This is a genomic window from Pseudomonas sp. RL_15y_Pfl2_60 (assembly GCF_963970595.1).
GTDB lineage: Bacteria > Pseudomonadota > Gammaproteobacteria > Pseudomonadales > Pseudomonadaceae > Aquipseudomonas.
On the sequence record NZ_CAXAOE010000002.1, the window covers coordinates 342040 to 572725 of the forward strand.

Consider the following 230686-nt stretch of genomic DNA (forward strand, 5'->3'; position numbering starts at 1 on the left):
GGCAAGCAGATCGCCCATGTCGAAAGAACCCCGCAAACCTTGCTCGGCACAGGTTCTAACCTGCATGGTTTGCAAGTCTGGTTGGCACTGCCCGAAGCCAACCAGCTTGATGAACCGAGCTACAGCCATCACCGCGCTGACAGCCTTGCGCGCAGTGAAAGCATGGGCGTTGAAATTTGCATGATCGCAGGCCATGGCTTTTGTCTGGAGTCGCCAGTGCCGGTCAAGTCAGCCACTCTCTATGCCGAAGTCAAACTCGTCGCGGGTGCCAGCCTGGCCATTCCCAGCGAGCATCGCGAGCGGGCAATCTATCTGTTGGAAGGCGAAGCACAGCTCGGTTGCAACGATTTGTCCCTGCGCGCGCTGACACTCTTGCCTGAGTCGGAAGAACCGACACTGCTGGCGTGCACAGCCTGCCATTTGGTGATCATTGGCGGCGAACCCCTGGGGCCAAGACGGATGAACTGGAACTTCGTCTCCAGCGACCCGCAACTGATCGAACAAGCCAGGCAGCACTGGGCAAACCAGCAATGGCCTCGCGTTCCCGGTGAGACCGAGCGTATAGAACTGCCATCGGCTCAGCGGTCAGCTTTTGGTTAGCGCTATCATCATAACTACGGGTAGAATCGCCGCGCGCTGAAACGCTGAACTATTTGGAGTGGCTATGCACAGTGTCGAAAAGCCGGTCAAGCACACCCGTGCATTGATCGTACTGACCTCGTTATTCTTTATGTGGGGGCTGATTACCTCACTCAATGACATTTTGGTGCCGCACCTCAAGGCCGTCTTCACACTGACCTACTTGCAAGCATCAATGGTTCAGTTCAGCTTCTTTACCGCCTACTTCATCATGTCGTTCCCGGCCGGCCGACTGGTTGAACGCATCGGCTACAAGAGTGGGATCATTGCTGGACTGCTGACCGCAGGAGTCGGCTGCACCTTGTTCTACCCTGCAGCATCAGCCCATTCATACGCATTCTTTCTGGCGGCACTGTTCATCCTGGCATCGGGTATAACGGTCTTGCAGGTGGCGGCAAACCCGTACGTCAACATCCTTGGCAACCCAGCCACCGCAGCCAGCCGACTTAACCTGACTCAGGCTTTCAACGCCCTTGGCACCACAGTTGGCCCCTTGGTCGGTTCGGTAACCATACTGGCCATTGGCGTTGGCGCCGCCTCGCAGCTGGGCGACAGCAACTCAGCGGCTGACTCAGTGAAAACCCCATATTTAGTACTGGCAGCTTTGCTCGGCGCCATTGCCATTGTCATCGCCCTGTCCCGCCTGCCAAAGATCACTCACCAGGCGCCCAAGGATGGCCACAGCGCAAACAGCTCGGTATTTGCTCATCGCCACTTGGTGCTTGGGGTTGTCGGCATCTTTGCCTACGTGGGCGCCGAAGTGTCTATCGGCAGCTATTTGGTCAGTCTGATGGAGCAACCTGATATCGCCGGGCTATCCAGTCATGTAGCCGGTAAGTACCTGGCCATTTACTGGAGCGGCGCAATGATCGGTCGCTTTATCGGCAGCGCCCTGATGCAACGCATCAAGCCCAGCCATATGCTGGCCTTCAATGCTGTGGCCAATACCCTGCTGATTGCCACAGCCATTAGCCTGGGCGGCCACATTGCAATGTGGAGCCTGATCCTCATGGGCCTGTTTAACTCAATAATGTTCCCGACTATCTTTTCGCTGGCGCTAGAGGGGCTGGGAAACCACACAGGCCAGGGCTCGGGCCTGCTGTGCATGGCTATTGTCGGCGGAGCAATTGTGCCGTTGATTCAAGGTTACTTTGCCGACAACATCGGTCTGCTGGCCTCGTTCGCCGTGCCGATGGTCTGCTATCTGTACATTTTCTTCTATGGTGGCTGGGGTTCGCGCGTCCATACCACGCAATGCGCCAAGTAACCTCTTAAAAGAAAACGCAGCCAATGGCTGCGTTTTCAGTGGTAGCGGTTTGCCCTGTCAGGCGGTAAAGCACTCATTCAGCAGGTTACGCATAGCGGTGAAGGCTCGCGCCGCCGTTTTCTCGTCATACTGCGCCGTACCCGGCATGTTGGCGTGCGGATCAGTAAACGAATGCACGGCACCACCGTAAGTCACCAGTTGCCAATCGACTTTAGCCTCGGTCATTTCCTTGGCAAATTCGGCAAGCTGCTCACGGGGAACCAACGGGTCTGCCGCACCGTCCAGAACCAACACGGCACCCTTGATGTTTTTCGCATCGGCAGGTGTGGGTGTATCCAGCGTGCCGTGGAATGAAATCGCAGCTTGCAGCGGTGCGCCAGTACGCGCTAGCTCAAGCGCGCAACAACCACCAAAGCAGAAACCGAAGGTCGCCTGTTTGGAAGCATCCAGCGCAGCTTTGTCGGCCTGGGCCAACAGTGTTTTCAGCGAGCCCTGCATACGCTTGCGCAGCAACGCCCGATCATCTTTGAGCGGCATCATGGCTGAGGCGGCTTCATCTGCATTGGCTGGGCGAAGATTTTTGCCATAAAGGTCGGCAATAAACACCACGTGGTCATCGCCAGCGACCTTGCGTGCGATATCAATGGCACCCGCGGTCACCCCCATCCAGTTGGGTGCCATCAACAAGGCAGGACGCGGCGTTTTGATCGCGCTGTTGTAGACCAACTGGCCTTCAAACTGCACGCCATCGATCTCGTATGCGATAGGTTGAACATCGATATTGCTCATATATGCACTCCCGATTTCAAAATTAAAAGGTACAAAAAAGCCCGCATTCGCGGGCTTTTCGTTGCACCTGTTAGGCTGACATCTCAACCAGTAGCTTGTTCAGACGCTGCACATAAGCGGCAGGATCCTTCAGGCTATCGCCAGCAGCCAAGGCTGCTTGGTCGAAGAGAATGTGTGTCAGGTCGCCAAAACGGTCTTCATCCTGCTCCGCATCCAAGCGCTCAATCAGCGGATGGGCGGGGTTGAATTCAAAGATCGGCTTGGACTCCGGCACCTTCTGCCCGCTCGCTTCAAGAATCTGACGCATCTGCATGCCCAAGTCTTGCTCGCCAATAGCCAGAATAGCAGGCGAGTCGGTCAGGCGATGCGAGACACGCACTTCGGCAACCTGCTCGCCCAGAGCAGACTTCAGGCGCTCAGCCAGGCCTTCTTTGGCCTTGGCGACTTCTTCCTGGGCCTTTTTGTCTTCTTCAGAATCCAGGCTGCCAAGGTCAAGGTCACCACGGGCCACATCAACAAACGACTTGCCATCGAACTCTGTCAGGTAGCTCATCAGCCACTCATCGATGCGATCGGTGAGCAACAGCACTTCGATGCCTTTCTTGCGGAAGACTTCGAGGTGCGGGCTGTTCTTGACCTGCGCGTAAGACTCGCCAGAGAGGTAGTAAATCTTGTCCTGGCCTTCCTTCATGCGGGCGATGTAGTCAGCCAAACTGACTTCCTGCTCACCCTCGGCACCGTTGGTGGAGGCAAAGCGCAACAGGCCTGCAATCTTGTCTTTGTTGGCGAAATCTTCTGCGGGGCCTTCTTTAAGCACCTGGCCGAAGTTTTTCCAGAATGTTTTGTATTGCTCGGCGTCGTTCTTCGCCAGTTTTTCCAGCATATCCAGAACACGCTTGGTCAGCGCCGACTTCATGGAGTCGATCACCGGATCCTTCTGCAGGATTTCACGGGAGATGTTCAACGACAAGTCATTGGAGTCAACCACACCCTTGATAAAGCGCAGGTACAGCGGCAGGAACTCGTCAGCCTGATCCATGATGAACACGCGTTGCACATACAGCTTCAAGCCACGCGGCGCTTCACGCTGGTACAGGTCAAATGGCGCACGGCCGGGCACATACAGCAGCGAGGTGTATTCCAGCTTGCCTTCGACCTTGTTGTGGCTCCAGCTCAGCGGGTTTTCGAAATCATGGCCAACGTGCTTGTAAAATTCCTGGTATTCCTCGTCCTTGACCTCGCTACGCGGGCGAGTCCAGAGCGCACTGGCGCGGTTGACGGTTTCCCACTCTTGCTCGGCTGGCTGCTCTTCAGCCTCGCTGGTCGCCTCTTTCGGCAGCTCGATTGGCAATGCAATGTGGTCGGAATATTTCTTGATGATATTGCGCAGGCGCCAGCCATCAGCGAACTCATCTTCACCTGCCTTGAGGTGCAAAACGATACGCGTGCCGCGCTCGGCCTTATCGATGGTAGCAATTTCAAAATCGCCTTCGCCCTGCGAAGACCAGTGAACGCCCTCGCCTGCGGCCAGGCCTGCACGACGGGTGAACACATCAACCTTGTCTGCAACGATAAATGCCGAGTAGAAACCCACGCCAAACTGACCAATAAGGTGCGAATCCTTTTTCTGGTCGCCGGTCATGTTCTTGAGAAATTCGGAGGTGCCCGACTTGGCGATGGTGCCGAGGTGCGTGATGGCTTCCTCGCGACTCATGCCGATACCGTTATCTTCGAGCGTCACGGTTTTAGCTTCTTTATCGAAGCTCACCCGGATCTTCAGCTCTGCGCCACCTTCAAGCAGTTCTGGCTTGGCCAGTGCTTCAAAACGCAGTTTATCGACGGCATCCGATGCGTTGGAAATCAATTCGCGCAGGAAGATTTCTTTGTTCGAATACAGCGAATGGATCATCAGGTGAAGCAGTTGCTTCACCTCTGTCTGGAAGCCCAGGGTTTCTTTTTGAGTTTCCACACTCATGGTCGTTTAACTCCACATTTGATGGCTGAGCCTTTTATAGGCGGTAGTCTTTCAAATGGGGGCAGTCACTGACATTTCAAGGGCTTAGCTCAATTGAAATTTTTTTAGCTCAGGGTTCAAGCAACTTAATAGTGTCGATCTGCAGCGGATCGACGGTGAAACTTGCCTCACCCGCACCATTTTTAACTTGGCGTAAAACAATCTGTCCCTGGTCATCTACACCACGAAAGCGGCCTTCGACCTGGCTACCACGTAAGGTCACTGCATGCATGGCCAAGCCATAGTAACGCTCAGGATTGCGCAGTAATCGCTGCAAGGAGAAACGTGAGCGTCGGTCTATCTGACGTGCTGTACGCCCTGGCGAAAGCTCTTTATCAGGTTCGACTGCGGTAGCCACCGGCGGAGTTACTAGGTCTTTTGGCAACTTGGAATAACGATCCCCTTTCACTCCCCAACCCGTTCTGGGCGATTTCACCAGTTGCAGCGCCAGCTGTTGTGGCTCGCCATTGATTTGCGCACCGACCTCGATATCAAGGCTACTGGATGAGAAGCTGAGCATAGGCAAAGGACTCAACTGCACCAGGCGGGTGACGAAGCGCCGCTGTAAATAATCCTCGATGACAAAAGCCAGGGTATCGGGCGAGTCGACGCTGCGATCAACCTTGCCGTCAACGTAGCGCAAGCCATTACTGAACAACTCAACCTTGCCACTTAGGGTGGTCTTGAACTGGGGCGGCAGCACCAGATGAAAGTCACCTTCCAGCTTGTTCGGTGCCAAAGGCGTCAACGCCAGGTGCAAGGTGTAGCCATGACGCACGCGGCGTGCTTCAGGCAGTTCTTGCTCGGGCAATAGCCAGCTGATTTCGACTTCAGGTAAGCGACCAGTGTCCGATGGCAGCACATCAAGATTGACTGCACCATCAGGCTGGTGAGGCAGGCGGATAATCACTTCACGACGCGCAAAGAAATCCTGGCCTTCACGCAGTGTCAGTACGCCATCTACCAACTCACCCTGTTGCGGGTTGAATGGCTGGCCATTGAGTTCGCCGTTCAAGGCAAATTTGAGTGCTGAAGGTGCTGCCGCATCAGGTTGCAACCACTGCAGGCTGATGATCTGGGTCAAGCGCTGGCTGTCATGGCTTGCAAGCATGGTCAGGCCAACCACCAAGGGAATCACGCCCAATCCACAAAGCCCAATCGGCTGCTTGGCTGACTTCCAGTGGCGAAACAGATAGCCCAGGGTCAGCGGCGGCAACAAACTGGCCCAACCCCATAACAGGCTGGTGCCGAATGCACGCATCACCAACCAGACCAAACCTGCCAACATCAGCAGTAAGCCACCGAGGATCAACAACGAATCCATGCAACGTCCTTAAGCAAAATATCTGACAGCGAAGCGGTTACGGCTCGTCGACCTTGAAGTGCGCTCGAGCAGTTGCAATTGGCTCCGTCTGATTGGTTTGCCAGGCGGTAATCGCGACGTTGGCGACCCGGCGCCCCTGACGCCAAACCTGGCAACGAACGAAGGTGTCACGATAATGACCTGCGCGCAGGTAATCTATCGAGAAGTCGATGATTTTAGGTAAATGTGGAATTTCCATGAACATCAGCAGGTGCAACATAGCCGAGTGTTCCATAAAGCCGGCGATGACCCCACCGTGAATCGCGGGCAAAACCGGATTACCTATGTTGTCCTTATTGGCTGGCAGTCGAAAAACCATGTCATCGCCCATGCGCAAGCACTCGATACCGAGCAAGCTGGCGTAGGGGAACAGGCTGATCAGCTTGTCGTAATCATTGCTCTGATGCGCATCGCGCACACATTGGTTGAGGTCGAGGCTCATTGTGCGCCTCCCTGAATGTCTTTCTTCAGGTTGCCACCGCCCTGCGCGACCTTACCCATGCGCATAAAGGTACCAACCACGTGCGCAATAGGTTGTTTGGGGTCATCTTGATAGGCGTAGCCACGGGTAAAAATAATGTTTGGCGTGACCCGGTAGCATTCGGCAAAACCATAGACATGCTTGTGCGGTTCTGCAGGGTGCATGTAATCAATGCGCAGATCGAGGGTTGGGCAAATCTCGAACTCCGGCAGTACACAGACCGTTGAAATACCACAGGTGGTGTCCATCAAGGTGGTAATCGCCCCGCCATGAATAACCCCGGTTTCAGGATTACCGATGATCTGCGGACTGTAGGGCAGGCACAAAGTAAGCCCATCAGCCGTTGCCTGATGAACCTGCAAACCCAACACCTGGCAATGACGTAGCGCGCTTAAAAAGCGTTGCGCCCGTTCGAGAATAACCTTCTCACTCATGTACTTGGCCCCAAAGCCCAACTGCAAAAGCCTGCATGATAACGCCTTGTTTAGCCCAAGTAAGTGACAATGCACCGCTGCAGTCACAATCAAAGCCAGGTTAACCAACCACTTAGCCAGAATCCTTATCACCAATAGTGAACTAAAGTCTTAGTGCTGTGTTCAAAGCAGCATGCTTAGGGGAAACCCGGCACTTACGATACTTACAAGGAGTACTTAACCGTGCAAAAACCATTTTCCTATGCCCTTATTCTTGCCTCCATGCTTGCCTTGGGTGCGTGCGAGAAGACCCCCGAAGACAAAATGGAGTCGGCTAAAGAGTCTGTTTCTGAAGCAGCCGAATCAATGAGCGACGCCGCCAAAGATGCCGGTGATGCCATCAAGCAGAAAGCAAACGAAGCCGTTGGCAATGAGCCAACCACTGGCGAAAAAGTCGAAAGCGCGATGGATGATGCATCCGACGCGGTTGAAGAAGCTGGCGACGAAACCAAAGACGCGATTGACGGTAACTAAGTTTTCGCGCCGATAAATAAAGCCCCGCAAATGCGGGGCTTTATTTTGTCTGCCAGCTTTGCTTTTGAGCCTTTACAGCGCAGGCGAGAGCATCAGCAGCAAGCTACAGAGCAAGCCCACAACCCAAGCCAGGCTGCGTTGCCAGTGCATGTCGGCCCAATAGAAAACCAGATACAAGACCCGCGCAACCACGAAAATGATCGCCAAGGTATCAATCAAGTAACCTTGTGTTTGCGTCACATGCGCCATCAGCACCCCGACAGCAAACAGCGGAAAGGCTTCAAAACTGTTCATATGCGCCGCTAACGCACGGGCGCCAAAGCCTGTGAGCTGCGCCTGCTGGGTTCGTGGATGATGATTATCGTAGACGCCCCCGCCCTGCTTCTGCATCGCCTTAGCCACTGGAGCCTTGGCGATGAAAATCAACAGCGCACTGATGAACACACACCAAAACGGCAGACTCATTCGACTTTCTCCTTGACCGGCTCAATTGTTGGGGTTTGGGTGTAGACCATGACTTCAAGCGCATCAGAGTGGAACTCTCGGCGGTACAAGATGATGACCACTCCAGTCGTGACGACGATGAAAAACCAAGGATTGATAAACCAGGCCAAGGTCGCCATGCCGAAGTAGTATGCGCGCAAGCCATAGTTGAACTGGTTAGCCGCCATGGAGATGACGCGAGCGGTGCGCTCACTGAACGCCTTGCGCTCCTGTTCAGTCACATTGCGCTCACCAACCATTGGTGCGGAGCCAACTAGAACTGCAGCAAAATTGTACTGGCGCATGCACCAACTAAAGGTGAAAAAGGCATAGACAAACACCACGCCCAACCCCAACAGTTTGATTTCGGACAAACTACGACTTGCCTCCTGGACAAAAGGTAAATCTGCCAGCAGGGAAAGCGCCCGGTCTGATGAGCCTAAAACAGTGAGGATACCGGCCAGGATGATCAGCGTGCTCGATGCAAAAAATGAAGCGTTGCGTTCCAGGTTACCGATGACGTTTGCGTCGGCAATACGATTTTCACGCAACAACATGCGGCGCATCCAGTCTTCACGGTACAGATGCAGGACACTGGCCAGGCAAGGAGTGGTCTTGGCTTTTGCCAGGGAGTAGCGGCTATAACCTACCCAGCAGATCAAGAACCAAATGACGGCAATTACGTGTGGCAGGTGAAAGTCACTAATCGGCATGAGTACTCCTTGTTGGCCCCTGTCGATTATAGACAAGCTGCGTCGCTCCCCGCCTCATAAAACGCCAACAGCCCAACAAAAAACGCCCACTAAAAAGCCGCCTCGTGGGCGGCTCTTAGCGGTAAAGCATGCTAGGCGGTGGCGATAGCCTTGTGCCCCGCGACGCGATCGATAATGACCGCAACCAGCAGCGTTGCCAACACAGGCAATACCCAGCCCAGGCTCTGCTCTGACAGCGGCAACTGCGAGAAAATACTCGGCACCAGGTTCTTGAATCCCGCGGCTGACAGCGCAGCTTCAAAGCCGAAGATAAATGCAATCGACATCACTGGAATAAACACCCGGCGCGAGGACAGCCAGAAACGATCAAACAGGCTCAAGCCAATCAGCACAATAGCCAGCGGATACAAGCCAACCAGGACCGGCACCGAAAGACTGATCAACTGAGTCAACCCTTGGTTCGCCACCAACAGGCTGAATACACCCAGCACTACGACCACCACACGATACGGCAGCGCCGGAAGCAACTCGCTGAAAAACTCACCGCAAGCAGTCAACAAACCTACCGCCGTGGTCAGGCAAGCCAGTGTAATCACCACAGCCAGCAACAGGCTGCCGGTGGTGCCAAATGTGTGTTGTACGTAAGCGGTGAGAATCTGCACGCCATTTTGCGCTTCACCAGCAATGCCCTGGCTGGTCGCCCCCAGATAGAACAACGCCAGATACACCAGCGACAGGCCCGTTGCAGCAATCAGTCCAGCGATGATCGAATAACGAGTAACCAGCTTGCTGTCGGTCACGCCACGATCACGAATCGCCATGGCGATAACAATGCCGAAGACCAGCGCACCCAAGGTGTCCATGGTCAGATAACCCTGCAAGAACCCCTGCACAAAGGGTGCAGACTGGTATTGCGCCGTGGTTTGACCGATCTCACCCGCTGGCACCAGCAATGCCGCGCCACCAAGCACCAACAAGGCAGCCAACAATACAGGCGTGATGAATTTACCGATTCGATCCACCAACCGACCAGGATTGAGCGATAGGAACATCACCGCCGCAAAATAGGCCAAGGTGTATATCAGCAGGGCTGTGCCGCCTTCGCCAGTGAACGGCGCCACGCCCATCTCAAAGGAAACCACCGCTGTGCGCGGGGTTGCGAACAGTGGACCAATGGCCAGATATACTGCAACCGCAAAGGCAACGCCTGCCGCCTTGCCCAGTGGTGCAGTGAGCAGCGCCATGCCGCCACCGACACGAGCCAGCGCAACAATGGTCAGCAAAGGTAGACCTACGCCCGTGAGCAAGAAGCCAAGGGCCGCCATGCCCATGTTTTCGCCTGCGGCCATGCCTGCGCTGGGCGGGAAAATAATATTGCCTGCACCCAGAAAAAGCGCAAACGTCATGAAACCAAGGGCCAGGAGATCCGAGCCTTTTAAACGAGTCATAGAGGGGAATACCACATGCAGAAGATAATGAGTTCCGAGGGTTTCCCGAAGGATCGGGGGAAACGTCGCCGTGCAGGTTAAGCACAACCACTGGGGTGCCGAAGGCTTCTTGTGAAAGCCCCACCAATTAATCGTTGTAATACTAACGAATTCAGCCGTGAAACGGCATTGACGCAGGTCAGAGTGTCGAAGCGCCATAACTTGGTGTCGCATCAACTACTTTTATCAGCGAGACATTGACGGCCGGTCAATTAGCCACGACCGGCGCCACACAATGCCTGCGGCCCTCAGATACAAAAAACCCGGCACGGGGCCGGGTCTTTATGACGGCTTGAAGCTCAGATCAAACTGGAGCTTTAGCGCGCGACTTGTATTCGCCAGTGCGAGTGTCGATTTCGATCCAGTCGTCGATCTCGCAGAAGTCAGCAACCTTGACTTCAGTACCGTTGCTCAGCTTGGCTGGCTTCATCACTTTGCCGGAAGTGTCGCCGCGAGCGGAGCCTTCGGTGTAAGTGATTTGGCGAACGATAGTGGTTGGCAGGTCAACCGAAACAACCTTGCCTTCGAAGAAAACGGCTTCGCAAACGTCAGTCATGCCGTCAACGATGTAAGGCAGGACGCTTTCCAGGTCTTCTTTGTTCAATTCGTACTGATTGAACTCTTCGTCCATGAACACGTAGTTTGGCTCGCTGTAGTACGAGTAGGTTACGTCGACGCGGTCCAGGATCACGGGCTCAAGCTTGTCGTCAGCCTTGTAAACGGTTTCGGTCGAAGAACCCGTCAACAGGTTGCGCAGCTTCATTTTAACGATGGCGCTGTTACGACCGGATTTGGTGAACTCGGCCTTCTGGATAAGCCAAGGTTGGCCGTCGATCAGAGCCACACTGTTGGGCTTCATTTCTTGTGCGGTTTTCATACTAATATCCGGATATGAATGGAGTTACAGAATTCGTAGGTCGCGTATCATATCCAATTTTGCTGAAACTGCACCAGCGCGGCAGCAAGATCTGTGCGAGAAGCCTGCTCTAGACACCATTTTTCTGCATGAACGGTCAGCTCTTCGGCGTGTTCCTGCCACAAAGACCAACTTTTACTCGTCGACTGCCCGCCATTCCAATCGTGCCACAGCGACAACAATGCCTCACGCGCAGGCAGCGACAGCCCTTGGCTATAAAGTTGCAGGAACGCATCGAGCTTGTCCCAATGCGCGCCCTCCTCTTGCGGGTAAATATGCCAAAGCATGGGCCGTCCCGCCCATTGTGCGCGCAAGAATGAATCCTCACCGCGCACCGCGTTAAAATCGCAGCTCCACAGCAACCTGTCGTATTGGCTTTGTTCAAGGAAAGGCAGAACGTTGACCTGCAGCTGACCACGCACCCGGCAATCACCGACTCGCAACTGCTGGTCAGCGAACCAGTACTCGACGTCCTTGAGAATTCGGCCTTCCGGAACCAGTAACTGGGTTGTCGATTGCATGGCTGCCAGCGCATCAAGCCAACTGCCGAGCGCTGCATTCTCGTAGGCGAACAACGAGATCAGCCGCGCACCGGCAACGGGTTCAACCGCCAGTCCGCGCAAAAAACGTGCAGCAGCACCTGCATCGGCCTGAAATGCATGCCGCTTGGCCATCAGCCCTGCCTCTCGCAGCAAACCGCCTGTTTGGCCGGTAAACCCAGGAAAAAAGAAATACTTTTGCAGGCCATTGGACTGCATTGACGGCAAACCATGACAGCCGCCGACCCAATCTTCGGCACTCAAGTATTCCAGGTTCAGCCATAGCGGCTTGCGTTTGTGTGCAGCCATTGCCGCAACATAGGCATCTGGGAGATGACAGGCAAAGCCTTCAACCACAACATCGCCCGGCTCAACCTCCGTCCACTGCCTATGCCAGGCGTGAATGGCAACACCTTGCTGGACCTGATAATCAAGCCGTGCATCCGCTGCCGGGCAAATCCGGGCAAAGGCGCCGACATCATCGACCCACAGACGCACGCTCACAGCATGCTCGGCGACCAGTTGCCTGGCCAGCCGCCAAGTCACCCCGATATCACCGAAGTTATCAACCACACTGCAGAAAATATCCCACTTCACAGCACGCACCGCTCACATTAGATGTGCCAGTTTAACCCGCGCCATTGGTCGCGACATCGTCGACACGCCTCGCCGCGCAAATAAATCACACAGCCAGCTGTTAAATCGCGAACAAAGAAAACCCGCCACAAGGGCGGGTAAAAGGAGGAGCAACACAAGGGATAAAGCGGCGCAACAAAACTGGAACTGTACTGAAAAATTAAGCAGCAAATGACTGGAGGCCCTTATGACGCATGAGCAGCTCAAATTCCCACACCGACTGGTTGGCAATGGCAGCATCAAGGGATGTGAAAGGTCCTGACTTTTGCACACCATCAACCACTACATACCAGCAGGCTATCGATCCTGCGGCCCGTAACGCCGCCGGTACTGCACTGCCGACTACTGACATGATATTGATGTGTGACATGGTCGCCTCCAGAACTTTGCTTGGGACAAACGATATGCCAGCAGCCCCGGGAGGAGAAATCAGTCGAATTGATAGTCGTTATCTATAGAAAGCATGCCGTTGCTTGTAACGTTCGAATGACCTGAGAACCGACGCCCGCCACCTACCCCTCATACGTCCGCGAATCCGTACTCCATCACGCATTGACTGACACTCAAACGTCGAGCTTTAGGCGAAAAACGATCAGAACCTGCATTTTTGATCGATAAACGAACACTTTACAACGCATCAGCAAATGGTGATCGCTGCTGATATAAAGCTATCAAACCCCTAATAAACAGCCAGTTAGCAGATTTAAACCACACCAAAATCTGAATCAGGTACTGGCAATTTAGCCAATAAGCTAGTTGACCAAACTAACCAGTTGGTACATTTTCTCCACAAGCGTTCTGGGCATTGCATTCAGAACCACAAAAATAATACCGGAGTACCTTTTAAATGCCTCGTACCCTCTTGGTTCTTAACGGGCCGAACCTGAACATGCTCGGCACACGCGAGCCAGCAACCTACGGCCACGAAACCCTGGCCGATATCGCCGAACTCTGCCGCCACAGCGCTGAACAGCACGGGTTTGAGTGTCAGTTCCTGCAAACCAACCATGAAGGCGAGCTGATTAGCTGGATACACGAGGCACGTGGCCGCTGCGCAGGGATTGTCATCAACCCTGCCGCCTGGACCCATACATCAGTGGCCATCCGCGATGCCCTGGTAGCCAGCGAAGTCCCGGTGATCGAAGTACACCTGTCCAATGTGCACAAGCGCGAAGCCTTCCGTCACCATTCGTTCGTTTCCGCAATAGCGGTTGGGGTGATTTGCGGCCTCGGCAGCAACGGCTATCGCTTGGCGATTGAACACTTCGCTCATCTTCTGCAGGACTAACTTCTATGCCATCCCCAAGCACCGCTGGCATTCTTGCCGGACTCATCGGCGCAGGCATTCAAGCCTCGCGCACACCTGCCCTGCACGAGCATGAAGCTGACGCCCAAGGTGTTCGCTGCCTATATCGCTTGATTGACTTGGATGCCTTGCAACTGGATTTGAATGCCCTGCCCGAGCTCATTCGTGCAGCGCAGAACACCGGCTTCACTGGGCTCAACATCACCTTCCCCTGCAAGCAGGCGGTTATCCCACTGCTCGACGAACTCTCAGCCGAGGCCCGTGGCATTGGTGCAGTCAACACCGTGGTCTTTGCCAATGGCAAGCGAATCGGCCACAACACAGACTGCCTTGGCTTTGCTGAAGGTTTTCGTCGCGGCCTGGCTGACGTCGCCCGTGAGCGGGTGGTGCAGATGGGAGCCGGTGGCGCAGGCGCAGCAGTGGCGCACGCATTGCTCAGTGAAGGCGTTCAGCAACTGAGTATCTTTGATGTCGATGCCAGCCGCGCACAAAACCTGGTCGATAACCTAAACCAGAATTTCCCCGGTAACCGTGCTCGGCTTGGTGTAGACCTAGCCAATGCGATGCAGAGCGCCAATGGGCTGGTCAACACAACACCGATGGGCATGGCCAAGCTGCCCGGTATGCCGGTCCCTAAAGCATTGTTGCGGGCTGACTTGTGGGTGGCTGAAATTGTCTATTTCCCACTTGAAACCGAACTGCTGCGTGAAGCCCGCGCCTTGGGTTGCCGCACGCTGGACGGCAGCACAATGGCGGTGTTCCAGGCGGTGAAAGCCTTTGAGTTATTCAGCGGCTTGCAAGCAGATGCACAGCGCATGCAGCAACATTTCAACGGCATGAGCTGAGCCATCAGCGCAGACGCTTAACAATAAGAATGGCACCAGGTGCACTGCACACTGGCTGCCTTGCGAGGTCAAAATGACAAGAATCGTCAACCTGTACTTTAGCCTGCTGAAACTGATCATCGTCCTGTGCATGCTGAGCATGGTGGTGATGGTATTTGGCAACGTCGTCATGCGTTATGCCTTTAACTCCGGCATCACGGTTTCCGAAGAGCTGTCGCGCTGGCTGTTCGTACTGATGGTGTTCCTTGGCGCCTTGATTGCCTTGCACGAGCGCGGTCACCTGGGCCTCGATCTGATCATCAAGAAAATGCCGGCGGCAGGACGCAATCTGTGCCTGGCCCTGGGCCACCTGATGATGCTGTTCATTGCCTGGCTGGTACTGAGCGGCAGCTGGCAACAGGCGAAGATCAACCTTGACGTCGCGGCGCCCGCCTCTGGTCTGTCAATGGCTTGGTTTTATGGCGTCGGCGTGCTGTTCGGGCTGACTGCAATCCCAATCATCGCCCGTGATTTCGTGCTGGCCCTACGTGGCCAACTACCGCAAGGCCAGCCTGAGATCGAATCCACGCACCTACCTACCAGCGAGAGGGCCAACTAATGACTCTGGCTCTTTTTCTAGGCACTCTCCTTGGCACCATGGCGCTGGGTATTCCAATCGCCTTTGCCCTGCTCATGGTCAGCGTCGCACTGATGTGGCAGCTGGATCTGTTCGATGCCCAGATCATCGCGCAGAACCTGCTTAATGGCGCCGATAGCTTCCCTTTGCTGGCTGTGCCCTTTTTCATGCTGGCTGGCGAGATCATGAACGCTGGCGGCCTGTCCAAACGCATCGTCAACATCGCCATGGCCTTGGTTGGCCACAAGCGTGGCGGTCTCGGCTATGTGGCGATTATCGCTTCATGTCTGCTGGCTTCGTTGTCCGGCTCTGCGGTGGCTGACGCAGCGGCCCTGGCGGCGCTGTTGGTGCCGATGATGGTCCAGGCCGGGCACAATCGCGAGCGTGCTGCGGGGCTCATTGCCTCGGGCGGCATCATTGCCCCGATCATTCCGCCTAGCATTGGCTTTATCGTTTTTGGCGTTGCCTCTGGCGTGTCGATCTCCAAGCTGTTTCTCGCAGGGATTGTGCCGGGCATCATGCTCGGCGGAGCCTTGGCTATCGCCTGGTGGTTTGTATCACGCAGCGAAAACGTTGAAGTTCCACCCAAGCGCAGCCGACGCGAGGTGATCAAGACCTTGCTTGATGGCAGTTGGGCCATGGGCCTGCCGGTCATCATCATTGTCGGCCTCAAGTTCGGCATTTTCACCCCGACTGAGGCGGCTGTGGTTGCAGCAGTCTATGCCTTGTTCGTGTCACTGGTGATCTACCGCGAGCTGAAAGTAAGCCAGGTGTTTGAAGTCGTATTGTCTGCCGCCAAGACCACTTCGGTGGTGATGTTGCTGGTCGCCGCCGCCATGGTTTCATCATGGCTGGTAACTATCGCCGACCTGCCCGGCCAACTGACCGATTTGCTCGAGCCATTCCTTGAGTCGCCAACCCTGTTGCTGCTGATGGTCATGCTGCTGATTATCTTGGTCGGCATGGTCATGGACATGACGCCATCAATTCTGATTCTGACCCCGGTACTGATGCCGGTGATGAAACAAGCAGGCATAGACCCGGTTTACTTTGGCGTGTTGTTTTTGGTCAACACCTCCATTGGACTCATTACCCCGCCGGTGGGCACCGTGCTCAATGTTGTCTGCGGTGTAGCGAAATTGCGCATTGATGAAATTACCCGAGGCGTCTGGCCGTTCCTGCTGGCACAGGTGATCGTCCTGATACTTCTTGTTCTGTTCCCCCAACTGGTTCTGGGTCCGTTGAAGTTTTTCACCGGTTGAACCTGTTATTCACCGCAAGCCCCGTAACTCAAACAATAACGATGGAGTGCCTTACCCATGAACAACTGGCTTAAACCACTGCTGACCTCCGCCTGCCTTGCAGGCTTGCTGCTCAACAGCCTGTCTGCCCATGCAGAGATTAGCGAACACACGCTGCGCTTTGCTTTCCAGAACAGCAACGATCACCCTCAGGCCCTTGGTGCCAAGAAATTTGCAGACCTGGTCAAGGAGAAAAGCGGCGGCAAGATGAAGGTTCGCCTGTTCCCTGGCGGCGTGCTTGGTGGCGACCTGCAAACCGTTTCTGCACTGCAAGGCGCGACCCTAGACCTGACCGTGCTCAATTCCGGGATTCTTGCAGCCCAGGTGCCTGAATTCGCCCTGCTCGACTTCCCCTTCCTGTTCAACAATACCGCCGAGGCGCAAGCCGTGATTGACGGCCCGGTTGGCCAGGAACTGTCCAAGCGCCTCGAAGGCAAAGGCTTGAAAACCCTGGGTTACTGGGACCTTGGCTTCCGCAACCTCACCAACAGCAAGCACCCCGTGACCAAATGGGAAGATGTGCAAGGCTTGAAAATCCGCGTAATCCAGTCACCGATCTACCTGGAAACCTTCAAAGCCCTCGGCGCCAACCCAGTGCCCATGCCGTTCCCCGAGGTGTACACCGGTCTTGAACAGCGTACCGTCGATGGCCAGGAAAACCCTTTCACCGTCATTCTCAATACCAAGTTCAACGAAGTGCAGAAATACCTGTCGGTGACTCAGCATATCTACAACCCGCAGTCGTTCATCATTGGCGAAAAGAGCTGGGGCAAGCTCAATCCCGAGGAACAAGCGGTGATTGTGGATGCCGCCAAGGAAGCCACGACCTACCAGCGCCAAATTACAGAGGCGGCTCAAGACGCAGCCTATGCTGAACTGTCGAAAGACATGGAGGCCAACGCTGTGACCCCGGCTGAAATGGACCGTTTCCGCGAGAAGGTTAAACCTGTTATCGAACAGTTCTCCAAAGATATGGACCCAGCCCTAGTGAAATCCATGTACGACACCATCGAAAAAGCGCGCGCAGGTAATTAAACCACCTGTCGATGGGGTACATATCCACCCACAAAAAAACGGCCAATTGGCCGTTTTTTTGTGGTCTACGATTAATCAGCGCTGGAGAAAGCCCAGCACCGATTCACAGATCATACGTTTCTGCCGCTGCTTGACTTCATCGTCTTGCAAGTCGATCTGGAAGATGGAGCTGAAAGTATGGCGGTTAGAAACCCGGTAAAAGCTGAATGAGCTGATCAGCATATGCACATCCACTGGATCAAGGCCTTGGCGGAACAGCCCCGCTTCGGCGCCACGATCAAGGATTTCACCCAACGACTTGAGCACATGGCTACTCATGGTACGAATGGTTTCTGACTGGCCGACATACTGGCCGAAGTTAATGTTTTCGATACTGACGATACGCACGAAGTCGACGTTGCGGTCATGGTGATCAAAGGTGAACTCGACCAAGCGGCGTATTGCCTCAACCGGCCCCAGCTTGCCCAGGTGCAAGCTCTGTTCGGTGGAGCGGATGTCACCATAGAGCTTCTCCAACGTCGCCTGGTAGAGCTGCTCCTTGCTGCCGAAATAGTAATAGATCATGCGTTTCGAGGTATGCGTACGCTCGGCGATGGCGTCTACACGTGCTCCAGAAAGACCAAACTGGACAAACTCGGCGATTGCAGCCTGGAGGATATTTTCGCGGGTTTTCTCAGGGTTGTTCTTACGGCTTTTGCGTGGTGCGCCCACTGCGCCCTCGGCAAGCCCTGTTGTTGTTGTCATAGTTAACCGATCGCTTGAATTCGTTGATTATGATTATGGTCGTGTCCGGGCAACGAAGAAAGCCCGGCGCCATTGGTACCGGGCTCAATATCAAATCGACGACTACAAACGCTTTTTCCCACCGGCCCCGCTACGGGCCTTGGCCATGGCTGCGAGCCGTACCGCGACGTTGGCAGCGCCATAACCGATATAGCCATTTTTACGCTGCAACAGCTCAAAGAAGAACCGGTCTTCAAAGGCTTCGGTATAGACATGGAACAGCTCGCCGCCCTGTGCATCACGGTCGTAAAGCACGTTGTAATACGCCAGTTCGCTTAAGAACTCGTCATCGAAATCAAAACGAGCGGCCAGGTCATCGTAGTAATTGAGGGGAATATCCAACAAGGGCACGCCTGCATCCTTGGCGCGGTTGATCTCGGTGAACAAGTCATCACAGGAAAACGCAATGTGATGCACCCCCGAACCGCGATAGCTCGACAGGGCATGAGAAATCGCGGTATTGCGGTTCTCGGAAATATTCAGCGGCAAGCGCACGCTACCATTGCGGCTGCGCAAGGCACGGCTTTTGACCAGGCCATATGGATCGGGCAACACCACCTCGTCATCCGCTTCAAAATCAAAGACGCTCTTGTAGAACAGCACCCAACTGTCGAGATTATCGGCTGGCAGGGCCAAGGCCATGTGATCGATGCGCTGCAAGTTACCTTTTGGCTCGGCCTGCGGATCGACGATAAAGTCACTGTCATAGATAGTTGCGCCCTCAGGCGACTTGTCGAGCAGATACACCAGGCTGCCATCCGGTGCTCGCACCGCAGGAATCTCACGCTCGTTAGGGCCGACCAGGCCGCGATAAGGCTGGCCCTTGAACTGGCGCGCGCGCTCCAGTGCATCGCTGGCATTACGCACCCGCAAGGCAGTCGCGCACAGCGACGGGCCATGGGCCTCGAAGAAACCATGGGCAAAGGAGTAAGGCTCGGCATTAAGCACGATATTGATATCGCCCTGGCGCATCAGGCTGACATCTTTCGAGCGGTGCTGGCCGGCATGGACAAAACCCAGGCGCTCCAACCAATTGCCCAGCTTGCTGCCCAGGTCACTGTCGACTGCAAACTCAAGGAACTCAACGCCGTCGTATTGGCTGGCGGCCGGAGGATCGAACAACAGGTCAAGACTCGGTTGGGCGACTTCAAGCTGTTCACGCGCCTGCTTCTCAAGCAAATCGCGGGTCTTCTCTTCCAGATACAGCAATGAGCGCAAGCCATCAGCTGCGTTTGCCCGGGGAGGCGCCGCACGGAAGCCATCGTTGAAAATTTCCAGCGACAACGGGCCGCTGTAACCCGTACGCAGAATCGGAGCCAGGAAACCTGCAAGGTCAAACTCGCCCTGTCCTGGGAAACAGCGGAAATGCCGGCTCCACTCCAGTACATCCATGGCCAGGATCGGCGCATCGGCCATCTGCACGAAGAAAATCTTGTCGCCGGGAATATTGGCTATCGCTGCCGGATCGCCCTTGAGTGACAGTGTATGGAAACTGTCGAGCAAGACGCCCAGCGCCGGGTGGTTGGCCTGCCGCACAATATCCCAGACTTGCTGATAGGTATTGACGTGGCGCCCCCAGGCCAGGGCCTCATAGCCAATGCGCAGGTCACGGGCGCCTGCGCGCTCGGCCAATTGGCTAAAGTCATCAATCAGGATCTGCTCATCACCCAATGAGTCCGCCGCGACGTTGCTGCACACCAGCACCAGGTCGGTGCCCAGTTCCTGCATCAGGTCAAACTTGCGCTCTGCCCGATCAAGGTTGCGCTGCAAGCGTTCACGGCGGCAGCCCTCGAAATCACGAAATGGCTGGAACAGGGTGATGGCGATGCCCAGATCGGCGCACATCTTACGCACATCACGCGGGCTGCCCGCGTAGTAAAGCAAGTCATTTTCGAAGATTTCCACGCCGTCAAAACCGGCTGCGGCAATGGCTTCAAGCTTTTCTGGCAGAGTACCGCTCAAGGACACGGTGGCAATCGAACGCTGCATGCACAAACTCCTGTTTTTATTGGCGCCGCCAAACCTGCCGCGACATGTATTGAAGTACCTGCAGGCAGACTTTGGTCAATGGCGCTATCGAGCAGATACGGATCAGGGTACATGGAGTATTCGAGCTTGCGCCGGATACCGCAAACACTTTGTACTAAACGGTTACCTTTGTGTTCGATTATCGAACAGCCATAAGCAAAATTGTTTCAAGCATCCCGCTGGGTGCTGGCCAATTAACCTGACAGAGTCAAAAAGCAGCGTAATCACAGGCCTGAGTGACTAACTGCAAGCGAAATTATGTACCAATTAGTTAATTAGCCGTTCGCTTATCGAACAAAACAGCACTAAACGAATTGCGCAACCGGCAATGAACTTCCACTATCAAGGCCTGAATGAAGTGCGCTGCCCCACGACAGACGCCTTTATCGATGTGCCAATAAATACAAATAAAGGTTCATTGCCATGTTCACACGCCCTAACGGTCCCACCTCCCTGCGCAGCATTGCCAAGGCGCACAGCGCTCTTTGCGCTGACACCCGATTTAACACCGACCGAGCCATGCAGGGCGCATGCCCCTGACGCGCTAGCAAATCTAGACGCCTGACGCTGCGACTGCTGTTCAGCCGCTCGCGCACGCAACTTATATCCGCCACACAACCCGCCCTGCGCTGTTCACCCAGCGAAGTGGCTTAACTGCGCTCGTCCATCGCATGAGCCCATGCATACGCACCTAAAACAATAAAACAAGGAAATACACATGACTGCTAACCGCCTTCGCATTCTGCCTGCAACCCTGGCAATTGCCGTATCCAGTGCCAGCTTGCCATTGCTCTCTCATGGGGCCGGCTTCGTCGAAGACGCCAAGGTTTCCACCAACCTGCGTAACTTCTACATCAACCGCAACTTCGTCGACTCAAACGCGCCTCAAAACTACGGCGAAGAATGGACCCAGGCCTTTATTCTCAACGCACAATCTGGCTTCACCGAAGGCACCGTGGGGTTCGGACTCGACACATTAGGCATGTTGGCCATCAAGCTTGATGGCGGTAATGGTACAGACGGAACGGCGCTGCTGCCGGTTCATCCAGACGGACCATCGGACGACTTCGGACGCCTTGCAGTCGCCGCCAAGGCGAAGATCTCCAACACCGAATTGAAGGTCGGTGAATGGATGCCCGTGCTGCCCATTCTGCGCTCCGATGATGGCCGCTCGCTGCCGCAAACCTTTGAAGGTGCGCAACTGACATCCAAGGAAATCGATGGTTTGAATCTCTACGGTGGCCAGTTCCGCCAGAACAGCCCGCGTGACAGCGCGAGCATGGACGACATGAGCTATGGCGGCGCGTTTTCCGACCGCTTCAACTTTGCCGGCGGCGAATACGCATTCAATGACAAACGCACCCAAGTAGGCGTTTGGTACGCCGAACTGGAAGATGTTTACCAACAGCAATATTTCAACCTGCAACACAGCCAGCCAGTGGGCGACTGGGTGCTTGGCGCCAATATCGGCTACTTCATCGGCAAGGAAGACGGCAGTGCGCTGGCCGGCGACCTCGACAACAAAACCATCTCCGGGTTGTTCTCCGCCAAGTACGCCAGCAACACCTTTTATATCGGCCTGCAAAAGCTCACGGGCGACAACAACTGGATGCGCGTCAATGGCACCAGCGGCGGCACCCTGGCCAACGACAGCTTCAACAACAGCTACGACAACGCCCAGGAACGTTCATGGCAAGTGCGCCATGACTTCAACTTCGCGGGGCTAGGCATTCCCGGCCTGACCCTGATGAACCGCTACATCAGCGGCGACAATGTACATACCGCGACCACCAACGACGGCAAGGAATGGGGCCGCGAAACCGAGCTGGCCTACACCATTCAAAGCGGTGCGCTCAAGGCATTGAACATGAAATGGCGCAACTCGACCCTGCGCCAGAACTTCGCCATGCGCGACATGGATGAGAACCGGATTATCATTAACTATCCGCTGGACATCCTCTAAGGAACCTCTGAAAAACTACTGCGCTCGATATTACTGGGGCAGCCCATGCTGCGTTAAAAAACTGCTCAAAATGCTCATTTACAGCTCGTAAACTCCGCTTTTTCACAGTTTTTTGCCTTGTACTCTCGTCGCTCGCTACCTTTTTCAGAAGGTTCCGAACCGCTGAAAAACTACTGCGCTCCGACCGGGCTGTACATTGGTAACAGCCCGGTATTTTCAACGCTTCACCCTGCTTGCTCCAGTGACTTTTAGCCCAGCTTCGCGCTGGGCTTTTTTATCCGTATTCGGGTGTCCGTTTATCGACCGCAGATTGCCTGAACGGCCTGTCTGTTTTGCCGACGCCATCAGCAACAGTTGTAAGATCAATAGCCCGTTCGACTTGGAGAATAGATATGCAGTCAATCACCACTCGTCAACAATTGCAGTTGCCCAAACTTGGCCTGGGAACATGGCCAATGCTCGATGAAGAATGCAGCCGCGCCGTCGAGCAGGCAATCGAACTGGGCTACCGGCATATTGATACGGCCACCGGCTACAACAACGAAGCAGCGGTCGGCACGGCACTGGCTCGTTCAAGCACACCGCGCGAGCAGATACATGTGACTACCAAAGTCTGGTGGGACAAGCTGCAACCCCAGGCCATGCGCCAATCACTCGACAACAGCTTGAAAGCCCTGCAAAGCGATTATGTAGACCTGTTCCTGATTCACTGGCCCGGCAATGGCGGTAAAGACTGGAGTCTGGAGCAAAGCATCGAAACCCTGGTTGAACTTCAACAAAGTGGCAAAGCCAAGCATATAGGCGTAGCCAACTTCACCTTGCCAATGCTGCGCCGTGCAGTCGATGAACTGGGCGCCCCCCTGGCCGCGCTGCAGGTCGAATACCACCTGATGCTCGACCAGCAACCGCTGCTCGATTTCGTTCGTCAGCACGACATGGCACTGACCGCCTACACGCCACTGGCCCGCGGCAAGGCTGCAGAAGCTGCGCAGGTGCAACAAGTGGCGGACAAGCATGCCGTGCTACCGAGCCAGGTTGTCCTGCAATGGCTGTTGGCCCAAGACAATGTCGCCGCGATCCCCAAGGCCAGCGGCAAAGCCAATCAGCTCAGCAACCTACAAGCCCTGGATCTGCGCCTGGACGCCGACGACCTTGCCCTGCTCGCCCAGCTGCCGAAGAACCTACGCGTGGTAAACCCGGACTTTGCACCGCAATGGGATAGTTGAACGACTGATCGCACATACAACAAAGCCAGCACGCATCGCTGGCTTTGTTCGATCGGTGTTTGCGGCAAGTAGGGTTAAGGCCGCGATCTCAATCCTGTAGCGACTCGACACCCATCTCGTCCCACACCTCCTCCGCCAGATGGAAGGTGGCATTGGCCGCAGGAATGCCACAATAGATCGCGCTCTGCATCAGCACTTCCTTGATCTCATCACGGGTCACGCCGTTGTTTTTCGCAGCCTTGAGATGCAGTTTCAGTTCACCTTCGCGGTTCATCCCGATCAGCATGGCGATGGTAATCAGGCTGCGGGTGTGGCGCGGCAGGCCGGGACGGGTCCAGATATCACCCCAGGCGTGACGGGTAATCATCTCCTGGAACTCTTCATTAAAGGGCGTCATTTTTTCCAGGCTGCGATCAACATGAGCGTCACCCAGAACCGCGCGACGCACCTGCATGCCTGCTTCATAGCGTTGTTTTTCGTCCATCGTATTCACTCCGATCAAGCCAGCAAAAAATCCAGCACGCGCTGGCTGAACAGTTCACCCGCCTCGACATTCGACAGGTGCGCGGCATGGAATTCAACCTGCTGCGCGCCTGCAATTTTAGACGTCATAAATTGCCCATCGGCGGGTGTTGTCACCGCATCATGGGTGCCGCACACCACCAGAACCGGTAATGCGATCGTCGCAATCTGCTCACGGAAATCCGCATCACGGACCGCTGCACAATTGGCGGCGTAACCTTCAGGCGAAGTTTGTGCGAGCATGCCGACTATAGGTTCGACCTTGGCCGGTTGGCTTGCGGCAAAACCTTCGGTAAACCAACGAGAAATTGATGCATCACGCAACGCGGCCATGGCCGCGGCGCCGTCGCGCAGGACGGTTTCAATCCGTGGGTTCCAGATGTCTGGCGAACCGATTTTCGCAGCGGTATTGCAAACCACCACTTTACTCAGGCGCTGCGGAGCGTTAATTGCCAGCCACTGGCCAATCAAGCCGCCCATGGACAAGCCACAGAATGCCGCTTTCTGGATATCCAAGGCGTCGAGCAGCGCAAGCACATCCCGGCCATTTTGCTCGATGCTGTACGGCCCTTTGCTCACCAGTGATTTGCCATGGCCACGGGTGTCATAGCGCAGCACACGAAAGTGCTCGGTAAATGCGGGCATCTGTGCATCCCACATGTGCAGGTCGGTACCCAATGAGTTGGACAGCACCAGTACCGGCGCATCAGCCGGACCTTCTAACACGTAATTCAGTTCGCCATCGGCAAGTTGCACAACAGACATCAGAGGCCTCTATTCGCAGAAATTTTGATGTTCAGCCAATGCGCGCTCAACCCAGCGCCTTGCCTGACCGAGATAAAAAGCTGGGTCCAGCAAGCGATCAAGCTCGGCAGCGGATAATTGCGCAGTGACTTCAGGGTTCGCGCCAAGCACTGCGCGCAGATGCACGCCTTGCGCGACTGCCTCGCGACAACAATGTTCGAGCAGATGATGGGCCGCATCACGACCCATGCGCTGGGCAAGGGCAATGCTGACGGCTTCGGCAAGCACCAGCCCTTGTGTCAGGTCGAGGTTTTCGCGCATGCGCGCAGCCTGTACCTCCAACCCCGGCACCACCAGCAAGGCTTGTTGCAACGCCCCGGAAACCAGACAGCAAAGTTCCGGCAGGCATTCCCACTCGGCGTGCCACAAACCCAGGCTGCGTTCGTGCTCCTGCGGCATGGCCGAGAGCATGGTGGAAACCAGGCCCGGTGCTCGCGTGGCGGCAGCAATCAACACGGCGGCACTGACCGGATTGCGTTTGTGCGGCATGGTTGATGAGCCACCCTTGCCCGGCGCGGCAGGCTCGAACAGTTCACCCGCCTCGGTTTGCATCAACAGGCTCAGGTCGCGGCCCAATTTGCCCAGGCTTCCGGCCAGCATGCCCAACCAGCTGGCAAACTCGACCAGCCGATCACGCTGGGTGTGCCAAGGTTGATCCGGCAGGCTCAGCTTCAGCTCATCAGCCAAGGCCTCGCTGACGGGCCAGGCTTGCTCGCCCAGTGCCGCCAAACTGCCGGACGCACCACCAAACTGCAGGCACAGCAAGCGTGGTTTGAGCTCAAGCAAGCGCTGACGGTGACGCGTAATAGCACCGAGCATCCCCGCCAACTTCATGCCCAGGGTGACCGGCGTTGCATGTTGCAGCCAGGTGCGCCCGGCAATTGGCGTATCCGCGTGGCGCTCGGCCTGCTGCGCCAGCCCATCGGCCAAACGCTGCAAGTCTTGCTCAAGCAACTCAATGGCAGCGCGCAGTTGCAAGACCAGCCCCGTGTCCATCACATCCTGGCTGGTCGCGCCCAGATGTACATAGCGCTCAGCCTCGGCGCTTTCACTGGCAATGCGCTTACCTAACGCCTTGACCAGCGGAATCGCTGAATTACCTGCGACTGTGATGGCTTGCGCCAGAGCCGGAAAATCAAAGTGCTCGGCACTGCACGCGGTCTCAATCGGGCCAACGGCAGTTGTGGGGATCAGGCCAACTCGCGCTTCGGCACGGGCCAGCGCTGCTTCAAAATCAAGCATGCCTTGCACCCGGCCCTGATCGCAAAAGATTGCGCGCATGGCTGGCTGGGTGAAGTAGGCATCGAAAAGTTGATTGCTCGGGCAGTTCAAGCCGGCGCTCCAGAATCTTGGAATGAGTGGTTGTTTTATAGCAGTGTACGAGCCGAGGCCAGTAGCGGATTCGCAGCTCGCACAAATCCTTGCGACTGACCTTGGCCAGTCAAACCCGCTCGATAGCCAGCGCCAGGCCTTGGCCAACACCTACGCACATGGTCGCCAGCCCCAGCTTGCCACCGGTTTTCTCAAGCTGGTGAACGGCTGTGAGGACCAACCGATTGCCGCTCATGCCCAGCGGATGACCAAGGGCGATGGCACCACCGTTGGGGTTGACCTTGGCGCAGTCATCGGCCAAACCCAGTTCACGAGTCACCGCCAGCCCCTGGGCGGCGAAGGCTTCGTTGAGTTCGATCACATCGAAAGCATTGATATCCAGATTCAAACGCGCCAGCAATTTGCGCACGGCAGGCACAGGGCCAATACCCATCACTCGCGGCGCCACACCAGCGCTGGCCATGCCAAGTACTTTCGCACGCGGCTTGAGACCGTACTTTTGTACAGCCTCAGCCGAGGCCAGAATGATTGCCGAGGCGCCATCGTTCAAGCCCGAAGCATTGCCTGCGGTGACAGTCTTGTCCGCACCATTGACTGGCTTGAGCTTGGCCATGGTTTCGGCGTTACTGTCGGCGCGTGGATGCTCGTCGGTATCGACAACGGTTTCGCCCTTACGGGTCTTAATCACCACCGGGACGATTTCCTCGGCGTAATAACCGCTCGCCTGGGCAGCGGCTGCACGTTGCTGACTGCGCAGGGCAAATGCATCCTGATCAGCGCGGCTCACAGCATAGTCAGCGGCGACATTATCAGCAGTGACTGGCATGGCATCGACGCCATACTGTTCTTTCATCAAGGGGTTAACAAAGCGCCAGCCCATGGTCGTGTCTTCGATTTTCTGACCACGGCCAAAAGCGCTGTCGGCCTTGCCCATGACATAAGGCGCACGCGTCATCGACTCAACGCCCGCGGCAATTGCCAGCTCCATTTCACCCAAGGCAATGGCGCGGAACGCTGAGCCCACCGCATCCAGCCCCGAGGCGCACAGGCGATTGAGCGTTACCCCCGGCACTGTTTCAGGAAGACCGGCGAGCAACAATGCCATGCGCGCAACGTTGCGGTTGTCTTCACCAGACTGGTTGGCGCAACCCATGAAGACTTCATCAAGAGCGCTCCAATCCACCTGAGGATTGCGCTCGATCAGGGCACGCAAAGGGATGGCGGCCAAGTCATCGGCACGCACTGCTGACAGGCCGCCATTGAGGCGACCAATAGGCGTACGCACGGCATCGCAGATAAAGACTTCGCGGCTCATTCGTCACCCCCGGCCTGGCCGTGAGCAGCGGCGGTACGGGCTTCGAGATCGCGCAACGCAGTCAATTCTTCAAATTTAGGCGCTTGAGTTGTGGTCACGGTTTCGGCAAAGCGAATTTGCCAACCCGTGTTTTCAATCACCTGCTCGCGCGTCACACCCGGGTGCATGGAGGTGACGATAAACTCATTGCTGCCTGCTTCCGGCTCCATGATGCACAGGTCGGTAATGATCGCCACCGGCCCTTCGCCCGGCAACCCGAGGCGCTTGCGATGATCGCCGCCTTCGCCATGACCAACAGAGGTAATAAAGGCCAGTTTCTCAACAAAGGTGCGATGGCCTTGCTTGAGGATGATCAGCACTTTCTTCGCCGAGCCTGCGATTTCCGGTGCGCCGCCAGCACCCGGTAGACGAACCTTGGGCTGCTGGTAATCACCGATCACCGTGGTGTTGATGTTGCCGTACTTGTCGACCTGCGCCGCGCCCAGGAAACCGACGTCGATCCGTCCGCCTTGCAGCCAGTAGCGAAAGATTTCGCCCGTCGGCACCACGGTGTCAGCGGTTTCAGCCAACTCGCCATCACCAATCGACAGCGGCAATACACTGGGCTTGGCGCCGATAGGACCGGATTCATAGATCAGCACCACTTCTGGCGCATGGGTCAGGCGTGCGAGGTTGGCGGCCTTGGAAGGCAAGCCGATACCGACAAAGCAAACGCTGCCATTACCCAGGCGACGTGCTGCAGCGACGGTCATCATTTCATTGGTTGTGAAGTCAGTCATCACTTGTTCTCCCCGTTCACTTTCGCTTTGTACTCGGCAAAATCCGCAGTGCCACGGATGTATTCATCAATCCAGGCAGTGAAGGTTTCCCGGTCACGGGCGATAGGGTCCCAAGCTTGATAGAAGCGGTTGTCGCGCTCGTAGTAGCCGTGTGCATAGGATGGATGCGCCCCGCCAGGAACCAGGCAAACGGCGGCTATTGCCCAGGTTGGCAATACGCAGGCATTCATTGGCGCTTGCAGGTCATCGACAATTTCCTCAACGGTCACAATGCAATGCTTGGCCGCCAGCGCCGCTTCTTTCTGTACGCCAAGGATGCCTTGAATCAGCACATTGCCTTTGCGGTCGGCCTTTTGCGCATGGATCACGGTTACATCAGGACGCACGCTTGGCACCGCTGCCAGGGTTTCACCGGTAAAGGGGCAATCGATGAACTTGATGCGCGGGTTGACCTTGGCCAGGTCCGAACCTTGATAGCCACGCAGCACAGCAAATGGCAAACCCGAGGCGCCAGACACATAGGCATTGGCCATGGCCGCGTGGCTGTGCTCTTCAATCTCAAGCGGTTGCGGCCAGCCCTTCTCGACCGCGTCGCGCAGACGGTGCAACGAGCCAACGCCCGGATTGCCGCCCCAGGAGAAAATCAGTTTTTTTGCGCAACCAGCACCGATCAACAGGTCATAGACCAGATCCGGCGTCATGCGCACCAACGTCAGGTCTTTCTTGTCCTGGCGAATCAGTTCGTGGGCAGCAGCAGTCGGAATAAGATGGGTAAAACCTTCGAGGGCAACAGTGTCGCCATCGTTGACGAAGCGTTGGACGGCTTCGCTTAAAGAAATAATGTCAGCCATGGTAAGTCTCGATTGGTAGACGGGACAGTCGTGTGGGTAAAAAGTACTCTGCCGACGCAGGCCAAACAATCCGATAATCGACTATCCGTTCGATTATCGAACAACACTCAATACATGCGATTCCCAAGCCACGGGCATCGCACGTCGCTTGCAGCTAGGTTGCATCTGCGTGACTGACCAACCCCTTGATAACCACCGCCGCCGTGGCGATAGCTGCAGGCACCACAAGTGCAGTCAAGACCTGCTCGAAGTTCCAGCCCAGGCCAAGCAAGGTCGCCCCCATCCAGGCACCCAAAATGGCGCCGAAACGACCAATGCCAAGCATCCAGGACACACCGGTTGCGCGTCCCTGGGTTGGGTAAAAACGTGCAGCCAGCGAGGGCATGGCCGATTGCGCACCGTTGACGCACATCCCGGCCAGCAATACCAAGGTGGCCAGCAAGGTGACCTGACCGAGGCTTTGCCCGACCAGATAGGCAAATACGCCCGCGAACAGGTAAAACCCACCAATGACCTTATGTGGATTGAAACGATCCATCGCCCAGCCAACGGCAACGGCACTGAGTACCCCGCCAAACTGGAACAAGGCCCCGATAAACGCCGCTTGCTCCATGCTGGCGCCGCTGTCGCGCATCAACGTCGGCAACCAACTGGTGAGCAGGTAAACAATCACCAGGCCCATGAAGTAAGTCAGCCACAGCAACAGCGTGCCGGTGCTGTAGGTGCCCGAGAAAACCACCTTGAGCACGTTGCGGCTTTGCACGGTTTTCTGCTCAGGAACCGTGAATGCGCTGATACCTTGCATAGCGGCTGGCGCAATGGGCTCAAGGACTTTACGCACCTTGTCTGCCCCACGATTGCGCACCACCAAGAACCGCGCGGATTCGGGTAGACGCACCAGCAACACCAGTGACAGTGCCAACGGCAGCACACCACCGATCAACAACAAGCTGTGCCAGCCGTATGCCGGAATCAGTGCTGCAGAGACAAAACCGCCGCACGCCATGCCCAGGTTAAAGCCGCAGAACATGCTGGTGACCAGCAGCGACTTGAGACGCTCAGGGGTGTATTCAGACAGCAGCGTCGTTGCATTGGGCATTGCCGCACCCAGCCCCAGTCCGGTCAGAAAACGCAGCACGACAAGCTGGTCGACATTGCCACTGAATGCAGACAACAGGCTGAACAAGCCAAAGAGGAATACCGCGACCACCAAGACGACTTTGCGTCCATAGCGGTCAGCCAGCGGGCCGGAACCCAAGGCGCCGAACACCATGCCAATCAAGGCAGCGCTCATCACCGGGCCGAGGCTGGCGCGATCAATCCCCCAATCCTGGGTCAACGCCGGGGCAATGAAGCCCATGGCGGCGGTGTCCAGGCCATCGAGAAAAACAATCAGGAAACACAGAATCATGACGCGCCATTGATAGCGCGATAGAGGCTGGGCATTGATAAACGATTGCACATCCAGGCTGGCAGCAGTCGTGGAGGTTATGGCGGTCATGGTGGTCTCTTATTGTGGTGAAGAAAACTGCACCTGCAACTTAAGCGTCCACCCTGAACCGCTCAATACGATAATCGATTCAGCGTTCGATTAACGATCAGAAATAGACTTTGGTCTACCCCTCTGAACATCAGCATGCGACTTGCCATAAAGCCCTGCGCACAAGGGCTGGTCAATGAAACAAACGGGTACTCAATTCTTTACTCGCTTCGAGCAGCACCGGCAGAAAACGGCTTTCCAACTCCTGGCGGCTGGTACGGCTGACATGGGTCCCGACGTTCAATGCGGCCAGCACCTGGCCCGCCGAGTCTTTCAGCGGTACGGCGATCGAACGCAGGCCAATCTCCAGCTCTTGATCAATGATCACCCAGCCTTGCTGGCGGATCTGCTCGATATTTTCGCGCAGCGCCTCCGGCGTGTGCAGAGTGCGGCTGGTCTTGATCTGCAGGTCGGCGTGTTCAAGGTATTCATCAAGCGTCAGGTTATCCAACCCCGCCAGCAGAATCCGGCCCATTGATGTGCAATACGCAGGCAAACGGCTGCCGACGCTGAGATCAACTGAAATCAAGCGCTGCGGTGTAGCCGAACGGGCGATGTAGAGGATTTCATCCCCTTCCAGGCTGGCCATGGAGCAGGCTTCATGCAACTGCTCGCTGATCCTGTCGAGTATCGGCTGAGCCGTCACCGCCAGCGGCGTTGAAGACAAATAGGCATGGCCAAGCGTCAGCACCTTGGGCAGCAACGAATAAGTGCGCCCATCGGTGGTGGCATAGCCAAGCTTGATCAGGGTATGCAGGCAGCGCCGTACCGCCGCGCGGGGAATCTCGGTACGGTGGCTGATCTGGGCAATGGTCAGATGGCGCTTGCGCTCTTGGAATGCATGAACCACTGCTAAACCACGGGCCAGCGAGGTCATAAAATTAGGGTCGCCGGTCAGGGCTTCAATCCGTTTGGCTGGCGATACCACAATAGGCGGCGCCAGAGTTGACAGCGGTTGGCGTTGCTCATCGCTCATTGCAGTTTTCCTTTATTGACATTCAAGCCCTTGCGCGATTATCGAACCAACGCGCGATAATCGCAATCCTGGCTCACTGACATTTACCGCACATTGCATTCACAGGTGTGGCCCGGCGAGCCAGCCGATAAACAGGCTGTAGGTCACAAACGACAGCAACGTCGCACCAACCAAGGCAGCCGCGCAGCGCCCTTGCAAGCCAAAGCGCTGGCCGACTATGGGGTAAATGCTCATCATCGGCGCACAGGCAAACAACACGCCGGCCACGCGCAAGCTTGGGTCAGTAACGGGTAGAAAACTGAAGCACAGCAACACTGCCAGCGGGTGCAAAATCAGCTTGCCCAAACTGATCTGCAGCACATCGGTGACCATGCCACCAACACGCATCCCTACCAGGCTGCCTCCAATCACAAACAAGGCCACCGGCGCAGAAGACTGAGCCAGCATCTCCACCGCCCGCATCGGTATCTCAGGCACATGCAGGCCCAGCAGCGCGACCAGCAACCCCAGGCAAATCGCAATAATTATGGGGTTACTCAGCAGCCGCTTGCCGGTAGCAACGGCAGTTGCACGCAGGCCCAAACCTTGGCTTTCACCCACCTCAGCCAAGGCAAAAGCGAGCGGCAGCATCAGCAGGTTTTCGATCAACACGCCCATTGCCAACCCGACTGCAGCGGCCTCACCGACCACCAAGGCGGCAATCGGATAACCAATAAAGCCACTGTTGGACATGGACATGCCCACGGCACTGATCGCGCTGGCGCTGAAACCATCACCGCGTACGCGCCGTGAAATGGCAAAGCCCAGCGCAAATACCAGCAGCGAGGCCAGGCCGTATGCCAGCAGGTAATTGCGCTCGAACACCTCGTCCAGCGGCCGCTCGACCAGTGCCTTGAACACCAGCGCTGGCAACGCAAAGCTAATAACAAAACGCCCCATCCCAGCCACTTGCTCGCGGCTGATCCATTGCAGGCGAGTGGCGATAAAGCCAAGGCCGATAATCAGAAAAATCGGCGCGGTGATGCCCAGGATCTGCAACATAATGATGAACTCAATACTTCAGTTGGCAGAGTTGCTGTAAACGGCTGCGTGTACGTGAGAAATCAACATGACTGCCCGGCTGGCACAGATCATCCAAGCCAGCCTCACAGCCTAGAAAGAGCTGCACGCCGCTGTCGTAAGCAATATCAATAAAGTTAAGAAAGCGCTGCTGTACATCAATGCCCTCGGCATCCAGGCAAGGCACGCCAGCCACCGCCAATTGTCGATACTGGTCGCAGAGCCAGAGAAAGTCCGCGCTGGAGCGGGGTTGTCGACACAGCTCGCCGAAATCCAGCCAGAGCATCCCAGCCTCCCTGGCGCGCAGTTTTAGCGGGTGATGATTAAGGGTTATTTCGCGGTCATATTCAACGCTCTCGCTAAACGCCAGGCGCTTGCCAAGCACAGCGCTGGATTCCTTGACCGGCCAGATGTATTCACCCCAACAATAACCTGCGCGCTGGCGGTAGTCGGTTCCGCCGTCAAGCTGCACAACCGCAAAGCGCTGTTCAAGCAAACTGATTGCTGGCTTGAAGCGCTCACGATACAGCGGATTGGGACACAAGCCTTGAGGCGCATAGTTGGAAGTGCATACCACGCCCACGCCCTTTTCAACCAATGCCTTGAGCAGGCGCCCGAGCAGCATCGCATCGCCAATATCGTGTACGTGAAACTCATCAAAACAGAGCAAGCGCACGCTCTTGGCGATGTCACCCGCCACCCGGACTAAAGGGTCGCTTTGGCCGTTATACGCCAGCATGCGTTGTTGCAACTCCTGCAAGAACGCATGGAAATGCACTCGACGCTTGTCTTCCAAGGGCGCAGCAGTAAAGAACGCATCCATCACAAAGCTTTTGCCGCGCCCCACCCCGCCCCACAGATAAACCCCGGCGATAGGTTTAGTTGACCACCGCGAACGCGGTGCCAGAAATGCCGAAAGCCACTGACCGAGACGGTCAATGGCTAGCTGTTGTGCAGGATCGGCGCTAAAGCCTTTGTCACTGAGCAGCGTCGTAAAATGCGCACGCACGAGCTGCTCCGGCAAGCGCTCGCTAGAAGTCAAAGAACACCGTCTCTCCCTCGCCCTGAATGGTGATATCAAACCGATAAGCCAGTTTGCCATCCACTTCACAGCGCTGGGCGACTAAAGTCTCACGTCGCTGCGGTTGCTCGATCAGGTTAAGCACCGGGTCTGCCGCGTTGGCTTCTGCTTCATCAGAGAAATACAAACGGGTTTGCAGGTGAATATTGATCCCCCGGGCGAACAGGGAAATATTGATATGCGGCGCCATGGGCACACCTGCCGCATTATTCACTACACCCGGCTTGATGGTGTGTAGCGTCCAGCCGCCGGTTTCAAAGGTGGTGGCGGTACGACCAAAGCAATTAAAGGGCTTCTCCAGGTCGTAGTCGCTGTCGTAGCGGCCTTGATGATCAGCCTGCCAAAACTCCAGAAACGAGTCTTTGACCAAGTGACCGTTGCCGTCATGGACATTGCCAATCAACAGGATGTGTTCGCCCGGCGCCTCGGGTTTAGCCATCTGGTTCCAGATTTCCTGGGGCCGCGCCGGGTTGCCTGCAGCGGCCAAGGCCAAACCAATATGCACATAAGGGCCAGCGGTTTGTGAAGGGGTTTCGGCTAGCAATTCGATAGGCATGACAATTCCCCTCAGCGATTTTCAAAATGAGTCTGACGCTGCCCGCGCAGCACGATATCGAAGCGATAAGCCAGGCAATCCATCGGATTGGCTGCACTCATATCAAGCTTGGCGATAAGGCTTTGCACCGCATCAGGATTGGCGATCGACTTAACAATCGGACACATCGGAATCAGCGGGTCGCCCTCAAAATACAGCTGGGTAATCAAGCGCGTTGAAATGGCCGGGCCACTGATGGAAAAGTGAATATGCGCTGGACGCCAGTCATTCGGGCCGTTGCGCCATGGATAAGGGCCGGGCTTGACCGTGCGGAAGCTGTAGTAACCGTCGTGATTGGTCAGGGCACGGCCTACGCCACCAAAATTAGGATCAAGCGGCGCCAGGTAACGGTCGTTCATATGCCGGTAGCGGCCACCGGCGTTGGCCTGCCACATCTCAACCAAGGTGTGCGGGACTGGCTTGCCGTACTGATCAATCACCCGACCAGCCACGATAATGCGCTCGCCCACAGGCAAACCGCCGTTATTGAAATTGAGCAGCAAGTCGTTGTCATGCTCGCCCAGCCTCAGGTGTGAGAAATCCGGGCCAGTCGTCTCTGAAATGGATTGAGGAATACTCACCAGTGCCTGACGCGGTGAACGTGCAATCGAAGTTTTATAGTCAGGCGTCAGCGCCTTTGGGTGCCAATTACGGTCTCGAATGACAAAGCGGCTCTGCGCATCAGACATATCGATATCCTCTTATTAGAATGGATGAGACTTGCTGGCCTACACCGGCCAACGGCAAGTCTCCTGCACAATCCCCTGGATGGATATTGAAAAGATAAACGCCATGCATAACCAAATGGTTATGGGTTACCTATTCAGATAGTTTCAAACGCCCCCGCTCGGCCAATAACCTTTTACTTGCTGCAAGGGCCATTTGTGCACGCTGCAACGCACTGATGCCCGGCTGCTTAACGGGCACCTCCAGGCTGAGTGGAATCTGCGCTGGCAATGCATTGAGCAAACCATGCAGGTCGCAATCCCCCTCACCTGGGAAGCGTCGCTCGCTACGCGCCTGACGCAGGACTTCAGTCATGTCATCCGGCCGCGGGCCAAGCACGTCGCACAACTGGGCATAGCGCATGCGAGCAGGATCAACCTGAGCAAGTTGCCCAAGACTTGAGGCCGACCGGTCAAAGTGAAACGCATCAACCAACACGCAGCCATTACTCCGCCCTGCCGCCTCGACAATGCGCAGCGCTTGATCGAGATCACGGGCATCGGTCCAGGGCATGAACTCCAGATGCGGGTGCAGGCCATAGGATTTGGCCAAATCGCACAGCTCGGCAAAATTATCAGTTAACCGGGCTTCATCCGGATCATTAGCGGCCACCAACAATTCGCTGGCTGAAAACTCGGCACCGACTTCAAGCAGGCAGCGCATGTCTGCCACCCGGCTATCTGGCTTTAGCCGCAATATTTCAACATCCAGCACGCCAATACCGGTGTCGTGCAAACGCTGTTGAGTCTGGCGTCGCAGCCCTGCATCAGTCATCAACGCAAAATGCTGTTCTTCAGCGGTAGCCGGCAGCAAACGCAAGCCGACGTGGCTGTAACCTGCTCGGGCAGCGACCTCCACCATATCAGGGGGCGACAGCTCAAGCACGGTCAGCGCAGCAAGGGAAAATAGTTGTTCGCTCATCAACGGGTCCTGTAGCCGCTTGGGGCTTGATCTCAGATCTGTGCAGGCGTGCAGGCCCGCCCTGTTTCGGCGGCTTGGCGTATGGCTTCGATCAAGGCCAGGGTGCGACCTGCATCTGCGGCGCTCACCATGGGCTCAGCTTGACCCCGTGCGACCTGGACAAAGTGCTCAAGCTGGCGGGTCAGCGCCTCGGCATCGGCGTAGGGCTGCACATCGGCCAACAAAGGATGATGCCAACCAGCGTCGGCTGTAGCGTAATGCCAGTGCTTGAGCTGGGGCAGGCTCAATGCGCCCTGTGTCCCGGCAAGCAGATAACAAGGTTGATCCGCCTGCTGCGGATAAATCGGGTTCTCACCAGAACTCAACTCCCAGCTCCAAGGCGCGACGACCGCATCGGAACCGGTCAGGCTGCCCAAGGCGCCATTGGCAAACTGCAACAACACAGCGACGTTATCTTCATTGGGCAAGCCACGCGTCTGGTTACTGGTCACGGCCTGCACCGACTGCACTTCGCCGCACAGATGGCGCAGCAAGTCGAGATCATGAATCAGGTTGGTCAGCAGCATCCCAGCGCCCGGCTCACGGCGCCACGGAATTTCAAAATAGTCGTCGGGTTTACGCAGTTGCCACAAGGCGGTCACTGATGTCAGCTGCCCCAGCGCGCCTTCGTCAAGCATCTGCCTGGCCTTGGCAATCAGCGGGTTATGCCGACGATGATGCCCCACCAATACCGCAACGCCAGTGGTTTGCGAAACCCTCACCAGTTCACGCACTTCATCCAGCTGAACACCGACCGGTTTCTCAAGCAGAACGGCAACACCGGCGTTGAGGCAGTCAATTGCTGTTTGCACATGCAGGTTGTTGGGGTTGGCAATGATCGCCGCTTGCGGTTTTGCCTCGGCCAGCATCACTTGATGATCGGCAAAGTAAGGAATACCGCGCGCATTGGCAATTTCGAAGGCCTGCGGATTGGGATCGGAAATCGCACAGAGCTGCGCCTGATCCATTGGGTCCAGGTGCTCAAGGTGCTGCTGGCCCATGGAGCCTGCGCCGATCAGGGCGATACGAAGTGGGTTGGTCAATGTCGATCCTCCGGTCCGTTGTGGAAAGTCCTTTTATTATTTAGAACCTAGTTCCACTTTTAAATCAAGCATGCAAAAGCACGGCATGACACTAACTGACCATCGGATAATGAAAGGCTGCAGACAAAATTAAGGCCGCTATAGCGGCCTTTGCATCAACTGAACAGTTCCGAGGCTGGACTCGCGCCAGATAACTCCTCGGCAGACTTGAGCAGCAAGCTTGCCAACTCATGCATGCGTGGCTCGGTCAGGCGCGCGCTCGGCCCGGCGATACTCAACACACCAATACTGCGCCCATCAGCAGGGCTTTTCACCACCACGGCCATCGCCGAGGTGCCGACGGCAGAGCTTTGCTCGACCCAGGCATAGCCGTATTGGCGTGCAACCTCCAAGCGGGCAAGCAAGTCTGTCGTGTTGCGCGGTGCATTGACGCCCAATTGCTGCGGATCGAGCACCGGCCCCTGCGACTCCACCAAAGCCAGGGCGGATGCGTCATCCATACTCGCCAACCAGGCATGCCCGGACGCGGTGTACAGCAAAGGCGCATCGCGCCCCATATCCGGGTCGTAGCGCAGCCCGCCCTTTGCGCCTTGGGCCTTGGCGATCCAGGTCAGGCGCTCGTTATCAATCACTCCTAGGCGCACCAGTTCGCCGCACTCCTCGGCCAATCGATCGAGAATCGACTGAACAATATCGCTCCCGGCGTTGGACAAATAGCGAAACCCCAGCGCCACCAGCTTGGTCGACAACTGGTAACGGCTGCTATCGGGATTCTGCCTCACATAGCCCAACCGTATCAGTTCAGCCAGCATGCGATGAGTCGCACTTTTCGGGATATTCAAATCGTCAGCCAGGCTTTGCATTTGCAAGCCCTGCGGCTCCTGCGTAAGGCTCTCCAGAAGACTGAGTGCGCGTTCGATCTGACTGCCGGCCATAGTGCTGAAATCCATGCTGATGTGGGCGAGGATTCTAACGGGATAGTTCAAGACTGGGAAACAGGCAGGTTTTTGGTTACCCCGGCAATCAAGCTCCACCTTATGAACCCAGGCGCAGTGCATGGTCTGCACCACCAATCGACGCGCAAATGATCATCGGCGGCAATTGTTGCTTGGCGATTCTGATTGAGCAAAATACAATATGGAACACAGTTCCATTTTTTACAATAACAGTACGAGACCTCTGCGCCATGCCCCATACAGCTGAATCGCCGTCTCCCAAATCCACGGATTTACAGTGCGACCTGTTGGTCGTTGGCTCTGGGGCTGCTGGCCTTGCGGCAGCAGTGACCGCAGCCTGGCATGGCTTGAAAGTGATAGTCGCGGAAAAAGACGAGGTGTTCGGCGGCGCGACAGCTTGGTCCGGTGGCTGGATGTGGCTGCCGCGCAACCCGCTTGCACGTCGCGCCGGCATCAACGAATCCATCGAACAACCACGCACCTATCTGCAACACGAATTGGGCGAGCAATTCGATGCCGAGCGAATCGACGCCTTCCTCAACGCCTGTCCATCGATGGTTGAGTTCTTCGAGCAACATACCGCGCTGCAATTTGCCGAAGGCAATGCAATTCCCGATATGCATGGCAACACACCGGGCGCCGCCAGCGGCGGTCATCAGTTGATTGCTGCGCCATACGACGCCACGGCAGTGCTGGACCTGCTGCCACGCTTGCGCAAAACCATGGCCGAGACGTCTTTTATGGGCATGCCGATTATGGCGGGTGCTGACCTGGCAGCGTTCCTGTCGATGACCCGCTCGGCCAAGGCCTTGTTGCACGTGAGCAAGCGTTTTACTCGCCATCTTTATCATCTCGCCCGTTATGGCCGGGCCATGCATTTGGTCAATGGTGTGGCTCTGGTTGCCAGGCTGGCCAGATCCGCGAAGGACCTGGGCGTGCAATTGATTGAGTCGGCACCCGCCGTGCGCCTGTTAACCGAACAAGGACGCGTCTGCGGAGCCGTGCTCGACTGTCAAACGAATCAACGCACAGTTCATGCGCGCGCCGTGCTCCTTGCCACGGGTGGCTTTGCCCATGATCCAGCAAGACGTCAGGCCCTGTTCCCCCGCCCCGAGCACGAGCACTTGGCCTTGCCGCCTCAGTCGTGCACTGGCGATGGCTTGCGGCTGGCGGAGGCAGTTGGTGGCCAAGTACGCACCGACCTTCAGTCTCCCGTGGCGTGGGCGCCGGTGTCTAAGGTTCCGTATCGCAACGGTCGGTTTGGCCACTTCCCGCATATTATCGAGCGCGGCAAGCCGGGCATTATCGGCGTGCTGCAAAACGGCAGGCGCTTCGTCAACGAAGCACATGGCTATTACGACTACGTTTCGGCGATGATCGAGCAGGTGCCAGCGAATCAGGAGCTTTGCTCATGGCTGATCTGCGACCATCGTTTTCAGCGCCGTTATGGCCTGGGCTTTGCCCGTCCGGCCCCCTTGCCGGTGGGCCCGCATGTGCGCAGCGGTTACCTAAAGCGCGGCGAGACCCTTGCGCAACTGGCTGTGGCTTGCGGCATTGATGCACAAGGATTGGAGCAGACGGTGAAAGGTTTTAATCAAGCCGCGCGCAAGGGTGAAGACCCAGAGTTTGGCCGCGGCAGTACCGCTTTTAATCGTAAGAATGGCGATACACTGCACCACGGCGCCAACCCTTGTGTAGCGCCGATCGAACAGGGCCCGTTCTACGCAGTCAAGGTTCAGCCAGGCTGCTTTGGCACCTTCGCCGGCCTGCAAACCGATGCCAATGCCGCTGTACTCAATGCCCATGGCCAGCCAATTACCGGCTTATATGCCGCAGGTTCAGACATGGCCAGCATCATGGGCGGCTTCTATCCATCTGGCGGCATTAACCTGGGCCCGGCAATGACGTTCGGCTACATCGCCGCACGCCACGTTGCAGGCATCGCCCCGTAGGGTGCGACAAGACGAAGCCTGTTCACCGAGAACCGACAGCGGCCATGCGTCGCGCTGCAAATGGCGGACAGAAAAGCGCTGTCCTCCCTACGGGACAAACACCATCCGTAGGGTGTGACAACGCGAAGCTTGTCCACCAACACCGGCCAAGTGAACTAGGCGGCCGCCGTGCTGCGTGTAAAGAGTCGCTTGACCCCAGGCACGCGGCTCAGCAATAGCAGAATCAATACCGAGCACAAAACCAGCGACAAAGGATTGCCGACCATTTCGTAGAACAATGCCACCGGGCTATCAGCAACCGCCGACATTGCCTGGCGATAGGAGGTATCCATCAGCGGTCCCAGGATTACGCCGAGGATTACCGGCCCCATCTGGAAACCAAAGAGTTTCAGCATGTAGCCAAAGAAGCCAAAACCGAGCATCCAGGTCACGTCACTCATATTGCTGTTGATCGAGTAGGTGCCGACCACGCAAAGCACTAAGATCACCGGTACCAGGATAGACTTCGGCAACTCGACGACCTTGGCAAACAGCTTGACGCCCATCAGACCGAACACCAGCAGGAAGATATTGGCCAAAGCCAGGTTGCCTACGGTGAACCAGAAGATATGAGGGTTTTCCACCATCATCAGCGGGCCAGGATTAATTCCGTGAATCACCAATGCGCCGAGGATCACCGCCGTCACGGCATCACCCGGCATACCCAGGGTAAGCATCGGCATATAGGCGCCGCCCACCGCTGCGCTATTGGCTGTTTCCGGCGCAACCAACCCTTCGTAAGCCCCCTCGCCAAATGGTCGTGACGGGTTCTTCACCGTGCGCTTGGCATGGTCATAGGCAAACAGTGCTGCGATATCACCGCCGGCGCCCGGTAGAGCACCAACCAACACCCCAATCAAGGATGTACGAATCGACAAGGGCAAGAACTTCAGCACCAGTCGCAGCGGCGGAACAATTTTGCTGACATCCTGGCGCACCGGCACCTGCTTTAAATTGTGCAGTTGATACAGCGCCTCGGACACGCCAAACAAGCCAATCATTACCGCGACATAATTGATCCCGCCAAGCAGGTCCATGTTGCCCATGGTGAAGCGACCTTGGGCAGTAACCGGGTCCATGCCAACCAGGCTGATCAGCACGCCAAGCGCAGCGGCAAACACACCTTTAGCCAACGAATTGGTGGCCAGGCTGCCGACCAGCAACAAGCCCAGCACCGCAATCAAAAAGTAGTCACGCGGGGCGAACTGCAGCGCAAACTCAGACAGATAGGGCGCAACCAGCGCCAGTACCAGCACACTAATCAAGCCACCGATAACCGACATTACGGTAGTCAGCCCGATTGCCCGCCCCGCTTCGCCGAGCTTGGCCAGCGGATAACCATCAAACGAGGTTGCGACCGCTGCCGGGGTGCCAGGCATGTTGAGCAAAATCGAGGCGCGCGAACCGCCATAGACCCCGCCGACAAAGATCCCGACAATCAGTGCCAAGGCATCATTGACCTCCCAGGAGAAGGTAAACGAAACCAGCAAGGACACCGCCATGGTCACAGAAAGCCCAGGCATGGCGCCGATATAGATACCGGCGAAGGTGCCCAATGCGGTGAGCATCAGCAACTGGGGATCAGCCCAGGCCATGGTCAAGAACGAAAAGGTATCAGTCATTTAGGCTCTCTCGACTCAAGGCAGGTAAACGTGAAAAACCAATGAAAACAGGGCATAGATAAACAGCAACGAACCACCTGCAATCAACAGCGCATAAACCACCCTGCCCCGCATCAGGTAAATCATGCTGCACACCAGAAAAGCCAGGGTGCAGGGATAAAAACCCAGGTAATACATGGCCACGACATAGGCGATGCACAAGACCGAGAACACCAGTATTTCAGCCGGCAGGTGAAGCCTGCGAAACGCGCGCATCTGCTCGAATAAGCCAGACAAGGCCGGTGGTTGCCGTCGATAGGAGCCGATCAAGATGACCAGGGATGAAATACCCAGCGCAACGCCAGCGCCCATTGGCAATGACCCAGGAGAATTGGCGATTTCAAAACCACTGATGCCGGCAGCTTGATAAATCACTGCCGCACTGAAAATCAGCAGCAACCAATAGAACATGCGCTCAAGCGGTTGCAGCCGATTGTTTGATTCAACTTTCATCACAGACCTCCTGACCCGAATAGGCAGGCGAGCCTGTTCGGGTCAGTCAAAGAACAACGATCAGGGCTTGGGAATGCCCAGAGATTCAGGCGAAACCTTTACCGCACCCGCCTTGTACATCGACCAGGTGGTGACTGATTGCCAGCGGTCAAGATAGGCCTGGGCTTCTGCACCGCTGAGGTTCAGCGGTGTTGCGCCAAAGTTCTTGATAAAGGCTTGTGCCTCAGGTGTGGCGAGGGTTTTGCTGAATGCATCGGTCAGCTTTTGCTTGATCGGCTCTGGCGTGCCCTTGCGCACCCACACACCCCAGAACGGGCCCCAAGGCAGATAGGAGGCTATTTCCGGCAGTGCCTTGGTGATTGGCGGCACGCCCGGCAAGCCTTCCAGTTCTTCAGTGCCAAATACTGCCAGGCCTTTGAGTTTGCCAGCCGCAATTTGCTCACGGGCAGCGGCCATGCTCAGCGGCATGAAGTCGATATGCTTGCCGAGTAATGCAGCCACACCCGGACCATCACCTGCAAAGGTAACCTCACGCACATCTAAGGGTTGAATCGAGCTGATCATGGCGTGGACGCTGCCGGGCAATCCGCCAGCGCCGGTGCTGCCCATGCGCAGTTTGCCCGGGTTGGCCTTGGCGTCGGCCAGTAGCTCTTCCATGCTGTTCCATGGGCTATCCGGCGGGGTGGCGATAACCGCCATGTTCTGACCGATCAGGCTGATCAGGTCGAGGCCGCTGTAATCGAACTTGGCCAAACCAAGCAGCGGGTAAAGCTGAGGGTTTTCAGCACCGATCAGCAAGGTATAGCCGTCTGGACGCTGCTTCATGACGAAGCTGGTGCCTATTACGCCTGTGCCACCCGGACGGTTGGAAATGATCAGGCTTTGGCCCAGTTCCTTCTCGACCAGTGCGGCCAGGCTGCGTGCAACGTTATCAGTGGCGCCGCCCGGACTCCAAGGCACCACGGCCTGGATATTGCGTTCGGGGTAGTCGGCATGGGCAGGTAAAGCAGTTAACAGGCAAGTAGACGAGAGCAGGAATCCTGCTACAAGACGTTTAAGCATGGGTCAATCCTCTGAGCTTCTTATGTTTGTTGTGCTCTGCCCGTACGACATTCAAGTGCCGTCCGTGACAATCCAGTCGCAGTCTTGAAACTGCAAATTAACTAGTTGGTACAACTTATTGCCAAGGCCTGAACGCGTCAAACACCTCACCGCTCTAACGTCCGATTACCGCACAGCTTACAAATACACCAAAGCATTCTTCGAGCTGCAGCACGCGCCTCAAAGCGGCTAGTTAGGTTGATCAGGCGTCATACTGCTCAAGGTATTCGACAGCACTCGCACGCAGGGCCTCACGGCACCATTGCGCCGCCAAGGTAGTGGCCGTAGAGGGGTTGCTGCAGATTCCCACCGAGCCGCCCGGCTCTTTCAATCCAAGGTCGAGCAGCACCAGTTCACCACGCGCCAGATCCTGACGAACCGCATCATGGGGCGCCACCCACACCGCCGCACTGGATTGCACGTAGCGCCGACTCAGGGCAATGGACAAGGTTTCCAGGCGCTGCTGTGGCAAATGGATGCCGCACTGCACATAAAGGCTGTCAGCAAAACGGCGAATAGTGGTGCCTGCCAGCGGCAACACCACAGGGTAATCGCCCAGGCGACTGCGATCATTCAGGTTAACCTGCAGTAAGGGATGTCCGGGGCTGACCACCAACACCATCGACTCGCTATACAGGTGCTCGAAAGTCAGGCCGGCAATCTGTGGGCTGTCGGTCATGCGACCAACCACCAAGTCCAATGCGCCAACACGCAGCTGGTCCAGCAAATAAGCGCTCGGCCCGGTCTCGACACTGATAACCAAGGCCGAATGCGCTTGGTGCAAACGCCTGACCACATCCGGCAGCAACGAACTTTCAACCGTCGACAGCACGCCCAGGCGAACCACACCCGCTTCATGCTCCCCTGAACGCAAACTGCGCACACCTTCTTGCAGCGCCTGCACACTTGGCCCGGCGTAGCGCAAAAAAGCCAAGCCCGCAGCCGTTGGCGTGACGCCTTGTTTACTGCGTTCGAATAAGCGGCTGGCGAGGATTTCCTCCAGCTCCTTGAGCGTCTTTGAGACTGCGGGTTGGCTGATTGCAAGCTCATTGGCAGCGCGCGCCAGGCTGCCTTGGCGCGCCACTTCGAGAAAGCACAGTAAATGACGAAACTTGATGCGGTTATCAATATTCATAAGGATTCAGGTTCAACGCTGTAAACGAAAGGCTTTGGGCGTGAACCCACAACCGCGCTTGAAAAAACGGGAAAAATACGCCGGTTCAGAAAAACCCAAGCTATCGGAAACCTGGTTAACCGTCATCGCCGTATAGACCAAGCTGCGCTTGGCCTCCAGCAAAAGTCGCTGATTAATCAACTGCAAGGCCGACTGGCCCGCCAGACGTCGACACAAGGCATTGAGATGAGCAGCGCTGATGCCCAGTTCGCTGGCGTAAAACTCAATGGGCCTGTGCTCGCGGTAATGGATCTCCAGCAATTGGGTGAAACGCTGCAAATGATCACGTCCCCGGTCGGGCGCCTGCGCCTCATTGCAATCATGCGCCTGTGAACGTCGGGCAACCCATACCAGCAAAGCGCTGATCAGTGACTGCAACATCAACTCTCGGCCGAGTGCTGGCTCGGTGTACTCCTGCACGATCGATTCAAACAGCCCATCGACATACCCCTGCTGCGCGCCCAGCGAGTAACAGGCCGCCGTGGCCAATGGCGTGCTTTCCAATGCGGCGCTGAGCGTATCTACCAATGGTTGGGCCAGACTCAGGATGTACCCCTGCACATCCTCGGAAAAGCCAAATCCGTGCACGCTGAATGCAGGCACTACTTGCAGCGATGCCTGACTCACCCGATTGATCTGCCCTTCAACCTCAAGCGTCGCCTGCCCCGCCTTGACATATAAAAGCTGCACCAGATCGCCATGGCGATGGGGCTTTATCTGCCAGTCATGCAGGCGACTGCGGGCCGGTATCGATTCGCAATGAATCAAATCTGGGGTTGGCCAGGCAGTGGTTTCGCCATACAGCTTGAACACAGGAACGCTAGCGACCGGCGCTTTACTCATCGCCAGAAACCCTCGGAAAGTCCATAAAAGTAATCGGATAGTGCCTTCAATTGCACAAGCAATCCACCAAAAATACAGGCGACTTCACCACCATCAAGCTGAATCGTCAGCTTGCAGAGGACAATAACAATGAAGACACAAGTCGCCATTATTGGCGCCGGTCCATCGGGACTCCTACTTGGCCAACTGCTGCACAAAGCTGGCATCGACAACATCATCATTGAACGCCAAGCCCCGGACTATGTGCTCGGCCGGATTCGCGCCGGTGTGCTCGAACAAGGCATGGTCGACCTGCTGCGCGTAGCTGGCGTGAGCCAACGCATGGACAGCGAAGGTCTACCCCATGATGGCTTTGAACTGGCCTTTGCCGGTCGCCGCGAACGCATCGACCTGAAGCAACTCACGGGCGGTAAAACAGTGATGATCTACGGCCAGACCGAGGTCACCCGTGATTTGATGCAAGCCCGGGAAGCCAGCGGCGCAAAAACCTTTTATAGCGTTACGGACGCGCAGCTGCACGATCTTAAAGGCGATAAACCCTATGTCACCTTTACCCTAAACAACGAGGCGGTACGCCTTGATTGTGACCATATCGCCGGTTGTGACGGCTTCCACGGGGTATCCCGGCAATCCATTCCCGAGGGTGTGCTGAAAGAATTCGAGCGCATCTATCCATTCGGTTGGCTTGGGGTACTGGCCGATACACCACCGGTCAATGAAGAACTGATCTATGCCAACCACGAGCGTGGCTTTGCCTTGTGCAGCATGCGCTCCCCCACTCGCACCCGCTATTACGTGCAGGTCGCGGCGCAAGAGAAAGTCGAAAACTGGTCTGATCAACGCTTCTGGGATGAGCTCAAAAGCCGCCTCCCGGCGGATGTTGCTGAGCGCCTGATTACTGGCCCGTCAATCGAGAAATCTATCGCGCCACTGCGCAGCTACGTGGTTGAACCTATGCAATACGGCCACCTGTTTCTGCTTGGCGACGCTGCGCATATCGTGCCGCCTACCGGTGCCAAGGGCCTGAATCTGGCCGCCAGTGACGTCAACACCCTGTACCGCATCCTGCTCAAGGTTTACCGCGAGGGCCGTACCGACTTGCTCGAACGTTACTCTGAAGTCTGTCTGAAACGCATTTGGAAAGCTGAGCGTTTCTCTTGGTGGATGACCTCCATGCTGCACAAATTCCCCGACACAGACGCTTTCAGCCAACGCATGCAACAGACCGAACTGGACTACTTTGTCGGTTCTGAAGCCGGGCGCAAAACCATCGCTGAAAACTATGTTGGCCTGCCTTATGAGGCCATCGAATGAAACCTCTACGCGCAGCATCCGCTGTGAATCATACCTAACCAATTACCAACTGGTTTCCGAGTAATACTTATGAAAGCAGACTGGTTATCCACGATTCATAAATAACCTAACCACATTTACCCGCTTGCAGCAGTCTCGCTTCGGCCTAGTATGTCTGGACTAACGGCCAGGAAGATTAGCTATGTTCGCTGAGTTCAAAAAGCGCGAAAGCCAAGTTAATGGAGTCAGTATCAATTACCGCATAGGCGGAACCGGGCCTGGGCTTTTGTTACTCCACGGGCACCCGCAAACGCATGTGATCTGGCATAAGGTTGCCGCGCAACTCGCCCGGCACTTCACCGTGGTTGCAGCTGACCTGCGCGGCTACGGTGACAGCAGCAAACCGAGTAGCGATGAACTACACCAGACTTACTCGAAGAGGGCGATGGCGCAGGATAATGTCGAGCTTATGCAGTCGCTGGGCTTCGATAACTTCGACGTACTGGCCCATGACCGCGGTGCTCGCGTTGCCCATCGCATGGTCGCGGATCATGGCTCTGCGGTACGTCGGCTTATCATGCTGGATATCGCGCCAACCCTGGCCATGTACTCACAAACCACCGAAGCCTTTGCCCGCGCGTACTGGCATTGGTTCTTCCTGATCCGCCCTGCACCACTCCCCGAGCGCCTCCTGGAGGCTGACCCGGAGTTTTATCTGCGTAGTGTCATGGGGACACGAAGCGCAGGTATGCAGCCATTCACTGATGAGGCGTTTGCCGAGTACTTGCGCTGCTTGAAACTGCCGGGTACGGCACGGGCAATTTGTGAGGACTACCGCGCCAGCGCAGCTATCGACTTGCAACACGACCAGCATGATCGCGACTCAGGCCAACGCGTCAATACGCCATTGCTGGTGTTGTGGGGCGCGGAAGGTGTGGTCGGGCGTTGCTTTGATCCCTTGCATGAGTGGCGCCAGGTCGCGACCAATGTCCAGGGCAAGGCTCTGCCTTGCGGTCACTATATTCCCGAGGAAGCGCCGGAGCTGCTACTGGCAGAAGCCTTGGCCTTCTTGACCCAGCCGGCATAGAACAGTTTTAAGACGTACCCAAGATTGACCAGTAGTTGAGACCAGGACACCCGTATTGAAGCGCCATGCTAGCATTGCTCCATCGCTGACCAAATGGTGATACATGGAGCCTTTAAACACAGTTCGTGAGCAATTGCCTTTACCGGAAGACCTTCGGGTTTTCCTCACGGTCATCCGCAAACAAAGCTTCGCCGGAGCCGCCGAAGAACTAGGGGCATCACCGGCCTATGTCAGCAAACGCATCCAGGTTCTGGAGCACGCGCTCAAGGCTCGCTTGCTGCACCGCACCACAAGACGCATTGCCCTGACCGAGGATGGAGAGCGCGCCCAGCGCTGGGCAGTGCGCATTCTCGGTGACCTGGATGACCTGTTCGATGAGCTCTCCCAGGCACGGCATACCCCGCGAGGACTGGTTCATATCAGCAGCTCTTTCGGCTTCGGGCGCAATCATGTCGCGCCCGCCATTTCGCACCTGGCCGAGCAATACCCTGAACTGGAAATCCGCCTGGAGGTTTTCGACCGGGTTGTAGATTTGGTTGGCGAAGGCTTTGATCTGGAAATCCGTGTAGGCGACGACCTTCCCGGCCAGCATATATGCAAGCAACTGGTCAGCAATAAACGCATCCTCTGCGCGACACCTGATTACCTGCAGCGACGGGGTGTACCCGCAAGCCTCGACGACTTGCAGCATCACGATTGCCTGGTGATCAAGGAGGGCAAGAACGTTTTCGGCGTCTGGAATCTGGAAAACGCCGGCAAGCAGCATTCGGTGCGGATCAGCGGGCCATTATCTTCGAACAACGGCGAAATCGTGCTGCAATGGGCGCTTAACCACAGAGGCATCTTGCTACGTTCGCTGTGGGATGTGAAGCCACTGCTGGAGTCGGGTCAACTGATACAGGTGCTACCCGAGTACAGCCAGAGCGCCAACGTCTGGGCGCTCTACCCGACCCGTCTATCCAACTCAGCCAAACTAAGAGTCTGCGTTGAGTTCTTGAGCAAGCATTTTCAAGCGCTTTCACTGTAACCGGATACGGAACTGCGTGCGGCCTGCTGAATGTGACGCGCGCCAGTCAACACCTGCTCATGCCAGCCAGGGGTTGGCTTGCAGATGCCGGGCTTCGAAGGCGTCTATCTGATCGCTGCGCTGCAAGGTGCTACCAATCGCATCCAGGCCAAGCATCAGTGATTGTTTACGCAAAGCATCAATTTCAAAGGCGATGCTGCAACCGTCTTGCAGGGTGACTTTCTGCTGCTCAAGATCGACACTGATGGTTGCGCTCTGCGCCTGGCCAACCACTTGGCCGAGCGCTTGAATTTGCTCGTCGCTGAGTTGAATCAGGAGCACGCCATTGCGTTGGCAATTATCAAAGAATATACCGGCAAAACTGCTGCCGATCAGGGCGCGAACACCAAGCTGCTTGAGGCCCCAAACCGCATGCTCACGACTTGAGCCACAACCAAAGTTTGGACCTACGACCAGGAAGCGACTCTCACGCCAAGGCGGCTGATTAAGCACAAACTCCGGGTTTGGCTGGCCATCTGGCAAGAAGCGCAGGTCGAAGAAAACGCCTTTATCCAAGCCGTTGCGGTCAATGCCTTTGAGAAACTGCTTGGGCATGATGACATCGGTATCAAGGTTGGCGGCAAGCATAGGTGCGGCGACCCCGGTTACAGTCTTGAAAGCTTGCATATCAGGCCTCCTCAGCCATCGAACGCACGTCGGTCAGATGTCCATTTATTGCAGCAGCGGCAACCATCGCAGGACTCATGAGATGGGTACGCGCCCCAGCCCCCTGGCGCCCCTCGAAATTGCGATTGGTGCTGGAGGCGCAACGATCACCCGGCGCCAGCACATCATCATTCATCGCCAGGCACATTGAGCAACCCGACTGGCGCCACTCAAAACCAGCATCGATAAAAACCTGGGCGATGCCTTCAGCCTCAGCTTGATCACGCACCTGGGTGGAACCCGGCACTATCATCGCCCGCACATGAGTTGCGACCTTGCGTCCTCGCACTACTCTGGCGGCGTCGCGCAAGTCTTCAATTCGCGCGTTGGTGCATGAGCCGATGAAAGCGTGGCTGATCTTGATCTCGCTTAACAGCGTTCCAGGTTCAAGCCCCATGTAACGAAGTGCGCGCTGCAAATCCTGACGACGAATCAGGTCGCTTTCTTGCATCGGGTCCGGCACGCAATCACCAATGGCGGCCGCCTGGTCAGGACTGGTGCCCCAAGTGACCATGGGTTCCAACGTGCTCGCATCAAGCACAACTTCAGTATCAAACTGGGCATCCGCATCCGTATAAAGCTCGCTCCAACTGGCTAGCGCCTGCTCCCAGAGTGGGCCCTTGGGTGCGCGGGGCTTTTCAGCAAGATAGGCGTAGACCTTTTCGTCTGGCGCCATAAACGCACCACGCGCACCGGCTTCAACGGCCATATTGCAAATTGTCATGCGCGCTTCAACGCTCAACGCGGTAATCGCCGGACCGGCAAATTCGATGGCGTATCCAGTTGCGCCTGAAGCGCCAATGCGCCGGATCACGGCCATGATGATGTCTTTTGACGTCATGCCCGCGCCCAATTCACCCCGCACAGTAACGCGCATGGTCTTCAGGCGTTTGTAGACCAGGGTTTGCGTCGCCAGCAGGTGTTCGATTTCGGATGTACCAATCCCAAAGCCAAAGGCGCCCAATGCACCGTAGGTTGTGGTATGGCTGTCGCCTGCCGCCACCACCATGCCTGGCAGGATAAAACCTTGCTCAGGCGCGACCACGTGCTCAATGCCCTGGCGCTTGTCCAGCACATTGAACAACTCAATACCAAAGTCATGGCAGTTCTCCTGAAAATAGGAAACCTGCAAAGCACCACCGGCATCGGCCATCGCCGCGACCCGATCAGGACTGGTGGGATTGACATGGTCGACCACAGCCAGCGTAGCGCCCGGTCGCCGGACCTTGCGATTCGCCTCGCGCAAACCGCTAAAGGCCTGTGGACTGGTGTACTCGTTGGCCACCTGACGATCGATATACAGCAACACATGCCCTTGATCATCGAGGGTGCAGACGGTATGAGAGTCGATATGTTTCTGGTAAAGCGTTCTGGGGCCAGTCATAGCAATGCTCGCTTGTGCAGGTCGGCTACTGGGTATGCCGACCATGATATTGACTGCGATCTGCTACTCAACACCCTTAAAGAATTACCTGAATACACGGTTCGTGAATAGTTACTGTGCTTGCATGCGTCTCGGTCACTAACCTCTCAGGGGTAAGGGAAATAAGATAGCGGCCAGTTAGGACTTATTCTGCGCCACCGTTCCGTTCAAGGCGTAGTAGCTGCGAATCACCTGGCTATCGTCCTCCCTTCCCTCGCCGCGCCCCGTGGTTGAGAGAAACAACTGATGTGCCACCGCTGCAATTGGCAGTGCCGCCTTAGCGTCGCGGCCAGCTTCAAGCACGATGCTTAAATCCTTGACGAAGATGTCTACCGCGCTGCTGACTTCCGGAGCCTCCTGCAGCATGCGTGGACCACGATCCTTGAGCATCCAGCTGGAGGCAGCTGACCCGGCCATAATCTCGAGCAGCACCTCAAGATCGACACCAACCTTGGCCGCTAAAGCGAAAGCTTCGGCCACCACAGCGATATGCACGCCGCAAAGCAGTTGATTGACGGTTTTGACCATAGCCCCTTGGCCAGCACGCTCACCGACATGAAAAATCCGCTGGCCAATACCCTCGAACACCGGTCTCACGGCTTCGAAGGTCGAGAACGCGCAGGCTGCCATGATGGTAAGAGAGCCCACTGTAGCGCCGGCGGTTCCACCCGACACCGGAGCATCGACGAAACGGCGACCCGTCGCGATCACACGTTCGGCAATACCCTCCACCGCGGCAGGCGGACAAGTCGCCATAAGGCAGACAACCGCGTCGTCTTGCATAGCCTGCAGAGCACCATCGGCGAACAGCACCTGCTCAGCCTGAGCGGCGTTCACTACCATCAGGATCAAGATGTCAGCGCTGCGCACAGCCGCAGCGGCATCTGCAGCAGGTTCGGCACCAGCCGCAATGAGCGAAGCCAGCGCAGCCTGGTTGAGGTCAATTCCACGCACACGGTGGCCAGCAGCAATCAGGTTCTTCGCCATAGGCATGCCCATGGCACCGAGTCCGGCAAATGCAATCGTACTCATAGAGTTTCCTCGTCGGTCATACGGCCTCGCCTGAACAGAGGCCGTGTCCGATCAGCTAATAGTGAAGGCAGGAACAAAGGAGATAAGACCAAGAACAGTGATGGCCACCAAGTAAAATGGCCACAGCTCGCGCACCACTGCACCGACCTTCTCGTTCGAGATAGCAGAAGCGATAAACAGCGTAGTGCCAACCGGCGGAGTGAACAGACCAATACTGAGGTTCACCGCCATCATGATGCCGAGCTGAGTCAGGTCGAGACCAATCGCATTGCCGATAGCAACAAAAGTCGGGCCAAGCAGAAGAATCGCCGCGGGCAAGTCGAGGAACATGCCCACTACCACCATGATCAGGTTCATCATCAAAATGACCATCCACGGCGACTTCAAGGTTTGCGCCGTCCATTCGGCTACCGCAGTAGGTACGGACTCCACAGTAAGCACATAACCCACTAGGTTTGAGGCCGCGATCACCAGCATCACCACGCCGGTAGTAATTGCGGTATGCACAAGCGCGTCGTACAGCCGACGCATGGTCAAATCCCGATACACCAGCATGCTCACCATAAGACCGTAGAACACCGCCAGCACACTGACCTCAGTCGGCGTAGCGATTCCGGCGCGCAAAAGCACCACGATAAAAAGCGGCATTGCCAGAGCAGGAGTAGCTGCAAAGGTGGCGCGTAGCACACTTTTGAACGTGACTTTATCGGTCAGACGCTTGAAGCCGCGCAAGCGCCCGGACAGATAGCAGGTCAACATAAAGCCAGCGCACAGAATCAGGCCGGGCAACAAACCTGCGAGGAACAACGAAGCGATCGACTGATTGGATACAGCTGCATAAAGAATCAACGGGATCGAAGGCGGAATCAGACCCGCAATGGTCGCCGATGAAGCGGTAGCCGCAGCCGCGAATGCGCCCGGATAACCTTCACGTTTCTGCCAGGGAATCAGCATCGAACCAAGCGCCGAAGCCTCCGCCACTGCCGAGCCGGATACACCACCGAACACGGTCGAACCGACCACCGTGACCTGACCGAGGCCACCGTGGAAACGACCCACGAGCATGGTGGCGAAGTCAATCAAACGCTTGCCCAGTGTGCCGCCCATCATCAGGCTACCCGAGAGCATGAAAAACGGAATCGCCAGCAATGGAAAACTCTGGGTAGGCTGAAAGATTTTCACCACTGCCGCTACACTGGGCATGCCGCCAACAGCGACTGCTGCTAGCCCCGAGCTGATCACCAACGCGTAGCCAACAGGCAATGCAAGCACCAGTAAAACACCGAACACGAGAACCATAGCAAGAGTCATACATCCTCCTCTATCTGGTGGGCGCGGACGCTTAGCGGGTCAACGGCGAGAAGTAGATGTACCAAGGTGGTCAGCGCGGTGAGACCGAGGCCGACGAAACCGACGATCATGGCGAGGTAGGCCCACTTCGCCGAAAGACCAGTAACGGGGTAAGTCTCACTGCCGGTAATTTCGATCACGTCAAGACCGACCCAGGCGAGATAAAAGAAGGCGGCGGCAATCAATATCTGGTGGGCAACCAACAGCACTCGGTTGCCGATACGACCGATAATTCCCTGAATGGCTGTTACCGCAATATGCTGGCCGCGCTGGGCAGCCAACACTATTCCACCCATCACCAGCCATGGGAAGAGGATGTTGGGCATCTCTGTCGGCCAGCCCATGCCCTGATTGGTGAGGTAACGCATCACCACCTCAGCCATCAGCGAGACGAACATGGCGACCAGAGCAGCAATGGCAATCACAACACCAGCAGCTACGATCGCGCGATCAACCCAGCTAACCAGTGGCACTAGAAAGCTGACCTGCCCCAATTCTTTGTTAGAAATATGGGCAGTTATCATAGCTTGCCCGCTTCCGAGACAATCAGCTTGACCAGCTCGGGATACTGCTTGGACCACTTGTCATAAACTGGCTTGGTCTTCTCGGCGAATGCAGTCTGGTCTATCTCATTGATCTGCACCCCGGCGTCGGTAAGCTTGGTGCGCAGATCCATATCCGCGGTGTGGGACATCTCTCGATTGAGCTTGCCCGCTTCGATTGCAGCCTCCTTGACTGCCTGTTGATCTTCCTTGGATAGCGTCGACCAAATCATCTTGCTGGCCAACAGCGGCGTTGTTTCGTATTTGTGCCCCGTCAACGAAATGTACTTCTGTACTTCGTAAAGCTTGGACGAATACACATTCATCAGCGGGTTTTCCTGGCCATCGAATACACCTTGCTGCAGCGCGATGTACAGCTCAGAGAAAGCCAGCGGCCCTGGATTGGCGCCGAGCGCATTGAAGATGTCAATTGTCATGGTGTCAGGCGGGGTGCGAATTTTGATGCCTTGTAGATCTTCAGGCTTGAAGATCGGACGCTTGTTATTGCTGACGTGGCGAAAGCCGTTGTCCCACAGCGCCAACACTACCAACCCCTTGGCGTTGGCCAGTTCATCAAGCTTGGTACCGACCGGCCCATCAATTACCTTGTAGGCGTGATTAAGATCGCGGAACAGAAAAGGCAAACCGATCAAATTGAATTCGGGGACCACACCGGCGGTGCTGCCCTGGGAATTAGCACTGAAAGCCAGCGAGCCCAGACGCATATTGGTCAACGACTCAACATCATCACCAAACTGGGCGCTTCCACCCACCTTGACTTTGACACGACCATCGGTTTTCTGCTCGACCAGTTCGGCAAACTTCTGTGAAGCCACCGCCTTCGGATTGCCCGGCGCGGCATTATGGGAAAGGCGCAAGATCTGCTGAGCCCAGCTTGTGGAGGCAGTAGCCATTGCAAAGGTTGCTGCAATCGCGATCAGTGTCTTTTTCATAAGTTTCACCTGCGTTTCTTATTGATATTGTTTGCATTTCTTACTGACATTTTTCGCACCTGTGCATACGAAATATCAGTCCAACCATGCGGGCGCCCTCAGGAGTGCCCGCACCCAATCCGATCAACCGTGTATCAGCATGCCTCCATTAACGTCGATAACAGCGCCAGTGATGTAGGCCGACAGGTTCGAAGCCAGAAAGAGATAGACTCCCGCCACCTCCTCTGCGTTACCCAAGCGATTCAACGGGATACTGCTGGCGATCTCGGCTTTCTGCTCATCGCTGAGTTTTCCGGAACTGATGTCGGTCTGAATCAGGCCCGGCGTCACGCAGTTGACGCGAATATTGTCCGGACCAAACTCCCGCGCCATAGCCTTGGCCAGACCCAGCACACCGGCCTTGGCTGCCGAGTAATGCGGCCCGCCGAGAATGCCGCCGCCACGCTGTGCCGACACAGAGGACATGCAGGCGATTGCACCGCCCCCTTGCTTCTTCATGTGCGGAATGACCGCCTGTGACAGGTAGAGCACACCGCGTAAATTGACATCTAAGATGCGATCCCAGCTTGCCGGGTCGATCTCAAGCGTCTTCACCGGTTGGGTGATGCCAGCGTTGTTGATCAACACATCGATGTGGCCGAACTCGGCGATGGCGCGCTCGGCAGCCTTAAGGCAAGCATCCTTATCCACCACGTTGCAGGCATAGCCACGATGCTCAGCTCCGATGGAAGCTGCTGCCTCGACTGCTGCACCCTCGTCAAGATCGAGAATCACGACCTTGGCGCCATGACTGGCAAAAAGCCGGGCAGTCGCCAGCCCTATGCTACGAGCCGAGGCAGCGCCCGAAATCATGGCAACTTTGCCATCAAGCAGAAGAGCGTTGTTCATAAGAAAATTCCTATCAGTGGTACTCCGACGGAGTGCATTCGATTGTTCGTTACGAGGGGCTACCCGGACTCAGCCGAGCCAGCCCTTGATGGTTGCCGATATCGCCTCGGTAGAAATACCGTAGCGATCATGCAGAGTCGGCAGCGCACCGGCATCAAGGAAAGCGTCGGGCAACGCAATCTGACGATATTGTGGCGTCACGCCAGCGGTGAGAAGCGCAGTCGCCACTGCCTCGCCGAGCCCGCCGACCGAACTGTGATTTTCGGCAACCACCACCAGGCGACCAAGACGGCCTGCTTCGCGCAGGATTGTCGCAACGTCGAGGGGCTTGATTGTCGGTACATGCAAAACGCCTACATCAATCCTGTCCGCCTCTAGTGCCTTGGCCACCTCAAGGGCACGCATGGTCAGAATCCCAGACGAGATCACCAGTACGTCACGACCGTCGCGCAGCATCTTGGCCTTGCCCAGTTCAAAGCTGTAATCGTATTCATCAAGTACCAGCGGCACATTTCCGCGCAACAAGCGCATGTACACCGGACCTTTGTGCGCAGCAATCTGCGGTACAGCCTGCTCGGTATCGAGCGCATCGCAGGGATCGATGATCGTCATGCCCGGAATCCCGCGCATCAACGCAATATCCTCAGTGGCTTGGTGGCTGGGCCCGTAACCGGTAGTGAGACCGGGCAGCGCGCAACAAATCTTGACGTTGAGGTTTTCCTCGGCGATCACCTGATGCACGAAGTCAAAGGCGCGACGGGTCGCGAACACTGCGTAGGTGGTGGCAAAGGGTGTAAAACCTTCCTTGGCCATGCCGCCGGCCGAAGCCATCAACAATTGCTCGGCCATACCCATTTGGAAGAAGCGCTCTGGGTAAGCCTGAGCGAAGAGATGAAGGTCGGTGTATTTGGCGAGGTCAGCGGTGAGGCCAACAATCTCGGGGCGGTTAGCGGCAAGCTCAACCAAGGCCTTGCCGAAGGGTGCAGCCTTAACTCTCTGGCCTTCGGAGGCGATGGAAGCAATCATCGCCGAGGTCGTCAGACGAGGTTTCTTGGCAGTAGTGTTCATCGGGCGGCTCCCTGGGCTTGATCAAGAATATCGAGAGCTTGCTGCCACTCGGGCTGATCGACGCGAATGAAGTGGTTCTTCTCACGGGCTTCGAGGAAAGGCACGCCTTTACCCATCAAGGTGTCGCACAAGATCACCCGAGGTTTGGCCTCGGTCAGATTGCGCGCGGCGTCAAAGGCAGCGATAACTGCAGCGAGGTCGTTACCATTCACCCGCTGTACGTGCCATCCAAAAGCAGCCCACTTGTCAGCAAGCGGCTCAAAGCCCAACACCTTGCTCGATGGACCGTCAGCCTGTTGGTTATTGATGTCGACCAGGCAAATCAGGTTAGCCAGACCATGATGAGCAGCACTCATCGCCGCTTCCCAGGTCGAGCCCTCATCCAACTCACCGTCAGACATTGAGTTATAAACGAAGGCTGAATTACCCTTCAGACGCAAGCCGATTGCCATGCCTACAGCAATCGGCAGTCCTTGGCCAAGCGAGCCACCCGACATCTCCATGCCTGGGGTGTAGGTCGCCATGCCCGACATTGGCAAACGACTATCGTCGCTACCGTACGTTTCAAGCTCCTCCTCGGGGATGATCTTGGCCTCGATCAGCGCGGCGTAGAAAGCAATAGCATAATGGCCATGGGACAACATAAATCTGTCGCGCCCCTCCCAAGTGGGATCATCAGGTCGAAAGTTCAGCGAATGGCAGTAAGCAGTCGCCAACACGTCAGCGTAACCCAGTGCCTGGCCCACATAGCCCTGGCCCTGAACTTCGCCCATGCGCAACGCAAAGCGGCGGATACGGTAGGCACTTTCGGCAACTTGGTTCAGGACTGGTGAAGTACTCTTTTGCACGCAGTTCTCCTTGATCTTGACCCGATTTCTCACGTCCTCGGGCAGCATTGTTTTTATTGGTCGAAGAGATTAACCCTCTTGCCGTACGCCCCATTACGGTGCGCTCGGTGACTAAAACCAAGCATATTCCCTTGATTTTTTGTGCTCAAACGAATAATTATGGCCGATAGGTGAATTGAGCTCATGTGAGTAACCATGCACAATCGAATTTCCCTAAAGGCGATACAGGCCTTTGAGGCCGCTGCCCGGCTCTCTTCTTTTGCACTTGCCGCAGAGGAATTGTTCGTCACGCCTTCGGCTGTAAGTCACCAGATAAAACAGCTTGAGGAGCAATTCGGCGTGCGCTTGTTTCATCGCGTGCACCGAGCTGTAGTGCTCACGGATGCAGGTCGGGTTTATGCTGAGGAAGTCTCTGCTTCATTTGCCAAGATCGAGATGGCGACACGTGAGCTGGGGCGTACCGCCAAAAGCGACATCCTGACAATACATTCGACTCCCAGCTTCGCCACCCAATGGCTGATGCCCCGACTCTCGCGTTTCAACGCGCTCGAACCAGATATGGACGTACGACTCAATGCATCCCATCCTGCGGTTGCTGATCTGCTGATGCAGGGCGTGGATATCGACATCCGCTATGGCACCAAGCGACTGCAACCGGCTGGCACCATGGTGCTGCCCTTTCCGCCCGAAACCATTGTGCCGCTCTGCTCGCCCGCGCTCGCAGAACAAATTCGTACGCCAGAAGATTTGCTCCACCATACCTTGATCCACAGCGAGGTATGCCTGGTGAGCTGGCGCGACTGGATGCGCCAACACCGCAAGGTCCAGCTTGATGTCTCGCGTGGACCACGTTTCGATCGATCTTTCATGGCAATCAGTGCCGCGGTAGATGGGCTGGGAGTATGTCTTGAGAGTCTGCTGCTCACCGAACGCGAGCTGAGAACGGGACTTCTTGTCGCCCCGCTAGGATTAGCCGGCCCGCAAATATATGGCTACACATTTAATCTGCTCAAGTCACACGCCGAACTCCCGAAGATACGCAGCTTCCAGAATTGGCTCTTCCGCGAACTCGCTGGCCGCATTCCTCCAGCTCCCAAGCCCGTCAAAACTATGTGTTGATAGCACTGCAGTACATCTGGATTCTGGCTGAAAGCCTTACCCAGATCGGCAGCAAGACCACTCGCAGAGACCTGACAGGACGTCATGCCTTGAGCAGTACAATTTCTACGTACAACAGATAACAAAAAGCCCCGCAGATCATTGATCTGCAGGGCTTTTTTGAAAGTGGCGGTGAAGATGAGATTCGAACTCATGATACGATTTCTCGTATACACACTTTCCAGGCGTGCTCCTTCAACCGCTCGGACACTTCACCGGATCTCGTCAGGCATTGCTGTCTGTCGAGGCGCGCTAATGTATCCGAACAAAGTCTTAAAAGCAAAAGTTTTTTCCGATTTTTCATGCGCTTACCCCTCCTTCACTGCTCCCTTCTGTCAAATCTAGACAGCCCCCTGTTCGCGGGTCTATCAGAGCGGTATATAGATATGCAGCCGTAGAGGTATTACCCGACCAACAGAGGAAGCGACACTATGTTCTCGCACATAATGCTTGGCGTTACTGACTTCAAGCGCGCCGTGAGCTTTTACCAACCGGTAATGGATGCACTGGGCCTGGAGTTTCGTTTTGTTGATGAAGCTCACCCTTGGGCCGCGTGGCAATCCGCTGGAAGCGACAGGCCTCTATTCCTGATTGGCAAACCCTACAATAAACAAGTGCACGAACCGGGAAACGGGCAAATGGTTGCGTTTCTGGCTGACTCTCGGCAGCGTGTGAAGCAGGTCTATGCAGCGGCTCTGGCTTCTGGTGGAAAATGTGAGGGCCCGCCAAACCTAAGGCCTGTATACCACCCGCATTATTACGGTGCCTACTTCAGGGATCCTGACGGCAATAAGCTATGTGTGGTCTGCCACGCAGCGGAGTAATGGCCACGTCAGCGGTTTTGCAATTAGTCACCTCAAACCTAACGCCGTACAAGGAATGTTATGCGCTCGCTAAACCTCTTCTTGCTCCTAATTATCGGTGCCTGCGCACTACTACTTATATTGATAGCCCTGCCCACATTTGGCCATAGACCGCTTGCGCATTGGGCTATGAATGTCGGCATCTGGGTCAGCGCTTTAGTGATCTCCCTGCTTTACCTTGGCGCCTGGTTGATTGCGCCTGCCAAGCATCAAAAATCACAAGTCGTGATTATCTCAACTTATCTCCCAGCACTACTGATCGGTTTGCTCACTGGCGCGATGTGGGGTGCTGTTGGCCATGTAATGCAGACGGAAGATCTAGATTTCACAAGTGCATTTGATGGCGCAGGTTCGTTGATTTACATCGGTTACCTGCTGATGTTGATCATTACGATCAGCACAGCGTTGTACTTAACTCGCGTGCGCAAGCGGCACGCAGCGCAGCTCAATTGAAGCGCTACAATGCCGCTCTAGGATCAAGCTCACTTTTTACAAGGATCTGTAATGCAAGTCGAAAACCCATATGCAGCACCGAAGTCAGCCGTCACAGATTCCGACTTACAAGCAATCAACCGGCGCATTGACAGCCTTGAAGTCTCTACCCGCTGGAAGGAGCGATTTAGAGCTATCGCTGCTGCGGGCGGCCCATCAATGAAAGACTTCAAAACCCTGCCGAAAGAGCAGTGTAAAAGAGTCTCGAACTTTAATGTTCTGGCCTTCTTGTTCGGGCCTTTTTACTACCTCACCAAGGGCATGTGGAAGAAAGCCATTCTCTACACTGCGCTGATGATGGTGATCATAGTTCTTCTCAGCATCATCCTTGACCTCATCGGCTACCCACGAATCGCCGACAGCCTGCATTTTGGTGCGGCGGCCATCTACGCCGTTCGCGCCAATATTGATTTCTATAAGAAGTTAGTTTTGGGTGATAACGGCTGGTGGTAGCCAGCCCCTCAAACCTATATGCGTGATAAAGCGCGCCATTGCTGACTCACCAGTCGCTCATTGTGCTTTACCGGAACGTGCCGGATGGGTAACGTCAGCGCATCTTCAGCACAAGGATTCCGACCATGAGCGACTTGATCAGCTACCAACTAGAAGATGGCATCGCCACCCTGACCCTGAACAATGGCAAGGTTAACGCCATCTCGCCGGATGTAATTGTTGCCTTTAACCAGGCGCTAGACAAAGCGGCGCAGGATAAGGCAGTGGTTATCATCACGGGTCAACCGGGCATTCTTTCAGGCGGCTATGACCTTAAAGTCATGACCTCCAGCCCGCAGAATGCAATTGACCTGGTCGCTGCTGGTTCGACCCTGGCTCGACGCATGCTGTCGTTCCCTTACCCGATTGTTGTCGCCTGCCCGGGCCACGCGGTTGCCAAGGGTGCGTTTATTCTGCTCTCTGCCGATTACCGCATCGGCACTGAAGGCAAGTTCAGTATTGGTCTCAATGAAGTTCAGATCGGCATGACCATGCACCATGTCGGCATTGAGTTGGCACGTGATCGCCTGCGTAAGTCGGCGTTCCACCGCTCGGTTATCTGCGGCGAGATGTTTGACCCGCAAGGCGCTGTTGAAGCTGGCTTCCTTGATAAAGTCGTGCCAGCGGAACAACTTATGGCCACGGCACAAGCAGTTGCCCAGCAGTTGAAGAAGATCAACATGACCGCGCACAAGAACACCAAGCTCAAGGTCCGCAAAGCCTTGCTTGAAACGCTCGACCATGCGATTGAACTGGATAAAACCATCAGCCTGTAAACCTTGCCCAATGATGCTAAGGCCCGGATTTTCCGGGCTTTTTTATGCCTTTCATATCCGCATACAGCTTAGTGATCAGCTGCAATTGCTGAAAACAGTTTACAGCCGTACACTGCGCGCCTTTTAGGTTAATTGGGCGTACCAAATGCTTTTCATCCTGCGCATGGCGTTAATGGGCGTGCACTTCATCATTGCCGGTGTGCTGGGTTTGTTGGTGGGTATTTGCCGCCCTTTCAATCCGGATAACAGCCGTATATGCGCACGTATCTACTCATTGCCAGCATTACGCATCCTCAACCTAAAGCTCAAGACCCAGACTGAAGGGCTTCGTGACCACAGCAAGTCATGCGTGATAATTGCCAACCACCAATCCAACTACGACCTGTATGTATTGGGCCGCGTGGTGCCCTATCGCACCGTGAGCCTTGGCAAGAAAAGCCTAAAATGGGTGCCTTTTTTCGGCCAATTGTATTGGCTGGCTGGCAATATTTTGCTCGACAGGGGCAACTCGCGCAGTGCCAAACAGGCAATGCTGCAGACCACTGAAACGCTCAAGCACAAAAACACCTCGATTTGGGTCTTCCCGGAAGGGACACGCCACCCAGGCCCGAAAATGCTGCCATTCAAGAAAGGCGCTTTTCTGATGGCGATTGCTGCAGGTGTGCCGATTATTCCGGTCTGCACCAGCACATACACCGACAAGCTACGCATCAATAAATGGAACAGCGGCACGATAATGATCCGTTCGCTGCCTGAAATTGCCACCACAGGCCTGACCATCGCCGATGTGCCCGCACTGATGGAAACCTGCCAAGCGCAGATGCAGGCCTGTATCGACAGCATGAATAAAGAGATGGCCGGAGCTTAAGTTGCCCTGCCCGCCTTAGCTGCAGTCTTTTTTGTGCCGCAATAGGCGCCCGGATGCAGCCATTGATGGTCATCTCAGGCTAAGCTGGGCGGCATGTGCAAAAAAACTGGGTCAAAAATGGACAACAGCGTCGTAGCCGCAGCAGTTTATAGCCACGGGAAAAAGGTCACGGACATCAGCCTGGAAGACGGCGTTAGCTGGCTGGGTAAGCCCGGGCACTTCGCCTGGATTGGCTTGAAAGATCCTCAACCCCAGGTATTTACCACCCTCCAGGCGCAATACAACCTGCACGAGCTGGCAATTGAGGATGCACTGCTGCGCCATACCCGGCCTAAGCTGGAGACCTTTGGCGACGCGTTATTCATGGTGCTTTACTCACCGATTTTTGAAGACGGTGAGCTTGAGTTTGTCGAAACTCAATTATTTGCTGGCACCGGCTACGTTATCAGCGCCCGCTATGGCCAGTCCGCGCCCTACTCCAGCGTGCGTCAGCGCTGTGAAGCCCGACCGCTGTTGCTTGAACACGGCGAAGACTTCGTGCTCTACGCCTTGCTAAGTTTTGTGACGGAAAACTATCGGCCGATCATGGACAGCTACAACGCCACGCTTGAAGAAACCGAACAAGCGGTGCTCAAAGATGCCTTGACCATGGCCGATGCGGTGAAAATCCAGGGCCTGCGTCGTGACCTGCTGCGCTTGCGCCGCAATATCAGCCCCTTGGCGGAAATCTGCCAAGAGCTGCAACGCCTCGACTTTCCCTTTATCGATAAGCAAATGCGCCCCTACTTCAAGGACGTGGCGATTCACGTCAATCGCCTGCTTGAAGACCTCACCGCCCTACGCGAAATGGCTGACCACGCGATCGAAATCGGCTTGCTGATGGAGTCTGCACGGCAAAGTATCACCCAACGCAAGTTCGCGGCCTGGGCGGCCATTCTGGCCTTCCCCACGGCGATTGCCGGCATCTACGGCATGAACTTCCACAACATGCCCGAACTGAGTTGGCAATACGGTTACTTTGGCGTGCTGGGTGTAATTGGTTCAGGCTGCATCGGCCTGTATGCCAGCTTCAAATACAACGGCTGGTTGTAGAAGCAAAAAGCCCAGCACTGGGCTTTTTGCTTGGGTGTAAAACCTGGTGATCAGGCTTGAACTTCACGGCCGTTGGCGACAAAACGCATCATCCACTCGGCAACTGCAGTGCCTTGATGATCATCCTTGAGGCTGTCGACACCCTTGCGATAGTTGTGCTCGCCAATATGCTGTTGGCGGATATCCAGCAAGGTCTTCGAGTACTCGTGGACAAATTCAGGGTGGCCCTGGAAACACAACACCTGGTCGTCAATGCAATAAGCTGCAATCGGGCAGAATTCGCTGGATGCCAGCAGGGTGGCATTTTCTGGCAGCTTGGTCACCTGGTCTTGGTGGCTGATCAGCAGGGTCAGGTCGTCCAGTGCTGGGGTCATCCACTGGGCTTTGCTGGCCAGCTCATAGCGGTGAATGCCTACGCCCCAACCTTGAGCAGCACGCTTGGCCTCACCGCCCAACAACAGTGCCAACAGTTGGTGACCGAAGCACACGCCGAGCAGTTTGTCGCCACGCTTGTAGCGCTCAAGCAAGTAGGTCTTGAGGGTTTGAATCCAGGCATCTTCACCAAATGAATCAGCCTTGCTCCCGGTGACCAGGTAAGCATCGTACTGCTCGCTATCGGCCGGATACTCGCCCTGCATAACGTTGTATACGGTGAATTCAGCGGCAATTGGCTGATGCGCGAACAGGCGCTCAAACATCTTGCCATAGCCTTGATATTGATCGATCAGCTCAGGACGAAGTACGTCTGTTTCAAGAATACAAATTTGCAACGGCATGGAAGTGTCCTAGGCCACGGGTGATAGTTATTCGTTCAGCTGCAAAAAACTGTCCAAAGTCGATAAACGGCGCGATCAGTGCCACTTACATCCACGGTTTCTGCGAGCGCCCGTAGCCTGCCTTGAGAAACCTTGGATGGCAATAGGTTGATGTTAAATCTGACCGACGATAAGAGACCACGCGTTTATCTATCAGTGATCGTAATAGTCACCATAACGACCATTCACTTCTGTTAATACCAGTCGCGGTGGATTATCGCTCCATCGGGCAGCCGCCCACATTGGATAAAAGGATACTCGCCATGAACAACTTTGCCGCTATCGCCAGCTTGATCGCCGCTTCAGCCTTCGCTGCACCCGCAAATGCCGACAACCGCGCCCAGAGTGGACAAAGCCAAGTGCAGAAGCCGGTTATTTCATCCAGCAAATAAACCAGACGGCAACTGATCAGCAGCCCAGGAAACAGGCCATGACTGTCGAATTCATCACTCAGCAAAATGTCTACGCAGTAACGTACGCCACCCTTGATGAGCGCGGGATTCACTACGAGTCCGAGCTGGCGATCCAGCTAGCTGATGGCAAATTGACCACTCTACGAATGCCAACCCAGCTCAGTGAGCGCAAGGCAATTGAACGAGTGATTTGCCAGCAATACGGCTGCTAATAAAAGCTTTCCCCAGCCCTGAATAATGACTGCAGCGCTGGGGAAAGCCGAACACCCCAAGTTTTCAGCCCGACCAAGAACACCCACTCCTTTTGAGCGGTGACGCTTTAGTGTTGCTCTAAATCAGCGTTTGCAGCGCCCCACTAATTACCAAGGACCCATAACACCTCATTCAAGGCCAGTGCATCATGAAACTGAAAAATCGTAATCTGCTTATCATCGCGGCACTGGCAATCATGACCAATGGCCTGTCTTTACTGGGATTCAACTACGGCTCAGCGGGCGCTCTGGCACGCACTATCGAGTGCAACTCAAAAATTGCGCATAACCTGCAAATTGCTCAAAACTTGAAGCCTATAACCGGCAACCCACCAACCAGGGCTGCGTTTGCATTTGCCAGTCGGTTCCAGCCGATACATTTCGTCTAGGCAAGACGGTTGCGCACTGCATAAAAAAGCCGGCTCTGGCAGCCGGCTTCCTGAGTAGGAACAGGACTTGTTAAAAGGCTTCGCCCTTGGCCGCCTTGTCCAGCAATAACGCAGGCGGATTGAAGCGCTCACCGTACTGTTGAGCCAGGTATTCAGCGCGAGCAACGAAATCCTTCACACCGTATTGGTTGATGAATTGCAGCGCCCCGCCAGTCCAGGCCGCGAAACCTATGCCGAAAATGGAACCGACATTGGCATCTGCAACCGAGGTCAATACGCCCTCCTCCAGGCAACGCACTGTTTCGATTGCCTGAATAAACAGGATGCGATCGCGCACGTCTTGCTGGGATATTTGTGCAGATGGTTGCTCGAACCGTGCTTTCAATTCAGGCCACAGGTGTTTCTTTGCGCCTTGCGGATATTCATAAAATCCGCCACCAGCAGCCTTGCCCGGGCGTTTGTATTCGTTGAGCATCATATCGATAACCGTAAAAGCCTTGTGCTCAGGCAGTTGCTTACCCTCTGCGGCGAGGTCCTTGATGCTTTGTTGACGCACGTGATTCATCAAGCTCATCGAGACTTCGTCACTGATCGCCAACGGCCCCACTGGCATCCCGGCTTTACGAGCCTCATTTTCAATCAGCGCTGCGCTGACGCCCTCGCCCAGCATGGCAATACCTTCGTTGGTGAAAGTACCGAACACCCGCGAGGTGAAGAAGCCACGGCTGTCATTCACCACGATAGGCGTCTTTTTGATCTGCATTACATAATCGAAGCCACGGGCAAGGGTTTCATCACTGGTGTGCTCACCGCGAATAATCTCCACCAGCGGCATTTTGTCGACCGGGCTGAAAAAGTGCAGCCCAATGAACTTGTCGGGCTTGGCGACAGCCTTGGCCAGGCCTGTGATGGGCAAGGTTGAAGTATTTGAAGCAATCACCGCGTCACTGCGTGCATGTTGTTCAGCGGCCGCAGTGACCTTGGCCTTAAGCTCGCGGTCTTCGAAAACCGCTTCGATAATCAGGTCGCAACCTGCAAAATCCGCTTCGTTGTCGCTCGGCTTGATCAAGGCTAAAAATGCATCACGTTTCTCAGCGCTCATGTGGCCGCGTGAAACTTTCTTATCAAGCAGCGTGGCTGAATAAGCCTTGCCCTTTTCGGCAGCCTCCAGCGATACATCCTTGAGCACCACTTCAATGCCAGCCGCGGCTGAGACATAGGCGATACCAGCGCCCATCATGCCCGCGCCAAGCACACCGACCTTACGCGTGATACTTGGCTCGAAACCTTTGGGCCGCGAACCCCCGGCGTTGATTTCGTTGAGTTGAAACCAAAAGGTGCCAATCATGTTTTTCGCAACTTGGCCGGTGGTCAACTCGGTGAAGTAACGGGTTTCAATCAGTTGTGCCGTGTCGAAATCAACCTGCGCGCCCTCGACGGCTGCGCACATGATTTTCTCGGGTGCAGGGAAACAGCCTTTGGTTTTATCGCGCAACACCGACGGTGCAATTGCCAGCATCTGTGCAACGTTAGGGCTTGCAGGTGTGCCACCCGGAATTTTATAGCCAGCGGTGTCCCAAGGCTGTTTGGCATTTGGATTATCACTGATCCAGGCCCGCGCCTTGGCCATCATGTCGTCTTTATCCGTCGCCAACTGATGGATCAAACCCGCCTTGAGCGCTGCATCCGGGCGTACTTTTTTGCCTTCAGCCAGATACGGCAACGCTTTCTCAAGACCGAGCAAGCGCACCATACGCACCACACCACCGCCACCGGGCAACAGGCCAAGGGTGACTTCAGGTAAACCTAGTTGCACGCTGCTGTTATCCAAAGCGATGCGCTGATGGCACGCCAGGCAAATTTCCCAGCCGCCGCCTAACGCAGCGCCATTAATAGCCGCCACTACGGGTTTACCGAGCAACTCTAGGCGGCGTAATTGCGCCTTGATGCCGAGCACCATGTGATAGAAATCACTGGCATCGGCCTTGGTGACCTTGACCAACTCGTTTAAGTCGCCGCCGGCGAAAAAGGTCTTCTTGGCTGAGGTGATGATCACTCCGGCGATACCGTCTTTCTCAGCTTCAAGTCGATCAACAGTGGCCGCCATCGCCTCTCGGTAGACCGCATTCATGGTATTGGCGCTTTGCCCCGGCATATCGATGGTCAGGACGACGATATTGTCCTGGTCTTTCTGGTAGTGGATTGCATTTGTCATTTTAGTTTGTCCCTACACTTGGCAGAGGTTCAGCGCAGCAGGACAACGCTATTGTCCGTTACGCTGATCGCTCGTTAAATTCGTTCGATGATGGTGGCGATACCCATGCCGCCGCCGACACACAAAGTGGCAAGGCCGTAGCGCAGTTCGCGTTTTTCCAACTCATCGAGCAAGGTGCCGAGAATTGCACAGCCGGTTGCTCCCAGCGGATGGCCCATGGCGATCGAGCCGCCATTGACATTGACCTTGTCTTCGCTGACGCCCATGTCCTTCATAAACTTCATGACCACCGAAGCGAAGGCTTCATTGACCTCGAACAGATCGATATCAGCGATATTCAAGCCTGCCTTGGCCAGTGCCTTGCGCGTTGCGGGCGCAGGACCGGTAAGCATGATGGTTGGATCAGTGCCGGTTACAGCCGTAGCGACTATTCGCGCACGGGGCTTGAGCCCAAGCTCGCGCCCCTTGGCCTCGGAGCCGATGAGCATCAATGCGGACCCATCGACAATGCCTGAGCTATTGCCCGGCGTATGCACATGATTGATACGCTCGACGTGGCTGTAGACCCGAAGTGCCGTGCTGTCGAACCCCATCTGCCCCATCATTTCAAAGCTGGGCTTGAGTTTGGCCAAGCCGTCCTGAGTGGAGTCGCCACGAACGAATTCATCGTGATCAAGCAGCACTATGCCGTTTTGATCAACCACAGGGATTAGCGATTTATCGAACGAACCATCAGCCTTGGCGCGCGCCGCTTTCTGTTGCGAACGCAAGGCGTAAGCATCGACATCTGCACGGCTGAAACCTTCAAGCGTGGCAATCAAGTCAGCACCAATGCCTTGCGGGGTGAAGTGAGTATGCATGTTGGTTTCAGGGTCCATCACCCAAGCGCCACCATCTGAACCCATGGGAATTCGTGACATCGATTCAACGCCCCCCACCACCACCAAGTCCTCAAAACCTGAACGAACTTTCATGGCGCCGAGGTTGACCGCTTCAAGGCCCGAGGCGCAAAAACGATTGAGCTGCACGCCCGAGACACTGACATCCCAGTCGGCAACCATGGCTGCGGTTTTAGCTATGTCGGCGCCTTGGTCTCCGACCGGCGTGACGCAGCCCAAAACGATGTCATCAACATGGCTGGTGTCGAGGTTGTTGCGAACTTGCAGAGCGTTGAGCAACCCTGCAATCAGGTTTACCGGCTTGACGCTGTAGAGCGCCCCGTCCTTCTTGCCTTTGCCACGTGGCGTGCGTACCGCATCAAAAATATAGGCTTCGCTCATAACGTCCTCAAACCTCCTGTGGAAGGTGGATCACAGCGCCAGTCGGCAACGTGCTTGATTTACTAAGGCGTACCATACGCCGTGGAGTGATAGCCTCAATGACCAATGTGCTCAGCACCATTGACCGCTCTGATCAAGTGAACAGCCCGATCAACGCAACCGGCACTAATTCTCAGACAAACGGTTCAGTGATGGCATTTTGTTATAAAAAAGCAATGGATGCCTCTGGTACAAGGGTTGCTTTAGGTCTGCAAGCAATAGACATAACAATGAGTTACTAAAGCATCAGTGTTAACAACCAACTCTTCTAGATTTTTTATCTAGGATGCCTAAAGTTAGATTTCTACACTCAATTTATTCAGGCCATTGCCTGCTGATAACAATCTGGCTTAACCAACCGCAATAGCTGCCGTATCCGTAAAAATTTAGGCGCGAAGTTTCTTCAGTTGAAGAGTTAACGTGCGTGCCCAAGTATTCGCTTGCTGCTCCAACAATAAAAGGCAATTGCCATGCGTAATCAGCCAAAAATCCGCCAAGCCAGTCTGATTGTATTTGTCATTACAGTCGTGCTGATCATCCCGAACCTGACGCATATAATCAGGTAACGCTCACTCATATAAACCTGCCTGTATTTGGTACCGGCCTGCCGACCCTATCGCAGGTTCCGCGTGCCTGTGTATTGCGCTATAAAACATCGACAATCCACGCCGGTTTGCTGGTATGTTTAGCCGACCAGCAATGATCAAAGGAGACGATCATGCGCACGTTAATCGCTTTGCTCGCCATATGTTTAAGCGCCACTATTTACGCCGCCGATGTCGATCAACTAGCCGCTGTAGATGCCATTCAGACGCAGGACGCGCTGTTAATTGATGTGCGTACCGACGAGGAATTTACAGCCGGTACCTTGCAGGGTGCCCAGCATGTCGAATACCAGCAAATCGCTGACAAGATCAGCCAATTGCAACCCGACAAAACGGCGCCAATCGTATTGTTTTGCAAGAGTGGTCGTCGCTCGGGTATTGCCCAAGACGAGCTGATCAAGTTGGGTTATAGCAATGTCATCAATGCTGGCGGCTATGAAGAACTGCAATCGGTACTTGAGGCGAGCGATTGAAAGGATACGTTCTTCCCTGCGCAACGCTACTCTCCTTCTGTTTAAGCATTGCAACCACTCAAGCTGCCGAGTTGAGCATTGAATTGGGCGACCGAGGTAAAACCTGGTCGACCGCTGAACTGCTTGCACTGCCGCAAACACGCGACATCAGTATTGCTGAGGATGTGAGCTATAAACGCAGCATGCATTACAAGGCCGTGCCGCTGGCGGTTCTGCTCAATTCCGTAACGCCTGACGAGCATATCCAAGCGATTGCTACCGATGGATTTGCAGCTGAATTGCCCGCCGCACCCTTGCTCAACACACAAGGGGCTAGAGCCTGGCTGGCGATAGAGGAGCCAACCAAGCCATGGCCGGCACTGGGCAGCAAAGGCTACAGTGCAGGCCCGTTTTACCTGGTTTGGGAAAACCCTGAAGCGGGCAATATAGGTTCAGAACAATGGCCTTACCAAGTTGCCAAGTTACGCTTGTTGCCACCGGTTGCCGAACGGTTCCCGAACCTCTTGCCAGCGACGAATGCCAATGAAGATGTACAGCTTGGCTTTGCTCAATACCAGAAAAACTGCATGGCTTGCCATCGCTTGAACAAGGCTGGCGACTCTCAGTTTGGCCCGGACTTGAACCTGCCACATAACCCAACTGAATACTTCAGACCTGGTTTTCTCAGCCGCTATATCCGTGACCCGCAAAGTATGCGGCATTGGCCCCAAGGCAAGATGCCCGGTTTCAGTGAAGCCAGCATTAGCAACGCTGAGCTCAACCAATTGTTGGCGTATCTAAGCCATATGGCCAGCCGCAAAATCCAGTAGATCTGCCCCCCCCCGCTAGCACAGGTATTGCTCAGGTGCTGGCGGCAGCTCCAGCAAGGTCTGCTGCAAAGCCTCGCCCCACTGCTTGCGAATACCTTGGTAATAGGCGTCATCTTGGGTGACGCGAAATCCAGTTGGCACTTGCAGGGTGTTGGCGTTATACACCAGCACATCCAACGGCATGCCAACAGAAAGATTGCTGCGAATCGTCGAGTCAAATGAAATCAAGGCCGTAAGCAAGGCATGCTGCAGGCTTGAGCTATTATCCAGCGAGCGATCGAGAACCGGTTTGCCGTATTTGCTTTCACCAATCTGGAAGTAAGGCGTGTCTTCGGTTGCAGCGATGAAGTTACCTTGCGGATAAATATTAAACAGTCCCGTCGCCTCACCGTTCACCTGCCCGCCGACAATAAACGAACAGCTCAGATCGACGCCTTGCATCATCACGCCGTTACCATCACGCGCCAAAACTTCACGCATGGTTTCACTCACGAGCGTGGTTGCTTGGTAAAGATTGGCAACGTTGTTGAGGTTAGCGCTCTCGCCATTCAAACGCTGCTGCAACAGGCTGATGACCGATTGCGAGGTGGCCAGGTTGCCGGCGGTTTGCAATACAATGATTCGCTCGCCCGGCACACCAAACACATGCAACTTACGAAATGTGGCGATGTGGTCTACCCCGGCATTGGTGCGCGAGTCCGATACAAACACCAAGCCTTGTTCCAGGCTAATGCCGACGCAATAAGTCATGAGAAATCCTTTCGTAGAATGACAGGGCCCAGCAATTGCTGGGCCTGTGCGATGTATTGCGGTTAAACAAGAGCCTGCTACTGCGCCTGCACCATAAACAGTGAGGAAACATCAACATGAGCATGCATTTGCTCGCCTCCGCCACCACGACGCATGCCACGTACCGGGCAGGCATCAAGGTAATCAAGGCCAACCGCAAGCTTGAGGTGGCGTTCGGGCAGGGTCAGGTTATTGGTGATATCAAAGCTGTACCAGGCACCGTCCAGCCAGGCTTCCGCCCATGCGTGACTGGCGAGGTGATCGCTGTCATCGGTGTACAAATAGCCAGAGACATAACGTGAAGGAACACCAAGACTGCGGGCGCACGCCAAGAATGCATGGGTGTGATCCTGACAGACACCACGACCGGCGGCGAACGCATCTGCTGCACTGGTTTCAGTCGAGGTGACGCCCTTCTCATAGCGAATATGGGCGTTCAAGGCCTGCATCAAATCAATCATTGCAGTGCGGTCGCGTCGTGTCTTGCATTGAATGTTGGCAAACTCACGCAAGGCTTGGTTAGGCTCGGTTAAACGCGTCACCCGTAAAAACGGCAGAGCCGATTGCGATTCATGCTCGAACTCACAGCTTTGATCGATATCAACCTGGCCATGGGCACCAATGACGATATTGTCATGGGGCACGTCAACCGTCAGCACATGCAGGATATTGCCGTAGGGGTCGCGCTGAGCACGTACCGGGCGCGGCAAGTTGAGTTCCCAGTTGATGACTTGCTGCCTCTCACTCTGCTGTGGGGTGATACGCAGGTACTGGATGCTGGAGCGAACTTGCTCATCGTATTGATAAGTGGTGTCGTGGCTAATGGACAGTCTCATGCGACCTCCAGGTAAGAGCTATGGATGGCTTGGCCCAGTTCACGAATCAGCAGAATCAAATCATTCAGCCAAGCGTGCAGGCCTTCATCCAACACTTCGTCAATGGTTGTGTAGCGCAAACGCGCTTCAAGCTCTGCTGCCAGACGTTGCGCCGGACGACCGTTGTCGCCAGGCAAACTAACCAGCATCGAATACAGCTCTTCTGTGCACGAACGCAGTGAACGTGGAACCTCGGAGCGCAACAGCAGCAATTCCGATACTTTGCGCGCCCCCGGTGATCCACGATAAATTTCGGCAAACGCCTCGAATGAAGACAGTGCGCGCAGCAAGGCGGTCCATTGGTAATAACTACGTGCCGAACGCCCTTCGATTTCGTCGATGTCTTCACCCAGCAACTCATAGCGCGCATCTAGCAGGCGCAAGGTGTTATCCGCACGTTCGATAAATGTGCCCAGGCGGATAAACCGGTAGGCCTCGCCGCGCATGATGGTGCCGAATGTGGCACCGCGGAACAGGTGCGAGCGCTCCTTGACCCACTCGCAAAAATGACTGATGCCATATCGACCAATACCCTGTTGGGCAATGTCGCGGATCTCCAGCCAGCTGGCGTTGATGTTTTCCCACATGTCAGCGGTGATACGGCCACGCACAGCATGGGCGTTGACCCGGGCAGCTTGCAGGCAGCAATAGATGCTGGCTGGATTATTGGCGTCGAGTCCGAAAAAATTGAGCATGCGCTCGGCGTGCATTTCTCCGTGCTGTTCCAGATACTCATCCAGCGTACCGGTGATGATCAACGGCATGGCTAACTCATCGAGGCCATGACCGTGATCATCCTGCGGCATCAAGGACAGCGAATAACTGACCTCAAGCATACGCGCAAGATTCTCTGCACGTTCCAGGTATCGCGACATCCAGTACAGGTTGGAGGCTGTGGTACTGAGCATAATTAGTCCCCCACTATCCATGTGTCTTTGGTTCCGCCACCTTGTGAAGAGTTGACCACCAGCGACCCCTCACGCAGGGCAACACGGGTTAATCCTCCGGGTACAAGACGGGTTTCCCGCCCTGATAAGACAAAGGGGCGCAAGTCGATATGTCGCGGCGCAATGCCATTCTCAACAAAGGTCGGACAGGTCGACAAGGACAAGGTTGGCTGGGCGATATAGGCCTCTGGGCGGGCAATCAAGCGTGCGCGGAAGTCCTCGATCTGAGCCTTGGTTGAAGCAGGGCCAACCAGCATGCCGTAGCCACCCGAGCCTTGCGTCTCTTTCACGACCAAGTCAGGCAGGTTGGCCAGCACATGTGACAAGTCCTTGGGCTTGCGACACTGCCAGGTCGGCACGTTCTTCAGGATCGGCTCTTCTGCCAGGTAGAAGCGGATCATTTCATCAACGTATGGATAGATCGATTTATCGTCCGCGACCCCAGTCCCCACCGCATTGGCCAGCACTACATTACCCGAGCGATAGCTTGCCAACAGCCCCGGCACGCCCAGCATGGAATCGGGATTGAAAGCCAGCGGATCAAGGAACGCATCGTCAAGACGACGATAAATCACGTCCACGGGCTTCGCACCAGCAGTGGTACGCATGTAAACCTTGTCATCGCGCACGAACAAATCGGCGCCTTCGACCAGCTCGACCCCCATCTCACGGGCGAGAAACGCATGTTCGAAGTAGGCGCTGTTGAAGCGGCCAGGCGTCAGCACCACCACCGTTGGATTTTCCATCGGGCTGGATGACTTCAGCGTATCGAGCAGCATATTCGGATAATGATTGATGGGCGCGACACGCTGGGCTGCAAATAGCTCAGGGAACAGGCGCATCATCATCTTCCGGTCTTCGAGCATATAGCTCACACCGCTTGGCGTGCGTAGGTTGTCTTCAAGCACGTAATAGCTGCCATCGCCGTCGCGCACCAGGTCAACACCTGAGATATGCGAGTAGATGTTGCGGTGCAGATCGAGACCTTGCATCGCCAACTGATAACCTTCGTTGGCAAGCACTTGCTCAGGCGGGATGATGCCTGCCTTGAGAATGCGCTGGTCGTGATAAATATCGGTCAGGAACAGGTTGAGCGCTTGCACCCGCTGGATGCATCCACGCTCGACAATGCGCCATTCACTGGCCGGAATACTACGGGGAATAATGTCGAATGGAATCAGTCGCTCGGTGCCTTGATCGTCACCATAGAGCGTGAAGGTAATACCTGCGCGGTGAAACAATAGATCTGCTTCGCGCCGGCGCTGCGCCAGCAGATCACTGGGGGTATCTGCCAGCCAACGGGTAAATTCCCGGTAATGAGAACGACACTCACCATTGGCCAAGTACATCTCATCATAAAAGGTGTGGGTCATGCCTAACTCCTTGTCACCCATACGTCCCATCACGTTGCAAAGCCCGAGCCACATGATATTTTTGTTATAAATCAAATAGTTAATTAACAACCGAAAATATCAGGCACCGAAACAGTGCAACGCATTAAGTGCCCTGGCATATCCTGCGCCAAGGCGAAGCATCTTTAAATTATGTGTATCTCTCCCCTGCTAGGTTTAAATATAGACAGCTTTAGAGCATTTAATTCAAACCATTGGGCCGAACGCCCACTTCAGGCGCCTGACTCAACCAGTGGCGATAGAAGCCCTCGGCCACTTTGTTCAATGCCTCAACCTTATCATCAAGCCTATCCAGCATGAATTCAAACGACTGCTGGCTCGGCTGGCTGGCATCGAGTAAATGGGACCAGTCATGCAACCATTGACGGACTAATTCTGCGGTCATTTCTGGGTGGCCCTGCAATGCAAGAATCTTATCGCCCCAGGAAAACGCCTGATTAGCGCACCAGCGATTACGCAATAGCGGCTGAGCACCTTCCGGCAAGGCAAAGGTATCGCCATGCCACTGAAAAATATCAAAGTCGTCCGCAAGGTGTGCCAGCCAAGGACTTTGCTCAGCACCCGCAACAATGTCCATCGCTTGCCAGCCACTTTCGGTATAAGCCATCTTGCTGACCTGTGCACCTAATGCCTTAGCCAGCAACTGACCGCCCAGACAGTGGCCAAGCAGCGGAATATCACGACTGATAAAGTGCTTCAGCGCGTTGATTTCAACCTGCAGCCAAGGCAAAGGGTCATTAACGCTCATGGGCCCGCCCATAATCGCCACGGCCTTTGGCCGATCCAGATCGTAGCCTTCAAGCTGATTTAAGTCTGCTCGCAATTCGGTGAATGGCAACTGCGCGTCATCAAGCACCTTTGCCAGATGGCCCGGCGTGCAGTAGTCAATATGGGTAATAATCAGAATGTCTGTCATACAGCCTCCGTTGCGCCAGTCTCGCGCATAAGCCAGTCGGAGGTCGATATGTTTCATATAAATGATGGTCAATCTACACGCCAGCCAACCGTGGTTGGCTGGCGTGTATATACCTCAACCGGCCTCAATCGACCGGTAACAGATCCTTGCGCTCTTGGGTTACGCCCCAACCCTCAAGCTTTCCACCCAGCGGATGAACCACGGAACCCAAATCCTGCTCAAAATCACCAATGCCGTAATAGGTCGCAAACATTACCTTGCTGACCTGTAAATGCCAGGCACCATCTTCACGGGGTGTGACTTGGGCATTGAGCGATTCACCACGAAAGTTTGTAGCCGCCATGCGAGCCCGTTCCTCGTCGGGAAAAATGGCGTAGAACTCGATGGGATGAAAGCGCGCGAAATCAAAACCACCTTCTTTCATGCGCTTTAGGACATTGCTGCTGACATCATCTTGCATGACTATGCTCATGATACGAACTCCTCAGGCGATGGTTGGATGCTGCTCTTCCATTGCAACCGCTTGGACTTAAGCGGTGTCGCGACACCAAATAGCGTGTCGCCCGAGTATCAACAAAGTGCAAACTAGGTCCTGACTGATGTGTCATAGGCTTGGTCTGAGTCCAAGCCTGAAGACGCTGCATTATTGAGTGTGATAATCCTCCTTTTGTTACACGCCACTCATGATGTTTACCCGCACGCGTCTGTATGCAGAATAGCGCTGTAAAAAAATTTGTGCATGCTTTGCTTATAGCTTGTGACATTTCCTTTGCAGCCCGGGCTCACTGCTGGACGCTCGGACTGAACATGCAGGCGCCCTACCGACGGCTCAACCAGCGCATAGTCAGACGCGTGATCCACGCTGGTGAAATCTGGCCTGCCCAGTACATCAGCTTGAATTGCAGGCTGATTGGCCGGTGTACTGCATGGCTGTCGACCTGTTGCCAAACCGCATCGGCTATTTCGCTGGCCTGCAGGTTGACGCCCAGGCGCAACAAACTTGCTGGTACATGCTGCTGACTGCTTACCATTGGGGTATTCACAAATGGTGGCATCAGGTCTGCTACCTTGATCCCGTGACGAGCCCACTCGAGCTCCAGGGCCTCGGTCAAACCACGAATGGCGAATTTTGAAGCCGAATAGGTTGCCATTTCTGGCACACCATAAAGCCCGGATGCAGACCCCATGTTGATCACTTGCGCATTGCCCGTGGCCTTGAGGTAAGGGAATGCGGCATGGGTCATATTGCAAACCCCCAATACGTTAATCTGCATGATGCGTACATGCTCGGCATGTTCGATTTCTTCGAAATAGCCAAATCGCAAAATGCCAGCGCAGTTGAACAACAACTGGAGCTTGCCATCATTTCTTGCGCAGAACTCAGCCAGCGAGGCCGTGACCTCAGCAATATCGGTGACATCCAGTTGACGATACCAGCAACCACCGAGCTCGGCAGACAAGTCAGCCAGCGCCTCAGTATTGATGTCCAACAAGCCTACCTGCCATCCGCGCGCATGGAACAACCGCGCTGTGGCCGCGCCAATGCCAGAAGCTGCGCCAGTGATCAGAATATTATTGTTCATGTAAGTCCCTGTTCACGTATGAAACTGACGACCTGCGCAAGTGCATAGTCGGATACTTTGAGTAAACCGGCATGGGCTTGAAATACATGCCAGACGCCGGGATAAAACTCTAGCCTTACATCCACGCCAGCCTGCTTTGCCTGTTGTTCAAAACGTAAGCTGTCATTGAGTAACAGCTCTTGCTCCGCGACCTGGATCAAGATCGGTGGCAAGCCGCTTAAATCAGCAAAGACTGGAGAGACAGCCGGGTCCTGCCGGTCTATCTGGCTGGGCAAAAAATCACGTCTGGATTGTTCCAGCCATGCCTGGTTGAGCATCGGATCGCCCCCTTCAGGCTTGTGCAACTGGGCAAGGCTGAAATCCGTCAGTGGCGACAAGCAAACCAAGGCTCCTGGCAGCGCCAGCCCCGAATCGCGCAGATGCAAAGCGGTCACCAAGGCCAGATTACCGCCTGCTGAGTCGCCGGCAATAATGATTTTACTGGGCGCAAACCCCTGGTCGAGCAAGGCCTGGTATGCGGCGACAGCATCATCACGGGCAGCCGGAAACGGGTGCTCAGGCGCTAGCCGGTAATTCAACGCGCAGAGTTGAACCTGTGCGCGGCTCATTAGTGTTTTGCAGATAGCCCGATGTGTATGGGCGCCACCGATGAGGTACGCACCACCGTGCAAATATAGAATGATGCAGTCACTTTCCTCGCTTGGCTTGTACCACTCGCATGGCCGGCCAGCGATCTTGCCTTTGGTGCGGCTACCATCGGTTTCGACCAGGTGCGGCAGCGTCAGCGCTGTCACCAGCCCGCGTTGCAGTGCAACAGGCACAGGCGGCCTGACGATGCCACGAAACAACAGTCGCAACACGCCGCGCAAGACCGAACGCAACACAGGCTGGGCATCGCTTGGAGGAATGAAACGCACTGGGCTGACTCGATAATCTTGCAAGTCCGGAGCCCGCGTGATGAACCGATAACTGAAGGTGTAACCCGGCCAGTTATTGGTGTTCTTGCCAGAGGCAGTTTGATACCAACTGGTGCACCCCTGATCCCACACTGTACGGTGGATAGCGCTTTGCACCTTGCTATTGAATCGACGCTGCACAAACGACTTTACATCCAGCGCCGTCAAGTTGAAGCGGTCCAGGGCTGCAATACAACCGAGCACATAGCGAAACTGGCTTTCGAGCATATAAATGATCGAGTTATGCCCTAGGTTGGTATTGGGTCCATACAGCAGAAACAGGTTGGGAAAACCGCTGACGCTAATACCTTTATAGGCTTCGGCCCCCTCTGCCCATGCCTGATTCAGATCCAGGCCATCAAGCCCGGTGATTTTCATTGGTGCCAAAAAATCAGTTGCCGTAAAGCCTGTGCCGTAAATCAGCACATCACAGGGATACGCCACACCGTCTTCGCTAATAACCCTATCGCCAGCGATTTCCTTGATTCCCTGAGTGACAACCTCGACATTGGTTTGGTTGAGTGCCGGGTAGTAATCATTACTGATCAGAATGCGCTTGCAGCCCATGGGGTAATCAGGCTCCAGCTGGTTACGCAACTGCTGGTTGGTGATGCTACGGGCGAGTGCATGTTCAAAGCGAAACCGCATGGTCTTGAGCAGAGCCGGATATGACACAAATGCCAACGCGCGCGCTTCATGCTGAATATATTTAAGGCTGCGATCAATTTTCTGCAGCCAGCTGAAACGGCACATCACCGCCAACTCCCAAGGCCGGTAGGCGCGATCAGGCTTGCTGATTACATAGGCCGCTGAGCGCTGAAACAGTGTCAACTGAGCCACTTTTGGTTGGATCTGTGGCACAAACTGAATGGCCGAAGCCCCGGTGCCCACAACCGCGACGCGCTTGCCCGTCAAATCAATATCGTGACGCCAGCGAGCTGAGTGAAATGCCTCGCCTGTAAAGCTGTCACACCCCGGTATCGAAGGGTACGCCGGCTGATTCAACTGACCGCAGGCACTGACCAGTATTTGTGCAAAAAATTGCTCGCCACTGGCCAGGCTAACTCGCCATCCTGAGTTTTGTTCCTCATAAACGGCGCTAGCGACCTCGCTGTTGAAACGGATATTTCGCCGCAACTGATACTTGTCTGCGCAATGGCGAATATAGCTGTGGATTTCGGGTTGCGGAGCAAATTTACGGGTCCAATCCAACTTGGGTTCGAACGAATATGAGTAGAGGTGCGAAGGCACGTCGCAGGCGGCCCCTGGATAACTGTTGTCACGCCAGGTACCGCCCACGTCATCGGCTTTCTCCAGAACCAAGAACTTGTCTATGCCCGCTTTTTGCAGCTGTATGGCGAGTCCAAGGCCGGCAAAACCACTACCGATTATTAATACGCGTACGTCTGTACAAGTTTCGGGGTTTTTATTCATTTTTAGAGGCCCAGAGTGCTGACATATCTCGCGAAATGCGGTTTATCTCCCGCCTCTGTGTTTATGGCATAGCCAGGCCATGGAGTGTGCGCGCAAATAAAATATGTCCTGCAAAATGACCGATATGCCGTGCTGGCGAGCTGTAAATTCCTACAACTATTCTTACAGCCGGGTCGCTGATTTATCCAAATCTTGCAGTAGCCAGGCAAAAAAAAACCGCACATTCAATGTGCGGCTTTCGGATCAGGCAAATGTAGCTTACTTCTGATTGAGGCTGTCTTTTACCCCGGCACTGTTATCGAGCAGGCTCTTGGTCGCTGTCTGGATAAAAGCTTCAAGATCCTGCTGCAGCGCTGGGTCGATATCCGTGTGCAGGCGGGTCGCACTCGGCTTGGCCCCCAATTGATATTCATAGAGCCGAGGCTCAAAGCCCTTGGGCTGAATCAGGATCCGTTGAGGGGTGACTATTGCAACCGTCTGCTCACCACCCGACGGCTTGATTACACCCACGCCTTGATCGCCCTCTGGCAAGTTCAACAGGTCGCGGCCCCAGCATTGGTGCCGCACCTCACCACCGAGACGGCCCATGATGGTCGGCACAACATCAACCTGAGTGCCTACATTGTGATTGACCTTGCCAAACTTCTCTTGGATACCGGGGGCAATCAGGAGTAACGGTACATTGAAGCGGAACAGGTCCATTTCGGTGAGTTGCACATCACTACCAAACCCATGGTCGCCAACGACTACAAACAAGGTGTCTTTGTAGTATTTGGACTTCTTCGCCTTTTCGAAGAACTGACCTAATGCCCAGTCGGAATAACGCATGGCGGTCAGGTGTTGGTCGGCAGAGCCGTGACCGGTGACAGGCTCAACCGGCAAGTCTTCAGGCAAGGCATAAGGTGTGTGATTGGACAGGCTTTGCAGCAAGGCATAGAACGGCTTGTCTTTGCCGGAAAACCGCTGGTCCAACTCAGCTGCGCCACGGTCAAACATGTCCTGGTCAGACACACCCCAGGTCGGGTCCATGTACACCGGATCAACAAAGTCTTCACGACCGATGAAGTTGGTCATGCCCTGGTTGCTGAAGAAACCCGACTGATTGTCCCACTGGAAATTGCCATTGTAGACATAGAGGTCATCATAGCCGCGGGCACTGAGCAACTGCGGCAGCCCTGAAAACTGGTGCGCGCCTTCTGGTGTGCGCATCAGGTATTCAAAACTTGGCAGGTTAGGGAAACAGGCCATGGTCGCAAACATGCCCTGATGGGTATGAGTCCCGTTGGAGAAGAAGCGATCAAACAGCACGCCCTCCTCAGCCAACTTATCAAAGTAGGGAGTGATGTTGCCCGGCGCACCAAGCGCGCCCACAAAGTGGCCGGCAAAGCTTTCCAAAAGGATTACCACCACATTCTTGACTGGCAGGGTGTTCTCCGCTGGCGGGGTAAAGTCACGGCGGATTGCAGCGGTATCGGCATCGACCAGCTTGTCATGTGGGGTCAGCAGCATTTTGCGCACGACCGCCAACGCCTGCTCATCCGGCATGGTTGATTTCCATGCGTTGTCGCGATGCGAAGAGAAGCTGGCCATTGCCGCCGACGTCAGGGTCAACGTGCCATTGAGGCCCAGTTGGTTAGCGAACATCGATTCAGTGGTATAGGCGTCGCCCCAACGCAACGGCGGGCCTTGGCGCAAATGACCGCGAGCGGCGACTACCGCAATCAGCAAGCAGACAACAAACACCGAGCCACGAAGATACCAAGCTGGTGCGCGGGTCGCTGATTTCGGCCGGCTGAGCAAGTCCAATGCCTTGAACAGCTTGGCCAGCAACCAGGTCGCCACTGCCCAGGCGATCAAATAACGCGCCACTGGGAACCCGTTCCAGATCATGCTCATGACGGTCTTGGTGTCTTCCTGGAAGTACTGGAAAACCAGGCTGTTCAAGCGCTGGTGAAACTCCCGGTAGAAATCCAGTTCGGTGATCCCAAGGAACAAGGTCACGCTGGCGAAGAAGGTCAACCAGATGCGGTGATAACCACGGGCGGCCATGGCTTTAACGCTGAACAGTGACAACAGCAATGGCGCACAGGCGTATACAACCAAGCGCAGATCGAAACGCAAGCCGTTGTAAAAGGCCTCGATGAAACTGGAGACCGGTGCATCGTCAATCAATTCGCGGTTGTAGACCAGCAGCGCCACGCGCAGTAACGCATAGATCACCAATAGCGCCACGGCGCTAAGTGCAGTAAAGCCCAGGTGGCTTCTAATGGTCGGAATGAAATCTGCCGCAGCAGGTGACCCGGCCGTCTTGTTAACCTTGGTAGTCATGTAGTTCCAAATCCGTTAAGCAAACATTGATAGCTGACGTCAGCACCTTGGATTTATGCTGACTGGCGGCAACAGATGTACCTGCCCAAGCAGGGCACAAAACCTGTGAGTAGATTCAACCTGGGTAAACACTGACGCTGGCCGGATGCGCTGCGACGTCCTGCCCAGCGCCTCTGGCCGGTGATGAGAATAAATCAAGCCACGGACTGAAAGTGTGAAAATTCCGTGTTTTTCCCAGCATTTATAAGTGCAGCGCTGGCACAATTTGTTTCACGCTTGGCGTCCATGCACAAAAAAGGGCCTTGGCAGGCCCTTAGATTATGTTGGGGTTATTCAATACAGTCATTGCTGGGCTTGTTGATCGCCTGCAACACATACTGTGGCAAGGCAAAGGCGCCAATGTGAATCGCCGGATTATAGTAGCGGGTAACAATGCCACTGCCGGTAAAACGCGCGCACAAGGTCTCCAACGAAACTTTTCGGTGCGCCGGGTCAGTGCTGCCCCAGGCAAACGTCATGCTGCCACCAATGTAGGTTGGCACTGCTGCCATGTAGAAATGCCAATCGCTGAACAAGCCATTCATGCGCCCCGCCGTGGTTTGCACTTCCGACAGCTGCATAAACGGCGTACCGTTTTGCGTAACCAGAATGCCGCCATCGTTCAAGCAGCGCCGGCAGGCCTGATAGAAATTTTCAGAAAACAGCACTTCGCCCGGCCCGATCGGGTCGGTTGAGTCAGAGATGATTACATCGAATTTTTCTTCAGTGGTGGCAACAAAGCGCATGCCATCATCAATGACCAGATTTAGCCGCGGGTCGTCATACGCACCGCTGGAATGATTGGGCAAGAACTCTTTGCACATATCGACCACTGTGCCGTCAATTTCAACCATGGTGATGTGCTCCACCGTGTCGTGCTTGCACACTTCACGCAGCATTCCACCGTCACCGCCGCCGATAATCAGCACACGCTTAGCCAAACCATGGGCAAGAATCGGCACGTGGGTGAGCATTTCATGGTAGATAAACTCATCGGCTTCAGTGGTTTGAATCACCCCGTCAAGTGCCATCACCCGCCCCATGCGCGCATTTTCAAAAATCACCAAATGCTGATGCTCGGTACGCACTTCGTGCAATAGCTTATCCATTGCAAAGCGCTGGCCGTAGCCTGGATACAGCGTTTCTTGGTAATCGCTCATGGGCGTGCTCCTAGCAAACTCAAAACATGACTGACACCCGCAACAATTACGAATGCCGAGAAAAAAGCGTCAAAACTAAGTCTCGCCGCAGACAAATAAACCCGGGCGATTAGCGGCCATACTGACGGCCAGATAAATCAAGGCGGCTATTCTACGTTGCGCCATATGACAGGTCGAACCTGTATTACCCATAAGGACTGACAAAACAGCTTCACAGCGTTATTGTCGAGCCATGAAAACCTCCAGCCAATCACCTGTTTTACTGCCTTACAGCGCTCCCTGGCACTGGCAACAATTTCATGCACATTTTGCTTTACGCAAGCTACTCGGCGTCGAGAGCCTGAGTGATAACTGCTACACACGCAGTTTCCAGCTAGGTGAACAGGCAGGCTGGTTCAGTATTGAGCCGTTGGCTGAACAGAACGCGCTCAAACTCAGCGTCAGTGAGTCAGCACTCGGCGCGATTGAACAACTCATTCCGCGCGTTCGGCGCATGTTTGATCTTGATGCCGACCCGCTGGCGATTTCCCAACACTTCAGTGCTGACCCCTATGTGGCTGAGCTGGTCAAACGCAATCCTGGCCTGCGCTTGCCCACTGCGTTCGACCCATTCGAACAGGCGGTACGCGCAATTGTTGGCCAGCAGGTCACCGTCAAGGCCGCGGTCACCGTCACCGGGCGCTTAGTCAGCCGCTTGGGTGAACCATTAACCGGCACCAATCCAGCAGGTATTGAGCGCCTGTTCCCGTTGCCGCAGGCCATCGCCGAGGCGGATCTTGATGGTATCGGCATGCCCGGCAAACGTGTGCAAACGCTGCAATATTTTGCCGGCCAAATCGCCAGTGGTGAACTGCAATTGAATATGCAGCAGGGTTACCTCGCCCTGGTCGAAAAGCTCTGCGCCCTCCCCGGCATTGGCCCCTGGACTGCTGAATACATTGCATTGCGCGCATTTGGCGAACCTGATGCTTTTCCAGCCAGCGATCTGGGCCTGCTTAAAGCACCGGTCTGGGGTGAGCAAGGTATCAGTGCTAAGCAGTTACATGCTCACGCAGAAGCCTGGCGCCCATGGCGTGCCTACGCGGCTGCACACTTGTGGCAAAACTACTCCGAGGTGTAAGTGTGTTTTATCGTTATCACGACAGTGCAATCGGCCGCTTATTTCTCAGTGGCGACGCCAGTGGCCTGCAACAACTGTTAATGGATGTAGAGCGTCATCCGTGGAGCATAGGTGAAGGCTGGCAGCTTGCAGACAAGCAGTTCGACGACGCCTGCCTCCAGCTCGATGAATACTTCGCCGGGCGCCGCCAACGCTTCGATCTGCGCCTGGCGCCGCAAGGAACTGTTTTCCAGCAACGTGTGTGGAAAGCCCTGCAAGACATCCCTTACGGCCAAACCAGCTATTACAGCCGACTGGCCGAACAGATTGGCAACCCAAAAGCCGTGCGCGCAGTCGGTACGGCTAATGGTGCAAACCCGATTTCGGTGATCATTCCCTGCCACCGCGTCATAGGTCGCGACGGCAGCCTCACTGGCTACGCCGGAGGCCTGCAACGCAAGGCGCAGTTGCTTGCGCTGGAAGGCGCCTCATTCCCCGAGCAGACGTTGTTATCTTTATAGCTTGACGTTCCCCCGCGGCCCCATGATTGCCCAGATAATCAAGCCGATTACTGGCAATAACAGCACCAAGATCACCCATAATATTTTCTTGCCAGTTTCTGCATTGCTTTTGACGATATTGATAATCGCCCAGATATCCAGCGCCAGAATTATCAATGCGACAATGTTAGATAGCATGTGCTATTTCCTTGATGTGGGTTACCAAACTGAGCATAGACCGCAATTCGCCATAGGCTGCACAACAGCACAGTTGAGATATTGTCATGACCCCAGCATACGAGTACGGCAACGCTGATGCCTCCTATCAGGCAGCCGGTGGAATTGAAGGCATACGCAAACTGGTCGATGACTTCTATCTACTTATGGACAATGAGCCACTGGCGCGGAATGTCAGGGCGATGCACCCCGCCAGCCTGGATATGGCGCGCGACAAGCTTGCATGCTTTCTCAGCGGCTGGTTGGGTGGCCCACGGCTGTTTAGCGAGAAATACGGTTCGATATCGATCCCGGCATTCCACGCCAAGTGGCCGATCGATCAAGCGCACAGTGAGGCCTGGCTGCACTGCATGAAGCTGGCGATTGAGCGCCAAGACTACCCAGCACAGTTTGCTGATTACCTCTTGCGTCAGCTAAGGGTTCCAGCTGAACGGGTGGTTCAAGCCAGTGCCAACCGCCGGGCCGCGCAACAATAAGCACCCGTAAAGAGTCACTCGCAAGTCATTGCAGGCTTGCCATTTCGGCAAGCCTGCAAATCTTGAACTAGCGCGGACCGCCCTGCCTTTGCAGTTGCTGCAAGCGTGGATCATTCGGCGCAACCTGCTGCATACGCTTGTAGTATTCAGCAGCTTTTTCACGATTGCCGGAGGTCGCATTCAAAAACAGCAATGCATAGAGCACATCCGCATCATTCGGATTTTGCGCATTGCTCGCCTCCAATGCTTTCACCGCTTGCTCCGGTTGCTGGAGCTTCATGTAGAGCAACCCTTGGTTGTACAGGATGCGCGGATTCTCAGGCAGTTCCTCGGCTGCCGTACTCATCCACTTCAAGCCCTCTTCCGGCTGACCTGACTCGACCAGCAACAAGGCGAACATATAGGCCAGGTTGCCGTGATCGCCTTTAGGCATATCAGGCAGTGCCAAGCCTTCACGTAATGTCTTGATCGCCTCATCCTGACGCAGATTGTTATTGGCCAGCGTCACCAGATTCACCCGGGCAGGTGAGAAGTATGGATCTAGCTTCAAGGCTTCACGGTACTGATCTAGCGCCTCTAGCACGCGCCCTTGTCGCTCCATCAGCACCGCAAGGTTAAGCCGGTTGCCTGGTAAATCAGCATTTCCACGCAAGCGTTTTTCATAATCTTGCAGTGCCGCCTGGAAGTCTTCGCGGCGATCCTTGGGCAGTGCAATCGATGGAATACCGGCCAAGGCGCGTACTGCTTCATCTCTAACCGCCAAATGCGGATCATCCATGAGCGGCAACAGATGCTTGACCCGCTCAACCGGGGTCATGCCGACAAAACCCGAAGCTGCACTGGCACGGACCCAGGCGCTCTCATCCTTGAGTGCTGTTTCAAGCGCCGAGATAGCCGGCGCGCCCATATTCGCCAGTTGATCTGCAGCCGTTGCTCGCACGATTTCAGGTTTTCCCATGTCGGCAATCAAACCTGCCAACTGGCTAATTGAATCTGGGTGGCCCTGGCGCACAGCCTGGAACGCTTCACCGTAATGGGTTGGCAATGCAGGCGTACCAAACCAGCCCTTGATCGCATCAGCGGCCCATTTTGGCTTTTGATCGGTATGGCATGCCGTACAGGCATCCGGGCTGCCGGTAACATCATCCAAATCTGGACGTGGAATCCGGAAGCTGTGGTCACGCCGTGGGTCAACCACCATGTAGGTTTTGTCCGGCATGTGGCAGTTAACACACTGCGCGCCCTCTGAGCCAACAGGGTGATGATGGTGCTCAGGGGTGTCGTAGTTTTTCGCCCGTAGGCTTGGAAAGCGCTCAGGCGGGGTTTCGGTATGGCACTGCAAGCACAGACCATTACCTTCAATCTTGACCTTGTTGCTGTGCGGGTTGTGACAATCCGTACAGGTCACCCCTGCCGCATACATTTTGCTTTGGGTAAATGAGCCATAGACGTAGACCTCGCCGTCAATCTGGCCATCGGCATGATATAGATCAGGGCGCAAGGTCGATGGCAGCATGGCGTTCAGCAGCGGCTCCCCGGGGGCTGGACCCACGCCCAGTGACTGGCGACGACTGTGGCAGCGTGCACATTGCTCGACCAAGCCGTGGCTGCCTAGCTTCTTGAAGTCGACCGGCAATCCGATATCAGTCGCAGAGCTGTAGCTTGGCTCTGTCGAGGCTTGCGCTTTAGCCTTTTCTGCCCAATCGACGTGAGCTTGTCCCGGGCCATGGCAGCTTTGACAGCCGACATTCTGCTCATGCCAGGTGGTGGCGAACGAGTCGGTTTTGTCGTCGTAATTTTTTTGCAGATTGCTTGAATGGCAATCTGCGCACATCGCATTCCAGTTTTGATAACGGCCCGTCCAATGCAGTCCGTCATTGGGGGTGAACTTCTGTCCCGGATACAAAGAGAACCAACGCTGGCCGCCCGCAGCCTTGGTGCGGGCATCCCAAGCAATTGTCAGGCTTTGCAAACGCCCCCGATCGAGTTCGATCAGATACTGCTGCAACGGATCGTGACCGAAGGTGTAGGCAATCTCGAAATCCTTGAGCTTGCCGTCTTCACCTTCGATATTGACGAAGTACTTGTTATCGCGCTTAAAGAATCGCGCCTGCACTTCACCATCTTTAAAGGTCGCGTTATTGAAATTACCCAAGACACTGTCTGCCGTGGCCTTGCGCATTGCCCAATCATGGTCAGAGCCTGTCCAGTCTTTGACCTGCTGAGTGTGGCAAGCGTCGCAAGCACCTTCTGCTGCATAGCCTGCGGAATGTTCAGCCATGGCCGGAACGGGTGACTCATTTGCCAACAAGGGGGTGTTTCCCAGTGCAGCCACCAGCAAGCTAATCAGCAAAGTGCGAAAGTAAAACAAAACCTAATCCTTATTATGCTGGGGAACAAACCCATTGAATCATCAGTGCGTCCTGCCGCCGATTGAATAGCCAGTTCATTGTGTTTGCAAGCTTTACCCAACAACATTTTACGAGGCGAGTTCTGCAACCGGTAAAACACCCTAAAACTTGACATTAAATGACAATAACAAGACTATTAGCGCCATCCCAAGCCGCACAAAAGTGGTTGGCAATGGCCTTGCGATGCCGCAATAGGTGGCGTGAGTTTCAGGCCTCAGCGTATCAGCTTTATGTTACTCAACGGCTCTGCAATGCACCCTGTGGGTGGCCCAAGTAACACCAGAGAATACGGCTATAACAGCTTCTGCCTTACTCCGAGATAAAACAATAAATGGCCAAGGTATGACCGACTTTGCACGCGCCTCCACGCTATCTGGTTATCACGAGTTTGCCCTCAGCAAGGGACTCAACCCCAGCGAGCTTCTGGCTGAGGCCAAGTTGCCAAGCGATATCTTGAATAGCCAAGAGTCGATGATTTCATACCGCAAATTCGTCAACTTGCTGAGCATTAGCGCGCAAAAAAGTAACGACCCCCTGTTTGGCCTGCACTATGGCTTGCACCAAGGCATCAGTGTATTTGGACCACTGATCTATTTAATCCGTAATGCGCGCAATGTTGGCGATGCTCTGCGCGATTTAGGCAATTACTTCCATCTGCATATGGGCGCAGCCGAAGTACGCATCGAAGTTCAAGGCAGCCATGTACTGCTGTGTTATCACACTGAAGAACAAAACTTGCGGGGCCTGCCCCAAGCCGCTGAGCTTGCCATTTCAGTAGGTGCTCAGCTGATGCGCACCCTGCTTGGCTCGCGCTGGCGACCGCAAGGTGTGCTGCTGCAACACGCAGCACTCGCCAACTTGAACAGCTACCGGCGGGCCTGGGACGTGACACCTCAGTTCAACAGCCCCTACAACGCCTGGCTATTTGATGCCAAGTTGCTAGAGACGCCCTTGAGCTCTGCCGATGAGGAGTTGCACAAGGTGCTGCAAAAGCACATGGACAGTCTTGATGAGCTGCAAATCAATGAACTGCCCAGCTACGTGCAGCAACTACTGCGAAATTTCCTGCCCAATGGTCGCGTCACAATCGAGCAAATTGCTGACTACATGATGCTCAGCACCCGAACCTTGCAGCGCTATTTAGCCGAGGAAGAAACCTCCTTCCAAGACTTGCTCGATCAAACGCGACAATCCTTGGCAACGCGATACCTGCGTGACTCATCGACCAGCCTGACCCAGCTTGCCGAACTGCTGGGCTACTCTGAACTCAGTGCGTTTTCACGCGCATTTCAACGCTGGACCGGCATGAGCCCACGCCAATGGAAAAACCAAAACACTAACCAGCGCTCGATTAAACGCCTTCGAGTGACCTCAAAACGTCAGTAATGCTCAGCCCTCATCAAGAGGCACTTCGAGCTCAGCCGATGCGAATACTCGACCTAGGCTACAAGGCCACCACTACGCGCCCAACCATTTGACCTTCAAGCAGCTTTGCCAAGGCTTCAGGCGCTTGCTCAAGGCTGATTTCTGTCACCAGGCTGTCCAGAGTATCGAGTTTCCACTCGTTCGCCAGTTTGTTCCAGACCGCGGCCTTTACCGTCAGTGGCAGTTCCACCGAATCAACACCAAGCAAATTAACCCCACGCAGAATAAACGGCAGCACGGTGCCATTCATGTCGACACCCGCCGTTAAGCCGCAGGCGGCCACGCTCGCGCCATAGCGTAGCGACTTGACCACGTTGCACAGGATCGCACCGCCAACCGTATCGACGGCTCCGCCCCATTGCTCCTTAAGCATGGGTCGCTCTGCGCCTTGCTGTAAGTCGCTGCGCAATACCACCTCGCTGGCCCCGAGCGCTTTAAGAAAGTCACTCTGCCAGGCCTTGCCAGTAGAGGCAGTCACGCTATAGCCAAGCTTGGTCAACAGCGACACTGCAACCGTACCCACGCCGCCCGTGGCGCCCGTAACCAAGATCGGCCCGGACTCAGGGTTGATGCCCGCCGATTGCAGTTTATCGATGCACAACGCAGCCGTCAGGCCAGCAGTTCCCAGAACCATAGCCTCGCGCAGGCTAAGGCCTTGCGGACGCTTGATCGCCCAGGTTGCAGGGATGCGAATATATTGGGCCAACCCACCTGAAGTGTTCATGCCCAGGTCATAACCGGTGATGATCACTTCATCTCCGGCCTTGAAATCACTGACGCTGGAATGCTCCACGACCCCGGCGGCATCAATGCCCGGGGTGTGCGGGAAATGCTTGGTCACCGCCTTGCTCCCGCTCGCTGACAATGCATCCTTGAAGTTAATGGAGGAGTACTTGACGCGAATCAGCAGATCACCGGCCGGCAAGTCGTCTATGTCGCGCTGAACAACCACTTGCTCAAATTGACCATCAGCCTTCTCCCGCGCAATCAACGCATTGAATCTAGTCATCGCAACTCTCCAAAAACTTTCTATGGGTTATCAATCAAGCGCCAACAGCTCTGGCGAAGGGCCAAGATTTACCAGAAGCGCTGCTGAGTGAGACGGCTTAGCCAGTTCAATACAAACTTATCAAGGGCAATGCTGGCGCCAATACCAACACGCTCTTGCAGGCTTTTCTTCTGCGAAAAATGCAGGTGGAAGAGTTCGGCCTGCTTAGCCCTGTTGGCGAGATATTCGTCGCTGGTCTTCAACTCGTCGACCAGTCGTTTCTCCTGGGCGGCCATGCCCAGCCAGACCTCGCCAGTGGCAATGGCATCAATATCAAGCTGCGGTCGATAACGTGAAACAAACCCTTTGAACAGCTCGTGCGTAGTCTCTAGGTCGTCCTGGAACTTCTCCCGGCCCTTGTCGGTATTTTCACCAAACACTGTCAGGGTGCGCTTGTATTCGCCAGCAGTGAGCACTTCAAAATCAATTTCATGTTTTTTCAACAGCCGGTGCACATTGGGCAGCTGTGCGACCACACCGATGGAGCCAAGAATTGCAAATGGCGCAGAAATGATCTTCTCGCCAATGCACGCCATCATGTAACCACCACTGGCTGCGACCTTGTCGATGCAGATCGTCAAGGGCACGCCTGCGTCCCGGATACGCACCAACTGCGAGGAAGCCAAACCGTAGCTGTGAACCATGCCACCGCCACTTTCCAGGCGCACTACAACCTCGTCCTGAGCGGTGGCAATACTCAACAAGGCGGTAATTTCGTGGCGTAGGTTCTCGGTTGCCGAAGCTTTGATATCGCCATCGAAATCCAGCACGAACACCCGTGGCTTGCTCGAAGGCGATTTCTTCTCCAGCTTGGCAGCCTTGCTTTCGGCTTTATGCAGTTGCTTGAGCTGATCTTTGCTCAACACCGCTTCTTCCAGGCCATGGCGCAGTTGCTTGTAGAAGTCATTGAGTTTTTTGATCTGCAGGTGCCCCGGCGCACGCCGCCCCTTGCTACGCGCGGCACCAATGGCCACCAGCACAACTAGAATCGCCACCACCAAAGTGACTGTTTTGGCCAAGAAACCTGCGTAATCAGCAAGAAAATCCACGTCATCCCCTCAAGATATGTTCAACACTACAGCGCACACCGCTCTTCCGAATAGGTTGTCAGAGACAGCTTAGTGGCAGATCGATTAAGCATACCGATCTCCCCCGATAACGCCTAGCAAGGAGGGTTAAACCGGATCACAGCGATAAATGCCAACTCATACAGCAAGGCTCAAGTACTAGGCCCAGTGCACTGCATCAGCTATTACAAGGCTATGGCTGCTGGATATCTCGATTATCCAGCAACTTAATAGCGAGGAAAGCCATGCAACACAGAGATTCAAACAAGCGTATGTTTTTTCGTTGACAGTATCCCTGTGAAGCTCATACCCTCATCAAACTTCAACGTACCTGGATACCAGCGCACGTGGGCAAAATTTACCTGATTAGACACGGCCAAGCCTCCTTTGGCATGGATGACTACGACGTACTGTCACCGATCGGAATCCGTCAGGCCGAGATCGTTGGGGCGCACATGGCAGCCCAAGACATACGGCTTGATCGCTGCTTCAGCGGCAATTTGAAACGCCAGCACCACACCGCGACCTCAGCGCTAGCCGCGCTAAGCAGTCTGGGCCATGCAACACCGCAACTGCAGATTGACCCGGCGTTTAATGAGTTTGATGCCGAAGCCGTTATCCGCACGCTGCTGCCGGATATGCTGCCGGAAGAGCCCCAGGCACTGGAGGTGTTACGTAACGCGGTGCACCACAGGAGCGAGTTCCAACGTTTGTTCGCCCTTTTGATCGGGCGCTGGATCAGCGGCAAGTACGACACCCCGGAACTGCAAAGCTGGGCCAGTTTCGTCAACCAAGTGAGCCAAGGCCTCAACCGCGTGCTTGAAAGTGCCCATGACAAAGAGAACATTGCAGTCTTTACCTCGGGCGGAACCATTACCGCCCTGCTCCACCTGATCACTGGAATTGGCCCGGATAAAGCCTTTGAGCTTAACTGGCAAATCGTTAATACCTCATTCAGTTGCCTGCGCTTTCGCGGCAACCAAGTGAGCCTGGCTTCCTTCAACAGCAATGTGCATTTAACGCTGGAGAAGGCCCCAGAACTCATCACCTATCGTTGAGTTCTGAATCCATGCGCCAGAGGCGCAATAAAACCTGAAAATAAAGGAACACACCATGAGCGTTGCAGACATCGTCCAATCCATGAATTCCAAGTTCAACGCCGGTGCCGCAGCTGGCCTGGACCTGGTTTTCCAATTCAACATCGAAGATGGCGAAAACCACTACCTGGTTGTCAAAGACGGGACTTGCGCCGTTCACCAAGGCGATAGCGATGAAGCCAACGTGACCCTGATCATGGACACCGAAACCCTCAAGGGCATCACCAGCGGCGAAACCGACGGCATGCAAGCCTTCATGGCTGGCAAGCTGCGCGCCGAAGGCGACATGATGCTGGCAATGAAACTGGGCGAGCTGTTCCCAGTTTAATAACCGCTTGATGACCGGCTGAGCCAGGTGATGTGTTACTCAAGCACCCTGCCCGTTGCTGTCATCAAGCCTGTTATGCAGATATCTGTAAAACCGGAGCTTTGGCTCCGGTTTTTTTCATCTGCATGCCCCACTGAGAGCGTCCGGACAACCTTGCCTATCCTGAGCTATGAACCCACTTGAAAGCCTTAGGGCGCAGGCAAGGATCAGGCATCTTGATTTAGCAGAAACACTCCCATCTATAACGATGTGAATTGCTTGTAGCCGCATACGCCCGACATTAGATTAGTCAATAATCCAAGCCCCTAATCATAAGCAAAAGGGATAAAAATGGCGCTTACTGATCAGTCCACCCGCATCCGAGAAGGCGAAGAACTCGACGCGGCGACCATTGACAGCTACCTCAAGGCACATATTCCTGGACTGACCGGCACGCCCCGCATCAGTCAGTTTCCGGGCGGCGCTTCGAACCTGACCTATTTGCTCGAATACCCAGACAAAGAGTTTGTATTGCGTCGCCCGCCATATGGACACAAGGCCAAGTCGGCCCACGATATGGGCCGTGAGTTCCGCATTCTCAACCAGCTCAATGACGGCTTCCCCTATTGCCCCAAAGCCTATGTGCACTGCACCGATGAAAGCCTGATTGGCGCTGAGTTCTACGTGATGGAGCGGGTCAACGGCATTATCCTGCGCTCGGACATCCCTGCCGAACTCAATCTTGACGCGCAAAAAACTCGCCAGCTGTGCATGAGTTTTATCGACAAGATGGTCGAACTGCACCAGGTTGACTACAAGGCCTGCGGCCTCGGTGACCTGGGCAAGCCTGAAGGCTACGTGCAACGTCAGATCAGCGGCTGGTCCGACCGCTACAAAAAAGCCCTGACCCCTGATGCGCCACTCTGGGAGCCGGTCAAGGCATGGCTACGCGACAAAATGCCAACCGACCATCACAAGCCAGCAATAGTGCACAACGATTACCGCTTCGATAACGTCATTCTCGACCCGAACAACCCGATGCAAATCATCGGCGTGCTCGACTGGGAACTGACCACCATTGGCGACCCGCTGATGGACCTGGGCAACACCCTGGCCTATTGGATCGAAGCGAATGATTCCGCGCCTATGCAACTGATGCGGCGCCAACCGAGCAATGCGCCGGGCATGCTCACACGCCAGGAGTTCGCCGATTACTACGCCGAACGTGCCGGCATCAAAATCGCCAGTATCGATTTCTACTACACCTACGGCTTGTTCCGCCTGGCCGGTATCGTCCAGCAGATTTACTACCGTTTCTACCACGGACAGACCCAGGACAAACGCTTTGCGCAGTTTATCCAGATGAACAAATTGCTGGAGCAAATGAGCCTGCAGGTCATCAATAAATCACAGCTTTAGGCTGCCCATTTCAGGAGAATTGTATGTCCAAGACGCAACTGTTTGACCTCGACGGCAAGATCGCATTTGTTTCAGGCGCAAGCCGTGGCATTGGTGAAGCCATTGCCAAACTGCTGGCCCAGCAAGGCGCCCACGTAATTGTATCCAGCCGCAAGATTGATGGCTGCCAGGCCGTTGCCGACGCGATCATCGCCGAAGGTGGCAAAGCCACAGCCATTGCTTGCCACATTGGCGAGATGGAGCAGATCCAGAACGTGTTCGCCCAGATTCGCGAGCAGTTTGGCCGCCTGGATATCCTGGTCAACAACGCTGCGACCAACCCACAATTCTGCAACGTGCTGGACACTGATCTTTCGGCTTTCCAGAAGACTGTAGACGTCAATATCCGCGGCTACTACTTCATGTCCATCGAGGGCGGCAAGCTGATGAAGCAAAACGGCGGCGGCAGCATTATCAATGTCGCCTCCATCAACGGCGTGTCACCTGGCGAGTTCCAGGGTATTTACTCGGTCACCAAGGCGGCGGTCATCAGCATGACCAAGGTCTTTGCCAAGGAGTGCGCGCAGTTTGGCATTCGCTGCAACGCCCTGCTGCCAGGCTTGACGGACACCAAGTTTGCCTCGGCGCTGACCAAGAACGACTCGATCCTCAAGGTTGCCCTGCAGCGCATTCCGCTCAAGCGCGTAGCAGACCCAAGCGAAATGGCCGGGACCGTGCTTTATCTGGCCAGTGATGCCTCCAGCTACACCACAGGCGTTGCGCTAAATGTCGATGGTGGCTTTCTTTCATAGAACGCGCAGGACGCCTCAACCTGTAGAAAAGGGACCGCGACGGTCCCTTTTGTTTAGGCAGCACTAGCAACTCAGTGAATCACTTCCAATCCTTGAGCGCCTGTTCTGCTGCTGAATTCATCGGTTCGGCCAGCAAGCCAGTCGGCGTCAGGCTGACCCTGTACTGGGCATTGTCGGCAATTGGCAGGTAAGTCACGCGTAGCGCCTGGGGATCAAACATCATCAGGTCGTGTTTGCCCAGGCGTAGCCAGCGCCAAAGATCAATGCCATATGGGCTTTGTGCAAGCTCAGCCTGAGCATGCAAGGACATCGACTGCTGCTCAATGGCAAGGAAGCGTCCCGTGAGCTTTTGCAGGCGATAGCCAGGCTTGAGGCCAATCAGTTCTGCAATGCCTTTCCAGCGCAGCAAACGTGCATCCAGTTGCCACAGGTCACCCTGAATGATGACGTTGTGGGTAGCCTCGCCTTCAGTGACTTGCACCTGATACCGATCACCATCCGCCTTAAAGCTCAGGGTTGCCAACGGCCCGCTTTCCGGTAACGGCGAATAGCTGTAAAGGTCGTAGGCAACCAGGCCGATCAAGGCCGCCAAGCCCAGGAAAAGCAAGCCACAGGTGCCACGGAGCCAACCGAGCAACCAATTGCCGCCAAACAAGATACGCGCGGCGACCAGCACCGTTAAAATCGCCAATAGCGCTGTTACCCAGGCCAAGCCATCGTATTGCATCAAGCAGATCCCTTATTGATGAAAATGCTGGCATTATGCGCAGCGACTGCCTCACCGCCCAGCGCCAGAGCTGAACAATCGAACACAGGTCTTGTTTTCTTATGCTACTGCCTTTCGAGCTTGCTGTTGACCCAACCACTCTACTAATTCTGGTGGGCGTCGCATTTATTGCCGGTTTTATTGATGCAATTGCCGGTGGCGGCGGCTTGCTGACCATTCCAGCGTTGCTCACCGCTGGTTTACCGCCCCATTTGGTGCTGGGCACCAACAAGCTCAGCTCAACATTTGGCGCTGCCATTGCCAGCTACACCTTTTACCGACGCAAGCTGTTCAACCCGATCAAGTGGCGCAACGCATTGATCGGCACAGCTATAGGCGCGCTGCTGGGTGCGGCAATCGCCCAATGGCTACCGGCCGAATGGCTTAACCAGATGCTCCCGGTCGTGGTATTTGGCTGTGGCCTGTATCTGTTGTTTGGTAAATCCCCGGACGCGCCCCTGAACCCCGACGCACCAATCGCCAAAGGTCGCCAATGGCCACAAAGCATCAGCCTCGGTTTGTATGACGGCGTTGCTGGCCCTGGCACAGGTGCCTTCTGGACGGTCAGCACACTGCTGCTCTACCCGCTTGACCTTGTGCGCGCCAGCGGTGTTGCCCGGACCATGAACTTTGTCAGCAACATCTGCGCACTGGCAATATTTATCGCCAGCGGACAAGTCGCCTGGATACTGGGCATCTGCATGGGCTCAGCACTGATGGTTGGCGCCTATATCGGTGCACGCACCGCCATTAAAGGCGGCTCCAAGTTTATTCGCCCAGTGTTTATTCTGGTGGTGTTGGCGCTGACGGCGCGCCTAGCTTGGCAGCACTGGTTCGGGCATGCCTAAGCGGCGCGCCACATAAACATCGATCAGGTAACGGGCAATTGAGCGGCTGGCGGGTAATGGCGGCAGCGCATGCACACTGAACCACTGTGCATCTTCAATTTCCTCTGGCTGCATGACGATATCGCCAGCGGCATATTCAGCATGGAAGCCCAGCATCAATGAATGCGGAAACGGCCAGCCCTGGCTGCCCAGGTACTGCACATTCTTGACTTGGATACCGACCTCTTCAAACACCTCGCGCTCAACGCACTGCTCCACCGACTCACCCGCCTCGACAAAGCCTGCCAAGGTGCTGTAGATGCCGCTGACAAAACGCGGGGAACGTGCCAAAAGGATTTCATCGCCACGCGTGACCAAGACAATCATGCTCGGCGACAAACGCGGATAATGGCGCAGCTCGCAACGCGGACATTGCATGGCTCGCTCACCCGGCACTTGCTGCATCGCCGTTGCACAACTGCCGCAATAACGATGCTCACGCGACCAGGTCCCGATTTGTGTGGCATAGCTGAGCAGGCGGAACATATCCGCATCGCCTTCAAGCATGACCTGGCGCAGGCTTTGCCAGTTCAAGGTTGGCAACTCGACCGCAGACTCAAGCTCAAGCAAGAAAATGCTATCGCCGTCGAAGTGACCGATACCATGTTCGGCTATCACTTCAATGTCTTGTTTTTTCAGCCACTGACGTGGGAACAAGACACCGTTGCTGTCGGCCAGGAAATGTTGCTTGCAATGGGCGATCGCCCAGCCACCTGGCTGGAGCTGATCAACAATAGCGGGTTGCCAGCGCTTGCTCATCAGGCAGCAACCGTGAGGCCCAGCGTACGCACGCTATCAGCCGCGAGATCCAGCACGCTGGGGCGCGTCTCTTCACGCATCACGGCTCCAGCTTCCAGGTAATATTCAAGGCTGCTGAGGGCGTCAGCCAGGGTCTCAAGCATGTGTTCGCTCGGCATTTGAGTGGTATCGACCATTTGCGTCTGGATGTAGGACGCGCATGCGCCGATCAACTCGGCAGCACGCTCCTGCCCGAGAAACCACAGGCCGCCACGTACAGCTTGCAGGCTAAAAGGCACGTTGGACAGGTGCATGCGATCGCCATTGGACTCCAGGTAAGCGGTGATTGCCCGCTTGCTAAGGGCCAGTCCCGCTTGCGCCTCATCAATCACCACGATTCGAGCTTCAAGTAACTGATGGTAGGCAAAGAGTTCGGCTTCGCTACGCTGGGGCTCCACTGCCGGACGCATGCGCGGCTGGTCTGTATCCAAGCTGGAAACCATGCCTTCGACATAGAGAATGGTATCTGCCAGCTTATGCAACTCGGCAACCGGTGGCACGCTACCTTCGCTCCATGTCGCCACCACCAACACTTGCTCACCGAGCGAGTTGCCAGCAGAGCTTAATCCGACCATGCCCAGGGTTTTGCTCATTTTGCCGAGCAAGGCATGCAGACTGGTCAGGACATCGGCCTGCACTGTGCCGCGCTCAATCAGGTCGAGCATATCCTTGACGCTGGAAAGCTCTTCACGAATCGCAGCGCTGAGCGAGCGCATCACCGACTTGCCCGGCCCGGCCAGACGCTGTGACTCTTCTTCAATCAGATGATCGGTAAACGGCAGCGGTGTCAGGCCGAACACAGCTCGCAAAGCAGAAACCTGCGGTCCATTGCTGTCGGACAAGGCAACCAGGTACAGCAGCTCCTTGAGTAAGTTGCGCGGCGGCTCATAGGTGCTGTTGAGGAACATCTTCTTCAGTTCACGATCAACTCGCCCGAACAATTGCTTGCGCGGCTGACGTGCAAGCAGCAACCCCTCGTTTTGCGCTTCCAGAGCGGCGGCACAAATCCAGCAGAGTCGGCCACGCGGCTCGTTGGCAAACAAACCATCGAGGCGCTGCATGGCCCGGTTCATCAGCTTGAGGCTGCTTTTCGGGTTCGGCTCGCGAATAAAGCCCAGCAACCCTACCTGATACATCTGCCGCAAGCGCCGTCCTTCAACTTCCTTAGCGGCAGCATCCAGCGCGGCAGGCGCTATACGAGGGCGCGGCTGATCAAGGCGCACACTAAAAAAGAAGCTTTCTGGCAACGGCTGCTGGCCACCGGCCTGGCGCAGATCATTTATGGCAGGCAGCAACAGTTCAGGCATTTCCTGGCGATGCACGTCGACGTTTTCAAGATAACGACGCAGCACATGCAGGGCATTGCTCAGCGCGGCAATCTGTACGTCACGCTCCTCACCCGCCCCGGCTGGAATATCAGTGGCTTGGTCGAGCACTTCCTGAGCCAGAAGCTCAGCACCGGCCAACTCGATCAAGTTGAGTGTGCCGCGCACTTGGTGCAGGCTTTCTACCGCCTGTTGCAGCAGGCTGCCGTTGTTGCGCTCAAGAATAAACTGCTCAAGGCTCGATTCAGCCTCGAACATGGTAGTAAAGAGTTCATCACGAACCAGATTAAGCGAAGTCGCACCGGAAACCATGAGCTATTGCGCCTCCCGCGCTTTAGATATTGATAATTGCGGGTACTGCATCAGTCGGCGAATTCCGGCTTTTGCTTGCTCATATGAGCAGCCATGGCGACACGCAAGTCGGCCGACTGCAACATGGCGGCGTTCCAGGTAGCGATGTACTCAAGGCCATCATCGACGCGATGGTCGCGCATATAGCGGATCATTTCTTTAGTGCCGCGTATGGCCACGGGTGATTTCTCGGCGATCTGCTTTGCAAGCTGCATGACCCCGTCAAGCATTGCCGCTTGATCGGCGTAGGTGCGGTTGACCAAACCGATTTCACGGGCTTCATGACCGTCGATTGTACGGCCGGTAAAGGCCAGCTCACGCATCATGCCATCGCCGATAATGCGCGGCAGCCGCTGCAAGGTTCCGACATCGGCAGCCATGCCCATATCGATTTCCTTGATCGAGAACTGGGCATCTTCGGTGCAGTAGCGCATGTCGCACGCCGACACCAGGTCAATCGCCCCGCCGAGGCAATAGCCCTGAATCGCCGCCAGCACCGGCTTGCGGCAGTGGTCCACGGCGTTGAAGGATGCTTGGAGCTGAAGGATTTTGCGCCGCAGAGCGTCGGCATTACGGCCAACATCCTTGCCAAGGTCGTTAGCGACTTGAGCCAGCATCATCAAGTCGATGCCCGAAGAAAAATGTTTGCCTGCACCAGAAAGCACGACTACCCGAACTTCGTCCGTTTCATCAATCCAGCGGAAGATTTCGATGATCTCCGACCAGAAATCCGCGTTCATCGCGTTGATTTTTTCCGGGCGATTGATTTGCACATGGGCAATTTTATCTGCCAATTCGACTTGAAAGGCTTTGTATTCGGCCATGGCTTGGTTCCTCAGCGGCAGACGGAGCGCGCAAAATTTTCTTCTGGGTACAGCCGCCCAACTATAACAAGCACGGCATAAATGTCGATCCTATCCGTTGTGACGCAGGCCACCTTCTCAGGCTAAAGCATCACCTTGACAGGTACAGCTAACATATTGATCTATCAAAAAATAGCAATCAGCCGAGCGTTATCGGCTGATTGTCGCACCACAAGGCAGGCGCCCTGCTCAACCTGGGCGCCCGTGCAAGCGGCGAAGTAGAGCGCTTATTGGCGGATACAGTCGACGGTGTACACCACGCCATCAGCGTCTTCGCGGCGCTGTAGCCCGTGCACATCGGCATCAAAGCCTGGGAAGCTGTCATCGAAACGACGGGCGAATTCCAAATAATCAATAATTGAGCGCGTGGCTGCAGTAAAGCGCTCACCCGGCATAATCAACGGGATACCTGGCGGATACGGAACCAACATCACTGCGGCAATGCGACCTTGCAACTGGCTCACCGGTACTGCTTCAACTTCGCCGCGCACCAACTGGTTATAGGCATCCGCTGGTTTAATGGCGACCTCAGGCAACACTGTGTACATGTGTTTTAGGGCTTTAGCCGTGGCGTTTTCGCGGTAACAGTCATGCAGTGCATCGCACAAATCTCGCAGCCCAAGCCCTTGGTACTGCGCACCACCGGCCTTGGCGATTGATGGCAAAACGCTTGTCAATGGCAAATTGGCGTCGTAGCTGCGCTTAAACTCCAACAACTCGGTAAGCAACGTACTCCATTTGCCCTTGGTAATGCCCATTGAGAACAGTACAAGGAAGGAGTACAGGCCGGTCTTCTCGACCACAAGGCCGCGCTCCCAGAGAAACTTGCTGACCACCGCTGCTGGAATTCCGCGCTCATCAAGCTTGCCGCCCGCTGTGAGCCCAGGCATGACCAAAGTGACCTTGATCGGGTCAAGCAACACATAATCTTCGGCAATGTCGCCAAAGCCATGCCAATCAGCCTGTGGCTGCAACACCCAGTCGCGGGTTGCAACTTCATCGGTGCCTGAGGCTTGCGGCGGCTGCCAGATGGTAAACCACCAATCATCGGCGCTGAGGTTTTGGCCCAGATTGGCCAATGCACGCCGGAAACTGAGCGCCTCATCAAAGGTTTCCTGGATCAACGAACGCCCTGCCGGCCCTTCCATCATTGCCGAGGCAACATCCAGCGAAGCAATGATGCCGTACTGGGGCGAGGTTGAAATGTGCATCATGAAGGCTTCATTGAAGCGGTCAGTATCGAGTTGACGCACCCCGCCATCCTGCACATGAATCATCGATGCCTGGCTGAATGCAGCAAGCAATTTGTGCGTCGAATGGGTGGTAAACACCAGCGGTGTGTTTTCTGTGCGCGTGGTGCCCATGCCGTAGCGACCGCTGTAAAACTCATGGAAAGCCGCGTAGGCAAACCAGGCCTCGTCGAAATGCAGCACTTCAACGCTATCGCCAAGGGTTTGTTTGACCAGCTCGGCGTTGTAGCAGAGCCCGTCATAGGTCGAATTGGTGACCACAGCCAGTTTGACCTTGGCTTCGCGACCACGGGCAAGCGGACTGGCATCGATCTTCGCCTGAATCGACTCGCGACTGAACTCGCTCAGCGGAATCGGCCCGATGATCCCCAATTCATTGCGCTCAGGGCACAGATACAGCGGAATGGCACCGGTCATGATGATCGAATGCAAAATCGACTTATGGCAATTGCGATCCACCAGCACCAAGTCATCGCGTCCGACCATGCTGTGCCAGACAATCTTGTTTGCGGTGGAGGTGCCATTAATCACGAAATAGGTGTGATCTGCGCCGAAATTACGCGCTGCACGGGCCTCGGCCTCAGCCAATGGACCGGTGTGATCGAGCAGTGAGCCAAGCTCTGGCACTGAGACAGACAAATCCGAGCGCAGGGTATTTTCCCCAAAAAACTGGTGAAACGCCTGCCCCACCGGGCTTTTACGGTAAGCCACGCCACCGCCGTGCCCCGGCGTGTGCCAGGAATAGTTGGACTGCGAAGTGTGTTGCACCAAAGCCTTGAAGAACGGCGGCAACAGACCGTCTAGGTAGTTGCGTGCAGCCCTGGCAACCTGCCGTGCGAGAAAAGGAACAGTGTCTTCAAACAGATAGAGAATACCGCGCAACTGGTTCAAGTCAGCCATGGCCTCGGCGGGCGCATTTTCGATAGTGACTTGCTCGCCAAGGGCGAAAATAGGCAGTTGCGGGGCGCGGGCGCGGGCAATGCGGATCAACTCGACCATATCCTGCAGCAGGTGCTTGTTCTCCCCTGCGCCCTCGGCGGTCACCAAGATGCAAGCCAGGCCGTGATGGGTCGAAGCGACAATACGCCCTTCTGCCGAGCTTGCCGTTGACAGAATGCTAAAACCATCCTGCTCAAGCTCTTGCGCAATCGCCCGTACGCGATCACCGGCGACCGTGTCGGCCTTGATGTCGCGATGCACAATCAGTACAGGAAACTTTAAATCTTTATGCATTGTGTTGTCCCTGAAAGTGACAGGCCACGGCCTGCCTATCACCTCAGGTTAGAGCTTGCGCAACGCTGGCGGAACCCCCACTGCTTCACAGTGTACGAAAAGGTCGCGCGCGAATAATTCTCAAGACTCGGCTTCGACCTTGGGCTGCTCCATTTGCAGCCATAACGGCAGCGCCCCGGCAGACTTTTCAATCGCAGCCAGACGCGCCGCATGCTCGCTCAACTCCGCCTCGTTGGCGGCAATGATTCGGGTCATGGGCCGATCAGCGGCCAAGCGCTTGATTGGCGTAGGTTGCTGACGTCCGCCAGTCCCATCACCTTCGGAGCCGTCACCAGCCAACGACAGGTTGGTCTGACCCCCAGTCATGGCTAGATAAACATCAGCCAGAATCTCGGCATCGAGCAAGGCGCCGTGCAGGTCACGACCCGAGTTGTCGACATCGTAACGCTTGCACAATGCATCCAGGCTGTTGCGCTGGCCCGGATGGCGCTCACGGGCCATCACCAGGGTGTCGAGAACCGAACAGTGGTCGGTCAGGTCGGAACGATCCTGGCGCCCTTGCAGCACAAACTCGTTATTGATGAAGCCAATGTCGAACGGCGCGTTATGGATGATCAACTGGGCGCCGTTGATAAACTCAAAGAATTCATCGGCGATGTCTTTGAAGTGCGGCTTGTCGGTGAGGAACTCGTTGGTAATACCGTGGACGGCGATGGCGCCTTCATCGATCTCGCGATCAGGCTGCAGGTACACATGAAAATGACGCCCCGTTAAGCGCCGGCCGATCATCTCAACACAACCGATCTCGATGATCCGATGGCCATCGGTGACCGGCAAACCGGTGGTTTCCGTATCGAGAACTACTTTTCTATCAGCTGTTTGATTGTTAACCGTCATCGCATACCCGCCTCTAAACACAGGCTGAATCTTAACATGGGTAAATCCGTCCTAGGGCCTGTCAGTGGTCTCAATTAGCTTCTCGATCAACGCCTTTGCCGCGGCCGAAAGCGTTGTCCCGGCCAGATGAATCAAGCCTACTCGCTGCTCGACCCGCGGCTGGCTCAAGGCCACGCAGCGTGCGCCAAGTGCCTGCATTTGCTCGCGACACAAACCAGGCACCACGCTGACACCCAAACCCTGGGACACCATGCGACCTACGGTCACCAGTTGATGGCTTTCAAACGCCACATGCAAGCGTCCATGACGCTCGCTTACGCTACGCTCCAGCAGACTACGCACCGCCGAGGGTCTTTGCAGGGCAATAAAAGGCTCGCCCAGCAAGTCACTCCATTGCAGCTCTTCGTAACTGGCAAGCGGGCTGGTTGCAGGCACTACAGCAATAAACCGATCCAGATACAACGGAATAAAAGTCAAACCTTCAAGCGACTCAGGCTCCAGCACCACCCCTAGCTCAACACGGTGGTTGCGCACCATCTCCACCACCTGCTCATTGATCACATCATGCACTGTGACATTGATATTCGGATGTCCGTCGCGAAACGCCTTGAGCGCGACCGGCAGCAGGCTTGCGGCAAATGACGGCAGCGCCGCAATCGCCACCCGGCCGAGCTGGAGGGTGAAATGTTGGCGCAGGTGTTCTTCAGCATTGTCCCAATCGGCTACCAGCCTGCGCGCCATTGGCAACAGCACCTCACCTTCACGGGTCAACCCCACGCTGCGGGTAGTACGCACCAGTAACGGGCCGCCAAGCGATTGCTCAAGGGTCTTGATCGCCAAGCTCAACGCGGGTTGGGACAGGTGCAAATGCTGGCAAGCCTGCGCAAAGGACAAGGACTGGGCTACAGCCAGGAAGGCGCGAAGCTGCTTGATGGTCATTATTCAGAAAAACCTATCAATACCAATAAAAAACAAACTTAACAAATAATACCCAGCAACCGACACTGAAGCCACCTCCGGTCCAGGACCGATGCCACATCCATAGGAGCAAGCAGATGGCAGGGCTCGATAAACGCGTAAACAGCTACGAGGAGGCACTCGCCGGCCTCACTGATGGCATGACTGTATTGGCTGGCGGCTTTGGCCTGTGCGGCATCCCGGAAAACCTCATCGCCCAGATCCGCCGCCTTGGGGTCAAGGGCCTGACCGTGGTTTCCAACAATTGCGGCGTCGATGGTTTTGGTTTGGGCGTATTGCTCGAAGATCGGCAAATTCGCAAGATGATTGCCTCCTATGTCGGGGAAAACGCTCTATTTGAGCAACAACTGCTCAGTGGTGAACTGGAGGTCGAGCTGACGCCACAAGGCACCTTGGCGGAGAAACTGCGCGCCGGTGGTGCAGGCATTCCTGCATTCTTCACTGCAACCGGTTATGGCACGCCCGTGGCCGAAGGCAAGGAAGTCCGCCAATACGGCGATCGCCACTACATCCTAGAACCTTCAATTACCGGTGATTTCGCCATAGTCAAAGGCTGGAAGGCCGATCATTTCGGCAATGTCATCTACCGCCATACCGCGCAAAATTTCAACCCGCTGGCCGCCACTGCCGGACGCATCACCGTGGTCGAGGTTGAAGAAATCGTCGAGCCCGGCGAGCTCGACCCGGCGCAGATTCATACCCCCGGCATTTACGTCGACCGCATCATCCAGGGGCGCTTCGAAAAGCGCATTGAAAAACGCACCGTACTGGCGTGAGCCACCCATATTAAGGAGAGGCCGCTCATGGCACTTACCCGCGAACAAATGGCTCAACGCGTTGCCCGCGAGCTCAAGGACGGTTATTACGTCAACCTGGGCATTGGTATTCCAACGCTGGTGGCCAACTATGTACCGGATGACATCCAGGTGATGCTGCAATCGGAGAATGGCCTGCTCGGCATGGGCGCCTTCCCCAAGGATGAGCATGTTGATGCGGACATGATCAACGCCGGCAAACAGACCGTAACCGCAGTCAAGGGCGCATCGATTTTTTCCTCGGCCGAATCCTTCGCCATGATTCGTGGCGGCCATGTCGACCTCACCGTACTCGGCGCTTTCGAGGTCGATGTCGAAGGCAACATTGCTTCCTGGATGATCCCAGGCAAGCTCATCAAAGGCATGGGCGGCGCCATGGATCTGGTGGCAGGAGCCGATAACATTATCGTGACCATGACCCACGCTTCCAAAGACGGCGAATCCAAACTGCTTAGCCGTTGCAGCCTGCCCCTCACCGGTGCTGGCTGTATCAAGAAAGTGCTGACTGACCTGGCCTACCTTGAGATCGAAGACGGCGCATTCATTCTGCGCGAGCGAGCGCCTGGCATCAGCGTCGAGGAAATTGCCGAGAAAACGGCGGGTCGGCTAATCATCCCCGAGCATGTGCCAGAAATGACATTCTGACTCCGTTACCCTTCACCACCGCCAAGCAGCGGTGGTGAAGTCAGGCGTGCTTCAAAGCCCTGACGTCATCAACCCCACGATTAGCCAGTTGGTCGGCGCGCTCGTTGCCGGGATGACCGGTATGACCACGCACCCACTGCCAGGTCACTTTGTGCCGGTTAACCTGCTCGTCCAGCTGTTGCCACAGATCAGCGTTCTTAACTGGTTGCTTGGCGGCGGTTTTCCAGCCGCGTTTCTTCCAGTTTGGCATCCAGTCCTGGATACCCTGCATCACGTATTGCGAGTCCGTCACCAGACGTACATCGCATTCACGCTTGAGTTCAGCCAGTCCACGAATTGCCGCTGTCAGCTCCATGCGATTGTTGGTGGTCTCGGCTTCGCCGCCCCACAACTCCTTCTCGACACCTTTAAACACCAGCAAGGCACCCCAGCCACCTACACCAGGATTTCCCTTGCACGCGCCATCGGTATAGATCTCAACTTGTTCTGACATGCAGCGCATTTCTCTCGATAAGGTAAATCAAACTGCCCGGCATCGGGCATATTGGCTAGGGCTTGCCAGCAGCCCGGCGACTCACCTTGGCCACCGGCATCGGCACCAGCGCCCCCATAGGCTCACGCTGGGATTGACGCAATGGCCGCAAGCCAACAACCAATTTACGCGCAACGAGTAAATAGAAGCCACCACAAGGCGCTTGCCAAGCCTGACCCCATGATTCCAACGCGGCCAGTCGGCCCTGCCATGCACGGGAAGCAAGCGGCGGACGATAACACCCGAAGCGGCGTTTCTCCAGCGCAAAGCCCAGCAAGTGCAACCAGTCGCAAACCCGACTGGGCGAGATGCAACGCGCCTGATGCAATACGTCGCGAGCCAGCACATGGCGCAAGCCCCAGCTGCTGGCCGGGTTGATGCCAACGACTAATAAATGCCCGCCGGGCCTGACGCTATGCGCGGCCTCGCGTAGCAACCCGTGTGGCGACAGGCTGAAATCCAGGCCATGCTGTAAGATCACCACATCAGCGGCGTGTTCGGTCATTGGCCAGGCCTGCTCTTCGCAGGCGATATCCACTCCGGCAAATGGTGGCCCAAGGCGCACGCTATGCTGAATTTGAACGGCCTCAGGCAGCTCGCTCTCTGTTGGCCCATAGTGCAGCATGTAGCTGCCGAAGAAGCGTGCGAGCTCCTCTTCAAGCACAGGCTGCTCACTTTCAAGCAGTAGCTGCCCATAAGGCCCGCCAAACCAATCCCGAGCACTGGCGATCAAACTCAGCCATTGTGCATCGGCGTCGGCAAACGGCTTTTCTGAGCGTTGCTGATCTGACATTAATCAATTCCTGCGTAGCCCTTAGAGCGGGTCAAGCCTAAGATGCGCTTTTGTTTAAACCTTGGCGACTGACGACCATGATAAACATCGAAGCCCTACCTGCATTCTCTGACAACTATATCTGGTTGTTACAAGACCCCGAGCTAGGCCACTGTGCCGTGGTTGATCCAGGCGACGCGGCGCCCGTTGAAAGCTGGCTGGCTCGCAACCCAGATTGGAAACTGACGGACATCCTGATAACCCACCACCACTTCGACCATGTGGGCGGTGTCGAGCAGTTGAAAGCAGCCACCGGCGCCCGTGTGAGCGGCCCGGCCAATGAAAAGATCCCAGCCCGTGACCTGGCATTGGAGGAAGGTGATGAAATCCAAGTGCTGGGGCAAACCTTAAGGGTTATTGCGGTTCCAGGCCACACACTAGGCCACATCGCCTATTACCAGGAAGAACTCGACCTGCTGTTTTGCGGTGACACTCTGTTTGCCGCAGGTTGCGGCCGTTTATTTGAAGGCACGCCCGAACAGATGCATGACTCGCTCAGTCGCCTGGCTGCACTGCCCACCAATACGGCCGTGTACTGCACCCACGAATACACCTTGAGCAACCTGCGCTTCGCCCAAGCAACAGAACCCGACAACCAGGCTATTGCACAGCGCATCAGTGATGTTACGCAATGGCGCGAAAACGACCAGATAAGCCTGCCCACCAACTTAAAGCTGGAATTGGCGACAAACCCTTTTCTGCGCCCTCAGTCGCGGACTATTCTGCAAAAACTAGACGAGCGGAACGGCTCCCGTGAACGCACGCCTGCACAGGTATTTGCCGAACTTCGCGCCTGGAAAGACAACTTCTAAAAAGTCGACACAGCCACAAAACGCTGGTCAAAACTTGACCAGCGTAAAAACGGTTTCTAGAATCGCCCGACCTTTGCATCTGGAAGACCATCACCGCTAATGCTTTTATCACCACGCAAACCCTTGAATTCAAAGGCATTAGCACAAAGCGCCCAAGCGCTCGTGGTGGTGTTCTGCGCGACCCTGGCCGGCTGCCAAAATACGCCACAAGCCAGCAACGAAATGGCGGCTGTCCAACGCCATAAACCAGAACCTGTATGGCTCAACACCCAGACCAAAGAGCACGTGGCCACTGATATCTGGGAACGGGTACGCGATGGTTATCAACTGCAAGATGCGATAGGCATCAATCCGCGCATCGAGCAACAGCGGCTTTGGTTTGTCAGCAATCCCTCGTTTATCGAGAGTGCCAGCGAACGCAGCAATCCTTACATTCACTACATCGTCGAGCAGCTCGAAGAGCGCGATATGCCTACTGAACTGGCATTGCTACCGATGATTGAAAGCGCCTACAACCCGCTCGCCCTTTCCCATGCTAATGCAGTCGGCCTATGGCAGTTCATGCCAGCCACCGGCAGGCATTTCAACCTTCGCCAGACCAGTTGGTACGACGGACGCCGCGATGTAATGGCCTCGACCAATGCAGCGATGAACTACCTGACGCGTCTGCACGATATGTTTAACGGCGACTGGCTGCTCGCCTTGGCCGCGTACAACGCAGGTGAAGGCCGGGTCAGCAGAGCGATCGAGCGCAACCAGAAACTCGGCCTGCCAACGGACTACTGGAACCTCTCGCTGCCGACTGAAACGCAGAACTATGTCCCCAAGCTCCTGGCCTTGTCGCAAGTGGTCATGACACCCAAAGCTTATGGCATCAGTCTCAGCCCGGTTGCCAACGAGCCCTACTTCGAACAGGTTGCCCTGAAGCAGAACATGGATCTGTCGAAGATCGCGCAAATGATGGACCTGGATGAAGATGAGCTGTATCAGCTCAACCCAGCCTTCAAGCGACGCATCACCATGGATGGCCCACCCAGACTGCTGGTGCCTGTCGATAAAGCCGAACAACTGACTGCCAGCTTGTCGACCATGAAGCCGCAGGACATGGTCAGCTGGCAAGAATACAAGGTTCGCCGTGGCGACACCCTGAGCGCAATCGCCAGACGTTATAACACCAGCGTCAGTGGTATCCGCGAGCTGAACAAATTAACCGGTAATAGCTTGCGCGCCGGCCAGAACCTAAGCCTGCCAATGCGCGCGGGCATCAAGATCGATTCAAGCCAGCAGCTTGCCAGTGTCCGGACCTCGAAGCCACGAAGCTACAGAGTCAAGTCAGGCGACAACCTCTGGTCGATCGCCAAGGCCAACAAAGTCTCAGTCAATGAAGTCAAGCGCTGGAACAAACTCAACGGCAACTCGCTAAAAGTGGGTCAAACCTTGGCGCTTGCTGATACCTCCAGCTCAAGATCAACCATCAGTCGCAAGCAAAACACCGTTACATACTACAAGGTACGCAAGGGCGACTCATTATCGATGATCGCCCAGCGCTTTAAAGTCCCGGTCAAGCACCTCAAGACCTGGAACCCGCGTACAGGCAGTGCTTTGCGTCCCGGTCAAACCCTGACCCTGCGCCTTCCGCGCTAGAGGCATGAGCGCAAACCAAGGTGCCGATGGCGCTTGGTTTCGACAAAATAGTGAGCCGCTTGGTGTGACGATCAAGCCGGCTGTCGCCTCTAACATCATGAAGCAGATGCAGTGGGCCGCATTGCGCTTGCGCATAACCGCTCGCCATGACAACAGTGCCGCTACAGGCTTACTTGGCGAGTGTTTATAGGCAGGATTGTTTTGTATCGAGCGCATGCGGCCAAGTCGCTCGACTGCCTAGTCTTTTTCCTGTCGATACAAGCTGTTACTGTACCGGGCAAGATGCCCATAGCCGCCACGGATCGGATATATCACTTGATACGTCGCCTCATCCCATTACTGCTCAGCCTTTTAGTGTGTTTCCCTGCCGGGGCAACCATTATCAAAAGCCATGGCTATGCTCAATTCGGTGCACTCAAGTACTCGGCCAAATTTACCCATTTCGATTGGGTAAATCCTGACGCCCCCAAGCGCGGCACCCTGCACATGATGGCCTCCGGCACCTTCGACACCCTCAACCCTTATACTTTCAAAGGCTCAAGCCCGATCTCGACTGCAAACTTCCTGCAGTACGGGGTCACAGAGATGAATGAGCCGTTGATGGTCGGCACAGGCGCCTATGACCCTTCCGGGGATGAGCCGGCATCGAGCTATGGCTTGATCGCCGAAACAGTCGAATACAGTGAAGATCGCAGCTGGGTGGTGTTTAACCTGCGCAAAAATGCCAGGTTTCATGATGGCAAGCCAATTACGGCCTTTGACGTCGCCTTCTCGTACCGCACCCTGCTCAAGGAAGGCCATCCGCAATACCGCACCAACCTGCAGGAAGTAAAGCGCGTCGATATCCTCAACCGGCATCGCATTCGCTTCGTGTTCAAGCGTGCGGGCAACCCCCTGTTGATATTGCGCCTTGGCGAACTGCCGGTGCTGCCCCAGCATTACTGGAAGGATCGCGACTTCACTGCCACCACTTACGAACCACCGTTGGGCAGCGGCCCTTATAAAATCACCGAAGTCAGCCCTGGCCGAAGCCTGACCTTTGAACGGGTGAAAAACTGGTGGGGCAAAGACCTGGCCGTAAACCGTGGCAAGTACAACTTCAATAAGGTACGTGTCGACTTCTATCGTGACAGCAACGTCGCCTTTGAGGCATTCAAGGCAGGCGAGTTTGATTTCTACATCGAGCAACAAGCCAAGAACTGGGCCAATGGCTACAACTTCCCGGCCGTTGAGCATGGCGACGTTATCCGCGCCGAGATTCCCCACAAGATTCCAACCCAGACCCAAGCACTGTTCATGAATACCCGGCGTCCATTATTTTCAGACGTCAGGGTCCGTGAGGCGCTGGGAATGATGTTTGACTTCGAGTGGACCAATCGCACCTTGTTCAACAACGCCTACACCCGTGCGCACAGCTATTATCCAAACAGCGAATTCTCTGCCACCGGCAAGTTGAGCGGAGCTGAGTGGCTATTGCTTAAACCCTATCGCAGTGAACTACCGGAAAAACTTTTCACCGAAGCCTTTGTCATGCCGAAAACGCAAGGTCACGGCATTCCAAGGGAAACCTTGCGCCGCGCCTTGGGTCTATTGGCCGACGCGGGCTGGAAGCCTTCGGTAAATGGCCTGGTCAACAGTAAAGGTGAACACTTCGAGTTTGAAATAATGCTGGTTAACTCAGGCCTCGAGCGCATCTACCAACCCTTTGCCAAGAACCTGGCAATCCTCGGCATTCAAGCAAACCTGCGCAGCGTCGATCGTGCCCAATATAAACAGCGCCTTGATCAATTCGACTTTGACATGATCTCCCTGACACTTCCGCAAACACTTAGCCCGGGGCTTGAGCAATCACTTTATTTCCACTCCAGCCAAGGCAAGGTCAAAGGTGGCAAGAATTATGCTGGTATCGACAGCCCTGTAGTGGATGCCATGGTTGAAAAGCTGCTCTCGGCGCAAACCCGCAACGATCAAGTTGCAGCGACCCGCGCCCTAGACCGCGTGTTGCTCTGGGGTTATTACAGCATCCCCAACTGGTACATCAATTATCATCGACTGGCTTATCGCAATCGCTTTGCTCATGTCCCCACACCGCCCTACACATTAGGGCTGCGTACCTGGTGGCTGAAACCCACGGAGAAAAACCAATGACGCATTCGCTGCGCTCATTTGCAGTTCAAACCAGCGCCTTATTCTTATTCGGCCTATCTTGCTTGGCCCAGGCCGCACCGCAACATGCCGTCACCTTGTATGACGAAGCGCCGAAATACCCGGCCAACTTCACTCATTTTGACTACGCCAACCCTGACGCACCCAAAGGCGGCACGCTGCGCCAAGCCGGTTTTGGCGGCTTTGACAGCCTCAATCCCTATATCAACAAAGGGGTTTCAGCCGATGACCTCGGCCTGATCTACGACACCCTTACCGTCCATGCCCTGGATGAACCTTTCACCGAATATGGCTTGCTCGCCGGCAAGATCGAAAAAGCCCCGGACAGCAGTTGGGTGCGCTTCTATCTGCGACCGGAGGCCCGCTTCAACGACGGCACGCCTGTCACTGCCGAAGACGTCAAGTTCACCTTCGACACCCTGATCAGCAAAGGCTCACCGATGTACCGTGGCTACTACGCGGACGTTGAAAGCGTCGAAGTTGAAGGCCCTCTGAAAGTCCGTTTCAAGTTCAAGCACGCTGGTAATCGGGAGCTGCCGCTGATCGTCGGCCAACTGCCGGTGCTGCCAAAACACTGGTGGGCAGAACGCGACTTCAGCAAAAGCAACCTGGAAATCCCGCTAGGCAGTGGCCCCTATCGCATCAGCGAAGTCAAGCCAGGACGCACCATTCGCTACGAGCGGGTCAAGGATTACTGGGGCAAAGACCTCGCCGTCAATCGTGGTTTCTACAACTTCGACACCATGCGCATCGACTACTACCGCGACAACGACGTCGCCTTGCAGGCGCTCAAGGCCGGTCAGTTCGACTTCTGGCTTGAGACCAGCGCCAAGAACTGGGCGACCGCCTATGACGTCTCGGCCGTTGCTAACGGCCAACTGATCAAGGAAGAGCTGAAAAACTCCAACCCGACCGGCATGCAGGGCTTTATCTTCAATATTCGCCGTGACCTGTTCAAGGATCCGCGCGTGCGTGAGGCATTTGGCCTGCTATTTGACTTTGAATGGGCTAACAAACAGCTGTTCAATGGTGCCTACACCCGCACCCACAGCTATTTTGACAATTCTGAACTGGCATCAAGCGGACTGCCGAGTGAAGGCGAGCTGAAGATACTTGAGCCACTGCGCGATAAAATCCCAGCCAAGGTATTTACTGACGAATTCACCCTGCCAGTGACCAAAGCCACCGGCATGATTCGTGAACAGCAGCGGCGCGCCTACCAATTGCTGCAAGAAGCTGGCTGGCGTGTCGAAGGCGACCAGATGCTCGACGCCACCGGCAAACCGGTCAGCTTCGAGTTCTTGCTCGCACAAACCGAGTTTGAACGTATATTGCTGCCTTATAAACGCAACCTGGCCGACCTTGGCATCGAAATGGTAATCCGCCGGGTCGATGTCTCGCAGTACATCAATCGCCTGCGCTCGCGTGATTACGACATGATCGTTGGCGGCTTCCCGCAATCCAATTCACCGGGTAACGAGCAGCGCGAATACTGGCATTCGAGCAGCGCAGACCGTCCCGGCAGCCGCAATTTCATTGGCCTCAAGGACCCGGCCATCGATGAGCTGGTGGTGGGCCTGATTGGCGCTGATTCCCGGCAACACCTGATCAACCACACCCGTGCCCTCGACCGCGTGTTGCTCTGGGGCTACTACGTCGTACCCAACTGGCACATCAAGACCTGGCGCGTTGCCTATTGGAATACTCTGCAGCACCCTGACGTGACGCCTATGTACGACATTGGCCTGAACACCTGGTGGGCACGCCAAGCATCGCCGGAAGCGCAAGCCGCAACGCAAGAAGCTGAAGCAGAGCCATCAGCTGTGCCCGACGAGTCGCCTGCGGCTGACGCTGAACCTGCCGGGCAGCCGGAAACAGCCGACCCTGCACCCGCACCTGAAGGCACGGAGCAATAACATGCTGGCGTATATCATTCGTCGCCTCTTGCTCATCATCCCCACGCTGTTTGGCATCCTGCTGATCAACTTCATCATCATCCAAGCCGCTCCAGGCGGCCCGGTTGAACAGATGATCGCCAAGCTTGAAGGCTTTGAAGGTGCGACCAGCCGGATTGCTGGTGGTGGCTCGGAAGTCTCGGTTGCAGGCTCCAACTACCGTGGCGCGCAAGGCCTTGATCCAGAGCTGATTGCTGAAATCGAGCATATGTATGGCTTCGATAAATCGGCACCAGAGCGCTTCTGGATCATGCTCAAGAATTACGCCCACTTCGACTTCGGCGAAAGCTTCTTCCGCGACGCCAAGGTGCTCGACCTGATCATCGAGAAAATGCCCGTGTCCATCTCGCTTGGGCTCTGGAGCACCTTGATCATGTATTTGATCTCGATTCCCATGGGCATCGCCAAAGCCACCCGCCACGGCAGCGCATTTGACGTCTGGACCAGCTCGGCAATCATCATCGGCTACGCGATCCCGGCGTTTCTCTTTGCGATTCTATTGATCGTGGTGTTTGCCGGCGGCAGCTACCTAAACTGGTTCCCATTGCGCGGGCTGACTTCAAACAACTTCGACGACCTGAGCACCACCGGCAAGATCCTTGATTACTTCTGGCACCTGGTTCTCCCCGTAACCGCCTTGGTTATCGGCAACTTCGCCACCCTGACGCTGCTGACCAAGAACAGCTTTCTCGATGAGATCAACAAACAATACGTGGTCACCGCCCGCGCCAAGGGCCTGACCAATACCCGCGTGCTCTACGGCCATGTGTTCCGCAATGCGATGCTCTTGATCATCGCCGGTTTCCCGGCGGCCTTCATTGGTATTTTCTTTACCGGCTCGCTGCTGATCGAGGTGATTTTCTCGCTCGACGGCTTGGGCCTGATGAGTTTCGAGGCCGCGATTAACCGTGACTACCCGGTGGTATTCGGCACCCTGTTTATCTTCACGTTATTGGGACTGGTGGTGAAATTGATCGGTGATATCACCTATACCCTGGTCGATCCGCGGATCGACTTTGAAAGCAGGGAGAATTGATATGGCCCTCTCTCCAATCAATAAGCGCCGCTTTGAGCGATTCAAGGCCCACAAACGCGGCTGGTGGTCGCTGTGGATCTTCCTCGCACTTTTTACCCTGACCCTGGGTGCCGAGTTGATCGCCAATGACAAACCCCTGGCCGTGCGCTACGACGGCGAGTGGTACTTTCCAGTCTTCAAGCGCTACCCGGAAACCGTATTTGGCGGCGAATTCCCGCTGCAGGCCAACTACAAGAGTCCTTACATCAAGGAGCTGATCGCGGCCAAAGACGGCACCATGATCTGGCCGATCATCCCGTTCAGCTATTCGAGCATCAACTACGACCTGCAGGTTCCCGCCCCAGCACCGCCCTCCTCGGTCAACTGGCTGGGTACCGATGACCAGGGCCGCGATGTGCTGTCGCGGGTTATCTATGGCTTCAGGATCTCGGTGATGTTCGCCTTGATACTGACCATTCTCAGTTCGATCATCGGTGTGTTCGCCGGCGCCTTGCAGGGTTTCTATGGTGGTTGGGTCGACCTGCTCGGCCAGCGCTTTCTCGAGGTCTGGTCGGGCCTGCCTGTGCTGTATCTGTTGATCATTCTGGCCAGCTTCGTGCAACCCAACTTCTGGTGGCTGCTGGGCATCATGTTGCTGTTTTCCTGGATGAGCCTGGTTGACGTGGTGCGCGCCGAGTTCCTGCGCGGTCGCAACCTTGAGTACGTGCGCGCAGCACGGGCGCTGGGCATGGAGAACGGCGCAATCATGTTCCGCCATATCTTGCCCAACGCCATGGTTTCGACCATGACCTTTATGCCGTTTATCCTCACGGGCGCAATCGGCACCCTGACCGCTTTGGACTTCCTCGGTTTTGGCCTGCCGCCGGGCGCACCTTCGCTTGGCGAACTGGTCGCACAAGGCAAGTCCAACTTGCAAGCGCCCTGGCTGGGGATCAGTGCATTCGCGGTGCTGGCAATCATGCTCAGCTTGCTGGTGTTTATTGGCGAGGCTGCTCGCGATGCCTTCGACCCGAGGAAGTAAGATGAACGACACTGAAAACCTCATCGAAGTACGCGATCTCGCCGTCGAATTCGTCACCGGCGACAACCGCCAGCGCGTGGTGGAAAACATCAGCTTTGACATTCGTCGTGGCGAAACCCTGGCGCTGGTGGGTGAAAGCGGCTCGGGCAAATCCGTTACCGCGCACTCTATCCTGCGCTTGCTGCCCTACCCGCTGGCGCAGCACCCAAACGGCACGATTTGCTACAAGGGCGAAGACCTGCTGAGCATGAGCGAGAAAAAGCTCCGCGGTATCCGTGGCAATCGCATCGCCATGGTGTTTCAAGAACCCATGACCTCGCTCAACCCGCTGCACAGCATCGAAAAACAGATCAACGAAGTGCTCGCGCTGCATAAAGGGCTTAGTGGCAAGGCGGCCACAGCGCGCACCCTGGAGCTGCTCGACCTGGTCGGTATTCCTGAGCCACATAAGCGCCTCAAGGCCTACCCCCATGAATTGTCGGGTGGTCAGCGCCAGCGCGTGATGATCGCCATGGCGTTGGCCAATGAGCCAGAACTGTTGATTGCCGATGAGCCCACCACCGCGCTCGACGTCACTGTGCAGCTGAAAATCCTCGAATTGCTCAAGGATTTGCAAGCGCGCCTGGGCATGTCGCTGCTGCTGATCAGCCACGACCTGAACCTGGTTAGAAGAATTGCTAACCGGGTATGTGTCATGCAGCGCGGAAAGATCGTCGAACAGGCGTCATGTGAAGATTTGTTCGCTGCGCCACAGCATTCCTATACTCAGGAACTGCTTGGCGCGGAGCCCAGCGGTGACCCGGTCGATAACCCGCCGGGCGCGCCAATACTGGAAGTTGACGACCTGCGCGTGTGGTTCCCGATTAAAAAGGGACTCATGCGCCGCACAGTTGATTATGTAAAAGCGGTGGATGGCATCAACTTCAGCCTGCCTCAGGGTCAGACCCTTGGCATCGTTGGCGAAAGTGGTTCCGGTAAATCCACGCTCGGCCTGGCGATCCTGCGCTTGCTCGGGAGCCAGGGTGCCATACGCTTTCAGGGCCAGGCGGTAGATGGTCTTTCGCAAAAGGAAGTGCGACCGCTACGGCGACAGATGCAGGTGGTGTTCCAGGACCCCTTCGGTAGCCTGAGCCCGCGTATGTCGGTTGGCCAAATCATCGGTGAAGGGCTGGACATTCACAACATGGGCAGCGCAGCCGAGCAGGAGCAGGCTGTGATTGATGCGCTCATAGAGGTAGACCTCGATCCGGAATCCCGGCATCGCTATCCTCATGAGTTTTCAGGTGGGCAACGGCAGCGTATTGCCATTGCCCGGGCACTGGTACTTAAACCGGCGCTGATACTGCTGGACGAGCCCACTTCGGCGCTCGACCGCACTGTTCAGCGTCAAGTTATTGAGTTGTTGCGGTCATTGCAGGCCAAGTACAACCTGACCTACCTGTTCATCAGCCATGATCTGGCCGTTGTTCGGGCAATAAGCCACCATTTAATGGTGGTCAAGCAAGGTCAAGTGGTTGAACAAGGTCCGGCAGAGGCGATATTTGCCGCGCCGCAGCATATTTATACTCAGCAACTGCTGGAAGCAGCCTTCTTGGCGCCAGCAAAAGCTGACTAATCCTTGCGAATAGGAAGAGGAACAACACATGGGTTTTCTAACCGGTAAGCGCGTACTGATCGTTGGCGTTGCCAGCAAACTCTCCATTGCCTCAGGCATTGCTGCAGCCATGCACCGTGAAGGTGCTGAACTGGCGTTCACCTATCAGAACGAAAAACTCAAAGGCCGTGTTGAAGGCTTTGCCGCTGATTGGGGCTCAAGCGCTGACCTGTGCTTCCCGTGCGATGTGGCCAATGATGAAGAAATCGTTTCTGTATTTGAAGCCTTGGGCAAAAAGTGGGACGGCCTTGACTGCATCGTTCACTCGGTAGGCTTCGCTCCAGGCGACCAACTCGATGGCGATTTCACTGACGTCACCACCCGCGAAGGTTTCCGCATTGCCCACGACATCAGCGCCTACAGCTTTGTAGCCCTGGCCAAAGGCGGTCGCGAGCTGATGAAAGGCCGCAATGGCAGCCTGCTGACCCTGTCTTACCTGGGCGCCGAGCGCACCATGCCTAACTACAATGTAATGGGCATGGCCAAAGCCAGCCTTGAAGCCGGTGTTCGTTACCTCGCCGGTAGCCTGGGCCCGGAAGGCACTCGCGTAAACGCCATCTCGGCCGGTCCAATCCGCACGCTGGCAGCCTCGGGGATCAAAAGCTTCCGCAAAATGCTGGCAGCCAACGAAAAGCAAACGCCATTGCGCCGCAACGTCACCATCGAAGAAGTTGGTAACGCTGGCGCGTTCCTCTGCTCTGACCTGGCCTCGGGCGTAAGCGGTGAAATCATGTATGTCGACGGCGGTTTCAACACCACCGCCATGGGTGCAATGGACGAATAACCACTCGCACACAAGCATGCAGTTGCCCCAAGAACCCGGCGTATTGATTACGCCGGGTTTTTTATTGAAAAAAACTACTTGCTTGATCGTTTCTATCTGCCTTATACCGCTTTAGCTCGGGGTAAATTTGTTTTTTTGCACCACGAATACGACAGAGCCAGCTACGCTTTATTAACGGTCTGTTCATGCGCATGGAGCCATAACCAATGTCAAAAGCCACTACCGGTCGCAACGGTAATCCCTTTAAGCCCAGCAACCGCACGCTGGCATTGGAGCCGAGGATTCTGTTCGACGGTGCAGCAGCAGTTGCCACAGAGCAACATACTACTGACACCTCGGCAAATTCTGCCCCCGACGGCCAAGACAGCAGCCACGTTCCCGCAACCGCTGTCGAGACAGCCCGCGCTGCCCCGCCACCGACTTCTGCAGCACGCGCATTGCTGGTTATCGACAGTCGCCTTGAGAATAGCCAGCAGCTCACCCAGCAGCTGCCACAAGGTGTCAAAGCCATCATTGTCGACACTCAACAAGATGGCATCGCCGCCATTGAAAAAGCCCTTGAAACCATGGGCCAGGTGGATTCTGTACAAATCCTCTCCCACGGCGCCGCTGGCCAATTCACCTTGGGCAGCACCACAGTGTCCAGCGACAATATTGATCAACTTGGCAGCCGCTTCGCGCAATGGAGCAACAACCTCAGCGCGGGTGCGGATATTCAACTCTATGGTTGCAGGATTGGCGCTGGCGAGGTTGGCAAAACCCTGGTCGCTGAATTGGCCCGCTGGACGGGCGCTGATGTTGGCGCGTCCAATGACAACACCGGCAATAAAGCCGCCGGTGGCGACTGGGAACTGGAAGTGCGCGATGGCGACATCGATAAGTCAATTGCCCTGAGCGCTGCAGCCATTGATAGTTTTTCAGGATTGCTTCCCGATGCAGAGCCCACGTTGTCTGTCGCCGGCACTGGAGCAGACGTGCAGCTGGGCAGCAATTTCACCTTTACCCTGAACTTCTCCAACAACTCAGCAGATTCAGGCTATGCGCCCTTTGTCGATGTGTTTCTGCCTGCAACGGGTATCGATGGTGCGGGCGCCGAGATCGATGACGGCATCAGTTTTGTTTCAGCCAGTTATCAAGGGCAAGCACTGGTCGCTCACGTCATCACCTTCGACGCCAATGGTCAGGCCATTCACCCCTTGGCCGTCGGCGCTGACGGCCAGCCACTTGTAGTGAACGCGGCCACGTACGGGATGCGCGCCGGTGACCAGATGGTGGTGCTGGAACTACCCTTTGCCAGTGTCAGCCAGGGCCAGCCAAATATCGGCATTCAGGTCACAGCGACCCTGAGTGATCTAGCCGACACCGATTTCTCGACTTCCGCCGCAAGCCCTGATTTAACTATTACCGCACGCAGCGGTTTCCAATACGGCAACGATGCGCTGAATAACCCAAGCGTGGACCCAAGCCTGGTGCAGTCGGGCTTCGTAAGCTATGTGGTACACCCAACGGTGATCACATTCGACCAACAGATCATAGCGCCCGAGGGCGAAACAGCGACCGGGCCTAACTATGGCCGCGAGCTGCAAATCACAGTTAGCCCGGCAACCTCGCAGACCATCACCGACCTGGAGATCACCCAACCGGTACCCGATGATGTGATCATTACCCAGATTACACCAGGGGCCAACGGCACCCTCACCTCGATCACCCTCTACAACGGCGACACCATCAGCAACCCGACATTGATCAATGCGGTATTTGCGCGCAACAACGATGCCGACCAGACCAACGACATTTATATCCAGTCGTTTACCGTCTCCTACAGCGACTTCTCGGCGCCGGTGACGACCAATGTTGATTTTTTTGTGCCGGACGCCGATGTCGACGGCAATCCGGTACTCAACCCGATCACCGGCGATGACACCACTATTACCTTCGGCCCGCCCACAGCTACTGGCCAGTGGCAACCGGTCGATCCGCGCGATGTGGCCAACCCGGGCGATACCATTGCCTTCAGCGGCGATGGATTTTCGACCAGCATAGTCGCCAAATCGATCACCCTGGAAAAACAAGTCAGCCTGCAGACCGATATCGGCACTGCCGGACTGAGCCCGGGCGACACCCTCAACTACGCCATCAATATCAATGTCTCAGACTATTTCGCCTTTGGTAAAACCCTGCTCAATCAGGGTAGCTTTGTCATTACCGACACCCTGAGCGATGGTCAGACGCTGGTCGATGGCACATTGACGATCTCCGCCAATATTGATGGTGTCGACTATCAAATCCCGGTCATTTTCACCCAGGTTGTCAATCCGGACGGTACCACCTCATTGGTGTTCGATATCGCCGCCTCGATCGAGGACTACTACCCCGATCACCAGTGGATCAATGGTGACCTGGCCTTCGATGACATCCTGCAAGGCGCCAGCACAGCGGTGCTCAGCTACCAGGCGGTTATTGGCCAAAGCTATACGCCACCCGCAGGTAACCCGCACAGCGAGATCAACGAAGGCGACTCATTCGGCAATGATGCGACGGTTACCGCGACTATCATGGAGGATGAGGTCAACCTCACCGGTCAAGACCAGTCAGATTCCTCAAACACCAGCAGCACCATCCCCACCAGTAATGTTGACATCGAGCTTGCCGACCTGAATGGCAATGGCGCCCCACCGCCAGGCACCGAACTGCGCCCAGGCGATGAAGTCACCTTCAGCCTTACTTATGACCTGGTTACCGGGGACTACGAAAACTTCAGCCTCACCGCCTACTTACCCTTGCCGCTGTTTGATTTGACCGGTCTTGACGCTGATACCCTTTGGCAGCTCGGCACTGACAACAGTAACCCCAACAGCCCAAGTTCTGTGACTATCGGCCCGGGCAACTCGTTGATTTTCACCTTCGACAACTACGTCAACAGCGGGGTTGAAGGCAGCACCATCCAAATTGATTTCACCCTGACTGTCAGCGACCAGCCCTTTGCTGACCAGCGCTCGTTCAACGTACTGGCCGAATCAAGCCAGACCACAACGCTCGACAAGAACGAAATCCTGTCTTCGGATGACGTAACCCTTATCGCCTCGGTTGCCGAACCGGACCTGAGCATTACCCACGGCGTGGTTTCCTCCAGCAACGGTACAGTCACCGGCACAACCGGCGGCTGGAACGCACCCGGTACCGGCGGCGCCCCGTTCACCGGCAGCGTTACCGATATCAATGCGATTGAAGGCAACGTCACCGATATTGACGCCAGCGATACCATTCGCCTGGCCACTGCAATCGAGAATACCGGCGGCGGTAATGCCTTTGATGTCAGCACCCAAATCACCCTGCCGCCGGGCCTGTCTTTCGTCGGCGGTAGTTTGTCCAGCGCCAACCTGCTGATCTTTCGCGGCGATGGGTCACAATTGATCGCCGGAGTCGACTTCACCGTCGACAACGCCACCAACACCATCACTTTTGTTGACAATGCCGGGGTTGGTGCCCTCCTCGCCGGTCGTCCGGGGACCGATGCCGATAACGCAGGCAGCAACCTGATTGTCATCACCTATGACACTGTGGTTTCGGGCACTATCAACGCCAGCGCAACCCTGGAAAGCAGCGGCACCCTGCTCAACTACGCCAGCGTTGAAGGCGGCGCAAACTTCCTCGCGAGCGGCGTGCTCAGTGATACCGCAGCGCAGCAGGTTGCGGCCCCCGAGATCAGCAAGGGCTTTGCCGGCGGCGGTCTTGATAACTCAGACTCAAGCGCTAGCCACACCACAGGCGCTGATCTGGTCGTGGGCGAAAGCATGCTCTACGACATCATTGTCACCCTGCCTGAAGGCGTCACCCAGTCGCTCAACATCAACGACCTGATTCCGCCCGGCATGCGCCTGGACACCAGTTACAGCGGCAGTGGCTATCAATTGATCACCACCGCCGGAGGCTATCTCACCCTGGACTTCGGCGGCACAGTAGACATCAGCCAGCTCAACACAACGGGCACTGATGGTGGCGATGCAAACTTCGTGTTTAGCATCTCCTCGGCCAATGGCGACAACAACACCGACAACAACAAGTTTGTGATTCGGGTGCGCTTGATCGCCACCGACGTCAGCAGCAACCAGGCCAATACGGTCCTGCAAAATGATGCAACGCTCACCTATACCGATACCGACGGCGATACCCCAAACAGCACCGACCCGGTCGATAGTATCGACCGTAGCGTCGCACTCAGCGGCGACAAACCCACAATTACAGTGCGTGAACCGACGCTGCAAATCAGCCAGACCATCAATACCCCGACCGACTTCGGTTTTGACCAGGACGACCCAGTCGACTTCACCATCACCATCAGTAATGGCAACAGCGCCACTGACTTCGATGCCTTTGATATCGACTTCAGCGACAGCCTTCCCACTGAATTCGATAACCTGACACTGACCAGCGTTATCTATACGGTAAACGGTGTAAGCACCGATATCACCAGCAGCTTCAGCCTGGACCCAGTGACCCGCATGCTGGTTAACACCGGCAATATTGATATTGCCAAAGGCGGCAGTATTGCGATCAATGTCAGCGGCGTGGTCAACGCCAGCGGCGCCTCGGTTCCGAACTTTGACAACCAGGTGCAAGTGCAATGGACCAGTATCGACGGCGTCAACAGCGACGAACGTACAGGCGTGGACGACCTGCTCAATAGCGGCGCCCTCAACGATTACCGCCTCGAGAGCACCTTGGTGATTCCGGTTGCTCAGGGCATCAGAATTTCCCGTGTGGGCGGCCTTGATGACACCACTGCGCCGAACCCGACCAATGCCAGCGTGGAGAATGTCGCAGTCGGCGAGCTGGTTCGCTACCGCGCCGCGGCACTGATTCCAGAAGGTGCAAACCCCAACTACTCCATCAGCATTACCTTGGAGGCCGGACTGACGCTGGCCGACCTCGCCAGCATGCGGGTGGCCTTCGTCTCCAATGGCGGCCTGGTAACAGACCTGTCCGATTTGATTACTGGCGGTGTGCTAGCTATTGATGGCGACGAGAACTCCGCCGAAGCCCTGTACATCACACCGGACTTGTCTGGCGCGGGACCAACCGGGGTGCTTAATTCTGATTATGTAACAGTCACCACTGACACCAATGGCCGCCAGGTCATTACTATCAGCTTTGGCAATATCACCAACGGCGCAGGCCCCTCAGGTGATGACAGCAACGATGACAACCTCGAAGGGATCATTGTTGAGTTCAGCGCCCGGGTAAATAACCAAGTCAGCAACCAGGCTGGGGATCAGCTTGGCGTATTTGTTCAGGACCGTGTAGACAACGTTTTACGTGCCACCAGCGACACCCTGTTCGAACGTATTGTCGAAGGTGGCTTTAGCAGCCTGGACAAAACGGTCACAAACTTTGACCCCAATGTCGGCGGCAACAGCGGGACCGCAACAGTAACCATTGGCTTCAACCAAAGTGGTGAATTGCCCGCCTATGACGTCAACCTGAGCGACAGCTTTCCAACGGGCAGCAACTATCAACTGGTCAGCATCACCGTGGGCGGCACCACTTACGCGGCCGCTGACTTGCCGGCTGATGGCATTAGCTTTAGCACCGCTGGCGGTTTGAGCGTTGACTTCAGCCAGGTTGATATTGGCAGCCAGATCAGCGTGGTCTACACCGTCGATGTGCCCAACGACGCCATTGTTGCCAACACCAACGCCAGCCTCACCTGGAGCAGCCTGCCGGAAACTTTCACCACTTGGGGCGGCAGCACTGTCGGCGCCGATGGCAGTGCCGATGGCGAGCGCACCAGCGCTGACGGTGTTGGCCCGGATAACGACTTGGTTCTCAATAACTATCAACTGGTGGAAGCCGCGGGCCTGGGCATCATCAGCGGAACACTGTGGAACGATACCAGCTCAGCCGATGGCTCCACCACGCCAGACGGCCCGGCCATTGCCGGTCAAGATGTCACTCTGACTTGGGCTGGCAATGATGGCGTTTTCGGGGACGTTTTTGGCACTACTGATGATGTAACCTTTACTGCGACCACTGACAGCACTGGTCAATTTATCTTCGGCGTATTGCCTTCGGGCTTGTATCGCATTGACGCCCCAACCGAGGTCAACGGCATCGTTGCCTTTGGTGACATGCGCATTCGCATCGACACCGACGGCAGCACCCTTGGCCAGATCAATATCACCCTTGGAGAAGCTGACAGCCAGGATGCCGATTCCGGTTATGTCGAGGTCAATGACGCGCCGGTCAACAGCCTTCCCGGCACCCAGAACGCCCAGGAAGATATCGCCCTGGCCATTTCGGGTATCTCCGTCAGCGATGTCGACGCCGAGCGCGACCCGGATATCGCTGACCGGGCCATCCAGGTGACCCTGAGCGTCACCCAAGGCACGCTGTATTTTACCGGCGCTACCACCGGCGTCATCGTCACAGGCAGCAACAGCAACACAGTGGTATTGAACGGCCGTATCAGTGACATCAATGCTGCACTGGCCAGCCTCAACTACCTGGGCAATGCCAATTTCAATGGTAACGACACCCTGACCGTACTGACCAATGACCTGGGTAACTTCGGTGACTTTGACGGTAATGGCATCCCCGGTGAGCTGACTGACGCCCGCACCGATCAAGACTCACTGCTGATCGTGGTGGCTGCGGTCAATGATCCGCCAACAGCGGTAGATGATGACGCAACCGCAGTCGAAGCAGGTGGTCGTGACAACCAGACCCCGGGCGTAAACCCCACCGGCAACCTGACCGACAACGATATCGATGTTGACCTGATCACCAACCCGGACACCGAAAATCTCATTCTGGTTTCGGTCACTTTCAATGGTACAACCGTCGCCGTTCCTGCCGTCGGCACTGTTGAAATCAAGGGCGATTACGGCAGCCTGTTCGTCGATAGCAGCGGCGCTTATGAATATGTTGTCGACAATGACAACCCTGAAGTCCAGGCCCTGCGCCTGAGCGGCCAAACCCTGAGCGAAACCTTCAGCTATGAGATTAGCGACAGCGGTGTACCACTGGCGACTGCCAACTCCACTGCCGAGCTGGCCGTGACCATCCAAGGCGCCAACGACACACCTGTTGGCGTTGACGATACTGGCACGGCAATCGAACAAGGGGGCGTCGACAATACCGATGCGGGCAATCCTGGTGACACCCCGCCAAGCGGCTTCCCCATCTCTGGACAGGACGCATCCGGTAACGTGCTCGACAACGACACCGATGTCGATGGCGGCGCTGGCGATCCTATCAACTATGGCGAAAGCAAAAGCGTCACCGCCATTCGTGATGTGCCTAAAGATGAAGTTGGCACACCGCTAATGGTGCCTCCAGGCGGATCCATCAGCATTGCTGGCACCTACGGCACTTTGACGATCTTTTCTGATGGCGAGTACAGCTACGTCATTGATGACGACAACATTGCCGTACAGCGCCTGGGACCAAATGACACACTGAGCGATGAGTTCAGCTATCAGGTCACCGATGCCTTGGGCTTGAATGACTTGGCCAACCTGACCATTGTCATCCAAGGCAATTACGACAACCCGGTTGCCAGCGACGACCATGCTCAGGCGCAGGCCAGTGAAGTCGACGACGATGGCAACGAAACTAACCCAACCGGTAATGTCATTACCTTCCCGAGCCGCCCTGACGATACAGGTACGCCTGGCGGCAACGGTATCGATCAGGATGTCGACAACGCTGACCGGCCCAACACCAACCTGATCGTTACCGGCATCCGCAATGGCACCGAGGTTGCTGGCGGCGCATTGGGCACAGTGACGGCGGGCACCACGCTCGACACCCTGTACGCCCAAGACTCAACAGGCACGCCACTGACCAATGCCACCAATGAGTCTTACGGTGAATTGACGATCAACCCGGACGGCTCGTTCAGCTTTGACGTCAACAGCGACCATCCAGAGATAGTCGCCTTGGCGCTTGGCCAGACACTTGATGTAGTCGTGACCTATCAAATCACAGACACCGCAGGCCTGACCGATACCGCGCAGCTTGTGATCACAGTCACCGGCGCCAATAACGTGCCCCTGGCAAACAATGGCGTGGCACTAGCAACCGAAGCGGGTGGCGTCAACAATACAACGCCAGGGGTCAATCCAACAGGCGATATCTCGGCCGAAGACCCGGATGGTGACCCTCTTACCGTTACTGCAATTCGGACCGGCGCGGAAACCGCAAGCGGTACCTCTGGTATCGTCGGCCAGGCACTGCAAGGCCAATATGGCCAGTTGACCATGAACAGCGACGGCAGCTACAGCTATGTGGTCGACAATAACCTGGCAGCGGTACAGGCTTTGCGCCAAGCGAGCGACACCCTGATAGAACGCTTCACCTACACCGTGACCGACCCCGGTGGACTCAGCGACAGCGCTGAAATCATCGTGGTGATTCGCGGCCAGAACGATAACCCTGTTGCCGACAACGACACCGCAACTGCGATTGAAGCTGGCGGCGTCAACAACACCAGCGGTGGTATTAACCCAGTTGGCAACGTGCTGGACAACGACAGCGATGTCGACAGCGTCGCCAATGGCGAAACCAAGGCGGTTGACTCGGTGCGTACTGGCGCAACCGAAGGCTCAGGTGCCTCAGGCTCGCTGGATATAGAACTGCGTGGCACCTATGGCTGGTTGACCATCGGCGAGGATGGCGAGTATCGCTACCGGCTGGACAACTCCATGGCGGCGGTCCAGGCCCTGCGTGCAGGTAACAGCCTGACCGACAGCTTCAACTACACCGTCATTGATACAGCTGGCGCAACCGATACAGCCGTATTAACCATTACCATTCAAGGCAGTAACGATACCCCGGTTGCCAACAATGACAGCGCCGCAGCGGTTGAAGCAGGCGGGTTGAACAACCAAACGCCAGGCGTCAATCCAAGCGGTAATGTGCTGGACAATGACACAGACGTCGACCGCAATGGCGAAACCCTCACTGTTTCCGCTGTCACCGGCGGCAGCATTGGCAGCGCATTCTCAGGTATGTACGGCAGCCTGACACTCAACAGCGACGGCAGCTTCACCTACACCGTCGATAACAACAATCCGCTGGTTCAGGCGCTGCGCATCAATGCCAATAAACTGAGCGAAAGCTTTACCTACACCATCCGCGATTTGGCCGGTGCAACCAGCAGCGCGGTACTGACCATCACCATTTCAGGTCGTAACGACAATCCTCTCGCAGTCAACGATACCAATACCGCTACGGAAGCGGGCGGCGTCAATAATGCCACGCCGGGCACCAATCCAACCGGCAACCTGCTCGCTAACGACACCGATGTTGACAGCGGTGATAGCAAAACCATAGATGGCATTCGCACCGGCCTGGAGCTGGCTGGAGGCAGTTTCACCAGCGTTGGCGCAATTCGCTCCATTGTCGGTCAATACGGCACCCTGACCGTGCTCGCCAACGGTGACTACAGCTACGTGGTCAATAATAATCTGGCTGCAGTCCAAGCCCTCAAGCCGGGCGACACCTTACGTGAAGCCTTCAGCTACCGCATGAACGACACGGCTGGCGCGCAAGATATCGCCCAGCTCCTGATCACCATTGAAGGCGCCTGGGATACCCCGGTTGCAGCCAACGACTTGGGCATTGCGGTGGCCGACAATGGCGATGGATTGTTCATCGACCCAACGGGCAATGTGCTAGGCAACGACACCGATGTTGACGCCGGTGACAACCTGACTGTTACCGCGATCCGCACCGGCCAGGAAGCAGGCAGCGGCACCGCGGGCACAGTCGGTAGCGTCCTGGTCGGTCAGTATGGCAGCTTGATCCTCAATGCCGACGGCAGCTATCAGTATGTTCTCGACAAGACCAACCCAGATGTACTGGCACTCAATCTGCTCGATAGCCTGTTCGACTACTTCACCTACACCGCGACCGACGATGGTGGCTTGAGCGACCCTGCGCAACTGTCGATTCTGATTATCGGTCGCAACGATCCGCCAGTGGGTGTTGATGACAGCGCCACTGCCATTGAGGCAGGTGGTATCAACAACAGTACGGCTGGGCTCAACCCAAGCGGCAATGTGTTAAGCAACGACACCGATTTGGAAAACGGTGTGCTGACAGTGACCGGTGTGCGTACCGGTACAGAACCGGGCAGCGGCACCAGCGGCGCGGTCGGCACCAGCCTGCGCGGCCTCTACGGCAACCTGACCCTTAACAGCAATGGCAGCTGGAGCTACGTACTTGATAACAGCCTTGCGGCCGTCCAAGCGCTGCGCATCAGCGGCCAGACCCTGACTGAAACCTTCACCTACACAGTCGAAGACCCCTACCTTGCCGATGACACCGCGCAGTTGGTGATCACCATTGACGGGCGTAACGACACACCTGTAGCCGTAGACGATAACGCCACGGCGGTGGAAGCCGGTGGCATTTTCAACGGCACACCCGGGGTCAACCCGCAAGGCAATGTGCTGGATAACGACACCGACGTCGACAGTGTCGCCAATGGCGAAACCAAGCAGGTGGTCAGCGCCAGCAGCGAAACCGGCAACACTTCAAGCGCAGGCCAGGTACTGGTGGGCCGCTACGGCAGCCTCACGCTTAACGCAGACGGCACATACCAGTACGTGCTGGACAACAACAATCCAACGGTTCAGGCCTTGCGCACAGCAGGTGAAACCCTGCGTGAAACCTTCACCTACCGCATGCGTGATACCGCTGGGGCAGAATCCACTGCACGCCTGAACCTGTTGATCCAGGGCGCCAACGATAACCCGCTGGCAGTCAACGACAGCAATGTGGCCAGCGACCAGGTCCCTGCCCCGCAAACCAGCGGCAACGTGCTGCCCAACGACAGCGATGTCGATGGCGGCGACAGCCTGCAGGTCGTGGCGATCCGCACCGGTGCGGAAAATGCCAGCGGCACAGCCGGTACCCTGGGCCAGCCACTGGTCGGACGCTACGGCACCTTGGTACTCAATGCCGACGGCAGCTACACCTACAGCATCGACCTGACCAACAACGAAGTCCTGGCCGCCGCTGGATTGGGCCAGGTGCTCAGCGATGTATTCACCTACACCTTGGGTGACTTGGCCGGAGCCACCGATCCTGCCGAGCTGGTGATTACCCTGGATATCACAGCGCCATTTATTCCAGCGCCCAAGGATGGTCCATTCCACCACGAAGACGACCGTGACCCGGCGGATCAGTATCAACCACTGCTCAAGGATATCGATCCGGTGGTGTTCATTAGCCCAGTGGTGCAACGCGACAGCAAGATCAACGCCTTTATCGCCCGTGAATCGGACGGCAGCAAGGTGCTACTGCCAGCTTCGGCAGGACTGCTCAGCGACATCGATGATGCTTACCAGGTGCCAGGCCAGTTTGTTCACCAACAGGTGCTCGACAGCCAGTTCGACAGCGAACTGGACATGACCTGGATTCTGGGTCGGCAACAGCGGGTCGACTTGACCGCCGACGGCCTACTCAGCGACCCATCGTTGTTTGGCACCAGCGTTGATGGCTTGACCCAGCCATGGCAAGCGCCGGAACGCCAAGAGCAGCCGCAAGAACAGCAACAACAAGCTGCACCTGCGCAAACCGCCAGCAGTTTCCACAACCAACTGAAAAATGCCGCGCAACAACGCAGCCTGATCAGGCCGCAAAGCTAGCCAGCTGCACGACCAAAGGCAGCCCGCCACCACTCATGGTGACGGGCTTGCTTTAGGTTCAGTCCGCTTTGGCCACTTTGCCAATGCTGTGCTCACGCAGCTTGTTGGCAATGGTGGTGTGCGATACGCCAAGCCTTTTCCCGAGCTGACGACTGCTTGGGTGCTCACTGAACAAGCGCTCAAGCACCGCTTTTTCGAAGCGTCCAACAATCGCATCCAGGCCACCTTCCAGCGAGAAATCACCAATCGGCTGAGGTGCGCCGTAATCTGGCAAGCGAATGTACTCAGGTTTGATCATCGCCCCATCACACAAGGAAACAGCCTGGAAAAGTACGTTCTCCAGCTGACGCACATTGCCTGGCCAATGATAATGAGCAAGGCGCTCCAGTACCTGGGGCGCAACCTTGGGCAATGCACAACCAATTTGCCGACTGGCCTGATCGAGAAAATGATCAACCAACGGAGCCAGCCCATCCAGGCATTCTCGCAAGGGTGGAATGTGCAGGCTCAGGACATTGAGCCGGTGATACAGGTCTTGGCGAAACTCGCCGCGCGCGCAGAGTTCCGATAAATCCACCTGTGTCGCGCAGACCACGCGCACATCGAGGTAGACCTCTTCATCGCTGCCAACCCGACGGAAACAACCATCCTGCAAAAAGCGCAGCAGCTTGGCCTGCAAGCGCGGGCTCATCTCACCTACACCATCAAGAAACAGCGTGCCACCGGCCGTTAACTCCAGCAGACCCAGCTTACCTTCGGGCCTGGCGCCTTCGAATGCGCCCGGCCCATAGCCAAACAGCTCGGTCTCGGCCATCGACTCAGGCAAACCGGCACAATTAAGTGCCATAAAGGGTGACTGGCCACGCGGACTGGCCAAGTGACAAGCACGGGCAAGCAACTCCTTGCCCGTGCCGGTTTCACCTTCGATCAACAATGGCGCATCCAGTGGCGCCATCCGCCGCGCCTCGCGCACCACTGCCGCCATGACTTTGGAGCTTTGAAAAATACTGTCGAAGCCACGCAGCTCCTGCTTGCGCACGTTGTAAATGCGCTCACCGACACGGTCCGCCCGGTGCAGTGTCAGCACGGCTCCGGCAAGCGCTTCGCTTTCATCGTGCTCGGATTGCAGGGGCGCGATATCGGCCAGAAACACATCACCCTTGACCTTCACCCGCAAGCCATTGATTCGCGATTTATTCGCGCGCACCAATTCCGGCAAGTCAAAGTCCTCGGCGTAGCGCGACAAGGGAATACCCGGCACTTCATCGACCCGCACGCCGAGCAGCTGCGCTGCAGAGCGATTAGCCGCAACGATGGAACCGCCCATATCGATGGACAACACTGGAAAATCCAAGGCGCCAAGCAACGCATTAAGCTCCAGATGCCGGCGCTCACTGGGCATCAACCCCACCCGTTTGACGCCAAACACGCCGGTAATGGCTTCAAACTTGGCGCGCAGTGACTGGAACTGCAGGTTGATCAGGTTCGGGCAGTGCAGATAGATAGCGTTGCCCTGCTCACCACCCACCTCACCACGGGCCACGTTGATGCCGTACTCGACCAGCAAATTAAGGATGTCGCGCAGGATGCCAATGCGGTTTTGGCAGTGAACTTTGATACGCATGACTGAGCCCTGATCCTATTTTTATGGGCCGCAGCGCCGAAAAAATCAGCATCGCAGCGGATTATTTGTCAAGAATATGTGACAGTTTAGACCTTGCGCAAGATGATACTTAGCCAAGGCCAGCATCTTGTAATCATTTCTTTACGAATTTAGCCACTCAATCAAGACCTGCGGCGCAAAATCAGGGCTGTAAACGCGCCGTTGCTGGGTTATTCATAGCTGATCAAACAACAAAAGCTCCATCAGGAGGCGAATAGATGAAGAGCACGCAATACGTCGCTCGGCAACCGGATGACAAGGGTTTTATTGATTACCCCGAAGCCGAGCATCAGGTTTGGAACACCCTGATCACGCGTCAGTTGCAAGTGATCGAGGGCCATGCGTGCCAAGAATACCTCGATGGTATTGAGCAGCTTAAGTTGTCTCATGAGCGCATCCCGCAGCTTAACGAAGTCAATCAAGTGTTGCAGTCAACCACTGGCTGGCAAGTTGCACGGGTTCCAGCACTAATCCCCTTCCAGACCTTCTTTGAGTTGCTGGCCAGCAAGCAATTCCCAGTCGCGACCTTTATTCGCAGCCCGGAAGAACTCGATTATCTAAAAGAGCCTGATATTTTTCACGAGATCTTCGGTCACTGCCCGCTACTGACCAATCCATGGTTCGCCGAATTTACCCATGCCTACGGCAAGCTGGGTCTCAAGGCCAACAAGGAGCAACGCGTGTTCCTGGCTCGCCTGTACTGGATGACCATCGAGTTTGGCCTGGTCGATACCTGCCAGGGACGCAAGATTTATGGCGGCGGTATTCTTTCCTCCCCTAAAGAAACGGTGTATTGCCTGTCTGATCAGCCGCAACATCAGGCCTTTGATCCTGTTGAAGCCATGCGCACACCGTACCGCATAGACATTCTGCAACCGGTTTACTTTGCCTTACCCAACCTCAAGCGCTTATTCGACCTTGCCCAAGAAGACATCATGGCGATGGTCACTCAAGCCCGCGAGATGGGTCTGCATGCGCCCCGCTTCCCCCCTAAACAAGCGGCGTGAACGTGCGAACTTTTGCGGCGTCTCAAACCTATATGGCCTTTATCTACTGAATTGTTAAGGAATCATCATGACTGCTCTTAGCCAAGCCCATTGCGAAGCCTGCCAAGCTGGCGCCCCCCAGGTATCGGATCAGGAGTTGCCGGAATTGCTCAAGCAAATCCCGGATTGGAACATCGAAGTCCGTGACTCGATCATGCAGTTGGAAAAAGTCTATCTGTTCAAGAACTTCAAGCACGCACTGGCCTTTACCAATGCCGTTGGTGAAATTTCTGAAGCCGAAGGTCATCATCCGGGCTTGCTCACCGAATGGGGCAAAGTCACAGTGACTTGGTGGAGCCACTCGATCAAGGGCCTGCACCGTAACGACTTCATCATGGCTGCGCGTACTGATGAGGTCGCCACGCACGCCGAGGGCCGCAAGTGAACCACTTCGCGTCCATCGCCCGCGTCCCGGGTGACCCGATCCTGAGCCTGATGGAGGCTTACCGCGCCGACAGTCACCCGGGCAAGCTTGACCTCGGCGTCGGCGTCTATAAGGACGCCCAAGGCCTGACACCTATCCCCAAGGCGGTCAAACTCGCTGAGCAGCGTTTGCTTGATAGCGAAACCACCAAGAGCTATATCGGCGGTCACGGTGACCCGGTCTTTTGCCAACTGCTGACAGAATTAGTCCTCGGGGCTGACAGCCAAACGCTAGCCGAACAGCGCGTCGGCGCCACGCAAACACCCGGTGGCACCGGTGCATTGCGCCTTGCGGCAGACTTCATTAGCCATCACCTGCCAGGGCGTGGCATCTGGTTAAGCGACCCGACCTGGCCGATCCATGAAAGCATCTTTGCCGAGGCTGGCCTGCAAGTCAGTCATTACCCCTATGTCGGCGCGGATAACCGCCTGAATGTCGAGGCCATGCTGGCGGCCCTGTGCCAAATCCCGCAGGGCGATGTAGTGCTTCTGCATGCCTGCTGCCACAACCCGACCGGCTTCGACCTGAGCCATGAAGACTGGCTGCGTGTACTGGAAGTGGTCAAGGCCCGTGAATTGCTGCCACTGATCGATTTTGCCTACCAGGGCTTTGGCGAAGGCCTTGAGCAAGATGCCTGGGCACCTCGCCTGTTTGCTCGCGCCCTACCGGAGTTGCTGGTTACCAGCTCTTGCTCGAAAAACTTCGGCCTGTATCGCGAGCGCACGGGAGCGCTGTTGGTCTGCGCCCGTGATACTGAAAAGCTCGTCGATATACGCAGCCAACTGGCGTTCCTGGCGCGCAATCTTTGGTCAACGCCACCGGCGCATGGTGCAGCCGTGGTCGCCACTATCCTGGCTGACCCAGAACTTAGAGCGCTCTGGGAGCATGAGTTAAACCATATGCGTGACCGGGTTGCCGGCTTACGCGAGGGCTTGGTCGACGCACTCGAGCCCCATGGTCTTGCGCGGCGTTTTGCGCATATCAACCAGCAGCGCGGCATGTTCTCCTACACCGGCTTATCACCATTGCAGGTCAAACGGCTTCGCGAAGACTTCAGCATTTATATGGTCGGTTCCGGTCGAGCTAACATCGCCGGGGTTGATGCAGAGCGTCTTCCACAGCTGGCTCAGGCCATTGCCCAAGTCTGCGCAGAATAGCCTTCGAAGCCGTTTGGCTGCACCGCCAAACGGCCCGGTTGATGGAGAAGCTCTAGGTCGAAACAGCTTGGAAAGCCGCATATATTGTTTTGTGGCCCGAGGCTACTTAGCTATAGTTCGGTGACTGCCCGATAAGGAACGCCAGTGATCAGTCCATCGAACATTCTCTTTCGCGTCTACCAGCGAACCATCCATAGCCTGGCCTTCTACCCCACGCTGATTGCCTTGGGTTTTGTCCTGGCCTGTTTGCTGAACATCTCGATCGAATACCAGCCCTGGCTAATGGCGCTCAAGGCTAAATTTGACATCGGCCTGGTACGCAATGCCGATAACGCCCGGCTGATTCTTGGCACCTTGGTTGGCGGCTTGGTGTCGCTGATGGTGTTCAGTTTCTCAATGGTAATGGTGGTCCTCAACAATGCCGCCTCGATCCTTTCCCCCCGCGTCCTTCCGGGGCTGGTAAGCAGCAAGAGCCATCAGAAAACCCTTGGGTTTTACCTCGGCACCATTATCTATGCACTGCTGCTGATTACCACCATTGAACAAAATGGCAGCGATAAAGTGCCCAGCCTTGGCGTCTTGATTACCCTGGCACTGGGAATTGCCTGCCTGGGGTTGTTCGTTTACTTCATTCGTTCGATTTCGCAGTCGATCCAGGTAGAGCATATCCTCAGCAATCTTTATCAGGTGACGCGTAAAAAACTGGAGTCGCGCATCTGCAAGATGGCGGCACAGAGCCCTGCGCCAAAGTGGCCCAATGATCAGAAATGGCAACAGATTCGCTCTGGACGCAGCGGCTACTTCAAGGAAATCAACGCTGCGATGGTCAATGAATTGCTTTGCAAACATGACCTGAAAATGACTATTCAGGTGCACCGTGGTTTCTTCGTCATGGAAGGCCACCCGCTGTTCAAGCTCGACCGCAAGGTCGATGAGGCACTGATTAATCAATTACTCGACTGCTTCGACTTTTTTATCGAGGAATACCCAAGCGCCCATTATTTGTTCGGCTGCAAACAGATATCTGAAATCGCAGTAAAGGCACTCAGCCCCGGGATTAATGATCCGGGCACCGCAATCAAGTCCATCGACATGCTCAGCGTGCTCTTCAGCCAGCGCTTGAACCTGCCTGCCTTTGACTTTAGCGAGCTGGACGACGAGCCGCCGCGCCTGTTTATCAATGAATTACCGCTCGATCAATTGCTGCAACAGGTTCTCGGTCCCATTCGCACCTATGGCGCCGCAGACCCAAGCGTATTGGTAAGTCTGCTCCAGGCCTTCAAGAACTTGCTCCATCAAAACCCCAAAGCCGAGCACAAAGTGCAGCTTATACGCCACGCCCGTAGCGTTATAGAAAGCGCAGATGAACATTTGACGACTCCACGAGACCGTGAAGAAATCAATGATTTTATCGAGCGAATCAACAGCGCCGCCAAGGAGAGCCTGCCGGCTCTGTCGCGGATAAAAACTGTTTAACCTGAGATAAGTTGCACTGTAACGGTGCAAATTTTCATCATAAAAAATTAAACAATATTTTTTTAACAAGATTAATCTATAAAAATCAAAGACTTAACAAAACAAATCTAAAGTTAGTGGCGCGCTTTGTGCTTGCTATCTTAGGACTAGTTCCCTAGGGTAGAGCGCCATGTGGTCCCTTATTGCCCCTATCAGCTCACTGCTGAGCGGGGTCGCGTTACTCCTGCTCGGCAATGGCCTGCTCAACACTCTTCTGACCCTGCGCGGCGTAGCCCAAGGCTATTCCACCGGGATGCTCGGACTGATTATGTCCGGGTACTTTGTCGGCTTTCTCCTCGGCACCTGGCTAGCGATTCCGCTGGTACGGCGCATTGGACATATCCGTGCGTTCGCGTTTTGTGCGGCGCTGGCGGCCATCACCGCCCTGCTCCACGTACTGATTGTCGACCCTTGGGTCTGGCTGGGCTTGCGGGTCATCTACGGCCTGGCGCTTGTCAGCCTGTACATGGTTATCGAAAGCTGGCTAAACGCGCAGGTGCCCAATGACAAGCGCGGCACTGTGTTTGCGATCTACATGGCGGTCAATTTAGGTGCATTGGCGGCAGCGCAACAATTGCTGAACCTCGCCGAGCCGACCGAGTTTCTGTTGTTCGCCCTGGCCGCGATTCTGATCAGCGCAGCCCTGATGCCGATTACCCTGACCCGGCAGATTCAACCCACGGTTCCAGAAACGCTGCACACCGATGTTCGCCAGATTGCCAGAATCGCGCCCTTATCAATCGCCGCCGCAGGTTTGTCAGGCTTGGCCCTTGGAGCCTTCTGGGGCATGGCGCCGGTGTACGCCAACCTCAGCGGCTTCGACGCCAAGGGCGTCGGCCTGTTGATGAGCAGTGCCATCCTTGGCGGCGCATTATTGCAACTGCCCATTGGCCGTTATTCGGATAAACACGACCGCCGCCTGATCATGTTCTGGGTCGTGGCGCTGGCTGTGGCAGTCGCCCTACTGATGAGTTTTATACCTGCAGGCCCACTGCTGTTGGGCTTGATGTTTATCTGGGGCGGCTTGGCGTTTGCCATCTACCCCATTGCAGTTGCACAGCTGATTGACCAGCTGCACAGCGACGAAATCCTTGCAGGCTCAAGCAGCCTGTTGATGGTCAACGGTATCGGCTCGGTGTGTGGCCCGCTCCTTGCTGGTGTTTTGATGCAGCACCTGGGTGCGCACGCCCTGCCATTGTATTTCGCAGTCGTACTGGGCTTATTGGCCGCCTACACGCTTTACCGCCTGCGCCATGTCACTGATTTGGTCAGCGGTGATCAGGCACACTTCGTACCCATGCTGCGCACCAGTCATACCGTATTGGAGCTCATGCCTGACACACCACACGCAGATCTAGACTCAGGGACCAACAACGCAGGTCCCGAACCCGAATCACCGTAGCAGCAGGCCAGTTCTGCTGCTACATAACAACAAAGGCGGTCACCCACGCATTGGGTGCAACTGCCCGAAACGCAGAGTCTGTTGCCCCAACAACAGACTCAAGCTCGTCGGCTGATGTCGGCGCGTCAACTGCACCCACTATATGGACAGGGAGACAGCGCATGCTACTTGCAACCGATCTTGACGGTACTTTTCTTGCTGGCGATCCAGAGGATCGTTTAAGCCTTTACCAAACCATTGCCGCACACCCAGAAATCAAGCTGGCCTACGTGACCGGTCGCAGCCTGGAAGCGGTATTGCCATTACTGGCAGACCCAACGCTGCCGCATCCCGACTACATCATTGCCGATGTTGGCGCGACCCTGGTCCATGGCGACAGCTTGCAACCCATTCAACCCCTGCAAAATGCCGTCGATGCACTCTGGCCCGGTGAGAGCCAGGTGGCCAGTGCCATTGAAGGCTTCAACCTGGAGCGTCAGGATGTACCGCAAGTGCGCCGCTGTTCCTACTTTTGCACCCCGGAGCAAGCCGCAGCGCCAGAATTGCAAGCCGTTGCCGACTCGCTCGGATGCGACCTGCTCTACTCCGCCGCGCGTTATCTGGACTTTTTGCCCAAGGGCGTGAACAAAGGCAGTAGCCTCGAAGCACTGGCTGCATGGCTGGAGCTGGATGACGACCAGGTGCTGGCCGCTGGCGACACACTCAATGACCTCGGCATGCTCGACACCAAGTTCCATGGTGTCTGCGTAGGCAAGTCCGAGCAGTCCTTACTCGACGCCACCTTGCACCACTCGCGCACATTGCATGCGCAACGCAGCGGTTGCGGCGGGATTCTCGAAGCATTTGCCCATTTTGGCTTCCTTGGTGAACACGGTATCGCCGCTGAAAAGCGCCAAGCCGCGCAACCGGGCAAATCCGAAATGGTCATGGTGTATCACCGCCTGCCCTATGAAGAATATCGCGGCGCCGACGGCAAGCTGCAACGCCGTCGGCCGACCTCTCCCAACGGAATTATTCCCACCCTGTTGAGCTTCTTTGGTGACGGTCGCCCCGGCTCCTGGGTCGCCTGGGCCATCCATGAAGGCGATGAAGAAGAACCCTTTGAAACCCATACCACAGTCGATGCAGAACGCTATCCAAAGCTCAAGGCTGCGCGAGTCGCATTGACCAAGGAAGAAGTCGATATCTTCTACAAGCGTTTCTCCAAGGAAGCCTTCTGGCCAACGCTGCATACCTTTTGGGAACGTGCGACCTTCCGTGAAGATGACTGGCAAGTGTTCCTCAAGGTCAACCGCGCCTTTGCCGAGCGCACCGCCCTTGAAGCGGCTGAAGGCGCAACTGTGTGGCTGCACGACTACAATTTGTGGATGGTGCCAGGCTACCTGCGTGAGCTGCGCCCAGACCTGAAGATTGCCTTTTTCCACCACACCTACTTCCCATCGGCTGACGTTTTCAATGTGCTGCCTTGGCGCCGCCAGATCATCGGCAGCCTGCTGCAGTGTGATTACATTGGCTTCCATATCCCACGCCAGGTTGAGAACTTCGTCGATGTTGCGCGCGGTGTGACGCCATTGCAGACGGTCAGCCGCCAGAACTGCGCACCGCGCTTTATCACCTACGGTTGTGCGGTTGGCCTTGAGCGCATGACCACCGCCGTCGACACCGGCAGCCGCACGGTCAAGCTCGGCGCGCATCCGGTAGGATTGGACATCGACCGGGTACGCAGCGCGCTGGACAACCCGAAAATTCGCGAAATGATGGCGCGCCTGCGTGAAGAGCTCACCGGTATCAAGCTGATCCTCTCGGTCGAACGCCTCGATTACACCAAGGGAATTCTGGAAAAACTCAACGCCTACGAACGCCTGCTTGAGGAAAATCCAGAACTGCTCGGCAAGGTTACGCTGGTCACCGTTTGTGTCCCTGCCGCAAAAGAGATGACTATCTACGACGAGCTACAATCGCAGATCGAACAAGCCGTTGGCCGCATCAACGGTCGCTTCGCCCGCATTGGCTGGACACCGCTGCAATTCTTCTTTCGCAGTTTGCCATTTGAAGAAGTCAGCGCCTGGTATGCGATGGCCGATGTAATGTGGATCACCCCGCTGCGCGACGGCCTTAACCTGGTGGCCAAGGAGTTTGTCGCAGCCCAGGGTTTACTCGGTGGTAGCGGCGTATTGGTGCTCTCCGAATTTGCCGGCGCTGCAGCCGAACTCAAGGGCGCATTGCTGACCAACCCCCATGACCCGGCCGACCTGACCAGCACCTGCTATTGGGCACTCAACTTGCCAAAAGTCGAGGCACAAGCGCGCTTGCGGGAGTTGTTCGATATTGTCAGCTACAACGACATTCGCCGCTGGGGCGATGAGTTCCTTAGCGCCGTTGCCGAGGCGCCGCTTGAGGTGGATAAGCCTGATAATGTCAGCTCGATTGGCCTGGCCTCTTAATTTGCCTGAAGCCTGAACATGCCCGCTACAACTCTATGGTTGTAGCGGGCATTTGCTTTACTCGGTGACTTCGCAGTTGATCAGCCAAGGCACACCAAAGCGATCCTTGACCGAGCCAAAGCGGGTCGCCCAGAACGTCTGCTCAAATGGCATCTCAATAGTCCCGCCTTGGGCCAGGGCATTGAAGATCCGCTCACCCTTTTCGATGCAGTCCAGATTGATTGCAACCGAGTTGCCTCGGATACCTTCATAAGGGCTCATTGGACATGAGTCTGACGCCATCAGCACCTGGTCACCCACAACCAGGCGCGCATGCAAAATGCGCTCGGCGAGTTCGGGCGGAACCTCCCCCGCCTCAGCAGGCATATCAGAAAAGCGCATGAGCCCTTCAACCTTACCGTCCAGACAGTCGGCATAAAAGTTGAAAGCTTCTTCGCAGTTGCCATCAAATGTCAGGTAGCTATTAATTTTCATCGTTCACTCCCAATCAATTCACTTGGTTTTTTGCTCGATCTGCTCACGCAGACGACGCTCTTGCTCTTGCAGTTCCGGGGTAAATTCTTCGCCAAAATCTTCGGCCTCGAATATCTGGCGAATTTCGATTTCAGAGTCACTAACCATCGGATTCGGGCAACGCTTGACCCAATCAATCGCCTCCTGCATGGAGGTAACATTGAAGATCCAGAAGCCAGCAATCAGCTCTTTGGTTTCCATAAACGGGCCATCAACCACTGTGCGCCGCTCACCAGAGAACTGCACACGCACGCCTTTACTGCTCGGATGCAAACCTTCGCCTGCGAGCATGATGCCCGCCTTGACCAACTCTTCATTGAAGTTGCCCATCTGCTCAAGCAACGCTTCAGAGGGCATCTCGCCTGCTTCCGACTCGGGACTGGCTTTGACTATCACCATGCAACGCATAACAAACTCCTTATTACTTTCGGGTTCACTGTGCAGTAGTCGAACCGGCGCACGGCAAATCGACAGGCCCTGAAAATTAATTTCAGGCAGGTATGAATCGGCGCTTTAGGCTGACTATGCTGGCGATCGACAGAAAGATTTGGCGCCGTGCGAGCAGCAGCGCAGGTTTATTCAGCAATACGTGGGAACGGGTCGATTGACCCTAGAAGAGAGCACAAGCAGTTGCCAGCCGATGCGACTGACGGTGAGTCTGACAAAACAGCAGGTCGGCTGATTGCCAGCCGCCCCACTAACTGTAATTTACTGCGCCAATAGCGCCAGGGCCTCAGCGCTGGCCTGCTCCACGCGCGCCCAGTCACCCGCCTTGATCCAGGCGCTGTCGAGCATCCAGGTGCCGCCCACACACATCACATTTGGCTGGGCCATGTAGCTTTTGACATTCGCCAGGCTGACGCCACCAGTTGGACAGAAACGCACGGCCGGAAACGGCCCGCCAAGCGCCTTGAGTGCCGCGGTGCCGCCACTGACTTCAGCCGGGAACAGCTTGAAACGACGATAGCCCAGGGCATAGCCCATCATGATTTCCGAGGCACTGGCGATGCCTGGCAACAGTGGAATATCACTGGCAAGGCTTGCCTCAAGCAGCTCAGGGGTGCAACCAGGAGTCACAATAAATTGCGCGCCAGCCGCTTCTGCGGCGGCAAGCATGTCGACATCAAGCACCGTACCAGCGCCCACCACCAAATCCGGACGCGCTTCACGCAGGCGGCGAATGGCAGTCAGGCCATGCTCTGAGCGCAACGTCACTTCAAGCACCCTAAGCCCACCGGCGGCCAATGCATCAGCCATCGGCAAGATATCTTCCTCGCGGGAGATGGTGATGACCGGCATTATCTTCGCTTGCGCGCAGATCGCATCGATCTGCGCAATCTTGGTCACCATGCGCTGCTGATGAGTTTCGTGAATTGTCATTATTCAAAGTCCTTAAAAACTGGCTACCGGGCTAAGCGCACCAGTAAATTTCAAGAGGTGGTTGTAAAAAGGCACGCACGGGCATCAGCGCCCGCTCATCAGGTTCAAGCGCTTGCGCCAGCGTCGACAGCTTGCTCTGGCCTTGGATCGCCAGCAGTGTCCGCTTTGCCGTAGCAAGCAGCGCCAAGGTCATGGTCAAGCGTTGATGCGGAACGCTCGGCGCAAGCATTGGCAGGCAACGTCGCTCGGCGTCAGGCGCCAGTGCCTCAAGCAGATTCGGGCTGTTAGGAAACAGTGATGCGGTATGGCCGTCATCACCCATGCCCAGCACCAACACATCTATCGGCGGTAGGTCCTCTAGTGCCTGGTCGGCTGCAACCGCCGCCGCCTCAAGCGAGGCGGCGCTGGAATACAGGCCAAACATTTGCGCGGCAGCTGCAGGCCCTTGCAACAGATGGCGTCGCACCAAGCCTTCGTTGCTATCTGCGTGCGTAGTCGGCACCCAGCGTTCATCCGCCAAACTGACCACCACGCTGGACCACTGCAACGGCTGCCGGGCCAAGGCTTCAAAGAAGGCAACCGGACTGCGGCCGCCCGACACCACTAATGTCGCCCGGCCCTTTTCAGCAATGGCTGAACCTAAGGCATCGGCAACATCGGCGGCCAGCTTATTGGCCAGTTGCGTGGAGTTGCTAAGGCTATGCGTTACAACGCCAGCCGGTAACTGCAGGTCAGAGATCGCCATACCAAGCCTTTCCATCACGAGTAATTAGGGCGATTGAAGCCATTGGCCCCCAAGAGCCTGCCGCATAGGGTTTGGGCTTGTCGCCAAGACGTTTCCAGCCATCAATCAACTGGTCGCACCAGAGCCATGCGTGTTCGATTTCATCTTTACGCACGAACAGGTTCTGATTGCCGCGCATCACCTCAAGCAACAAACGCTCATAAGCGTCGGGGATCCGCGCACTTTGATAGGTGTCCGAAAAGCTCAGCTGCAAAGGCCCACTGCGCAATTGCATGCCCTTATCGAGGCCCTGATCCTTGGTCATGACCTGCAGGGAAATGCCCTCATCAGGTTGCAGCCGGATAATCAGGCGATTACTGATCAGCGGGCGCTGTTCAGCAGCGAAGATGTAATGCGGCGGCTCTTTAAAATGAATCACGATCTGTGACATTTTTTCCGCCATGCGCTTACCGGTGCGCAGGTAAAACGGCACACCCGACCAGCGCCAGTTACGGATATCGGCGCGCAACGCAACGAAGGTTTCAGTATTGCTCTCGGTGTTGGAGTTTTCTTCTTCAAGGTAGCCAGGCACGGCCTTGCCAGCGCTATTGCCGGCCACATACTGACCGCGCACGACACGCTGGCTAAGCTGTTCGGCGGTAATCGGCTCGAGGGCCTTGAGCACCTTGACCTTCTCATCACGAATGCTGTCGGCAGACAAATCGCTTGGCGGGTCCATGGCGATCAGGCAAAGCAGCTGCAACAGGTGATTCTGGATCATGTCACGCAGTTGGCCAGCTTGATCGAAGTAGCCCCAGCGACCTTCAATGCCGACTTTCTCGGCCACGGTGATCTCAACGTGGGAAATATGATTCTGATTCCACTGGGTCTCGAACAGGCTGTTGGCGAAACGCAGTGCAATCAGGTTCTGCACGGTTTCCTTGCCCAGGTAATGGTCGATACGGTAGATGCGCGTTTCCGGGAAATACTGCGCCACCGCGTTGTTGACTTCGCGCGAGGAAGCCAAGTCATGGCCAATGGGTTTTTCCAGAACCACCCGCGTGCGGTCGACCAAATCCACTCGCGCAAGATTTGCACAAATGCTGCCATACACCGATGCAGGCGTCGCAAAGTAGGCAATCAGGCATTTATCGCCAGCCACCTGCTCAGCCAGTTGCTGGTAATCATCGGCCTGCAAAAAATCCATGCGCACATAGCGTAAACGCGCCAAAAAGCGCTGCATGACGCCTTCATCAAGGTTCTTTGCGTCTATATAGCCGCGCAAGGCATTTTCAATCGTAGCGATATACTGCTGCGGCTCACCGGTGTCGCGCGCCAGCGCCAGGATTTGCGTATCGGCGTGCAGCAAATCAGCCTGATCCAGCTGAAAAAGTGCTGGAAACAGCTTGCGCAAGGCCAGATCACCCAGCGCACCGAATAAAGCAAAGGTACAAGGTTCAACAGTTATGCTTGGCATGATATATGTTCTTCTATCAACTTAAGCGTGAAACACCCTGCTGGGCATACTACACCGCAATATGTCGTAATAAAAACAACATTTAACGGAAATTAACATAACAAGTGGTGACAATCAGGGCCGATCAGTACGATAGGCCTGCAATTTCGTCGGCAGCCTGTGTGCATAAGGAACAAAAATGGATCGCGTGCGAAACTTACTGGAGCAAATTCAGACCCGTCTCGACAGCCTCAACAAGGCAGAGCGCAAGGTTGCCGAAGTGATTTTGCATAACCCGCAACAAGCCACACGCTTGAGCATAGCCGCGCTCGCCCAGGCAGCATCAGTCAGTGAGCCAACGGTCAACCGCTTTTGTCGCTCATTCAGCGTCAACGGTTATCCAGAGCTGAAAATGCAGCTCGCCCAGAGCCTGGCCAGTGGCGCCGCCTATGTCAGCCGGGCGGTTGAAGCCGACGACGGCCCCGAGGCGTACACCCGCAAAATTTTTGGCAGCGCCATTACCTCGCTCGACAGCGCGTGCCAGTCGCTCGACCCACAACTGATCAGCCGCGCCGTTGACCTGCTGATCCAGGCCCGGCAGATCCATTTCTTTGGCCTTGGCGCCTCCGCACCTGTTGCGTTGGATGCGCAGCATAAATTTTTCCGCTTCAACCTCGCGGTAACCGCTCACGCCGATGTGCTGATGCAGCGCATGCTGGCCTCTGTGGCGCATACCGGTGACCTGTTCGTCATCATCTCCTACACCGGGCGCACCCGTGAGCTGGTTGAAGTGGCGCGTATCGCCCGGGAAAAAGGCGCTTCGGTTTTGGGCCTGACTGCGGCCAACTCACCGCTGGCCAAGGCCAGCACCCTGAGCCTGGACATTCCCCTGCCCGAAGACACCGACATCTACATGCCGATGACCTCACGTATCATCCAGTTGACTGTCCTTGATGTGCTCGCGACCGGCGTAACCTTGCGCCGTGGCGTTGATTTCCAGCCGCATCTGCGCAAGATCAAAGAAAGCCTGAACGCCAGTCGCTACCCAACGGATGAAGATTAAGCGCAGTGGCGGCTCAGACAGCCTGAACCGCCTCCCGGCTTACTTCCACCAATACTCGACCTGAACGCCGAAATTCGAACCATGCCGGGCGTTATCAAACACGCCTGAATCAGACAGTGCCGAGCCCGCCGCCATCTGGCTTGCTGCACGCTGGGCCGCTTCGTTCCAACTGGCATAGGTGTAATACAGACGAAACTCCGGCCGCGCCCAAAACCCCGGCCCCGCCGGCGACCAGGTTGGCGCAACGGTAAACTTGGTCAGCTTGCGCGTGCCGTCCGCAGCATCGACCTGATCGCGGCCCAGTTCACCAACCAGCTTGAATTGATCGGTCAGTGCATAAGTGGTGCGGCCACCGACTGACAACCAGTCCTGATCATCGCTGTCCGGGCGAATGTCCTTCTGGTAAACCACTTCGACCTGACCACCCAATCGCGGGGTTATCTGCCAGTCAAAAAACTCAACCAAACGATAACTTTTGCTGTCACGATCAAGCCCCACATCGCCGGTGGTACCCAGCCCGGTGCCCGGTCCCTGGCCGTATTGCAGGGCAAACTTGTTGGTGCCGCCCAGAAAAACCTTCTGCACATGCTGCCCGGTAATGGCCCAGCCACTGCTGCTGTCACCGCGATCAGGGTTGTCGATGTAGCTGTAGCCGACCTCCACTTCACCGCCCGGATTGGTCTTGAAACCGCCTACGTTGAAGTCATGGCGAGTGGTGTAGTCCTCCTGAAAGTAGCTGTCTTTACGCGAGAACACATAGCTGTACTTGAGATCGCCAATGACCATTTCATCAACGCCAAACCCAGTGGCGCTCTGGTTCCAGTAGTAGAAGTCAGAGATGTGAATATCATTACGCTTGTAGAAGCGACGACCAGCCCAGAGCGAGCCACCATTGAGCGCAGGCATATTGCTCCACTCTGCATACATCTGGTTCATCCGGGCAAAGCCATAATCACCGGTGAATTTAGGCGTGTGACCATATTCGTTATACAACTGCGCCATGCCTTCAACGCTGACGGTGGAGCCGTCGTCAAAACTCAGCAAATCCTGGCGCAAGTCCAGCTCTGAATAGGTTTCACACTCGTTACCCAAACGATACTTGGACTGCGCACCCGGCAACTGGAAGCACGACTGGCTTCCTCCGTTTTCCGAGCTTCCCGCGCCGCTACGCACATAACCACTGAACTCCAGCGCGTCCGCCGTCATTGGTATAGCCAAATAACTCACCGCTAGCGCAAGGCTGATACGTGTTGCTGCTCTCATTTCAACTCCAATTATTTTTATTGTTAAGTCCGAAAAAGCTCAGCTCAGGTGACGAAACAAGGCAGCCGCCACTTAAACTGCTATGGGTGATATCCCTATGCACGCACAGCTCCAGCAACCGGGCTCAAGAGCCCGGTTGAACATCATCAAAATGCTAAGAACCTGGCCAACGACCAGAGGCGGTTAAATCGCCACGGCTAAAGGCTTCTCAAGCGCGTGACATTGCTGGCTGACTGAGCCGTTGCGGCTGACAAAGGGCGAAGACGCTCACCACTCTTGGCGTCAAACAACATGATTTTTTCCGGATCGAGTTGCAGCTCAATAACCTGGCCGACACGGGGCGCGTCATCAGGCGACATGCGACAACACACCTTGGTTTGATTGAGCGTGACAAACACCAGTGTGTCCGGGCCGGTCGGCTCGATAATCTCAACCTCAGCAGCAATCGGCACCAGCCCTGGCGCGCCAGCCGCAGTCTGGATCTGTTCTGGCCTGACGCCCAGAATCACTTCACGTGCCTCAACACCTTCAGGCATCGCCGCCAATGGCAATGCACAGCTTGGCTCGCCGTTTTCACCGCTGCGCAATCGCGCAACCAACTGATTGTCACTGGCCTCCAGCTTCACCGGAATGAAGTTCATCGGCGGTGAACCAATAAAGCTGGCAACAAACAGGTTGGCGGGATCGTTATAAATCTGCTGGGGCGTACCGAACTGCTGAATGACGCCCTCCTTCATCACCGCCACCTTGTCACCCAAAGTCATGGCCTCAATCTGGTCGTGAGTGACGTACACCGTGGTGGTTTTAAGACGCTGATGCATCAGCTTGATTTCGGTGCGCATCTCGACGCGCAGCTTGGCATCCAGGTTGGATAAGGGCTCATCGAACAGGTAGATTTTTGGACGTCGCGCCAAGGCACGGCCCATCGCCACGCGCTGTTGCTGGCCGCCGGACAGTTGCCCTGGCTTGCGCTTGAGCAGGTGTTCGATTTGCAGCAGCTTGGCAACACGGGCGACTTCGTCATCAATCGCCTCAGGCGCCATCTTGCGCATCTTCAAGCCGAAGGCAATGTTGTCGCGAACGCTCATGGTTGGATACAGCGCATAGGACTGAAACACCATGGCGATGTCGCGATCCTTCGGGCTCATGCCGCTTATATCAGCGCCTTCGACCAGGATTTCGCCGCCACTGATGCTTTCCAGCCCAGCAATGCAGTTCATCAACGTGGACTTACCGCAACCAGAGGGCCCGACCAGGATCAGGAACTCGCCCGAGTCGATTTTCAATTCGATATTCTTCAGCGTATCGGCCAGACCGCTGCCGTAGCTCTTGTGTACTTTGCGTAGTTCAAGCGTTGCCATCTTGTCTCTCCGGTCGAAAGCGACCTGTTAGCCTTTCACCGCGCCGGCTGTTAGCCCGCGCAAGAAGTACTTGCCCGCCAATATGTAGACCACCAGCGTCGGTAGCCCGGCGATCATTGCGGCCGCCATGTCGACGTTGTATTCCTTGGTGCCAGTGCTGGTGTTGACCAGGTTGTTGAGCGCCACCGTAATCGGCTGGGTATCACCGCTGGCGAACACCACACCGAACAAGAAGTCGTTCCAGATCTGGGTGAATTGCCAAATCAGGCAAACCATGATGATCGGCACTGACATCGGCAGCAGGATGCGCAAGAAAATGGTAAAGAACCCGGCGCCATCCAGCCGCGCAGCGCGCACCAACGCACCCGGCACGCTGACGTAGTAATTGCGGAAGAACAAAGTAGTAAAGGCGATGCCATAGACCAGGTGCACCAGCACCAAACCGGTCGTGGTGTTGGCCAAACCCAGCTTGCCAAGGGTGAATGAGGCTGGCAGCAGCACCACCTGAAACGGCAGGAAGCAGCCAAACAACAACAAGCCAAAGAACAGTTGCGAGCCCTTGAAGCGCCACATCGCCAACACATAGCCGTTGAGCGCGCCAAGCAATGTGGAAATCAGCACCGCTGGAACCGTGATCTTCACCGAGTTCCAGAAAAAGCCGCCAAGGCTATCCCAGGCCTTGACCCAACCAATCGCGGTAATCACATCCGGCCAGGACAATAGGTTGCCGCTGCGGATGTCCTCAGGCGTCTTGAAACTGGTCAGCAGCATGACAATCAACGGCACCAGGTAAACCGCGCAGGCTGCGAGCAATGTGGCGTAGATCGCCAGGCGACTGAAACTGAGCTTGTTTTGATTAATCATGGCGCTTGCCCCGCAACTCGGAATACAGATACGGCACCAGAATCGCCAACACTGCGCCCAGCATCAGAATCGCGCTGGCCGCGCCGAGGCCCATCTGGCCGCGGGTGAAGGTATGGGCATACATGAACATTGCCGGTAAGTCCGACGAATAACCGGGGCCGCCAGCGGTCATCGATGCGACCAGGTCGAAGCTTTTGATCGCGATGTGCGAGAGGATCATCACCGCACTGAAAAACACCGGGCCAAGGCTCGGCAGCACAATGCGCAGATAGATATTCGGCAAGCTGGCGCCATCAACCTGCGCAGCGCGAATGATTGATTGGTCAACCCCGCGCAGCCCAGCCAGAAACAACGCCATCACAAATCCCGAGGCCTGCCACACAGCTGCAATCACCAGGCAATAAACCACGCGATCGGTGTCCACCAGCCAGTCGAAACGCACCCCTTCCCAACCCCAGTCGCGCAGCAGCTTGTCCAGCCCCAGCCCAGGGTTGAGCAACCACTTCCAGGCCGTGCCTGTGACAATCATCGAAATCGCCATCGGATACAGGAAAATGGTGCGGATAAAGCCTTCGCGGCGGATGCGCTGGTCGAGCAAGACCGCAAGCAAGACACCAAGGATCAGACTGATGCTGATAAACAAGCCACCAAACAGCATCAGGTTCTTACTTGCCACCCACCAGCGATCGTTATCCAGCAACCGCTCATATTGCTGCAGCCCCACCCACTTGTAGCTGGGCATAAAGCGCGAGCTGGTAAAGGACAGTAGAAAGGTCCAAAGGATGTAACCGTAAAACCCCACCAGCACGATCAACATGGTCGGTGCCAGCACCAGCTTAGGCAGCCAGCGCTGCAGTGCATCCAGCGGTGAAGCTTTGTTCAAAATTGCTACTGAGCTCATACAGGCCTCTCAAGCTGGTTAAGACAAAATCCGGGCAAAGCGTTGCCGCAGTGCCTGTTAAGGCACTGGAAAACGCTTTACATGAGAAACAGGAACCTCTGAAGTTGCCGGCGTACCGGCAGCTGAGTTATTTACTGAACCGCTTGGATTGCCGCAGCCAGTTGCTGCGCAGCCTTCTTCGGATCAGCATCGGCGTCATTGAAGAAGTTGGTCACCACGTCAAATACCGCGCCCTGCACATAGCTTGAAGCCGCCATGCCATGGGCCAGACTTGGCTGTAGACCACCATTGCTGGCTGCCTCCTTAAAGTCTTTCATTGACGCTTGGGCACAACTGTCAAAGCTGCTCATGTCCATGTCCTGACGCACCGGGATCGAACCTTTGTTCTTGTTGAAGATGGCCTGGAACTCCTTGCCCATGACGATCTCGGCAAGGTCTTGCTGGGCCTTGCGATTATCCGCATCGGCCAGTTTGAACATGGCCAATGAGTCGATGTTGTAGGCGAAGCTGCCCTGGGTGCCAGGGAACGGGATGCAGCTGTAGTCCTTACCGGCAATCTTGCCTGCAGCAGTCCATTCGCTCTTGGCCCAGTCACCCATGATCTGCATACCGGCCTTGCCGTTGATGACCAGCCCTGCAGCGGCGTTCCAATCGCGACCTGCGGCGTTGGCGTCGATGTAGCCGTGCAGTTTTTTCAAGGTGGCGAAGACTTCAACCATCTTGTCGCCGGTCAATACCGCTTCGTCTTGATCGACAAAGGCTTTGCGAAAATCAGCTGGCCCGAGAATGGCGAACGCCAAATCCTCGAACACAGTGCCGTCTTGCCATGGCTGGCCACCGTGGGCGATGGCGATAAAACCTGCGGCCTTGAGCTTGTCCGCAGCGGTGAAGAATTCATCGAGGGTGGTTGGCGGCGTCGCTCCGGCCTTGGCAAATACTTCAGGGTTGATCCAGAGCCAGTTAACCCGGTGCACATTGACCGGAACAGCGACGTAATCGCCATCGTATTTCATGATGTCAGCCACTTGCGCTGGCAGCAGTTCATCCCACTTTTGGCGCTTGGCGACCTCATTCAAATCAGTCAGCAAGCCCAACTCGCCCCACTCTTGAATGTCTGGGCCTTTGATCTGCGCGGCAGCCGGTGGATTGCCCGAAACAGCACGGGTCTTGAGTACGGTCATGGCCGCTTCACCACCGCCACCGGCGACTGCAAAGTCTTTCCAGGTATGGCCTTTGGCTTCAACCATTTGCTTGAGGGTATCGGCAGCGCGCTTTTCACCACCCGAAGTCCACCAGTGCAACACTTCAACTTCACCGGCGTGGGCAGCAAACGGAATCAGGGAGGCAAGACAAACAGCGGTTGCCAGGCGAGAGATAACTTTCATTAACAGTACCTTTCTTGTTGTTATTCGCGGACAAGTCTGACGCTTGTGCTGCATTGGATACTAACCAAGGCTTCAGCGAAAACGGGTAACGAAGGGATATAGAAACGTCACAGGATGGTTACAAAACCTAGTCAGCGTAACGCGGTAAATACAACGACACGCGCAAACCACCTTCGCGGAGGTTTTTCAGGGTCACTTCACCGCCATGGCTATGAGCAATGTTGCGCGCGATGCCCAAGCCAAGGCCGTACCCCTGCTGCTGTGCAGACAGGCGCATATGCGGCTCAAATACGTGCTCCAATTGTTGCTCGGGCACGCCGGGGCCTTCATCGTCCACATGCAAGACAAACGCACTGCGATCATCCTCGATAGATAAATGCGCACGCCTTCCGTATTTCAACGCGTTATCAACCAGGTTGCCGATACAGCGCTTCAGCGCCAAAGGCTTACCCGGATAACTTGCGCATGTCTGCCCCCGCAGCGTTACCAGGCCATTTCCAGCTGGAGCCAGGTATGGCTCAACCACGCAGTTGATCAGGTAATCGAGATCTATCGGCTCGATATTCTCGTGAATATCGGTGTCTTTAACGCACTGCAAAGCCCCCTTGACCAGTAGCTCAAGCTCATCAAGATCACGGCGGAATTTATCCTGCACAACCTCGTCATCAAGCAGCTCGACGCGCAAGCGCAAACGGGTAATAGGCGTGCGTAAATCATGGGAAATCGCACTGAATAACTGGCTGCGCTCACGCAGGTAACGACCAATACGCTCGCGCATGGTATTGAAGGCGCGACTCACTTCCACCACTTCGCTGCCGCCCGCTTCCTTAAGCGGCTCGACTTCGGTACCCAAGGACATCTCACGCGCAGCCACCGCCAGGTGCTTGAGCGGACGGCTTTGCCAATGGACCATCAAGCCGATGAGCAGCAGCAAGAACACAGTGGTCAGAATAATGAACCAGAGCTGTTGCGCAGGCAGCCCAGGCTGCTCAAGGCTGACATAGGGCTCAGGCATCAGTGACGCCAGGTACAGCCACTCCTGGGGACCGATCCTGATCTGAGTGACCAGCACCGGGGGATTCATCGGCTCCAAGCTCAAGGCGTAGTGGGCCCAGGAGCGCGGCAGCTCATCAAGCTTTACCGCGTTATTAAAAATACGCAGGTCATTGGGACTGACAAACTGTACCGACACATCAAGATCGTGCCCCAGACGCTCACGCAAGGTTGCATCCACGGCATCGAGTACCGCACGTTTGCGCGGCGTGACAGGCAACACATCCATGCTCAGCGGCTTGTCATTCAGTGAGACGAAGAAGCGAGTACCGCCCATGTTGCGCAGTTGATCAAGCACCATCGGCCGATAGCCCAAAGGCAATGAGCGAAAATAACTGACGCTGGCGGCCATTGACTGCGCCAGGCTGCGCGAGCTGGCAACCAGCCCCTCAACCTGGCTGGCACGTAATTGCGAAACCCAGATAAAGCTCGACAACGCCTGTGCAATCAAGACCACCAACAGCGTCAGCACCAGCATCCTGGCCAGCAGCGAGCGTGGCACCAGCCTGTCGAACAAGCGCTTAATATCCATGGCCCTGATGTGGCTCGACATTGGCTGCCAACAGGTAACCGCTGCCACGCACCGTGCGAATCAGCCTTGGAGGTTTTTCCACATCGCGCAGGCGCTGGCGCAAACGACTGACTGCCATGTCGACGATGCGCTCAAGCGGCATGACTTCACGACCACGGGTGGCATTGCCGATGGTGTCGCGATCAAGGATCTGTTGCGGGTTATCGAGGAACAGTTTGAGCAAGATAAAATCTGCCCCGGAAAGAATCACCTCTTCCCCATCGGCATGGAACAAGCGATGACTGACCATATCCAGCCGCCAGTCATCAAACGCCAGTACATCGGCACCGCGCTCTTGACTGAAGTTAGCCCGGCGCAACAAGGCTTTGATCCGCGCCAGCAGCTCACGCGGACTAAAGGGCTTGCCGAGGTAATCATCGGCGCCCAGTTCGAGGCCAATCACCCGGTCAGCTTCGTCCGAGCTGGCGGTCAACATGATCACCGGGATATGGGCAAAGCGTTGATGCTCTCGCACCCAACGACAAAGGCTGAAACCGTCCTCGTCGGGCAGCATTACATCAAGAATCACCAGATCAGCCGAGTCGGCTGCAAGCCGCTGACGAAAGCCGGCGCCGTCGCCGACCGCGCACACCTGAAAACCAGCACGGCTCAAATAGGTTTGCAGCAGTTCGCGAATTTCCTGATCGTCGTCAACCAATAAGATCGACTTTCCGCCCTGACTCAAGACATGACCCTTTTATTATTATCAATGACCACTTACAGCGGCTGGCGTGCTTGCGCAATCAGGCCTGGCTTTGTTGCTGCAGCGCCACACCCGCGCCCATCAACCCGGGATACTGCGCCGTGACCAGCCACACCGGAATTCCGGCAAAATAACCGCTCATGCAGCCTTTGTCGCTGAAACAGCGCGCAAAACCACTGTTGCAAAAGAACTCGGCAAATCTCGGCACAATTCCACCGACGATATAGACACCGCCGCGCGCGCCCAAATTCAGCACATTATTGCCAGCCGCGCGCCCAAGCCAGCAACAGAACTGCTCAAGCACGGCGCTTGCCGTGGCCTCGCCCGCCAGCGCTGCAGTGGTGATCTCAGCTGGACTGTGCCATTTCGGCGTGACGCTATCGAGCTCGCACATGGCGCGATAGAGCACCAGCAAACCATTGCCGCTGAGCACATCCTCTGCCCGCACATGACCCAATTGCTTGAACAACACCTGCCACAGCTGCGCCTCGCGCGCGCTACCAATGGGTAGGTCGACATGCCCGCCTTCGCCTGGAAGCGCGGTCCATCCGCCGTCGGCTTGCGCCAGCAATGTACCAACGCCCAAACCGGTGCCTGCCCCGATCACCACAAAAGGCCGACTGGCATCAGACTGCCCTGGACATACCTGCAAACATTCGCCATCAGCCAGGCGGGTCATGCCCAACGCCATGGCGGAAAAATCATTAATCAGCAATAACTGGTCGATCTGCAAACGCTGGCAAAACTCATCGCGATTGATCCGCCAATGATTATTGGTAAAGCGGAACTGCGCATCGCTCACCGGCCCAGCGCAGGCCAGACACACCGAGCCGAGCGAGCCAGGCGCCACGTCATGCTCGGCCAGGTAGTATTCGATCGCCGCTTCAGGCGTCGTAAAATCAGCCGTGGCCAGCACGGATACCGACTCCAGCTGCTCATCGCGCCACAACGCAAAACGTGCGTTGGTGCCGCCAATATCACCGACCAGCGCTAACTTCACTTAAGCGCCTCCAGGCTCTGGGTGAATGCGCTTGCGCCCTGCTCTGCAGTACTGAATGAGTGGCGCATGAAGGTGAACAACTCGCGCCCACACCCCTCGCCACTGGCAATCGAAGGCGTTGCAAGTTGACGCGCGGCCAGCTCTTTATCGTCGACCAATACTTGCAATTCGCCGGTATGGCCATTAACCCGGATAATGTCGCCATCGCGCACACGCGCCAGCGGGCCACCATCAAAGGCCTCAGGGCACACATGAATAGCCGCCGGGATTTTGCCCGAAGCGCCCGACATGCGTCCGTCAGTCACCAACGCGACTTTAAAGCCACGGTCCTGCAATACACCCAGGAACGGCGTCATCTTATGCAATTCAGGCATGCCATTGGAGCGCGGTCCCTGAAAGCGCATCACCGCCACCATGTCATGTTCAAGCTCGCCAGCCTTGAAGGCATCCGCCAGCTCTTGCTGATCCTCAAATACCCGCGCCGGGGCTTCAACGACCTGGTGCTCAAGGGCGACAGCGGACACCTTCATCACGCCACGTCCCAGGTTACCTTCCATCACGCGCAAGCCGCCTTCGACCGAGAACGGGTTGGCCACTGGGCGCAATACCGTTTCGTCATGACTCTTGCTAGGGCCATCGCGCCACACCAGTTTGCCATCCTCAAGGAAAGGCTCTTGGGTATATCGGCTCAGGCCATGACCTGCGACGGTGTTGACGTTTTCATGCAGCAGCCCGGCTTCGAGCAACTCACGGATCAGGAACGACATACCGCCCGCCGCCTGGAAGTGATTGATGTCGGATTTACCGTTGGGGTAAACATGGGCCAATGTTGGCACCACGGCAGACAGGTCAGCCATGTCCTGCCAGGTCAACATGATCCCGGCCGCGCGGGCAATCGCTGGCATGTGCAGGGTGTGGTTAGTGGAGCCGCCGGTCGCGCTCAAGGCCACAATCGAGTTAACCAGGCAGCGCTCGTCAACAATCTCGGCCAGCGGCATAAACTGCCCGCTTTGCTTGGTCAGCCGGGTGATTTGCCGAGCCGCCTCGACGGTCAGCGCATCGCGCAGGGGCGTATTCGGATTCACAAAGGAAGCGCCCGGCAAGTGCAAGCCCATCACTTCCATCAGCAACTGGTTGGTGTTGGCGGTGCCATAAAAGGTGCAGGTGCCAGGGCTGTGATAAGCGCTCATCTCGGCTTCAAGCAACTCATCGCGAGTGGCCTTGCCTTCGGCGTAGCGCTGGCGCACATCTGCCTTTTCCTTGTTTGACAAGCCAGAGGGCATAGGCCCTGCCGGGACAAACAGGGTCGGCAGGTGACCAAAGCGCAGCGTGCCCATCAGCAGGCCCGGCACAATCTTGTCGCAAATCCCCAGGCACAGCGTTGCATCGAACATATTGTGCGACAGCGCCACGGCGGTCGACATGGCAATGACTTCGCGACTGGCGATGCCCAGCTCCATGCCAGGCTCACCTTGGGTAACGCCGTCGCACATGGCAGGCACGCCACCGGCAAACTGGCCGACCGAACCGACATCGCGCAGCGCCTGCTTGATTTGTTCCGGATAACGCTCGTAAGGCTGGTGCGCCGAGAGCATGTCGTTGTATGCGGAAATGATTGCCACGTTGGCAGCATTCATCAAGCGCAGGGCCTGCTTGTCATCGCTGCCGCAACCGGCAACGCCGTGGGCAAAGTTGGCGCATTGCAATTTGCCGCGCTGCGGACCATCGCTTGCAGCAGCTCGAATCATCGCCAAATAACGTTCGCGAGTGGCTCGGCTGCGGGCAATAAGGCGGTCAGTTACCTCTTGGACACGGGGATGCATGTGGTCGACTCCAGGCTAGCGGGCAAATTTATTTGTACCTTTAACAAAATATTGCCACTTAAAAGGCTTGATTTCTACATTCACGAGAATAATCTTGTAATTCCAACAACAAAATAATCAACGGACTGTATTTATGACTCTGCGTATCGCTATCAATGGCTTTGGCCGCATTGGCCGTAACGTGCTTCGCGCGCTCTACACCCAAGCCTACCGCCAGAACATCCAAATCGTAGCTATCAACGACCTTGGTGATAGCGCTATCAATGCTCATTTGCTCAAATACGACAGCGTGCATGGCATCTTTGCTGGCGATGTTGAGTTCGATCAGGAAAGCCTGACTGTAAACGGTGACCGTATCGCTGTCAGCGCAATTCGCGACCCTAGCGAACTGCCATGGAAAAAACTGGCAATTGACGTGGTCTTTGAATGCACGGGCCTATTCACTGCACGGGATAAAGCCGCCGCACACCTCAGCGCTGGCGCGCGCAAAGTGATTATCTCCGCTCCCGCCAAAGGCGCTGATGCAACCATCGTCTATGGGGTCAACCAGGGTATTTTGCGCCAATCTCATCAGATTATCTCCAATGCATCCTGCACCACCAATTGCCTGGCACCCGTTGCCCACGTGCTGCACCGCGAACTCGGTATCGAGCAGGGCTTGATGACCACCATCCATGCCTACACCAACGACCAGAACCTGTCGGATGTCTATCACAGCGACCCGTACCGCGCCCGCTCGGCCACTCAATCGATGATTCCAAGCAAAACCGGTGCAGCCGAAGCCGTAGGCCTGGTAATGCCTGAGTTGGCGGGCAAGCTAACCGGCATGGCTGTGCGGGTTCCCGTCATCAATGTATCGCTGGTCGACTTGACACTCACGCTCAGCCGCGAAACCAGTGCAGAAACGGTTAATGCCTTGATGAAAAACGCCAGCGAGGGCTCAAGTGTGCTCGGTTACAACAGCCTGCCACTGGTCTCGTGCGACTTCAACCACAATCCGCTTTCGTCGATTTTCGATGCCAATCACACCAAGGTTAGTGGAAAAATGCTCAAGGTGATGGCTTGGTACGACAACGAATGGGGCTTCTCCAATCGTATGCTCGATACCTGCATAGCCTTGTGTAATGCACCTCAATAACGGAAGCCTGCACATGAGTCGCATCAGCTTTGTCACCGCCACGCTTGCAGCCCGCAAGCGCATCGCCCTTGTCGCCCATGACCACTGCAAGGCGTTTCTTTTGGACTGGTGCCAGCGCCACCGCGAAAAGCTGGCCAATCACGACCTGCTGGCGACTGGCACAACCGGCGCATTATTGAGCGAGCGCTTGAAACTGCCCGTCGAAAGCATGATCAGCGGCCCACTGGGCGGTGACCAGCAAATAGGCGCACGAATCGCTGAGCGACGCGTCGATATGCTGGTGTTTTTCTGGGATCCGTTCGAGCCGCAACCCCACGATCCCGATATCAAGGCTTTGCTGCGAGTGGCTGCGGTATGGAACATCCCGGTGGCCTGCAATGAAAGCAGCGCTGACTACATGCTCAGCAGTCATTTGTTAGAACAACAACATTCTTATCGCATCCCCGACTACAGCCGCTATCTGGCAGAGCGCTGTTAAGCCACCCTTTTTAGCGACTGACATTCACGTTATTGGATCAGCGCTGGTGGGCAAGCTTCGCGTTACCACTCCCTACGACGCAGCCACCTCGCGGGCTGGCGTGCAGCACTGGCGATTGTCGAGCGCCTCCAGCAGCCTGCAGTGCTCAGCCTCGGAGCTCGTACACTTGGCCATTCGAGATAACTCGGCCTGCATTTTTTGCAGGTCACGAATACGCGCCTCAATGGTCACAAGATGGCTTTGTACCAGTTGGTCCGCCTCCGCACAGGGGCTCTGTGGCCGATTAGCCAGGTCCAGCAAGTTGCGAATTTCATCCAGGCTAAAGCCCAATTCACGCCCACGGCGGATAAACAACACGCGGCGCACGTCCGCATCCTGATAGTGGCGATAGCCAGAAGCGCTACGCTGCGGCTCTGGCAGCAGGCCGCTGCGCTCATAAAAACGAATTGTCTCCAGATTGACGCCGCTCTGCTTACTGAGCGCACTGATGGTAAATGGCTTATTCATGCTTGACTCCGTAGCGACTACAGGGTTTAGCGTAGCGCTTATCGCAATCAAGGAGAAGACTCATGGGCGCCAATTGCTGCAGTCACACCCCGGATCCATCCACCCAACAACAACCAGAACGCTATCGCACAATTCTGTGGATCGCACTGGCGGTCAACTTGGGAATGTTCTTTGTCGAGATTGCCAGCGGCGTCAAAGCCGGCTCGGTGTCACTGCTTGCCGACTCGCTGGATTTTCTCGGTGACGCGGCCAATTACGGGATCAGCCTTTGGGTGCTTGGCATGAGCATCGCCCTACGCGCCAAAGCCTCGTTGATCAAAGCGGTATCCATGTTGATATTTGGCGTCGGTATTTTAGCCGTGGCGGTCTGGCATGCGACAAGCGGTCAGGTCCCTGAGCCGCAAACCATGGGCCTTATTGGCACCTTGGCACTGCTCGCAAACCTTGGTGTAGCCGCACTGCTCTACGCCTACCGTGAAGGTGATAGCAATATGCGCAGCGTGTGGCTGTGCACACGCAACGATGCATTGGGCAACATCGCCGTATTGCTCGCGGCAGTCGGTGTATTTGGTACAGGCACCGCCTGGCCAGACTTACTGGTTGCCAGCGTCATGGCGTTGCTGGCGATCACCTCGGCCTACCAAGTCGCGCGCCAGGCCCAGCAGGAACTGAACAGCCAGCACGCTCACTCATAGCAGGAGCCGGACCTGCGCCCGCACCGTCGCATCATTCAGATGCGGCGGTTTTGCACCTTTTGTCGATTTTAAACAGATGAATCGTACACAATAATAAAAATCAAAAACCCCAACAATTAACAGTTAAATCCCCGTCCTAGAGCATAAAAACCTTAACTCACCAGACACTTTATGACTGACCGTTCGGACAAGTTATTCGATTTAATCCAATAAATTGTATACAAGCACTAGCCAAAGCCCCCCATTGTTCCCTACATTACGGACACAAGAAAAAAACGGGAACACCTCACTATGCAATCGCCATCAGTTGAAAGTGCTTCATCGCAACGTCCTGAAGATGAGAACCTTGGTGTCGGAGCCAATATGGCTTACGGCTTGCAGCATGTACTGACCATGTACGGCGGTATTGTTGCGGTACCGCTGATTGTCGGCCAGGCCGCAGGCTTATCACCCAGCGATATCGGCTTGCTCATCACCGCCTCACTCTTTGCAGGTGGTTTAGCCACACTCCTACAAACCCTCGGCCTGCCATTCTTTGGCTGCCAACTACCCCTGGTTCAAGGCGTTTCATTCGCCGGTGTTGCGACCATGGTCGCCATTGTGACCAGCGACGGTGGAGGTGGTATTCAAGCAGTGCTTGGCGCTGTGGTAGTCGCCTCGCTGATTGGCTTATTGATAACCCCCATATTCTCAAAAATCATCAAGTTCTTTCCGCCACTGGTGACCGGCATTGTGATCACCACTATCGGCCTGACCTTGATGCCTGTTGCAGCCCGCTGGGCAATGGGTGGTAACAGCAACGCGCCAGACTTCGGCAGCATGGCCAACATTGGCCTGGCTGCGATTACACTGGTTTGCGTACTGGTACTGAGTAAACTTGGCAGCGCCAGCATTTCTCGCCTTTCGATTTTGCTGTCCATGGTTATCGGCACCGTGATTGCGATGAGTCTCGGCATGGCTGATTTCTCACGCATTGGCGACGGCACCATGGTCGCGATGCCCAGCCCTTTCCACTTCGGCATGCCGACTTTCCACATCGCCGCCATCATCTCGATGTGCATCGTGATCATGGTGACCCTGGTCGAAACCAGCGCCGACATCCTTGCCGTTGGCGAAATCATCGAAACCAAAGTTGATTCCAAACGTCTCGGCAATGGCCTGCGCGCCGATATGCTTTCGAGCATGCTGGCGCCAATCTTTGGCTCGTTCACCCAGAGCGCTTTTGCCCAGAACGTCGGTCTGGTCGCCGTAACAGGCATCAAAAGTCGCTATGTGGTTGCTACCGGCGGCCTATTCCTGGTGCTGCTCGGCTTGCTGCCGGTCATGGGCCGGATCATTGCAGCAGTACCGACCTCGGTTCTGGGTGGCGCTGGCATCGTGCTGTTCGGCACTGTGGCAGCCAGCGGGATTCGCACCTTGTCGAAGGTTGATTACCGCAACAACATGAACCTGATCATCGTCGCCACCTCCATCGGTTTTGGCATGATCCCGATCGCTGCGCCCAGCTTCTACCATGCCTTCCCAAGCTGGTTTGAAACCATTTTCCACTCAGGCATCAGCTCTGCTGCAATCATGGCGATCGTGCTTAACCTGGTGTTCAACCACATCACGACTGGCAACTCCGACCAACAATCGGTGTTCGTCGCGGGTACTGAGCGCAGCCTGCGTTATCGCGACATTGAAGCACTGGAAGATGGCGACTACTTCAAAAGTGGCAAGCTGTTTAATGCCCAGGGTGAAGAAGTACCTATCATCGGCAGCGAAACGCCAAACGCCACACCCAACCCAACCGAGACCCGGAAAAGCGCTGCTGGAAGTCCGTCAACAGAGCACGTTTAGCCCGCAAGCGGCGGATGGAGCAACGCCATCCGCCCTGTTGTTTTGTGTGATGAAGCAAAGCGTGTCCACCAAGACGCGAGGCAATAGCGTTTAAAAAAACCGGCACTGCGCCGGTTTTTTTATATGGATAAACGCGTTTAGGCTTTGACCATGTGCTGACTCAGGTAATCGATAAAACAGGTAATTCGCGAAGCCAAGGCAGTATTGCGGTAGTAAACAGCGTTGATCGGCTGCAGCGCTTCAAGGGTGTCGCGCTTAAGCACTTGCTGCAGCTTGCCAGCTTCTAGGTCTTGGTCAGTCATAAAAGCTGCCAGGCAGACAATGCCTGCACCCGCCAAGGCCAACTGGCGCAAGGTCTCACCACTGGAGGCAGACAGGCTGGGGTTGATGGCATATGAGTCACCCTGCTCATTGCGTAACGGCCAGCGGTTGAGGGACTCTGGCTGAGTAAACCCCAGCAAACTGTGCTGGCTTAAACTCGCAACTGATTTGGGCTCACCATGCTGCTTCAGGTATTCGGGGCTGGCCAAAATGCGCCGCGGGCTACCTCCGAGCGGACGCGCGTGCAGCGTTGAGTCTCGCAGCGGTCCAATCCGGATCGCAATATCCGTGCGCTGCTCAAGCAAATCAATGATCTGATCACTGCTGTTAAGCTCAAGCTCGATATCCGGATACTGCTGACGAAACCCCGCAACCAGCGGCACTATGCTATGCAACATAAAAGGCGCAGCCGCATTGACCCGCAACCGCCCGGCTGGGAGTTGCCGGCGCAGCGCCATTTGTTCTTCGGCCTCCTCCACCGATGCCAGGATCTTGCGCGCCTGAGCCAGAAAAACCATGCCCTCCTCGGTAACATCCAGGCGCCTCGTGGTTCTACGCATCAGGGTTACATCGAGTTTTTCCTCAAGCCGGCTTAACGCACGACTCACGCCCGAAGCGGTTTGCTCAAGTTGCTCGGCTGCCGCCGTGATAGAGCCGCTGTCGACCACCATCACATAGGCTTGCAATTCATCTAAGGTCGTTTTCATTAGTGAATTTTAGTCAATTATGTTTGACCTGCAACCCTATTACTGCGCATGAATAAAGGCTGCAAACTCAAGCAAATCCAAATCTGCAGAACTCCGATCTTGCAACGCTAAAACTAAACGATGAGCCCGTTAGGCTGTCAGCTAGGTTATCGCGCTAAATTTTTACCCATTACCTAAGGAGCAAATAATGTCTCTTCCAGCATTTGGCCTCGGCACATTCCGCCTGAAAGACCAACAAGCCATAGACTCGGTCACCATGGGCCTTGAGCTCGGTTACCGGCACATCGACACCGCGCAGATTTATGGCAATGAGGCCGAAGTCGGCCGGGCAATTGCTGCCAGCGCAGTGGCACGCGACGACCTGTACCTGACCACCAAGATCTGGACCGACAATCTGGCTGGCAACGCACTGATTCCAAGCCTCAAGCAAAGCTTGAGCAAATTGCAGACCGATTATGTCGACCTGACCCTGATCCACTGGCCGTCGCCCAAGGATGAAATCCAGGTCAGCGAATATATGAGTGCCTTGCTTGAAGCCAAAGCCCAGGGGCTGACCCGTGAGATTGGGATTTCCAACTTCACCATCAAGCACATGCAGCAAGCCTTTGAAACGGTCGGAGCCGAACAGATCGCCACTAACCAAGTCGAAATCCACCCGTACCTGCAAAACCGCAAAGTGGTTGAGTTTGCCCGGGAAAATGGCTTGCAGCTAACCGCCTACATGCCGCTGGCTTACGGCAAGGTAATGAGCGACCCGCTATTGCAGCGTATCGCCAGCACTCACAACAGCACCCCTGCCTTGGTGTCGCTGGCCTGGCTGCTCCAACAGGGTTTCGCCGTGATCCCGTCTTCAACCAAACGCAGCAACCTGCAAAGCAACCTGCAGGCAATGAACCTTAAACTGAGCGAAGCTGAAATGAACGAAATAGCGCAGCTCGATCGCGGTGAACGCTTGGCCAACCCTGGCTTTGCACCTGAATGGGACTAAACCGCCAATTGCTCGCGACTAAAAATCCACACGCCCACGCCCAGCCTTGATTGCGCCGCGCTTGGTTTTGCCTTCCAGCCGACGCTTCTTGGAACCAAGGGTCGGCTTGGTTGGGCGCCGGGCTTTCTCGGTCTTGCCCGCACTGAGAATCAACTCGCACAAACGCGCCAAGGCATCGGCCCGATTTTTCTCCTGGGTGCGAAACTGCTGGGCCTTGATAATCACCACACCATCGGCCGTAATTCGGCTATCACGCAGCGTCATCAACCGCTCTTTATAGAAGGGCGGCAATGACGATGCCTGGCTGTCAAAGCGCAGGTGCATGGCGCTGGACACCTTGTTGACGTTCTGTCCGCCTGCGCCTTGAGCCCGGATTGCAGTTAGCTCAATCTCATCATCAGGGAGCTGAACACTGTTTGAAACCACCAGCATGGCAAGTCCTTGAACACGAATAGGCCTGCACAATACAACATCAGCTGGCGCTGACCTGCAAACTCGGCTCGACATTGAAATGTTTTTTAGTACATTTCGCTGCATTGCCGCAAGCCAGATCCGGTTAACCTAGGCGCTGTTCGAATATGAGGACTCGCAATGGATTCGCTTACACAGGTAGTGCTTGGTGCCGGTATCCAGGGCGCGTTGCTCGGCCGCTGGCAAGGTCGCAAGGCACTGCTCTATGGCGGGCTGCTCGGCACACTGCCGGATATGGACGTGCTGATTCATTACGGCGACGCTGTCGCACAGATGACCTATCACCGCGGCTTTAGCCACTCGATATTCGTACTCAGTGGCGTAGCACTGCTATTGACCTTGCTGATCAGACGCTTTGCGCCCAACCCCGGGTATTCCAGCCAGCGATTATTGCTGACGCTCTGGCTGGTCCTGGCCACTCACCCGCTGCTCGACAGTTTCACCAGTTATGGCACCCAGCTGTTCTGGCCGATGACCACGACACCTGTTGCCTGGTCGAGCATCTTTATCATCGATCCGCTCTACACCTTGCCATTGCTAGCCGCGATGTTACTGGGGCTGATCTACGGCCTGGGCGGTAAGGTTGGCAAAGCGCCTGCGATTGCGCTGGCCATTTCAAGCCTTTACCTGGCATCGAGCCTGGTGGGCAAGAATGTCGCCGAGCAGCGTGTCGAAGCACAGTTGAACCAACAGGGCATAAAGGCGCAGCAGATTTTCAGCACACCGACGCCCTTCAACACCCTGTTATGGCGCGTGATTGTTGTCGATGGCGATAATTACTACGAGGCGTTGTCCGGCTGGTTTGATAGCGCCCCTCCCACCCTTGAACGCATCCCATTGGGTACAGAACTGGGCAAGACACTGGCTGGCTCACCGGCGCTCGCCCGACTTAGCTGGTTTACCGATGGCGTATTGCGTTATGACCGGATTGGCGACCATTTGATCGTCACCGACCTGCGCCTTGGAATGACCGGTTTTCACCCCTTTCGCTTTGACTTTGCCCACTGGCAAGACGGCAAGTGGCAGGTGCAAGATGAGATCCAGCGTTGGCCGGTCGAGCGCGGCGACCTTAACCGCCTGAAGCTATTGTGGACGCGCATTTGGCAGCCGCAAACACCTGTACCGCTGGCACTTTGGGCCAGTGAGCTTAGCAAGCCCTTGATCAGCCAGAACCGACTGTAGAGCGGACAGCGCTTTTCTGTCCGCCATGTGCGCCATCTGCACCAAGGCTTGCGGTGGACAAGCTTCGCGTTGTCGCACCCTACGCAGTGATGGCGGACGACGTTTTTTGCGTCCGCCATTCTTGGTTTGCATCGAAGGCTTACTGAACCCTGAATTGCTTGACCAGGCCTTGTAGCTCGACACCCAGGCGCGCCAGTTCGGCGCTTGAGGCTGCCGTTTGCTCGCTCGCCGAGGCGCTTTGCTCGCCGATATCACGAACCCGGGTAATGCTCTCGCTGATGTTCTCCGCCACGCTACTTTGCTCTTCGGCGGCAGCGGCGATTTGATGATTCATCTGCTCGATGGTGCTCACCGACTGGGTAATGCGGCCCAATGCATCGCCAGCCTGGCCAGCGAGCACCACGGTACGCTGGGTCAGGCTCAAGCTGCTGTCCATCTGGGTGACTGCATCTTTGGCCATGGACTGCAGGCCAGCAATCAGCGTTTCGATTTCCTCGGTGGAACTGTAGGCGCGTTGCGCCAGCGCCCGGACCTCATCGGCCACTACCGCAAAACCACGGCCCTGTTCGCCCGCGCGCGCCGCTTCGATCGCGGCATTCAAGGCCAACAGATTGGTCTGCTCCGCCACTGAACGAATCACCTCAAGCACGCTGCCGATGCGCTCGCTCTCCAGGTTCAACGCCTGGATGGCCTGGGCGGATTGCTCAACCTCACCGGCCAGGCTATTAATCTGGCCCACCGCCTGTTGCACAACTTGATTGCCCTGCTGCGCTTCTTGATCGGCCTCACGCGCAGCGACCGATGCCTGGTCCGCATTCTGCGCAACTTCTTGTACAGTCGCGGCCATTTCATGCATTGCGGTTGCCGTCTGTTCGGTTTCGGTTTTCTGCTCTTGCACACCAGAGCTGGTTTGCGCCGTGATTGCCGAAAGTTGCTCGGCAGCTGCCGCAATTTGTCCCACACCGCCGCCGATATGGCCGATAAGCTCACGCAAGCTCAAGGTCATGCGCTGCATGGCTGACATTAGCTGGCCGACTTCATCGCCACGGTTGCTCGCGATATCTTGACTTAGATTGCCCTCGGCAATTTGCTCGGCAAAGGTCACGGCTTGACGCAATGGAGTGACAATCGAGCGGGTAATCAACAGCGCTGCCAACACACCGATAACGGTGGCCGCCAGGGCCATGACAATCAGAGCCAGCAAGGCTTGATTGCGAATATCAAGCATGCGGCTATCTTCAGTCGCCTTGGCCGCTTCAACCAGGCTCAGTACTGCCTGAGCCTTTTCCAGCATGGTTTTTTCAGCGCTTTCACTCTGGCTGAGCACCTGCTGGTAATTATAAAACGCTTGCTGATAGACCTTGAGCGCATCCAATGCAGCAGTGATTGAGCTCTTTTGCTCATCGGTTAGCCAGATCATCAAATTACGCGCAACGGTTTCCAAATCCTCGTTGGTGTACTTCCAGTCCTTCAAGGCATCGGCCGACCTATCAATGATGTACAAGCTTTCATTACTGCGCAGGTCAAGCATGCGCTTGCTCAAGCCCGAAGCAGTTTCAGCCAGGGTCAGGGGGTCGCTGCCTTTGAGGTTGTCGCCCTGCAAGCGCAACTCACGCACGGCGTCATACATTTCAAACTCAATCACATCAAACTGGTCACGGGCCTCTCCTGCAGCCTTGCTCATTTGCTCACGGGCAGCGCGCGCCTGATCATTGAGCCGCACAAAGACATCGAACTGCTGCTGGTATTGGCTGACGGCTTCATCCATGGCTTGGAGCTGGGCTTTTTGCTCAGTATCCGCAGAACCGGCCTGCGTCGCGACCAGTTGCTTGATCACAGTCAACTGCTGATTGGTTTTGGCTGCGGCCTCAGCGGTTTTCTTCTGCGCAAAGACACTTTCAAAGCGTCTAGCTTCAAGGACTGCCGCATCGATCTCCGAGAACTGACTAACCTGCTCATGTCTACCCGCGACAGCCTCCACAGCCCAATAACCGGTCAAGGCAACGGCCAGCGTTAACAACAACACCAAGGCAAAACCGCCAAGCAGCTTTTTACCTACGGCAAGGTCTGTGAAGAGGCGTGTAGCAGACGAAAACATGGGGAGACTCCGTTATATTTATTCACTGAATTCGCCAGCCTATTCGCAAGATTTGACTGGCACAGTGTTTGTTGGACCTTTCACCATCGCAAGCCTTGTGCCATCAATCCGCCATAACCCGCAAGAGCCTCTATATACGGGCAGGACAAAGCAACAGACAATCCGCCGATGGGAAAATCACAACATCTAGATGTGCTTTATCGGCAGCATTACGCCGAGCTTGACCCTGAGGCTGGCGGTATTTCGCCATTAATTTAGCGTCAATAATTTGCCCGGCATTTTTTATTGGCATAAAAAAAGCGTGCGGTTTTCGCCGCACGCTTTATGTCTGCCAACTGCTCGCTCGATTAACGCCCTGCCAACGCCGGCATTACTCGCGGGCGAAACAGTTCGCCAACAATAGTCAGCGCACCAATGGCCCCGGCAATCCAATACCAGCCCGCAATAGGGTCAAAACCCAGCCAGCCAAGGGCGTTGAGGAAGACGATCATGATCAGCACCGGGCACACGTAACGCACCATAAACAGCCACAGCGCATAACCCAGCGGCGGCAGATTGAGCTCGTCACGCATGATCTCGTCACGCAATGCATAACCGGCAAACAACACGATGAAGATACCGCCCAATGGCATCATCCAGCGTGACGTCAGGTAATCCAGCCAGTCGAAGAAGTTCTTGCCCATTGGCGTCCAGCCCGCAAGCAAGTTGAACGAGAGCATCGCCAACAAGCTGATCACCAACAAGACCGCGCCCGAAGCCACGGCGGACTTGACCCGGCTGATACCGTGTTTTTCATTGAGATAGGCAACAGTGGCCTCGATCATTGAAATCGCCGAGGTCAGCGCAGCAATCGACACCATGGCGAAGAACAGCACGCCAAAGGCAGTGCCAAAAGGCATCTGCTGGAACGCCAGCGGCAGGCTCATGAAGATCAAGCCAGGCCCGGCACTCGGGCTCATACCGTTGGCGAAGATAATCGGGAAGATGGCCAGGCCAGCCAACAAGGCCACGGCGGTATCGCAGATGGCAACCATGAAGGTGGTTCGCGCAATCGACTGGCCGTCGGGGATGTATGAGCCGTAAGTCAGAATCGCCCCGGAGGCCAAACTCAGGGTGAAGAACGCATGGCCCAAGGCGGCAAGCAGCGCTTCGCCAGTGATTTTCGAGGCATCAAAGCTGAACAGAAAGTCGAAACCCGCCGAGAAGCTACCGCTGGTCAAGGCGTAGCCGACCAATGCCACCAGCATCACCGCCAGTCCCGGCATCATCCAGCGTACCGAGTTTTCGATGCCCTTCTGTACGCCTTTGCCGACAATCCACAAGGTCAACAGCGCAACCAGTACGCTCCAGCCGCCAAGCTGCCAGGGGTTGGCATTGTGTGCCTCAAATACCGCGCCCAGCGCATCAACGCTAGTCGCTGCGAGCGAGCCATCAAGCATTTTCCAGGTGTAGGCAAAGGCCCAACCGGCAACCACCACGTAAAAACACAGAATCATGAACCCGGCAAGCATGGCCATGCCGCCAACCGCCTTCCACAGCGGATTGCCGCTGTTCTCCTTGACCACGCGGCCAATCGCATCAATCGGGCTGCCGCGACCCCGGCGACCGATGGCGATCTCGGTCATCATCACCGGAATACCAATGGCTAAGATGCAAGCAAGGTACATCAGCACGAAAGCGCCGCCGCCGTATTCACCAGTGATGTAAGGGAATTTCCAGATATTGCCCAGGCCCACGGCAGAGCCAGTCGCGGCAAGAATAAAGCCCCAGCGAGAGAGCCAGAGGTTTTTCGGTTTTTCTCGGGTCATGCGTCACCTGTTGTTTTTATCTGTGACGGGATCTAACCCGCTGCGCTTATGGCGCGGCGGAGTGATGAAGAGTTCAGCGGCGCCAGCCATGGCTGGCACGCCTCTCTCCCCGCAAGGCTGGTAAACCTTAAGTTGCGTCGGGTTGCACCTCCGGAGCCGCTTGCTTGAAGGCTTCGAGGGCTTCACAACGCGCCGTCATGGCGAGAATGCGCGGGTACGCATTTAAGTCACAGTTAAAACGGCGCGCATTGTACACCTGTGGGATCAAACAGGCTTCTAGATATCCGGGTCTCTGACCAAGGGACAACTTGCCATCAAATACCGCCAGCCCCTGCTCAACGGCCTTCAGCCCACTGTGGACCCAATGCTGGTACCACTGAGTCTTGGCGTCATCGGCAACGCCCAGCTCGGTCGACAAATACTTCAGTACGCGCAGGTTATTCAGTGGATGGACGTCGCAGGCGATGTGCAGCGCCAGCGCGCGCACTTGCGCACGCAATGCAGGCTCGGCTGGGAGCAATGAGGGCACTGGAAACACTTCGTCGAGGTATTCGATGATCGCCAGCGACTGGGCAATCTTGGTTTCGCGCCCGGAAACATGATCAACCAGCAGCGGCAACAAGCCCTGCGGGTTCATCTGTTGATAGGCTGGTGCCAGTTGCTCACCGCCATCCTTGACGAGATGCACCGCTACTTGCTGGTACGCCAGCCCCTTGAGGTTGAGGGCAATACGTACGCGGTAAGCCGCGCTGGAGCGCCAATAGGAATAGAGCGTCAGCTCAGCCATCGTAGCGTTCCACTGCCTGGTCAATAGCCCCAAAAATGCTTTGCCCGGCGGCATCGAACATTTCAATACGCACGCGATCGCCAAACTTCAGAAACGGGTTTTTTGCTTCGCCCTGGTCAATCACTTCCAGCATGCGCTTTTCAGCCAGGCAGGATGATCCAGCGCTGCGGTCATAGTTGGAGACGGTACCTGAACCAATGATAGTTCCACTGCCCAGTGGCCGGCTTTTTGCGGCATGTGCCACCAGCGTCGGGAAGTTGAAAGTCATGTCCGTGCCGGCATCCGGTTCGCCAAATAACTGGCCATTGATATGCGAAACCAGCGGGCGATGGACCTTGCCATCCTTCCAGCTCTCGCCAAGTTCATCCGGCGTCACGGCAACCGGCGAGAAGCTCGATGATGGCTTGCTCTGGTAAAAGCCAAACCCCTTGGCCAGCTCGCCCGGGATCAGATTACGCAACGACACATCGTTGACCAGCATCAGCAGTTGCACGTGATCGGCGGCCTCGGCGGCGCTAATCCCCATAGGCACGTCGTCGGTAATCACCGCCAGCTCAGCCTCAAGGTCGATCCCCCAAGCCTCGTCAGCCATAAGAATTGCGCTGTGCGGGGCGATAAATGCGTCAGAACCGCCTTGGTACATCAGGGGTTCGTGCCAGAAGCTCTCCGGCATTTCAGCACCGCGCGCCTTGCGCACCAACTCAACGTGATTCACGTAGGCGCTGCCGTCGGCCCAGTGAAACGCACGGGGCAACGGACTGTGGCAGGCGCTCTGCTCGAAGGCGAACGCCTCGGCTTCAAGGCCGTCGTTCAAGCGCTGATAACGCGCCTCAAGTTGTGGCCGGATATTGGCCCAGTCATCCAGGGCGGCCTGTAGCGTCGCGGCGATGGTTGGGACTTTGAGCGCGCGGCTGAGATCGCGCGAAACCACGACCAATACGCCGTCGCGGCCTTGCTTGAGTGAGGCTAACTTCATAATCAAACCTTAAATTGGCAGAAGCAGCTGACGCAGCTTGAGGCGCTGCGCCAGTCGTGCATGGAGCTTAGTCGGCGGCGATTACACCACGACGAACCTGATCTTCCTCGATCGACTCGAACAAGGCCTTGAAGTTGCCCTCGCCGAAGCCTTGATTCCCCTTGCGCTGGATAATCTCGAAGAAAATCGGGCCAATCACCGTATTGGTGAAGATTTGCAGCAAGATGCCGTCATCGCCCGGCGCGCCATCGATCAAAATGCTCAGCTCACGCAGCAACTCAGTTGACTCGCCATGGCCTGCGACGCGGGTATCAACCTTGTCGTAATAGGTGCCCGGGGTGCTCATGAAGTCCACGCCATTGGCACGCAACTGGCGGACGGTGGCGAAAATATCATCGCTGCTCAGGGCAATGTGCTGGATGCCTTCCCCCTGATATTCGCGGATAAATTCCTCGATCTGCGACTTATCATCAGCCGACTCGTTGATCGGGATACGAATCTTGCCGCAAGGTGCGGTCATGGCACGCGACAGCAAGCCGGTGAGCTTACCTTCGATGTCGAAATAGCGAATCTCACGGAAGTTGGCGATGCGCTCGTAAAAACCGGACCACACGTCCATCTGCCCGCGCTTGACGTTATGGGTCAGGTGATCAAGATCCATCAGGCCCACGGCGTTGTCCTGCGGTGTACGGCCCTCAATAAACTCAAAATCCACGTCATAGATAGTGTTTTCACCAAAGCGATCCACCAGATACAGCAGCGAGCCACCAATGCCCTCGACGCATGGGATGTTCAGCTCGCCGAAGTTGGCGTGGCTACCCACCAGCTTGGCGCCTTGCGATTCAACATAAGCCGCGGCTTGTGCGGCGTTTTTAACCCGGAAAGCCATGGCACAGGCGCTTGGGCCGTGCTTGAGACCGAACTCGCGAACATGGCCGGTCGGGCTGCCATTGAGTACGAAGTTGATATCGTTCTGCTGGAACAGAAACACTTCCTTGGAACGGTGCTTGGCGGTTTCGGTAAACCCCATGGCGGTGAACAGCTCGCGCAGTTGTTCAATACCTTCAGGCGTCGGAGCGGTGTACTCAACGAATTCAAAACCATCAGTACCAATCGGGTTGTGCTGTTCGATTTTGTTCACGGCGTTCATTGCGCCTCCTTGTTGTTTTCGGGCGTTTGTGGGCGGCCTCGCAGGCAGCCCTAGTGAAGCCATAACACCCTTAGAACGCGGGACGAACAAGCACCCAGCCCCCGTCCAGAAGCAGCCCAAGCCCTCTTGCGCGGCACGTTTTCCTTACACCGCTGATTTATGGCAACAGCCACCTGTTCGACGCCCAACACCCGTAAACATATCGTTACAAGGCGGTTCAATAAGCTGCCATTGCAGCGCGCAAAACTGCGCAGGGCAAAGCCTAGATAGCAAAAAACCACCCGCAGGTGGTTTTGCTTATGTGGCAATGGCCTATCCAGCGTGTTCCAGCTGGGTGGTGATCACTGGATTGGATTCGAGAGTTTTGTGCACCGGGCAGCGATCGGCAATCTTGAGCATGCTTTCGATCTGCTCCTCGGTCAGTTGGTCGCCCTTGAAGCTGATAAAGCGCTGGATTCGTTCAATCTTCCCTTCCCGCCCTTCGCATTCGCTGCAGTCTTGGGCATGGATGCGCTCATGAACCAAGCGAACGTCGATATCTTCAAGCGGAATTCCTTTGCGCGCGGCATACATGCGGATGGTCATTGAGGTGCAAGCCCCCAGGCTCATCAGCAACAGCGCGTAAGGTGTTGGGCCTAAATGGGTGCCGCCTACGCTCACTGGCTCATCGGCTACAAACTGGTGGGCGTTGGTATAAAGACCGCGCAGGAAGTGCTTGTCCAGCTCAGTCACCAACACATGGCCGTCTTCCAGATCTGCGGCGACGGGTTCTCCTGCCGGCACCTCGACATAACGCTCAGCCCAGGCCGCAAGTGTCTTGGCCACATAGCGCGCGTCCTCTTTCTTGCTCAGCAGGTGATCGGCCTGATCCAACGACACAAAGCTTTTCGGGTGCTTGGCCGCGGTAAAGATCTTCGCGGCTTCATCGACAGGCACAATGCTATCGATGGGGGAATGAAAGACGATCAGCGGTCGACGCAGCCGGGCGATGTGCTGCAAGTCAGTGTATTGATCAAGGTCTTCGATCAGCTGCTTCTTGATCGAAAACTCACGCAAGCCAAGCTTGACCCTGGCCTGGCCCTGGGCTTCGATCTCGGCTTTGGAGCTGCTGAATAAATGCTGCACATGATGCGCTGTCGAAGGCGCGGCAATGGTTGCAACCGCTTGCAGTGACGGGATCTTATCGACCGCCGAAAGTACCGCAGCGCCGCCAAGGCTGTGACCGATAATCAACTTTGGCGCGGCATACTCGGCTTCGAGCATTTTAGCGGCGGCCACCAGGTCTTCTACGTTAGAGGTGAAGTTGGTATTGGCAAAATCACCATCACTATTGCCAAGCCCGGTGAAGTCAAAGCGCAGCACGGCAATGCCCTGGTCAGCCAGCTCGCGGCTAATCCGTGAAGCGGCGGCGATGTCTTTGCCGCAGGTAAAGCAATGGGCAAAAAGCGCGTAGTACTTGACCGGTTGCAGGCTATTGGGCAACTCCAGCAAACCTGCCAGTTGCTGCCCCTGACTGCCAGTAAACTCGACTTTGACTCGATTCATTTAGCTATCCCTTGTGTGTGCCTGGGCCACTCCGTACTCAGCCCGAGTTTGATAAGACGACGCCTTATTCGACGTCGATCTTGCGCATTTATTACGCCGACTGACCCGCGGCTTGATGCTGCCAGCACTAATCCTAGACTACTGCTGCAAATGCCCATAAAGACGGGCATAAAGGCCGCCATCTGCAATCAACTGATGATGATCGCCATCTTCGGCAATACGCCCGCCATCGAAGACCAACACACGATCAGCTTGTTTCACTGCAGATAACCGGTGCGCGATGATCAATGTCGTGCGTCCGACCAAGAAATTGCTCATGGCTTTGTGCAAGGCATACTCGGTGGCGGCGTCCAAGGCAGAGGTCGCCTCATCGAGAATCACCACCTTTGGCTGCGCCAACACCATGCGGGCAATTGCCAGACGCTGGCGCTGACCGCCCGATAAGCGCACCCCGGAACGACCAACAATACTGTCAAGCCCCTTGGGCAGTTGCCGAATCGTAGCCGCCAGCTGGGCTATTTCCAGTGCCTGCCAGCAGGCGTCGTCAGTGCGATCACGGCCCATGCACAGGTTGGCGCGAACGGTGTCATTGAACAGTGCCGGGTGCTGCAAGACCACCGCCACATTTTCCCGCACCCGCTCAAGGCCAATGTCTTGCAGGCTCGAGCCGCCGTATCGAATCGAACCACTTTGCGCGCTGTACAGCCCCAACAGCAGCTGTACCAAGGTACTTTTGCCGCCACCGCTGGCGCCGACGATGGCCACCTTCTCGCCCGGTGCAATACGCAGGTCGAGCTTGTCGAGCACCGGTTCGTCCTGGTAGGAAAAGCTCAATTGCTGAATCTCAATGCCGGCGGTATCACGCCCACTGAAGGGGTCAACGCCACCGGCATATTGCGGTTCATCGGCTCGTGCCAGCAGCTCATTGATCCGTGACAGCGCGCCGCCAGCCGCATAGAAGGCGTATTGCAGGCTAAGCAGTTGCTCGACCGGACCGATCATGAACCACAGGTAGCTGAACACCGCGAGCATTTGCCCGATAGACAAATCGGAGAACAGCACGGTGAGCATGGCCGCGGCACGAAATACATCGATGCCGAACTGAAATAACAAACCGCTAGCACGGCTTGAAGCATCACTCTTCCACTGCGAAGCAACAGCAAAATTACGCACCTCTTGCGCACGGGTACCGAGCCTGCCGAGGAAAAACCCTTGGCGATTGCCTGCACGAATCTCCTGGATTGCGTCCAGGGTTTCAGTCAATGCCTGAGTGAAGCGCGAAGTGCTGTCGTTTTCGAGCTTCTTCAGGTGCTTGACCCGCTTGCCGAGCTGCACCGTGGCGTAGATGACCAGCGGATTGAACAGCAAAATCAACAAGGCTAATTGCCAGTGCATCCACAGCAAGATCGCTGAAGTACCGGCCAGCGTCAGGATCGCCACCAGAAACCGGCTAAGGGTTTCACCGACAAACTTGTCCAGCGTGTCGAGGTCGGTGACCAGGTGAGTGGTCACCGTACCGCTGCCCAGGCTTTCGTATTCGGCGAGGGATATGCGCTTTAGCCGTTCAATCAGGCGTATGCGAATTCGATAGACGATGTCTTTCGACAGCCGTGCGAACAAGCGCGCCTGCAGCACGTTGAACACCAAAGCGCAGGCACGGAGCAAAAAGGTCAACGCCAACATCAGGCCGATGTAGCCGACCGCAGTTTGCCAGGCAACAGGGAGAAAGTTATTCATGACCTGCAGCGCCGAATCGCCCTGCTTGAGCAGGACTTCATCGACCAGCAAGGGCAACAGCAGCGGAATAGGTACGCTGCAAAGTGTCGCCAGCACCGCCACGGCATTGGCCAGGATCAACGCTTTACGATGCCGCAAGGCCAGCCGACGAATTTCCGACCAGCTCAACCGGTCACGCATTGGCAGCGCGCTCTAACCAACGGGCCAACAATGGCGCCAAACTGTCCAGTGGCTGATAACCATTAGTCACTAATGCAAGCTGCCCCTCACGCTCGGCGAGCAGGGTTGGGAATCCCGCGATACCCAGGTCCTGAACCCAGGTGAAGTCATCAGCCGTGGCCGCTAGCTGCTCGGCACTGTCGAATGCCTCGGCAAAGACGATACGCGGTAGACCCGCCGCTTCGGCGAGCTCAACCAACACACTGGCCTGGGTAACATCACGACCTTCGGCATAGAACGCCTGCTGGATCAACTTGACCAGTGGCCAGGTGCTTTGCGGATCAAGACTGCGCGCTGTAACCAAGGCCCTGCAGGCGGGCTCGGTGTCGTAGACAAAACCGTCGGGCAAGGCGCCATCAAACTTGAACGGCTGGCCGGTCGCATCGGCGACAGCCCGCCAGTGTTCAAGAATGTAATTGCGTGTGGTGTTATCCAGCGCCGCACCACTGCCTGTACGCAACCCGCCCGCAATAAGGTGCAGCTCAACACCCTGGGCTTGAGCCTGCTCTGCGAGGGACTGAAACACCGGGGCAAAGCCCCAGCACCACGAGCACATCGGGTCCATCACATAGAGCAGGCGAGTTTGCATGGCTTAGCCTTGTTTTTTTAAACGTGGATTGAAACCAAGGGGGTGCGGCATATTGCGCTGCTTGGCCAACTCAATCTGTCTTTGACGCTCGCGGGCACCGGCGCGGGTTTTCTCAGGCAGTGAGTCCCAGCAATAGGGGCAGCTCACGCCGGGCGTGAAAAACTCTGACTCGCGATCAGTCGCCGAAATCGGCGTGCGGCAAGCGTGGCACTGATCGTACTCGCCTTCGGTCAGGTCGTGGCGAACAGTGACCCGGTTGTCGAACACGAAACAATCGCCCTTCCAGCTTGATGCCTCCTGCGGCACTTCCTCAAGGTATTTGAGAATCCCGCCCTGCAGGTGATAAACCTCTTCGAAGCCCTGATTGAGCATATAGCTCGACGCTTTTTCGCAGCGAATACCGCCGGTACAGAACATTGCGACTTTCTTGTGCTTGGCCGGATCGAAGTTGGCCTTGATGTAGTCGGGAAACTCGCGGAAGGTCTTGGTCTTGGGGTCTATAGCCCCCTCGAATGTGCCAATCGAAACTTCGTAATCGTTACGGGTATCAATCAGCAGCACCTCTGGATCGGCAATCAGCGCGTTCCAGTCTTTAGGCTCGACATAGGTTCCCACTTGCTTGTTCGGATCGACGCCATCAACGCCAAGGGTGACGATTTCTTTCTTCAATTTGACCTTGGTGCGGTAGAACGGCTGCTCATCGCAATAGGATTCCTTGTGATCGACATCGGCCAGGCGCGGGTCCAGGGCAAACCATGCGAAAAGACCATCAATGCCTTCACGGCTGCCGGAAACAGTACCGTTGATGCCCTCTTCGGCCAACAGCAAGGTGCCTTTGACGCCATTTTCAATCAAGGTGTTGAGCAGCGGTTCACGCAACTCATGGAAATCCGGCAGCGAGACGAATTTGTACAAGGCTGCAACGACAATTTTGTCGGTCATGCTTTCACTTCCTCAGTAGTCGCCCACGTAAAGGGCGGACTGGTGGTTAATCAACAACAACAACACCGGCCAAAGCCGGTGCGGGGCATAGTTTAACGTTTTTTATGGCTGTGGGCGCAGGATGCGACAACGCGTAGCTTGTTCACCGTGACTCAGCCAGCGAAGCACTCAAGGATGAGCCAGAACCTTCACAAGGTATCCGTCGCCACAAATGGCGGATCAAAAAGCGCTATCGGCCCTACTTGTCGTGCTTACTGCCGCCCAAGCAGGTTGGTGATGCCGGCGCGGTGGCATTCTTGGCCCACTCCTGCGCGGTGTAGGTGTGCAGCGCCAGCGCATGGATCTGGCCCATCAAGTCACCCAGGCTGGCATAGACTTTCTGATGCCGCTTGACGGCGTTCAGCCCCTGAAACTGTTCACTGACAATAATCGCCTTGTAGTGCGTCTCCAGGCCACGGCTGTGCATGTGGCTTTCATCCAGCACTTGCAGATGCTCGGGCTGCAGGATTGCCAGTGCAGTCTCAAGCTGTGCTTGCTTGGTCATCTTTAACTCCAGAATACCGTTGTGACACTTGGCGCATGCTTGCTTGATTGCAGCGCAAAAAAAATGACTCAGGCTGTGAGTTTACGAAGTGTAAAGCTCAAGCCAAAGCCATTTTTCAGTATCCGGCAAAAATGCCTGGATGTAGTGCAGATCTGGACCGTTAGGATTTAGCTTTTTTAGGGCCAAGTTCCTTGGTCATGTCCTCTAGCAGTTTATTAACCTTTGGTACCGCAGGTTCAAGCTTGCCCTGGGTAAGCTCAGCCGATTGCGCCGTCAGGCGCGGCATGGTCTTGAGTACTTTCTCGCCGACCGGAGACTCATAGAACTTGATCAGTTCCTTGAGCTCTTGTTCGGTAAAGTTGCTGGTATAGAGCTTAACCAGGTCAGGTTTAACCTTGCTCCAGCTGATCGACTGATCAAGCACCGCGTTAGCCTTGGCTTGATACGACTCAAGCAATGCTTTCTTTTCACCGCCTGCACCGCTTTGCGCAAAACGTTGGGCAAACATCTGTTGCACCTGCGCATAGACCGGTACGGCTAGCTTGTCGGCATGGGCCAACTGCAAAAAACGCTCAGCGTCGGCTGCGTGACTGGCTGCATCTGCGAACACCTGGGCACTGGCGCACGACAGCACAGCAGCAAGGCATAGAACCGGAAAACGAGGCATTGGCAACTCCTGACAATAGGTTTGAATCGAGTTTGACAGCCGCATAGGGGATTTTGTGCCCCAACACCGAACAATTTATAAAATCGCCCCACAACGAACACAAGAATCAGGTCTTTGTGCGCCCCGTCACGAAGCACTTCAAAGGCAAATTGCCATGACTTGAAGCAGTTCGCTGTGTAAAGGCATTCTCGCCCTTATAAATACTCTACTATTACAAGATTGTGGCGCGGTCGCGCTGCACCCACACGGATGTGTACGATGAACAGCGCCATTACCTCTCCCGTTGCCCGCCAAACAGACTTGTGCCTGGACAACGGCGCGCTCAATCCAGACGCAATAGGCTGGTCAAATCGTCCGCAGGTCAATTGCAGCCTTGTACGCCACGCAGGTCGGCGCAAGCGCTGGAATCACTGGTGCTTCACCACACCCGAGTGGATGCTCTCCGTCACCCAGGCCAATCTTGATTACCTGGGATATGGCGCGGCTTATTTTCTTGACCTTGCAACCGGTCAGACGGCCAGTTTCAGCCAGATGCGCCTTCTCGCTCGCGGCTGCCAACTGCCCGATCATCCCCAACAAAGCCATGCATTCAATCATCGCAGCCTGTCATTCCAGCTCAACGAATACCCCGGACGTGCTTGCTTGAGCCTAAGCGCCAGCGAAGCAGGCAGCCAGCCGCTGGAAATCTTGCTGGATATCCAGCGCCCCACGCACCTTGAATCAGTCAATCTGGTTGCGCCAATGGGGCCCAAGCGCTTTCATGCAACCTGTCGCCAGCTCGGCTTGCCCCTGAGCGGTCGCGTGCAGTTGGGCGAGCGCACCTATAACTGCACAGCTGGACAAAGCTTCGCAGCAATGGATTTCGGGCGTGGCGTCTGGCCCTTAAACAGCCACTGGAAACGCGCCGCATTTGCTGCACCTGGCGGTATTGCTGGCAATTTCGGCACGCACTGGACCGACTACAGCGGTCTTTCAGAGAACGCGTTGTGGTTTGGCGGAGAGTTGCAGCAGCTTGAAAACAGTGTCGAGATAACGCCGATGACGTCCGGCCCGCTGGCCAACTGGCGCATCAAGAGTGCGGATCAGCAGGTAAACCTGAGGTTCACCCCGCGCCAGCTACATCAGGCAGCGCCGCACCTTGGGCTGCTTTATGCAGATACGCGGCAATGGTTTGGCCACTTCGACGGCGACCTGATCAGCCCGCAAGGCGAACATGTGCCGGTCAAGGCCGCACTTGGCTGGCTCGGCGCCACTGACGCTCGCTGGTAACCGGCGCCTCGGCTCATAATTTTGCCAATATCAGACGATCAGGGAACCTGCTGCGCTTAAATGCGACCTAAACTGGCTAGAACGCTAACTGGAGGATGTCATGAGCAGCCGTACCACACCTGGCCGGACCGAAACAGACAGCATTGGCCCGATTGAAGTACCTGAAGACGCCTATTGGGGGGCCCAGACCCAGCGCTCACTGATCAATTTCGCCATCGGCCAGGAGCGGATGCCGCTGGCGGTGCTGCACGAACTGGCGCTTATCAAGAAAGCCGCTGCGCGGGTCAATGACCGCATTGGCGAGCTGCCGCAAGATATAGCCCGGCTTATTGAGCAAGCCGCCGACGAAATCATCGCCGGCCAGCACGACGACCAATTCCCCCTCGTGGTCTGGCAAACCGGTAGCGGCACGCAAAGCAACATGAACGTCAACGAAGTGATTGCCGGGCGCGCCAACGAGCTGGCCAGCGGCGAACGCGGTGGCAAAAGCCCGGTTCACCCGAACGACCATGTCAATCGCGCGCAAAGCTCCAACGACAGTTTCCCAACCGCCATGCACATTGCCACAGCCCGGGCGATTACCCAGCAACTGCTGCCGGCCATCGCCGAACTGTCGGGCGGGCTTGCCGAGCAGTCCGCGCGCCATGCCAAGCTGGTGAAGACCGGTCGCACCCATATGATGGATGCCACGCCGATCACCTTTGGCCAGGAGTTGTCCGCCTATGTCGCCCAGCTGGATTACGCCGAACGTGCTATTCGCGCTGCCCTGCCCGCAGTCTGTGAGCTGGCCCAGGGCGGCACAGCGGTGGGCACCGGCTTAAATTCGCCACCGGGCTTCAGCCAGGCAATCGCCGCGGAACTGGCGGCGCTCAGTGGATTGCCACTGACAAGCGCACCCAATAAATTTGCCGCGCTGGCCGGTCACGAACCCTTGACCAGCATGTCTGGTGCGCTGAAGACCCTGGCCGTGTGCCTGATGAAAATCGCCAACGACCTGCGCTTGCTGGGCTCTGGGCCTCGCGCCGGTTTTGCCGAGGTAAAATTGCCAGCCAACGAACCTGGCAGCTCGATCATGCCGGGCAAGGTCAACCCAACGCAGTGCGAAGCCTTGTCAATGCTGGCCTGCCAGGTATTGGGCAATGATGTCACCATCAGCTACGCCGCCAGTCAGGGCCACCTGCAACTGAACGTGTTCAAGCCGGTGATCATCCACAACATCTTGCAGTCGATCCGCTTGCTCGCCGATGGCTGCCGCAACTTTCAACAGCACTGCATCGCAGGCCTGCAACCCGATGCCCGGCAAATGGCCAAGCATCTCGATAATGGTTTGATGCTGGTGACCGCGCTCAACCCGCATATTGGTTACGACAAAGCCGCTGAAGTTGCAAAAAAGGCCTATCAAGACGGCACCACCTTGCGTGAGGCCGCAGTGGAACTGGGCCATTTAAGCGCTGAAGAGTTTGATCAGTGGGTTCGTCCGGAGAACATGCTGGAACCCCGACATGACTGAGCCAACCAAACGAGGCGCCACGCCCAACGAGGGTGACGGCAAACGCATCTTGATCATCCTGGGCACGCCGAAAAGCAACAGCCTGTGCCATGCCTTGAGCGATGCATACGCCCACGGCGCCCGTGGCGAAGGCCATGTTGTCCGCCTGCTGCGCCTTGGTGAGCTGAGCTTCGACCCGGTGCTGCACAACGGCTACGACAGCAGCCAGCAACTCGAACCAGACTTGATTGAGGCGCAAAGACAAATCCATTGGGCCGAGCACCTGCTGGTGGTTTATCCCGTCTGGTGGGGCGGGCAACCCGCTTTGTTGAGCGGTTTTTTCGAACGGGTGCTGACACCGGGTTTTGCCTTCAAATATCGCCCTGACTCACTGCTGTGGGATGAACTGCTGGACGGACGCACGGCCGATATCATGATTACGCTGGATACCCCGTCGTGGCACATGCCGTGGAAATATGGCGCGCCTGCCCATCATCAAGTCACCCGGGCCATTCTCAACAGCTGCGGAATAAAACCGGGGCGCCTGACCGAGTTCGCACCTATCCGCACCGCTTCCGAGGAGCAGCGCCTGGACTGGTTACGCAAAGCTGAAAACCTGGGTGCGCGCGTCTAACCGCCCAACCTGGACGTCATAAAACCGACGCCAAAATACCGATAAATCCAGATAAATCCTCGTTAAAACAACCGCTTATCGCCCAACAAGGCAAATTACCTATTGCCAGTTAGACTCATAAAACCCCATGCCCTTAAAAGAGCCTCTGAAGAAAGTAGCGCAGTCGTTTTCAGAGACCCCTTAGCCGAGGATAGACCCATGCTAGGCCAGCGCGCTATAGACCCCGGACCCGACATGCACTACCGCAGTGATCGCATCAGTTCGGTAAACGGACAGTACTTCTTTGCAACCCGTGAGGGCACACTCGAAGGCCCCTACTTCACCCGCGTTGATGCCGAGCATCAGATAGACCGCTACGTCCAGCGCATGATCCAGTCGCACCAGTTGATTGAAAGCCGGGCATTCTAACCCCTGCAAATCGCGACCCAAAAAAACCGCGCCTAGGCGCGGTTTATTTATTGCGGTCCGACTCGGACGATCAAGGCACCTTGATCAACCGGTGTAGGCCTCAAACAAGCCAGCCGCCCCCATGCCGCCTCCCACGCACATGGTCACCACGCCATAACGCACTTCACGGCGCTGAAGCTCACGGATCATATGCCCGACCAGTCGCGAGCCGGTCATGCCGAAGGGATGACCAATGGAGATTGAGCCGCCATTAACGTTGTACTTCTCGTTATCGATGCCCAGCTCGTCACGGCAATAAAGGCACTGTGAAGCGAAGGCCTCATTGAGTTCCCACAGGTCGATATCGGCAACCTGCAACCCCTTGGCTTTAAGCAACTTGGGCACTGCGTACACTGGCCCGATACCCATTTCATCAGGCTCACAACCCGCTACGGTGAAGCCTCGGAAATACGCCTTGGGCTTAAGGCCCAGTTCAAGGGCTTTATCCAGGCTCATGATCAAGGTCATCGAGGCGCCATCGGACAGCTGCGAAGCGTTGCCCGCAGTGACCGAACCGTCGTCGGCAAAAACCGGTTTCAAGCCTGAGAGGCTTTCCAGCGTGGTGTCCGGGCGGTTGCAATCATCGTAATCAACCACGCCTTCGACGATGGACTTCTCGCCAGTGGCTTTATCTTCGACCTGATAACTGACCTTCATCGGTACGATTTCATCAGCAAACAGCCCGGCTTTTTGCGCCTTTGCCGTGCGTTGCTGGCTTTGCAGGGCGAGAGCATCCTGGGCTTCGCGGCTGATGTTATAGCGACGCGCTACAACCTCGGCGGTGCGCCCCATCGGGTAATAAATCCCGGGCACATTTTCCTGCAGGATCGGATTGTAGAGATTGTCCATGTTGATGCTTTTCAGGGTCATGCTGATCGACTCAACACCGCCCGCAACGATAACGTCACTGCAGCCAGAAGCGATCTGGTTGGCGGCAATCGCAATGGATTGCAAGCCTGATGAGCAGTAGCGATTGAGCGTCATACCGGCCACATTCGTGCCCAAGCCAGACAGCACAGCCACGTTACGCCCAATGTTCATGCCCTGGGCGCCTTCATTCGAGCCCGCACCGACAATACAGTCGTCCACCAGTTGCGGGTCAATACCGGTGCGCTCAAGCAAAGCATTGACACAGTGCGCTGCCATATCATCCGGGCGGGTCATGTTGAATTTTCCACGGAATGACTTGGCCAGACCGGTTCTGACACTTTCAACAATCACGACTTCTCGCATAGCGGTTCTCCTTGAGAGCTTACAGGGCGGCGGTGGGCAGAGCCGCGTTAAGTCCCCTGAGCATAAGTTCGTACAATGCTTGTGCGCGACAATCATTCATCAGGCATATGCAAAAGCCTGGGGTTGCGCGAATAAAGCTTCGCACAAACCTTGGCTGGCTCAGGTTCAATCTTTGGCGAACGCGGCCTCAAGCGCATCATTGATGGTGCGTATCACCTTGACCCTGGCAAAGTGCTTGTTATTGGCTTCAACCAGGGTCCAGGGCGCTATGGAGGTGCTGGTGCGATCAACCATGTCTTCGACTGCATCTCGATACTGCGGCCACTTCTCGCGGTTGCGCCAATCGTCTTCGGTGATTTTGAAACGCTTGAACGGGATCTTCTCGCGCGCCTTGAAGCGTTCAAGCTGGGTGGCCTGGTCAATCGCCAGCCAGAATTTCACGACCACCGCCCCAGCCTCGACCAACTGCTCTTCAAAATCATTGATCTCGCCATAGGCACGCAACCAGTCGGCTGGCGACGCATAGCCTTCGACCCGTTCAACCAACACCCGGCCATACCAGGAACGGTCGAATACCGTGAATTTGCCGCGCACGGGTATGTGCCGCCAGAACCGCCACAAATACGGCTGCGCAAGCTCTTCATCAGTCGGCGCAGCAATGGGAACAATGCGGTATTGGCGGGGGTCAAGTGCTGCGGCCACGCGGCGGATCGCGCCCCCTTTACCTGCCGCATCATTACCCTCGAACACCGCCACCAGCGAGTGCTTGCGCATTTTTTTATTGCGCATCAAGCCCGATAAACGCGCCTGCTCTATCGCCAGTTGCTCCTTGTAGTCTTCCTTCTCCAACGCCTGGCTCAGGTTCAGGCTATCAAGCAGGCCATTGCCCTCAAGCGAGGCAGTCAGAGGCGCGGCGTGGGGTTGGGGGATAGGCCGGTCTTTACTTTTGAGCGCAGCCTGCAAGCCTTCCAGCAAGATACGGCCAACGGTTAGATTGCGGTAGTTTTCATCCACGCCCTCGACCACATACCAGGGCGCATAATCACGACTGCTGCGGCGCAGTACACGTTCACCGTAACGCACAAACTTGTCATAGGTTTTTGACTGCTGCCAATCCAGCGGGCTGATTCGCCAACTGTGCAGCGGATCATCCTGCAGAGTCTTGAGACGCACCTCCATCTGATCTTTAGACAGGTGAAACCAGAACTTGAAAATCAGCGCACCTTCATCGCACAGCATGCGCTCAAGGCTTTCAGCGCTGTCGATAGCCTGGTCCAGCGCGGCATTTTTCAAGCGTCCATGAACCCGTGCCTGGAGCATTTGGCTATACCAATTGCCAAACATGATGCCTATCCGGCCTTTGGCTGGCAGTTGCCGCCAATAGCGCCAGGCCGGTGGTCGCGCCAGTTCCTCGTCGGTCGGCTGATCAAAGGTACTGACCTCGATCAATCGCGGGTCCATCCATTCATTGAGCAGCTTGACGGTCTCGCCCTTGCCTGCGCCCTCTATTCCGTTGATCAGGATGATCACGGCAAAGCGCTTTTGCTGCTGCAATTCATATTGAGCCTCAAGCAGCGCCTCGCGCAGCGCGGGCTCGGCATCATCAAAGGTTTCCTTGTCTATAGTGCGACCAATCTCTGCGGACTCGAACATGTGCATCTCCCTGAACTTATCGCTTCAGACTAGCGGATTACAGCTGTTGCTGTCGCGAAGCTTTGCAGTTTTGTGGAGGGTCGCGGGCGATATTCGACGCCCAGATTCGGCTAGAATGCGCCACTGATTTCCCGGACTGACACCATGACTGAGCGAGCACAGCATTCAACCCAGCATCAGCAAGCAAAACTCGACTGGGATAGCCAGGGCCATCCGCTCTCTTCGGTGTTTGGTGATGTGTATTTTTCAGCGCAACAAGGGATCGCCGAAACGCAGCACGTGTTTTTGCATAACAACGCGCTTGAACAGCGCTTCAGCAACCTCGCGGCGCATCAACAACTGACCATTGCTGAAACCGGGTTTGGTACCGGGCTGAATTTTTTCTGCGCCTGGCAACTGTTTGAGCAACATGCCGTAGCCGGCGCCCGCCTGCACTTTGTCAGTGTCGAAAAATACCCGCTGAGCCGTGACGACCTGCAGCGGGCATTGAGCCTGTGGCCAGAGCTCGCAGCTTATAGCCAAGGGTTGTTGACTCAATATGTGGCGATTCATCCAGGCTTTCAGCGTTTGCAGTTCGACAATGGGCGCATCACCCTCGACCTGCTGATTGGTGATGCCTGCGAGATGCTCAGGCAACTGGATGCACGGGTCGATGCCTGGTTTCTCGACGGTTTTGCGCCAGCCAAGAACCCGCAAATGTGGTCCGCTGAACTCTTTGCCGAAATCGCCCGGCTGTCGAGCCCTGGGGCAACGCTTGGCTCCTTCACCAGCGCAGGCGATGTGCGCCGGGGCCTGAAAGAGGCGGGTTTTCAAATCAAGCGCGTGGCCGGTATTGGCGGCAAGTGGCATGTGCTCAAAGGCCAGTTTGTGGGGCTGCCTGAGCAGCCAGCAGCCCCCCTGAATCGGCAATCACCTAGCCCGGTTAAACCCTGGTTTGCCCGCCCCGTACTCAATGCCTCAAGCCGTCACGCCATGATTATTGGCGCGGGGCTTGCCGGTTGCGCCACCGCCGCCAGTCTCGCAGCCCGTGGCTGGCGGGTAAGCCTGCTGGAGCGCCATTCAGCGATAGCGCAAGAGGCATCCGGTAACCCGCAAGGTGTGCTGTATCTCAAGCTTTCCGCCCACGGCACTGCTCTATCGCGCTTGATCGTCAGTGGTTTTGGCTACACCCGCCGCCTGCTTGAACGCCTGGAGAAAGGCCAGCACTGGAACGACTGCGGCGTGTTGCAGCTGGCGTTCAATGCTCAGGAACACAAGCGGCAAAGCAAGCTGGCCGACGTATTTCCACAGGACCTGCTGCAACAGGTCGATCAATCAACGGCCGAGCAGTTGGCGGGCGTCCGGTTGCCAGCCGGCGGCTTGTTCTACCCTGAGGCGGGCTGGGTTCATCCTCCAGCCTTGTGCGAATTGCTAAGCGACCACCCAAACATCACCCTGCTCAGCCAGCACAATGCCCTGCAACTGCGTCGTACAGATAACCAGTGGCAAGCCTGGGATGGGGAGCGCCTACTGGCCAGCGCCGAAGTTGTGGTACTGGCCGGAGCTGCGGAAATCAAAGGCTTTGCATACAGCGCACAATTGCCGCTCAAGCGTATCCGTGGGCAGATCAGCAGCTTGCCACAAACCCCGCAAAGCAGTGCCTTGAGCACCGTTGTATGCGCTCAGGGCTATGTCGCCCCTGCTCGCCTGCAAGAACACACACTAGGCGCCAGTTTTGATTTTGACAGTGATGACCTGAGCCTCAACAGCGCAGACCATCTGGGTAATTTGCAGATGCTCGAAGAAATTTCCCCTGACCTGAGCAACCGCCTGGATATTGCGGAACAAGCCCCACAAACCCTGGCTGGACGCGCAGCATTTCGCTGCACCAGCCCAGACTATCTACCCATTGTCGGTCCGTTGGCTGATGAGCAGGCCTTTGTCGATAGCTATCAGGCGCTCAGCAAGGACGCCAGGCAAATACCAGACATCCCCTGCCCCTGGCTGGACGGCTTGTACATCAATAGCGGTCATGGTTCTCGCGGGCTGATTACCGCACCCTTGTCGGGCGAACTGATTGCCGCGTGGCTAAACGATGAGCCCTTGCCTGTGCCGCGTGATGTTGCAGAAGGCTGCCACCCGAATCGCTTTATGTTGCGCAAGTTGATCCGCAACTTGTGACGCCTGATGCATGGTAGACAAGCTGCGCGTTGTCGCACCCTACTCGTCTTCACAAAACTCGGCGGCGCGAAGCAAAGCGGCGGTCAGGTTGTGGCGCTCCCACTCGGGAATCGCCGCCAAACGCTGATTGAACTCGGGCGGCAACAATGATGGCGCGCGCTTTAACAGTTCCCGGCCTTGATCACTGATCAACAACCATTGGCGCCGACGATCCTGGTCGTCGCGCTGACGTTGCAACAAACCGCGCTCTTCCAGACGATCAAGTAAGCCAGACAAGGTTGCGGCGGTGAGACTCACTCGCCCGCTTAAATCACTTGCGGTTATCCGCGATTCTTTTTCCAGCACCTGCAGAACCATCAACTGCATCGGTGTCAAACCACCAAAGCGGCTCAGGCGCTTGGCATGCACTTCACCGGCCTGCTGCAAACGTCGCAGGGCTTGAAAAATCGGCATTTCAAATGCAACAACGGATGACAATTTGATTTCAGCTGAAACTTTTTTATCTGCCATTTATCTATCTACTTGTTGCCATAAACTTTGACATGAAAGCATTTTTTTGTTTTGGTGTAAAAGGTTTAGGACGCTCCGAAAACACAAACGAAACCGTTTTCAGGGCTCATCAGGCAACAGTAAACCACTCCCCAACGGCAATACCGGTAAGGACATATGTGCGGAATAGCTGGAGAACTACGCTTTGATAATCGACCGGCCGATTTGGCTGCAGTCGAACGAATTACCCATCATCTCGCCCCTCGCGGCCCAGATGCCCACGGCTTTCACAGCCAAGGCCCAATCGCCCTCGGCCACCGCCGACTAAAAGTCATGGACTTGGCGGAGGCTTCCGGGCAGCCCATGATCGACAGTGATCTTGGCCTGTCCATGGTCTTCAATGGCGCCATCTACAATTACCCCGAATTACGTGCAGAGCTTGAAACACTGGGCTATCGCTTTTTCTCGGGCGGTGACACTGAAGTGCTGATCAAGGGCTATCACGCCTGGGGCAAGGACATGCTGCCCAAGCTCAACGGCATGTTTGCCTTCGCCGTGTGGGAGCGTGACAGCCAAGAGCTGTTTATCGCCCGTGACCGTCTCGGCATCAAGCCGCTGTACATGTCGCGCACCGGCCAGCGCTTGCGCTTTGCATCGAGCCTGCCCGCCCTGCTCAAGGGCGGCGATATCAGCAACGCGCTCGACCCTATTGCGCTTAATCACTACCTCAATTTTCATGCGGTAGTGCCTGCACCACGCACCATTCTTGCGGGTGTCGAAAAACTGCCGGCGGCGAGCTGGATGCGCATTGATGCAAACGGCAAGTGCGAGCAGCAAAGCTGGTGGAAACTCGATTTCGGCCCACGCCCCGAGGAAATGAACTACAGCTTTGAAGACTGGCGCGACCAGGTCCTCAATGGCATGCGCGAGGCGGTTTCGATTCGTCAGCGAGCAGCAGTCGATGTGGGCGTTCTGCTTTCGGGCGGCGTTGATTCGAGCATGCTGGTTGGCCTGCTGCGTGAAGCAGGCGTGGAAAACCTATCGACCTTTTCGATCGGCTTCCAGGATGCCGGTGGTGAGCGCGGTGATGAATTCCAGTATTCGGACCTGATTGCCGAGCGCTTCGAGACCAATCACCATCAGTTGCGTATCGGCGAGAACGAGGTTCTCGATCAATTGCCAGCAGCCTTCCGCGCGATGAGCGAGCCGATGGTCAGCCATGACTGCATCGCGTTCTACCTGCTCTCCCGTGAAGTCGCCAAGCACTGCAAAGTGGTGCAAAGCGGCCAAGGCGCCGACGAGCTGTTCGCCGGTTACCACTGGTATCCATTGGTTGATGGCGCTGATGACCCGTTTAGCGCCTACCGCAAGGCCTTCTTTGATCGTGAGCACGACGAATATGCGGCCTGCGTGCAGCCTGCCTGGCTGACCGATGATCATGCAGGTGAATTTGTCCGCCAGCACTTCGCACAACCGGGCGCCAGTGCTGCTGTCGACAAAGCACTGCGCCTCGACAGCACGGTGATGCTGGTGGATGACCCGGTCAAACGAGTGGATAACATGACCATGGCTTGGGGCCTTGAGGCGCGTACGCCTTTCCTCGACTACCGTTTAGCTGAGCTGTCGGCACGCGTGCCTGGCCGTTTCAAGCTGCCAGATGGCGGCAAATACGTGCTCAAGGAAGCGGCACGCCAGGTAATCCCGGCTGAAGTGATCGACCGTAAAAAGGGTTACTTCCCTGTCCCCGGCCTCAAGCATCTTGAAGGCGCGACACTGGGCTGGGTTCGTGAGTTGTTGACCGACCCGAGCCAGGATCGCGGCGTGTTCAACCCGGCCATGCTCGATAAATTGCTAAGCAATCCCGATGGCCAATTGACCCCGCTGCGTGGCTCGAAGCTATGGCAAATGGCCGCACTCAATCTATGGCTCAGCGAACAGGGGCTGTAAATCGCGGTCAACACATAGTTGGTTTCACGTTAACCCGACTTACTGTCGGGTTAACGCTATTTTAATAAGCCGGAATCAATCCGGGCGATACGCAAAGCAAAGGAACAGTTCCAATGCGCGCCAATGTCTACAATCAACGCCTTCTTCGCGGCAAAGCCCCCACTTACGAACGCCTGCAAGCACGATTTGCCGAAGACCGCGAAACCCAACCCAGCGAACCTGTCGCAATACATTGTGGCTGGGGCCGACTGCTGATTGGTCATACCTTCCCCGATGCGGCCGCCTTGGCCGACGAACTGGTTACCGAGGAGCCCGGCGAGCGTGATATCGCGCTTTACGTTGCCGCCCCTCATCAAGTCCTGGCGCACGCACCGCAACAACTGTTTCTCGATCCGTCCGACACCTTGCGTATCTGGTTCTCTGACTACCGCCCGGCCCGTCGCGGCTTTCGTGGCTACGACATTCGCCGCGCTCAGAATGATGAAGATTGGCACGCCATCAACTGCCTCTACCAGTTGCACGGCATGCAACCGATCGACCCTGACAAACTCACCCCTTACGAACAAGGCGGCCCAACCTACTGGTTGGCTGAAGATCAAGACAGTGGCGCGGTCATTGGCAGCGTCATGGGCCTTAACCATTCAAGGGCTTATCGTGACCCGGAAAACGGCAGCAGCTTGTGGTGCTTGGCGGTTGATCCACACTGCTCGCGCCCCGGTGTGGGCGAAGTGCTGGTTCGTCACTTGATCGAGCACTCAATGAGTCGCGGCCTGAGCCACCTTGACCTGTCAGTGCTGCATGACAATAAACAGGCCAAGCGCCTGTACGCCAAGTTGGGCTTTCGCGAGCTACAGACCTTCAGCATCAAACGCAAAAACGGCATCAACCAGACCTTGTTTATCGGTCCCGGTCCGGAAAGCGAAATGAACCCTTATGCGCGGATCATCGTTGATGAAGCCATGCGCCGCGGTATTGAGGTCAATGTCGACGACGCTGAAGCCGGTCTGTTTACCCTCAACCACGGCGGGCGTCGCATTCGTTGCCGCGAATCGCTCACTGACCTGACCAGCGCCGTGAGCATGACCCTGTGCCAGGACAAACGCCTGACCCACCGTACCCTCAGCCGCGCAGGCTTGAGTGTGCCCGCCCAGCGACTCGCCGGGAGCGCTGAAGAGAATGCGGCGTTCCTGGCCACCCACAAGCGCGTGGTGGTCAAACCGGTCGACGGTGAACAAGGCCAGGGCGTGGCAGTCGACTTGCGCAGCCCGACAGAGGTCCATGATGCCATCGAGCGCGCCAAACCCTTTGATGAGCGGGTACTGCTCGAAAGCTTCCACGAAGGTTTTGACCTGCGCATCGTAGTGATTGGTTTTGAAGTAGTTGCCGCCGCGATTCGCTGCCCCGCTGAAATCATCGGCGACGGCCTGCATAGCATTGGCGACTTGATTGACTCACAAAGCCGCCGCCGCCAAGCCGCGACCGATGGGGAAAGCAAAATTCCCAAAGACGCTGAAACCCTGCGCACCCTTCAGGCGGCTGGCCTTGATTACGAAAGTGTCTTGCCGGCTGGCAAAAAAATGTTCGTGCGCAAAACCGCCAACCTGCATACCGGCGGCAGCCTTGAAGACGTGACGGACATCCTGCATCCGGTGCTCGCTGAGGCTGCAGTCCGCGCTGCCCGCGCACTCGATATCCCCGTGGTCGGGCTGGACCTGATGGTGCCAGCAGCCGATCAACCCGAGTATGTGTTTATTGAAGCCAACGAGCGCGCGGGGCTGGCCAACCACGAGCCACAACCCACCGCTGAGCGCTTTATCGATCTGTTGTTTCCGCTGAGTCGCGGCCTCAACTAAAGCTGCAGCAGGCGTGCAGTTGCACGCCTGTATTCAGGGCTCAGCGCTGATCCAGATCCTTTCACTTGCCAGGAGGCTTTAATGCAATCACTCCCAGAGCCAGACCTAGACTACCTGCAAAAAGTACTGCTCGAGATGCTCGCCATTCCCAGCCCAACCGGCTTCACCGACACCATAGTGCGCTATGTTGCCGAGCGCCTTGGTGACTTGGGCATTCCCTTCGAGATGACCCGTCGCGGCACCATTCGCGCCACGCTCAAAGGCAAGCGCTACAGCCCGGATCGGGCCATATCGGCGCATTTGGACACCATTGGCGCAATCGTTCGCGTGGTACAGGATAACGGCCGCTTGGGCCTGGCCCCAATTGGCCACTGGTCGAGCCGCTTTGCCGAAGGTAGCCGCGTCAGTGTTTTTACCGATCACGGTGTATTGCGCGGCAGCGTATTGCCGTTGCTCGCATCCGGGCACGCATTTAACACCGCAATCGATGAGCTGCCGGTTAGCTGGGATCATGTCGAGCTGCGCCTGGATGCAATTACCACCACTCGCGCAGACAGTGAGTGCCTGGGCGTGTCGGTCGGCGATTTCGTTGCCTTCGACCCACTGCCGGAGTTCACCGAAAGCGGTCATATCAGCGCCCGCCACCTTGATGACAAGGCCGGTGTTGCCGCCCTGCTCGCGTCCTTGAAGGCCATAGTCGAGAGCGGCATAGAGCCGCCAATTGACTGCCACCCGCTGTTCACCATCACGGAAGAAGTGGGTTCTGGCGCTGCGGGCGCCTTGCCTTGGGATGTCAGCGAGTTTGTCGGTATCGACATCGCGCCGGTTGCGCCTGGGCAGCAGTCAAACGAGCATGCCGTCAGCGTCGCCTTGCATGACTCCGGCGGCCCCTACGACTATCATCTGTCGCGCCAATTGCTGCGCCTTGCCGGTGAGAACGATATTCCAGTTCGCCGCGATCTGTTTCGCTACTACCACAGCGACGCGCAGTCTGCGGTAACTGCCGGCCATGATATCCGCACCGCCCTGCTGGCGTTCGGCTGCGATGCAACCCACGGTTATGAGCGTACCCATATTGATAGTCTGGCTGCGCTGACCAGACTGATCAGCGCTTACCTGCTCAGCCCGCCAGTTTTCGCCAGCGACGCCCAGCCCGCTGAAGGCTCGCTTGAACGCTTTAGCCATCAACTCGAACATGATGCGCAAATGGAAAGCGAAACACGCGTGCCTTGTGTCGACAGCCTGCTCAATACATTGGACAGCAAAGACAAGTAACAGCCAGACGCATGCTGGCGGTTGCTCAAGTGCAAGAGCTATGGTCAGCGGCGATGCCAAGGGTTAGCATCGCCGCTGTATTTCCAGCCGCTGATGGAGCGCTCAAGTGTTAATCCCCGCCACTATGCTGCAAGCCGAGACGCTGACCTTGCTGATCGAGGACTTCGTCACCCGTGACGGCACCGACAATGGCGATGAAACGCCGCTGGAGACTCGCGTGCTGCGCGTGCGCCGGGCGCTTGATAAAGGCGAGGCGGTGATCATCTTCGACCCGGAAAGCGAGCAGTGCCAACTGGCGATGAAGCGTGATGTGCCCAAGGAATGGCTCAATGATCTGGCTGACTCACTCGACTAGCCAGCACTCAAGGGCTGGAAAAGCGCGGCCCCAGCAATATCACCAGCGCTCCCGCAATACATAGCCCGGCACCAAGCCAATCACTCAGCAGTGGACGGCCCTTTTCAATCAGGCTCAGCCAAAGCAGCGACGCCACTATATAGACCCCGCCATAGGCCGCATAAGCACGCCCCGCATAGCTGGCTTCGATGCGAGTCAGCAGCAAGGCAAATAGCACCAAACTGGCCAGGCCCGGCAAAATCCACAGCGGGCTTTTACCCAGGCGCAGCCACATCCAGAATGCATAGCAGCCAGCGATTTCGAAGAGCGCTGCCATAAAGAACCACAGATAATTCAGCACGGAACTGCCTCGTTAGTTACGTCCGCCACCTTCGCGCTCCCAGGCGCAACGCACGCGCAAATCGCCCTCTTGCGGGCTATGGAAGTCGCCATCGGACTCCCAGCGGAAGGTATGGGTACCATTTAATTCAGTCTCAAGATGAACCACCGCACTGGCCCAGTACAAGCGCTTGAGCAAGGTCTCGAACTGCTCAATCCAGAGGCTCCACTCGTACTCGACCGACTTATAGCTCGCGCCGAAATGAATCACCTGGGTCTGGTACACACCTTCGCTCGGAACCTGGCAGCAGGAAAACATCTCACGCCCGAGCAAAGGCCAACAATCACTCGTTGGCAGCTCGCCCAGCACCTGTCGGTTTATTTGCCGACGCAAGCGACTTTCCAGCGCACTATCCGACGGCCAGTCGCGTATACAGCCATAAACGATCGACTCAGACTCCACACCGCCACTCCACAAAAACCAGGCTGCCTTCTATCACAGGCCGCAAGACGTGACAACGCAAAGCCTGCACCAATGGTGGAAGGGTAAAGCGTCTTCCACCCTACGGATGATGTAGGGTGTGACAACGCGAAGCTTGTCCACCAGAGACCGGCCTCAAGCAAATGCCCGAAGTAATCTCTGCACCAATGGTGGAAGGATGAAGCGTCTTCCACCCTACGGACGTTGTAGGGTGTGATAACGCGAAGCTTGTCCACCAGAGACCGGCCTCAAGCAAATGCCCGAAGTAATCTCTGCACCAATGGTGGAAGGATGAAGCGTCTTCCACCCTACGGACGTTGTAGGGTGCGACAACGCGAAGCTTGTCCACCAAACAAGCTTAAATGCGCTGCCAATGCTGGGAGGAAAAGCCGCATCCTTCCTACCGAGCTTGGCGGGCGCCGTGGCGCAAGAAACCGGCTATCACTGTCATCACCACGGCCATGCCCGTCATCATCGCAAATGGCATTTGGTACGAACCAGAAGCATCACGCACAAACCCGCTGATCACCGGCATCAAACTCCCGAAGCTATAGCCCATGAACAACATCATCGCAGTCCAACGACTCACGTCCAGCGGCGAACTGGCTTCATACAAGGGCAATACCAAAGACAAGGCAAAGGAACCACTAAGCGCAAAACCCAGCGCCACGGCCCACACTTCCGGGAAGAGCCTCGGCATAAAGGCGATCATTGCCAAGCACAGGGCCGATGTTGCGCCGCAGATCATCAACAATATGTAGCGATTGTTAAAACGCTGAGCCAACCAAGGCAACAGAAAGGCGCTGGGCAAGCCCATCAACATAATGGTGCCGAACAAGTTGTTGCTGTGCAGCAGACTCAAACCCGCCTCGTGATAACGAGCAACCGTCCAGGTTGCGATGGCATAGAACAGCCCCGCCTGCAGGGCAAAAAAGCCACTGATCAACCAGGCTCGTGGCTTGGCCCAAGGTAAGCATGCCGGCTGCTCGGCGGCGTCTTCGACTGTCTTAAGGTTTGGCACGAACAGCCATAACATAACGCCAGCAATGCCCAGCAACGCCCAAACAGCCAGGCCGCGCGACCAGTTATCGCCGAGCAATTGCGTAGCAGGTGCAGTCAGCACAGCGCCCGCCGCCCCGCCAATGGCCATGCTCAGCGAATACCAGGCGACAACCTTGCCCACACGACCAATAAAATGGCGCTTGATAAAGCCCGACAGCAACGGCCCGGCAATGGCGATTGCAGCGCCCATCACAACCGCACTGCCAATCAGAACGGCGGTCGAGTGACCGATCAAGCGAATCGATAAAGCCCCGGTGATGAGTAACAAGCACAGGGTAACGGTGCGCTCCAGACCAAAAAGTACCGCTAAACGTGGTGCAAATGGCGCCAACAAGCCCATGCATAAAACCGGCAGCGCCGTGGTCAAACTGATCACACTGCGGCTCAGCGCTAGCTCTTCGGCAATGCGCTCGATCAGCGGTGCGAGGGACGTAATGCCGGGGCGCAGATTGATCGCCGCAACAATCAGGGCAATCAGCAGCAAGGTCTTTGAGGCAGGCTTCACAGGGAGCGTCCAGTGTCGTCAACGTTAAGTGAGCACGCCACCCTAACGGCCAGCTTTGCATTGAGCAAGCATCAGCAGCAGATAACTGACTAAATAGTCAGATTATTTGTTTGTTTCTACAAAGAGGTCGAAGCGAGATCGTATACCGAGAAACAACTATTCAAATCAATGTAATATCGACCTATTTATGGCGATCAGCCTAGAAACCTTTGCGAGTAGCTTAAGCGGAGAAGCATTAATGCGGATTATTGTCACCGGCGGCGCGGGATTTATTGGCTCTGCTGTCGTTCGTCACTTGATTGAGAACACGCAGTGCGTCGTCGCCAACCTCGATAAGCTGACCTATGCAGGCAACCTGGAATCACTTGCCGAAGCCAAGGACTCACCACGCTACAGCTTTTATCAGGTCGATATCTGTGACAGCGCGGCATTGGATGCTGTATTTGCGCAGTTCAAGCCCAGCGCCGTGATGCACCTTGCAGCTGAGTCCCATGTCGACCGCTCGATTGACGGCCCTGCCGAGTTTATCCAGACCAATATTGTCGGCACATACAACCTGCTGGAAGCCACGCGCCGTTACTGGAATGCGCTGCCTGATGATGAAAAGCAAGGCTTTCGCTTTCATCACATCTCCACCGATGAAGTCTACGGCGACCTTGAAGGCACTGACGACCTGTTCACCGAAACCACCTCCTATGCGCCCAGCTCGCCCTACTCCGCCTCCAAGGCAAGCTCCGATCACCTGGTCCGCGCCTGGCAGCGTACATACGGCTTGCCGGTGCTGCTTACCAACTGCTCGAACAACTACGGCCCATACCATTTCCCGGAAAAACTGATTCCCCACGTCATTCTCAATGCATTCGCGGGCAAGCCTCTGCCGGTGTATGGCGATGGCTCGCAAATACGCGATTGGCTGTATGTTGAAGACCATGCTCGCGCCTTGGTTGAAGTAGTCAGCAAAGGCGCTGTAGGCGAGACTTACAATATTGGTGGCCACAATGAGAAGCGCAACCTTGAGGTTGTGGAAACCATTTGCGAGCTACTCGATGAGTTGGTGCCACAGGCTTCAGCCAAGAGCTATAAAGAGCTAATCACTTTCGTCAAAGACCGCCCCGGACATGATCTGCGCTACGCCATTGATGCGTCTAAAATAGAGCGCGAACTGGGCTGGACACCGCAAGAGTCTTTCGACAGCGGCCTGCGCAAAACCGTGCGCTGGTACCTCGATAACCAAGACTGGTGGCAGCGCGTGCTATCAGGTGACTATCGACTTGGCCGACTCGGCGCCGAAATCTAAATCATGTTGCGCGGCACCGAGCCCGCGTTAGTAAACAACCCAGTTTCGTACAGGACGTTTTTATGAAAGGTATCATCCTCGCTGGCGGTTCCGGCACACGCCTGCACCCCATTACCCGTGGCGTGTCCAAGCAACTGTTGCCGGTATACGACAAGCCCATGATCTACTACCCGCTGTCGGTGCTGATGCTTGCCGGTATTCGGGAAATACTGATTATCTCGACCCCCGAGGATTTACCACAGTTTCGTAAACTGCTCGGCAATGGCGAAGAGTTTGGCATTGAACTGAGCTACGCCGAACAGCCCTCACCTGACGGCTTGGCGCAGGCATTTATTATCGGCGAAAGCTTTATCGGCGACAGCAATGTCTGCCTGATTCTCGGCGACAATATCTTTTACGGTTATGGCTTTAGCGCAATGCTTAAAGACGCTGCGAGCCGGGCCAGCGGCGCCACGGTATTTGGCTACCATGTCAGCGACCCAGAACGCTTTGGCGTCGTTGAGTTCGACAACACAGGCAAGGCCATCTCCATCGAGGAAAAACCGTCAAAGCCCAAGTCCAACTACGCTGTGACGGGCCTGTATTTCTACGACAACTCAGTGGTCGAAATCGCCAAGAACGTGAAACCATCCGCCCGTGGCGAGCTTGAGATCACCGATGTCAACAACGCCTACCTGCAACGCGGCGACCTGCACGTCAGCATGTTTGGCCGTGGTTTCGCCTGGCTCGACACCGGCACCCATGATTCGCTGATGGAAGCCAGCCAGTTTGTGCATACCATCGAAATGCGCCAAGGGCTAAAAGTCGCTTGCCTGGAAGAAATCGCCTACCACCAGGGCTGGCTATCAGCCGAGCAATTATCTGCCCAGGCCCAAGCACTGAGCAAGACGGGCTACGGCCAGTACCTGAGCCGTCTGCTTGAACAGGAGAAAGCGCTGTGAAGGTTATAGAAACTGCACTGCCTGGCGTGTTGATCATTGAGCCAAAAGTATTTGGTGATCACCGCGGCTTCTTCCTCGAAAGCTTCCAGACCGAGCGCTATCGTGACGCCGGGATCGACCTACCCTTTGTTCAGGACAACCACTCGCGCTCGCAGCGCGGCGTCCTGCGTGGCCTGCATTTCCAACGCACGCGCCCGCAAGGCAAACTGGTCAGCGTCAGCCGTGGTTCGGTGTATGACGTAGCGGTTGATATCAACCCTGACTCGCCAACCTGCGGCCAATATGTTGGCGTTGAATTGAACGATGAAAACCATCGTCAACTCTGGGTGCCGCCAGGCTATGCTCACGGTTTTTGTGTGTTGAGTGAGGTTGCGGATTTTCAGTACAAATGTACTGACCTGTACTTCCCTGAAGACGAAGGTGGCCTGATCTGGAATGACCCCGAGGTCAATATCCCCTGGCCTATCGAGCAGCCTTTGCTATCAGGTAAAGACCAACTCAACCCGACGTTGCAACAACTCATCAAACAAAAGGGCTAAGCATGCGCGTTTTGATTACCGGCGCCCATGGCCAGGTCGGTCATGAGCTTGTTCGCCTTGCACCTGCAGGCTTTACCGCCATCGGTCTGGGCTCGGCTGAGCTTGATATCAGCAACCCAGATCAAGTCGCCAGCAAACTTAGCGAGCTCCAGCCGCAGCTGATCATCAATGCTGCGGCCTACACAGCAGTAGACAAGGCTGAAAGTGATAGCGAACTCGCTTATGCAGTCAACGCCAAGGGTGCCGAGAATCTAGCCACAGCAGCCGCCAAACTTGATGTTCCGTTATTACATATATCTACCGACTATGTATTCAGCGGTGACGCAAACAGCCCGTATAAAGAAACAGACCCAACCAACCCTACAGGCGTATACGGCGCTAGCAAGCTGGCAGGCGAACTGGCTGTGGCCAACCACTGTGCGCAACACATCATCATGCGCACGAGCTGGGTGTTTGGCGCCCATGGCAATAACTTTGTGAAAACCATGCTGCGCCTGGCGCAAAGCCGTGATGAACTGGGCGTTGTGGCCGATCAACATGGCTGCCCCACATCGGCAGCCAGCATCGCCAAAGCGCTTTGGGTATTAGCCAGCCAATACCGTAACAATGGCAACCTGAGCTGGGGCACTTATCACTTCAGCAACACGCCAGCGACAACATGGCATGGCTTCGCAGAAGAAATCTTCAGCCAAGCCGTTGAGCTTAAACAACTGCAGAAAGCGCCGAAGGTTAATCCAATCAACACAGTCGACTACCCAACACCAGCCCGCCGCCCTGCCTGGTCGGTAATGGATTGCAGCCTGATTGAAGAAAAGCTGACTATCGAGCAAAACGACTGGCGTGAGGAGCTAGCGGAAATGCTCAAGGAAATAGCAACTTTAACTTTAAAGTGACGCCTAATACCCCACACCTACCAGGTTGGCTACAGCAGCATAGGCTGAGTATCCTCACGCAACAAATTAATCCAAGGTTGATATGAACAAACAATCTTAGGACTCGGCGGTCAGCGTGGAATTTCTATAATTCTGGCGACTGGCAGGTTAAGGAATATTGCTGTAAAAAGCGCAAACAAATTTTGGCGTAAAGCCTTACAGAAATGTACGTGTTGGAGTACGCATGAAGCAGCAATCGGTGCAGCGAAATGACATACAGGGGCTCAGAGCTATCGCTGTACTTAGTGTAATTATTTATCATATAAATAAAGAGTGGTTGCCAGGTGGCTTCATCGGTGTAGATATCTTTTTTGTGATTTCAGGATTTCTGATTACAGGAATAGTATTACATCAACTTAAAAACAAAAGTTTTTCACTAAAAGCCTTCTACATATCTAGACTGAAACGAATTGTGCCTGCTTATATGGCACTATTGATAATAGTGACTCTCGTTGCTGCAGTTTTTCTGATCCCTAGAGATTTTGATAGTTACTGGGAAAGCCTCAAAGCTGCTGTTTATTTTAATAGCAACAATTTTTTTGCAAACCAACATGACTACTTTGCTCCTGCGGCATATGAATTCCCCTTGTTACATTTATGGTCGTTAGCAGTCGAAATGCAGTATTACTTATTACTTCCACTACTAATATTAGTTACCCCTAAAAATTTATTAAAATCATCAATTGTGTTAATTGCTGGTGGACTGACAATCTACAGCGCGAGGAAACTTTCAGCAGGGCTCCACCAGGAAGTGTATTTTTCACTTTTATCTAGAGTTCCTGAATTTTTGATTGGAGGTATATTTGCAGTTGGAAAAATAGGTGAGCGTTGGAAGCCGTCTACATCAAATGTAGCGGGAGCCATAGGCTTTGTACTTGTTGTATCTAGCTTTTGGCTCATTACTGAAAGAAGTGAATTTCCAGGCTTGCTCGCCTTACCACCTTGCGTCGGTGTAGCGCTCGTAATAGCTGCGCAAAACAGCTTAGTTAATAGGCTGCTATCAAATAGCATATTGGTTTGGATAGGTGCGCTTTCATATTCTCTATATCTATGGCATTGGCCCGTACTTGCGATGCTTCGCTATTTTGGCGGGGACTACATTTTGCCCACTCCAATGTTGACTTTTTTTGCTTTGCTTACTACTTTACTAGCTATCCTTTCTTATTATTTAATTGAGCTGCCATTTAGAAGTAAAAAAAATGTACACATTGTAATACCTACGTTCCTTGTGGTTGTGTTTATATCATCTGTCTTTATATCGAGCATCTTGAACTCTAAGCTGGTCACACCATTGAGGGTCGAATTGACTCGCTACGCCCCTGAAAACGGAATATGTCATGGCATGATCGTAGGCGATTGTATTCGAGGTGATCATTCTGCTAACAAGTTAATTCTACTTCTGGGAGATAGCCACGCAGCACAATTAAATTTTTTTGCTGATGAGCTCGGAAACCGTTTGCGCTCAAAAATAAAAGTAATCACAGCAAGCAGTTGCGTAACAATCGAGGGATTTGATATCGATAGGCTGCCACGGTGGGCTAGGGAACCGTGTCAAAAACAAATTCAGTTCACTAAATCTAATATTGATGCTGCTGACATCATTATTATTGCTGGCATGTGGCAATATCAGGCAGTTAGCACTGCCTTTCTAAAGGCATTGGACCGATTCATTAACAATGCCGCAATTAGGGGTAAGCCGGTCATCGTACTATCCCAAGTTCCAATGCTTCAAGCAGATGTTCAACGAGCATACAGATTCAGAGAGTTGGGCTTTAAAACCTCTGTTCAAATGAACAAGGATTGGGAAGCGGCTAATCAAAAAATCGAACTGCTTGTCGCGAAACACTCAAATGCGATTTTTTTGAATTTCTCAAAGCTACCCCTGTTCAGTGCACCGCCGTTTAATGACGGCACACTGATCTATAGAGATAATCACCACTTAAATGAGGTCGGATCAAGGAGATACGGAATAGCAGCGTCAAGCTCTATTGCGACCGCGATTGAGCTTCTGACGCGGCACCATTGACCTGACCGGGGTGACCTTTACAAGCTACTTCTGTAAACGCTCCATAAACCCCAAGTTTAAAAGGTTGGGCCTATGGAGCGTTTATAATTAATAAAGCAAACTGCACATCTTAATAGATAGAACGCACCAGCGCCCCAAAAAAAATTAAAGCATAGACTACAGAGCAGCAAGAATCGAGCAACGATAGTTAGACCGTGAATCAAGACTATATTTTATTAAACAGATACAACTTTCTTACACAATAAAGTTTTAGCCTTTTATTATATCGGTATAAAGCTCCCTATCAGACTGGGTTGTAAAATGACTATTATGCCAAAGCAAAGTAAAGCATCCACTCATTTGTCTACAGTATGTTTTCAGCTTAATAATTTCATTCATAGCACTTTCACTATAACCTAAGTTCATGTAGCGGCTGGAAATAACCGTGCACTCCATGACAATTAATGGCCTAATACGTATTTTCAATAACTTCTGTGTAACCGGGTTGAAACTAGGATATTCAAAGCATGTGCCACAACGAAAGCCTGGTAAATCAGCGTAGCCCAATGTTGAGTCGTAGCTCAAACCTGCGTCACTCAACGCTTGCAATGTACCTGGATGCTTCCAGCGCAGATAGTGCATACGTCCACCGAGATTTTCTTGATGTATTCCTTCTTCATTCATAACTTTCCGTAAACGCTGAGCCTCTAACAAAATTAACTCAGGCTTGTTGAAAGTCCCATAACTTGGGTGAAGCCCGACCTCATGTCCCCTCAAATGAATGCGGCGTAGTAGCTCACGAATAGCACTGTGTTCTAGTTCGTAATCAGCATCAACATTAGAGGTACGGCCACATATAAAATAAAACGCACTCACAAGATTATGATCTTCTGATATGCTCATAATCCAGTCAAATGTATTGTATGAATCTGCCGAATGTAATTTATTTTTACTATTAAGTCGTATCAGCGGCGCAGTAAATATGCTCTTATAATTATTACATCGCAACAGATCGCCAACCATTTTCCTAGGCATATTTGCGAACGAGCAAAATCCATAGCGACTGGGGGCATCCACGTCATGCGAAACTAGCATTGAAAACTGATGTTGTTTACATCTAAGCTCTGGCCATTGGCGCTGTATGACTTGCCCCAGCAAGTGAAGCCATTCATCCACAACAGGGCGGTCTAAATATTTGTGATTGTATGCGTGCGAGTGAATTGCAGGAAAGCGCCCATGAGAATCTAGTTTGTCACTATCGATTTCCTCAATCCGATTCAGCGCCCAATATGTTAAACCCAATATATCATATTGAATTACATGGTGATCTTTCTTTTGTACTATTAATGGCTTCGGAAGTACGCTCACCCCTGGAGCAGGTAATGGCTTCCCTACTTTACTTATCCAACCCTCACTAACTCCATCCCATTGAGTGTACGGCACATATGCTTGAGGTGTGCGAAAGACGTTTTTGGGCTTAGAGAAAAGAATATAACTCCCAGCTATTTCTTTAATATATATCGCCAAGCCTGAGTCGCTATGTTGGATGAAAAATTTAAGACCAAATCTTTCTTCAAGCACAAGTGAAAGCCAAGCTAGAGCACTCTTTGAGTAAAATATATTGCTATCCAATTTTATATAACCTATTTTCTAACTGCGTTTTTATCAAAAATCATTTTATTTTCAACCTGGATTTTATTGATATTTTTGTTAACTGTCATTTTTTATGAGCCAAATGGAAAATATTGCTTTTCCCTACGACCTCCACTACCCCTATCAAAGTATGGAGAAATAGCAAATCATCTAATCTGACCTACAAACAACCGGCAAGACGCGGGCGCTAGCCTTTACCTTTTGCGCTTTGGTAATGCGATGGGCAACCGCCGAAATCATATGCAGAAGCACCTGAACTACCGGATAACTAGAGATGGACCACAAACTAGACATGTAAACGCATAGTATGAATAAAGTCCGAAAACTTATAATGTAAGAAGATAACCGAAATTGTCGATCAATGGAATACAGGTATATGACCTCGCAAAAGACCACGGCCTTTCGGCTATAGCTTCCAGTGAATGCAGTGAATGGCTGGAGTTAGCTCCGATCATTCGGGTGGGTGATATTGCTCCAGCTGAATTATCCCATGGTTATACTGAGCAGCACTACTCACAGCACAACAAGGCGAACTCCAAATGCAAAATCGCATCATGATTACAGGAGCGGGCTCAGGCTTAGGTCGTGAAATGGCATTGCGCTGGGCACGCGAAGGCTGCTTGCTTGCTATGTCAGATGTAAATGAAGAAGGACTTATTGAAACGCTTGAGCTCGCTCGTAAAAAGGGCGGGGATGGCTTTATACAAATTTGTGATGTGCGTGATTACAGTCAGCTGACAGCCCTATCTCAAGCCTGTGAAGCGAAATTCGGTGGTATTGACATGATAATCAATAATGCCGGTGTCGCTTCGGGAGGCTTCTTTGATGAGATATCTTTAGAAGACTGGGATTGGCAAATTTCTATCAACTTAATGGGTGTTGTTAAAGGCTGTAAAGCTTTCTTGCCTTTACTTAAAAAAAGCAGAGGTAAAATAATCAATATTGCATCTATGGCTGCAATTATGCAAGGCCCTGCGATGAGCAACTACAACGTAGCTAAGGCCGGAGTTGTTGCATTATCTGAGAGTTTATTAATTGAACTAAATTCTTTTGGTATTAGCGTACACGTAGTTTGCCCTTCATTCTTTAAAACGAACCTACTAGACTCGTTCCGTGGCCCTACGGCCGCGATAAAAGAGCAGGTAGGAAAGCTGCTCGAAAGCTCACCTATTAGTGCTCAAGAGATCGCCGACTATATCTATGAGCATGTAGCACAAGGTAAGTTTATTATCCTGCCACATGAACAAGGACGTCTGGCATCAACCCTAAAACAGCAGAACCCGCAACTAATCTACGATGAAATGATTAAGATGACTGAAAAAATGCGTGCCAAGAGCAATTGAGCAGTAAGCAAGCGGGAGAAAAAGCATCAAGTTTTCCTTGCTGACTCAATACTCAAAACCATAGGCGATTTGTATTCATCAGTTCATGCATGAGATCGATGTTCAGCACATTCAGGAATATAAAAGGGTGAGGGCAATACCTCACCCGTAAGTACGCTAGTAGAGTTTATGCTTAACAACGTGATGCTGTTAATAATGAACGATATGATGGAAGTCTCGAAATCGAGGTTATCTGTACTGCGATCAATGACATATCGCCAGTTATGCGAAAGAATATGAATTATGGCCGAGGTTAGGAAATATTGCAGCATACTAAGATAATCTAGAAAACCAGCACTGCAATACTCTTCTACGATTTCCCTTCCCCCTCGCAGCGTGGCGACATTGAAATACTAAAACCTGAACCAACATGTTAGTTCACGAATAGCAAAATCTAGATGCTAACGATTTAGAGTTTAGGATAAGCACCGCAAATAGTTTGATTTAAAAAGCCCTATCGAAATCATAGAAAACTAATCCACAGACATGGAGCATGACACTCCGAACTCAATTCAGTACTCGCGTAATACTCATCTCCGCCCGCCGCCAGACTCAAATAGATTTGAGTCATGCTCCAATTACTTATCATTTTTAACCTTTAAATTTCATATACATTCTCCTCAAAACATATCCAGGGATGTGATGCACCCTATCCCAGCGAGCTGCATTACAAGTAAAACAGTCTTTAGACTCGCAAATATTGAACTTTTTATTTTTTGTTAATACATCACGCTCAATAGCATAGCATTCTTGAGCAGGAGCCATTATTGAATAAGCCCCCCCCACATACCCAGCGGCCAATACACCTTCATTAACATAATGCGCATAAAATTTATAGAAAGAGTTTGAACAAAGCCCTATATCTTTTCTTTTGAACAAGCATAAGTTATTTGAATCATCTGAGTAATATACACGTACAAAGCCAGCGAAAATATTTAGAGAAAACATTCCTAGATCACCCTCTGCAAGGTGAGCAGTTGTAAACCCAGGGCTACTTTTGACACACCCAACTAAAATATTTTTACCACTTAATTGAACAATCTTCCGTACAGGCTCATACGCTCCTGACATGTGGTCATGATCTTGCGTAAGATACTTTGAGTGTTTACCAATTGCGACATAGGAACACGTAGGATGCTTACTTCTACAGGCGTTATCTCTTTTCATCATTGCATTAGGAAGCGCACCTGCATAACTTTTTTTTGCTAAATCAAAAGCGTCATTTTTACGCGGCCTTTTAAATAAGTAACTATTAGTAAATGCAAGTGAGACCACAGTTCCTTCAGGACCTAAAACCTCTAATAATGCATCAATAAATGTATTCGCTCCACCTTCGATTCTCCCTACCGAACCTAAACCAGCACGAATAAGGATTGTATCTCCCTCTTTGAGCCCAATGCTTAAAAAATCTTGAATTAATCGAGCCTTATCAACTCTCGTCATTTTCTTAATTCACCTTTAGCTACTTTATATTGAAAATATGTATGTACCACATACAGAAAAGAGAAGGACAATGAAAAGAAAACTAAAGCCATTTTATATCCTTCAAAATACGTGTACCCAATATATAAGGACAAGAAAGATAATAAAAGTCGTACAATTTGCCAGACAAGATCAAAAAACTGCATATTCGCCAAAAGGACAGTTAGGCTTAGTGGCGAAGACATCGTTTGAAATATAACCATTACTGATATAATAGATGCAATTTCACCAGCCTCCCTCCAAGCCTCTCCGAAAACCAATGAAAATATATAAGGGCCGAAGAAAAAAAATGGAGTAACGAAAAACAACGAGATAAACAATAGCTTTATTAGCGTACTTACAAAAATAACACGACAGTTTCCTTCTTCCTCATATTGCCTAGCAGAAGCTTGTCGATATACATCCCCTAAAGCTCCTGCAATGAGTCCCATTGGAGCGATTAAAATGCGTTGCGCTAACGAATAAAAACCTACAATATGAGAACCAAAAAATGCACTCAATAAGAATAACGGTAAGTAGCTAGATGCCACATTAGCAAGCTGACCAAGAATCATGTACTTGGGAAAGTTTGAATGCTCTTTAGCTACTTTTGCTATATGTACTACGGACACATCGCTCAAACACTTACGATCCTCAGTATATACCTGCTGTGCTAATAAAGCCGAAGAAACTGCATGACCTGTAATCTGGCCAATGACTAGACCAGAAGCTCCTAAGCCCAAAAAGCCTGTACCAGTTTGCGTGGCTGCTACACCAGCACTTTGCAACCCTCGACTTAATGCCAAACGTTTAAAATGCGATTTTCGATTAATCCAGAAGTTTAAACTTTGGTACAAACCAGTAATCATGGTTGATACTGGCACCCAGTACAACCACGAAGATAGCTCAGGCACACCAAGTAACCTCGTGATATCGTCATTAAATAATGCAACAATGATCAACAAAAACACACTTACTGAAAAACTAAGCACAATTGCTAGAACTACAATATTTATAGCATCGCTATCTTTTTTGGGTAAAATTACTGCAAGCTCATACCTACCAGTAACAACAACAGATAATATAGACACTATCGCCATATAAAGAGCAAAAACACCGAAGTCTGTGGGCGAGTACAATCTAGTCAATATTGGACTGATGGCAATAGGGATAGCTTGGGCTACCCCTGTGCCAGTCATTAATATCAGGACATTGCGTGTATAAGTGCTTTTAGACAGCATTCTTTTAATCATATGCATTACATTTGCAACAAAAACTTATGATAATTCTCATGGTATTCCTACATAACAGAGCGAAAACCTGCCCTTAGGGCACTGGGCATATAAACTAATATTAATCTAGAAATACCGCATTCAACTCAAGCAGTTCAAGGTTCTAGGCGTCGCTGCTGATGGATCCAATCAACGATTTCACCATCAGGCTTGTATCCGCTAACAGTCTCACGCAGCAGTTGGCGGACGCGTCCATAATCATCAGCCGCAACCGAACTGACCAATTCGTTAAGTACTTGCCTGAAGTCATCCCATGCAAGATGTTCTTCACTGGCACGCATGATCATCGGGTGCTCGGTTGGACTTACGTTGTCACCAATCAATAGCTCTTCGTACAGCTTCTCACCTGGGCGCAACCCGGTGTACTCGATAGTGATATCGCCGTGAGGATTTTTCTCGGAACGGACGCTTAAGCCGCTCAAGTGAACCATCTTTTCTGCAAGATCAACGATCTTGACTGGATGGCCCATATCCAGGACAAACACATCACCGCCCAGCCCCATTGCCCCAGCCTGGATGACCAACTGGGCAGCTTCAGGAATGGTCATAAAATAACGGGTGATGTTCGGATGGGTCACGGTAATCGGCCCACCGTGTTTAATCTGCTCATGAAAGCGTGGGATAACAGACCCAGACGAGCCCAGCACATTACCAAAGCGAACCATGGTGAAGCGGGTCTTGTTGACGTGGTGAACCGTATCGTTATCGCCAAACAAAACCGGAGCAGACTCCTGGCTCAAGGCTTGCAAAACCATCTCTGCCAGACGCTTGGTGCTGCCCATGACATTGGTTGGGCGCACAGCCTTATCAGTCGAGATCAAAACAAAATGCTCAACACCGGCTTTAAGCGCCGCCTGGGCTGTATTAACCGAGCCGATGACGTTGTTTAGCACGCCTTCGGCAATATTGTGCTCGACCATAGGCACATGCTTGTAGGCAGCGGCGTGATAAACCGTATTGACCTTCCAAGTACGCATCACATCAAGTAAGCGCCCAGGATTACGGATCGAGCCCAAAATCGGGATCAGGTTCAAAGGCAGCGATTCGCGTGCAGCACGTTGCTCCAACTCTGTATGAATGCTGTATAGATTGAATTCACTGTGCTCAAACAAAATAAGCGTCGTCGGGCCGGTGGCGATAATCTGCCTGCAGAGCTCAGAACCAATCGAGCCCCCTGCCCCTGTAACCATTACAACCTGACCGCGAATACAGCGCTCAAACAGCGGCTTGCGTGGAGGCACAGTGTCACGGCCAAGCAAGTCTGCGATATCAACTTCCTGGACATCATCAACCTTCACCCGACCGCTCGCCAGGTCCATAAACCCCGGGACGCTGCGAACATGCAGCGGGAAGCCTTCAAGGTGCTCCAGGATTTCACGACGCCGAACCCGCGTCGCCGAAGGGATCGCCAGGAGGATCTCTTGCGCCCCAGTCTCATCGATCATTTGCTGGATGTGCTTGGGTTTATAAACCTTGATGCCAGAAATGATGCGCGTGGCGATATCACTGTCATCATCAATAAAGGCAACAGGCCGCATAGCGCGCCCCATACGCAAGGCTGCCACAAGCTGGTTACCTGCGGCACCGGCACCGTAAATGGCAACCCTGGGAAAGTTTTCATTCTTGTTGAAAAAAGGCACTTGCTGCGCGGCAACATACCAGTCGCCCATGAAATATTGGCGCATGACCAAGCGCAAGCCGCCGATCATCACAAGGCTCAGCCACCAGTAGTTGAAGACAACTGAGCGGGGAACCACTACAGGCGAAGCCTGGTACCAATAGACCGCGAGCGCCAGCAGTAGCGAGGAAATGCTGATCGCCTTGAAGATAGTGATCAGAGCGTCATTGCCGAAATAACGCATGACCGCACGGTACATACCGACTCGAGTAAAAACCGGGATCGCTATCAGCGGAGCTGTTATAAACAGCCATAAGTGCCCCGCGAGTGGGTTAATTGGGTTTTCGATACCCAACCTGACAGCAAAGGCCAACCAAAGCGCGCCCCAGACAAGGCAGATATCAACAGCAAGCTGTAATAAGCGCTTATAACGCCGTGGAAGCTTAAGCAGCCAGTTGCGTAGCGTGTTCATGATTTGGTGTCACTCCAAGCAACGTTTACACATATAAGCAGATGTGAATAGACATTTAAGAGACTTTGAGCTCCTGCGCCCCAGAATTAAACTTTACAGCTAAGAAAAGCAAAGGCGCATAAGCAAACAGTAAAGCATAAAATCCGCCTATAAAATTTAAAGCAACCAAAAGCGCAAGCGGAAATAACCAAAAAACATTTATAGCCGTAATACCTAAAGTCACGGGCAAGTGTCGCTTGAATTTTCGAGATGCATACTGGTAGCCATGACTACGATGAGCCTCATACACCTTGTCACCTCGCAAGAGACGCCTTAACAAAGTGAACGTTGCGTCTACGATGAACACGCCAAGTAAAATCAACCAACTCCAGAGTAACTCAGGCGCAATCCAGGACGCCTGAATTGATAAAATTGCTAAAGTGACACCCAGAAAACCGCTACCCGCATCACCCATGAAAATTTTAGCGGGGGGAAAATTCCAAAATAGAAAACCTGTCACAGCTGCAGCTAAAGCTAAGGGCACATATACATGGGAATTTTCGCCAAGACACCAATATATAATAGCCCCACCGATACAAACCGTAACAGCCTCAAGGCTAGCCAGCCCATCAATACCATCCATAAAATTATATAAATTTAGCATCCAAACCAAATAAATTACTGAAAGAATACTACTAAGCCAGCCACTACTTAGTGTTAGCCCTAGAATTGAAAGATCTGGCAACCCACCCACCCAGTAAATTGCCCATATTGAAACCAGCATATGAGCAAGTAGGCGCCAACGAGCAGCAATATGGCCATGATCATCAACGAACCCTATAAGTGCAACACAGGAACCTGTGACAAAAATGGCGAGAAAATCGGTTTGAATAAGAAGCCCACAAAAATACAGAACAGGAACGACTGTTAAAAAAACCAGAACAATAGCAACGCCACCTCCACGCGGGGTTGGAATAGAATGAGAGCTGCGTGCATTTGGAATATCAATAATATTTTTATTAAGTGCATAGGTACGCAAAAAATACGTCAAACAATAAGAACAAACGAGCGCGACAATGAAAATCAAAAATAGCATTAACGTTTCTCTCAACACAAACGTTTGGATTTATATGTAGCACCAATCTGCTCAAGCGACTGAACAGTAGCACCTTCCCCAGACCACCCTAGTAATTGATGAGCCTTTCCAGCGTCAATTTCTAAAGACCTGTAGAGCTGGACATACATAGAATGCCTCCCCACAAGAAGAGAACAAAGCTCAATGAGCTTAAGTGGTAACCAGAACTGGAAAGTTGAGCTTTTCATGCCACGTTTAAGCGCAGACACGATTGAAGATGTGCTAACACTTTGACCATCAGATATAAGAAACAATTGATTTTCAGCTGCCGGATGAACAGCTGACAGGGCAATAAAATCTACTAAATTTGAAAGTGAAACAATACTTCTTTTATTCTCAAGCCTCCCGGTTGGGATCGGCAAGCCTGTACTAACAAGCTTAAGTAATCGGGAAAAATTACCAGGCGCATTGACATCATAGACCAATGGGGGCCTGATGATGACTAACGCGATAGAAGATTCAAAAAAAATTGATTTAAGCGCACATTCAGCTTGATATTTAGATATCGCATACTCAGCAACAGGTGCGGGTATTGATGTTTCATTAAACGGGACACCATCCGTAAAAACTCCATTAACACCAATGGAGCTAATAAAAATAAACCGTTGAATATTACTTTCAAGACAAGACTTAGCCAACGCGGTCGTAAGATCAACATTGACTGTACGAAAGTCTGCCATGGAATTTGGTGACTTATCTGACATCATGTGAGCGCGACCAGCAAGATGTATTACACAGTCAACATTTACGAGGATGCTTTTTAGAAAAGCACTGTCATTAAGTTGACCAACGTGAGATATTAAACCGGGAACAGATGTTGTCATGCTTCGAGAAACGCCATGCACAACATGGCCTTGATCCAGAAGCAATCTACATAGTGCCTGACCGATAAAGCCAGTTGCACCTGTAACGAGAATATTCATTTTAAGCAATGTCCTTTCTAGCAGTAATGCGAGAATAGACCGAGACCAAAGCATAGCAAGAAAAATAATAGACGCTATCTATAAAACTCAACTTCAAATTGGCTCGATAATTATTCCACTGCCACAGTGCTGCCTTAAACTTATTACCTGACAATGAGTTATCTCTTACAAGATAGTTAGCCAAAGGTTTATCACTCGGCGTCAAAGATGCCGTACCGACAGTTTTGATAGCCTCTGCCCAAAACAAGTAATCTTCATGACCTGTATTCTTAAAGCGTAAAGCAGGCAACGCCGAGCGCAGGTACATGCCAGTCAAGTTGCCAATTTGATTTCTATAAAGCATATCTTTAAAACCAATATTTGCCTTGGGGTGTACAACGCCTAAGAATACACCGGCTTCAGAATACCGAGCATAAGAAGAATAAGTGATTTTAGCCTGATTTTTGCACATATACTTAACTTGTAGCGCAAGTTTATCCGGCAACCAGCAGTCGTCACTGTCTAAGAAGGCAACCAGGCCTCCTGTTGCCATATTCAAAGCAACATTACGCGTTTCAGCCACACCTAAATTTTTTGTATTTTTAACATAACGAATACGAAGATCCGAATTGGCGAATGTAGAGGCAACATCTGAACTACCGTCAGACGAACAATCATCAATTATTAATAACTCCCAGTCAGAATGAGTCTGTTTGAGCACAGACTCTACACTAGCCTTTACATAAGGAAGCGCATTATACATGGGCATAACAATGCTGACCTTCATTGGCTAGCCCCCTTAAGATTCGCCACATACTTTCTCTGATCTGGCGTTAAAAGCAAAATAATATATAAAACAATCAAGCCATTAGTAAGCACCGCAGTTAAAGGGCTACCATTAGACAAAAACATGACTTGAGGTATAAACATGGCAATTCGTTGAGAAAAACTGAACATTTTTGACAAAGCCTCATACACCAAGCCAAATAAAACAAAAACAAATAACAGTAAAAGAGCTCCTAACATTCCAAAATTTGAGTATCCGTCTGCCAATAGATTCGCATTGGCTCTATCACCTTCTTTAAAAAATAGGCTTCCAATTAAAAACGCTGGGGACTCAGAGTAATTATACTCGACAATTCCTTTTAAAAAGCTGTGCCCCCAATAAGCAAATGTATGATGAGAAAAGAAATCATAATAGAGATAATTCAATACTGAAGGAGCTAACACCATCCTATCAAGAGAGAAAAGTGATAACAAAGCACGGCCCACATAGAAATCAACGGCAAAAATAGCTAAAGAACCACTCAAGATAGTTACAACCATTACCCATGCCTTAATACCTTTATTCAAAATAAACAAACAGCCCAACATAATAATCAAAGACAATATTATTGATTTATGACCGGCCACCATATAGGAAATCAAATAACAAGTTACACCTAAAGTGAAATAACTAAAGCGCCGTCTAGACCAACCGTAAACTATGGCATAAGGAGCTAGACTGCCGCCCACAACACCAATCAAGTAGCGCATAATAGTATCGGCATTATCTCGAAACTCATGACGCAATTCATATACATCATTCACACCAACAAGCTTGAACTCCCCCGTATAAACAAAAACACTGTAAAAAACAAAGAAAGCCAGCCCACCAATCACAATGATGAAATTAAGTTGGGCTTTACCGGAAAAATTAGATAGAACTAAATCTGGAATTCGGACCCAAGAACAAATAGACAATGCAAAAGACATTAACGAAACTAAAAAAATATAAAACCAGTCAACACTGCCAAACACTACATAATGAAGCGGGATCGAAGGCCCAAGCACAATCAAATAAAACAATAAAAACAAAAAAGCAGAACTTGTTTTAATAAATGAATCAAACAGCAAGATAGGAAATGCCGAAACCAATATCAAAAGAGCAACAACTGGCCACTCCCACTCACCAATCGAAAGTGCGAAATATGTATGGTACGGGTATAAAATAATTGAATAACCTACAGCAAAAAATACCAGAAACCCAATATAAAGAAGGTAGCAGGCTAACGCTCTTATTATCTGATTAGTCAGCACAATAAACTCTACAATAGTTCGGCATAAATAGCGGTTAGCTTTGTGGATTGGGTTCCCCAATTATAACTACTCATAACAGCTGCACGCCCTCTTTGCCCCATTAATGCAGCTTCAGCAGGGTTATCCACTAAATACTTCATACCTGCATAAATCGCTTCAGCAGATTCAGGGTCCACCAATACTCCGCAGTTTACAGTCGCAATGATATCCCGCCACGCAGGAAAATCAGAAGCAATAATAGGAACTCCAGCAGCCATATATTCAAAGAGTTTATTAGGTTGTGACGCTAGATGATTATTAGCAGGCAAGAACGTAACGACTCCAGCGACACAATCCGAAAAAATATTTTTGAGCTCATGTCGACCAACCTGCCCCACGTAATTGACATTTGACCATCCATCTAGTTGCTTTACTTCAGATAGCAGTTCAAGAGGTGAAAACTCACCAGCCAAACACAAGGTCATACTAGATTTATGATTATTTGAAGCAAAGGAATTAATTAATGGAACAATCCCTCTAATCCGAGTAATGGCACCAACATAAACAAACTTATTATTAATAGATACATTCTTGTTGGCAACCTGATTGTAAAATTCAAACTCTTCGAGCATAGGAAAATTTTCAATCAAAACTGTTTTATCCTGATTAAATTTTCTATATATCGAAGGCGTAGCAGCAATGACTTTCCAAAAAAACAGAACAGACAATTTTTCAAACAAACTGAAACATTTTGAGATGAAGGGTCTAACTATTTTTGGCAACCAATATTTATCAAGGATGTCTAGCGGTACATCCTCATGTACGTCGTATATTATTTTAATGCCGAAAATTGACATCAATATAGCTAAAGGTGTCAATTCAGGGTCATGTATATGAACGACCTTAGGTCGAATATTAAAAAGTTTAAGTGCAACGGCAAACTGTATAAGAAAAACTCGGCCTAACCGGCCGAACGGTGCTTTACCGCAGTCAATAATGTTATAAAGTTCTCTTTGTTCATCACCCTTTCCGTCCGCTACCAGCACGGATAAATCAACCGCTTCCATTCCTCCAATCGCTGGACATTCTTTATGGAATACCCGCGTATCATTCCGATTGTGGACAGTTGTTAAAACAACAGCCTTGTAAGAAGCGCTCATTTTCGTTACCTAATTTAAAAATTACACTAATGCCGATGCAATACGCTGGGAAGCCATCCCTGCACCATACATTTCACCTATATCAGGTATATTTTTTGCAAACATATACTGTGCAAACTCAATGATTCGTTCTCGATCAGCACCAGATAATTTATTTACCCCAAGCTCGACCAACTCAGTCCACTCTGTTTCATCTCGCATTGTCACACAAGATTTATTAAAAAAGAACGCCTCCTTCTGAACACCACCACTATCGGTCAGTACTAGCGCACAGTTTGAAAGCAACCACACCATTTGAATATAGCCTACTGGCTTAATCAAATGACAATTTAAACTTAAATTATTTCTCTTAAGCGCACTTGCAGTTCTAGGGTGTAATGGGACAACTACCGGGGCAATTGAAGCATGTAAATAGTTGATAGCAGCAACAATACTTTCTAGCCTACCGACATCATCCGTATTCTCTGCACGATGAAAGGTCGCCAAAATAAAATCACCCTTAACATCCAACTCTTCAGGCTTAACAGCGGCATTTTTAAACTGAATGGCCGCATCCAGCATTACATCGCCGACCTCAGAAATTAAAACATCCCTGTTATAAAATCCTTCTCTACGTAAATTTTCAATTGCACCGGCAGTTGGACAGAATAGCCGAGAACTAACGTTATCCGTTAGTATCCTGTTGATCTCTTCAGGCATTGCCATATTATAACTGCGCAACCCAGCTTCGACATGCGAGACTGGTATATGCAATTTTGAAGCAGCTATTGCCCCTGCTAAAGTACTATCAGTGTCTCCATACACTAAAAGAGAGTCAGGTTTCTCAATTAGAAGCAACTCTTCAATTTTCTCAATCATCCGCCCCGTATTTTGCCCATGTGACCCACCACCTATGGCCAGGTTATAGTCTGGTTGCGAAATACTCAGGTCTGCAAAAAAAACATCTGACATATTTGAATCATAATGCTGCCCCGTATGTATCAAAACTTCCTGCACATTGCAATCCGTATTTTTAAGCGCCAACGAGACTGTGGCTGCTTTAACAAACTGTGGTCTAGCACCGACAACTGTACAAATCTTCATATTTATACCCATTACATTACAAATATCTGAAAAAACTAGATTTTAATGATGATCGCCATTAACGAATAGCACACTCTAATATGCTTTGAGATACATGATAGGTATTCGATTATCTTACATACTAATTTAAATTGAGGCCTTCAATGCATCGATAACGATCTGTTGATCGGTTTCACTGATATAAGGATGCATGGGTAGGCTAAGAACCTGCTCAGCTGCTGAATCACCTATAGGCAAAGACTTTGTCAGGTCAGCTACTGCAGGCTGTTTATTAAGGGGCAACGGATAGTGGATGGCCGTTGGTATTCCACGCTCACTTAGCTGTTGTTGTACTGCACTTCTATTCGCTAACGAGACCGTATATTGAGCAAAAACACTCGTATTATGTTGCTCAACAAAAGGAGTAAGCCCTGTCAATTCAAGCTCATTGATTCTTTGACTGTAAAAACTTGCAGCTTTATTGCGAAGAATAATTTCTTCAGAAAAAATCTGTAATTTAGGCAGTAATATAGCAGCTTGCAGCGTATCTAATCGGCTATTCACGCCAACTCGCACGTGATGATAGCGACGCGCCTGACCATGGCGAGCTATCTGTCTAATTATGGTGGCAAGCTCATCATCGTTCGTAAAAATTGCCCCACCATCGCCGTAACAGCCTAAGGGTTTACTTGGAAAAAAACTTGTGCATGCAATTGTAGTTAGGCTACAGGAACGGCGCCCCTTATAGGTTGCACCAAAGCTTTGCGCTGCATCTTCAATGACAGGCAAGTTATATTTTGCAGCAATTGCATTAATCGCATCAAAATCAGCACATTGACCGTACAGTGAAACCGGGATGATAGCCTTTGTTTTTGGAGTTATTGCTGCTTCGATTAGCAATGGATCAAGATTGTACGTTCTCGGATCAATATCTACATAGACGGGTTTCGCACCTAGTAAAGCAACAGTCTCAGCGGTTGCTATATAAGTAAACCCTGGAGTGATAACCTCATCCCCCGGTCCTATATCAAGAGCCATTTGTGCGATCTGTAAGGCATCGGTACCGTTAGCGCATGTAATGCAATATTTAGCCCCCACAAAGGCCGCAAGCTGTTCCTCTAGCTCATCAACTTCAGGCCCAAGGATGTACTTACCGTGAGCGAGTACACGCTGAATACCAGCATCGATCTCCTGCTTGATGCGGACTTGCTGAGTTTTAAGGTCAATGAACTCGATCATTTATTGCAATCCACTTTACTCAATTTTTTTCCCACTAAGACGTATCGACAACCCGTGTGGATGCACGCAACATCACCCTTTCCGCTCAGCGGCAAGGCCAATTGTTCACCAAACTCACTCATCCACCCGATCTGACGCGCAGGAACACCAACCATCAAGGCGTAGTCAGGTACGTCTTTGTTAACCACCGCGCCGGCACCAACAAATGCAAACTGACCAATTGTCACACCGCAGACGATAGTACAATTTGCACCGAGGGTTGCGCCTTTCTTGACCAAGGTGTCACGATACTGATCCTTACGTTCAACCAGTGAGCGCGGATTGTACACATTGGTAAAAACCATACTCGGACCGCAAAAGACTCCGTCCTCTAATGTGACATTATCGTAAACCGATACGTTGTTCTGTATCTTGCATTTATCGCCTATAACAACTTGGTTCCCAACGAATACATTTTGACCTAGAGACACGCCCTTCCCGATACGAGCACCGCCACATACATGCACAAAATGCCAAATACGTGAGCCATCTCCGATTTCAGCGCCATCATCAATGATCGCACTCGGGTGTTGATAAAACTCCATTACGCGCTCCAATACAGTGCAGCCTCAATTACTATGATCCGAACGTCCCAACAGAAGGGCATTTCATTGCCAACGTATTTTATCCTGGCAAAAGATCTATCAACGTTTACCTAACTGAAGGACAAATGGATGCGCCTCATTAGCATTGGCTGGAGCAGGTGTTGCTGCACGGATAGTTTGCACTGTTTCAACACAATGCCGCGCATCTTTTATTCCGTAACCACGGCCAGCTAGAATTTCCTGATAACTAGTAGTATGCAAATCTGTGAAGCCCTCAGAGAATTCCATCTCCTCGCCATTCACTGTAATCGAGCGATAAGTCGGTTTATTTCCTTTAACTGACGCAGGCAGGTCGTTAGCATCAATTGACAAGAACCAACGTACTCGCGCACGTTTGTATTCAAGGTAGCCGGCTGACTTCGTCTCGGATACGTAGTGAACAACATTCTTCTCTAGAGCACCAAAGATGAAGTGCAACATGTCAAAAAAATGTACACCAATATTTGTTGCAATTCCAAATGACTTTCTTGGATCACCTTTCCAGCTTTCCAAATACCACTTACCACGTGAGGTGATATATGTGAGCTCTACATCAAATTTGTTATCCGTACTATCGGCAGCGACTTTATCTTTCAGATCTAAAATTGATTTATGGTGGCGCAACTGCAAAATATTGTAGACTTTTTTTCCTGTCTCTTTCTCTACCCGCTCCAACTCATCCAGGATATCAGTCGTAGGTACAAGCGGCTTTTCACATATCACATCGCACCCTAGCTTTAGACCTGCGACTATATGAGAGTGATGCAAATAATTTGGAGAACAGATGGACACATAATCCAGGGCACTTACAGGGTCACGCTGCAATCGCCATGCATGCTCCATGAACTGTTCAAACTCAGTAAAAAACTCACTTTCAGGGGATATGCTATCGATTATCCCGACTGAGTCATTTATATCATAGGCAACCGACAACGCGTTCCCTGTGTCTTTAATTGCACGCATATGACGAGGTGCGATATATCCAGCAGCACCAACTAAAGCAAATTTTTTCATACAGCCGCCCTAACTAAATTCTCGACACTAAGCCTTGATAACATTTTCTAAACGGGACCGATACTTACCACGGCTATCAACAATCAAACGACCATGTTTTGCGATTAATTCATAATCGAATTTCTCATGATCAGTTGCTAATATAATTGCATCGAAACTAGCAATATTCTCAGCCGTAAGTTTCTCGCTTGAAAGATTAAAATTATGCTCTCGCATTTTAGGAAAAACAGGAACATGCGGGTCACTGTAAGCAACTGCACAACCTTTAGCTTCAAGCAGCTCCATAATTTCCACTGATGGAGACTCACGCATATCATCAACATTTTTCTTGTATGCGATGCCTAGAACTAGGACCTTGCTTCCTTTCAGTGGTTTGCCTGAATCATTCAACCCATCAACCAATTTACTCACGACATATTCAGGCATCGCCTGGTTCACTTCGCCAGAAAGCTCGATAAAGCGAGTGTGCAGACCGTATTCACGTGCTTTCCAAGTTAAGTAAAATGGATCAATCGGTATACAATGGCCACCCAAACCTGGGCCAGGGTAATAAGCAGTAAATCCAAATGGCTTTGTCGCTGCGGCATCTACAACTTCAAAAATATCAATCCCCATTCGGTCTGCCACGACCTTCATCTCGTTAACCAAGCCGATATTTACAGCTCGGTGTATATTCTCTAAAAGCTTTGTCATCTCAGCAGCTTTAGTCGAGCTAACAGATACTACCTTGTCTATTGCTTGCTCATACAGAGCAATCCCAACCTCAAGGCAAGACTCCGTATGACCACCAATAACTTTAGGAATTGTTCGGGTTTCGAAATCAGGATTACCTGGATCTTCTCGCTCAGGTGAATAAACAAGGAAAATATCCTTTCCGACCTTCAAACCTCCCTCTTCTACACGAGGCAATAGCTCTTCTTCGGTAGTACCTGGATATGTAGTGCTTTCCAGTGAGACGATCTGACCTTCACGCAAAAATGGCTTTATCGCATCGGATGTATTAGTCACATAACTCATATCTGGTTCGCGATACTTGTTTAAAGGTGTCGGAACACAGAGAATTAATGCATCACACTCGCTTGAGCGAGAAAAATCAGCCGTCGATTCAAAACCATTGCTCAATGCTTTTTTAATTGAACTAGACGGGATGTGTTCAATATAACTTTCTCCAACATTGAGCTTATCAATTTTACCCTGATCGATATCAATACCCAAGACCTTGTAGCCGATGGAGTTAAACCGCAACATCAGGGGTAGCCCAACATACCCAAGCCCAACAATCCCAATAATGGCTTGTTTTGTTTTAAACTTCTCTACAGCTGACTGTTTTACGACTGACATTGCATCTCCAGACTAAATAATCTTATTTAAACTTAACAGTAAAACCATACCGACTTAGGCATTACGTACTTTCGAATAGTTGATCATAAAAACTCTTACTAAAGCCAAGGCTCCACCAACAATAAGCCCAAGTATCAGCCCAATAATAACTACTAGCATTTTCTTCGGTGCAATCGGTGTTTCCGGCACCAGCGCAGGGCTATCAAAAGTAAATACAGACACATTGTCTGGATTCACGTCGATCTTCTGCAGGAAATCCATTTGGTTTTCGATGCCGCGCAACTCAGCGATAAATGGGTCGTCGTTGGTTCGTTTTTCCAGTACGGCCAGCTCTGCTTTGACGGCTTTGGCGCCGCGCATATACATCAGGTTGCCATCCATAAACTCGGCGAAGTCGCCGTCTGATGAGGTTTTACCTGGCGTCACTTGTGGGGAGTCATAGCCTACGGCATCGGCTACGATCAATGCCTCTTGCAGGCGTGCAATTCTATCTTCACGTCTTTTTTCAGCGGTGGCACGCAGTGCATCCATCTGCCGGGAAAGGGATTGGGCCTTGGTGCCAATCTCTGTCAGTTGGTTGGTACGCATCCCCTCTTCCGACTTGTCTGCAGCCATTTTCACGTACTTGTTGGCCCACTCAGCCACGACCTCAGGCTGTTTGCCTTCGACTTTTACAACAAAGTAGTCAGGGTTGTTTTTTGCATCAGGTGCTTGGACATTGAAATCCGAGTTGAAACGATCCCACAACCTGTCTTTCGCAGCCCCTGCATCTTCTGCAGGCAAACTGGGCAAATAAACTTCATCAAAGAACTGGCGCTTCAATGAACCGGATAGCAGGTTGCGTTTGTAAACGCCGTAGACGTCTTCAACGGTAAATTCGCTGAGCTTTGCCTCACTGCGACCCAGGTTGTAGCCAGAAATATCACTGAGACGAGGTGGCATCACCCCTGCGGAGGCTTGGTAGGTGGGAGTACTTAGGAATGCATAAGCTGCAGCAAGAGCAGTAATGAGTACCGTGCAGCCAATAATTAGCCACTTTTGCAGCCAGAGTTGTTTAACCAGCTCAACTAAATCGATCTCATCAGAGGTGTGAGATTGTTCAGCAGTCATTCTTTGATTCACAGAAGCTCCCGTTTTTGTCATTGCCCATCATGAGCATGAAGGTCTGCACCTCCTGCTACATAGCATGTGTTATGCGCTATACCTTGGCTGCAAGGCTATATGGCGATCCAACTAGCTTAGACGCTCGTTTCTTACGCAAATTCCATTTCCCGACATAAACCCAGGAGTTTTTTACTGACGATAGATCCCTGCTACAAACAACGCCCCTGCCAAAGACAAAAACGTGCGCAGTTTAACGTTTTAGATAAGCAGCTTGCCACTACAACAAACAGCTAAATCATTGATTGATTAAGCCATTTGCTTGGCGGAGTAGGAACAGGATCAGTCGTCCTCGTTCACCCGATCACGCAGCTCTTTGCCTGGCTTGAAGTGCGGAACGAACTTGCCGTCGAGACTAACGGACTGTCCTGTCTTAGGGTTGCGGCCCACGCGTGGTGCGCGGAAGTGCAGCGAGAAGCTGCCAAAGCCGCGAATCTCAATACGATCGCCTGAGGATAAGGCACTCGACATTTGTTCAAGCATTGTTTTAATTGCCAGCTCGACATCCTTGGATGAGAGTTGGCCTTGATGGGTCACGATCCTTTCGATCAATTCCGACTTGGTCATAATTTTCCCTTCGTTTTCAAGCGGCTAGATCACTCGATAGAATGGTTTTAGCATGCTCCCAAGCTTTTGAACAGCCTCTAGAAACGCTTCCATGCTGTTGATTCCATTCATAACCCGCTATTGCAGCGGCAAACAACCGTTCCAGACCGTTGTGATCCTTACCCGTAGGGTGTGACAACGCGAAGCTTGTCCACCAGAGCTCGAGCCTCAAGCAAATACCCGGAGTAATCTCAGCATCAATGGTGGAAGGGTGAAGTGTCTTCCACCCTACCAACGCGCACAAAAAAGGGAGCCCGAAGGCTCCCTTTTTCTTTGGAAAACCTGAACTTAGTTCTGGTTTTCCATTTGTGCGCGGATCAGATCACCAATGGTGGTCGGACCAGCAGGAGCAGCTTCGTCCTGCTTGGTGCGCATTTCTTTGATTGCTTCTTTTTCGTCTTCAACGTCTTTCGACTTGATCGACAAGCTAATTACGCGGCTCTTACGATCAACGCTGATGATCTTGGCTTCAACTTCTTCGCCTTCTTTCAGAACGTTGCGCGCGTCTTCAACGCGGTCACGGCTGATTTCAGAGGCTTTCAGTGTAGCTTCGATGCCGTCAGCCAGGGTGATTACAGCGCCCTTAGCGTCAACTTCTTTAACGGTACCGGTCACGATTGTGCCTTTATCGTTAATGGCAACGTAGTCGGAGAACGGATCTTCTTCCAGTTGCTTGATGCCCAGGGAGATGCGCTCACGCTCTGGATCAACAGACAGGATGACGGTTTCGAGCTCGTCGCCCTTCTTGAAGCGACGTACGGCTTCTTCGCCGACTTCGTTCCAGGAGATGTCTGACAGGTGAACCAGGCCGTCGATGCCGCCGTCCAGACCAATGAAGATACCGAAATCGGTGATCGACTTGATGGTGCCGGAGATCTTGTCACCCTTGTTGAACTGACCCGAGAAATCTTCCCATGGGTTAGTTTTGCACTGCTTGATGCCGAGGGAGATACGACGACGCTCTTCGTCGATATCGAGAACCATAACTTCCACTTCATCGCCAACCTGAACGACTTTAGATGGGTGGATGTTTTTGTTGGTCCAATCCATTTCGGATACGTGCACCAGGCCTTCCACGCCTTCTTCCAGCTCTGCGAAGCAGCCGTAGTCGGTCAGGTTGGTTACGCGTGCAACAACGCGAGTGCTTTCTGGGTAACGCGCTTTGATAGCAACCCATGGGTCTTCGCCCAGTTGCTTCAGGCCCAGCGATACGCGGTTACGCTCGCGATCGTACTTCAGAACCTTAACGTCGATTTCGTCACCAACGTTGACGATCTCGGAAGGATGCTTGATGCGCTTCCAAGCCATGTCTGTGATGTGCAGCAGGCCGTCGACACCGCCCAGATCCACGAACGCGCCGTAGTCGGTGAGGTTCTTGACGATACCTTTAACTTGCTGGCCTTCCTGCAGAGATTCGAGCAGAGCTTCGCGCTCAGCACTGTTCTCAGCTTCGAGGACGCTACGACGAGAAACAACAACGTTGTTGCGCTTCTGGTCCAGCTTGATGACCTTGAATTCCAGCTCTTTGCCTTCCAGGTGAGTGGTATCACGCACTGGACGAACATCGACCAAAGAACCTGGCAGGAACGCACGGATGCCGTTAACGTCGACAGTGAAGCCGCCTTTAACCTTACCGTTGATAACGCCCGTAACCACTTCTTCAGCGGCGAAAGCTGCTTCCAGAACAATCCAGCACTCAGCGCGCTTGGCTTTTTCGCGGGACAGCTTGGTTTCACCGAAGCCATCTTCAACCGCGTCCAGCGCAACGTGGACTTCGTCACCGACCTTGATGGTCAGCTCGCCTTGTTCATTGAAGAACTGCTCGAGCGGGATGACGCCCTCTGACTTCAGACCGGCATGAACAGTGACCCAGTCACCGTCAATGTCGACTACGATACCGGTAATGATGGCGCCCGGTTGCATGTCGAGGGTTTTTAGGCTTTCTTCAAAAAGTTCCGCGAAGCTTTCGCTCATGTTGATTCCTGTTGATTCAGGGCAGTTAATCTGCCCAAACCACACTCCAGACAATGTGGGTACGTTCATATAAAAAGAGGCTTGCAAGACTAGGACTGGTCTCTTGCATGCCTCCCTGGCGAACTATCGGCTCATGCCGCAGCTCTATTAACCAGCGAGATCGCGAATGGCGACCTCGCTGAGAATTCGTTCAAACACCTGCTCGATGGAAAGTTCGGTCGAATCCAGCTGGATTGCATCGGCTGCCGGCTTGAGCGGGGCTACCGTGCGCTGGGTATCGCGCTCATCGCGCTCGCGAATCTCATCAAGTAGACTCGCAAGATTAACATCATCGCCCTTCGCCTTCAACTGCAAGTAACGCCTGCGCGCGCGCTCTTCTGCACTGGCGGTCAGAAACACCTTCAACGGTGCATCCGGAAACACCACGGTGCCCATGTCACGACCGTCCGCAACCAGGCCCGGAAACTCCTGAAACGCCCGCTGGCGTTGCAGCAAGGCTTCGCGCACCGCTGGCAAGGCCGCGACCTGTGAAGCCCCGGCGCCGACTTGCTCGTTACGGATGGCGTCAGTGACTTCTTCACCCTCAAGGATGATGCGCTGCCCTTTGCCGTCGGGGTTGGCGATAAATTGCACATCCAGATGCGCCGCCAGCATGGTTACTGACGCTTCATTGGTGATATCAACCCCGTGATTGCGTGCGGAAAATGCCAACAAACGATAGAGGGCGCCTGAGTCCAGCAGGCCCCACCCTAGTTTTTGCGCCACCAAACAGGCAATCGTGCCCTTCCCTGAACCGCTTGGCCCGTCGATTGCGATTACTGGCGCAGCATTCATCACTTGTCCTCCTCGCCAACCTGCATCCCAACCTGTGCGGCCAGCGCCAGGAAGTTTGGAAATGAAGTGGCGACGTTTGCGCAGTCATGGATACGGATTGGCGCACCGGCGCGCAGCGAGGCCACACTAAAGGCCATGGCAATACGGTGATCGCCGTGGGCATGCACTTCACCGCCGCCCATAGCGCCGCCTTCGATGATGATGCCGTCTGGCGTTGGCTCGGCGCTGACGCCCAACTCGATCAAGCCGTCAGCCATCACTTGAATGCGATCGGATTCTTTTACCCGCAGCTCTTCAGCTCCGCGCAACACGGTACGGCCTTCGGCACAGGCAGCCGCGACGAACAATACCGGGAATTCATCAATCGCCAGCGGCACCAGGTCCTCTGGAATATTGATGCCCTTGAGTTTAGCTGAACGCACGCGAATATCTGCGACTGGCTCGCCGCCAACCTCGCGCTCATTCTCAAGGCTGATATCACCGCCCATCAACCTGAGGATATCGATTACGCCGGTGCGCGTCGGATTGACGCCAACATGTTCAAGCAGCAGGTCAGAGCCTTCGGCAATGCTGGCCGCAACCAGGAAGAATGCGGCGGACGAGATATCCGCAGGCACTTCAATATGCGTGCCTTTGAGGGTGTGACCCGACTCAACCGTCGCCGAGTTTCCTTCGACCGTTACCGGATAACCAAAGCCGCGCAGCATGCGCTCGGTATGGTCACGCGTTGGCGCTGGCTCGATAACAGTGGTGGAACCCGCAGCATAGAGACCTGCAAGCAACAAGCAGGATTTGACCTGGGCACTGGCCATTGGCATTTCATAGGTCATGCCGCCCAAGCGACCACCTGCACGCACGGTCAATGGCGGACGCCCTTCAGCGGCCGTCTCGATAATCGCACCCATGGCGCGCAATGGCTTGGCCACACGGTTCATCGGACGCTTGTTAAGCGAGGCATCACCGGTCAGCGTGACATCGAACGGCTGCGCCGCCAGCAAACCACTGAGCAAACGCATCGAAGTGCCCGAGTTACCGACATAGATCGGGCCAGGCGGCGCCTTGAGACCACGCAGGCCGACGCCATGAATGGTCACGCGGCCATGGTGCGGGCCTTCAATCACAACGCCCATGTCGCGAAATGCCTGCAATGTTGCGAGCGCATCTTCGCCTTCGAGGAAACCTTCGACTTCAGTAATGCCTTCGGCAATCGAACCGAGCATGATCGAGCGATGGGAGATGGATTTATCGCCCGGTACGCGAATTTTGCCAGTGACCTTGCCACCGGGATTAGCCAGAAAAATCAGATCATTCGTGTGCATAGCATCCACATAAGCCCTGCGGGCTAAAATTTTGCTGAAGTGTTCGCGGGCAACGCGGGCGCGCGTAAAGACGCCCAGCAGCTGATGCCCATCCCCTGCATCGACCGCGGCGCGAAGTGCGTCGAGATCGCTGCGAAATACGTCCAGGTTCTGCAATACCGCTTCGCGATTGGCCAGAAAGATATCGTGCCACATCACCGGATCACTGCCCGCGATACGGGTAAAGTCACGAAAACCGCCGGCAGCGTAACGGAAAATCTCCAGGTTCTCACTGCGTTTAGCCAGCGAGTCGACCAAACCAAACGCCAGCAAATGCGGCAGATGGCTGGTGGCGGCCAACACCTGATCATGATGCTCGACCTGCATGTGCTCGACATCGGCGCCAAGCTGTCGCCACAACTGATCGACCAACTGCAGGGCTTGCGGATCGGTGCCTTGCTGCGGCGTCAAAATCACTTTGTGCTGGCGAAACAGCTCTGCATTAGCGGCCTCAACACCACTCTGCTCCGAACCTGCAATCGGATGCCCCGGCACAAAACGAGCAGGCATTGTGCCAAACGCAAGACTGGCGGCACGCACCACATTACCCTTGGCGCTGCCCACATCGGTCAGCACCGCATTACCCAAATCAAGCTTGGCCAACTCACCGAGCACACGCTCCATGGCCAGAATCGGCACCGCCAACTGGATCACATCGGCGCCTTGGCAAGCGAGCGCCAATTGCTCCTCGCAACGGTCAACCACACCCAAGGCAACAGCGGTTTCCCGCGATTGCGGATCAAGATCAACGCCAACCACCTCACCGCAAACGCCGCGCTCACGCAAACCCTTGGCAAAGGAGCCACCAATCAAGCCCAGCCCCACGACCACCAGGCGGCCGATCATAGGGGCAGAGGATTGCGCAGAAGTTACAGGCGCCTCAGTTGCAGCAGATTTAACCTCGCTCACGCGCCAAGCACCTTACGCAATGCAGCGAGGAAGCGGCTGTTCTCTTCAGGCAGGCCAATGGATACGCGCAGATAGGTTGGCATGCCGTAGTTGGCCGTTGGCCGCACGATAACGCCTTCGCTGAGCAATGCCTGGTTGATTGGCCCTGCATCACGCGCCAGATCGACCGCGATAAAATTGCCTTTCGAGGGAATCCAGTTCAGACCGAGCTCACGGAAACCCGCCTCAAGCTGGGCCATGCCGTCATCATTGACCTTGCGGCTTTGCGCCAGATACTCAAGATCGTCGAACGCGGCGCACGCTGCGGCCTGGGCCAGGCTGTTAACGTTGAAAGGCTGGCGTACGCGATTCAATATATCCGCCACTTGCGCGCTGCTGATGCCGTAACCAACACGCAGCGCCGCCAAGCCATAAGCCTTGGAGAAGGTGCGCGACACCAACAAGTTCGGGTACTGGCTCAGGTAGTTAAGGCCGTCCGGCAGTTCACTGCCGTGTGCATATTCGATATAGGCCTCATCCAGCACCACCAACACGGATTCGGGCACCTTGGCCAGGAACTCAGCCAAGGCGTGCGGGCCAAACCAGGTGCCAGTCGGATTGTTCGGGTTGGCAATGAACACCACGCGGGTCTGCTCATTGATCGCCTTGGCCATGGCTTCAAGGTCGTGGCCGAAGTCCTTGGCCGGGACGATATTGCACTGCGCACCCACCGCTTGTGTCGCGATTGGGTACACCGCGAAGGCGTGTTCACTGAATACCGCATTAAGCCCAGGCGCCAGGTAAGCGCGGGCGACCAGCTCAAGAATGTCGTTGGAACCATTGCCCAGCGTCACTTGCTGGGTCTGGACGCCGCAGCGCTGCGCCAACAAACTCTTTAGCGAGAAACCATTGCCGTCCGGATAGCGGGTCAACTCTGACAGCTCGGCGCGAATGGCCTCCAGCGCTTTAGGGCTGGGGCCAAGCGGGTTCTCGTTGCTGGCCAGCTTAACGATATTGGCCGGATCAAGCCCCAGCTCACGCGCCAACTCATCAACCGGCTTGCCAGGTACATAGGGCGACAGCTTTTGCACGCCTGGCTGCGCCAGCGCGAGGAAATCACAACTCATTGCTTGCCTCGTTAAATCCGGAAAACTCATTTGTTGAATATTCGGTGCCACTGATCCCGAATGCAAAACACCAACCGTAGGGTGTGACAACGCGAAGCTTGTCCACCATAACCGCACTGCGCCCTGGTGGATGGAAAAGCGCCATCCACCCTACAGGGCATCAGAGAACGGCTTTGGGGTATGAGCCCAGCACTTTGAGCGCGACAGCTTCCTGATTGATTTTTTCCAGCACATCCTTGATCAACGGATCGCGGTGATGACCGACAAAATCGATGAAGAACACGTACGTCCACTTACCGCTGCGCGAAGGCCGCGTCTCAATACGCGTCAGGTCGATGCCGTTGTGGTGGAACGGCACCAGCAACTCATGCAAGGCGCCCGGCTTGTTGCTCATGGAGATAATGACCGAGGTCTTGTCATCCCCTGTCGGCGGCACTTCCTGGCTGCCGATAATCAAGAAGCGCGTCGAGTTGTCCGGACGGTCCTCGATTTTCTCAGCCAGCTTGGTCAAGCCATACAAGCTCGCCGCCATGTCACCAGCGATTGCTGCCGAATTCCACTCGCTTTTCACGCGCTTGGCTGCATCGGCATTGCTTGAAACAGCAATACGCTCAACATTCGGGAAGTGCGCATCCAGCCACTTGCGGCACTGGGCCAATGACTGGGCGTGGGAATAAATGCGAGTGATCTTATCGGTCTTGGTCGACTCACCCACCAGCAGGTGATGGTGAATACGCAGCTCAACCTCGCCACAGATCACCATGTCGTGCTCAAGGAAACTGTCCAAGGTGTGGTTAATCGCGCCTTCAGTCGAGTTCTCGACCGGCACCACGCCAAAGTTCACTGCGCCGGCAGCCACTTCACGGAACACTTCGTCGATCGCTGCCATCGGCACGCTGATCACCGCGTGACCGAAATGCTTCATCGCCGCCGCTTGCGAGAAGGTGCCTTCAGGGCCGAGGTAAGCCACTTTCAGTGGGTTCTCAAGCGCCAGGCACGAGGACATGATTTCACGGAACAGGCGGGCCATTTCTTCATTGCCCAGTGGCCCGGCATTGCGGTCCATGATGCGCTTGAGAACTTGCGCCTCACGCTCAGGGCGATAAAAAACCGGCTTCTCGCCTTCCGGCAACGCAGCCATTTTGACCCGCGCGACTTCTTCAGCGCAGCGGGCGCGATCGCTGATCAGCTCAAGGATTTTCTCATCCAGGCTGTCAATGCGCAGGCGCAGCGCCTTTAATTCTTGCTCGGAAATTTGATCCGACATTAACCGTGCTCCTTCTCGAACTCAGCCATGTAGGCAACCAATGCCTGCACCGCATCAAGACCAACTGCGTTATAGATGGAAGCACGCATGCCGCCAACCGAACGGTGGCCCTTGAGGTTCAACAAACCGCGCGCATCAGCGCCGGCCAAAAATGGCTTGTCTAGGCGATCATCAGCCAGACGGAACGGTACATTCATCCACGAACGCGAATTAGGCGTAATCGGATTGCTGTACAGCTCGCTGCTATCAATGGCGCCGTAGAGCAGATCTTTCTTGGCCCGGTTGCGTGTTTCCATCGCCGCAACGCCACCCTGCTCCTTGAGCCACTCAAAAACCAGACCCGACAGGTACCAGGAAAAGGTCGCCGGGGTGTTGTACATCGAGCCATTGTCGGCTGCGACCTTGTAATTGAGCATGGTTGGACAGACACTGCGCGCGCGACCCAGCAGGTCTTCACGCACAATCACCACCACCAAACCGCTCGGGCCGATGTTTTTCTGCGCACCCGCGTAGATCAGGCCGAACTTGGAGACATCCAGCTCGCGCGAGAGAATGTCCGAAGACATATCAGCCACCAGCGGCACGTCACCCACTTGCGGAATCCAGTCAAACTGCAGGCCGCCAATGGTTTCGTTGCTGGCGTAATGCACATAGGCGGCATTTTTCGACAGCTGCCATTCGTTCTGACCCGGAATCGCAAAGTAGTCGTAGGGCTTGGCACTGGCGGCGACATTGATGTTGCCATAGCGCTTGGCTTCTTCGATGCTTTTCTTCGACCAGATGCCGGTGTCGATGTAGTCAGCCACACCGTCTTCGGGCAGCAGGTTCAGGGCGATCTCAGCGAACTGCTGGCTGGCACCACCCTGTAGAAACAGAACTTTGTAATTCGAGGGAATGGACAACAGGTCACGCAGATCCTGCTCGGCTTTCTCGGCGATTGCAGTGTATTCATCGCTGCGATGGCTCATTTCCATCACTGACAGGCCTTTACCTTGCCAGTCGAGGAGTTCAGCCTGGGCACGTTGCAGAACAGCTTCGGGAAGCGCGGCTGGGCCGGCGCAGAAGTTAAAGGCTCGCTTGCTCACATCCACTCTCTCAAAAAATGGACGCTGGCCCTAAGCCAGCGTCTGATCAAACGCCACAGACAACAAAGCCTGCCGAAGCAGGCTTGTTGAGTGGATTACTCTGTATCTACGGGGTTTTCATCCGCGGCAGGCGCTTCAGGTTCAGCGCCATCTTGCGGCGCCTGCTCCAAATCACCCTCAAGCTCTTCATTGACGATCAGCTCGCCATTCTCATCGTATTCTTCTTCAACAGAAGGTTCCTGAACACGTTGCAGACCGACCAGCTTCTCGTCCTTGGCCAAGCGAATCAGGGTCACACCCTGGGTATTACGACCCAGGCTTGAAACCTCACCGACACGCGTACGCACCAGTGTGCCCTGGTCGGAAATCAGCATGATTTCTTCACCATCGAGCACCTGAACCGCACCAACCAATTTACCGTTACGCTCGTTGCTGACCATGGCAATCACGCCCTGACCGCCACGCTTGTACTCTGGGAACTCGCTGATTTCGGTACGCTTGCCGTAGCCGCGCTGCGAGGCGGTCAGGATCTGGCTGCCCTCTTCCGGAATCAGCATCGAGATCAACTTCTGGCCTTCAGCCAGACGCATACCGCGAACACCGCGAGCGGTACGGCCCATGGCGCGCACATCGCTTTCTTTAAAGCGTGTCACCTTGCCACCATCGGAGAACAACATCACCTCACGGCTGCCGTCGGTAATGGAGGCAGAAATCAGGGTATCGCCTTCATCCAGATCAAGGGCAATCAAGCCCACGCTGCGCTGACGGCTGAATTGCTCCAGCGGCGTCTTCTTCACAGTACCGCCAGCGGTCGCCATGAAGATGAAGTGACCTTCGGTGTACTCGTCAACCGGCAACATGGTGGTGATGTATTCACCCTCATCCAGCGGCAACAGGTTAACCAGCGGACGCCCGCGTGCAGCACGGGAGGCTTCCGGAATTTCATAGGTTTTCAGCCAGTAGACCTTGCCACGGCTGGAGAACAGCAGCAGCGTGGTGTGGCTGTTGGCAACCAGCAGGTGGGAAATGTAGTCCTCATCCTTGACCCCGGTCGCCGACTTGCCTTTACCGCCACGGCGTTGCGCCTGATACGCAGCCAGCGGCTGGGATTTGGCATAACCGGTGTGGGAAATAGTCACCACGCGGTCTTCTTCGGTGATCAGGTCAGCCAGGGTCAGATCGAGACGGTTGTCGAGGATTTCAGTACGACGGGCATCGCCGAACTCAGCCTTGATACCTTCAAGCTCTTCGGTGATCACTTCCATCAGGCGCTCAGCGCTGGTCAGGATGCGGATCAACTCGCCAATCTGCGCCAGAATTTCCTGGTATTCAGCCAGCAGCTTTTCGTGCTCAAGACCGGTCAGGCGGTGTAGGCGCAGGTCAAGAATGGCCTGGGCCTGTTCTGGCGATAGGTAATACTTGCCGTCACGCAGCCCGTATTGCGGGTCAAGATTGTCCGGACGGCACGAGTCAGCACCTGCGCGCTCGACCATGCTCTGCACGGCACTGGATTCCCAGGCCTTGGCAATCAAGGCTTCCTTGGCTTCAGCCGAGGTCGGCGAGGCTTTGATCAGGGCGATAACCGGGTCGATATTCGACAGGGCAACGGCCTGGCCTTCAAGAATATGGCCACGCTCACGGGCTTTGCGCAGCTCGAACACGGTGCGGCGGGTAACCACTTCGCGACGGTGCAGAATAAAGACTTCCAGCATGTCCTTGAGGTTAAGGACCTTAGGCTGGCCGTCGATCAAGGCAACCACGTTGATGCCGAACACGCCCTGCATCTGGGTTTGTGCATAGAGGTTGTTAAGGATCACCTCAGGCACTTCGCCACGACGCAGTTCGATCACGATGCGCATGCCGTCTTTGTCAGACTCGTCACGCAGCTCGGTAATGCCTTCGAGCTTCTTCTCTTTAACCAGCTCGGCGATCTTCTCGATCAAGCGCGCCTTGTTCAGCTGGTAAGGCAGCTCGGTCACCACGATTTGCTGGCGGCCGCCAACCTTGTCGATATCCTCGATCTCGGCGCGGGCACGCATGTAAATACGTCCACGACCTGTGCGGTAGGCTTCGATGATGCCTGCGCGACCGTTGATGATGGCGGCGGTTGGAAAGTCTGGGCCCGGGATGTATTGCATCAAGTCATCGATGCTCAGCTCCGGATTTTCGATCAGCGCCAGGCAGCCGTTGATAACCTCGGTCAGGTTATGCGGCGGAATGTTAGTCGCCATGCCCACGGCAATACCGCTGGAGCCGTTGATCAGCAGGTTGGGAACCTTGGTTGGCATGACCGCCGGGATGATTTCAGTGCCGTCGTAGTTAGGCACCCAATCCACGGTTTCCTTATGCAGGTCAGCCAGCAGCTCATGGGCCAGCTTGGTCATGCGCACTTCGGTGTATCGCATGGCAG

General features: G+C 54.7%; 201 protein-coding genes and 1 tRNA gene (2 of these 202 running past the window's edge). 75 read left to right on the top strand and 127 right to left on the bottom strand.

Translation table 11 applies throughout. The annotated features are described in order from the left end of the window. A protein-coding gene (locus AACY26_RS06720) for a pirin family protein (RefSeq protein WP_339512266.1) crosses the window boundary here: on the top strand, positions 1-600 show its 3' portion. It extends 282 nt beyond the left edge of the window; the window shows 600 of its 882 coding nt (coding positions 283-882); its start codon lies beyond the left edge, outside the window; the stop codon is at positions 598-600. Positions 601-664: 64 nt separating this feature from the next. Continuing rightward, complete coding sequence (gene fucP, locus AACY26_RS06725; protein ID WP_339512268.1) at positions 665-1906, top strand: L-fucose:H+ symporter permease; 1242 nt, start codon at positions 665-667, stop codon at positions 1904-1906. Positions 1907-1963: 57 nt separating this feature from the next. Here the strand turns inward: fucP and AACY26_RS06730 are convergent, their stop codons facing one another. The 5 genes from AACY26_RS06730 to AACY26_RS06750 form a co-directional block, all read right to left on the bottom strand. Then, entirely contained in the window at positions 1964-2695 is a 732-nt protein-coding gene (locus AACY26_RS06730) for a dienelactone hydrolase family protein (protein WP_339512270.1), read from the bottom strand. A 70-nt stretch (positions 2696-2765) separates the two neighbouring features. Continuing rightward, positions 2766-4670: a molecular chaperone HtpG gene (htpG, locus tag AACY26_RS06735; protein ID WP_339512272.1), complete on the bottom strand. Its 1905-nt coding sequence runs from the start codon at positions 4668-4670 to the stop codon at positions 2766-2768. A 109-nt stretch (positions 4671-4779) separates the two neighbouring features. After that, positions 4780-6033, bottom strand: a complete 1254-nt coding sequence (locus tag AACY26_RS06740) for an MFS transporter (protein WP_339512275.1) — start codon at positions 6031-6033, stop codon at positions 4780-4782. A 37-nt stretch (positions 6034-6070) separates the two neighbouring features. Beyond that, positions 6071-6514, bottom strand: a complete 444-nt coding sequence (locus AACY26_RS06745) for a PaaI family thioesterase (RefSeq protein ID WP_339512277.1) — start codon at positions 6512-6514, stop codon at positions 6071-6073. Continuing rightward, positions 6511-6987: a PaaI family thioesterase gene (locus AACY26_RS06750; protein WP_339512279.1), complete on the bottom strand. Its 477-nt coding sequence runs from the start codon at positions 6985-6987 to the stop codon at positions 6511-6513. The genes AACY26_RS06745 and AACY26_RS06750 overlap by 4 nt, the downstream gene beginning before the upstream one ends. Before the next feature lie 222 nt (positions 6988-7209). Between AACY26_RS06750 and AACY26_RS06755 the strand changes: the two genes are divergently transcribed. Next, complete coding sequence (locus AACY26_RS06755) at positions 7210-7500, top strand: hypothetical protein (RefSeq protein WP_010483656.1); 291 nt, start codon at positions 7210-7212, stop codon at positions 7498-7500. A gap of 72 nt (positions 7501-7572) precedes the next feature. Here the strand turns inward: AACY26_RS06755 and AACY26_RS06760 are convergent, their stop codons facing one another. The 6 genes from AACY26_RS06760 to AACY26_RS06785 all read right to left on the bottom strand — a co-directional run bounded on the left by AACY26_RS06760 (position 7573) and on the right by AACY26_RS06785 (position 12644). Next, complete coding sequence (locus AACY26_RS06760) at positions 7573-7965, bottom strand: MAPEG family protein (protein ID WP_339512281.1); 393 nt, start codon at positions 7963-7965, stop codon at positions 7573-7575. Continuing rightward, positions 7962-8696 carry a DUF599 domain-containing protein gene (locus tag AACY26_RS06765; protein ID WP_339512283.1) on the bottom strand — a complete coding sequence of 245 codons (735 nt, stop codon included), beginning with the start codon at positions 8694-8696 and terminating at the stop codon, positions 7962-7964. The genes AACY26_RS06760 and AACY26_RS06765 overlap by 4 nt, the downstream gene beginning before the upstream one ends. A gap of 131 nt (positions 8697-8827) precedes the next feature. Next, positions 8828-10144 (bottom strand): branched-chain amino acid transport system II carrier protein, encoded by a 1317-nt coding sequence (brnQ, locus tag AACY26_RS06770; RefSeq protein WP_339512285.1) that lies wholly within the window; start codon positions 10142-10144, stop codon positions 8828-8830. Positions 10145-10487: 343 nt separating this feature from the next. Further along, positions 10488-11060: an elongation factor P gene (efp, locus tag AACY26_RS06775; RefSeq protein WP_339488265.1), complete on the bottom strand. Its 573-nt coding sequence runs from the start codon at positions 11058-11060 to the stop codon at positions 10488-10490. Positions 11061-11107: 47 nt separating this feature from the next. Then, positions 11108-12244 carry an elongation factor P maturation arginine rhamnosyltransferase EarP gene (gene earP, locus AACY26_RS06780; RefSeq protein ID WP_339512287.1) on the bottom strand — a complete coding sequence of 379 codons (1137 nt, stop codon included), beginning with the start codon at positions 12242-12244 and terminating at the stop codon, positions 11108-11110. 190 nt (positions 12245-12434) lie between these two features. Beyond that, positions 12435-12644 carry a hypothetical protein gene (locus AACY26_RS06785; protein ID WP_010483647.1) on the bottom strand — a complete coding sequence of 70 codons (210 nt, stop codon included), beginning with the start codon at positions 12642-12644 and terminating at the stop codon, positions 12435-12437. A gap of 477 nt (positions 12645-13121) precedes the next feature. Between AACY26_RS06785 and aroQ the strand changes: the two genes are divergently transcribed. From aroQ to AACY26_RS06810, 5 genes are all read left to right on the top strand, one after another. Continuing rightward, entirely contained in the window at positions 13122-13562 is a 441-nt protein-coding gene (aroQ, locus tag AACY26_RS06790; RefSeq protein ID WP_339512290.1) for a type II 3-dehydroquinate dehydratase, read from the top strand. 5 nt (positions 13563-13567) lie between these two features. Continuing rightward, the gene (locus AACY26_RS06795) at positions 13568-14425 is read left to right on the top strand and encodes a shikimate dehydrogenase (protein ID WP_339512292.1); all 858 of its coding nucleotides are present in this window, start codon (positions 13568-13570) and stop codon (positions 14423-14425) included. A gap of 73 nt (positions 14426-14498) precedes the next feature. Continuing rightward, on the top strand, positions 14499-15023 hold the full coding sequence (locus AACY26_RS06800) for a TRAP transporter small permease (protein ID WP_339512294.1): 525 nt from the start codon (positions 14499-14501) through the stop codon (positions 15021-15023). After that, the gene (locus tag AACY26_RS06805) at positions 15023-16303 is read left to right on the top strand and encodes a TRAP transporter large permease subunit (RefSeq protein WP_339512296.1); all 1281 of its coding nucleotides are present in this window, start codon (positions 15023-15025) and stop codon (positions 16301-16303) included. Before AACY26_RS06800 ends, AACY26_RS06805 begins: the two co-directional genes overlap by 1 nt. Positions 16304-16360: 57 nt before the next feature. Then, positions 16361-17377, top strand: coding sequence for a TRAP transporter substrate-binding protein (locus AACY26_RS06810; RefSeq protein WP_339512298.1), 1017 nt, complete (start codon positions 16361-16363; stop codon positions 17375-17377). A 75-nt stretch (positions 17378-17452) separates the two neighbouring features. On the opposite strand, the gene AACY26_RS06815 is transcribed toward AACY26_RS06810, so the two are convergent. Continuing rightward, a complete protein-coding gene (locus tag AACY26_RS06815) occupies positions 17453-18121 on the bottom strand; it encodes a TetR family transcriptional regulator (protein ID WP_339512300.1) in 669 nt (222 codons plus the stop codon). 102 nt (positions 18122-18223) lie between these two features. Further along, on the bottom strand, positions 18224-20149 hold the full coding sequence (gene quiC, locus AACY26_RS06820; protein ID WP_339512302.1) for a 3-dehydroshikimate dehydratase QuiC: 1926 nt from the start codon (positions 20147-20149) through the stop codon (positions 18224-18226). Positions 20150-20906: 757 nt separating this feature from the next. Between quiC and AACY26_RS06825 the strand changes: the two genes are divergently transcribed. Together AACY26_RS06825 and AACY26_RS06830 are read left to right on the top strand one after the other, a co-directional pair. Further along, positions 20907-22151, top strand: a complete 1245-nt coding sequence (locus AACY26_RS06825; protein ID WP_339512304.1) for an OprD family porin — start codon at positions 20907-20909, stop codon at positions 22149-22151. Between the two features lie 392 nt (positions 22152-22543). Continuing rightward, the gene (locus tag AACY26_RS06830; RefSeq protein ID WP_339512306.1) at positions 22544-23377 is read left to right on the top strand and encodes an aldo/keto reductase; all 834 of its coding nucleotides are present in this window, start codon (positions 22544-22546) and stop codon (positions 23375-23377) included. Positions 23378-23465: 88 nt separating this feature from the next. Here the strand turns inward: AACY26_RS06830 and pcaC are convergent, their stop codons facing one another. From pcaC to AACY26_RS06905, 15 genes are all read right to left on the bottom strand, one after another. Then, positions 23466-23861 (bottom strand): 4-carboxymuconolactone decarboxylase, encoded by a 396-nt coding sequence (pcaC, locus tag AACY26_RS06835; RefSeq protein ID WP_339512309.1) that lies wholly within the window; start codon positions 23859-23861, stop codon positions 23466-23468. Between the two features lie 14 nt (positions 23862-23875). After that, on the bottom strand, positions 23876-24664 hold the full coding sequence (gene pcaD, locus AACY26_RS06840; RefSeq protein WP_339512311.1) for a 3-oxoadipate enol-lactonase: 789 nt from the start codon (positions 24662-24664) through the stop codon (positions 23876-23878). A 9-nt stretch (positions 24665-24673) separates the two neighbouring features. Then, complete coding sequence (locus AACY26_RS06845) at positions 24674-26035, bottom strand: 3-carboxy-cis,cis-muconate cycloisomerase (RefSeq protein ID WP_339512313.1); 1362 nt, start codon at positions 26033-26035, stop codon at positions 24674-24676. Between the two features lie 109 nt (positions 26036-26144). Beyond that, positions 26145-27350, bottom strand: a complete 1206-nt coding sequence (pcaF, locus tag AACY26_RS06850) for a 3-oxoadipyl-CoA thiolase (RefSeq protein WP_339512315.1) — start codon at positions 27348-27350, stop codon at positions 26145-26147. Further along, positions 27347-28129, bottom strand: coding sequence for a CoA-transferase subunit beta (locus AACY26_RS06855; protein WP_339512317.1), 783 nt, complete (start codon positions 28127-28129; stop codon positions 27347-27349). Before AACY26_RS06855 ends, pcaF begins: the two co-directional genes overlap by 4 nt. After that, a complete protein-coding gene (locus AACY26_RS06860) occupies positions 28129-28980 on the bottom strand; it encodes a CoA transferase subunit A (RefSeq protein WP_339512319.1) in 852 nt (283 codons plus the stop codon). Before AACY26_RS06860 ends, AACY26_RS06855 begins: the two co-directional genes overlap by 1 nt. Positions 28981-29134: 154 nt before the next feature. After that, complete coding sequence (locus tag AACY26_RS06865) at positions 29135-30481, bottom strand: MFS transporter (RefSeq protein ID WP_339512321.1); 1347 nt, start codon at positions 30479-30481, stop codon at positions 29135-29137. Between the two features lie 172 nt (positions 30482-30653). Further along, positions 30654-31496, bottom strand: a complete 843-nt coding sequence (locus AACY26_RS06870) for an IclR family transcriptional regulator (protein ID WP_339512323.1) — start codon at positions 31494-31496, stop codon at positions 30654-30656. 99 nt (positions 31497-31595) lie between these two features. Continuing rightward, a complete protein-coding gene (locus AACY26_RS06875; RefSeq protein ID WP_339512325.1) occupies positions 31596-32537 on the bottom strand; it encodes an AEC family transporter in 942 nt (313 codons plus the stop codon). A gap of 10 nt (positions 32538-32547) precedes the next feature. Then, positions 32548-33564 (bottom strand): cell division protein ZapE, encoded by a 1017-nt coding sequence (gene zapE / locus AACY26_RS06880; RefSeq protein ID WP_339512327.1) that lies wholly within the window; start codon positions 33562-33564, stop codon positions 32548-32550. Positions 33565-33586: 22 nt separating this feature from the next. Further along, entirely contained in the window at positions 33587-34192 is a 606-nt protein-coding gene (gene pcaG, locus AACY26_RS06885) for a protocatechuate 3,4-dioxygenase subunit alpha (RefSeq protein WP_339512329.1), read from the bottom strand. 11 nt (positions 34193-34203) lie between these two features. Further along, positions 34204-34920, bottom strand: coding sequence for a protocatechuate 3,4-dioxygenase subunit beta (pcaH, locus tag AACY26_RS06890; RefSeq protein ID WP_339512331.1), 717 nt, complete (start codon positions 34918-34920; stop codon positions 34204-34206). Between the two features lie 130 nt (positions 34921-35050). Next, positions 35051-35878, bottom strand: a complete 828-nt coding sequence (locus tag AACY26_RS06895; RefSeq protein WP_339512333.1) for a sugar phosphate isomerase/epimerase family protein — start codon at positions 35876-35878, stop codon at positions 35051-35053. A 32-nt stretch (positions 35879-35910) separates the two neighbouring features. Continuing rightward, a complete protein-coding gene (locus AACY26_RS06900) occupies positions 35911-36960 on the bottom strand; it encodes a Gfo/Idh/MocA family protein (RefSeq protein ID WP_339512335.1) in 1050 nt (349 codons plus the stop codon). A gap of 155 nt (positions 36961-37115) precedes the next feature. Further along, the gene (locus AACY26_RS06905; RefSeq protein WP_339512337.1) at positions 37116-37895 is read right to left on the bottom strand and encodes an IclR family transcriptional regulator; all 780 of its coding nucleotides are present in this window, start codon (positions 37893-37895) and stop codon (positions 37116-37118) included. Between the two features lie 251 nt (positions 37896-38146). On the opposite strand from AACY26_RS06905, the gene AACY26_RS06910 reads away from it, so the two are divergent. After that, on the top strand, positions 38147-39868 hold the full coding sequence (locus AACY26_RS06910) for an FAD-dependent oxidoreductase (RefSeq protein ID WP_339512339.1): 1722 nt from the start codon (positions 38147-38149) through the stop codon (positions 39866-39868). 155 nt (positions 39869-40023) lie between these two features. On the opposite strand, the gene AACY26_RS06915 is transcribed toward AACY26_RS06910, so the two are convergent. The 5 genes from AACY26_RS06915 to AACY26_RS06935 all read right to left on the bottom strand — a co-directional run bounded on the left by AACY26_RS06915 (position 40024) and on the right by AACY26_RS06935 (position 45139). Next, complete coding sequence (locus tag AACY26_RS06915; RefSeq protein ID WP_339512341.1) at positions 40024-41529, bottom strand: tripartite tricarboxylate transporter permease; 1506 nt, start codon at positions 41527-41529, stop codon at positions 40024-40026. 15 nt (positions 41530-41544) lie between these two features. After that, positions 41545-42021, bottom strand: coding sequence for a tripartite tricarboxylate transporter TctB family protein (locus tag AACY26_RS06920; protein ID WP_339512343.1), 477 nt, complete (start codon positions 42019-42021; stop codon positions 41545-41547). 60 nt (positions 42022-42081) lie between these two features. Then, a complete protein-coding gene (locus tag AACY26_RS06925; protein ID WP_339512345.1) occupies positions 42082-43083 on the bottom strand; it encodes a tripartite tricarboxylate transporter substrate binding protein in 1002 nt (333 codons plus the stop codon). A gap of 241 nt (positions 43084-43324) precedes the next feature. Next, a complete protein-coding gene (gene pcaQ, locus AACY26_RS06930) occupies positions 43325-44257 on the bottom strand; it encodes a pca operon transcription factor PcaQ (RefSeq protein WP_339512346.1) in 933 nt (310 codons plus the stop codon). Positions 44258-44269: 12 nt separating this feature from the next. Further along, the gene (locus tag AACY26_RS06935) at positions 44270-45139 is read right to left on the bottom strand and encodes a helix-turn-helix domain-containing protein (RefSeq protein WP_339512348.1); all 870 of its coding nucleotides are present in this window, start codon (positions 45137-45139) and stop codon (positions 44270-44272) included. Between the two features lie 129 nt (positions 45140-45268). Here AACY26_RS06935 and pobA point away from each other — a divergent pair, with 129 nt between their 5' ends. The 3 genes from pobA to ttdR all read left to right on the top strand — a co-directional run bounded on the left by pobA (position 45269) and on the right by ttdR (position 48546). After that, complete coding sequence (pobA, locus tag AACY26_RS06940; protein WP_339512350.1) at positions 45269-46453, top strand: 4-hydroxybenzoate 3-monooxygenase; 1185 nt, start codon at positions 45269-45271, stop codon at positions 46451-46453. A 181-nt stretch (positions 46454-46634) separates the two neighbouring features. After that, positions 46635-47519: an alpha/beta fold hydrolase gene (locus AACY26_RS06945; RefSeq protein WP_339512352.1), complete on the top strand. Its 885-nt coding sequence runs from the start codon at positions 46635-46637 to the stop codon at positions 47517-47519. A 103-nt stretch (positions 47520-47622) separates the two neighbouring features. Next, positions 47623-48546, top strand: a complete 924-nt coding sequence (gene ttdR / locus AACY26_RS06950; protein WP_339512354.1) for an L-tartrate utilization transcriptional activator TtdR — start codon at positions 47623-47625, stop codon at positions 48544-48546. Between the two features lie 57 nt (positions 48547-48603). Here ttdR and leuD read toward each other — a convergent pair whose 3' ends face one another. The 9 genes from leuD to AACY26_RS06995 all read right to left on the bottom strand — a co-directional run bounded on the left by leuD (position 48604) and on the right by AACY26_RS06995 (position 57403). After that, positions 48604-49212 (bottom strand): 3-isopropylmalate dehydratase small subunit, encoded by a 609-nt coding sequence (leuD, locus tag AACY26_RS06955; RefSeq protein WP_339512356.1) that lies wholly within the window; start codon positions 49210-49212, stop codon positions 48604-48606. 1 nt (position 49213) lies between these two features. Continuing rightward, complete coding sequence (leuC, locus tag AACY26_RS06960; RefSeq protein ID WP_339512358.1) at positions 49214-50635, bottom strand: 3-isopropylmalate dehydratase large subunit; 1422 nt, start codon at positions 50633-50635, stop codon at positions 49214-49216. Positions 50636-50812: 177 nt separating this feature from the next. Continuing rightward, positions 50813-51706 carry an NAD(P)-dependent oxidoreductase gene (locus tag AACY26_RS06965; protein WP_339512360.1) on the bottom strand — a complete coding sequence of 298 codons (894 nt, stop codon included), beginning with the start codon at positions 51704-51706 and terminating at the stop codon, positions 50813-50815. Between the two features lie 51 nt (positions 51707-51757). Continuing rightward, complete coding sequence (locus AACY26_RS06970; protein ID WP_339512362.1) at positions 51758-53017, bottom strand: TRAP transporter large permease; 1260 nt, start codon at positions 53015-53017, stop codon at positions 51758-51760. Continuing rightward, positions 53014-53580, bottom strand: a complete 567-nt coding sequence (locus AACY26_RS06975; protein WP_339512364.1) for a TRAP transporter small permease — start codon at positions 53578-53580, stop codon at positions 53014-53016. The genes AACY26_RS06970 and AACY26_RS06975 overlap by 4 nt, the downstream gene beginning before the upstream one ends. After that, on the bottom strand, positions 53577-54551 hold the full coding sequence (locus tag AACY26_RS06980; RefSeq protein WP_339512366.1) for a TRAP transporter substrate-binding protein: 975 nt from the start codon (positions 54549-54551) through the stop codon (positions 53577-53579). The genes AACY26_RS06975 and AACY26_RS06980 overlap by 4 nt, the downstream gene beginning before the upstream one ends. 123 nt (positions 54552-54674) lie before the next feature. Continuing rightward, positions 54675-55439 carry an SDR family NAD(P)-dependent oxidoreductase gene (locus tag AACY26_RS06985; RefSeq protein ID WP_339512368.1) on the bottom strand — a complete coding sequence of 255 codons (765 nt, stop codon included), beginning with the start codon at positions 55437-55439 and terminating at the stop codon, positions 54675-54677. Between the two features lie 69 nt (positions 55440-55508). Further along, positions 55509-56507 carry a transketolase family protein gene (locus AACY26_RS06990; protein WP_339512370.1) on the bottom strand — a complete coding sequence of 333 codons (999 nt, stop codon included), beginning with the start codon at positions 56505-56507 and terminating at the stop codon, positions 55509-55511. Then, positions 56504-57403 carry a transketolase gene (locus AACY26_RS06995; protein ID WP_445261284.1) on the bottom strand — a complete coding sequence of 300 codons (900 nt, stop codon included), beginning with the start codon at positions 57401-57403 and terminating at the stop codon, positions 56504-56506. The genes AACY26_RS06990 and AACY26_RS06995 overlap by 4 nt, the downstream gene beginning before the upstream one ends. 147 nt (positions 57404-57550) lie before the next feature. Between AACY26_RS06995 and AACY26_RS07000 the strand changes: the two genes are divergently transcribed. After that, positions 57551-58474: a LysR substrate-binding domain-containing protein gene (locus AACY26_RS07000; protein WP_339512374.1), complete on the top strand. Its 924-nt coding sequence runs from the start codon at positions 57551-57553 to the stop codon at positions 58472-58474. A gap of 166 nt (positions 58475-58640) precedes the next feature. On the opposite strand, the gene AACY26_RS07005 is transcribed toward AACY26_RS07000, so the two are convergent. Then, positions 58641-58730: transfer RNA gene (locus AACY26_RS07005), tRNA-Ser, on the bottom strand. A gap of 229 nt (positions 58731-58959) precedes the next feature. On the opposite strand from AACY26_RS07005, the gene AACY26_RS07010 reads away from it, so the two are divergent. The 6 genes from AACY26_RS07010 to AACY26_RS07035 all read left to right on the top strand — a co-directional run bounded on the left by AACY26_RS07010 (position 58960) and on the right by AACY26_RS07035 (position 63096). Then, on the top strand, positions 58960-59337 hold the full coding sequence (locus AACY26_RS07010; protein ID WP_339513108.1) for a VOC family protein: 378 nt from the start codon (positions 58960-58962) through the stop codon (positions 59335-59337). A 168-nt stretch (positions 59338-59505) separates the two neighbouring features. After that, positions 59506-59829 (top strand): hypothetical protein, encoded by a 324-nt coding sequence (locus AACY26_RS07015; protein WP_339512376.1) that lies wholly within the window; start codon positions 59506-59508, stop codon positions 59827-59829. A 51-nt stretch (positions 59830-59880) separates the two neighbouring features. After that, positions 59881-60321 (top strand): DUF2628 domain-containing protein, encoded by a 441-nt coding sequence (locus tag AACY26_RS07020; protein ID WP_339512378.1) that lies wholly within the window; start codon positions 59881-59883, stop codon positions 60319-60321. Positions 60322-60446: 125 nt separating this feature from the next. Next, positions 60447-61136, top strand: coding sequence for a crotonase/enoyl-CoA hydratase family protein (locus AACY26_RS07025; protein ID WP_339512380.1), 690 nt, complete (start codon positions 60447-60449; stop codon positions 61134-61136). Positions 61137-61281: 145 nt separating this feature from the next. Continuing rightward, complete coding sequence (locus tag AACY26_RS07030) at positions 61282-62004, top strand: lysophospholipid acyltransferase family protein (protein ID WP_339512382.1); 723 nt, start codon at positions 61282-61284, stop codon at positions 62002-62004. Between the two features lie 117 nt (positions 62005-62121). Then, positions 62122-63096: a magnesium and cobalt transport protein CorA gene (locus AACY26_RS07035; RefSeq protein WP_339512384.1), complete on the top strand. Its 975-nt coding sequence runs from the start codon at positions 62122-62124 to the stop codon at positions 63094-63096. A 50-nt stretch (positions 63097-63146) separates the two neighbouring features. Here the strand turns inward: AACY26_RS07035 and AACY26_RS07040 are convergent, their stop codons facing one another. Continuing rightward, a complete protein-coding gene (locus tag AACY26_RS07040) occupies positions 63147-63872 on the bottom strand; it encodes an amidotransferase (RefSeq protein ID WP_339512386.1) in 726 nt (241 codons plus the stop codon). A gap of 302 nt (positions 63873-64174) precedes the next feature. Here AACY26_RS07040 and AACY26_RS07045 point away from each other — a divergent pair, with 302 nt between their 5' ends. The 3 genes from AACY26_RS07045 (at position 64175) to AACY26_RS07055 (ending at position 64964) form a co-directional block, all read left to right on the top strand. Further along, a complete protein-coding gene (locus tag AACY26_RS07045) occupies positions 64175-64303 on the top strand; it encodes a hypothetical protein (protein ID WP_339512388.1) in 129 nt (42 codons plus the stop codon). A gap of 38 nt (positions 64304-64341) precedes the next feature. Then, complete coding sequence (ptrC, locus tag AACY26_RS07050) at positions 64342-64536, top strand: type III secretion system co-regulatory protein PtrC (RefSeq protein ID WP_339512390.1); 195 nt, start codon at positions 64342-64344, stop codon at positions 64534-64536. A gap of 188 nt (positions 64537-64724) precedes the next feature. Next, positions 64725-64964 carry a hypothetical protein gene (locus AACY26_RS07055; protein WP_339512392.1) on the top strand — a complete coding sequence of 80 codons (240 nt, stop codon included), beginning with the start codon at positions 64725-64727 and terminating at the stop codon, positions 64962-64964. 70 nt (positions 64965-65034) lie between these two features. On the opposite strand, the gene AACY26_RS07060 is transcribed toward AACY26_RS07055, so the two are convergent. Both AACY26_RS07060 and AACY26_RS07065 read right to left on the bottom strand, forming a co-directional pair. Next, positions 65035-67179, bottom strand: a complete 2145-nt coding sequence (locus tag AACY26_RS07060) for a 3-hydroxyacyl-CoA dehydrogenase NAD-binding domain-containing protein (RefSeq protein WP_339512394.1) — start codon at positions 67177-67179, stop codon at positions 65035-65037. A 74-nt stretch (positions 67180-67253) separates the two neighbouring features. After that, on the bottom strand, positions 67254-68459 hold the full coding sequence (locus AACY26_RS07065; RefSeq protein WP_339512397.1) for an acetyl-CoA C-acetyltransferase: 1206 nt from the start codon (positions 68457-68459) through the stop codon (positions 67254-67256). Between the two features lie 98 nt (positions 68460-68557). Between AACY26_RS07065 and AACY26_RS07070 the strand changes: the two genes are divergently transcribed. From AACY26_RS07070 to AACY26_RS07080, 3 genes are all read left to right on the top strand, one after another. After that, positions 68558-68740 (top strand): hypothetical protein, encoded by a 183-nt coding sequence (locus tag AACY26_RS07070; protein ID WP_339512399.1) that lies wholly within the window; start codon positions 68558-68560, stop codon positions 68738-68740. Positions 68741-69216: 476 nt separating this feature from the next. Continuing rightward, positions 69217-69576 carry a rhodanese-like domain-containing protein gene (locus AACY26_RS07075; RefSeq protein ID WP_339512401.1) on the top strand — a complete coding sequence of 120 codons (360 nt, stop codon included), beginning with the start codon at positions 69217-69219 and terminating at the stop codon, positions 69574-69576. Next, positions 69573-70385 carry a c-type cytochrome gene (locus AACY26_RS07080; RefSeq protein ID WP_445261285.1) on the top strand — a complete coding sequence of 271 codons (813 nt, stop codon included), beginning with the start codon at positions 69573-69575 and terminating at the stop codon, positions 70383-70385. The genes AACY26_RS07075 and AACY26_RS07080 overlap by 4 nt, the downstream gene beginning before the upstream one ends. A 15-nt stretch (positions 70386-70400) precedes the next feature. Here AACY26_RS07080 and AACY26_RS07085 read toward each other — a convergent pair whose 3' ends face one another. The 10 genes from AACY26_RS07085 to speE all read right to left on the bottom strand — a co-directional run bounded on the left by AACY26_RS07085 (position 70401) and on the right by speE (position 82824). Continuing rightward, positions 70401-71135 (bottom strand): proteasome-type protease, encoded by a 735-nt coding sequence (locus AACY26_RS07085; protein WP_339512403.1) that lies wholly within the window; start codon positions 71133-71135, stop codon positions 70401-70403. A gap of 77 nt (positions 71136-71212) precedes the next feature. Then, a complete protein-coding gene (locus AACY26_RS07090) occupies positions 71213-72010 on the bottom strand; it encodes a transglutaminase family protein (RefSeq protein WP_339512405.1) in 798 nt (265 codons plus the stop codon). Continuing rightward, positions 72007-72957 carry an alpha-E domain-containing protein gene (locus tag AACY26_RS07095; protein ID WP_339512407.1) on the bottom strand — a complete coding sequence of 317 codons (951 nt, stop codon included), beginning with the start codon at positions 72955-72957 and terminating at the stop codon, positions 72007-72009. Before AACY26_RS07095 ends, AACY26_RS07090 begins: the two co-directional genes overlap by 4 nt. A 2-nt stretch (positions 72958-72959) precedes the next feature. Then, a complete protein-coding gene (locus AACY26_RS07100) occupies positions 72960-74369 on the bottom strand; it encodes a circularly permuted type 2 ATP-grasp protein (protein WP_339512409.1) in 1410 nt (469 codons plus the stop codon). A 220-nt stretch (positions 74370-74589) separates the two neighbouring features. Then, the gene (locus tag AACY26_RS07105) at positions 74590-75324 is read right to left on the bottom strand and encodes a type 1 glutamine amidotransferase (protein ID WP_339512411.1); all 735 of its coding nucleotides are present in this window, start codon (positions 75322-75324) and stop codon (positions 74590-74592) included. Between the two features lie 124 nt (positions 75325-75448). Then, the gene (locus tag AACY26_RS07110; RefSeq protein ID WP_339512413.1) at positions 75449-75796 is read right to left on the bottom strand and encodes a ribonuclease E inhibitor RraB; all 348 of its coding nucleotides are present in this window, start codon (positions 75794-75796) and stop codon (positions 75449-75451) included. A 346-nt stretch (positions 75797-76142) separates the two neighbouring features. Then, entirely contained in the window at positions 76143-76907 is a 765-nt protein-coding gene (locus tag AACY26_RS07115; protein ID WP_339512415.1) for an SDR family oxidoreductase, read from the bottom strand. After that, entirely contained in the window at positions 76904-79297 is a 2394-nt protein-coding gene (locus AACY26_RS07120) for a flavin-containing monooxygenase (RefSeq protein WP_339512417.1), read from the bottom strand. The genes AACY26_RS07115 and AACY26_RS07120 overlap by 4 nt, the downstream gene beginning before the upstream one ends. 258 nt (positions 79298-79555) lie before the next feature. Next, positions 79556-81625: an LTA synthase family protein gene (locus AACY26_RS07125; RefSeq protein ID WP_339512419.1), complete on the bottom strand. Its 2070-nt coding sequence runs from the start codon at positions 81623-81625 to the stop codon at positions 79556-79558. Positions 81626-81954: 329 nt separating this feature from the next. Beyond that, positions 81955-82824, bottom strand: coding sequence for a polyamine aminopropyltransferase (speE, locus tag AACY26_RS07130; protein WP_339512422.1), 870 nt, complete (start codon positions 82822-82824; stop codon positions 81955-81957). Positions 82825-83056: 232 nt separating this feature from the next. Here speE and AACY26_RS07135 point away from each other — a divergent pair, with 232 nt between their 5' ends. Then, positions 83057-83944 (top strand): DNA-3-methyladenine glycosylase family protein, encoded by an 888-nt coding sequence (locus AACY26_RS07135; RefSeq protein ID WP_339512424.1) that lies wholly within the window; start codon positions 83057-83059, stop codon positions 83942-83944. Positions 83945-83946: 2 nt separating this feature from the next. Beyond that, positions 83947-84444: a methylated-DNA--[protein]-cysteine S-methyltransferase gene (locus AACY26_RS07140; RefSeq protein WP_339512426.1), complete on the top strand. Its 498-nt coding sequence runs from the start codon at positions 83947-83949 to the stop codon at positions 84442-84444. Here the strand turns inward: AACY26_RS07140 and AACY26_RS07145 are convergent. Further along, complete coding sequence (locus AACY26_RS07145; protein WP_339512428.1) at positions 84439-84621, bottom strand: PLDc N-terminal domain-containing protein; 183 nt, start codon at positions 84619-84621, stop codon at positions 84439-84441. The genes AACY26_RS07140 and AACY26_RS07145 overlap by 6 nt on opposite strands. 86 nt (positions 84622-84707) lie before the next feature. Between AACY26_RS07145 and AACY26_RS07150 the strand changes: the two genes are divergently transcribed. Next, complete coding sequence (locus AACY26_RS07150) at positions 84708-85136, top strand: group II truncated hemoglobin (protein WP_339512430.1); 429 nt, start codon at positions 84708-84710, stop codon at positions 85134-85136. A 67-nt stretch (positions 85137-85203) separates the two neighbouring features. Here AACY26_RS07150 and AACY26_RS07155 read toward each other — a convergent pair whose 3' ends face one another. Further along, a complete protein-coding gene (locus AACY26_RS07155; protein ID WP_339512432.1) occupies positions 85204-87507 on the bottom strand; it encodes a tetratricopeptide repeat protein in 2304 nt (767 codons plus the stop codon). Positions 87508-87889: 382 nt separating this feature from the next. Between AACY26_RS07155 and qhpR the strand changes: the two genes are divergently transcribed. Continuing rightward, complete coding sequence (qhpR, locus tag AACY26_RS07160) at positions 87890-88933, top strand: AraC-like transcriptional regulator QhpR (protein ID WP_339512434.1); 1044 nt, start codon at positions 87890-87892, stop codon at positions 88931-88933. Between the two features lie 58 nt (positions 88934-88991). Here qhpR and AACY26_RS07165 read toward each other — a convergent pair whose 3' ends face one another. Further along, the gene (locus AACY26_RS07165) at positions 88992-89981 is read right to left on the bottom strand and encodes a YhdH/YhfP family quinone oxidoreductase (RefSeq protein ID WP_339512436.1); all 990 of its coding nucleotides are present in this window, start codon (positions 89979-89981) and stop codon (positions 88992-88994) included. Between the two features lie 68 nt (positions 89982-90049). Next, on the bottom strand, positions 90050-91069 hold the full coding sequence (gene sohB, locus AACY26_RS07170) for a protease SohB (protein WP_339512438.1): 1020 nt from the start codon (positions 91067-91069) through the stop codon (positions 90050-90052). 365 nt (positions 91070-91434) lie between these two features. On the opposite strand from sohB, the gene AACY26_RS07175 reads away from it, so the two are divergent. From AACY26_RS07175 to AACY26_RS07190, 4 genes are all read left to right on the top strand, one after another. Continuing rightward, a complete protein-coding gene (locus tag AACY26_RS07175; RefSeq protein WP_339512440.1) occupies positions 91435-92145 on the top strand; it encodes a histidine phosphatase family protein in 711 nt (236 codons plus the stop codon). Positions 92146-92200: 55 nt separating this feature from the next. After that, positions 92201-92512: an SCP2 sterol-binding domain-containing protein gene (locus tag AACY26_RS07180; protein WP_339512442.1), complete on the top strand. Its 312-nt coding sequence runs from the start codon at positions 92201-92203 to the stop codon at positions 92510-92512. 330 nt (positions 92513-92842) lie between these two features. Then, positions 92843-93910: a phosphotransferase family protein gene (locus tag AACY26_RS07185; RefSeq protein WP_339512444.1), complete on the top strand. Its 1068-nt coding sequence runs from the start codon at positions 92843-92845 to the stop codon at positions 93908-93910. 23 nt (positions 93911-93933) lie between these two features. After that, on the top strand, positions 93934-94701 hold the full coding sequence (locus AACY26_RS07190) for an SDR family oxidoreductase (protein ID WP_339512446.1): 768 nt from the start codon (positions 93934-93936) through the stop codon (positions 94699-94701). 79 nt (positions 94702-94780) lie between these two features. Here the strand turns inward: AACY26_RS07190 and AACY26_RS07195 are convergent, their stop codons facing one another. Next, positions 94781-95428: a hypothetical protein gene (locus tag AACY26_RS07195; RefSeq protein WP_339512448.1), complete on the bottom strand. Its 648-nt coding sequence runs from the start codon at positions 95426-95428 to the stop codon at positions 94781-94783. Positions 95429-95535: 107 nt separating this feature from the next. Between AACY26_RS07195 and AACY26_RS07200 the strand changes: the two genes are divergently transcribed. Further along, positions 95536-96315, top strand: coding sequence for a TSUP family transporter (locus tag AACY26_RS07200; RefSeq protein ID WP_339513112.1), 780 nt, complete (start codon positions 95536-95538; stop codon positions 96313-96315). On the opposite strand, the gene nudC is transcribed toward AACY26_RS07200, so the two are convergent. The 6 genes from nudC to AACY26_RS07230 form a co-directional block, all read right to left on the bottom strand. After that, a complete protein-coding gene (gene nudC / locus AACY26_RS07205) occupies positions 96283-97113 on the bottom strand; it encodes an NAD(+) diphosphatase (protein WP_339512450.1) in 831 nt (276 codons plus the stop codon). The genes AACY26_RS07200 and nudC overlap by 33 nt on opposite strands. After that, positions 97113-98789, bottom strand: a complete 1677-nt coding sequence (locus AACY26_RS07210) for a ferrous iron transporter B (RefSeq protein ID WP_339512452.1) — start codon at positions 98787-98789, stop codon at positions 97113-97115. The genes nudC and AACY26_RS07210 overlap by 1 nt, the downstream gene beginning before the upstream one ends. A 50-nt stretch (positions 98790-98839) precedes the next feature. Continuing rightward, positions 98840-99652, bottom strand: a complete 813-nt coding sequence (locus AACY26_RS07215) for a crotonase/enoyl-CoA hydratase family protein (protein WP_339512454.1) — start codon at positions 99650-99652, stop codon at positions 98840-98842. 266 nt (positions 99653-99918) lie between these two features. Continuing rightward, positions 99919-102174 carry an Orn/Lys/Arg decarboxylase N-terminal domain-containing protein gene (locus AACY26_RS07220; protein WP_339512456.1) on the bottom strand — a complete coding sequence of 752 codons (2256 nt, stop codon included), beginning with the start codon at positions 102172-102174 and terminating at the stop codon, positions 99919-99921. Positions 102175-102294: 120 nt separating this feature from the next. Beyond that, positions 102295-103071 carry a DNA polymerase III subunit epsilon gene (dnaQ, locus tag AACY26_RS07225; RefSeq protein WP_339512457.1) on the bottom strand — a complete coding sequence of 259 codons (777 nt, stop codon included), beginning with the start codon at positions 103069-103071 and terminating at the stop codon, positions 102295-102297. Between the two features lie 51 nt (positions 103072-103122). Then, positions 103123-104010 (bottom strand): LysR family transcriptional regulator, encoded by an 888-nt coding sequence (locus AACY26_RS07230; protein ID WP_339512459.1) that lies wholly within the window; start codon positions 104008-104010, stop codon positions 103123-103125. Between the two features lie 116 nt (positions 104011-104126). Between AACY26_RS07230 and AACY26_RS07235 the strand changes: the two genes are divergently transcribed. Together AACY26_RS07235 and AACY26_RS07240 are read left to right on the top strand one after the other, a co-directional pair. Beyond that, positions 104127-104825, top strand: coding sequence for a CoA transferase subunit A (locus AACY26_RS07235; RefSeq protein WP_339512461.1), 699 nt, complete (start codon positions 104127-104129; stop codon positions 104823-104825). A gap of 27 nt (positions 104826-104852) precedes the next feature. Next, positions 104853-105509 carry a CoA transferase subunit B gene (locus AACY26_RS07240; protein WP_339512463.1) on the top strand — a complete coding sequence of 219 codons (657 nt, stop codon included), beginning with the start codon at positions 104853-104855 and terminating at the stop codon, positions 105507-105509. 40 nt (positions 105510-105549) lie between these two features. On the opposite strand, the gene rnhA is transcribed toward AACY26_RS07240, so the two are convergent. Continuing rightward, positions 105550-106002 (bottom strand): ribonuclease HI, encoded by a 453-nt coding sequence (rnhA, locus tag AACY26_RS07245; RefSeq protein WP_339512465.1) that lies wholly within the window; start codon positions 106000-106002, stop codon positions 105550-105552. 55 nt (positions 106003-106057) lie between these two features. Next, positions 106058-106834 carry an SAM-dependent methyltransferase gene (locus AACY26_RS07250; RefSeq protein WP_339512467.1) on the bottom strand — a complete coding sequence of 259 codons (777 nt, stop codon included), beginning with the start codon at positions 106832-106834 and terminating at the stop codon, positions 106058-106060. A 77-nt stretch (positions 106835-106911) separates the two neighbouring features. On the opposite strand from AACY26_RS07250, the gene gloB reads away from it, so the two are divergent. The 9 genes from gloB (at position 106912) to AACY26_RS07295 (ending at position 129602) form a co-directional block, all read left to right on the top strand. Further along, positions 106912-107685: a hydroxyacylglutathione hydrolase gene (gene gloB, locus AACY26_RS07255; RefSeq protein WP_339512469.1), complete on the top strand. Its 774-nt coding sequence runs from the start codon at positions 106912-106914 to the stop codon at positions 107683-107685. 99 nt (positions 107686-107784) lie between these two features. Beyond that, the gene (locus AACY26_RS07260; protein ID WP_339512471.1) at positions 107785-109329 is read left to right on the top strand and encodes a LysM peptidoglycan-binding domain-containing protein; all 1545 of its coding nucleotides are present in this window, start codon (positions 107785-107787) and stop codon (positions 109327-109329) included. A gap of 282 nt (positions 109330-109611) precedes the next feature. After that, the gene (locus AACY26_RS07265; protein WP_445261291.1) at positions 109612-111477 is read left to right on the top strand and encodes an extracellular solute-binding protein; all 1866 of its coding nucleotides are present in this window, start codon (positions 109612-109614) and stop codon (positions 111475-111477) included. Beyond that, on the top strand, positions 111474-113411 hold the full coding sequence (locus tag AACY26_RS07270; protein ID WP_339512475.1) for an extracellular solute-binding protein: 1938 nt from the start codon (positions 111474-111476) through the stop codon (positions 113409-113411). The genes AACY26_RS07265 and AACY26_RS07270 overlap by 4 nt, the downstream gene beginning before the upstream one ends. A 1-nt stretch (position 113412) precedes the next feature. Then, the gene (locus tag AACY26_RS07275; RefSeq protein ID WP_339512477.1) at positions 113413-114486 is read left to right on the top strand and encodes a microcin C ABC transporter permease YejB; all 1074 of its coding nucleotides are present in this window, start codon (positions 113413-113415) and stop codon (positions 114484-114486) included. A 1-nt stretch (position 114487) separates the two neighbouring features. Continuing rightward, positions 114488-115507 (top strand): ABC transporter permease, encoded by a 1020-nt coding sequence (locus AACY26_RS07280; protein WP_339512479.1) that lies wholly within the window; start codon positions 114488-114490, stop codon positions 115505-115507. Position 115508: 1 nt separating this feature from the next. Further along, positions 115509-117122, top strand: coding sequence for an ABC transporter ATP-binding protein (locus tag AACY26_RS07285; protein WP_339512481.1), 1614 nt, complete (start codon positions 115509-115511; stop codon positions 117120-117122). 28 nt (positions 117123-117150) lie between these two features. Continuing rightward, positions 117151-117945, top strand: coding sequence for an enoyl-ACP reductase FabI (gene fabI, locus AACY26_RS07290; protein ID WP_339512483.1), 795 nt, complete (start codon positions 117151-117153; stop codon positions 117943-117945). Positions 117946-118151: 206 nt separating this feature from the next. Beyond that, a complete protein-coding gene (locus tag AACY26_RS07295; protein WP_339512485.1) occupies positions 118152-129602 on the top strand; it encodes a VCBS domain-containing protein in 11451 nt (3816 codons plus the stop codon). A 58-nt stretch (positions 129603-129660) separates the two neighbouring features. Here the strand turns inward: AACY26_RS07295 and AACY26_RS07300 are convergent, their stop codons facing one another. Next, positions 129661-131226, bottom strand: a complete 1566-nt coding sequence (locus AACY26_RS07300) for a sigma-54-dependent transcriptional regulator (RefSeq protein WP_339512487.1) — start codon at positions 131224-131226, stop codon at positions 129661-129663. 257 nt (positions 131227-131483) lie between these two features. Between AACY26_RS07300 and phhA the strand changes: the two genes are divergently transcribed. From phhA to ggpS, 6 genes are all read left to right on the top strand, one after another. Continuing rightward, positions 131484-132272: a phenylalanine 4-monooxygenase gene (gene phhA, locus AACY26_RS07305; RefSeq protein WP_339512489.1), complete on the top strand. Its 789-nt coding sequence runs from the start codon at positions 131484-131486 to the stop codon at positions 132270-132272. 67 nt (positions 132273-132339) lie between these two features. Beyond that, on the top strand, positions 132340-132696 hold the full coding sequence (locus tag AACY26_RS07310) for a 4a-hydroxytetrahydrobiopterin dehydratase (RefSeq protein ID WP_010483416.1): 357 nt from the start codon (positions 132340-132342) through the stop codon (positions 132694-132696). Beyond that, a complete protein-coding gene (locus AACY26_RS07315) occupies positions 132693-133892 on the top strand; it encodes an amino acid aminotransferase (protein WP_339512492.1) in 1200 nt (399 codons plus the stop codon). Before AACY26_RS07310 ends, AACY26_RS07315 begins: the two co-directional genes overlap by 4 nt. Positions 133893-134036: 144 nt before the next feature. Next, positions 134037-135368, top strand: a complete 1332-nt coding sequence (locus AACY26_RS07320) for a DUF2254 domain-containing protein (RefSeq protein WP_339512494.1) — start codon at positions 134037-134039, stop codon at positions 135366-135368. Between the two features lie 169 nt (positions 135369-135537). Continuing rightward, a complete protein-coding gene (locus AACY26_RS07325) occupies positions 135538-136809 on the top strand; it encodes an MFS transporter (protein ID WP_339512496.1) in 1272 nt (423 codons plus the stop codon). A gap of 161 nt (positions 136810-136970) precedes the next feature. Then, positions 136971-139253 carry a glucosylglycerol-phosphate synthase gene (ggpS, locus tag AACY26_RS07330; protein WP_339512498.1) on the top strand — a complete coding sequence of 761 codons (2283 nt, stop codon included), beginning with the start codon at positions 136971-136973 and terminating at the stop codon, positions 139251-139253. Between the two features lie 57 nt (positions 139254-139310). On the opposite strand, the gene AACY26_RS07335 is transcribed toward ggpS, so the two are convergent. From AACY26_RS07335 to zwf, 5 genes are all read right to left on the bottom strand, one after another. Next, positions 139311-139727: a VOC family protein gene (locus tag AACY26_RS07335; RefSeq protein WP_339512500.1), complete on the bottom strand. Its 417-nt coding sequence runs from the start codon at positions 139725-139727 to the stop codon at positions 139311-139313. Between the two features lie 18 nt (positions 139728-139745). Beyond that, a complete protein-coding gene (locus AACY26_RS07340) occupies positions 139746-140174 on the bottom strand; it encodes a YciI family protein (RefSeq protein ID WP_339512502.1) in 429 nt (142 codons plus the stop codon). Between the two features lie 300 nt (positions 140175-140474). Then, positions 140475-141146 carry a bifunctional 4-hydroxy-2-oxoglutarate aldolase/2-dehydro-3-deoxy-phosphogluconate aldolase gene (locus AACY26_RS07345; protein WP_339512504.1) on the bottom strand — a complete coding sequence of 224 codons (672 nt, stop codon included), beginning with the start codon at positions 141144-141146 and terminating at the stop codon, positions 140475-140477. Between the two features lie 31 nt (positions 141147-141177). Beyond that, positions 141178-141891, bottom strand: a complete 714-nt coding sequence (pgl, locus tag AACY26_RS07350; protein WP_339512506.1) for a 6-phosphogluconolactonase — start codon at positions 141889-141891, stop codon at positions 141178-141180. Then, on the bottom strand, positions 141878-143347 hold the full coding sequence (gene zwf, locus AACY26_RS07355; RefSeq protein ID WP_339512508.1) for a glucose-6-phosphate dehydrogenase: 1470 nt from the start codon (positions 143345-143347) through the stop codon (positions 141878-141880). Before zwf ends, pgl begins: the two co-directional genes overlap by 14 nt. A 187-nt stretch (positions 143348-143534) precedes the next feature. Here zwf and AACY26_RS07360 point away from each other — a divergent pair, with 187 nt between their 5' ends. Next, complete coding sequence (locus tag AACY26_RS07360; RefSeq protein ID WP_339513114.1) at positions 143535-144389, top strand: MurR/RpiR family transcriptional regulator; 855 nt, start codon at positions 143535-143537, stop codon at positions 144387-144389. 39 nt (positions 144390-144428) lie between these two features. Here AACY26_RS07360 and AACY26_RS07365 read toward each other — a convergent pair whose 3' ends face one another. The 9 genes from AACY26_RS07365 to edd form a co-directional block, all read right to left on the bottom strand. Continuing rightward, complete coding sequence (locus AACY26_RS07365; RefSeq protein WP_339512510.1) at positions 144429-145652, bottom strand: maltoporin; 1224 nt, start codon at positions 145650-145652, stop codon at positions 144429-144431. Between the two features lie 197 nt (positions 145653-145849). Continuing rightward, positions 145850-147013 carry an ABC transporter ATP-binding protein gene (locus tag AACY26_RS07370; protein WP_339512512.1) on the bottom strand — a complete coding sequence of 388 codons (1164 nt, stop codon included), beginning with the start codon at positions 147011-147013 and terminating at the stop codon, positions 145850-145852. Positions 147014-147040: 27 nt separating this feature from the next. Beyond that, the gene (locus AACY26_RS07375; protein WP_339512513.1) at positions 147041-147877 is read right to left on the bottom strand and encodes a carbohydrate ABC transporter permease; all 837 of its coding nucleotides are present in this window, start codon (positions 147875-147877) and stop codon (positions 147041-147043) included. Then, positions 147870-148778 (bottom strand): carbohydrate ABC transporter permease, encoded by a 909-nt coding sequence (locus AACY26_RS07380; protein WP_339512515.1) that lies wholly within the window; start codon positions 148776-148778, stop codon positions 147870-147872. The genes AACY26_RS07375 and AACY26_RS07380 overlap by 8 nt, the downstream gene beginning before the upstream one ends. A 131-nt stretch (positions 148779-148909) precedes the next feature. Beyond that, on the bottom strand, positions 148910-150163 hold the full coding sequence (locus AACY26_RS07385) for an ABC transporter substrate-binding protein (protein WP_339512517.1): 1254 nt from the start codon (positions 150161-150163) through the stop codon (positions 148910-148912). Between the two features lie 127 nt (positions 150164-150290). Beyond that, entirely contained in the window at positions 150291-151748 is a 1458-nt protein-coding gene (locus tag AACY26_RS07390; RefSeq protein ID WP_339512519.1) for an ATP-binding protein, read from the bottom strand. Beyond that, the gene (locus AACY26_RS07395; RefSeq protein WP_339512521.1) at positions 151738-152472 is read right to left on the bottom strand and encodes a response regulator transcription factor; all 735 of its coding nucleotides are present in this window, start codon (positions 152470-152472) and stop codon (positions 151738-151740) included. The genes AACY26_RS07390 and AACY26_RS07395 overlap by 11 nt, the downstream gene beginning before the upstream one ends. A 58-nt stretch (positions 152473-152530) precedes the next feature. After that, the gene (locus AACY26_RS07400; RefSeq protein WP_339512523.1) at positions 152531-153490 is read right to left on the bottom strand and encodes a glucokinase; all 960 of its coding nucleotides are present in this window, start codon (positions 153488-153490) and stop codon (positions 152531-152533) included. Next, positions 153487-155313, bottom strand: coding sequence for a phosphogluconate dehydratase (gene edd / locus AACY26_RS07405; RefSeq protein ID WP_339512525.1), 1827 nt, complete (start codon positions 155311-155313; stop codon positions 153487-153489). Before edd ends, AACY26_RS07400 begins: the two co-directional genes overlap by 4 nt. Positions 155314-155446: 133 nt before the next feature. On the opposite strand from edd, the gene gap reads away from it, so the two are divergent. Both gap and AACY26_RS07415 read left to right on the top strand, forming a co-directional pair. Then, positions 155447-156451: a type I glyceraldehyde-3-phosphate dehydrogenase gene (gene gap / locus AACY26_RS07410; RefSeq protein ID WP_339512527.1), complete on the top strand. Its 1005-nt coding sequence runs from the start codon at positions 155447-155449 to the stop codon at positions 156449-156451. Positions 156452-156464: 13 nt separating this feature from the next. Continuing rightward, positions 156465-156929: a methylglyoxal synthase gene (locus AACY26_RS07415; protein ID WP_339512529.1), complete on the top strand. Its 465-nt coding sequence runs from the start codon at positions 156465-156467 to the stop codon at positions 156927-156929. Between the two features lie 72 nt (positions 156930-157001). On the opposite strand, the gene AACY26_RS07420 is transcribed toward AACY26_RS07415, so the two are convergent. After that, on the bottom strand, positions 157002-157436 hold the full coding sequence (locus AACY26_RS07420; protein WP_339512531.1) for a MerR family transcriptional regulator: 435 nt from the start codon (positions 157434-157436) through the stop codon (positions 157002-157004). A 62-nt stretch (positions 157437-157498) separates the two neighbouring features. On the opposite strand from AACY26_RS07420, the gene AACY26_RS07425 reads away from it, so the two are divergent. Continuing rightward, on the top strand, positions 157499-158131 hold the full coding sequence (locus tag AACY26_RS07425; RefSeq protein WP_339512533.1) for a cation transporter: 633 nt from the start codon (positions 157499-157501) through the stop codon (positions 158129-158131). Between the two features lie 291 nt (positions 158132-158422). Next, positions 158423-159970, top strand: a complete 1548-nt coding sequence (locus AACY26_RS07430; RefSeq protein ID WP_339512535.1) for a nucleobase:cation symporter-2 family protein — start codon at positions 158423-158425, stop codon at positions 159968-159970. Positions 159971-160107: 137 nt separating this feature from the next. Here the strand turns inward: AACY26_RS07430 and AACY26_RS07435 are convergent, their stop codons facing one another. After that, positions 160108-160998 carry a LysR substrate-binding domain-containing protein gene (locus AACY26_RS07435; RefSeq protein WP_339512537.1) on the bottom strand — a complete coding sequence of 297 codons (891 nt, stop codon included), beginning with the start codon at positions 160996-160998 and terminating at the stop codon, positions 160108-160110. A gap of 187 nt (positions 160999-161185) precedes the next feature. On the opposite strand from AACY26_RS07435, the gene dkgB reads away from it, so the two are divergent. Then, entirely contained in the window at positions 161186-161986 is an 801-nt protein-coding gene (gene dkgB / locus AACY26_RS07440; protein WP_339512539.1) for a 2,5-didehydrogluconate reductase DkgB, read from the top strand. 18 nt (positions 161987-162004) lie between these two features. On the opposite strand, the gene arfB is transcribed toward dkgB, so the two are convergent. Further along, positions 162005-162418, bottom strand: a complete 414-nt coding sequence (arfB, locus tag AACY26_RS07445; RefSeq protein WP_339512541.1) for an alternative ribosome rescue aminoacyl-tRNA hydrolase ArfB — start codon at positions 162416-162418, stop codon at positions 162005-162007. Between the two features lie 159 nt (positions 162419-162577). Here arfB and AACY26_RS07450 point away from each other — a divergent pair, with 159 nt between their 5' ends. Further along, a complete protein-coding gene (locus AACY26_RS07450; RefSeq protein ID WP_339512543.1) occupies positions 162578-163639 on the top strand; it encodes a metal-dependent hydrolase in 1062 nt (353 codons plus the stop codon). 139 nt (positions 163640-163778) lie between these two features. Here AACY26_RS07450 and AACY26_RS07455 read toward each other — a convergent pair whose 3' ends face one another. The 11 genes from AACY26_RS07455 to AACY26_RS07505 form a co-directional block, all read right to left on the bottom strand. Further along, entirely contained in the window at positions 163779-165737 is a 1959-nt protein-coding gene (locus AACY26_RS07455; RefSeq protein WP_339512545.1) for a methyl-accepting chemotaxis protein, read from the bottom strand. 347 nt (positions 165738-166084) lie between these two features. Further along, a complete protein-coding gene (locus AACY26_RS07460; RefSeq protein ID WP_339512547.1) occupies positions 166085-167545 on the bottom strand; it encodes a sodium-dependent transporter in 1461 nt (486 codons plus the stop codon). Positions 167546-167672: 127 nt separating this feature from the next. Further along, positions 167673-168332 carry a maleylacetoacetate isomerase gene (gene maiA, locus AACY26_RS07465; protein WP_339512549.1) on the bottom strand — a complete coding sequence of 220 codons (660 nt, stop codon included), beginning with the start codon at positions 168330-168332 and terminating at the stop codon, positions 167673-167675. Then, positions 168325-169308: a fumarylacetoacetate hydrolase family protein gene (locus AACY26_RS07470; protein ID WP_339512551.1), complete on the bottom strand. Its 984-nt coding sequence runs from the start codon at positions 169306-169308 to the stop codon at positions 168325-168327. The genes maiA and AACY26_RS07470 overlap by 8 nt, the downstream gene beginning before the upstream one ends. 67 nt (positions 169309-169375) lie before the next feature. Then, positions 169376-170458, bottom strand: a complete 1083-nt coding sequence (hppD, locus tag AACY26_RS07475) for a 4-hydroxyphenylpyruvate dioxygenase (protein WP_339512553.1) — start codon at positions 170456-170458, stop codon at positions 169376-169378. A gap of 312 nt (positions 170459-170770) precedes the next feature. Further along, entirely contained in the window at positions 170771-172003 is a 1233-nt protein-coding gene (locus tag AACY26_RS07480; RefSeq protein ID WP_339512555.1) for a bifunctional alpha/beta hydrolase/OsmC family protein, read from the bottom strand. Between the two features lie 138 nt (positions 172004-172141). After that, positions 172142-173920, bottom strand: a complete 1779-nt coding sequence (locus AACY26_RS07485; protein ID WP_339512557.1) for an ABC transporter ATP-binding protein — start codon at positions 173918-173920, stop codon at positions 172142-172144. Continuing rightward, positions 173913-174515 (bottom strand): DsbA family protein, encoded by a 603-nt coding sequence (locus AACY26_RS07490; protein WP_339513116.1) that lies wholly within the window; start codon positions 174513-174515, stop codon positions 173913-173915. Before AACY26_RS07490 ends, AACY26_RS07485 begins: the two co-directional genes overlap by 8 nt. 36 nt (positions 174516-174551) lie before the next feature. Beyond that, positions 174552-175490, bottom strand: a complete 939-nt coding sequence (gene trhO / locus AACY26_RS07495; RefSeq protein ID WP_339512559.1) for an oxygen-dependent tRNA uridine(34) hydroxylase TrhO — start codon at positions 175488-175490, stop codon at positions 174552-174554. A gap of 238 nt (positions 175491-175728) precedes the next feature. Beyond that, complete coding sequence (locus tag AACY26_RS07500) at positions 175729-176034, bottom strand: BolA family protein (protein WP_339512561.1); 306 nt, start codon at positions 176032-176034, stop codon at positions 175729-175731. Positions 176035-176194: 160 nt separating this feature from the next. Then, positions 176195-176701 carry a DUF2059 domain-containing protein gene (locus tag AACY26_RS07505; protein ID WP_339512563.1) on the bottom strand — a complete coding sequence of 169 codons (507 nt, stop codon included), beginning with the start codon at positions 176699-176701 and terminating at the stop codon, positions 176195-176197. Between the two features lie 249 nt (positions 176702-176950). On the opposite strand from AACY26_RS07505, the gene AACY26_RS07510 reads away from it, so the two are divergent. The 4 genes from AACY26_RS07510 (at position 176951) to AACY26_RS07525 (ending at position 180501) form a co-directional block, all read left to right on the top strand. Continuing rightward, positions 176951-177970, top strand: a complete 1020-nt coding sequence (locus tag AACY26_RS07510) for a DUF2804 domain-containing protein (RefSeq protein ID WP_339512565.1) — start codon at positions 176951-176953, stop codon at positions 177968-177970. 100 nt (positions 177971-178070) lie between these two features. After that, complete coding sequence (locus AACY26_RS07515; RefSeq protein WP_339512567.1) at positions 178071-179480, top strand: class II fumarate hydratase; 1410 nt, start codon at positions 178071-178073, stop codon at positions 179478-179480. Beyond that, positions 179473-180093, top strand: coding sequence for an NAD(P)H-dependent oxidoreductase (locus AACY26_RS07520; RefSeq protein ID WP_339512569.1), 621 nt, complete (start codon positions 179473-179475; stop codon positions 180091-180093). Before AACY26_RS07515 ends, AACY26_RS07520 begins: the two co-directional genes overlap by 8 nt. 198 nt (positions 180094-180291) lie before the next feature. Continuing rightward, complete coding sequence (locus AACY26_RS07525) at positions 180292-180501, top strand: DUF6316 family protein (protein WP_339512571.1); 210 nt, start codon at positions 180292-180294, stop codon at positions 180499-180501. Positions 180502-180585: 84 nt separating this feature from the next. Here the strand turns inward: AACY26_RS07525 and AACY26_RS07530 are convergent, their stop codons facing one another. Both AACY26_RS07530 and pap read right to left on the bottom strand, forming a co-directional pair. Further along, positions 180586-181773: a thiolase family protein gene (locus AACY26_RS07530; RefSeq protein ID WP_339512573.1), complete on the bottom strand. Its 1188-nt coding sequence runs from the start codon at positions 181771-181773 to the stop codon at positions 180586-180588. 165 nt (positions 181774-181938) lie between these two features. Next, positions 181939-183426 carry a polyphosphate:AMP phosphotransferase gene (gene pap, locus AACY26_RS07535; RefSeq protein WP_339512575.1) on the bottom strand — a complete coding sequence of 496 codons (1488 nt, stop codon included), beginning with the start codon at positions 183424-183426 and terminating at the stop codon, positions 181939-181941. A gap of 144 nt (positions 183427-183570) precedes the next feature. Between pap and mnmC the strand changes: the two genes are divergently transcribed. Continuing rightward, entirely contained in the window at positions 183571-185586 is a 2016-nt protein-coding gene (gene mnmC, locus AACY26_RS07540) for a bifunctional tRNA (5-methylaminomethyl-2-thiouridine)(34)-methyltransferase MnmD/FAD-dependent 5-carboxymethylaminomethyl-2-thiouridine(34) oxidoreductase MnmC (protein WP_339512577.1), read from the top strand. A 39-nt stretch (positions 185587-185625) separates the two neighbouring features. On the opposite strand, the gene AACY26_RS07545 is transcribed toward mnmC, so the two are convergent. Further along, positions 185626-186096 (bottom strand): MarR family winged helix-turn-helix transcriptional regulator, encoded by a 471-nt coding sequence (locus tag AACY26_RS07545; protein WP_010483335.1) that lies wholly within the window; start codon positions 186094-186096, stop codon positions 185626-185628. A gap of 156 nt (positions 186097-186252) precedes the next feature. On the opposite strand from AACY26_RS07545, the gene AACY26_RS07550 reads away from it, so the two are divergent. The 4 genes from AACY26_RS07550 (at position 186253) to AACY26_RS07565 (ending at position 191505) form a co-directional block, all read left to right on the top strand. Beyond that, the gene (locus AACY26_RS07550; protein WP_339512580.1) at positions 186253-188022 is read left to right on the top strand and encodes an N-acetylglutaminylglutamine amidotransferase; all 1770 of its coding nucleotides are present in this window, start codon (positions 186253-186255) and stop codon (positions 188020-188022) included. Between the two features lie 113 nt (positions 188023-188135). Then, a complete protein-coding gene (ngg, locus tag AACY26_RS07555; protein ID WP_339512582.1) occupies positions 188136-189875 on the top strand; it encodes an N-acetylglutaminylglutamine synthetase in 1740 nt (579 codons plus the stop codon). Positions 189876-189956: 81 nt separating this feature from the next. Next, positions 189957-191150: an osmoprotectant NAGGN system M42 family peptidase gene (locus AACY26_RS07560; protein ID WP_339512584.1), complete on the top strand. Its 1194-nt coding sequence runs from the start codon at positions 189957-189959 to the stop codon at positions 191148-191150. A gap of 106 nt (positions 191151-191256) precedes the next feature. Then, positions 191257-191505 carry a YheU family protein gene (locus tag AACY26_RS07565; protein WP_339512586.1) on the top strand — a complete coding sequence of 83 codons (249 nt, stop codon included), beginning with the start codon at positions 191257-191259 and terminating at the stop codon, positions 191503-191505. Between the two features lie 7 nt (positions 191506-191512). On the opposite strand, the gene AACY26_RS07570 is transcribed toward AACY26_RS07565, so the two are convergent. The 3 genes from AACY26_RS07570 to AACY26_RS07580 all read right to left on the bottom strand — a co-directional run bounded on the left by AACY26_RS07570 (position 191513) and on the right by AACY26_RS07580 (position 193871). After that, positions 191513-191845 carry a YnfA family protein gene (locus AACY26_RS07570; RefSeq protein WP_339512588.1) on the bottom strand — a complete coding sequence of 111 codons (333 nt, stop codon included), beginning with the start codon at positions 191843-191845 and terminating at the stop codon, positions 191513-191515. 12 nt (positions 191846-191857) lie between these two features. Next, complete coding sequence (locus tag AACY26_RS07575) at positions 191858-192286, bottom strand: hypothetical protein (RefSeq protein ID WP_339512590.1); 429 nt, start codon at positions 192284-192286, stop codon at positions 191858-191860. Positions 192287-192704: 418 nt separating this feature from the next. Next, the gene (locus tag AACY26_RS07580) at positions 192705-193871 is read right to left on the bottom strand and encodes an MFS transporter (protein WP_339512592.1); all 1167 of its coding nucleotides are present in this window, start codon (positions 193869-193871) and stop codon (positions 192705-192707) included. A gap of 238 nt (positions 193872-194109) precedes the next feature. On the opposite strand from AACY26_RS07580, the gene rfbB reads away from it, so the two are divergent. The 5 genes from rfbB to AACY26_RS07605 all read left to right on the top strand — a co-directional run bounded on the left by rfbB (position 194110) and on the right by AACY26_RS07605 (position 199606). Next, a complete protein-coding gene (gene rfbB / locus AACY26_RS07585) occupies positions 194110-195168 on the top strand; it encodes a dTDP-glucose 4,6-dehydratase (protein WP_339512594.1) in 1059 nt (352 codons plus the stop codon). 62 nt (positions 195169-195230) lie between these two features. Further along, on the top strand, positions 195231-196109 hold the full coding sequence (gene rfbA / locus AACY26_RS07590; RefSeq protein WP_339512596.1) for a glucose-1-phosphate thymidylyltransferase RfbA: 879 nt from the start codon (positions 195231-195233) through the stop codon (positions 196107-196109). Beyond that, positions 196106-196648 (top strand): dTDP-4-dehydrorhamnose 3,5-epimerase, encoded by a 543-nt coding sequence (gene rfbC / locus AACY26_RS07595; protein ID WP_339512598.1) that lies wholly within the window; start codon positions 196106-196108, stop codon positions 196646-196648. The genes rfbA and rfbC overlap by 4 nt, the downstream gene beginning before the upstream one ends. A 2-nt stretch (positions 196649-196650) precedes the next feature. Continuing rightward, complete coding sequence (gene rfbD, locus AACY26_RS07600; protein WP_339512600.1) at positions 196651-197541, top strand: dTDP-4-dehydrorhamnose reductase; 891 nt, start codon at positions 196651-196653, stop codon at positions 197539-197541. Between the two features lie 223 nt (positions 197542-197764). Further along, on the top strand, positions 197765-199606 hold the full coding sequence (locus AACY26_RS07605; RefSeq protein ID WP_339512602.1) for an acyltransferase family protein: 1842 nt from the start codon (positions 197765-197767) through the stop codon (positions 199604-199606). Positions 199607-199855: 249 nt separating this feature from the next. Here the strand turns inward: AACY26_RS07605 and AACY26_RS07610 are convergent, their stop codons facing one another. After that, on the bottom strand, positions 199856-201217 hold the full coding sequence (locus tag AACY26_RS07610; RefSeq protein WP_339512603.1) for a polysaccharide deacetylase family protein: 1362 nt from the start codon (positions 201215-201217) through the stop codon (positions 199856-199858). A gap of 560 nt (positions 201218-201777) precedes the next feature. Between AACY26_RS07610 and AACY26_RS07615 the strand changes: the two genes are divergently transcribed. After that, positions 201778-202581: an SDR family oxidoreductase gene (locus AACY26_RS07615; RefSeq protein WP_339512604.1), complete on the top strand. Its 804-nt coding sequence runs from the start codon at positions 201778-201780 to the stop codon at positions 202579-202581. A 630-nt stretch (positions 202582-203211) separates the two neighbouring features. On the opposite strand, the gene AACY26_RS07620 is transcribed toward AACY26_RS07615, so the two are convergent. The 22 genes from AACY26_RS07620 to gyrA all read right to left on the bottom strand — a co-directional run. Further along, the gene (locus tag AACY26_RS07620) at positions 203212-204063 is read right to left on the bottom strand and encodes an AAC(3) family N-acetyltransferase (protein WP_339512606.1); all 852 of its coding nucleotides are present in this window, start codon (positions 204061-204063) and stop codon (positions 203212-203214) included. Then, on the bottom strand, positions 204060-205340 hold the full coding sequence (locus AACY26_RS07625) for a lipopolysaccharide biosynthesis protein (protein WP_339512608.1): 1281 nt from the start codon (positions 205338-205340) through the stop codon (positions 204060-204062). The genes AACY26_RS07620 and AACY26_RS07625 overlap by 4 nt, the downstream gene beginning before the upstream one ends. Positions 205341-205468: 128 nt before the next feature. Further along, complete coding sequence (locus tag AACY26_RS07630; RefSeq protein WP_445261286.1) at positions 205469-207463, bottom strand: polysaccharide biosynthesis protein; 1995 nt, start codon at positions 207461-207463, stop codon at positions 205469-205471. Between the two features lie 55 nt (positions 207464-207518). Continuing rightward, positions 207519-208538, bottom strand: coding sequence for an MraY family glycosyltransferase (locus AACY26_RS07635; protein ID WP_339512610.1), 1020 nt, complete (start codon positions 208536-208538; stop codon positions 207519-207521). An 11-nt stretch (positions 208539-208549) separates the two neighbouring features. After that, positions 208550-209500, bottom strand: a complete 951-nt coding sequence (locus AACY26_RS07640) for an NAD-dependent epimerase/dehydratase family protein (RefSeq protein ID WP_339512612.1) — start codon at positions 209498-209500, stop codon at positions 208550-208552. A 1-nt stretch (position 209501) separates the two neighbouring features. Next, positions 209502-210266 carry a glycosyltransferase family 2 protein gene (locus tag AACY26_RS07645; RefSeq protein WP_339512614.1) on the bottom strand — a complete coding sequence of 255 codons (765 nt, stop codon included), beginning with the start codon at positions 210264-210266 and terminating at the stop codon, positions 209502-209504. Then, positions 210263-211558: a hypothetical protein gene (locus tag AACY26_RS07650; protein WP_339512616.1), complete on the bottom strand. Its 1296-nt coding sequence runs from the start codon at positions 211556-211558 to the stop codon at positions 210263-210265. Before AACY26_RS07650 ends, AACY26_RS07645 begins: the two co-directional genes overlap by 4 nt. An 8-nt stretch (positions 211559-211566) precedes the next feature. Beyond that, complete coding sequence (locus AACY26_RS07655; protein ID WP_339512618.1) at positions 211567-212697, bottom strand: glycosyltransferase family 4 protein; 1131 nt, start codon at positions 212695-212697, stop codon at positions 211567-211569. Positions 212698-212718: 21 nt separating this feature from the next. Further along, positions 212719-213780 (bottom strand): non-hydrolyzing UDP-N-acetylglucosamine 2-epimerase, encoded by a 1062-nt coding sequence (gene wecB / locus AACY26_RS07660; protein WP_339512620.1) that lies wholly within the window; start codon positions 213778-213780, stop codon positions 212719-212721. Between the two features lie 126 nt (positions 213781-213906). Beyond that, positions 213907-214998 carry a DegT/DnrJ/EryC1/StrS family aminotransferase gene (locus AACY26_RS07665; RefSeq protein WP_339512622.1) on the bottom strand — a complete coding sequence of 364 codons (1092 nt, stop codon included), beginning with the start codon at positions 214996-214998 and terminating at the stop codon, positions 213907-213909. Then, positions 214995-215582, bottom strand: a complete 588-nt coding sequence (gene wbpD, locus AACY26_RS07670) for a UDP-2-acetamido-3-amino-2,3-dideoxy-D-glucuronate N-acetyltransferase (RefSeq protein WP_339512624.1) — start codon at positions 215580-215582, stop codon at positions 214995-214997. Before wbpD ends, AACY26_RS07665 begins: the two co-directional genes overlap by 4 nt. Before the next feature lie 99 nt (positions 215583-215681). Beyond that, positions 215682-216635, bottom strand: a complete 954-nt coding sequence (locus tag AACY26_RS07675) for a Gfo/Idh/MocA family oxidoreductase (RefSeq protein WP_339512626.1) — start codon at positions 216633-216635, stop codon at positions 215682-215684. Between the two features lie 27 nt (positions 216636-216662). Then, positions 216663-217976 carry a UDP-N-acetyl-D-glucosamine 6-dehydrogenase gene (gene wbpA, locus AACY26_RS07680; RefSeq protein ID WP_339512628.1) on the bottom strand — a complete coding sequence of 438 codons (1314 nt, stop codon included), beginning with the start codon at positions 217974-217976 and terminating at the stop codon, positions 216663-216665. Between the two features lie 54 nt (positions 217977-218030). Then, positions 218031-219086: an LPS O-antigen chain length determinant protein WzzB gene (locus tag AACY26_RS07685; protein ID WP_339512630.1), complete on the bottom strand. Its 1056-nt coding sequence runs from the start codon at positions 219084-219086 to the stop codon at positions 218031-218033. Positions 219087-219419: 333 nt separating this feature from the next. Next, positions 219420-219704 carry an integration host factor subunit beta gene (gene ihfB, locus AACY26_RS07690; RefSeq protein WP_010483292.1) on the bottom strand — a complete coding sequence of 95 codons (285 nt, stop codon included), beginning with the start codon at positions 219702-219704 and terminating at the stop codon, positions 219420-219422. 327 nt (positions 219705-220031) lie between these two features. Further along, the gene (rpsA, locus tag AACY26_RS07695) at positions 220032-221717 is read right to left on the bottom strand and encodes a 30S ribosomal protein S1 (protein ID WP_339512633.1); all 1686 of its coding nucleotides are present in this window, start codon (positions 221715-221717) and stop codon (positions 220032-220034) included. A 147-nt stretch (positions 221718-221864) separates the two neighbouring features. Beyond that, positions 221865-222551 carry a (d)CMP kinase gene (gene cmk / locus AACY26_RS07700; RefSeq protein ID WP_339512634.1) on the bottom strand — a complete coding sequence of 229 codons (687 nt, stop codon included), beginning with the start codon at positions 222549-222551 and terminating at the stop codon, positions 221865-221867. Further along, a complete protein-coding gene (locus tag AACY26_RS07705) occupies positions 222551-224755 on the bottom strand; it encodes a bifunctional prephenate dehydrogenase/3-phosphoshikimate 1-carboxyvinyltransferase (protein ID WP_339513120.1) in 2205 nt (734 codons plus the stop codon). Before AACY26_RS07705 ends, cmk begins: the two co-directional genes overlap by 1 nt. A 59-nt stretch (positions 224756-224814) precedes the next feature. Further along, on the bottom strand, positions 224815-225924 hold the full coding sequence (hisC, locus tag AACY26_RS07710; RefSeq protein WP_339512636.1) for a histidinol-phosphate transaminase: 1110 nt from the start codon (positions 225922-225924) through the stop codon (positions 224815-224817). Between the two features lie 160 nt (positions 225925-226084). Further along, on the bottom strand, positions 226085-227191 hold the full coding sequence (gene pheA, locus AACY26_RS07715; protein WP_339512638.1) for a prephenate dehydratase: 1107 nt from the start codon (positions 227189-227191) through the stop codon (positions 226085-226087). Further along, positions 227191-228276 carry a 3-phosphoserine/phosphohydroxythreonine transaminase gene (gene serC / locus AACY26_RS07720; RefSeq protein ID WP_339512640.1) on the bottom strand — a complete coding sequence of 362 codons (1086 nt, stop codon included), beginning with the start codon at positions 228274-228276 and terminating at the stop codon, positions 227191-227193. The genes pheA and serC overlap by 1 nt, the downstream gene beginning before the upstream one ends. A 95-nt stretch (positions 228277-228371) precedes the next feature. Further along, positions 228372-230686 carry the 3' portion of a DNA gyrase subunit A gene (gene gyrA, locus AACY26_RS07725; protein WP_339512641.1) on the bottom strand. Its footprint extends 352 nt past the window's final position, so only the last 2315 of its 2667 coding nucleotides appear in the window; its start codon lies beyond the right edge, outside the window — the gene reads right to left on this strand; the stop codon is at positions 228372-228374.

Excerpts from the sequence above, each read along its gene's own strand:
- mnmC (WP_339512577.1), top strand. The coding sequence starts at position 183,571 with ATGACTGAGCGAGCACAGCATTCAACCCAGCATCAGCAAGCAAAACTC.
- AACY26_RS07310 (WP_010483416.1), top strand. The coding sequence starts at position 132,340 with ATGACTGCTCTTAGCCAAGCCCATTGCGAAGCCTGCCAAGCTGGCGCC.
- AACY26_RS07685 (WP_339512630.1), bottom strand. The coding sequence starts at position 219,086 with ATGACTGCTGAACAATCTCACACCTCTGATGAGATCGATTTAGTTGAG.
- AACY26_RS06920 (WP_339512343.1), bottom strand. The coding sequence starts at position 42,021 with ATGAAAGTTGAATCAAACAATCGGCTGCAACCGCTTGAGCGCATGTTC.
- AACY26_RS07375 (WP_339512513.1), bottom strand. The coding sequence starts at position 147,877 with ATGATTAATCAAAACAAGCTCAGTTTCAGTCGCCTGGCGATCTACGCC.
- ihfB (WP_010483292.1), bottom strand. The coding sequence starts at position 219,704 with ATGACCAAGTCGGAATTGATCGAAAGGATCGTGACCCATCAAGGCCAA.
- AACY26_RS07630 (WP_445261286.1), bottom strand. The coding sequence starts at position 207,463 with ATGAACACGCTACGCAACTGGCTGCTTAAGCTTCCACGGCGTTATAAG.
- AACY26_RS07115 (WP_339512415.1), bottom strand. The coding sequence starts at position 76,907 with ATGAACAATAATATTCTGATCACTGGCGCAGCTTCTGGCATTGGCGCG.
- wecB (WP_339512620.1), bottom strand. The coding sequence starts at position 213,780 with ATGAAGATTTGTACAGTTGTCGGTGCTAGACCACAGTTTGTTAAAGCA.
- AACY26_RS07380 (WP_339512515.1), bottom strand. The coding sequence starts at position 148,778 with ATGAGCTCAGTAGCAATTTTGAACAAAGCTTCACCGCTGGATGCACTG.
- AACY26_RS06740 (WP_339512275.1), bottom strand. The coding sequence starts at position 6,033 with ATGGATTCGTTGTTGATCCTCGGTGGCTTACTGCTGATGTTGGCAGGT.
- AACY26_RS07300 (WP_339512487.1), bottom strand. The coding sequence starts at position 131,226 with ATGCGTATCAAAGTTCACTGCCAAAACCGCATTGGCATCCTGCGCGAC.
- AACY26_RS07190 (WP_339512446.1), top strand. The coding sequence starts at position 93,934 with ATGTCCAAGACGCAACTGTTTGACCTCGACGGCAAGATCGCATTTGTT.
- qhpR (WP_339512434.1), top strand. The coding sequence starts at position 87,890 with ATGACCGACTTTGCACGCGCCTCCACGCTATCTGGTTATCACGAGTTT.
- AACY26_RS07110 (WP_339512413.1), bottom strand. The coding sequence starts at position 75,796 with ATGAGCATAGTCATGCAAGATGATGTCAGCAGCAATGTCCTAAAGCGC.
- AACY26_RS07430 (WP_339512535.1), top strand. The coding sequence starts at position 158,423 with ATGCAATCGCCATCAGTTGAAAGTGCTTCATCGCAACGTCCTGAAGAT.
- nudC (WP_339512450.1), bottom strand. The coding sequence starts at position 97,113 with ATGAGCAAGCGCTGGCAACCCGCTATTGTTGATCAGCTCCAGCCAGGT.
- AACY26_RS06810 (WP_339512298.1), top strand. The coding sequence starts at position 16,361 with ATGAACAACTGGCTTAAACCACTGCTGACCTCCGCCTGCCTTGCAGGC.
- pcaC (WP_339512309.1), bottom strand. The coding sequence starts at position 23,861 with ATGGACGAAAAACAACGCTATGAAGCAGGCATGCAGGTGCGTCGCGCG.
- AACY26_RS07335 (WP_339512500.1), bottom strand. The coding sequence starts at position 139,727 with ATGAAAATTAATAGCTACCTGACATTTGATGGCAACTGCGAAGAAGCT.
- AACY26_RS07435 (WP_339512537.1), bottom strand. The coding sequence starts at position 160,998 with ATGAAAACGACCTTAGATGAATTGCAAGCCTATGTGATGGTGGTCGAC.
- AACY26_RS07550 (WP_339512580.1), top strand. The coding sequence starts at position 186,253 with ATGTGCGGAATAGCTGGAGAACTACGCTTTGATAATCGACCGGCCGAT.
- AACY26_RS07260 (WP_339512471.1), top strand. The coding sequence starts at position 107,785 with ATGCTTTTATCACCACGCAAACCCTTGAATTCAAAGGCATTAGCACAA.
- AACY26_RS07145 (WP_339512428.1), bottom strand. The coding sequence starts at position 84,621 with ATGCTATCTAACATTGTCGCATTGATAATTCTGGCGCTGGATATCTGG.
- AACY26_RS07520 (WP_339512569.1), top strand. The coding sequence starts at position 179,473 with ATGACTGAGCCAACCAAACGAGGCGCCACGCCCAACGAGGGTGACGGC.
- AACY26_RS07125 (WP_339512419.1), bottom strand. The coding sequence starts at position 81,625 with ATGACTACCAAGGTTAACAAGACGGCCGGGTCACCTGCTGCGGCAGAT.
- AACY26_RS07645 (WP_339512614.1), bottom strand. The coding sequence starts at position 210,266 with ATGAAGGTCAGCATTGTTATGCCCATGTATAATGCGCTTCCTTATGTA.
- AACY26_RS07095 (WP_339512407.1), bottom strand. The coding sequence starts at position 72,957 with ATGCTCAGTACCACAGCCTCCAACCTGTACTGGATGTCGCGATACCTG.
- aroQ (WP_339512290.1), top strand. The coding sequence starts at position 13,122 with ATGCCTCGTACCCTCTTGGTTCTTAACGGGCCGAACCTGAACATGCTC.
- AACY26_RS07620 (WP_339512606.1), bottom strand. The coding sequence starts at position 204,063 with ATGACGAGAGTTGATAAGGCTCGATTAATTCAAGATTTTTTAAGCATT.
- AACY26_RS07485 (WP_339512557.1), bottom strand. The coding sequence starts at position 173,920 with ATGCGTGACCGGTTGAGCTGGTCGGAAATTCGTCGGCTGGCCTTGCGG.
- AACY26_RS07280 (WP_339512479.1), top strand. The coding sequence starts at position 114,488 with ATGGCCCTCTCTCCAATCAATAAGCGCCGCTTTGAGCGATTCAAGGCC.
- AACY26_RS07450 (WP_339512543.1), top strand. The coding sequence starts at position 162,578 with ATGGATTCGCTTACACAGGTAGTGCTTGGTGCCGGTATCCAGGGCGCG.
- ggpS (WP_339512498.1), top strand. The coding sequence starts at position 136,971 with ATGCTACTTGCAACCGATCTTGACGGTACTTTTCTTGCTGGCGATCCA.
- AACY26_RS07265 (WP_445261291.1), top strand. The coding sequence starts at position 109,612 with ATGCCCATAGCCGCCACGGATCGGATATATCACTTGATACGTCGCCTC.
- AACY26_RS07195 (WP_339512448.1), bottom strand. The coding sequence starts at position 95,428 with ATGCAATACGATGGCTTGGCCTGGGTAACAGCGCTATTGGCGATTTTA.
- hisC (WP_339512636.1), bottom strand. The coding sequence starts at position 225,924 with ATGAGTTGTGATTTCCTCGCGCTGGCGCAGCCAGGCGTGCAAAAGCTG.
- AACY26_RS07275 (WP_339512477.1), top strand. The coding sequence starts at position 113,413 with ATGCTGGCGTATATCATTCGTCGCCTCTTGCTCATCATCCCCACGCTG.
- pgl (WP_339512506.1), bottom strand. The coding sequence starts at position 141,891 with ATGGCGATCTCTGACCTGCAGTTACCGGCTGGCGTTGTAACGCATAGC.
- AACY26_RS06855 (WP_339512317.1), bottom strand. The coding sequence starts at position 28,129 with ATGACTGACTTCACAACCAATGAAATGATGACCGTCGCTGCAGCACGT.
- AACY26_RS06995 (WP_445261284.1), bottom strand. The coding sequence starts at position 57,403 with ATGCTGCCCGAGGACGTGAGAAATCGGGTCAAGATCAAGGAGAACTGC.
- AACY26_RS07075 (WP_339512401.1), top strand. The coding sequence starts at position 69,217 with ATGCGCACGTTAATCGCTTTGCTCGCCATATGTTTAAGCGCCACTATT.
- AACY26_RS07065 (WP_339512397.1), bottom strand. The coding sequence starts at position 68,459 with ATGAGCGAAGCCTATATTTTTGATGCGGTACGCACGCCACGTGGCAAA.
- AACY26_RS06815 (WP_339512300.1), bottom strand. The coding sequence starts at position 18,121 with ATGACAACAACAACAGGGCTTGCCGAGGGCGCAGTGGGCGCACCACGC.
- pheA (WP_339512638.1), bottom strand. The coding sequence starts at position 227,191 with ATGTCGGATCAAATTTCCGAGCAAGAATTAAAGGCGCTGCGCCTGCGC.
- AACY26_RS07230 (WP_339512459.1), bottom strand. The coding sequence starts at position 104,010 with ATGACCATCAAGCAGCTTCGCGCCTTCCTGGCTGTAGCCCAGTCCTTG.
- edd (WP_339512525.1), bottom strand. The coding sequence starts at position 155,313 with ATGCATCCCCGTGTCCAAGAGGTAACTGACCGCCTTATTGCCCGCAGC.
- rfbB (WP_339512594.1), top strand. The coding sequence starts at position 194,110 with ATGCGGATTATTGTCACCGGCGGCGCGGGATTTATTGGCTCTGCTGTC.
- fucP (WP_339512268.1), top strand. The coding sequence starts at position 665 with ATGCACAGTGTCGAAAAGCCGGTCAAGCACACCCGTGCATTGATCGTA.
- leuC (WP_339512358.1), bottom strand. The coding sequence starts at position 50,635 with ATGACTGGCCCCAGAACGCTTTACCAGAAACATATCGACTCTCATACC.
- AACY26_RS06905 (WP_339512337.1), bottom strand. The coding sequence starts at position 37,895 with ATGGCCGGCAGTCAGATCGAACGCGCACTCAGTCTTCTGGAGAGCCTT.
- AACY26_RS07025 (WP_339512380.1), top strand. The coding sequence starts at position 60,447 with ATGAGCGACTTGATCAGCTACCAACTAGAAGATGGCATCGCCACCCTG.
- AACY26_RS06860 (WP_339512319.1), bottom strand. The coding sequence starts at position 28,980 with ATGGCTGACATTATTTCTTTAAGCGAAGCCGTCCAACGCTTCGTCAAC.
- AACY26_RS07370 (WP_339512512.1), bottom strand. The coding sequence starts at position 147,013 with ATGGCAACGCTTGAACTACGCAAAGTACACAAGAGCTACGGCAGCGGT.
- wbpA (WP_339512628.1), bottom strand. The coding sequence starts at position 217,976 with ATGTCAGTCGTAAAACAGTCAGCTGTAGAGAAGTTTAAAACAAAACAA.
- AACY26_RS06830 (WP_339512306.1), top strand. The coding sequence starts at position 22,544 with ATGCAGTCAATCACCACTCGTCAACAATTGCAGTTGCCCAAACTTGGC.
- AACY26_RS07530 (WP_339512573.1), bottom strand. The coding sequence starts at position 181,773 with ATGCGAGAAGTCGTGATTGTTGAAAGTGTCAGAACCGGTCTGGCCAAG.
- AACY26_RS07120 (WP_339512417.1), bottom strand. The coding sequence starts at position 79,297 with ATGAATAAAAACCCCGAAACTTGTACAGACGTACGCGTATTAATAATC.
- AACY26_RS07035 (WP_339512384.1), top strand. The coding sequence starts at position 62,122 with ATGGACAACAGCGTCGTAGCCGCAGCAGTTTATAGCCACGGGAAAAAG.
- AACY26_RS06935 (WP_339512348.1), bottom strand. The coding sequence starts at position 45,139 with ATGAGTAAAGCGCCGGTCGCTAGCGTTCCTGTGTTCAAGCTGTATGGC.
- AACY26_RS07180 (WP_339512442.1), top strand. The coding sequence starts at position 92,201 with ATGAGCGTTGCAGACATCGTCCAATCCATGAATTCCAAGTTCAACGCC.
- AACY26_RS06910 (WP_339512339.1), top strand. The coding sequence starts at position 38,147 with ATGCCCCATACAGCTGAATCGCCGTCTCCCAAATCCACGGATTTACAG.
- AACY26_RS07040 (WP_339512386.1), bottom strand. The coding sequence starts at position 63,872 with ATGCCGTTGCAAATTTGTATTCTTGAAACAGACGTACTTCGTCCTGAG.
- AACY26_RS07625 (WP_339512608.1), bottom strand. The coding sequence starts at position 205,340 with ATGCATATGATTAAAAGAATGCTGTCTAAAAGCACTTATACACGCAAT.
- AACY26_RS07030 (WP_339512382.1), top strand. The coding sequence starts at position 61,282 with ATGCTTTTCATCCTGCGCATGGCGTTAATGGGCGTGCACTTCATCATT.
- AACY26_RS07545 (WP_010483335.1), bottom strand. The coding sequence starts at position 186,096 with ATGGCAGATAAAAAAGTTTCAGCTGAAATCAAATTGTCATCCGTTGTT.
- gap (WP_339512527.1), top strand. The coding sequence starts at position 155,447 with ATGACTCTGCGTATCGCTATCAATGGCTTTGGCCGCATTGGCCGTAAC.
- AACY26_RS06970 (WP_339512362.1), bottom strand. The coding sequence starts at position 53,017 with ATGACTCTTGCTATGGTTCTCGTGTTCGGTGTTTTACTGGTGCTTGCA.
- speE (WP_339512422.1), bottom strand. The coding sequence starts at position 82,824 with ATGAGCGATTACCAAGAAACGCTGTATCCAGGCTACGGCCAGCGCTTT.
- AACY26_RS07240 (WP_339512463.1), top strand. The coding sequence starts at position 104,853 with ATGGCACTTACCCGCGAACAAATGGCTCAACGCGTTGCCCGCGAGCTC.
- AACY26_RS07505 (WP_339512563.1), bottom strand. The coding sequence starts at position 176,701 with ATGCCTCGTTTTCCGGTTCTATGCCTTGCTGCTGTGCTGTCGTGCGCC.
- AACY26_RS07500 (WP_339512561.1), bottom strand. The coding sequence starts at position 176,034 with ATGACCAAGCAAGCACAGCTTGAGACTGCACTGGCAATCCTGCAGCCC.
- AACY26_RS07100 (WP_339512409.1), bottom strand. The coding sequence starts at position 74,369 with ATGACCCACACCTTTTATGATGAGATGTACTTGGCCAATGGTGAGTGT.
- zwf (WP_339512508.1), bottom strand. The coding sequence starts at position 143,347 with ATGCCAAGCATAACTGTTGAACCTTGTACCTTTGCTTTATTCGGTGCG.
- AACY26_RS07705 (WP_339513120.1), bottom strand. The coding sequence starts at position 224,755 with ATGATCGGCCGCCTGGTGGTCGTGGGGCTGGGCTTGATTGGTGGCTCC.
- AACY26_RS07055 (WP_339512392.1), top strand. The coding sequence starts at position 64,725 with ATGAAACTGAAAAATCGTAATCTGCTTATCATCGCGGCACTGGCAATC.
- AACY26_RS07510 (WP_339512565.1), top strand. The coding sequence starts at position 176,951 with ATGTGTACGATGAACAGCGCCATTACCTCTCCCGTTGCCCGCCAAACA.
- arfB (WP_339512541.1), bottom strand. The coding sequence starts at position 162,418 with ATGCTGGTGGTTTCAAACAGTGTTCAGCTCCCTGATGATGAGATTGAG.
- AACY26_RS07045 (WP_339512388.1), top strand. The coding sequence starts at position 64,175 with ATGAACAACTTTGCCGCTATCGCCAGCTTGATCGCCGCTTCAGCCTTC.
- AACY26_RS07420 (WP_339512531.1), bottom strand. The coding sequence starts at position 157,436 with ATGAATAAGCCATTTACCATCAGTGCGCTCAGTAAGCAGAGCGGCGTC.
- pcaD (WP_339512311.1), bottom strand. The coding sequence starts at position 24,664 with ATGTCTGTTGTGCAACTTGCCGATGGCGAACTGAATTACGTGTTAGAA.
- AACY26_RS07285 (WP_339512481.1), top strand. The coding sequence starts at position 115,509 with ATGAACGACACTGAAAACCTCATCGAAGTACGCGATCTCGCCGTCGAA.
- AACY26_RS07090 (WP_339512405.1), bottom strand. The coding sequence starts at position 72,010 with ATGAGACTGTCCATTAGCCACGACACCACTTATCAATACGATGAGCAA.
- AACY26_RS07220 (WP_339512456.1), bottom strand. The coding sequence starts at position 102,174 with ATGCATAAAGATTTAAAGTTTCCTGTACTGATTGTGCATCGCGACATC.
- AACY26_RS07515 (WP_339512567.1), top strand. The coding sequence starts at position 178,071 with ATGAGCAGCCGTACCACACCTGGCCGGACCGAAACAGACAGCATTGGC.
- AACY26_RS06870 (WP_339512323.1), bottom strand. The coding sequence starts at position 31,496 with ATGAGCGATGAGCAACGCCAACCGCTGTCAACTCTGGCGCCGCCTATT.
- AACY26_RS07020 (WP_339512378.1), top strand. The coding sequence starts at position 59,881 with ATGCAAGTCGAAAACCCATATGCAGCACCGAAGTCAGCCGTCACAGAT.
- AACY26_RS06865 (WP_339512321.1), bottom strand. The coding sequence starts at position 30,481 with ATGACCGCCATAACCTCCACGACTGCTGCCAGCCTGGATGTGCAATCG.
- AACY26_RS06750 (WP_339512279.1), bottom strand. The coding sequence starts at position 6,987 with ATGAGTGAGAAGGTTATTCTCGAACGGGCGCAACGCTTTTTAAGCGCG.
- AACY26_RS07470 (WP_339512551.1), bottom strand. The coding sequence starts at position 169,308 with ATGAAGTTAGCCTCACTCAAGCAAGGCCGCGACGGCGTATTGGTCGTG.
- leuD (WP_339512356.1), bottom strand. The coding sequence starts at position 49,212 with ATGCAAGCTTTCAAGACTGTAACCGGGGTCGCCGCACCTATGCTTGCC.
- AACY26_RS06925 (WP_339512345.1), bottom strand. The coding sequence starts at position 43,083 with ATGCTTAAACGTCTTGTAGCAGGATTCCTGCTCTCGTCTACTTGCCTG.
- pcaQ (WP_339512346.1), bottom strand. The coding sequence starts at position 44,257 with ATGAATATTGATAACCGCATCAAGTTTCGTCATTTACTGTGCTTTCTC.
- AACY26_RS07640 (WP_339512612.1), bottom strand. The coding sequence starts at position 209,500 with ATGAATATTCTCGTTACAGGTGCAACTGGCTTTATCGGTCAGGCACTA.
- AACY26_RS07295 (WP_339512485.1), top strand. The coding sequence starts at position 118,152 with ATGTCAAAAGCCACTACCGGTCGCAACGGTAATCCCTTTAAGCCCAGC.
- AACY26_RS07070 (WP_339512399.1), top strand. The coding sequence starts at position 68,558 with ATGACCAATGTGCTCAGCACCATTGACCGCTCTGATCAAGTGAACAGC.
- AACY26_RS07060 (WP_339512394.1), bottom strand. The coding sequence starts at position 67,179 with ATGACAAATGCAATCCACTACCAGAAAGACCAGGACAATATCGTCGTC.
- AACY26_RS07000 (WP_339512374.1), top strand. The coding sequence starts at position 57,551 with ATGCACAATCGAATTTCCCTAAAGGCGATACAGGCCTTTGAGGCCGCT.
- AACY26_RS07480 (WP_339512555.1), bottom strand. The coding sequence starts at position 172,003 with ATGAATCGAGTCAAAGTCGAGTTTACTGGCAGTCAGGGGCAGCAACTG.
- wbpD (WP_339512624.1), bottom strand. The coding sequence starts at position 215,582 with ATGGAGTTTTATCAACACCCGAGTGCGATCATTGATGATGGCGCTGAA.
- AACY26_RS07455 (WP_339512545.1), bottom strand. The coding sequence starts at position 165,737 with ATGTTTTCGTCTGCTACACGCCTCTTCACAGACCTTGCCGTAGGTAAA.
- AACY26_RS07605 (WP_339512602.1), top strand. The coding sequence starts at position 197,765 with ATGAAGCAGCAATCGGTGCAGCGAAATGACATACAGGGGCTCAGAGCT.
- AACY26_RS07665 (WP_339512622.1), bottom strand. The coding sequence starts at position 214,998 with ATGATCGAGTTCATTGACCTTAAAACTCAGCAAGTCCGCATCAAGCAG.
- rpsA (WP_339512633.1), bottom strand. The coding sequence starts at position 221,717 with ATGAGCGAAAGCTTCGCGGAACTTTTTGAAGAAAGCCTAAAAACCCTC.
- AACY26_RS07215 (WP_339512454.1), bottom strand. The coding sequence starts at position 99,652 with ATGGCCGAATACAAAGCCTTTCAAGTCGAATTGGCAGATAAAATTGCC.
- AACY26_RS06895 (WP_339512333.1), bottom strand. The coding sequence starts at position 35,878 with ATGAGCGAACAACTATTTTCCCTTGCTGCGCTGACCGTGCTTGAGCTG.
- dkgB (WP_339512539.1), top strand. The coding sequence starts at position 161,186 with ATGTCTCTTCCAGCATTTGGCCTCGGCACATTCCGCCTGAAAGACCAA.
- ngg (WP_339512582.1), top strand. The coding sequence starts at position 188,136 with ATGCGCGCCAATGTCTACAATCAACGCCTTCTTCGCGGCAAAGCCCCC.
- AACY26_RS07085 (WP_339512403.1), bottom strand. The coding sequence starts at position 71,135 with ATGACTTATTGCGTCGGCATTAGCCTGGAACAAGGCTTGGTGTTTGTA.
- AACY26_RS07675 (WP_339512626.1), bottom strand. The coding sequence starts at position 216,635 with ATGAAAAAATTTGCTTTAGTTGGTGCTGCTGGATATATCGCACCTCGT.
- AACY26_RS06765 (WP_339512283.1), bottom strand. The coding sequence starts at position 8,696 with ATGCCGATTAGTGACTTTCACCTGCCACACGTAATTGCCGTCATTTGG.
- AACY26_RS06965 (WP_339512360.1), bottom strand. The coding sequence starts at position 51,706 with ATGAGTACGATTGCATTTGCCGGACTCGGTGCCATGGGCATGCCTATG.
- phhA (WP_339512489.1), top strand. The coding sequence starts at position 131,484 with ATGAAGAGCACGCAATACGTCGCTCGGCAACCGGATGACAAGGGTTTT.
- AACY26_RS07635 (WP_339512610.1), bottom strand. The coding sequence starts at position 208,538 with ATGCTATTTTTGATTTTCATTGTCGCGCTCGTTTGTTCTTATTGTTTG.
- pcaF (WP_339512315.1), bottom strand. The coding sequence starts at position 27,350 with ATGAGCCGCGAAGTCTTTATCTGCGATGCCGTGCGTACGCCTATTGGT.
- AACY26_RS07390 (WP_339512519.1), bottom strand. The coding sequence starts at position 151,748 with ATGGATATTAAGCGCTTGTTCGACAGGCTGGTGCCACGCTCGCTGCTG.
- AACY26_RS07415 (WP_339512529.1), top strand. The coding sequence starts at position 156,465 with ATGAGTCGCATCAGCTTTGTCACCGCCACGCTTGCAGCCCGCAAGCGC.
- AACY26_RS07015 (WP_339512376.1), top strand. The coding sequence starts at position 59,506 with ATGAATGTCGGCATCTGGGTCAGCGCTTTAGTGATCTCCCTGCTTTAC.
- AACY26_RS06975 (WP_339512364.1), bottom strand. The coding sequence starts at position 53,580 with ATGATAACTGCCCATATTTCTAACAAAGAATTGGGGCAGGTCAGCTTT.
- pap (WP_339512575.1), bottom strand. The coding sequence starts at position 183,426 with ATGTTCGAGTCCGCAGAGATTGGTCGCACTATAGACAAGGAAACCTTT.
- AACY26_RS06785 (WP_010483647.1), bottom strand. The coding sequence starts at position 12,644 with ATGTCACACATCAATATCATGTCAGTAGTCGGCAGTGCAGTACCGGCG.
- AACY26_RS07135 (WP_339512424.1), top strand. The coding sequence starts at position 83,057 with ATGAAAACCTCCAGCCAATCACCTGTTTTACTGCCTTACAGCGCTCCC.
- AACY26_RS07210 (WP_339512452.1), bottom strand. The coding sequence starts at position 98,789 with ATGGTTTCCGGTGCGACTTCGCTTAATCTGGTTCGTGATGAACTCTTT.
- AACY26_RS07105 (WP_339512411.1), bottom strand. The coding sequence starts at position 75,324 with ATGACAGACATTCTGATTATTACCCATATTGACTACTGCACGCCGGGC.
- brnQ (WP_339512285.1), bottom strand. The coding sequence starts at position 10,144 with ATGACTCGTTTAAAAGGCTCGGATCTCCTGGCCCTTGGTTTCATGACG.
- htpG (WP_339512272.1), bottom strand. The coding sequence starts at position 4,670 with ATGAGTGTGGAAACTCAAAAAGAAACCCTGGGCTTCCAGACAGAGGTG.
- AACY26_RS06915 (WP_339512341.1), bottom strand. The coding sequence starts at position 41,529 with ATGACTGATACCTTTTCGTTCTTGACCATGGCCTGGGCTGATCCCCAG.
- AACY26_RS07165 (WP_339512436.1), bottom strand. The coding sequence starts at position 89,981 with ATGACTAGATTCAATGCGTTGATTGCGCGGGAGAAGGCTGATGGTCAA.
- rfbD (WP_339512600.1), top strand. The coding sequence starts at position 196,651 with ATGCGCGTTTTGATTACCGGCGCCCATGGCCAGGTCGGTCATGAGCTT.
- AACY26_RS07345 (WP_339512504.1), bottom strand. The coding sequence starts at position 141,146 with ATGACAATTCACGAAACTCATCAGCAGCGCATGGTGACCAAGATTGCG.
- maiA (WP_339512549.1), bottom strand. The coding sequence starts at position 168,332 with ATGGCTGAGCTGACGCTCTATTCCTATTGGCGCTCCAGCGCGGCTTAC.
- cmk (WP_339512634.1), bottom strand. The coding sequence starts at position 222,551 with ATGAATGCTGCGCCAGTAATCGCAATCGACGGGCCAAGCGGTTCAGGG.
- fabI (WP_339512483.1), top strand. The coding sequence starts at position 117,151 with ATGGGTTTTCTAACCGGTAAGCGCGTACTGATCGTTGGCGTTGCCAGC.
- AACY26_RS06760 (WP_339512281.1), bottom strand. The coding sequence starts at position 7,965 with ATGAGTCTGCCGTTTTGGTGTGTGTTCATCAGTGCGCTGTTGATTTTC.
- AACY26_RS06985 (WP_339512368.1), bottom strand. The coding sequence starts at position 55,439 with ATGAACAACGCTCTTCTGCTTGATGGCAAAGTTGCCATGATTTCGGGC.
- AACY26_RS07235 (WP_339512461.1), top strand. The coding sequence starts at position 104,127 with ATGGCAGGGCTCGATAAACGCGTAAACAGCTACGAGGAGGCACTCGCC.
- gloB (WP_339512469.1), top strand. The coding sequence starts at position 106,912 with ATGATAAACATCGAAGCCCTACCTGCATTCTCTGACAACTATATCTGG.
- AACY26_RS07460 (WP_339512547.1), bottom strand. The coding sequence starts at position 167,545 with ATGACCCGAGAAAAACCGAAAAACCTCTGGCTCTCTCGCTGGGGCTTT.
- AACY26_RS07490 (WP_339513116.1), bottom strand. The coding sequence starts at position 174,515 with ATGTGCTCGTGGTGCTGGGGCTTTGCCCCGGTGTTTCAGTCCCTCGCA.
- AACY26_RS06990 (WP_339512370.1), bottom strand. The coding sequence starts at position 56,507 with ATGAACACTACTGCCAAGAAACCTCGTCTGACGACCTCGGCGATGATT.
- rnhA (WP_339512465.1), bottom strand. The coding sequence starts at position 106,002 with ATGTCAGAACAAGTTGAGATCTATACCGATGGCGCGTGCAAGGGAAAT.
- ttdR (WP_339512354.1), top strand. The coding sequence starts at position 47,623 with ATGGAGCCTTTAAACACAGTTCGTGAGCAATTGCCTTTACCGGAAGAC.
- AACY26_RS07270 (WP_339512475.1), top strand. The coding sequence starts at position 111,474 with ATGACGCATTCGCTGCGCTCATTTGCAGTTCAAACCAGCGCCTTATTC.
- AACY26_RS07385 (WP_339512517.1), bottom strand. The coding sequence starts at position 150,163 with ATGAAAGTTATCTCTCGCCTGGCAACCGCTGTTTGTCTTGCCTCCCTG.
- AACY26_RS07250 (WP_339512467.1), bottom strand. The coding sequence starts at position 106,834 with ATGTCAGATCAGCAACGCTCAGAAAAGCCGTTTGCCGACGCCGATGCA.
- AACY26_RS07010 (WP_339513108.1), top strand. The coding sequence starts at position 58,960 with ATGCTTGGCGTTACTGACTTCAAGCGCGCCGTGAGCTTTTACCAACCG.
- AACY26_RS07325 (WP_339512496.1), top strand. The coding sequence starts at position 135,538 with ATGTGGTCCCTTATTGCCCCTATCAGCTCACTGCTGAGCGGGGTCGCG.
- AACY26_RS07340 (WP_339512502.1), bottom strand. The coding sequence starts at position 140,174 with ATGCGTTGCATGGTGATAGTCAAAGCCAGTCCCGAGTCGGAAGCAGGC.
- AACY26_RS06805 (WP_339512296.1), top strand. The coding sequence starts at position 15,023 with ATGACTCTGGCTCTTTTTCTAGGCACTCTCCTTGGCACCATGGCGCTG.
- AACY26_RS06825 (WP_339512304.1), top strand. The coding sequence starts at position 20,907 with ATGACTGCTAACCGCCTTCGCATTCTGCCTGCAACCCTGGCAATTGCC.
- AACY26_RS06800 (WP_339512294.1), top strand. The coding sequence starts at position 14,499 with ATGACAAGAATCGTCAACCTGTACTTTAGCCTGCTGAAACTGATCATC.
- efp (WP_339488265.1), bottom strand. The coding sequence starts at position 11,060 with ATGAAAACCGCACAAGAAATGAAGCCCAACAGTGTGGCTCTGATCGAC.
- AACY26_RS07150 (WP_339512430.1), top strand. The coding sequence starts at position 84,708 with ATGACCCCAGCATACGAGTACGGCAACGCTGATGCCTCCTATCAGGCA.
- dnaQ (WP_339512457.1), bottom strand. The coding sequence starts at position 103,071 with ATGACGGTTAACAATCAAACAGCTGATAGAAAAGTAGTTCTCGATACG.
- rfbA (WP_339512596.1), top strand. The coding sequence starts at position 195,231 with ATGAAAGGTATCATCCTCGCTGGCGGTTCCGGCACACGCCTGCACCCC.
- AACY26_RS07185 (WP_339512444.1), top strand. The coding sequence starts at position 92,843 with ATGGCGCTTACTGATCAGTCCACCCGCATCCGAGAAGGCGAAGAACTC.
- ptrC (WP_339512390.1), top strand. The coding sequence starts at position 64,342 with ATGACTGTCGAATTCATCACTCAGCAAAATGTCTACGCAGTAACGTAC.
- quiC (WP_339512302.1), bottom strand. The coding sequence starts at position 20,149 with ATGCAGCGTTCGATTGCCACCGTGTCCTTGAGCGGTACTCTGCCAGAA.
- hppD (WP_339512553.1), bottom strand. The coding sequence starts at position 170,458 with ATGAACGCCGTGAACAAAATCGAACAGCACAACCCGATTGGTACTGAT.
- AACY26_RS07560 (WP_339512584.1), top strand. The coding sequence starts at position 189,957 with ATGCAATCACTCCCAGAGCCAGACCTAGACTACCTGCAAAAAGTACTG.
- AACY26_RS07655 (WP_339512618.1), bottom strand. The coding sequence starts at position 212,697 with ATGAGCGCTTCTTACAAGGCTGTTGTTTTAACAACTGTCCACAATCGG.
- trhO (WP_339512559.1), bottom strand. The coding sequence starts at position 175,490 with ATGACCGACAAAATTGTCGTTGCAGCCTTGTACAAATTCGTCTCGCTG.
- AACY26_RS06730 (WP_339512270.1), bottom strand. The coding sequence starts at position 2,695 with ATGAGCAATATCGATGTTCAACCTATCGCATACGAGATCGATGGCGTG.
- AACY26_RS07365 (WP_339512510.1), bottom strand. The coding sequence starts at position 145,652 with ATGAGAGCAGCAACACGTATCAGCCTTGCGCTAGCGGTGAGTTATTTG.
- AACY26_RS07525 (WP_339512571.1), top strand. The coding sequence starts at position 180,292 with ATGCTAGGCCAGCGCGCTATAGACCCCGGACCCGACATGCACTACCGC.
- AACY26_RS06795 (WP_339512292.1), top strand. The coding sequence starts at position 13,568 with ATGCCATCCCCAAGCACCGCTGGCATTCTTGCCGGACTCATCGGCGCA.
- AACY26_RS06945 (WP_339512352.1), top strand. The coding sequence starts at position 46,635 with ATGTTCGCTGAGTTCAAAAAGCGCGAAAGCCAAGTTAATGGAGTCAGT.
- AACY26_RS06875 (WP_339512325.1), bottom strand. The coding sequence starts at position 32,537 with ATGTTGCAGATCCTGGGCATCACCGCGCCGATTTTTCTGATTATCGGC.
- AACY26_RS07615 (WP_339512604.1), top strand. The coding sequence starts at position 201,778 with ATGCAAAATCGCATCATGATTACAGGAGCGGGCTCAGGCTTAGGTCGT.
- pcaG (WP_339512329.1), bottom strand. The coding sequence starts at position 34,192 with ATGCCTATCGAATTGCTAGCCGAAACCCCTTCACAAACCGCTGGCCCT.
- AACY26_RS07425 (WP_339512533.1), top strand. The coding sequence starts at position 157,499 with ATGGGCGCCAATTGCTGCAGTCACACCCCGGATCCATCCACCCAACAA.
- AACY26_RS06745 (WP_339512277.1), bottom strand. The coding sequence starts at position 6,514 with ATGAGCCTCGACCTCAACCAATGTGTGCGCGATGCGCATCAGAGCAAT.
- AACY26_RS06980 (WP_339512366.1), bottom strand. The coding sequence starts at position 54,551 with ATGAAAAAGACACTGATCGCGATTGCAGCAACCTTTGCAATGGCTACT.
- pcaH (WP_339512331.1), bottom strand. The coding sequence starts at position 34,920 with ATGTCTGATGCGCAGAGCCGCTTTGTCATTCGAGACCGTAATTGGCAC.
- pobA (WP_339512350.1), top strand. The coding sequence starts at position 45,269 with ATGAAGACACAAGTCGCCATTATTGGCGCCGGTCCATCGGGACTCCTA.